This window comes from Bacteroides sp. 14(A) (genome assembly GCF_000526555.1).
GTDB classification, from domain to species: domain Bacteria; phylum Bacteroidota; class Bacteroidia; order Bacteroidales; family Bacteroidaceae; genus Bacteroides; species Bacteroides cellulosilyticus.
Genome location: NZ_JAGH01000002.1, coordinates 1,441,784 through 1,672,469, shown reverse-complemented (window position 1 = coordinate 1,672,469; position 230,686 = coordinate 1,441,784). Strand labels below are relative to the sequence as shown.

The following is a 230,686-nucleotide window of genomic DNA, read 5'->3' as shown; positions in this document are numbered from 1 at the left end:
AAGCCCTCTGGAGCACCTTTACCTTTACCCATACGTACATCAGCAGGTTTTCTGGTAATAGGCTTATCCGGGAAAATACGAATCCAAATTTGTCCTTGACGTTGCATATATCTTGTCACTGCAATACGAGCAGCTTCGATCTGACGGCCTGTAATCCATTTTGTTTCCAAAGCCTTAATTCCAAAAGAACCGAAAGCCAACTGATTACCTCTCTGGGCAATACCTTTTTGACGGCCTTTTTGTTGTCTTCTGAATTTTGTCTTTTTCGGTTGTAACATAATTCCTAAAAATTCAAATTCGTTTAGCGATTATTTTTCTTTCTTTTGAAGTTCTTTCCGCCATTGTTTCCGCTATTGCTTCCACGACCGCTTTCTTTGCTTTGCGTAAAGTTTGGAGCTAATTCTCTCTTACCGAAAACTTCACCTCTACAGATCCAAACTTTAATACCGAGAAGACCAACCTTAGTCAATGCTTCTGCATGACAGTAGTCGATATCTGCTCTGAAAGTGTGCAACGGAGTTCTTCCTTCCTTATACATTTCAGAACGAGCCATTTCAGCTCCATTCAAACGTCCTGAAATCTGAATTTTGATACCTTCAGCACCCATACGCATTGTATTAGCGATAGCCATTTTTATGGCACGGCGATAGGCAATCTTTCCCTCTACCTGACGAGCGATGTTGTTTGCAACTATAACAGCATCCAACTCAGGTCTTTTCACTTCGAAGATATTGATCTGAATATCCTTATCGGTAACCTTCTTCAACTCTTCTTTCAACTTATCAACTTCTTGGCCACCTTTACCGATAATAATACCCGGACGTGCAGTACAAACGGTAATAGTCACGAGTTTCAGTGTACGTTCAATTACGATTCTTGAAACACTGGCTTTTGCAAGTCTAGCGTTCAAATATTTACGAATCTTGCTATCTTCCAGCAGAGAATCGCCGTAATTATTTCCACCATACCAATTGGAATCCCATCCTCTGATGATTCCTAAACGGTTGCTTATTGGATTAACTTTTTGTCCCATTTACCTTAATTTTGATCTTCGTTATTACTTTTAGAACCAACGAACAACGTTACGTGATTTGAACGCTTACGAATTCTGTAACCTCTACCCTGCGGAGCCGGTCTCATTCTTTTGAGTGTAGCACCACCATCAACAAAAATCTTCGTTACAAATAATTCGCCACTTTCAGCTTTACGTTCGTTTTTCTGCTCCCAGTTAGCAATTGCAGAGCGCAGTAATTTCTCAACTCTGGCAGCTGCTTCTTTTGAAGAAAACTTCAAAACGCCAAGTGCTCTATTCACTTCCATCCCGCGAATCATGTCAGCCACGAGACGCATTTTGCGAGGGGAAGTAGGAACATTCTGCAACTTTGCAAAATACATGGTCTTAAGGGCTTCTTTTCTTTTTTCAGCCGATATTTTTTTTCTTGCTCCCATTATATTTATACTTTATTATTTCAGATAAATCCTGTTATTTTTTCTTATTACCAGCGTGTCCTCTGAAAGTACGAGTTGGAGCAAATTCGCCCAACTTGTGCCCTACCATATTTTCGGTAACGTATACAGGAATAAATTTATTTCCGTTATGAACTGCAACTGTATGGCCTACGAAATCAGGCGAAATCATTGAAGCTCTGGCCCAAGTCTTAACAACAATTTTCTTGCCTGATTCATTCATAGCAAGAACTTTCTTCTCAAGCTTAACGTTAATATACGGACCTTTTTTTAATGAACGACTCATAGTTTACTCAATTAATCAGATTACTTCTTTCTTCTCTCAATAATATACTTAGACGATTGTTTCTTCGGAGCTCTAGTCTTAAGTCCCTTAGCGTACAATCCCTTACGAGATCTTGGGTGTCCTCCTGAAGCACGTCCTTCACCACCACCCATTGGATGATCAACCGGGTTCATCACAACACCACGGTTACGTGGGCGACGGCCCATCCAACGAGAACGTCCAGCTTTACCTGAACTTTCCAATCCATGATCTGAATTACCAACACTACCGATAGTAGCTTTACAAGTGCTAAGTATTTGTCTAACCTCACCTGAAGGCAACTTGATAACACAATATTTACCTTCTCTTGAAGTTAGCTGAGCAAAATTACCAGCCGAACGAACCAAAGCAGCGCCCTGACCCGGACGTAATTCAATGTTATGAATTACAGTACCAACTGGAATATTCTGAAGAGGAAGTGCATTACCAATTTCCGGAGCTGCATTTTCACCTGACATCAAAGTCGCACCTACTTGCAATCCATTGGGAGCAATTATATATCTTTTTTCTCCATCTGCATAAAACAACAAAGCAATACGAGCCGAACGATTCGGGTCATATTCTATTGTTTTAACCACTGCAGGCACACCGTCCTTATTTCTCTTGAAATCTACAATTCTGATAATCTTCTTATGACCACCACCGATGTAGCGCATAGTCATCTTACCTTCGCTGTTACGACCACCTGAAGACTTCTTGCCATAAACAAGAGATTTTTCTGGTACCCGCGCAGTAATTTCCTCAAAGGTACCAATAATTTTATGTCTTTGCCCCGGTGTTGTGGGCTTAAATTTACGTACTGCCATTTCTTTTAAATATTGCTATAAAAATCAATAGTATCTCCTTCTTTCAACGTAACGATTGCTTTTTTATAAGCACTCGTACGACCATTGATGATACCAGCTTTTGTATAACGGCTTTTATTTTTGCCTGCATACTTAACCGTATTCACATCAACTACCGTAACGTTATATAAGGCTTCAACTTCACTCTTAATTTCCAGTTTGTTAGCATCAGGACGCACAATAAAGCCGAAACGGTTGTTCGCCTTATCAGTAATTGCTGTCATTTTCTCTGTTACTAACGGTTTAATAATAATTCCCATTATTTAAGCCTCCTTTTTACATTAAGATATTGTCAATAGCCGAAAGAGCGCTTTCAGTAAACACAACAACCCCAGCATTCAATACTCTGTAAGTATTTAATCCTGAGACTGTCTGTACATTTGCACTTTCCACATTACGAGCCGACAAATATACGTTTTTATTTGCTTCTGGTAAAATTACAAGCAGCTTTTTGTCAGAAACTTTAAGATTTTTTGTCATAGCAACAAAATCTTTCGTTTTCGGAGCTTCAAAATTAAAGTCTTCTACAATAACAACTGCATTGTTCTGAGCTTTATATGCCAAAGCTGACTTACGAGCTAATGTCTTTACTTTTTTATTCAACTTGAAGTAGTAATCTCTAGGTTTAGGACCGAAAGCACGAGCACCACCAACAAGTACCGGTGAATTCATATCACCACGACGTGCACCACCACCGCCTTTCTGACGACCGATTTTACGAGTAGAACCACTTATCTCACTTCTTTCTTTTGATTTGTGTGTACCCTGACGCTGATTAGCCATAAATTGTTTTACGTCTAAATAGATAGCATGGTCGTTGGGCTCAATTCCGAAGATAGACTCGTTTAACGTAATCTTTCTCCCAGTGTCTTCACCTTTAATGTTATATACGTTAACTTCCATTATTTTTCAATTATTACGATTGAACCTTTGCAACCGGGAACAGAACCCTTAATCAAAAGGAGGTTGTGATCCGGAAGAACCTTTAATACCTGTAAGTTTTGAACAGTCACTCTGTCGCCGCCAAGTTGACCACCCATACGCATTCCTTTGAATACTTTTGCAGGGTATGAACAGGCACCGATAGAACCCGGCTTACGAGCACGGTTGTGTTGACCGTGCGTAGCCTGACCTACACCACCAAAACCATGTCTTTTAACTACACCTTGAAAACCCTTACCTTTAGAAGTTCCGATAACATCAACGAACGTTACATCATTGAACAATTCTACGGTAACAGTATCACCCAGATTTAACTCTGTTTCAAATTCTTTGAACTCAGCCAAGTGTTTCTTGGGAGTTACTCCAGCCTTCTTAAAGTGACCCATCAACGGTTTAGTCGTATGCTTCTCCTTCTTATCCTGGAAGCCCAACTGAACAGCTGCATAGCCATCTTTTTCGACACTCTTAACTTGAGTAACAACACAAGGACCTGCTTCGATAACAGTGCATGGTACATTCTTACCCTCGGCACTGAAAACGGATGTCATTCCGATTTTTTTTCCTAATAATCCTGGCATTTCACTTAAAATTTAAATACTAAACTTTGATTTCTACTTCCACACCACTCGGTAACTCCAACTTCATCAGAGCATCTACAGTCTTAGCTGTTGAGCTATAGATGTCGATCAATCTCTTATAAGAAGAGAGTTCAAATTGTTCACGTGACTTCTTATTAACGAAAGTCGAACGGTTCACGGTAAAAATACGCTTATGCGTAGGGAGAGGAATCGGACCGCTAACGATAGCACCCGTTGCCTTCACCGTTCTTACAATCTTCTCAGCTGATTTGTCAACCAAGTTGTGGTCGTAAGATTTCAATTTAATTCTAATTTTCTGACTCATTAGTTTGATTAATTATTAATATTATAATAAGATAAAATTCCGTAGGCTAAGAGTCATTCGCTAGCCTACGGACTTTAACATTTTTAGATCAAATCAACACGCCCTTTGACCTCTTCCAACACTGCCTTAGCAATAGAGTTAGAAACTTGAGCATGATGAGAATAAACCATTGATGAAGTAGCTCGACCAGAAGTGATTGTACGTAACGCTGTTACATAACCAAACATTTCTGCCAACGGAACCATTGCCTTCACGATACGAGCACCTGAACGACTGGATTCCATACCTTCAACCTGACCACGGCGCTTATTCAAGTCACCGATTACATCACCCATGTTTTCTTCCGGAGTTACAACTTCCAGTTTCATAATAGGCTCCATAAGTACAGGACCTGCCTTAGCACAGGCACTTTTATATGCCTGGATAGCACAGATTTCGAATGATAACTGATCAGAGTCAACAGGGTGGAAAGAACCATCAAGCAAAGTAACCTTCAGTGAATCCAAAGGATAACCAGCCAACACACCATTCTTCATTGCAGTAGTAAAGCCTTTCTGAACAGACGGAATAAATTCTTTAGGAATATTACCACCTTTTACTTCATCTATAAACTGCAAGCCGCCTTGAGTAAAGTCTTCATCTACAGGGCCAATATTTACGATAATATCCGCAAATTTACCACGTCCACCAGATTGTTTCTTATAAACTTCACGCAAATTAACTGTCTTCGTGATAGCCTCCTTGTAATTTACCTGAGGTTTACCCTGATTACATTCTACTTTAAACTCACGTTTTAGACGGTCAATAATGATATCCAAGTGAAGCTCACCCATACCAGAGATAACAGTCTGACCTGTTTGTTCGTCAGTCTTCACAGTAAACGTCGGATCTTCTTCAGCCAATTTAGCCAAACCGTTAGACAGTTTGTCCATATCCTTCTGAGTCTTCGGTTCTACAGCAATACCAATAACCGGTTCCGGGAAATCCATAGACTCCAATACAATCGGGGCATTTTCATCACACAATGTATCACCTGTATGAATATCCTTAAATCCAACACCTGCACCAATATCACCAGCACCGATTACTTCAACCGGATTCTGTTTGTTTGAGTGCATCTGGAACAGACGAGATACACGTTCTTTTTTACCAGAACGAGAATTATAGATATAAGAACCTGCTTCAATCTTACCAGAGTAAACACGGAAGAATGTCAAACGACCTACATACGGGTCAGTAGCAATCTTAAATGCCAATGCAGAAGTCTTTTCATCATCGCTGGGCTTACGATCTTCCTCAGCACCTGTCTCAGGATTTGTTCCAACTACATTTTCAGTATCCAATGGAGAAGGCAAGAATGCGCAAACATAGTCAAGCAGTGTCTGTACACCTTTATTCTTGAATGAAGAACCACACAACATCGGAACTACAGCCATCTGTACAGTAGCATTACGAAGAGCTCTCAGCACTTCTTCTTCTGTAATAGTAGAAGGATCATCGAAATATTTCTCCATCAAAGCATCGTCAAACTCTGCCACCTTTTCGAGCATCTTATCTCTCCATTCGTTAGCTTCGTCAACTAGATTAGCAGGGATTTCCTCTACAGTGTAGTCAGCGCCCATAGTTTCGTCATGCCAATAGATAGCTTTCATCTTGATAAGGTCAACCAGACCTTTGAAAGACTCTTCAGCACCTATAGGAATAACAATTGGGCAAGGATTAGCGCCCAAAACGGCTTTCATCTGGCGAACGACCTCAAAAAAGTCAGCACCAGAACGGTCCATTTTGTTCACATAAGCAATACGCGGCACATTGTACTTATCAGCCTGACGCCATACAGTCTCAGACTGCGGTTCAACACCACCCACTGCACAATATGCAGCAACAGCACCATCCAAAATACGCAAAGAGCGCTCTACTTCAGCAGTGAAGTCAACGTGTCCCGGAGTATCAATCAAGTTGATTTTATAAGTATCACCTGCATATTTCCAACGAGTTGTAGTAGCAGCAGAAGTAATGGTAATACCACGTTCCTGTTCCTGCGCCATCCAGTCCATTGTAGCAGCACCATCATGTACTTCTCCAATTTTGTGAGTCAAACCCGTATAAAACAGGATACGTTCAGAGGTTGTTGTTTTTCCGGCATCAATGTGAGCCATGATACCAATATTACGCGTCAAATGTAAATCTTGCTTAGCCATTTTTTAATTCCTTTTACTTTAAGTTTTTAATCTATCGGTTATTCTTATAGTATTAGAATCTGAAATGAGCAAATGCACGGTTGGCTTCAGCCATTCTGTGCATATCTTCTTTACGTTTGAAAGCACCACCTTGTTCATTATACGCATCCATAATCTCAGCGGCCAATTTATCAGCCATTGATTTTCCACCACGCTTGCGAGCAAAAAGGATCAAGTTCTTCATAGAAACTGACTCTTTACGATCCGGGCGGATTTCAGTAGGAACCTGGAATGTAGCACCACCTACACGACGAGACTTAACTTCAACCTGCGGAGTTACATTATCCAATGCCTTTTTCCAAATTTCAAGGGCAGATTTTTCTTCGTTAGGAAGTTTTGTTTTTACTGTTTCCAGAGCGGCATAGAAGATTTCATAAGAGGTATTCTTCTTTCCGTCATACATCAGATGGTTTACGAATTTTGAAACCTTTTGATCATTAAACACGGGATCCGGCAGGATAACGCGTTTTTTCGGTTTTGCTTTTCTCATTTGTTTGAAAGAATAATGTTTTTCGTTCTTGGTTGTTTACTTCTTGACTTCTTCAACTCTCCCTCCGGAGAATTTACTCAACCTTTAGCATTTCCAATAAACTAAAACGTAAGTTATTACTTTTAATTTAACTGTTTACAGTGTAAGACTACTATTTATTTTTTCTTCTTAGCCGGTGCAGCCTGTTGTCCCGGTTTCGGACGTTTAGATCCGTATTTAGAACGTCTTTGAGTACGACCTGCAACGCCCGCAGTATCCAATGTACCACGAACAATGTGATAACGTACACCCGGAAGGTCTTTTACACGACCACCACGTACTAATACAATAGAGTGTTCCTGCAAGTTATGTCCTTCTCCCGGAATGTAAGAGTTCACCTCTTTACCATTGGTCAAACGTACACGCGCAACTTTACGCATTGCAGAATTCGGTTTTTTCGGAGTGGTTGTATACACTCTCACGCAAACGCCACGTCTTTGAGGACATGAATCAAGAGCCGGTGACTTACTTTTCTCCACCAACACCTCGCGTCCTTTTCTTACTAATTGCTGAATTGTAGGCATTTTAATTGTTTTTAATTATATATTATTGTTATATTAATTTCGTAGCTATACACTTTTGGGCTGCAAAAATACGAATAATATTTGAATAATCAATGCACTACAAGTTTTTTTTTGATTTTAGGCCTCCCCTTTGAGGTTCGTCATAGGTGGAATTGATTGTTCATCCAACAATCTGATGGAGCCAAATGTACGTTCATATTTACCTATATTTTCTTCCAAAGCACGCAATAATCTCTTTGCATGTTCCGGAGCCAGTACAATACGAGACTTCACACTAGCTTTAGGCATTCCCGGCATTACACGTACAAAATCTACTATAAATTCAGAACTGGAATGTGTGATCACAGCTAAATTAGCATACGTACCTTGCGCAACATCTTCTTTCAGTTCTATTTGTAACTGATTATTCATTTCTCTGTTTTCCATTTTCGTTTTACGATTAAGCTTTTGAGTATTCAAAGGTAAGAATAATATTTTATTCCAAAAACAAAAGAGGAGACATCCTATACAAGATATCTCCTCTTTCCTATTTAATAATCAACTGACTGTATTTATTACATCTTATTCTTCAACATCCATTGAATTGTAATCCAATACTGTCTTCTTGTTAGCAAGGATACGGTCATACTCTTCTTTGGAGCCAACAATAATCTTTTCAAACTCACGTTGACCAGTACCTGCGGGTATCAAATGACCACAAATAACGTTCTCCTTCATACCTTCCAATTTATCAACCTTACCGTTGATAGCAGCCTCGTTCAAAACCTTAGTAGTCTCCTGGAATGAAGCAGCAGACATAAAGCTTGAAGTTTGCAGAGCTGCACGCGTAATACCCTGAAGAATCTGAGTAGAAGTTGCAGGGACAGCATCACGTACTTCAACAGGTTTTAAGTCGCGACGTTTCAACATACTATTTTCATCACGCAACTTACGGGCGGTTACAATCTGACCTGGTTGCAGATTCTGGGAATCACCAGCATCAACCACAACTTTCTTGCCCCAGATACGATCGTTTTCTTCCATGAACTCCAACTTGTCCACTACCTGTTGTTCCAAGAAGCGTGTATCGCCAGGCTCATCAATTTGAACTTTACGCATCATCTGACGAACAATGATCTCAAAGTGTTTATCATTAATCTTCACACCCTGCAAACGGTATACATCCTGCACTTCGTTCACGATATATTCCTGCACAGCCGTAGGCCCCTTAATAGCAAGAATATCAGCTGGAGTTATAGCACCATCAGACAACGGAGTACCGGCTCGCACATAGTCATTCTCTTGAACCAGAATCTGTTTAGATAACGGTACCAGATACTTCTTAACCTCACCTGTTTTAGAAGTCACAACAATTTCGCGGTTACCACGCTTCACCTTACCCATTGTAACCTCGCCATCGATTTCAGAAACAACAGCAGGATTAGACGGATTACGAGCTTCGAACAACTCAGTCACACGCGGAAGACCACCCGTGATATCACCGGCTTTACCAACGGCACGAGGTATCTTCACAATAACCTCACCAGCTTTCACTTTTTGTCCGTTTTCCACTACTACGTGACCACCCACAGGGAGATTATACGTACGAATCAGTTCGCCATCCTCTGTCATGATATGAGCAGTCGGAACTTTCGTCTTATCCTTGGACTCAATAATGATGATTTCACGCAAACCGGTAGACTCGTCAGACTCTACTTTATAAGTAATATTTTCAATTACGCCTTCAAACTCAATCTTACCTGTAGCTTCCGTTATAATAACAGCGTTAAACGGATCCCAACGGGCAATCATTTTACCTTTTTCTACGACTTCGCCATCAGCAGCATAAAGTGTAGAACCATAAGGCACATTATGAGTAGAAAGAACAATCCCAGTATTTACATCTACAAAACGTACTTCAGCCAAACGGCCTACCACTACTTTTGCAGGTTCACCAGCTTCATCCACAACATCTACAGTACGAAGTTCTTCGAATTCCAGACGCGCCGGATTCTTAGCCATGATACTTGCATTAGCTGCAATATTAGCAGCCGTACCACCGGCATGGAAAGTACGCAACGTCAACTGTGTACCCGGCTCACCGATAGACTGTGCAGCAATTACACCAACAGCCTCACCTCTCTGAACCATCTGACTTGTTGCAAGGTTACGTCCATAGCATTTCGCACAAACACCCTTCTTCGATTCACAAGTTAATACCGAACGTATTTCAACACTTTCTATCGGAGAATCCTGTATCTTCTTAGCTACTTCTTCTGTTATTTCTTCACCACCGGCAACCAACAATTCACCTGTTGTAGGATGAACAATATCATGTACAGATACACGACCAAGGATGCGTTCATACAGCGTAGCAATGATTTCATCATTATTTTTCAAGTCTGTACAAACCAACCCACGGAGTGTGCCGCAGTCTTCTTCATTAATAATCACATCATGAGATACGTCAACCAGACGACGAGTTAAATATCCGGCATCAGCCGTCTTCAACGCTGTATCCGCCAAACCTTTACGGGCACCATGGGTAGAGATAAAGTACTCCAACACCGAAAGCCCCTCTTTAAAGTTTGAAAGAATCGGGTTTTCAATAATCTGTCCACCTTCTGCACCTGCCTTCTGCGGTTTTGCCATCAAACCACGCATACCAGACAACTGACGGATCTGCTCTTTAGAACCACGGGCACCAGAATCCAGCATCATATATACAGCATTGAATCCTTGGTCATCACTCGAAATGGTCTTCATCAATATATTAGACAACTCAGAGTTAACATGTGTCCAAATATCAATTACCTGATTATAACGTTCATTGTTAGTAATGAAACCCATGTTATAGTTGTTGATAACTTGCTCAACTTCATCATAACCTTTCTGTACCAATGCCTCTTTTTGTTCCGGGATGATAATATCACCCAAGTTAAATGACAAACCACCCTTAAAGGCCATTTGATAACCTAAATTCTTGATGCCATCAAGGAAATCAGCTGCTTTAGCCACACCACATACCTTAATTACATCACTAATAATATCACGAAGTGATTTTTTAGAAATAATGGTATTGATATAACCAGCCTCAGGGGGAACAATTTCGTTAACAATTACACGACCTACTGAAGTGTCATGCATCATTACATCAACAACATTCCCATTCTCGTCTACATCCTTCACAACAACGCTGATCGGAGCATGAATATCAACTTTACCCTCATTGTAAGCAATCAAAGCTTCTTCCGGACCATAGAATATCAAGCCTTCGCCTTTTGCCCCCTTACGTAATTTAGTAATGTAGTACAAACCAAGAACCATATCCTGAGAAGGCACAGTAATAGGAGCACCATTTGCCGGATTCAAAATATTATGAGATTGAAGCATCAACATCTGAGCCTCCAAAACAGCTTCATTACTCAACGGCAAGTGAACAGCCATCTGGTCACCATCAAAGTCAGCATTGAAAGCCGTACATGCCAACGGGTGCAACTGAATAGCTTTTCCTTCAATCATCTTAGGCTGGAATGCCTGAATACCCAAACGGTGCAATGTCGGCGCACGATTCAACAGTACTGGATGACCTTTCATTACATGTTCCAGAATATCCCAGATAACAGCTTCTTTGCGATCTACAATCTTCTTGGCACTCTTCACGGTCTTTACAATACCACGTTCAATCAACTTACGTATAATGAACGGTTTGTACAGTTCAGCTGCCATCAATTTAGGAATACCACATTCCCCCATTTTCAGTTCCGGACCTACAACGATAACCGAACGCGCAGAATAGTCAACACGTTTACCCAACAAGTTCTGACGGAAACGTCCCTGCTTACCTTTCAAACTATCGGAAAGAGATTTCAAAGGACGGTTAGCATCCGTTTTTACTGCACTAGACTTACGTGAATTGTCGAACAACGAGTCAACCGCTTCCTGTAACATACGCTTTTCATTACGCAAAATTACTTCAGGAGCCTTTATCTCAATCAGTCTTTTCAGACGATTGTTACGAATAATTACGCGGCGATAAAGATCATTCAAGTCAGAAGTGGCAAAACGACCACCATCCAATGGAACCAACGGACGAAGTTCGGGAGGGATGACCGGTACGATACGTACAATCATCCATTCCGGCTTATTACGTCCGCGAGATGCACGGAATGATTCAACAACTTGGAGACGCTTTAAAGCCTCATTCTTACGCTGTTGAGAAGCATCGTTGCCAGCACGGTGACGCAAATCATAAGACAATGCATCCAAATCTAGACGAGCCAGCAAGTCATAAATGGCTTCGGCACCCATCCTAGCTATGAACTTATTAGGATCTGAATCTTCTAGGAATTGATTGTCTTTCGGCAACTTCTCCATCAAATCCAAATATTCTTCTTCCGAGAGCAAGTCATATTCAGCAATCTCACCAGCCATCACACCAGCCTGGATTACCACATAACGCTCATAATAAATAATAGAATCAAGTTTCTTTGTAGGCAGTCCCAGCAAATAACCAATTTTATTAGGAAGTGAACGGAAATACCAAATATGAGCTACCGGCACAACCAGCTGAATGTGTCCCATACGCTCACGACGTACTTTTTTCTCTGTCACTTCCACACCACAACGGTCGCAGACAATACCTTTATAACGGATACGTTTATATTTACCGCAATGGCATTCATAATCCTTGATAGGACCAAAAATACGTTCACAGAACAAACCGTCACGTTCAGGCTTATACGTACGATAGTTGATAGTTTCAGGCTTTAAAACTTCACCACTCGAATTCTCAAGGATTTCTTCCGGAGAAGCCAACCCAATAGAGATCTTCGAGAAATTACTCTTTATCTTGTTATCTTTTCTAAAAGCCATACTTTATTATATATAATTGAAAATTGACAATTGAATATTGAGAATTAATAGCTGGGAGCAAATAGGTCATCACTCCCAACTATTAATTTTAGATTTATTCCAGGTTGATGCTAAGGCCCAAACCTCTCAACTCATGCAACAATACATTGAGCGATTCAGGAATACCGGGTTGCGGCATCGGTTCACCCTTCACAATTGCTTCATAAGCTTTAGAACGACCTACAACGTCATCGGATTTGATAGTCAAAATTTCCTGCAGGATGTGCGCAGCACCAAATGCTTCAAGCGCCCAAACCTCCATTTCTCCAAAACGCTGGCCACCGAATTGTGCCTTACCACCCAACGGTTGTTGAGTAATCAAAGAGTACGGACCAATAGAACGTGCATGCATCTTATCTTCAACCATGTGCCCCAGCTTCAACATATAGGTAACACCAACCGTAGCATGTTGGTCAAACGGTTCACCCGTCCCCCCATCATACAACTTTGTTTTACCATAACGTGGCAAACCAGCCTTATCAGTCCACTCATTCAAGTCATCCAATGTAGCACCGTCAAAAATAGGAGTTGCAAACTTAACACCCAGATTCTTACCAGCACGACCTAATACAGCTTCGAATATCTGACCGATGTTCATACGAGAAGGCACACCCAACGGATTCAATACGATATCTACCGGAGTACCATCAGCGAGGAATGGCATATCTTCCTGACGAACAACGCGGGAAACAATACCCTTGTTACCGTGACGACCTGCCATCTTATCACCTACACCAATCTTACGTTTCTTAGCAATATAAACTTTCGCCATCTGAATAATACCGGCAGGAAGTTCATCACCAATAGTGATAGCAAACTTCTTACGTTTCAGTTCGGCATCCAGTTCTTTATATTTCTTGATGAAGTTCATCACCAAATCACGAATCATGCCGTTGATACGATCATCATTCGTCCAATTGCTCAATTGAATTGAAGTAAAATCCAAATCACCGAAATCAGAAGGAGAGAATTTGGCACCTTTTGAAATAATATCAGCACCCATATAGTCTTTCACACCCTCTGATACATGGTTTTCAGTCAACTTCAACAGTTTTCTAATTAAGACACCTCTTAAATCAGCAACCTTCGCATCAAACTCATCATCAATCTTCGGCAACAAAGCCTTATCAGCCAATTTGGAACTACGACTCTTGATTACACGTGAGAACAAACGCTTATCGATAACAACGCCTTTCAAAGAAGGAGAAGCTTTCAAAGAAGCATCTTTCACATCACCTGCCTTATCGCCGAAAATTGCACGAAGCAATTTTTCCTCCGGTGACGGATCAGACTCACCTTTCGGTGTAATCTTACCAATCAAGATATCACCTGGCTGGATGCGAGCGCCCACACGTACAATACCATTTTCGTCCAAATCTTTAGTAGCTTCTTCACTCACATTCGGAATATCGGAAGTTAATTCTTCCATACCGCGTTTCGTTTCACGAACCTCCAGCGAATATTCTTCTACATGAATTGAAGTCAATATATCTTCACGAACCACACGTTCGTTCAATACGATAGCATCCTCATAGTTGTAACCTTTCCACGGCATGTAAGCAACCAACAAGTTTTTACCCAAAGCCAACTCACCTTTTTCCGTAGAATATCCTTCTGTCAAAATCTGGCCTTTCGTTACACGCTGACCAATTTCACAAATAGGACGAAGGTCAATCGTCATATTTTGATTCGTACGACGCCACTTCGGAATACGGTATTCCTTCAATGCCGGTTCGAAGCTTACAAATTCTTCGTCCTCCGTACGATCATACAAAATACGGATAACAGTAGCGTCCACAAATTCGATTACGCCATCACCTTCAGCGGTAATCTGCGTACGAGAGTCGCGAACCAACTGACGTTCGATGCCTGTACCTACAATAGGAGCTTCACTCTTCAACAAAGGAACTGCCTGGCGCATCATGTTTGACCCCATCAACGCACGGTTAGCATCATCATGTTCCAAGAAAGGAATCAGAGATGCAGCGATTGAGGCAATCTGCTGGGGAGAAACGTCCATCAACTCTACTTCATCCGGAGTTACCACCGGATAGTCAGCATCCTGACGAGCTTTTACTTTATCGCGGATGAAAGTACCATCATCATTCAACGGTGCATTACCTTGAGCAATAATCTTAGCTTCCTCTTCTTCCGCAGTCAAATATGCCAACCCTTCATCAGAAAGGTCAACCTTACCGTTTTCAACCTTACGATATGGAGTTTCAATGAAACCAAGTACATTGATCTTAGCGAACACGCACAAAGAAGAAATCAAACCAATGTTCGGACCTTCCGGCGTTTCAATTGGACAAAGACGACCATAGTGAGTGTAGTGAACGTCACGTACCTCAAATCCGGCACGCTCACGAGACAAACCACCAGGACCGAGAGCAGACATACGACGTTTGTGCGTAATTTCAGCCAACGGATTCGTCTGGTCCATAAACTGCGACAAAGCATTCGTTCCAAAGAATGAATTGATTACGGAAGAAATAGTCTTGGCGTTGATCAAATCAATCGGAGTAAACACTTCATTATCGCGTACGTTCATACGTTCACGAATCGTACGCGACATACGAGCCAAACCAACAGCAAACTGATTAGACAATTGCTCTCCTACAGTACGTACACGACGGTTACTCAAATGGTCAATATCATCCACATCGGCCTTCGAGTTAATCAACTCGATCAAGTACTTAATGATTTCAATAATATCTTCCTTCGTAAGAACACGCACATCCATATCAGTCGTCAGATTCAACTTCTTGTTAATTCTGTAGCGACCTACATTACCCAAGTCATATCTCTTTTCAGAGAAGAACAGGTTATTGATAACCTCACGTGCACTGGCATCATCGGCAGGGTCTGCATTACGCAACTGGCGATAGATATACAATACAGCTTCCTTCTCCGAGTTACTCGGGTCTTTCTGGAGCGTGTTATATATAATAGAATAGTCAGACTGATTCGGCTCTTCCTTGTGTACAAGAATGTTCTGAACACCCGACTCTAAGATAATATCAACATGTTCCGGTTCGATCACAGTTTCACGATCGATCACAACTTCGTTACGTTCAATAGAAACTACTTCACCGGTATCTTCGTCTACAAAATCCTCAATCCATGTTTTCAAAACACGAGCCGCCAATTTACGTCCCAACACTCTCTTAAGATTAGTCTTATTGACTTTAATATCTTCGGCCAGATTGAAAATTTCAAGAATATCCTTATCATTCTCAAAACCGATAGCTCTCAACAAAGTAGTAACGGGCAACTTCTTTTTACGGTCGATGTACGCATACATGACGTTGTTAATATCAGTAGCAAACTCAATCCAAGAACCTTTGAACGGGATGATACGGGCAGAATAAAGTTTGGTACCATTAGCATGTACGCTCTGACCGAAGAATACGCCTGGAGAACGGTGAAGCTGGGATACAACAACACGTTCCGCACCGTTGATGACGAAAGTCGCCTTATCCGTCATATAAGGAATAGGACCAAGGAATACGTCCTGAATAACTGTATCAAAATCCTCATGATCGGGATCTGTACAGTATAATTTCAATTTTGCTTTCAAAGGCACACTATAAGTAAGCCCTCGCTCTATACAATCATCAATAGTATAACGCGGCGGATCAATATAGTAGTCCAAAAACTCAAGAACAAAATTGTTTCTTGTATCGGCAATGGGGAAGTTTTCAGCAAATACTTTATACAGTCCCTCGTTCTTACGCTTTTCGGGTGGGGTATCCAGTTGTAAAAAGTCTTTGAATGACTTCAATTGTACTTCCAAAAAATCCGGATATTCAAGTGGATTTTTAGTCGAAGCAAAATTAATTCTTTGGTTTACAGTATTTGAAGACATCTGTTAATGGATTTGTAGAACTTAATTTTAAATATATACACAAAAAGGTTAAGAACCCTCTTCAGAAGGGTTCTTAACCGAATTACCTGATTTACAGGCTAATGTTATTTAAGTTCAACTTCAGCTCCAGCTTCTTCCAATGTTTTCTTCAATGATTCTGCTTCGTCTTTAGCCAAACCTTCTTTTACTACGCTAGGAGCACCGTCTACCAAGTCCTTAGCTTCTTTCAAGCCAAGACCACAAGCTTCCTTCACGGCTTTAACAACCTGAAGTTTAGCTGATCCAGCGCTCTTCAATACTACATCAAAAGAAGTTTTTTCTTCAGCGGCAGCAGCACCACCAGCTGCAGGACCAGCAGCAACAGCTACAGCTGCAGCAGCAGGTTCAATACCATATTCTTCTTTAAGGATAGTTGCAAGTTCATTAACTTCTTTTACTGTCAAGTTAACTAATTGTTCTGCAAAAGCTTTCAAATCTGCCATTTTTGTATGATTTTAATTGTTTAATTACTAATTTGTTTATGAAAATTTATTCGGGACGTTACTCCCAAGGTCATGACACCTTTCCCATTTTTACGCTTCGGTACGTTCACCAAGAGTTTTGAGAACTCCGTGAAGAGTGTTTCCACCTGATTGGAGAGCAGAAATAACATTCTTGGCCGGTGATTGCAACAAAGCAACAATATCGGCAATAACTTCATTCTTACTCTTAATACTAACGAGAGCATCCAACTGGTCAGCACCAACATAGAAGCTTTCTTCTGCATATGCAGCTTTCAGTCCGGGAATACCGTCTTTAGCTTTTGCTTTAATCAACTTAGCTGGTAAGTTGGCAGTATTACAGAACATAATAGCTGTAGTACCCTTCAAGCAATTATAAAGCGGAGAATAATCTTCTTCCAGACTCTCCAATGCTTTGTGAAGCAATGTATTCTTAATCAGCATCAATTTGATGTCTGATTTGAAACATTCTCTTCTCAACGCGCTTGTAGCGGCAGCGTTCATTGCAGTGATGTCTATCAAATAGAAGTGATTATATTCCTTTACTGTAGCAGCAATCTGCTCAATAATCGTACTTTTATCTTCCTTTCTCATTATTACTCCGTTTTATTAGATTTCTTCTACTGATTTCGGGTCAATCTTGATACCTGCACTCATTGTGCTAGAAAGATAAATACTCTTAATATATGTACCCTTGGCTGCGGTCGGTTTCAATTTATTCAAAGTAGAGATGAATTCTTTCGCATTATCACGAATTTGATCAACGCTAAATGAAACTTTACCAACTGAAGTATGAACAATACCACTCTTGTCAACCTTGAAGTCGATCTTACCTTGTTTTACTTCTCTTACAGCTTTAGCAACATCCATAGTTACAGTACCACTCTTCGGGTTAGGCATCAATCCGCGAGGACCGAGCACACGACCGAGTGCACCAATTTTACCCATGATAGAAGGCATAGTGATGATTACATCCACATCTGTCCATCCACCTTTGATCTTTTCAATATATTCGTCAAGACCAACGTAGTCAGCTCCGGCTTCTTTTGCAGCAGCTTCAGCATCCGGTGTACAAAGCACCAAAACGCGCACAACTTTACCAGTACCATGAGGAAGTGATACAACACCTCTCACCATCTGGTTCGCCTTACGCGGATCAACGCCCAAACGCACGTCGATATCCAGTGAAGCATCAAACTTGGTATAAGTGATTTCCTTTACCAAAGATGCAGCTTCTTTCAGTGAGTATGCTTTCCCTGCTTCAATTTTTTCTGCAGCCAACTTTTGTTTTTTTGTCAGTTTACCCATTCTAATTGAAGTTTATTAGTTATTAACCGGGAACTCCCCTTTTACAGCGATACCCATACTTCTAGCTGTACCGGCAACCATTGTCATGGCAGCTTCTACAGTGAAACAGTTTAAGTCAACCATCTTGTCCTGAGCAATCGCACGAACTTGTTCCCAAGTAAGCTCGGCAACTTTCTTGCGGTTAGGCTCAGCAGAACCACTCTTTACCTTAGCCACTTCAAGTAATTGAATAGCAACGGGAGGAGTCTTGATTACAAAATCGAAAGACTTATCTGCGTAGTAAGTGATAATCACAGGAAGGATCTTTCCTGCTTTGTCCTGGGTTCTGGCGTTGAATTGCTTGCAAAACTCCATGATGTTAATACCCTTAGAACCCAAAGCGGGGCCTACGGGAGGTGATGGGTTTGCCGCGCCTCCTTTAATCTGTAATTTGATTAGTCCAGCAACTTCTTTAGCCATTTTCTTATTGATTTATATATAAACATTAATAAAGAATACTACAGCGTAACACCTGCATTATTCTTTTTCAACTTGCATAAAGCCTAATTCAAGCGGAGTTTTCCGTCCGAATATCTTTACCATAACCTTAAGTTTCTTCTTCTCGGTGTTCACCTCTTCAATGATACCACTAAATCCGCTGAACGGGCCGTAATTTACTTTTACAGTTTCACCGACTACATACGGGATATTCAGTTCTTCACCGGCATCCTGCAATTCGTCCACCGTACCAAGTATACGATTCACTTCCGATTGTCTCAGAGGGACAGGTTTATCCGATCCGCCCAAGAATCCAATCACATTAGGAGTATTTCTCAAGTGATGAGCAACCTCACCTACCAGAGCAGCCTCCACCAAAACGTAACCAGGGAGATAACTTCTCTCTTTCACAATTTTCTTTCCATTGCGAACCTGATAAACCTTTTCGGTAGGAATCAATACCTGAGATACGTAATCACCAAGGTCGCTGTTTTTAATATCAGCTTCAAGGTATTCCCTTACCTTAGCTTCTTTTCCGCTAATAGCACGCAGGACGTACCATTTTTTCTCAATCTCAGACATTTTCCCTCGTTTTTAATGTGGATAAATAATTTTCTCCATTACGTTCTGGAAACAGAAGTCCATCGCGAATACTACCAATGCAATAAGCAGGGAAGCATATAAAACAACTACTGCACTGTTAGTAAGTTCAGAATACGTAGGCCACGATACTTTATGTACAAGTTCGTCGTAAGTTTCTTTAAAATAAGCTACAATCTTCTTCATTTCAAAAATATTAGCACGGGAGGAGAGGCTCGAACTCCCGACACCCGGTTTTGGAGACCGGTGCTCTACCAACTGAGCTACTCCCGTGTGAATATAATCAGTTCCCGATATAAACCGGGAACTGATTAATATATTTGGTAATTAGTCAAGGATTTCAGTAATCTGACCAGAACCTACCGTACGACCACCTTCACGGATAGCAAAACGCAAACCTACGTTCAAAGCTACCGGATAGATCAATTCTACGTTAATTTCTACGTTATCACCAGGCATTACCATTTCAGTTCCTTCCGGAAGAGTGATTTCACCTGTACAGTCCATAGTACGCAGATAGAATTGAGGACGGTATTTGTTATGGAACGGAGTATGACGACCACCTTCTTCTTTCTTCAAAACATAGATAGAAGCTTTGAATTTAGAGTGAGGTTTAATCTGACCCGGTTTACAAAGAACCATACCACGTTTGATAGATTCTTTATCAATACCACGAAGCAACAAACCTACGTTATCACCAGCTTCACCCTGATCCAGCAATTTGCGGAACATTTCAACACCAGTTACAACAGATTTCTTATCTTCACCCAGACCGAGGATTTCAACTTCATCACCTACGTGGATGATACCAGCTTCGATACGACCAGTAGCAACAGTACCACGACCAGTAATAGAGAATACGTCTTCAACCGGCATCAAGAATGGTTTATCAATGTCACGCGGAGGCAACGGAATCCAATTATCAACTGCATCCATCAATTCCATAACTTTGTCTTCCCATTTTTCCACACCATTCAATGCACCAAGAGCAGAACCACGGATGATAGGAGTATTGTCACCGTCAAATTCGTATGCAGCGAGTAATTCGCGCATTTCCATCTCAACAAGTTCCAACATTTCTTCATCGTCAACCATATCACACTTGTTCATGAATACAACAAGCTTCGGTACATTTACCTGACGAGCCAACAAGATATGTTCACGAGTTTGAGGCATCGGACCATCAGTAGCAGCAACTACGATGATAGCACCATCCATCTGAGCAGCACCAGTTACCATGTTCTTTACGTAGTCGGCGTGACCCGGACAGTCTACGTGAGCATAGTGACGATTAGCGGTTTCATACTCTACGTGAGAAGTATTAATAGTGATACCTCTTTCTTTTTCTTCAGGAGCATTATCAATCTGATCGAAAGACTTAACTTCTGAAAGACCTTTCTTTGCCAACACTGTAGTGATAGCAGCAGTCAACGTGGTTTTACCGTGGTCAACGTGACCGATTGTACCGATGTTTACGTGCGGTTTTTTACGTTCGAATTTCTCTTTAGCCATAGCTTTACTTGTTATTTATTTGATTAATAATCAGCATTTACATCCTTACGAGCTGTTACCGGGATTTGAACCCGGGACCTCTTCCTTACCAAGGAAGTGCTCTACCACTGAGCTATAACAGCAAGGAGAAAAAGAGGTGTGGGCAAAGATGGATTCGAACCACCGAAGGCGTAAGCCAGCAGATTTACAGTCTGCCCCATTTGGCCACTCTGGTATTTGCCCTTACATTTAAACAAAGAACTCTTTTTTCCTTATGTTTTTTTTTGAGCCTCTTGTCGGATTCGAACCAACGACCCCGAGATTACAAATCACGTGCTCTGGCCAGCTGAGCTAAAGAGGCAATTACTCAAAAAATGCAACCGTTACGTTCTATCGTGAGCGAAACGGCTGCAAATTTAGGCATTTATTTCTTTTCCGCAAAATTTTAGCGAATTTTTATTTGCTCCGTTGTTTTTCCTTGTGTTTAACCAGCTGTTTTTCCAAGGCCTCAACACTCAAATCAATCGCCTCTTCAAACGTATCGCAGATTTTGCTTGCATAAAATTCCCCATTGGGAATAATAACCTTTATACCTGCTTCTTTATTTTCTGCGGTCTCTGGCTTCACAACCTTTAATGACACCTCTACTTTCTTTATATCATCGTAATACTTTTCCAATTTTACTGCTTTCTTCTGAACAAAAGCCTGCAATTGCTCTGACGCATCAAAGTGAATTGACTGAATTCTTACTTCCATACTTACCTCCTTACTTTTAGGCCCGAGGATGAGCCTGGTTATACACTTTTTTAAGTTCTTCAAAAGTAGTATGCGTATAAACCTCCGTTGTCGCCAAACTCTCGTGACCGAGAAGTTCTTTTATCGCCCCGAGCTCTGCATCATGATTCAGCATCGTCGTAGCAAAAGTATGCCTGAGCACATGAGGACTACGTTTTTTCAACGTCACTACCTTCGAAAGGTTTCGTTTCACTAGATTTTCTACAATACTGTGGGAAAGTCGTTCTCCACTCTCACGAACAAAAAAAGCGTCCGTGCGAGCCTGAACAATCTCATTCCTTACATTGACATACTCTATCATTGCATTCTTCAACTCTTCGCCAAAAGGTATCAAACGTTGTTTATTTCTTTTCCCCGTTACTTTAATAAGTAAAGAAGAGAAATCTACATTTTTATCATCTAATCCTATCAATTCTGAAAGTCTCATACCTGTAGCATAAAACATTTCAATAATCATATGATCACGACACCCTTTAAATCCTTCACCGAAATCCACTTCGTCCAACAATTTATCCATCTCACTTTCCCTTAGAAAAGTAGGTAGCGGCTTCTTATTTTTAGGCCCCGTTATCTTTTGCAATGGATTCACGCACACTTCACCTTTCCTTAAAAGGAATTTATAAAATGACCTGAGCGAACTTAACTTCCGATTAATTGAAGTAGAAGTATATCCCTTGTCCATTAAAGAAACAATCCATTCACGAACAAGTTCAGCCTTTACTTCCGATAGAGCAGAATCTCCAATTTCTTCTCTTGCAAATTTCTCAAATTGACATAAATCCTCCCGATAAGACTTTATAGTCTCTTCAGAATAATTCCGTTCGTACTGGAGATAGTCAAGAAAAGAGTTTGTCAACCACATATATCGCTACATCAAAAATCATGCAACGAATGTATGAAAAGAATTCAATAATTCAAAGGAAATTACGAATTATTAATCTTCTACTTGCTGAAGTTGTTGTACGTAAACTGCACGTTCTTTCTTAAGTCTTTTAACTACAGACGGTTTATCAAACTGCTGTCTGCTTCTTAATTCCTTAACGATACCAGTTTTCTCAAATTTTCTTTTAAACTTCTTCAGCGCTTTTTCAATGTTTTCGCCTTCTTTTACAGGTACTACAATCATTTTCTTTTTATTAAAATGTTAATGGTTTAAAAATCTCACGATTAAATTGAGCGGCAAAATTACACATAGTTTCTTTATTCACAAAACTTTCTGCCGAAAATTCTGCAAAAAGAAACAAGATTTAGACCTACAGAAAAATAAATCCGGGTCAATAAAAAAGGAAACAGGTAAAGAATTAGCTGCAAAATGCCAAATTAAATCACCGCACCGTCACTTTTATCTCTTTCTCTTGTGAAAACTAAGCGCGACCATAGCAAATACTTATAAGAAAAAACTATAGAAACGCTGAAATCATTCGCTACCGTACAGTTACGAGCTACAAGTAGCTGCGCTATATCCGAAAGGCGCTTGTAGCTTGTAGCTGATTCACAACCCGCCAAAAACAAATTCTCGATACAGATAAAGTGTGACCATCCTTCGAAAAAATTCAGAGAAAGTGAGTATCTTTGAAGAGTGAATGTTACACCTTATTATATATAGTATATGAGCCAAACTATCAATGATCGGCTACAAGGCCTACGGGCATTGTTCAGCCAGGAAGGCATACAAGCCTTTATTATCCCAAGTACCGACCCTCATCTGAGCGAATATGTTGCTCCCCACTGGAAATCCCGGGAATGGATTTCCGGCTTTACTGGTTCGGCAGGAACCGTTGTTATTACTACAAGCCAAGCAGGACTATGGACTGACTCTCGCTATTTTCTCCAGGCTGCCCAGCAATTAAAAGGCACGGAAATAAAACTTTATAAGGAGATGCTTCCCGAAACACCCAGCATTTCAGCTTTTTTAAGTACACAACTAACTCCTGGCGATGCTGTCGGCATAGATGGAAAGATGTTTTCTGCAGAAGAAGTAGAAAGGATGCAAGCCGAGTTGCAAAAATGTCAGATAAAAGTAAAAAGCATTTCAGATCCCTTAGATAAATTATGGACGGATCGTCCGCCAATGCCGGAAGCTCCTGCTTTTATTTATGAAACCCAATATGCAGGAAAAAGCAGCATAGAAAAGATTGCCATTATTCGAAAAGAACTAAAAAAGTGCAATGCGAAGGCATTGTTCTTATCCGCTTTAGATGAAATCGCATGGACTCTCAATCTGCGTGGAAACGATGTACATTGCAATCCCGTGCTTGTCAGCTATCTACTTATCGAAGAGAACGAAACTCACTATTTCATTCAACCTCAAAAGATAACCGCTGAGGTTGCTACTTATATGAAAGAAACAGGAGTAAACCTGCACACCTACGAGGAAGCAGAAGCATACCTCAGCCGGATCAGTGTTGAGAGTCTGCTTCTTAATCCGGCTAAAACAAATTATGCTATGTATTCAGCAGTCAATCCTGATTGCAGGATTATTCATGGCGCTTCTCCGGTCACCTTATTGAAAGCCATCCGCAACGAACAGGAAATAGCTGGAATACATGCTGCCATGCAACGGGATGGAGTAGCTTTGGTTAAGTTTCTGAAATGGTTAGAAGCATCTGTTCCAACGGGTAAGGAAACAGAAATCAGCGTAGATAAAAAACTGCATGAATTTCGTGCGGAACAGGATTTATATATGGGAGAAAGTTTCGATACGATTGCCGGATACAAGGAACATGGAGCCATCGTGCACTATGAAGCCACTCCCGAAACAGATGTCCAGCTAAAACCGGAAGGTTTTTTGCTATTGGATTCAGGGGCACAATATCTGGATGGAACAACAGATATCACACGTACCATTGCTTTAGGAAAACTGACAGAAGAAGAAAAGACAGATTATACATTGATACTGAAGGGGCACATTGCACTGGCAATGGCTGTATTCCCTGCCGGTACACGGGGTGCGCAACTAGATGTGCTGGCACGTATGCCGATATGGCAAAGAAGAATGAACTTCCTGCATGGCACAGGGCATGGTGTAGGCCACTTTCTGAATGTACACGAAGGACCTCAGAGTATTCGTATGAATGAAAATCCGGTAACATTGCAATTGGGTATGCTGACTTCCAATGAACCGGGAGTATATAAAGCCGGAAGTCATGGGATTCGTACGGAGAATCTGGTTTTAGTAGTACCAGCCGGAGAAGGAATGTTTGGCAACTATCTACAATTTGAGACAGTAACCCTTTGCCCTATTTGTAAAAAGGGAATTATCAAAGAATTGCTCACATCAGAAGAAATCAATTGGCTTAACCAATATCATCAGACTGTATATGAGAAATTATCGCCCAGCTTGAACAAAGAAGAACAGGCATGGTTGAAAGAAGCAACGAATCAATTATAATCAAAATATTAACCACTATATAAAATGGCATTAATTAAATCAGTAAGAGGGTTTACTCCCGAGTTTGGCGAAAATTGTTTTTTAGCTGATAACGCAGCCATCATCGGAGACGTAAAAATGGGGCGCGATTGCAGCATTTGGTTCAGCACAGTATTGCGCGGAGATGTAAATTCTATCCGTATCGGGAATGGAGTCAATATACAAGACGGAAGTGTGCTGCACACATTATATGAAAAGTCTACAATTGAAATAGGTGACCACGTTTCTGTAGGACATAATGTTACTATTCACGGAGCCACCATCAAAGACTATGCATTAGTGGGAATGGGTTCTACAATCCTTGACCATGCAGTGATAGGCGAAGGAGCTATCGTTGCCGCCGGTTCATTGGTCTTAAGCAATACAGTTATTGAACCGGGAAGCATCTGGGGCGGTGTACCTGCCAAGTTCATAAAAAAAGTAGATCCGGCTCAGGCTAAAGAACTGAATCAGAAGATAGCACACAATTATCTGATGTATTCTAACTGGTATAAAGAATAAAGCCAGATGAACTTCCATATACAACAGCGGGCGAATAGAAATCTATCCGCCCGCTGTTCTCATTATTTCGTATTCCTTAGAAATTAATCATACTTAATATCTTATCCGTAGCCCCAGCATTACTAGTGACGTAGTATCCGGCATTCGTTCCGGTTTCGCGCAAGAAAACCTCATCAGCCAACATACGGTCCAACAATTCTTTCAGTTCTTCATAATTCTTGATAGAAAATGCGCCCTGGGCTTCTAAAAGTTGAATTGCTTCCATAAACTTCTGGTACTTAGGTCCGAATATTACAGGAATTCCATAAACAGCTGCTTCCAACGTATTATGAATACCGACCCCGAAGCCACCTCCAATATATGCAATTTCACCATAACGGTAAATAGAAGAAAGCAGACCGAAACAATCTATAATCAAACAATCCGCTTTCAACACATTCTTTTCATCCGCACGCGTATAACGAACATACGGGCGTTTCAACTTCCGGATAATCTCTACCAGATGATTCTCATCTATCACATGTGGAGCAATGATCAATTTCACTTCTGGATGATTATTGAAATATTCAATAAACAGATCCTCATCCGGTTGCCAGGAACTACCAGCTACGAAGGTCATGGTGTTATTCTTAAAGAGTTTCACCAAAGGCAAATCTTTCGCCTCCTCACGTATCTGCAACACCCGGTCGAAACGCGTATCGCCGACCACTGTCACACGGTTGATGCCAATCTTACTCAAATAACGTTTGGAACGTTCATTCTGTACGAATAAGTGGTCGAAATTACGAAGAACATGGCGATACGTACCACCATACCACTTAAAGAACACCTGGCCACGACGAAATATAGATGACACACTGTACACCGGAATACGACGCTTATGTAATTCATCGAGATAATTCTTCCAGAACTCATATTTAATGAAGAATGCCATGCAAGGATTGGCTATATCCAGGAATTTCTTCACATTCCGAGGCTTGTCGAACGGTAGGTAGCACACTACATCCGCCCCGCGATAATTTTTGCGTACCTCGTATCCCGAAGGAGAAAAGAATGTCAGTAATATACCATAATCGGGATATTTGGCACGAATTTTTTCAATCAGGGGACGCCCCTGTTCAAATTCGCCTAAGGAAGCGGCATGAAACCAAATATAACGTACATCTTTTTCCAATTGTTGCCTGAGAAGTTCATACACTACCCAATGCCCCTTCATCATTTTACGGGGCTTGCGGCTGAATGGAGCCGCAAGATGCACCAAAAGGTCATAGATACCTATCGCAAGGTCGTAAAGCATACTTATTGAATTAAGAAAGTACTTCAATTGCACGCTTCATACGCGCCAGTGTCTCTTCTTTGCCCAGCACCCAAGAGATGTCGAACATATGCGGGCCTTTCCCCTCACCTACCAATGTCAGGCGGAAAGCATTCATAATGTTTCCGGTATGATATCCTTTTTCGGCAATCCAATCCATTACAATCTTTTCCTGATTCTCAATGCCAAAATCTTCAATTCCTGCCAGTACTTCCATCAATTCTGTCATACACTGGGCCGAATCTTCTTTCCAGCGTTTCTTCACGGTTTTCTCATCATATTCCGTTGGAGCAACAAAGAAGAAACTGGATGCTTCCCAAAGTTCCCGTACGAAACTTACACGATTCTTCATCATGCCTACCACCGTTACTACTTTCTCGAACGGAACTTCTACTCCATGTTCTTTCAGAACCGGAACAAAAAGTTCCGCTATTTCTTCATCAGGCTTCAACAATATATACTCATGATTGAACCAGATGCCTTTTTTATAATCAAATTTAGCGCCAGACTTGCTACAATGACTCAAATCGAACAATTTGATCAACTCATCCATTGACATCAGCTCCTGATCATTACCCGGATTCCAACCCAGCAAAGCAAGGAAATTAATTACAGCCTCAGGCAAATATCCCGACTCGCGATATCCAGAAGATATTTCACCGGTTTTGGGATCATGCCATTCCAACGGGAATACAGGAAAACCAAGGCGGTCACCGTCACGTTTACTCAATTTGCCATTACCTTCCGGTTTCAACAGCAGAGGCAGATGAGCAAAAGCCGGCATTGTATCTTCCCACCCGAAAGCACGATACAACAATACATGCAGAGGTGCAGAAGGTAACCACTCCTCGCCACGAATCACATGGGAAACTTCCATCAAGTGGTCATCTACAATATTGGCAAGATGATAAGTTGGCAGTTCGTCAGCTGATTTATAAAGTACTTTATCATCCAAAATGGAAGAATTGATTATTACCTCACCACGAATCAAGTCGTTTACATGTACATCTTCATTGGGTTCTATCTTGAAACGAACTACGTACTGCTTACCCTCAGCAATCAATGCATCCACTTCTTCTTTCGAAAGTGTCAATGAATTACGCATTTGCATACGAGTAGAAGCATCATATTGGAAATTGGCTATCTCGGCACGTTTCGCATCCAGTTCTTCAGGAGTATCAAAAGCGATATAAGCCTTATCATTCTCCAATAATACCTTCACATACTTCTTGTATATTTCGCGGCGTTCGGACTGACGGTACGGACCATATTTCCCACCAAAGCTGACACCCTCATCAAACGGAATGCCCAACCACTTGAAAGACTCAAGGATATATTCTTCTGCACCAGGTACAAAACGGTTACTATCAGTATCTTCAATGCGGAAAATCATGTCTCCCCCATGCTGGCGCGCAAAGAGATAATTATATAATGCTGTACGCACACCACCAATGTGCAAAGCCCCCGTAGGACTCGGGGCAAAACGGACTCTGACTCTTCTTTCTGTCATATTTTGCATTACTTATGAGATAATTAGACGGCAAAATTAAACCTTTTTTTCCACACTAATGTTTTTTTTTGTACTTTTCGCAAAAAATTCAACCGATATGAATAAATCCAAGACTAAAAAAAGCTTTTCTTACAGAGATTTGCTATACAAAGCACTCATTTTTATCGGCACGGTAGCCATCATAGTATACTTCTTACCGCGTGACGGCAAGTTTAATTATCAGTTCGATATTGACAAACCATGGAAGTATGGGCAACTTATGGCCACATTCAATTTCCCCATATATAAAGATGATGCTGTAGTAAAACATGAACAAGACAGCATTCTTGCCAGTTTCCAACCCTACTATCAGTTGGATAAAAATGTAGAAAAAACCGTGCTTAGCAAATTAAAAACGGATTATCAAAGTCACTTACGCGACATTGTTCCGTCTTCTGACTATATGCGCTATCTGGAGAAAAGGTTATCCGAAATTTATAAAGCAGGTATACTTTCTACCGAAGAACGCAGCAAATTACAAAAAGACAGCACCGCTGTCATCATGGTGATTGATGATAAGCTGGCCAACCAGCGGGGGACCGAACAGCTTTTTTCCGTTAAAGACGCTTATGCCTACCTGCTCACTGCGGACACGGCACATTATTCTCCGTATATCCTGCGCCAGTGTTCACTCAACGAATATTTGTACCCTAATCTGACTTACGATGAGCAACGCACCGAAACAGCCAAGAAGGAAGCATTGGATAATTATGCCTGGGCCAATGGTGTTGTACAAAGTGGCCAGAAGATCATTGATCGGGGGGAAATCGTAGATAAGGAAACTTATAATATCCTTGAAAGTCTGAGAAAGGAGTCTATCCAACGTAGTGAATCCATCGGACAAAAACGTTTGATATTGACCGGACAAATCTTATTTGTCAGCATTTTCATGCTGTGTTTTATGCTGTACCTCGATTTATTCCGCAAGGATTATTACGAACGCAAGGGGAGTTTATCCCTACTATTTACACTGATTATGTTCTATTGTGTAGTGACAGCACTCATGGTGTCGAATAACATATACAATGTTTATATCATTCCGTATGCCATGCTGCCTATCATTATCCGCGTATTCCTCGATTCACGCACAGCATTCCTTACGCAGGTGGTCACTATACTGATCTGCTCCATTTGCCTACGCTACCCACACGAATTTATATTGCTGCAACTGGCTGCCGGTCTGGTCGCTATTTTCAGTTTGCGCGAATTGTCACAACGTTCGCAACTCTTCCGTACGGCATTATTAGTGATACTGACCTATGCTGCTCTTTACTTCGCTTTCGAACTGATCACCGAAAACGATTTATCGAAATTAAACGGAAGTATGTATAGTTACTTTATAGTCAATGGTATACTTCTATTGTTCACCTATCCGCTTCTGTTCTTGTTGGAGAAAACATTTGGATTTACTTCCAACGTTACTCTGGTAGAACTTTCCAATATCAACAGCCCGTTGCTGCGCCGTTTGTCAGAGACTGTTCCGGGCACTTTTCAACATTCCATGCAAGTGGCTAATCTTGCCGCAGAAGCTGCCAACCGTATTGGAGCTAAGAGCCAGTTGGTGCGTACCGGAGCTTTGTACCACGACATCGGAAAAATGGAAAATCCGGTATTCTTTACTGAAAACCAATCAGGAGGTGTCAATCCGCATAAAAATCTTAGCTACGAGCAAAGTGCACAGGTGATAATCAGTCACGTGACGGACGGACTGAAACTGGCGGAAAAAAACAATTTGCCTAAAGTGATAAAAGACTTCATCAGTACCCATCACGGTAAGGGAAAGACTAAATACTTCTATATCTCTTGGAAGAACGAGCATCCCGATGAAGAGCCGAACGAGGAATTATTCACTTACCCCGGTCCAAACCCGTTCACCCGCGAAACGGCCATTCTGATGATGGCGGATGCAGTAGAAGCTGCATCCCGTAGTCTGCCCGAATATACGGAAGAGAGCATCAACAATCTGGTGGAAAAGATTATAGACTCTCAGGTAGAAGAAGGTTTCTTCAAAGAATGTCCTATTACATTCAAGGACATTGCTATCGTGAAATCGGTATTCAAAGAGAAACTGAAAACAATTTATCATACCCGCATCAGCTATCCCGAACTTAAAAAATAAAAGATATGAAAACAATCGCACAAGACCAGAAACGTACCGAAAGCCTGCTACAACGCAGAGGTATCCGGCTACACGACATCCAAAGTTTCAGTTTCATGAAACGTTTTCATGAAGTTCCGCGCAAGAGCAACCTGAAGGTCAAAGATAAATATGGCGCGGGCATATTAACATTGCGCCTAAAACAGGGTATTCAAAGAGCTTTTTATGTCCATCCGTTTCAAAAGCCGTCATCTGTTATCCGCTATCTGATTTCACAAGATATACCTTTTGAGAACCATATCACCCGAAAACGGACAGTAGCAGAGATTCCGACCACGACCTATCAGCGCCCATCACTCTATATGTTCTACTTCTTTGTGCTTTTCATCACGTTTATGATATTGGGATATCAGGCTGTAGTATTCGGAAGTTGGTGGGCATATATTCTCGGAATCATTTCATTCGGCCTGAGTATCTACTTTATACACATGTTGATGACACGTTTCTGTTATCTGAAAGTAGATAACGAAAGCCTTAGGATATACAGCGTAGGACGTGAAATTAAGTATCCTTACGAAGATATACTCAAAGTCAATTTTGACTTTGCACGCGAACAGGCTTTTACGCATGTTATGGAGATATTGGATAAAGACTATCACTATCGCCTCTATTATATAGGAAGGGTATCGCGCCGAACCTTGAATGATATTGCCGAAGTACTACAAAGTGCAGGAGTGGATGCAACATGCAGCCTGAATGAAGACAAGAGATTCTATCAAGACACCACGCACTGACGAACCCGATTATTTCAGATGTTCCAACAGCCCGGCACAAGCATCCTCCAGCAAGTCGAGCACATATTCAAATCCTTCCGCCCCACCATAATACGGATCGGGAACGTGGTCGGCATGCGTAAAACGAGTACAGAATTCCGTCATACGGTGTATCTTCTTCCATTCTTCAGGGGAGGGCGCACGGTCTTTCAAATCTTCAATATTCCGGTCATCCATCCCTATTATCAAATCGAAGTTATAAAAGTCTTCCGTCTGTACGGGACGCGAACGATGTGTGAGTTCGTAACCTCGACGAATAGCGTGAGCACGCATCCGGCTGTCAGGCAACTCTCCTCGATGATAAGAGAGAATACCGGCAGAGTCTATCACAAACTGATCTTCCAGTCCGGCTTCTGAAACCAAATGATTCATCACACCTTCCGCAGAGGAAGAACGGCAAATATTACCCAGGCAAACAAAAAGTATTCTATGAGGCTTCATAAGCACATTTTTTAATTTAGGAACGCAAATATAGAAGTTTTTTTGCATTCTCTTAAAATATTTCTTCTTCTCAGTTGTCAGCATATACAGAGAACGTTTTCAAAGTAATATGTAAATCAATAAAATTAGAACATCATGAAAAAAAGATTTTTTATTATATCTTTGTTTTGGGTATTAGCCATTGCGGCTTTTGGAGCAATAGTCATGCTATTATGGAATTTCGTAGTGCCCGGAGTCTTAGGGCTGGCAACCATCAATTTCTGGCAAGCTTTGGCATTATTCGTACTTGCACGCATTTTCTTCGGAGGTTTCCCTGGTAGAGGAGCTTTCCCCGGCCGAAGAAGAATACCCGATGGTAAAGAGGGTAACCCGTTCCGCGCTAAATGGGAGAAGATGTCTCCGGAAGAACGCAAGGATTTCATTAATAAAAGAAAGAAGTTCGGATTCGGTGGCCCTTTCGGAAGAGACGGATTCTTCAACGAGAGAAACTTTGATAGAAACAACGGTAGCGAAACTCCCAAAGAGAATGAATAATCTGACCGGCAAAGGCAACAGTTTGGAAGAACTGATTGTGGAACATCAACCCCGCCTGAAAGCATTTATCCGCAAGCGGGTTTCCAGTAAGGAAGATGCCGAAGATATTCTGCAAGATGTGCTGTATCAATTGGTGAAAACCATTGAAAGCACTTTCAATCCCATCGAACAGGTAACAGCATGGCTATATCGCGTAGCACGAAATACGATTATCAATAAAGGCAAAAAGATGCAGGAAGAAGAACTACCCGATTCAAGCTATGATAAAGAAGACAATGTACTGAGCGAGTTTTCGGAAGTGCTGTTCAGCGATGCTCCGCCTACTCCGGAAGTAGAATACATGCGGTCACTCGTGTGGCAAGAACTTGAAACAGCTCTTGCCGAACTACCGCCCGAACAACGGGAAGCATTTGAGTTACTGGAAATGGAAGGATTGTCAGCTAAAGAAGTTGCCAGTGCTACCGGGATATCAGTCAACACTTTATTATCACGAAAACATTATGCCGTCATCCACCTTCGCGAACGGTTGAAAGGACTGTATAGCGACCTTCTAAATTACTAACCTCATTTTTAAACTCTCTGTTTTACCCACCGGGTAACAGCTATTCCCACAAAAATTATGAAAACAATAGTGTCAATTTTGACCATACTACTGTGTATGGCCAGCCCCTCCTATGCCCAACTCATTGCTAAAGATTCTACCGGAGTCATGGCTATCTCTCTGGATGAAGTTACCATCCAGGCACGGTCTATCATCGAAAAAGGCGACCGTAAAGTAATACTTCCGACCCAGAATCAACTGAAAATGTCGTCCAGCGGCATAGACTTATTAGGCAAATTACAGCTTCCCCGAATCACAGTTGATATCATGTCGGGCGAAATAACCACTTCTGGCAACGGAGAAGTACAATTACGGATCAACGGTGTTCGGGTTACTTATACAGAGATATCCTCCCTCAGCCCCGAAGATATTCTCCGCATAGAATATCACGATACTCCAGGAGTACGCTACGGAAACGCTGCTGCCGTGATAGATTATATAACCAAAAACAAAAAAGCGGGAGGTAGCGTCAGCGGCGGTGCCATCCACAGCCTCAGTAGCAACCGCACCTCTATTGACGATATGATTTCCGGAAGATATAACTACGGAAAGTCTGAAATCTCAGCCAACGTGCGGTATATACAACGTAAAGGAGACTGGACACGTGAGTATGACGAACGCTTCATTTTCCCCGACAATGAACTTCATCGCCTGGAAACCGGAGAGCCAACGCTGTTCAATAAGAAATTGTTAGCTTCCAACCTAAACTATACTCTGCAAGAAAAAGGAAAATATCTCTTTAATGCACAATTCAGATATACCTTGCAAGATAATCCTGCCGGATATGAAGACCGGAAGAGCAAACTCTACACATCTGATTCCGACATCCCGGTATCCATCTACGACCATACCCAGGAACGAAACCATTTGCCATCCCTCGATCTATACTATCAGCAGAATCTAAAGAATGACCAACGACTCATATTCAATCTTGTCGGCACGTACATCAAGAGCAGCAATACACGCATTTATCAGGAGAAACAGGAAGGCATCGCCAATACAGAGTTATATTCCGATATTGCCGGAAAGAAATATTCGCTGATAGCTGAAGGCATTTATGAGAAAAAATTAGGGCAAGGAACACTGACAGGAGGCCTTAGACATATGCAATCTTATACAGACAACCGCTATGAAGGGGAAGATGTAATGAACGTCCTCCTAAAACAAGCGGAAAGTTATGCCTACACCGAGTATAAAGGTAAAATTCAGAATTGGGGATACATAGCAAATCTATCACTCAACCGTTTCTACTACAGTCAGAGAGATAACCATAGTGAAAGATATGGCTTTCAACCTTCTCTCTTGGTATCCTACAACCCTGTGGACAATCTGCATTTCCGCTATCATATCAATCTGAAAAACAACGCCCCTTCCATAGCTTATCTGAATGATGTGGAGCAAAGAATCGACATCCTACAAACTCGTAGGGGTAACCCGGACTTAAAATCATTCCGTAGTACGATTCAAGATTTTAACGCAATATTCAGCACAGGAATTTTCAGTATTGACGCTTTGGTGAGCTATGCATACGAAAAGAATCCCATCATGGAATCTGTGATTTATGAAGAAGGTATGTTTATCCACACTTATGAAAACCAGAAGTCCTTCCAACATCTGGCAGCGGAAGTCACATTCAATATAAAGCCTTGGAAAGATCACATCAGCCTTTCTGTTACACCGGGAATTAACCGGTATATAAGTACAGGAAACAATTACCTGCACACCTATACCCTGAAAGAATTACGTATTAACCTGGATGCTTCCTATAAAAACTGGCTTCTGAGCTTTATGACCATCACTCCACCCAACCGGTATGTATACGGTGAACAATTGCTGAAAGGTGATCTGATGCATACACTCATGATAGGTTATAAACAACCGGCATGGTCTATTATGGCAGGAATACACAATCCATTTATGAAGACTTACCGCTCCGAGAATGCGAACTGGTCTGCACTGAATCCTGTAAAATCAGATATACACAGTACGAATATGTCAAATACCATTGTTGTCAAGCTCAATTTTAATCTGAACTTCGGACGACAATACAAGGGTGCCAATAAGGGAATTCAGAATATAGATACAGATTCCGGTATTCTGCAAGGAACCAAAGAGTAGCCTTTACATTGGATCTACATCATAATAGACGATTAAAGATTTAAAACGATCCTCCGCCACCATCTCCTTCTGAACCTGCACCAGCAGTTCGCGGGCGCGAGCCATCGGAGCATTATACTCTATCTTGACAATAATCTTCCGGATAAATAATGTTTGTATCCGGGCAACAGGCGGTTTATCCGGTCCCAATACACGATTACCGAAGACTGCACGCAACTTGCCTGACATGGTTTGTGCCATCAGGTCAAGCAATTGTTCATTGCGGTTTTTCAGATAGACATACACCAGACGATAGTAAGGCGGGTAGTGGAACATCTGACGTTCAGCAAGCTGTCCCGCCACCATCTGGTCAAAATCGTTATGGATGACCTGAGCTATAATAGGGTGATCGATACTTTTTGTCTGCAAAATTACACGTCCGCGTTTATTCTTCCGTCCGGCACGTCCTGCCACTTGTGCCATCAACTGAAAAGCACGCTCATACGAACGGAAATCAGGATAATTCAACATCGTATCTGCGTTCAGGATACCTACCACACTGACATGATCAAAGTCCAATCCTTTGGAAACCATCTGTGTACCTATCAATATATCCGTTTTTCCCTGCTCAAAATCTGCAATGATACGTTCATAAGCAGAGCGGGTACGAGTGGTATCCAAATCCATACGGGCAACAGCAGCTTCGGGAAATAAAATCTTGATATCATCCTCTATCTTCTCTGTACCAAACCCACGATTACGCAAGTCAGTACCCTCGCAAGCCGGGCACTTATGGGGCAGTTGATAGGTATAACCGCAGTAATGGCAAGTCAGCTGATTCAATCCTTTGTGAAATGTCAGGCTCACATCACAGTTTTTACACTTCGGCACCCACCCGCATGTATTACACTCAATCATCGGAGCAAAGCCACGCCGGTTCTGAAACAAGATGACTTGTTGTTTTTGATCCAAAGCCTCATGAATATATTGAAGCAACAACGGCGAGAATGGTCCGTTCATACGCTTCTTGCGATGCAGCTCATGGATATCCACGGGGATAATTTCCGGTAATTGAATTTCTTTATACCGCTCTTTCAGCTCCACCAGTCCATACTTCCCGGAAGAAGCATTATGCCAGGTTTCAATAGAAGGGGTAGCTGTGCCCAGCAAGGTCTTGGCACCATACATGGCTGCCAATATAATTGCTGCATTCCGGGCATGATAACGGGGAGCCGGATCCTGTTGTTTATAAGTATTCTCATGTTCTTCATCCACAATCACCAACCCGAGGTTACGAAAAGGCAGGAAAACAGAAGAACGAACTCCAAGGATAATATCATATCCCTTTTCCGTCAGCTGCTTCTGCCAGATTTCTACACGCTCGGCATCCGGAAATTTAGAATGATAAATTCCTAAACGATCTCCGAACACCCGTTGCAGACGTTCGGTAATCTGAGTGGTAAGAGCTATTTCAGGTAGCAGGTACAACACTTGTTTTCCCTGCCGGATAGTTTCTTCTATCAAATGAATATAGATTTCTGTTTTCCCGCTGGCAGTTACCCCATGGAGCAGGCACACATTCTTGGATTGGAAGCTTCGTACAACCTCATCGTATGCCATTTTTTGATGTTCATTCAAAGGATTAATGGGAAGAATTTCCCGAAGAACGGAATTCAGCCGTCCCACTTCCTGTTGGTAAACTTCAAAGATATGTTTATCTACCAAGCCATTGAACACAGCCGGCGAAGCGGATGCCCGCAGCAACAGTTCTTTCTTATTAACCTCTTTAGGAAAACTTTTCAGCCCGTCACCTCCCAAAATACCGGATAGTTCGATATATTTCATCAGTAAATCCAGTTGCTTCGGAGCACGCGCCAATTCATCAAAAAGTTCTTGCAGCCGTTTTTCATTCCGTACTTCATTCGCCAGTCGCACGCGCGTTTCGGTCTTTGGCTTATAAGTCCGGCGGAGTTCTTCTTTTACAAAGATCGCCTCCTTATCCAGCAAGGATTTAATTACGGAAAGTATATTCTTGAGGCCGCTGTCTTTTTCCAGTTTTGTCACACACTGTTCGGGCTCCGCAGAGAGCAAATCCAATATCTTCTGCTCACGCTCCGGCAAACGAACTTCCGATTCAAAATCCGGATTATACTCTACCATCGTCTCGCTCTCCAGCTTCAGGCCGGAAGGCAGAGCAGCCTTATAAACATCGCCTTGTGTACAGAGATAATAATCTGCCAGCCACTCCCAAAACTTAAATTGTTCCGGCAATAAAATCGGATGGGCATCCAATAATGCAGATACTTCTTTTACCTCATAATCCGCCGGCTCACAATAATGTACGTTACGTACAATCGCTGTATAGTACTTCTTACGCCCGAATGGAACTACTACCCGACACCCCATTTGCACCTCATCCGCCCATTCCTCAGGCAAAGAATAGGTAAAATAGCGGGGCAGAGGCAAAGGCAATATGACATCCACAAATTTCTTCATTGCGGCGACAAAGATACAATAAAAAAATAGCGTTGCCAATCAAAATCAGCAACGCTATTATATCGCAATAGATTCTATTTTCTTAGAAGAGATAAGCGGCAGAAATTTGCCAAGTCTTATTCTTTGCACCGATGGCATGACCTACCTCTTTCCATTTAAAGCTATCACCCATCGGGAACTGATAGTTTACACCCACTTGCAAGTGCTTGATCAGCTTCACACCGACTCCCAGATTAAGTCCTACCTGAGTTTTCTTCCGATCAACGTTGTCTTTCTTATCAAAATCAAAGAAAAAATCAGGACCGGCAGCAAAATAAACACCCAGCAGACTACCCAAGCCAATCGTATATTTCAGATTGATGGGAACTTCCGCTCCGATTTGCTTTACATCACCCTTACCTCTCTGCGAGAATAACAAAGCACCATCAACCCCCAGGCCTACAATAGGAATTGTAATTTCAGCCATCGGACCAATAAAGAAACCGGCAGAGTTGTCCTTGTTACCTTTATATCCGCCATCCCAGTCTATCTTTGTCAAGTTGACACCACCCTTTACACCCCATTTAATGAGTTGGGCCTGAGCAGGCATAGCCATAAACATACAGCCTACAGCTATAATGAAAGCACTAAAAATCTTCTTCATAATTCTTTTTTGTTTAAATTATCGGGACAAATATATGGATTTATTCTTAAAAAGAACAATAAAGATTCATTTTTGTTCAACGGCGTTGTCGTCGTACTGACGCCTTCGGAGCTGCTGCTTCCCGCTTAGATACCGATTGGGACTTACCTGCGGAAGATTTTGACTTTGATGAGGAAGAAGATTTACTTTTGGTTGTAACAGCATTGTCACGCCCCCTTTTCTTCGAATTAGTCTTCGTTGTTTTTATTCCCGAAGCTGTGGAAACCGAATCCGTTTCTTCTATAAGATCCCTGCCATACAATGTCTCTTCAAAATCCACCAGTTCCTTCTCAATCCGCTTCTGCTCTTTCACCATGGCGCTATCCGTCGGACAGTATTGTGACAAAGTACGATTTTGCAGATTGGTTGTTTTATAAATATCTCCTTTATACAAACGTGCCGTAAAGAAGTCATCCCAAGTACTGTTTGCTGCATTATTATAATTGCTAACGGAGACTTTTGTCTGAGTCAGATAGGGAACCAAGTCTTTATAGTTCACCCAAAACATAGGTAACTTCACTTTCTCCGAACTGAATTCTTCCGAACGATGCAACACCGGACAGATAGCCGTTATCACTGAGCCATAAGTAGAAGTACGCTGATCAAAATACCATACCTCCTTCACAAAGTAACTCAATACATCCGCTGAAGGTATATCACTATTACTGATAGACAAAACACTGTCACGGCGATTTGCCACTTTCTTCAGTTCATAATAAATTTGAAAGCGATCCAGCACATCACGGAAAGTCACCTCAGCATCTTTCTGAAAGCGTTCCGTACCATCCAGCTGATATTCATAAGCCGGAATTTTCTTTTGCGCCAGCAAACGGAACACGGTAGCGAAAAGATTCATCTTATTTCCCTGCGGTTCCACCGGATAGTATAATGCACCATTGGTATCCTTTGTCAAATCCAGCGTACGATAGATTTCGCGCATCCACACCACATCCTCCGGCAAGCCTGGCGAACCCGGATATTGCCTTTGCGCCCACCCCACTGAAAGATCCAGTGCACAGAGTGTGACAGCTATCATGAGTTTCAAGGAAAGTTTCATAGTCTTATACCTTATTATATTCGATTTCTAATTTTAATTCACAATCACTTCCAGTGTAGTAGGCAACAAACGCTCCACCCCATCCGGCCCCACCGCACGAACCCGGGAAATATAGAAACGTTTACCTCTAGATAAACGGCGGAACATATCTTTCTGACGTGTAGAGAATGAAGCCCCCGAAGACACTTCCGGCACGGCATTTCCCATATTATCAAAGAAAACAGTTTCAAATCCCAGCACCCGGAAGTTGATATTCAACAAACCATCATCAATAGCAGCTACAATGCCGGGAGTATTCATCAAAATTGCTTTAGATAATCCACGGCCTCCCCGATATCGTTTAGGTGTCCCGTCTTCCGTATATTCTATAAACGGTGAAGGATCAGGCAACTGGCGCACACGATAAGTATAATCCCCCATCGACTGCGTACGTCCGCCAACGGATGCCGTCACACGAATCACTACATCTTTACCGATAGTCGTAGGATGAGCAATATACCCGTTTCCGGCACGATTCAGAGTTCCGTTTCCATTCACAATACTTGCCTGTACTTGTCCCCCCGGCACTCCGGGAACGGAAATACTGATCGGATTATCATATCCGGCATAGAGTACATTCATCATTGTAGCTGAAACCGTAGCAGTAGGTTCAACCACCGTATATTTCTGTGAGAACTCTCTGCGAAGCACTTCGCCATTCCCTTGCGCCAACTCCAGATAACCATCCAAAAAGAACTCCCCTGTACGGTTACAAACGGTTTCGAACCATCCTTCGGCATTATCCGGTTGCTTTTCACCGGCGATGTAAATAGAAGGACGCTGAGTAGAGTCCACAGCAGCCAGAATGACACGGGCACTGTACGTACCACCGCGCACCACATTCTGAGAGGTAGGAATGACATAAGCCTGAAGTTGATTTACACGTACATCCTGCACATCAGTATTCTGCGTCAACAAATGCAATACTTCACCTTCAGCATAGCGCACATCACTTTGCAGCTTGGTTAACAGCGTGACAGCTGCGGCCACCGGAGTATTTTCAAAGATATATTCCTGCCAGTTTTTTCCTGCTGCTGACGCCTTACGCGGTACTTCAGTACCCAGATTATCACGGATGATCTTCTGTTGTATCGGATCGGTAACAAGAGTCAGAATATTTTCCCGGTATTGATTGATGCGGTTGAACAGCGCTTTGCCCTGTCCGCTACCAGGTGCAAGCATCACAAAAGAAGCAGCTTCCAAGTCTTCTTTATTGGAGATATTGGCAACATCCCCATTCTTGCCATCCGCTTCCTTCACAATGCGTAGTTTCAATTCATCCACATAGGTATAGAGCGAATCGGACATATTTTTCACACGTACCGCTTTCTCAAACCACGGTCCTATTTTCTCAGGATTACGTTCGTTGGCACCGGCAAGCCCGTCATATAGTGATTGATTCTGCACAGTAGAGTTTGCCGTTGTACGGGAAAGACTTTCATCTACCAATGAAAAACCATTCAGCACATCCGACGAAACGTTGAGTGCCAGCATCGCCATCAGGACGATATACATCAGGTTTATCATCTTCTGACGCGGAGAATCCGGGTTGGTGTTCAGAGACATGGGGTTATTTACAATTTACAATTTACAATTTGGCTGCACGATAGCTTTAACTCTCGTTCTATCGCTTCACCACTTTATCACTTAACCTGCACAGCTTGCAACATACGGGCATAGACAGCATTCAGTTCTTCTATCTGACGCGCCATCTTACGGGTTTGTTCATGCACCTGATCGATTGTATTAATCTGAGTGCTGGCACTACGAAGCTGCATTTCATAGATGGCGTTGATACCTGCCAGATTACGGTTTAAAGCGCTCATCTGCTCAGCATCATGTGAAAGAGATTCGGCCTGTGCTGTAAAGCGCGAAAGCATTTCTGTCATTTCTTTCAGTTGGGCTATGTAAGCCTGCGTAGTTTCTTCCATTTCAGGAGTAAAAGCAGGGGCCGGAGTTCCGGGTGAATATTGATTCGCTCCTACAGTCACTGATACCGGCTGATTTGAAGGGACGGATTGTGTCTTCGGCAAATCATTTGTCCATCCACCGGCACTGCCGATTGTGCCATCTCCCACCACAACGATACCGCCGGATGTAGCCGTCTCCGTCTGCCTTCTCGGCAAATCAAATGCAGAAATAAAAAACACCAGCACTTCTGTTCCCATACCAATCCACAACATCAAATTGGCACCAGGCAAGTGTGTCAGCTTGAACAATGTACCTGCAATGACAATAGCAGCACCCCAGCTATAGGCATAGTTCATAATGACCTTACCACGGTAACTCGCCATAAAATCCTGCAACTTTTGTCCAAAATCCCTCTTTTTATTTACAGTATCTTTTTCCATCATCTTACCATTTTACCATCTTATCATTTCCCCTTCTTATTATATCCCACTTGTGTACGTACGCAACGGAACCCCACATACGAACGCTGCTCATTCTGATACTCCGCCGTACGGGCATCCGAACGGATAAACGCGTTTACATCTTTCCATGAACCACCACGCACCACTTTCTTCTTCATCGCATACGGATCATCCGGCGCGGCATTATACTGAATATCCGGATTGATGTCACTTGCTTGCAGAACTCCCGACTCTGTATAAGCCGTTGAAGTCCACTCCGCCACATTACCTGCCATATCATACAATCCGTTCGAGTTGGGTGTATAAGCTCCTACACGGGTTGAAATCAGATTGCCGTCTTTGGTGTAATTTCCTTTACCCGGCTTATAGTTCGCATTGTAGCATCCACGGTCATCTTTGGTTTCCTCACTTTCTTTCCAGGGATATTTATTATCCTCCCTTCCGCGTGCGGCAAATTCCCATTCGGCCTCGGTCGGCAGGCGATAGCGCTGGATATATTTAGCCTGTCCACGCAGACCTGCAAGTAAATAATTGGTACGCCATGCACAAAACGCATTCGCCTGTTCCCAGCTGACACCCACCACCGGATGCTCGTTATAACTGGGATGGTTGAAATACAAACGCATATATTGTTCATTATTCGCATTCGGAAAGTCATTTACCCAACAGGTTGTATCGGGATAAACATTTACTATATAGCTATTTAGAAAATCCCATTCGCTGGATAACGGACGTGTAATAGTACGGTTCACAATCCGCCCTTCATCATCAATGTATGCCGTATCCTTCGTTATCATAATCACCTCTTCCGGGTTCACCTGTATATCGGTATTCTTAACACGTTCAGCGGGATTCAGGCGATTATGACGCTTGGCAGCCTCAGTATAGTCATAAATCTCATAATAATAATTCATCTGACCGGCATCCAGCATCAGCGTACCGTCGATAGGATGATGCTTATATACGCTTTCGATAGCCATCTGTTCATCCTCTGTCGCCCGCTTCCAGGGAATGGGTTTCGACCAGTTCAAATAAGGTTTGATAGGATTTCCTTCCCGGTCTTCTTCTATCTTATATAATTCATTACCGCCATAAGCAGGATCTGCCAGACGTTCACGGATAATGGAATCGCGTACCCAATTGACAAACTGTTTATATTCGGCAACCGTCACTTCCGTATCATCCATCCAGAAAGACTCGACTGAAATTTCCCGTGAAGGAACGATTGTTCCCCACAAGCTATCTTGCTTGTCGGGGCCCATTTTCACCGAACCACGTTTCACCAGCACCATACCGTAAGGCGCAGGCTCATTCCATGCCACAGCACTGGCTCCTATCACTTCGCCACCTCTCATGGAACTGTTTCCCACCGTCCCCATGCACGAAACCAGCGAACCGAACAGCAATAAAGCCGCCCCGTACCACGCATGAATTGTTTTCATTCCTTTATTCTTTCCCATTGTTCGTATATTCTCTTACAAAATCCGTACACTCTTATGCAAGTTCCGGTTTTTCTTAAATACATTCAAGTCCAATGCATACCTCACTACCAGATCGTGGCTACCACTTGCGACACCTATCTTCGAAGTAAAACACTCATAAGCATATCCTAACGTCACGCCCCGCACCGTCAATCCGAAACTGAATGTCACCGAGGTATCCGGCGAATAAGTCAATCCTCCACTAAGCACCCGGGAATGATAGGTATAAAACAATCGCCCCGTTACATCCAGCCTTGTAGAAGTAAAATCACTTTGCAACTGCATAGAAGGTTGTATGGAAATTAACGGATTACGCGTCTGAATATTGTATCCACCTGTCAAATAAAAGATAGGATGTATTTTTATTTGGCTTTTGTCTCCCAGAGAGACACGGGGAGCCGTCAGATGATGGGCAGAAAATCCTGCATAAAATTTAGGGTGCGAATAGTATCCACCCAGTCCGAGATCAACGGCCATTCCACTCTCCGCAGCAGTCGGAAAAGCTTCATCATCCGTTTCATCTCCAAGATTGATATCAGACGGATCAAACGATACGGTCAGCATCCCCACTTGAAGTCCGATACCCAACTTGCCTTTCCGGATTTTCATCTGATAGGCATATTGTCCCCAAAAACGTTGATTACGGAACAAGCCGATCCCCTCATTGAAAAAGCCAACACCCACACCATGCTGTTTATTGAACAGAGTAAAAGGCATATCAGCCCCAAAGTACATCACGCGCGGAGCATGTGTAAAACCCATCAACTGCATGCCATACGAACCATAAATATTCATTTTATTATCTGTCTGCCCCACCCAGCCGGGATGATAATATCCCTTCACCTCCCAGTATTGACTGAAGCGTGCATCAAATTGCGCCTGACCTTTTGCCGCACAAAAGAAAAGACAGATAAAAATTATATATTTCAGGATACGGCTACATTTCATCAATATAAGAACTGATAAAACGAGAAAAAATTGTGTAAAACAGAATCAAAAAGAGAAAGACTCTGGAAACAGGCCATGTATTTACCACAAACAGATAATTCGTTTCAAGGAAAAAGAGATTACTTATCACTTGACCTCATAACGGTATAGTAATGAATAAGACTCACCACAGATTACACAGATTCACACAGATTTATTAATCTAATAATCAGTAAAATAAAATCTGTGTGAATCTGTGTAATCTGTGGTGAATTAATTCATAACCGAAAAGTAATGAACTAATTCTACCAATTATTTGTATATATAAAAAAGAAAGCTATGACGCAGATAAAAATCAAACGGGTCTATGAAAACCCCGAAGCAGAAGACGGTTACCGCGTATTGGTAGATCGTCTATGGCCTCGCGGCATGAAAAAAGAATATCTGAAATATGATGTCTGGGAAAAAGACATCACGCCTTCCCCTGAACTCAGGAAATGGTTTCATGAAGATATGGCAGGACATTGGGAGGCTTTCTCAGATATGTATCGGAAAGAACTGGAAACATCTGAAGCCACACGGAACTTTCTGGCATCAATCAAACCCTATAAAACAGTTACTTTGCTATATGCCTCCAAAGAACCTGTCCGTAATCATGCCCGCATTCTGCAACAGTTTCTGGAAACCAGCCTTGGGCAATCGTGAATATTCACTATCTTTGCAACAGTCATCCCCTCAAAAGAGCCGGACGGCCTAACTATTTTCTGAAAGGACAATCATGATAGAGTTGCGAACAGTCAATCTGACCCGTTACATCACTCCTTTACGCGAAGGCGGTTCACTGCCAGCACTGGCGGAAGCTGATGACGAATTCAAATACGTCGTAAAGTTTCGTGGTGCCGGCCATGGAACAAAGGCATTAATATCCGAATTAATTGGTGGAGAGGTTGCGCATATACTTGGATTCAGAGTGCCGGAGCTGGTGTTCCTAAACCTCGATGAAGCATTCGGACGGACCGAAGGAGACGAAGAGATACAAGACTTATTGCAAGGTAGCCGCGGACTGAACCTGGGGTTACACTTCCTTTCGGGTGCTCTGACATTCGATCCTGTAGCGACCAAGGTAGATCCGGAACTTGCCTCACGTATTGTCTGGCTGGATGCCTACCTGACCAATATAGACCGTACTTTTCGCAACACCAACATGTTGATGTGGCACAAGGAACTTTGGCTGATAGACCACGGTGCTTCTCTTTACTTTCACCATTCATGGGAAAACTGGGAGAAACATGCGGTAAGTCCGTTCACCTATATCAAAAATCACGTGCTGCTACCCGAAGCATCCCGACTTGAAGAAGCCGATACCCTCCTTCGTCCCATGCTGACCGATGAAAAGATACAGCAGATCGTCGCACTTATTCCTGACGACTGGCTGCACTGGGAAGATACCCATGAAACGCCCGAAGAAATCAGAGATATCTATACCCGCTTTCTGACCGAAAGACTGGCCCATTCCGAAATATTTATAAAAGAAGCACAGAATGCAAGGAAAGCACTTATATGAATACGCAGTTATTCGCCTGGTTCCCAAAGTAGAACGTGAGGAGTTCTTCAATGTGGGAGTAATCCTTTTCTCGAAAAGGGCAGGTTACATCAAGTCCGTTTGTCAGGTAAACGAGGACAAACTGAAGCTATATGTTTCCGAAGTAGACCGGGAATTGATATTTGCCCATTTGGATGTATTTAATAAAATATGTTCGGGAGCCAAAGACGGCGGCCCCATCGCCCAACTTGATGTACCGGAACGTTTCCGCTGGCTGACTGCCGTGAGAAGTTCCTGTATTCAAACGTCCCGTCCGCATGCCGGTTTCTCCGACGATCTGGACAGGACGTTAGAAAGATTATTCAAAGAATTGGTTTTATAGTGGAGCAGCATACTTCGCCTTCAGCTCCTCTACTCCCATTCCGGTAAAGTAGTCTTCAATAAAATCCCAGCGTTTCGTATCATCCATTCCATCCGTTCCGAAGAAGAAAGAGAACAGTTCGATCTGCTCCTGAAATATCTGCTCATTATTCTCAAGTATCAGATTATGATATTCATCGGAGGACGCAATCTGCTGTAAGCTCTCAGGGTCATCGAAACACACCTGCACACAAGGCGTACCGCCACCTTCTACACTGAATGAAAGACAATCGAGCATGGAAAGGAGATTAAGCAGCATATTCAAATCAGAGAACGGAGTGCTATAGAACAATAACCGGTCACCTTTTTTACCCACAATGCGCTGGCTAAAGAGTTTCTGATAGCGCGACAGCAACAAGTCAAATCCTTTCGTCACCGTGAAAGAAAGTTCATTGGAGTCTTTTTTCTTCACACTACTGATATAGCTCACACTACGCCCTTCTTCCGTACGTGACTCCAGCAGTGAACCAATGAAACGTTTCGCTGACGGCACATCCATACCATGCTCGGCAAATATCGCACGCAATTCTTCTTCATCAAAACGCCCTTTAGTCTTCCGCAACTTATCAACAAGCAAAGTCTTCAAACTATAGAACAGTCCATCCATTCGTTGGCGAATTACGGCTGCATCTTCTTTCAGCAATACTTCATGCTTACCCACAGACACTGCACGGGAACCTTCCCACAACGTACCACCATTCAATTTCTGTTTAAATTCTCTATATCCCAACTCTGCGAAACGTTCTTCCCACAGTTTCTCCAAACGTGCCGTATACACATCTTCCGTGCCCTTCACCTTCGTTAGATAATCCTTGAACTCATGAATAAAAACATCACCAGTCTTATCCTGAATATATCCTTCCGTCAGCAGGTTTTGCGGACTCACTTCCAGCAATTTCTTTCCATAACGGTGGCTCAAATCATCTTCCAACCATAGCAGAGCAGTCTTAATCAATTGTCCAAGTTCCGCTTCATATTCCAGCTTGTTCTTCATTCTTGGCAATTTCACCACAAACTCAAAGTCGGACAAAGACACCAGCATTTCCTGTTTTTCGCCTTTCATCCGGTACACTTCCATCAGCTTCTTCAAAATCAGCGACAACTGTTCCTGTGCTATATTGCCCGCCATGTGCAGGCGCTTCATATAATAGAAATCCCTTTCATGATAATCCGTCGCCGAGATTCCATGAATATCCGTATCACGGGCTGCACGTCCGATCTCCTGTATATAGTCCACAAATGTGCTGGAAGGCGCCACATGATACACCCGGTCGATATCACTGATATCCACCCCCATGCCGAATGCCTTTGTAGCCACAATCATTCGCTTCTCGCCTTCTTTGAACTCCTGTACAATAGCTGCTTTTTGTTCTTTGTCCTTCTTACCATAGTAGGAGGCGACCAAGTGCCAATCCGTCGATTTCACCCACGTTTTCAGACGCATGTCGATACCACCTGCAAAAGGATAATAAAGAATAGTCTTATGCCCGTCGAGGAAATCCTCTACACGGTCAGCCACAACACGCTGTTTGGCTTTATCATAGGTTTCTCCTTCCTCTATCTCCATCTGCCGGATATCAAAGCCGATGTTCCGGCGTTTCACTGTACCTGCATAAAGCACACATGGCTCCATTTGCAATGAACGAATGGTTTCGAACACCATGTCATTCCCTCCTTTCGGATTCCATACAGCCGTAGCCGTCAGTGCAAAAAGTGGGAATGCATATCCAAGGCTTTTCTTCAAACCTTGCAGATAGCGCCCCAGAAACCAATAGTCCACACGAAATTCCTTGCCCCATGTAGTTACCGTATGGGCTTCGTCCACTACGACCAGACCGATACGCCGTTCACCAGCAAAGTGCTTGATATCATACGAGAGCAACAACTCCGGTGAAAGATAGAATAGATCCACCTCACTTTCACGCACCTGCCTGTACACTTCGTTCTTCTGTTCGGGCGACAAATCGGAAGAGGCATACGCCACACGCATGTACCCCAATTCCTGCAAGCCTTCCACCTGGTCTACAATCAATGCTTTCAAGGGAGATACGACAATGGTAAGCATCCCGTATTCATTACCCAGATAGATGGCAGGCAACTGGAACAACAAGGATTTTCCCGCACCGGTAGGTGCTGTAAGCAAGATGTTATCCACATCTTCTCCTCCATTCCGGGCTTTCTCTGCTTCGACAATAACACTTTCTATCAATTGTCCCTGTGAAATTTGAAGCGTGTCCTTCCCCTTGAACAAATCGTCGTACACTTCCAGATCACGAAATTGTTCGTAACCGTAAGTCTCTTTTAAAAGCGTGTATACCGCTTCCCGGCAATCTCCGGGTAAGTGCCGTTCTTTTAGTTCCGGCAGGCGGCATACCGTTTTTTCTCGTGTTTCAGTCATAAATGGAATAATATAAAAAAGAGGCAGTCCTCCTAACCTGTTATAAACAGATCTAACGGACTACCTCTTTCTATGTGTTAACTACCTTGTATTTCTCCAACCGGAGCAAGGTTCAAAAAGCATGCTAATACTCCTCTTCGTTAAAGAAGAAATCCTCTTTGCTGGGATAATCGGGCCATATATCTTCAATACTTTCATAAATATCGCCTTCATCTTCCATTTCCTGCAAATTTTCAATCACTTCGAGCGGAGCGCCCGAACGAATGGCATAATCTATTAATTCGTCCTTGGTTGCCGGCCAGGGAGCATCTTCCAGTTTAGATGCTAATTCCAATGTCCAATACATAAGTCCTAAGTATTAAAATTGTGAATATTAAGTCCTACTTTCTATTTTTCGGCAAAAGTATAATAAAATCTCTCACTTACAACTATTATCCCAAAATATTTCATCTTTTTTCTCATCCCAGTTGATTTTCCGTGACAAGACAAACAAATAATCGGACAAACGGTTCACATAAGCAAGCAATTCGGGAGCAACTTCGCATTGTTCAGCCAAGGCCAGAATACGACGTTCCGCCCTGCGGCAGACCGTGCGGCAAACATGACAAACAGATGCTCCACGACTACCGCCGGGCAATATAAACGCATGCAATGGAGGCAGCAGATTATCCAAACGATCTATCTCCCGTTCAATTCGTTCTATTTCTTCGGGGTGAATAACACTGGCACACTTCAATTCTGTCTTTTCAAGATCGGTAGCCAAATTGGAACCTACTGCGAAAAGACGGTCCTGAATATGACGGACAAGTACCTGATCCGCTTCATCCGGCAGGTAAGTGACAAGCACTCCCAAATTAGCATTCAACTCGTCCACTGTACCGTATGCTTCCAGACGAACATGGGTTTTCGGTACCCGTGTACCGCCTACTAACGAGGTAGTACCTTTATCACCGGTTTTGGTATATATCTTCATAAGTGATTGGTGTTTAGTAATTAGTGTTTAGCAGTTAGTAAGTGACGCTAATCACCAATCACTAACTGTTAATCACTATTGAAACGCCTAAAGATAATCAAAAGTTGACAATATAGTTCTGTTTTATCTTAGTTTTATCGAAGAAGAGAATTCCAAGGTCATAAAGGTCGAACGTAATGCCCACATGCTCATCTTGTTGCATACGTTTCCAAAGCGCTTTCATTTGCGAAGTATAGCGGATTCCTTCGATGACGAAAACCGACTTTCCACAGGTACGTGCTACACAGATACGGAATACTTCTTCCATAAATTCCGGGTGACGATAATCATGCAGATAAAGGAAACCTACGGGTACGCCGGCTTCCAGAAATAATTCGGAAAGTTCGGATGCCGCTGTATAGTCCGCTCCCTCCTTTCCTGCTTTCAGATAGAGAGACGAAGCGGCAAGCCTGCCGACATCCACTATCGTATCCGGCTGGATGTAATTTACCAACCGGAACAAGAGGCGTTTCACTTTCTTCGATTCATACTTCCAATAGTTGTCTTTCTGTGGGGCCAGTTTTTTCTGCTCTACTGCCAGATCTTTATATTTATAATAAGGAGTAGATTCGTAAATCACCTGCGTAATCAGATTGAAAGCAAAAGGCGAATGTACCCCATAGCCGCAACGATGGCGAAAACGGCTCAACCAGATAAAAGGGCGTTTCAGGGTCAGTGTGATACGGTTCATAACATATAAATTCTTTTATTGGGCACAAAGATAAGTAACACTCCGCTTAGTCGCATACCTTTCCTTTGATAACTTTCGGTTCCGACGAGTAGTTCTCCTTAACCGTCAACTGCACATTCTCCCCGTCAAAGCGGAAAGTAATATTGAGAGCTGTAATCCAGTTAACATAATGTGCTTTAAGTTCCAACATCGCAGCCGATGGCCAGGCATAACTGCCCGCTACATAAAACGGCCCCTCTATTCCATTAAAACTTCCTTTCGCTTCTATCGAATAGGGAGGATGGACATCGGTTGAAGTTTTTTTCCATTGCTTATAACCGAATGAGAGATTATATTTTGTACCGTCAGTCTCTGTTACGGTCATGATTACTTCCTTCTGCTTGAACTGGAGATCCAGAGATTGCCAGTCGAACTTGTTCGGTTCGAGAACTATACTTTTTCCTGCATAATCACGGGCAAGAGATGAACTCGCTTTTCCCGGTACAAAAGGCAACTGATAAGAAGATTGTTTTTTCAACAAGCGTTTATAATCCTTTCCCGGTATCAAGGTATCATCGCCGACAGCAGGCAACAGGCGATTCCACACCAAACGGCGCTGTGTAGCTCCATCTATCAAAGTACATTCAGTGATGACCACTACCATATCTTTGTCCGGTATGAGAAGCGCATATTGTCCCAGGGCACCGTCTATGCGAACAGCACCCGGATATTCACAAAGCCACATCTGATACCCATAACCGTAGCCAAAACTACCAGTATCCGACTGTTTAGTCATCATCCTGTCCACCCACTCTGCCGGAAGCAACTGCTTGCCTTCCCATACTCCACGATTCAGTAACAGCTGTCCGAACTTAGCCAACGATTCACTCTGCAAATACACACCCCAACCTCCGGTATTGATTCCTTCAGGGCTTACTTCCCAGGATATATCGGTGATATGCATCGGTTTGAACAGTTTCAGCCGCAGGTAATCCAATACTTTCATTCCCGTCACTTTCTGCACAATAGCGGAAAGAATATACGAGCTCATGGAGTCATAGTCGAAATGTTTGCCGGGAACTTTTATCGTTTTTCCCAGATACCCTCTGATCCAGTCTGTACGACCATTACGCATATTCCAGTCAGGAGTGACGCCGGAAGTCATATTCAGCAGGTTGCGGACGGTCATATCGGCAAGATTTGCAGAAATAGTATCCGGAAGTTGGTCGGGGAAAAAAGAAGCCACCCGATCTGTCAGCCGCAAACGATTTTCAGAAATAGCAAGGCCTACAGCGGCACCAACGAAGGTCTTGGAGCAAGAATATACGGTATGCCGATATTCCGGAGCGAAAGGTTCAGGATAAATCTCCGCGATTACCTTTCCATGACGTAGTACCATCACACTATGTATATCCGTTTTAGGCAAGCCCATCAGAGAGTCCATCAAAGCAATAAGTGCTCCGGAAGGAACCCCTTCCACTTCGGGTATCGAACGTTCCAGTTCGCGAATCTGTGCACTGGTCGTTGCAGGTATCAACAGGCAGAGCACAAGGAGAAATAAAGTAATTCTGTTCTTCATACTAAAGTAGATCGGCTACATCAAGAAATAGAGAAAAACAATCATTCATAATATCACTTATATTATAAACTGACCTATAAATTGTCCTATTTCAAAAATATCAGTTTTAGGAGTAAAATTAAGTTTTAAGCCTCCAACACCAGATGCCCATATTTTCAATTCTGCATTAGCATCTAACGTCCCGGCTGTTTCAATAGAAAATGCCGTTATTTTAGAAAACGGAATAAAAAGAAGCTCTTTCTTTTTTCCCGTAATTCCTTGAACATCTATAAAAATGATTCTTTTATTGGTTATCACAGCTCTATCTCTAATCCCTTTAAACGTAAAGCACACCTTCTCATCAGGCAATATAAAATTACCAAATAATTCTTTTCCATCATCTAATGCAACAGGTTCAAGAGATATCAAATTCTTTTGTACAGTTTCCATGCTCTTTTATCAATTTTATGAAGTTTATATTATTACCAAAGCTAAACAAACAAATACGTTTATATCTTAACATATCTCGCAAAAGTAAAGTATTTTAATAGGGTAAACAAATCTCAGAACAATATTTTATTCTTACCTTATGGCTTCTACTACCCTTTCTACTTACTCAAATAGCAACATACAAGTAGTCTTTTCAGGCAATGACAAAGAAATCGTTTTACCTGTGTAGTTATTACTTTGCCCGTCTATAATCGCCTTTGCCCGAATGACACCTTCCGGCATTTTCACATGAAATATTCCCGGTATAGTTGCCGTAAGTATAGCCTTCACAGCCTTTCCATCTTTCCACTCCAAATCAACGGAGATCCCGCCACGGGCCTTCATTCCATGAAAGCTACCAGTATGCCAGCTTTTCGGCAAAGCAGGAAGCAGATGAATAAAACCCTCATGACTTTGCAACAACATCTCGCCAATTCCTGCGGTTCCCCCATAATTCCCATCAATCTGGAAAGGGGGATGCGAACAGAACAAATTAGGAAACGTTCCGCTGCCATAACGCTTTGTCTGAGGATCAACAGCCGGATAAAGAAGGCTCTTGAACAGTGTCCAGGCACGATCCCCATCACCGAGGCGAGCCCAGAAATTTACCTTCCAGGCACGACTCCAACCGGTTCCTCCATCACCCCGACGGTTTAGCGTCTCACGACAGGCATTGGCAAGTTCAGGAGTAGCATCAGGAGAAATCAGATTACCCGGATGCAAACCATACAGATGGGAGACATGGCGGTGGTGTACATCTTGCTCTTTATAATCTTCCAACCATTCTTGCAGATATCCTCCTTTACTGATCTGCATAGGTGGGAACTTATCTAATGCCTCCCGCAACTTCGCGGCATAGTCAGCATCACATTCCAGTATGGAAGTTGCTTCAATTACATTGGTATATAGCTCAGTCAGTAATTGAACATCCATCGTAGGCCCCATGCATACACTGACGGGAGTCGGATCATTGCCGACAAAAAAAGCATTTTCAGGAGAAGAGGTAGGGGCTGTTACAAGCCAACCATGTTTAGGTTCCCGCACCATTGTAGAGTAAAAGAACTCAGAAGCACCTTTCAGCACAGGATAAATTCGTTTCAGAAACTCAATATCCTGAGTATATTGATAATGCTCCCAAAGATGAGCACAAAGCCAGGCACCACCGGTATTGGTAGCCCCCCAAGAGGGATGTTCACCGGGAGCGGTATAGTTCCAGATATTCGTCATCATGTGAAGCACCCAACCTTGAGCATGAGTACCGTAAAAAGTACGGGCAGTCTCTTCTCCCGAGGGGATAAGACGTTCTACAAGCGCAGTCAAAGGCTGGTAAAGTTCCGAAAGACCGGCTTGTTCAAGTGGCCAGTGATTCATCTGGATATTAATATTGGTATGATAATCGCCATTCCAAGGCGTTTCTACTCCATTTGCCCACAATCCTTGCAAATTAGGAGGCAAGCTACCCGGACGGGTGCTGCTGATAAATAGATAACGACCATAATTGTAATAGAGAGCAGCCAAAGCTGGAGACTCACGCTCCGTGAAACGAGTAATGCGCTCGTTAGTGGGTAATACATCATCTTCCGTAAACGGAAGAGTTAGAGATACACGATCATAAAAGGTACGATGGGAGGCTATGTGGGACTCTTTAATTTGCACATGTTGAGTAGCGGCATTCAGCAAACTATCACAAACTTCTTTATAACGGTTTCCTGAAAAATCAGTACCGGAAGCAGCATAAGAAGTAGTGGCAGAAAGCACCAGCCATGCTTCCCTCCCCTGAGTCAGGGTGATACCACGCTCGGCAGAAATATTCTGTTTACCACCTTTAGATATTAATCGCATGGCAACACGATACTTCATACCTTCCCGTCCGGGCTTTCCACTGTCTAAAGTACCTTCCAACAACAAAGTTACTTCTTCCTTCCCAATACCCGGAAGCACAGAGACCACACCTTGTTTGGGACGGGAAAGTTGAGCAGAGAAGGACAGGGCACGGCGACGACTGGCAGTCAGGTGTATGATCATAACGTCCTTATCGCGTGAAGTGAAATATTCACGTTGATAGTCAATACCTTCTTTCGTGAATGAGGTATAAGCAACTGCATCACGCAGATCGAGCCAACGGCGGTAATCAGTAACCGGAGCTGCATCATTTTCTGAAATAGTTTTTCTTCTATGCGGAAAACTGAAATCGATATTGAGATCGGCCAGCATCTGATAGTTACCATAAGTTCCACCGGATTCAGGCTTCTTAGGCACAAAACTGCTATACATCAGTTCTTGAGCTTCTTTATTCTTTCCTTCAAATAAAAGTTGCTGAATAGCCGGGAGACTTCGGGAAGCGTCCGGATTACCATAATCAGCTTCCATACCACTCCACAGGGAGATTTCATTCAGCACAATATGCTCACGATCAACGCCACCGTCAGGCATCATACCGAGACGACCGTTACCCAAAGGAAGTGTTTCTTCCCAAATGGTAGCAGGAGCGGTATAGTAAAGTTGGTGATTATAAACATCCGCTGGTATTGCCGGAATAGTTCCCATAACAGAATTACAGGTGACAAGTAGTAGAAAAAAAGCAAAAAGAGTTTTCATAATAGTATTAGCAATGATTTTGTACATCGATACAAAAATAATACAAAAATTAAATAAAGCTACTCCATTTAGAAGTGTTTTCCCTATCCCCTCTATTAAAAATATTTTTCAGGAGATATACATAAATGAAAACCTGAAATATATTATAGAAATGAAATCACATACTGTTGAGTTTATATCAATATCTCCTACATCCTACACCCGCCATTATTTTCATTTGATTATCAAATAGATAAATGGTGTAGAAAGTGGTGTAGGAAGATGTATGAAAGCTTCATCCTACACCAGTTGTTTCATCCTTTCAAACTCATATTTCCCTAATTAACAGACTCTTAAGATGCATTACACAAACTTTGTTTGAATTCATGCAGATATCTCTTTTTAGCCTGAACTATTCATTACTGGAGTTAAAAACGTATAATTTTGTTAGGAGCTAAACCCTATACTCTCATTATATAGGAAGCTGAACTGTAGATGTAAAACTTGATATGCTCCTTCCTTTTTCCCCTAAAGCTTTAATACTAATGTCATTATGCCTGTAGCAAAACCTCGTTTTCCAGTTGTGGACTGTATATCCCACAATTGCGGGCTACACAGCCTCCAATTGGAAACCATAGAGCCCGCAACCGTGGGACGAAGTTTTACTACAGGCAAAAGAAGAAAAACAATAAAGCAAAGCGGGGTTTTCATACGACCTTCTTCCCATCTTTCTTATTATTCCACAATAAAATGCTCAGCTGCCACTTTTATCTTTTTGCCTTATAACTGATAAGAATAAAATGCAAAATTTATTCCTGGGGAGTTTTAGAAAAGATACGGGAAATAAGTTTCAAATCAAACTTGGACCTGCGATCATAAAAGAAAATGCCGTTCTGCTCCTGCTCTACATCGGTCAATTGTGTATAACAATATCCCCAAACATATTCCTTTAAACTTAGTATAGCATCTATCTGCGATTCAAGACGTTGCAGGAATTCTTCTTGAGTTGCAGGAGGTGTACTGTAGCCCCAGGAACTATCTGTATTACTTTTATCTTTCGTCTCTACCCATTTTATACCACCTACTTCATCTATCAAATAGGGCATATCGCCCTCATATTTCGGAAAAGGATAGGGACTATCTACACCAAGCCCATTAAATCCCACATTGGCGGATGGCACTCCTTGCGGATTATTAGGTGTCTGAAAGAAAACTCCATCTTTATATAAGGCATCCTTCAAAGCAGCCGGATCTTGTTCATAGCTATGTACCGTCCATATATCTGTTTTTATATGACATCCTCCGCTGGCATCATTCACCGGCCGAGTGGGATCCAATGACTTAGTCAAATCATACAAATCTGCTGTGAAACGTGGATATTGTATGTGATCGGGCCACCACTCTTCATTCATCGGCGTCCAAATCAATAAAGACGGGTGGTTCCGGTCGCGCAAAACAAGCTCCGACCATTCTTGCAGAAAGTTACGTGCAACCTCAATGCTGTTTGCATCCATTCCCCAGCTTGGTGCTTCCCCCCAAGTGATATATCCCAGTTTGTCGGCCCAATAATAGAAACGTTCTTCAAAAGCCTTCTGATGTAGACGGGCACCGTTAAAACCGGCAGCCATCGAGATTTCTATATCTCTTTTCAGGGCCTCATCCGAAGGAGCTGTCCAAATACCGTCCGGATAAAATCCTTGATCAAGTACCAAACGCTGATAATAAGGCTTATTATTAAGATAAATCTTATTTCCCTCAATATGGACCTTCCGCATTCCCACATAAGAAGTCACCTCATCTATCACCTTTCCATTCTCATCCAACACTTGATACAGGACATCATACAGAAAAGGCGATTCCGGTGACCATAACCTGACATTCTTCAATGAAAATACAGCCACAGAACTATTTGCAGCTTTGACACATACTGTTCCGATTTTCTTGTTATTCTCTTGCAAAACAATCCGCAATGTGTTCTTATAACTGTCACGATAAAAACGGGGGTGAATAACCAACTGTTTTTGGTCAATATCCGTTAGCGCATGAACAGACTGTAACCCTGCCGATGCCACAGCCTCCAGCCATACAGTTTGCCAAATACCGGTAGTACGCGTATATTGGCATCCATGAGAGTTCAGCAAAAGACTCTGCTTACCGGCACTTTGCATCATAGATCTTAGATCACTGCTTGCACGCACCACCAGATGGTGTTCTAACCCATCCTCTACATATCCGGTAATATCGAAACCAAAAGAAGAGCTACCTCCGAAATGTCTTCCAACCAATTTTCCATCAATATAGATTTCCGAATTAAAATAGACAGCCCCAAAGTTCAGTATTACATTCTTGCCTGCCCATTCTTCCGGTCTCCGTATGATACGATGATACCAAATATGATTGATAAAATCTTTATGTTCTACCCCGGACAACTTACTTTCCGGCGGAAAAGGAACTGTTATTTTACCGCTGAAAGTTGTAGCTTTATGGAATTCCTTTTCCATCCCAATATTTGTAAAATCAAAGGCATAGTCCCATTCTCCATTTAAGTTTAGCCATGTCTTACGCTCAAACTGGGGACGTGGATATTCCTTTCGTGGTATTTCACCAGCATTTGTTTGAATCCCCCACGCAACAAATGCAAGGAAAGTTACGAATAAATTTCTCAAAATCATGTGGTTGTTTTTTTAATCAATATCCAGTACAAAGCCTCCATGAGGCAACACATCTATTTCCAGCACCTCTTTCTCACTTATCTCCGGGAAAGTTTCAATGCGTACATCATGCAATTCATTCCCTTCCTTGTCAGCATATAAGGTTATGGTATGTTGACCTTTATCCAGAAAAGACAAGGGAACCTTAATTCTACGTTTTTGTCCGCCGTTAATTCCCGCAACAAACCATTTCCCCGCTTTGCATCGAGCCACACAGAAATATTCGCCCGGAAAACCGTCTATGAAATGAATCTGGTCCCAAGCTGCCTCAATCTTTTCAAGCAAAGGACGAGCTGGAGAATTCAAATAGGCGGCCGGCCTGTCTGCCATACAAATCCATCCGGATTCAAAGGCAAATGCCAAAGCCAACTCATGAGCATACGTTGTTGTACGCGGATTCTCATCACGGATAGTAAAGGTCACGGGAGTGTAGTCCATAGATCCAACCACATTACGTGTAAAAGGTAAAGTACAATTATGGCGGCTATCAGGTGATTGGGCCCCCTTGAAGGTATAATATTCAGCTCCTCGCACTCCTTCATTAGTCATGATATTAGGGTAACGTCTGCGATGTCCCCGCGGCAAAGTCTCTCCATGAAAACTCACCATCATTTTACGTTTGGCAGCTTCAGCACAAGCTGTATCGCGGAACATCATTGCATATTTTGAATCAGAATCGATATAATCAATCTTTATTCCATCCAAGCCCATTTCTTTATATCGGTCGAAAACAAAATCACGTCCCGCCTTATTGTCCAACACCTTTATCTCATCCCATCCATATACAAGAATGTTTTTCTCCCTTGCATAAGCAGTCAATTCCGGTATCCAGGTCACATCCTCCCATTCCTTTGAAGAATGGAACGGAGTATTGATTAGTGAAACATCAAATTCCAACCACTCCCACTTCATCTCGGCTGCCAGGTCAACATACATTTTTAGAGTATCGATATAACTGTTTGCCAAATAATTCCCCCACCAAGGGAAAGCCGCAACTCCCGGCTTTATCCAATCCATATCAGAGAAATCTGTAGAAGGATTCAGATTCTCAACCAATGAGGATTCTACAATATCACCTATATTTTGGCCCATAATAAAAGTCTTCCATGAAGTCTTAAAAGAAGGTTCAGCCACAAATGCCGAATCTTCAGGTGCATACACATAATGAAATGTAGCAGATTTTGGCTCCTTTGACAAGTGCATGGCTGGCATGGAATACACTTCAGCTTCCGTCATCAACATCCACTGCTTATCCTGTAATGTAAGGACGGGAAACAGAAACTCTGTAGGTCTCGTAATAGTATCAAGTACACGTTCCGGGTAGAAATTCTCATAATCCTTAATCCAGTCCATCATCCAAGTATGGGTTTCATCCGACAAAGTACACTCTGTCAGTTCATGCCGAATGGTTACCGGCTCCTGATTGCCCAGTTCGTAACGGAATGCAACCCCGTCATCATAAGCACGGCAAACGACCTTCAATAACTGCCCGGCGGCGTTTTTATAGACGAACGTTCTTTCATTTGACTTATTCACATATTCAGAGCGTTTCCCCGTGGGCAAAGTATATGTTTCATTAATAGTCCGTCCCGTTTGATCCACATACACCAATCCACTGTCAAAACAATATTTACCATTCTCCGCAACCACCCCCATCAGCGAGCTGCGAACAATTTCATTCCCACCAGAAAAAATCTGATAATATAATGAACCGGATTCATCCAACATCAACATCAGTTTGTTCCTGCCATCGGGCGAAGTTACTTCTGTTTTCTGTTCACAAGCAGAACATAGGAACAACAATACTCCCCATATAATTGCAGTATATTTCATTTTTTCGTATTTTTAATTTATCAGATACTTTATAAATTCTACAAACTATTTCTTAAAAGAGAATTTCCAAGATACTTTTCCTCCATGCGTACTCTTCAAAACAAGTTTTACAAGATTCTCAGAATTGTTTTCCAAAGAACATGCCACTTCATTATCAGCCACAGTGCAATGCTGGGGTTGCCAACCGTTCGTTGCTATGGTAATATGCATCGATTCACCCTCCACCAGCTCAGCATAGCCGGTCAATTCCTTCGTTTCTTCATTCCAAAAAACTTCGGACAATTCCAGGAGTCCTTGCAGTAAATGTCTGTCTGTAGACAAAACTTGCGGATTACTTTCCACTTCACGAACAGCCATTTGTCTTGCCTCCCCTTTGCGCAACTCTTGTTCCAGGGTTTCATTACCACCGAAAGTTCCAATCAGTTTATCATTCCAGAAATCATAAATATAATATTGCTTGTCGGGATGTAAACCGGCTCCTCCACGTCCTTCTATCCCCGAAAGCTTAATGCTGATCTTTTGAGGATGTTCTTCATCTTCATTGAAGAATGTCAACGAACTCCATTTATCTGTAAGCTTCATGCCATAAACTCTTGGATAGTCAGTAGTGAAAGCATCCAAAGGGCGGGCACTCCTTGCAAACTGATGGAAAGGATAAATACGCGACAGCTTATATACGTGCTCAGCATCCAATGTACCGAAACTATTGGCCAAGAGCAAACGAGAAGCCGTCACATAAGACATAGTCAACAATTTATTTATTCCATCTTCCGAATCTGCCGGTTGTGCCTTCAACAGGTTCTTTGCATCCATATCATAATTTACCACAACACGGTTTTTATACCATCGTAATCCACTTCGAGCTACCATCTCCGGAGTAATGACATCTGTATCTCCCCAGGTACGCTGGGAAGCCACATACCCCAATGCAATATCAGAGCCATACTTCAAATTACGTTCGTGGATATATGCTTTGTTGCCCAACCCTTCTGAAGCCAATTTAAAAATCGTACGATAAGCACCGGCTGCTGTACTATATTTGTCATCCATCCCGCCATACACTGGCCACCCCGTATATGGATAATCAAACATCATACCGACGATACCTGCGTCGTTCAAATTGTGATATACATCACGCATGTGTGCCAAGAAACCGATGTCAGTAAAATCATAAGTCGTATAATTTTTATTCAGCCAGTCGAATGTATCAATCTCATGAAAAGATTCATTAAAAAGCATATGTTCCGGATAAGCTTCCGCATAATCTTTCGAGCGAACCGCCGTTTGAAAGTAGGTAAATGGCAAGCCGCCCAAATCCAAAATAGCTTGTGCCCATTTCCTGGAAGTATCATAAGGGGCACGGTAATGACCTGATTTCAACTTCATACTTTCTCCCTGCGGTCCGCTCCCACGTAAACGCCAGTGCTCATCATCCCACCAACCATTCTCATTGTTTTCATCATAACAATCGGGTACAAGACGAATACCCATGGTAGTATATTTTAAGAATCCACTCAGTTTTACACGTTTCATTTCTTCTACGGCTCCAACAGTATCATTTGTCCCCATGACAATATTTCCACCATAAATAGGCATCATGGCATACCACATACAAATTGTCGGAAAATAGTAGTAATTCAAATTTATTTGCTGTAAGATCCGTAAAGTCTGCGCATACTTTTCAGCAGAATAAATTGGATTGGCAGTTACAAAATCCAAGTAGAACCGGTCCTTCTCCGTCATATATCCTGACTTTGCATCCACAAGTTTACCTATAACATCTGATGCATATAAATTCAGGGTGCACCTGGTAAAATCAGCCGCAGGAATTTCAACCGTTTCAGGCTTATTCAAGCGTTCTTCCGGAAGTTTCCCTTCATAAATAAGTACTTCACTGATCACAACATTATCACCACCAGCCTGTTTCACCAATAATTGCGGTTCCAGTTCATTGGCCGCTGCCGGAATCTCAAAATAAATGATTTGGGCATTCTCTCCTTTTGCCAAAGAAGGCAGCCGACAATCTTCAATACAAGTTATCTCCTTATCACCATATTTGAGATGTACTGTCTGTTTTCGTCTGTCCGCATCATCACACCACGACAAGCCTACAATGTAGGATTTATCTTTATCCAGATTATGCAGCTTAACGCCTATTTCCCTGTCCGCCCATACTACAGTCCTTGCCTCTTTGTAGGCTATGTTTCCCTCAAACTTATAAGGAGCACCGGAAGAAAGTGTAATATACGGCTGAACAGTGTCCGTGCCAACAACCTCTTCTCCTACATCGATATAAGAAACCAACTGCAAGTCTTCTACCGGATGTTCCTTCAAGTCAGCCTTCCTTTGTTCTTTTTCTCCTATTAAGGCATACTTGGCAAACTCTCCATAAGAAGCACCTCCACCCACCAAAGTATGAAAGTCATCGTCAGTTCCGAAATGAAGTATCATGTTGTTTTGTGACAACAAAGAAGGAGTTTCACGAATATAAGTCGGGCAACCTCCACCTTCACCGTCTATAAGCTTGAAATTTTTAGAGATATCCGCTCCGTAAAACAAACGGGCGTTTGCAACCGGCGATATTTCTTTAATCTGTATACCTTCTGAGGTTCCGTTACGGATACCACCATACATTATGACAAAGGGTTCCTGATCATACAAATTAAAATTAAAAACCAAGTCCGGTTGTCCTTTCTTTACTGAAACAACCTGTATAGATTGACCTTTTCCCAACGAATCCTGAATTGCCTCTATCTGATAATAGATGGAGTCTGCATCCGTAGAAAGAAAATCATTCACGCGCCAAGAGGCATCGTAAATACAGGTTTGTCCTGTTTCCACATCAATTCCTTTATAAGTTCCCTGCTTCAAATCAAATTCCAGCTTTACAATACCATTATCTATAGCAACCATCCCCCTATTGGTACAGCTTGCGCACAAAAGTATTGTAAAAATCAATCCTAACAACAGTTTATTCATAGTTGTACTTTTTTCATTTATATCCTTCATTCTGATCTTCCGCCCCTATTCCGTCATTCATATTAATTTCATTCGTTGGAATTGGATAAAAAGCATGATATGGCTGTACATTTCCCTTCGCAAACGGATTATACTTATCAACTTGCGCAGCAAAATAATCTGCTCCACGACGTATCAAGTCCATTCTTCTCCAACCTTCCATCCCCAATTCACGCATGCGTTCCTCATAAATGAAGTCGAGCATTTCTGTATTATTTGAGGCTGTAATCGGAGTGGAAACCTTTGCACGATTACGGACACGGATAACTTGCTGCTTTGCACCAGCCAAGTCATTCTCCGCCAAAAGACATTCTGCATATAACAGGATTAGATCAGCATAGCGGATAAAATAGATATTTTTCGAGCTGGCTCCGGCATCCATTACACGATCATAATCTTCATATTTCTTGCAATGAGGAGCTATATATTCCGGATCGGCCGCCGAGGTCAGCAAATTGCCATTCTTATCATAGAACTTAGTCCGGACACTGGCATCAAACCGTTCATCCGTATCATCAAACAACCCCAAGTACCTCTCACTCGGCAGAAATATACCAAATCCACCTCCCTCTGTAAACTGGTCGAGAGCTCTGCTTCCACAAAAATATTGAAATTGATTTTGCTCATCCGGATATTCAAACTGAAACTCATAAACAGATTCCACACCATTTTCAAATTCCGGCTTAAATAAATCGGCATAAGACGGTTGCAAAGAATATACGCCTAAACCTTCTATTTCCTCAAAAAGGCGTTTTGCTTCAGAATAACTCCGTATGCCGGTAGACTCCGGTGCATACATATAAACTTTCATCAGCATAGCCTTGGCTGCACCAACCGTAGGTCGTCCTGCACGATAATCTGTCTTTAGGTGTGATTCGCAAAATTCTAAGTCCTGGATTATATATTTATAAATTTCAGCCTTATCAATCCGTGGATAATTAGGAGTGGCAGAAAGAACCGTTTCCTCAGTAATCAAGGGAACACCACCAAAGTTCTGTACCAACATAAAATAATCGAATGCACGGACAAAGCGCGCCTCAGCTTCTTTACTAAGCCTCCATTCCTCCGTACTGCCTGTATAGTTACGTACAGCATTAATTGCTGTATTGGAACGTGATATACCGAAATAACCGGAGTCCCACAACCATTTCGTCAACCAATTGTCAGCATTCAATGACGTGTTGTAGCGGTCTATCGCTCCTTGTTCAGCCCAATAGTTAACTTCCACCGTTTTTCCTCTGGCCTCATCCGTACCGGTTATCCCAATAAACCCCTGACGTCCATTTTTAAACCACAAAGTAGACTTATAAGCTCCCTGTATTTCTGCCTCAATCAATGCCTCATCTACGTCTTCAGATTCAGCAGACATGAAATCTTCCGGTTCCTCTCTTAAAAACTCATCGCATGAAGATAAAGCTAAAACTCCAGCCAATGCATATATATATATCTTTTTCATACTTCGTATTTTTATTTGTACAACCTTAAAAACTAACATTTAATCCCAAAGTGAAAGAACGTGCGTTCGGATAAGTCTCATCATAACCCGTACCTACGGATTCCGGATCGGCTCCCTTAAACCCTGTCCATGTCAGCAAATTCTCTCCTGAAACATAAAGATTCAGATTACTCAATCCCACCTTGTTAATCCACTTCAGAGGGAACTGATAGTTCAATGTCACATTCTTCATACGCAGGTAAGAACCATCCTGCATAACTCTACTGGATATCAACATTCTATCCAGATTATTGGAATGAGCTCTCGGTATGGAACCACTTGTATTATTAACACTCCAACGATTCAGTTCATCATTGAACATGTTCAGAGTTCCATAGCCTGCACCCAGCGTATATTCATGATAAGACCTGTTGAAAACATCATTACCATACACATAATTGAATATTACATTCAAAGTCCAATTCTTATAATTCAAAGTAGTGGATATCCCTCCATACCCCTTCGGATCAGTATAACCAACAATTTCCCTGTCATTAGTTGTTATCTGTCCATCTCCGTCCAAATCGGCAATTTTGTTTTCACCAGGATAATAAGTATCACCACCTTCGCGACCATCTTTCATTTTATCCATTAGAACCCTATCATCATCCCATTGCCAAATACCTTCATATCGATAGGTATATATCGTACCCAGAGGCTTTCCTACCCACCAACCGGCATTTAATGGATTAGATGCGTCGTTCATCCTTTCCTTGATACCTCCATACAAGGACTTCAATTTATTTTTGTTAGTTGCCCAATTTACATCCAAATCCCAGGAAAAGTCCTTGGTAGCAATGATTCGTCCTCCCAAAGAAATTTCGATACCTTTGTTTTCCAATTCACCCACATTAGAATAAATGTTCAGATAACCGGTAGTCACCGGTAAAGGAGTTTGCAAAACCAAATCCTTACTGTTTTTCTTATACACATCCAGAGTAAAACGCAAACGGTTATTAAAAGCCGCTAAATCAACCCCTGCATTGATCTGTTCCTGACGTTCCCAACGCAAATCCTTATTACCCATAAACTGATCTGAATTTTGGATGGTATTTACCGAATTTCCTTGGTAATCGACTGTGATTCCGGGGGATAATTTAGTAAACGATGAATAAAGCGCTACATTACTATTACCCAGTTGTCCCCAACCAAAACGCAATTTCAGATCATCAAGCCAATGCGCCTTTTCCATAAACCTTTCTCCGGAAATACGCCAAGCACCGGCTACTGACGGGAAAAACCCCCATTTATGTCCCTCAGCATAGCGGGAATTACCATCATAACGTCCTGTAAAAGTAAAAATATAATTATCCTTATAAGCATAATTCAATCGACCGATAAAAGAAGCCAAAGCCCATCTGGTTTTACTGGAAGATTGCTTTCCCGCCGGAAATTCAGATGCCGAACTGATATTATTATATCCCATTACATTCGTAGCAAACCCATTCCCATATTGCGTATTACCAAAATAATTATTTACCTGAACAGTGTTGCCCAACATCACATTCACCCTATGTACCTCTTGGAACAACTTAGAATAGTTCAGTGAATTTTCCTGCATAACGTCAGTCCATCTGTTATTCTTTATTTGTGCTTCACCTTTCACGCTTTGCCCCTGTTTTATGTTTGAAGGAGCGAAATATCCGGAAAAATTATTCACCTGATCCAAAGACACGCTACTCTTTAAAAATAAATCTTTTGTAATATCTATCTTTAAATATGCATTCATAGAAAAACGGTTGGACTTTGCATCATTATCTATCTGTTTGGATAAGACCGGATTACTTTGTCCGGGATTCGTATAGTAAGGTAACTCCAAAGGCGCTTTACCATCTATCTCAAACGGGTACATCGGATTTGCACCTAATCCATTTCCAATATTAGCTCCTCCATAAGTAGTTGCGCCATCATAATAGCTTGAATTAACCCCTACTTTTAGCCAAGACTTTATTTGCTGTTCCAGATTTACACGAAAACTAAAACGCCTATGTCCTGTTCCCTGAATAATACCCTTCTGATCATAATAATTAGCGCTGATATAATAATTCGTTTTATTTGTACCACCAGACAATGAAACCGTATAATCCTGAACCACACCAGTTTGTGATATTTGATCATACCAGTCATACGTTTCACCGGCAAGTAAAGTTTGTCTTTCAACATCCGAAAACATAGATGTGGGTAATTCCTTGGCATACTGTTGCTTCAAGACATTAAACTCACTGCGGTATTCTTCTATGCTCATTTGTGGATTTGCCAAGAATTTTGCATCCATTTGTGAGTTTACATTCCCCTCAATACGGATTTCAGCCAATTCCTGTGCCGTTAACATTTTAGGCAAGTTGGAGGGAGACTGAAATGAGGTCCGGGCACTGAATGACACTCTTGCCTTTCCTTCTTCGCCCTTTTTTGTTGTCACAATCACTACTCCATTGGCTGCTCTTGAACCATAAATAGCTGCAGCAGATGCATCCTTCAGAATATCGATAGAGGCAATATCATTGACATTGATATTATTCAAAGTACCTTCCATAATGATACCATCAACTACATAAATCGGATCATTTGACTGATTAATAGAACCTTTTCCACGAATAAGCACACTGACACCTCCACCGGGAGAATTATCACTTAACTGCACTTGTACACCTGCACTTTTGCCTTGAAGAGCCTGATTCAGACTGACTGCCGGAGTTTCCTTCAGTTTGTCTGCCGATACAGAAGATATAGCACCTGTTATATCCTTCTTTTTCGCCGTACCGTATCCAATAACCACTACTTCATCCAAAGCCTGCTTATCTTCTTCCATAATGACAAGCAAATCATGTTCAGCTTTGTTTATAAGCACAGTTTTATTCACAAATCCCATATAAGAGAAAACCAACTTCTCTCCTACCGCTACATCAATGGTAAACCTACCATTTAATTCCGTTACAGTTCCATGAGCTCTATTGGACTGCACAAAAATACTTACACCCAATAACGGCTGCCTACCTTCATCCAAAACTGTACCAGTAACTTTCACTGTCTGTGCAGACAATCCGATTGCGAATAGCAATCCAATCAACGTCAATAAATAATTTTTCATAACACAAAACAATTATTAGATTTAAAGAAATAAATATCAGACTTATCCCAGAATGCCTTTCTACTTTTTACCACCACAAACAATAGAAATAAATCAGAATGGCAATAATGATACAAGACAAAATATTAAATAATTTTCCAGTGCGGAAAAGTGACCATCGTACCGGAGATGCAGACACATCAATTTGTGTTCGGTTTCTCAGCATAACAATCAATCCGCAGCAAAGCAAAAAGACAATCCCCATCCTGTCCATCCAAGGCAACCCCGGACAAAGGAATTTTAGTAAAAGGGAAAAGATAAAGGTTCCTAAAGCAGCTGCTAATGCTCCATTGGCTGTGGCTTTGCGATAAAAGAAACCTGCAAGGAAAATTGCTAATGCACCCGGACTGATAAAACCCGTAAATTCTTGAATATACTGAAATGCCTGATCAAGTCCGGATAACATAGGCGCTATTATAACAGCAATTACCAAAGATATAAAGCTGGTCCAGCGGCCCACATGTACCAAATCAGCCTCCCCAACTTGCGGACGAATATACGAACGATAAATATCCATTGTAAAAATAGTAGCTATACTATTCATCATAGATGCTAAAGAACTAACAATAGCCGCTGTTAGCGCTGCGAATGCAACCCCTTTTATGCCTACGGGGAGTAAATTGCTCAACAACCAAGGGTAAGCTTCATCTGATTTTTCCAATGGAGCATTCAAAGCAAAAGCCGCAATGCCCGGAATGACAACCAGCAATGGAATAAGCAACTTGATAAAACCGGCAAACAACATTCCCTTCTGGGCTTCACTCACTGATTTAGCCGCCAGGGCACGTTGAATAATATATTGGTTACACCCCCAATAATAGAGATTGGCGACCCATAAACCACCTATAATAACAGAAATACCCGGAAGATCCATATAACTAGGGTGAGACTTGTCAAGTATAAGATGGAACTTATCTTCGGTCTGTACATAAAGATTTTTAAAACCTTGTACTACTCCTTCCCCCATTCCCAGAGTATCCAGTGCAATATAAGTTGTTATTAATCCGCCACCTATTAAAAATACCACTTGAATCACATCTGTCAAGGCCACTGCTTTCAATCCGCCATAAATAGAATAGACTCCTGCAAATATGGCCAATCCCAGCACTCCCACAATCATGGGTACTCCCATAATCTTCTCAATGGTCAGCGCTCCCAGATAAAGAATGGAAGTCAGATTAATAAACACAAAAACAACCAGCCAGAAAAACGCCATTACAGACTTTACACGACTATCAAACCGTTCTTCCAGAAATTGAGGCATTGTAAATATCTTCTTCTCAAGGAAAATCGGTATGAAAAACTTTGCCACAATCAACAGCCCCAGTGCAGCAATCCATTCATAAGTTGCCATAGCCAAGCCGATAGCATAACCTGAACCGGACATCCCGACAAACTGTTCAGCCGAAATATTCGAAGCAATAATAGAAGCACCGATTGCCCACCAAGCCAGTCCTCTTCCCGCCAAAAAATATCCTTTTGCACTCTGTGTTTCTTTTTTGTTTCTACGGGAAACAAAGAGTCCTACAAATAAAATCAATAAACAGTAGGCAAAAAAGATAATCAAATCAATAACAGAGATATGCATAATTTTTCAATTAATCAGTTATAAATGGGTAATGATTCTCGCCTGGAACAACTTTAGGTACATCGACAACGAAAACACTGCCACTCAAAGGATATTCTCTACGTTCCATATCAGAAAGCCCGTCTAAAGCTGTCGTTATGAACAACCTGCTATCCCCGATTCCGCCAAAAGTGCAAGAAGCGACATTAGGGGCAGGCACATCTACCTTGTCTACTAACTTTCCAGTATCGGGATCCCATATATACACCCCAAATCCTCCCCAATGTGCTACCCATAAAAGTCCATCAGCGTCGATAGTCATTCCATCCGGGACTCCGTATTCCGGTGGAACTTGTACAACTGTACGTCGCCAGGTTATTTTAGCTGAACAACTATATCCATATTCTTCGATACAGCCACGACCTGAATCAATGTAATACATCCGGTCACCAGCCTTATTCCAGACCATTCCATTTGGAATATATTGCTCAGTCAGAACTGACACCCAAGACAAATCATTATTAATACAGTACAAGCTTCCGGTACGGGTATGTTCCATCAAATGCATTACTCCACACCAAATACGACCCTCCGGAGACGCTTTACAATCATTAGTGCGCAACTGTGAATGCAGACCTGTCAATTCTAAAAGCACCTGATACTCTCTTTCTACAAGATGATAAACAACCAGACGATTCTTCATTGCCAAAATGATTTCATGCTCATGCCCTTTCCAGGGAATGACAGCAGTTATCATTTCGGGAAATTGGTGTTCTTCCATCTTCTGGCTCTCCAGATTATACTGATGCAGGATACCACTGTCAATATCAACCCACAACAAAGTTTTCATATCCGGAAGCCAAGTAACAGCCTCTCCAATCGTGTCATAACAACGATATAGTAGATTCGCTTTCATGTTGATTCTTTCATTATTAAAAATCCTGCATCAATGCCGAACGGCCTCCATCCATCAGTACAGTGGTTCCACTAATAAAACAAGCTATCGGGGAAGCCAGATAGACACATAAAGCACCAACCTCTTCTGCCGTACCAAGTTTCTTTACCGGATGATGATCAACCGTACGCTGACGTTCGGCATTTGCATCAGGAAAAGAATTGAACCAAGTGTCATTTCCTGCCGTATCGATAAACCCCGGTGCTACACCCACTGTCCGTATCTCAGGTCCCCATTCTATAGCCAAGCTGTGTACTAAGCCCGTTATAGCCGTCTTCGTGACATTGTAAGGAAAACATCCAGGAATTGTACAAAACGCATGGTTTGAAGTCATTAGCAAAATAACCCCCTCTTTCGTTTGTTTCAAATAGGGCCTGCAAAGTTTTGCCAAGCGCCAATGTGAAGCCAGATTCAAATCAAGATTATATCTCCAATGCTCTTCATCACAATGTTCTGCGCCCTCAAAAACATTCATCCCGGCATTGGACACAAGAATATCCAGCCTGCCAAATGTATCAATCACCTTTCTAACCAACTGTTCCAAATCCTGCTCTTTTGTAACATCTGCCTGCACATAAAGCCCCCGACTCCCCTCACTTTCTACAGCCTCCACATAAGTAACTATACTTTCATCATTTGCCGCCTTACGTGAACAACCCGCCACATCAGCACCCGCACGAGCAAATTCGCGTGCAACACCTAAACCAATGCCAGAAGATACACCGGTAACCAGTACGACTTTTTCTTTTAAGTCAATAGTAAATGCCATATCTTATCAAATATAAAAATTATCAGGAGCATCGGCTACGATACCGGTATGTTTCTCCAATTCATCTTCAACCAAATCTACTCCCAAACCGGGTCTGTCAGACAGATGCAGATACCCGTCATACACCATTTCCGAAATGGGATGATCAATAACTGTATCCCTCCAAGCCACATCATTAAACATAAATTCCTGCCTGAAAAAATTAGGAATGGCGGCACAAACATGCGACGAAGCCAATGTAGACAATGGCCCATTAGGATTATGTGGAGCGATCAATACATTATAAGCCTCAGCCATGGTAGCCATCCGCTTCATTTCAGAAGGACCACCACAACGGGTTATGTCCGGCATAATAATATCACAGACATGTTTCTCAAGTAACGAACGGATACCAAATCGCGTATAGTGCCGTTCGCCCACACAAATAGTCACATCTGAGGGAATACGCTCACGCATAGCCCGCAAAGTTTGTGAACTCTCAGGACCTGCCGGTTCTTCATACCAAGTGATATCCAACTTAGCCAAACGTTCCGCCATTTTCACGGCAATACGGTAGTTCAACATGGCATGTGTCTCTATCATAATATCCATCTCAGGACCCACAGCCTCCCGCACAGCTTTAGATACATTGAATGCCAAATCTTGTTGTGCAGGGGTCAATGTCAGATTAGAAGCCAAATCCTCACCATAAAAATAGTTTGTATGCGCAAACGGATCAAACTTCAAACCGGTAAAACCAGCCTCTTTTACGATCCGTGCCTGGGCAGCATAGTCCTCCTCATTATGTTTACCTTTTGTAAACCAATAATTTGCATACAGAAGAATATCTTTACGATATGCTCCTCCCAGCAATTCATAGCAGGGAGCATTCAATACCTTACCCTTCAAATCCAACAAAGCCATATCAATACCACTAATAGCACACATACTCGCACCATACGGGCCTATCCAATTCAAGTCACGATACAGTTTCGTCCAAATAAAATCCGTTCTCATCGGATCTAGACCTATTATACGCTGTCCAACATGCTTAACAGCTTCATAAACGACAGGGCTACCCGGCCAGTTGGTAGCTTCACCTACTCCCGTATAACCAGCATCCGTATAAATCTTTAATAATGTCCAATTGTATTTGATGCCTTGCACCAACCACACCTTTACATCAGTTATCTTCATCTTCAAACTCAAATTAAATCTACATTATACCAAACTTGTCAAAAGCATCACGTGCCCGCATACCTTCCTGTATTTTCTTCAATACTATCCGTTCACCACGTGCCTTCTCCAATGCACGGGTAAAAACCTCTTCTTCTATCCGACGAGGAACCACACATACACCGTCAATATCCCCAATCAGCATATCACCATCATTGACCAAAACCCCGTCTACCTCAATGGGAACGCGGTAATCAATAACTTTTCCACGAGGAGCCTGATCCTGCGCATAAGGACCATACGAGAAACAAGGAAAGTCTAAAGCTAAAATACCTTTGGTATCGCGTGAGTATCCATTTACAACAGCTCCTGCGGCTTTGCATTGCATAGCGCGAGCACTCATCAATTCTCCCCACAAAGCATATTCCGGAGAAGAACCGGAGCAGATATACACTTCATCTTCCTTCAAATCATCCAATGCCTCCAACATCAAGCCGAAGGAACGCTGTAACAGAGGATTATTTCCCCCCGATGCAGAATTGTCATGTACGTCGGCTTCCAAAACAGTCATAGCCCGTCCGGCTATCAACATATCATCACGAAGCGGACGAATATGAGGGGGAGAAACTGATGGAGATATCCCATCTTATCCATAATATCTCCGATAACTGCCGTGTAGAGTTCGGCTTTTATCAAGGTTATCAGAGTCTTATCATCTTTCCATTCTTTCATTTTTCATTCTTTTTTATAAAGTTATACTCTTTGTTCCGGTAAGAGCAAAGTTAGTTCACTTAACGAAAAGAATGGATAAATCAAGATTGTAAGACGTGTCCGAAAAGGCTCATATAAAAAGAAATAATGTACAAAACGGAAATACTATCTGGTTACTTCACGTGGAGATATCCCAGTTCGCTGTTTGAAGATGCGTGAAAAGTATTGTGGTGACTGGAATCCACATTGGAAACTGACCTCTTTTACAGATAATTCTGTATTTCGAAGCAGCTCAATAGATTTATTAATACGTATTTGATTCAGATAATCTAAAGGAGAAAAATTCAAGTATTGCAAAAATAAGCTTCTGAGGTAACGTTCACTAATGCCGGCATGCGCAGCTACATCATTAATACTAATGTCCTGATGAAAATTGAAACGAATAAAGGATATAGCTTTTTTTAAAGCATCATTTTGGCAAACAGGCAAATAGTTTTCATCCATATAACGATAAATAAGAACCATCAACTCTGCATAAAACATCACAACCAAATATTGATAATAGGAATTCTTCCCTTCCAATTCGTTTACAATGCGTTGTACTACACGCATAATACCTATATTATTCACTATTTTAATCAGCTTGTTCTCTTCCGAGAAAAGAGAGATGGAATTTGGTGACGTACCATCTATACAATTCGGAAAGTTTAAATCAAAACCGGAAAATATCTCAGGAAGAAATTCAAGCTGCATTAAAGTAGTTCCACCAGAGCCTGCCTCAAACGTATGATTGACATTCGAGAGAATGATCATGGTATCACCCTCAACAAAATTGATGCTCTCATTGTCCAAATACAGAATGCAATTGCCCTTTTTAACATGGTTAATCTCAATACGCAAATGTTTGTGAGGTCCATAGGTCTCAAAAGGATAAAAAGAAATAAAACGGAATACATCCGCTAATCTCTGACTTTTCAGATTATTGGTTATATTGTCTAAAAATGTCCAAAGGGTGGAAAGTTCCGTAGAATTATTCATCTTCGATGTTGTATTCCTTATAACTGAATACCTTTTTATTTGTTATTAACTTCGTAAATTAACTACTAATGTTCACTTCATTCTAAGAAAGAAACGAAATATCCTCTAAAAGTAAAGGTCTATTAAGCAAACCTCTATGAGTTGAACTACCACACAATGAGCTATTTACTTCGTCAAGCAGTAAGAAGTTTGCATACGGACGTACCACATTTGTAGTTGGACAGTAAGCTCCCATACCTGTGACGTCCGCATACAAAAGTAGTAAGCCTTCTCAATAAAAACAATAGAAATACCTAAGAAAATAGATAAAGATTTGCAAAACATCCACAACAGTAGACATACTGTGACAGATGAATCCGTAAGTTTATGAAACAAGTTGCCTGATAAACTTATTGATTTTACAGAAAAATAAAAAGTAATTTCTAACTGTAGGTTCGATAGATATTATCGAAAAAAAGCCCTGCAAAGGGCTTATATAAAGGGGAATATAATAAATGGAGAAGAAATGCGAAAACACTCCACACCCCTTCCCCATTCAGCAATCACTATCTTATTTCAACTCGAACGGAATCGTTCCACGAATATCCGCAGAAGAGGCTCCGATATAAGCCTTAAACTTACCCGGTTCTGCCGTCCATCCGCCAACAGTTTCATCATAGAACTTCAAATCATCCGGAGTGATGGTGAAAGTTACTTTTTTTTCTTCACCCGGTGCCAAAGTTATCTTTTGGAATGCCTTTAACTCTTTCACAGGACGCAGAACACTACATTTTTCATCTCCTACATACAGTTGTACGACTTCCTTTCCGGCAACACTACCCGTATTCTTTACAGGAATGGTCACAGTCAGAGAATTGTCAGCAGTTATTGTTTTAGCAGAAGCTACCGGTTTGCCATAGGTAAAAGTCGTATAACTCAAACCATACCCGAAAGGGAATAAGGCGGGAATCTTCTTGGTATCATGCCAGCGATAACCTACCAGAATATCTTCTTTGTAGACCTGCTTGATACTATCACCCGGATAACTCAATTCGTCAAATGCATGTGCACCGCAATCCGTCAATTTCACAGGAAAGGAGAAAGGAAGTTTTCCGCTGGGATTCACTGCACCACTCAGTACATCGGCAAGTGAATTACCACCCATAGATCCCAGATACCAGCCTTGCAGGACGGCCGGAACTTTATTCAGCCAAGGCATTTCCACGGCATTACCACTCAACAATACCAATACCATATTTTTATTGACTCCCAACAGAGATTCAATCAGTTCATTTTGTCCGAATGGCAAACCGTATGTCACACGGTCACCGGCTTCACAATCCTGGAAATGATTCTTATTCAATCCACCGAACAAAATCACAAGATCGGCTTCTTTGGCAAGTTCAGTTGCTGCTGTGCGCAAGGAATCCATCACCGACTGGGGAATTTCTTCTGCACGCCCATACATCGGACGTCCGGCAGCGTAACCTTTCGTATAAACTACCTTGTCACCATAAAGAGCGCGCATACCATCGAGTGGAGATACCATATCTTTTACCTTCAGTTCAGAAGAACCGCCTCCTTCGTTCAACAAGCGGACAGCATTGTCACCTACTACCAGTATACGTTGATATTTAGAGTCATCAAGCGGCAGCAAAGGGGTACCTTTTTTCTGGACAGGTGTGTTTTTCAGAAGCACAATACCCTCATTACCAATCTCACGGGCAGCCTGATAATGCTCTTCACTTGTCAGCGAACCATAAGGTTTCTGACGATTCATCGCCGTGCGGAATATCAAGCGAAGAATACGGGAGGCTTTATCATCCACTGTGCTCATAGGCACCTTACCTTCCTTCAACATCCGGAGATAAGGCTTAGCCAGATAATAATCGTCGAAGGTAAATGCACTTTCTGAGGTCAGACCGTTGGTATAGGATCCCATCTCGATGTCCAAGCCATTCATGGCTGCTTCGTAAGTATCATGGGCACCACCCCAATCGGTTACGACTACACCGTCAAAACCCCAGTCATTCTTCAATATCTTATTCAGCAAAAGATCATTGTGGCAGGCATGCTGACCACGCACCTTGTTATAGGCTCCCATCACGGTCCAGGCACCACCTTTCTGCACAGCAGCCTTGAAAGCGGGGAGGTAGATTTCGTGTAAGGCACGGTTGCTTAGTTGCACATCAATGTGTCCACGCCATAACTCCTGATTGTTCAAAGCATAGTGTTTCACACTTACGGCAACCCCGTTTTTCTGTATCTCCCGAATATAAGGTACACACATCACGCCTGCCAGATAAGGATCTTCCCCCATGTATTCAAAGTTACGACCATTCAGAGGAGTACGATAGATATTAACGCCAGGCCCCAAAAGAACATCTTTTTCCCGATAACGAGCTTCTTCACCAATAGCCTTGCCGTAGATGGCGGACATTTCCGGATTCCAGGTAGCGGCAAGACAAGTCAAGGCAGGAAAAGCAGTAATACTGTCATTAGTCCATTTGGCATATCCCCAATCGTTCCAGTTGATTTCTGCACGAACACCGTGAGGTCCATCACTCATCCAAAGTTCGGGGATACCAAGACGGGGCACACCGGGACTGCTGAATTTGCTCTGCGCATGGCAAAGGGCTACTTTCTCTTCCAGTGTCATACGGTTGAGAGCATCTTTTATACGTGCTTCAATGGGTTGCGTATCATCTAAATATACAGGAGTTTGCGCTGTCAAAGTAGTCAATGAACAGGCAAACAGGAGAGTTGAAAAGAATTGTTTCTTCATTATTATTACATTAAAGATATTACTTTTAGTCGTTGGCGGAATTCATTCATTTCTTTTCGGTTATGAATTAATTCACCACAGATTACACAGATTGACACAGATTCTATTTTACTGATTATTAGATTAATAAATCTGTGTGATTCTGTGTAATCTGTGGTGAGTCTTATTCATTCCTTTCCCGTTATGAATGAATTCTGCTAACAAGTTACTTTTATTTTGCTTTAATAACGGTCACTGCCGTTTTCAATCCTTCGGATGTAGCCGTCAGTTTGATGCCTCCGGATTTTCCGTCACTTTGAACAACCACCAGGCACTTCCCATAGAAAGCCTTGCGATGATCAGCTTTGAATTTCTCCATTGAAACAGGACTACCATTGTCTACACCGGCAATAAATCCCGCACCTTGCACATCGAACATGATCTGATTATCGGCATTCGGACAAAGATTACCATCTTTATCCAGCACCTCCACTGTTACAAAACTAAGATCTCTGCCATCTGATTTGATTTCATTCCGATCAGCCGTCAAGCGTATCTGTGCTGGTTCTCCGGCTGTATGGATCTCCTTCTCCAATACCGTTTTTCCATCCTTGCGGGAAACGACTTTTACCACACCCGGTTCATACTTCACACGCCATACGACATGAAAATCATCCTTACCTTTTGTACGCACACCCTGCGACCCGCCATTTACAAAAAGCTCGACCTCATCCGCATTATTATAATAAGCCCACATATCTATATCCTGCCCCGGCGCCCAGTTCCAATGCGGAAAAAGGTGCAATACCTTTTTCTCCGGATGCCATTCCGACTGATAGAGATAATACACATCTTTCGGAAAACCGGCCAGATCGACAATGCCGAAATAAGAGCTACGGGCAGGCCAACCGTAAGGAGTCGGTTCACCTAAATAGTCAAACCCGGTCCAGACATACTGTCCGCTGATAAAATCATTATTTTTCACGTGGCGCATCGTGCCCTCATGACTGTTCCCCCAAGGTACATGACAGTTATCATACGAAGAACAGGAGAAACTATCATCAAAATAAGGTTTATCCCAACGTTCAGGACAAATAACAGTTTCGTCACTCGGCATCCGGTAGTAGCCACGCGTCATCAGTGCTGATACACTTTCCGCCACAATGAACGGTTTACCGGGAAATTTCTCGGGTACACCGGCAAACCAATCATCATGATAATTAAAGCCGATGAGATCTAATGCTCCCGAACGGAACAAGTGATTATTCGGGTTCGGTTCATTACAGCCAGCCGTAACGGGACGGGTAGAATCGAGAGCTTTTACCATATCTGCCAGTTTCTTCGTCAGTAAAGAGTTCACACTCATCTCACCTTCTTTCGCCAGCATACTCTGATCATGACCAAAATTCAGAATCAAGTTCGCTTGTTCCAAGGTCAACGTATCCGCTTTTGCATCCGACCATTGCTCCAGCACTTCGTTGCCAATGCTCCAAATGAAAACAGAAGGATGGTTACGGTCGCGAAGTATCAAATCCGTCAGATCGCGTTCATGCCACTCGTTGAAGTAACGGGAATAATCATGAGCCGTTTTTCTTTTGCGCCACATATCGAACGTCTCATCCATTACAATAAATCCCATACGGTCACAAAGATCGAGCAGTTCAGGTGAGGGAGGGTTATGAGAACAGCGAATTCCATTACAGCCCATTTCTTGCAGTATCTCCAACTGGCGCTCGATAGCGCGGATATTGACAGCCGCCCCAAGACACCCCAGATCATGATGCATACATACACCATTAATCTTCAGCCGTTCTCCATTCAGAATAAACCCTTTCTGTACATCAAAACGGAAGGTACGGATACCGGTATTCGTACAGTAGTTATCCAATACTTTACCGGTTGTCTTATCAATAAGGATACTGTTCACCTTATATATATAAGGAGTGTTCACGCTCCAAAGATTAGGGTTCTTCACTACAATTTCCTGTTCTACCTCGTTCGGACAGGCAGGTATCACTTGCAGTTCCGATGCAACCTCACCCACAACATTCCCTTCTGCATCCATTAGCCGTGACTGCAACACAACATCTGCCAAGGAAACAATTTCCGAATCAAAAACAACATACGTACCATCCGCCTGCTTCACGGAATCTTGCAGTTGAGCGGCCGCATCATACTGTATTTTAGTACGTATGTTTAGTCGTGCACTGTTCTTCGACACATCTTGCGCCGTGATAAAAGTACCCCATTGCGCTATATGCACGGGGGTAAGCTTCGTAAGCCATACATTACGGTAGATGCCACATCCCGAATACCAGCGGGAATTAGGTTGTTCCGCGTTGTCCACACGTACGGCAACTACATTCTTTCCGCCCCACTTGATATGGGGAGTCAGATCGTAACTGAACGAGACATATCCATAAGGACGTACACCAAGGGAATGACCATTGATAAAGACTTCCGAATTCATATATACACCGTCAAAATCAATATACAGGCGCTTGCCTTCATCCGCTTTGTCAACAGTAAACGTTTTGCGATACCAACCGATACCACCGGGTAATGCCCCTCCTCCTGTTCCGGAAGGATTATCCTTACTGAACTCTCCCTCGATAGCCCAGTCATGTGGAAGATGGAGGATCCGCCATGCCGTGTCGTCATAATCGGGACGGGATGCCGCAGAGTCATCTCCCAGATGGAAAGTCCAGTCAGCGGTGAAGTCCTGTCGACGGTTATCAGTAACCCGTTCAGCGGAGGTGCAACCTCCCAATACCAAGAAGAGGAGCAAACAGGATATTGGTATTATTAATAGTTGTTTCATGATATTGATACACTCTGCTGCTTCCCATCATACTTCACCGTCACCCCCTTAGCCTTCGCGTCAAAAGGTTGCGGCTTATCCTTACTTACCTTTACAACGTTGAATGTACGTTCTTTCAGCATACCGGGAAATTCTCCTGCACGGTCACCAATAGTCAGAGTGCCTTCCGCATCATTGTAAGTAAACGGGATGGTGGCATACTGCCCTTTTTCGTAGTTATAATTCACACCTTCATCCTCGTACAAAGTGAACTCACCATCTTTACCCGCATATACATATAGTGTGATTTCTTCCGCAGGCTTCTCATCACTATACTGCATTTCCGGTCCGTAAGGCACAATAGCCCCTTCGCGTACATAGAGCGGCATGCGTTCATAGGGAGCGTCCACTTTCAACTGTTGCCCACCGGCCATGTACTTACCGGTATAGAAATCATACCAACCGCAAGTTGCCGGGAAATAGACCTCCCGAGTGCGTGCACCATACTCATACACCGGAGCCGCCATCAACGCCGGACCGAACATAAACTGGTCACTGATATTATTCACCTTTGTATCTGCCGTAAAGTCCATTACCAGCGGACGCATAATCGTATAATCATCAAAATAAGTCATCCCGGCCAATGAATAAATATAAGGCATCATCGTATAGCGCAACTTCGTATAATACACTATAGAACTATAAGCCGGATGTCCTTCGGGAGCTATATTCCACACCTCACGGAACGGATACTGTCCATGTGCACGGAACAACGGGCAGAATGCGCCAAACTGATACCAACGTGTATTCAATTCACGCCATTCCTTATAGTCCGCATTCTCTTTTCCGGTCTTATTGAATTCCTTTTGTCCGTCTTCATAGCGTTTTTCTACGCAGAATCCGCCAATGTCCATCGTCCAGTAAGGAATACCGCTGACTGCAAAATTCAGTCCGGCAGAAATCTGCGCCTTCATATCTTCCCAACGGGTAGCGATATCGCCACTCCATGTTGCGGTAGAATAACGTTGCAATCCGGCAAATCCCGAACGAGTCAGCAAGAATACACGTTTGTCATTGTCTACGGCACGTTGTCCGTCATAAATAGCCTCAGCATTCATCAACGCATACGCATTGAAATATTGGTCGGACGGACCGAGAGCAGTCGGACCACACAAAGCTTTCCGATAAGCCAAATCCGTACAGTCGCGTACATTCGGTTCACTGGCATCCATCCACCAGGCATCAATTCCGAGGGGATAAAGATGATCTTCCATCTGTTTCCAGAACAGCTTCCGTGCGCCCTCAGCATAAGCATCATAGAAAGAACCGATGTAGCCGGGACCAATCCAGTCACGAATGCTGTCTTTAACGGCCTGCTGATACATCCAGCCTTTTTCATCAAACTCTTTATAATGTTCCGTAGTCATATAGAATTTCGGCCAAACGGAAATCATCATCTTGGCATTCAGAGCATGAATAGAATCTACCATTCCTTTCGGATCAGGGAAACGAGCTTTGTCGAACTCATGACTACCCCAGGCATTTTCCGGCCAGTAGCTCCAGTCGAGCACAATATTATCAATGGGAATCTGACGTTTACGGAATTCCTTCAAAGCATCCAGTATTTCTTCCTGCGTCTTATAACGTTCGCGGCTCTGCCAGTATCCCATCGCCCACTTCGGCATGATTTGTGATTTTCCGGTCAGAGCACGGTATCCACTGATTACCTCGTCCATATCCTCGCCATAAACAAAATAATAATCGATTTCATTCTGCATTTCTCCCCACCACGACTGTTTGTTCTGTTCTTCAGCAGATACAGGAGACAATGCACGCAAACCGCAATAGGATACATATCCATCAGGAATCCATTCAATTTTCAATGGAACACGTTTACCGGCTTTCAAATCTACGGCAAACTTATAACTGTTCGGATTCCAAGCCGTACGCCAACGTTCGGGAACCACCAGTTCACCATCAATGTATACCTTCATATATCCTGCATAATAGAGGATAAAACGGAACCTACCACTCTCCATCGGCTCAATTTCTCCTTCATACGTCACCTGCGAACCCATGAAAGGAAATCCTTCTGGTAAGTTCACGACTTTCGACAAATCTTCCGATTTCAGATGTTCAAAATAAACAGAATCTTCCCGGCGTACCAGTGTCTCCGCTGTTGATTTCTGAGAGGGTACGTATGTTCCTGTCAAAGCACCTTCCTTACCCTCCTTATCATAGAGTTTGAAAACTGTGCTTAACTGTGCATAATCACGTGGATCGCCGAAACGGCAAAGCGAATAACTATCCCACAGAATACCGTAATTCTTATTGGAAACGATAAAAGGTACGGAAACCTTTGTATTATACTGGAAAAGTTCCTCGTTCTTACCTTTATAGTTGAATTCATCAGCCTGGTGTTGTCCCAGTCCGTAGAATGCCTCATCATCGGGTGACTGGAATACCTGACGTACCGTATACGCCTTTGTTCCCTGCACTTCGATAGGCTGGAAACTCCTGCCTTTCTCATCTTCCGCCAAAATCAGGTTACCGGAAGCATCGGTAAAGCGTACTTCACCCGTGGCTTTGGATACAATGGCGCACACCTCTGAGGTTTTTACCGAAACGGCATCTTCACTTTCTTCCACGCTGAAGTCCGTCTTATCTTTTTGGGGAACTATAATCAGGCTTTCCGCCTTTGAAAAGTTTTTTTCGGGAGTGGCTGACACATGAATCAACTTCTCTCCCATTACTTCAACCTTCACCTTTCGCACATCCGTCGGTTGCTGTTGTTCGACATTTACAATAATGCCGTTACTCGTCTTCTCATACCCGCCTCCGGAGCATGCCATCAGCATCCATCCTGCGAGCAAACAAACTGAAGTGTTTTTCAATTTCATATCTTTGTTTTTAAAGTTATTTTCTCCGAGTGTAAAAGTAGGAAATCATACAGTAAACAAGCCCTCCCGATGTTGAAAGGAAAGGGCTTATTTGATTTATAGAAATATCAGATGTTTCAACAATGGGTACTTTTTGTTATTTACCCTCCTTTTCCTGATATACAGAGGGTAAAACGCCGAATTCATCCTTGAAATACTTACTGAAATATTTGGGGTTATTGAAGCCCACCTGATAGGCAACCTCCGACACATTCTGCTGGCTCTCGCGCAGAAGTTGTGCCGCACGTTTCAGTCGGATAATACGAATAAATTCTATCGGAGTTTTACCGGTAATCTGCAACAGCTTTTTATAGAGATGCACCCGGCTCATGCCCAGTTCATGGCTCAATTCTTCCACAGATAAATCGGGACGGGCAATATGCGTCTCCACATACTTTATCGCATTCTCAATCAGCTTTTCGTCCATCGAAGTGATAACAATTTCACTCGGTTCGGGATCAATACGGGTGCGAAGTTTATTTTTGCTGCTCAAATCTATCAGTTTACGCATGCGCAAAATCAGTACCTCCATATTGAAAGGTTTCGTCACATAGTCATCCGCACCAATCGTCAGACCTTCCACTTTATTCTCTACGGATTGCTTGGCCGTAAGCAACACAAAAGGAATATTACTTGTACGCTTGTCAGCCTTCACCCAACGGCACAGTTCGTTCCCGTCCATTTCAGGCATCATCACATCACAAACGATGATATCCGGCATTAGTTCCGGTATCATCTGCCAGGCTATCTTTCCGTTTCCGGCAGATTCTATACGGAAATACAGACTCAACGTATAACGCATGAAAGAAACAAAATCTTCATTATCATCCACAATCAGTGCAAGTGGCTTCTTCCGTTCTTCCTCATTCAATTCTTCCACTGAAGCAAGTGCCACCGCATCCTCTTCTGCAGCTTCTTCCGAGAGTGGAGTCGCTACGTTCACCACCGAATGTTTCACCGGAATATCTACCACAAATACACTGCCCGTACCCACATTGTCGAACACGCGCACCACACCGCCATGCAGCGTAACGTAATCACGTACCAGGCTCAAACCGATACCACTCCCCGTACTGGGGTTACTATCACCTATACGCTCCGATTGATAGAAACGTTCGAATATACGTTCTTTATCAAGGTCGCTGATACCTACCCCCGTATCGGATACTTTGATTTCCAATGTTTCCGTAGTTCCTTTTATCAGTTCAAGAGAAACATCCACCCGCCCTCCATCCGGAGTAAACTTAAACGCATTAGAGAGCAGATTCATCACTATCTTACCTATTTTATCCTCATCGAACGACATATTCAACGATTCGATTGCCGAGAAAAAAGTGAGATGCACGTTTTTCTTTTCCGAAAGCATCAGGAATGAGTTGCATATAGAGTGAACATACGATACAACCTCCCCCTCCGAAAGATTCAAATGCAACCCTGCCACCTCATTTTTACGGAAATCAAGTAATTGGTTCACAAGATTCAGTAACCGCAATGCATTACGATGCATCAGTTTCAATTGCTCCTGCTTCCGTTCATCATGGGTTTCTTTCATCATTCCTTCCAACGGAGAAATGATCAACGTCAGCGGTGTACGCAGTTCATGGCTCACATTGGTAAAGAAACGGAATTTCATCTGATTGACTTCTTCATTCCGCTCTGCTTCACGTTCCATCTGTTGTATCCTGAACTTATTGCGTTCACGGCGCAGCACAGCATTGCGAGCCAGCAGCAATGTGCCTATCAATAACATAGCATACAGAACATACGCCCAGGGGGTCATCCAGAAAGGCGGTAGGATTACTATTTTAAGGCTTGACTCTTCTGTTCCGGCAAATCCATCACTATTGATTGCCTTCACTTTCAGCGTATAAGTACCGGGTGCCAAATTCGTATAAGTAACGCGGTGCATATCAGCCGCACCTGCCATCCAATCCTCATTAAATCCCTCCAGTTTATACAGATACTGGGTTTTCTCAGGCAAGACGTAATTATCCGATGCAAACAATACAGTGAAGACATTCTGTTTATAATCAAGTTTCACCTCTCTGGCTTTATTCAGCGACTCACGCAGCAAAACACGTCCACCATACTCCTTTCCAACCTCCACTTCTTCATTGAAAAGCTGGAAGCCGGTAAACATCACCTTGGGCAACGTCCGGTTATATTTGATATTCTCCGGTCTGAAAGTATTCAATCCATACATACCTCCCATTGCAATCTCACCCGAGGAAAGACGTTTAATGGAACGTTGATTGAACTCACAGCCCTGCAAACCGTCCTTATCATCATACCTGTAATAGTTGAAAGTATAATCTCCGTTTTTTGTATCGATAGAAGGAATTACATTCACTACACCATTGGCCGTAGTCACCCACATATTTTTATTATCATCTTCTACGATACCGGTAATAAATACCCTAGAATCGTTCTGCGAAAGAGGAACTACCTGTAAATGGTCGTTCTTCGGGTTATAGAGATTCAGTCCTTCACGTGTTCCCACCCATATCAATCCCCGGCTATCCTCATAGACCTGGTTAATGCTCTGATTGGAAAAGCGGATACTTCCCGACTGGTTGCCTACCAGATTCGTTATTTTCCGGGTAGTCAGATCCATTATGGATACCCCCGTAGAAGAAGTACCGATTATCAGACGATTATCACGACTCATACATAAAGAGGCTATATGATTGGAAATAATTCCGGAGTTACTTATCTTATAAGTGGTGAACTCACCTGTCCCCGGATTCAGACATTGTAAACCGCCTCCCAAGGTTCCAATCCAGATATTTCCGTTCTTATCTTCTGCCAATGACCAGACATTGTTATTAGCCAGCGAATTATCATCTCCCGGTCTGTTCCGGTAATGCACGAAGCGATTGCCGTCGAAACAATCCAATCCTTCCCAAAATGTCCCTATCCAGAGTTTGCCGTCCTTAGCTTGCAACAAACTTACAATGACATTCGAAGCAATAGAGTTTCCTCCCGGTGAGTATGCATACAGTTTCTTTTCATCCGTCTTCGGATTCCAACGTATCAACCCGGCGTCATTGGTACCCAACCACAACGAACCGTCATTACTTTCTTCCAGACAGTTAATATCCCCCAAGTGGTTGATGCCGAACTTAAAAATGCCCTCATCATAATAAGCCACACTTTTCTTATAAGTACCTATCCACATCACACCGCCTTCATCTTCATAAAGCACATTGATGGTATTATTGGGCAAACCTCGTTCGTCATCCACATCATACGTAAGCGAGACAGTTTCACCAGTCGCCTTATTCCAGATATCGATGCCATCCTGGTCCTTTCCAAACCAAATACGTCCCTGCTTATCCTGAGCTACTGCTACGATATGAGCCTGACCTCTATCGCTGAAATTCCATTGTGAATGCCACTTCCTGTCAGACAAATCGTAAGCCCATACACCCGGGGCACCATATATCCATAAATCTTCATCCTTATCCACATACAGGAAGAAGATATCAGTACGCGTTCCCATGTGCTCTGCAATATCTGTCAAAATCCATTTTACACGTACCGTCTCACGGTCGATACAGATTACGCGCCCGTTATCATATACCAACAGAATGCCATCCTTACATTCAGCCATGTCTATAATGACACCTTCGGGTATTCCTTTCTCACCGAAAGGCAGGGATACAGCATTCTTTTCACCGGGACGATAACAGTAGCACCCTTTCCCATCTATGGCAAACCAGGTATTCTTTTGCTTGTCGACAAATACATAGCGGGGTGTTCCGTCTATCCCTATATCCCACATCCGGGAACGAACATCACAGACAAAGCTCTCCGTATCCCAGTTATAAATGACATATCCGTTTTCTCCCGTCCGTATCCATAAACGTCCTTCACTGTCTTCCACTATCTTCTCAATATAGTTGTCAGGTAAAGACGCAGAACCATTGTCAGTGCTCCGGAATACCTTGAAACGATATCCGTCATAACGTGCCAGTCCGGCAGCGGTGCCGAACCACATAAAACCTCTTGAATCTTTATAAATGGCATTGATTTGGTTGCTGGGCATTCCGTCCTTAACCTCCAGATGTTTGAACATAAAGTCGTGTGAAAAGGCAGAAAAACATGCCACAACGACTGAAACGATAAGTAAAATCAATCTCTTCATAGTAGTAGATATAGGAATATCGTTAACATATTGCAAATGAAACAAAAAGGAATCGTAAAAACAAGGTTTTCAATGTGTTTTTTTATCATTTCATACCCCATCATTTGTTTCCCGGACAGAAAAGAAGGAAGTAACTTCCCTCACAGAAGCTACTTCCCAAAACCAATCAAAAAAAAACCTGTATTAACAACAATCCCTGTATACACGAGGGGTATTTATGAAAACCTATTGCGGTGCATTGTCATAGACGGATTGCAATGTATAAAATGCATCTTCTGTAAAGATGGCCTTTTTCATTACTTCTACTATTTCCGCTGCATTATTCAGATAATCACCGGTAGCATGATTAAACAAACCTGATTCTTCCTTTCCACTACCTGTACCGCCATTATCCCAATAAACAGGAGCCAATCCGTATTCTTTCGCTGCTTTACATATATATTCCAGATAGTACTTGCGGAAAGATTCCGCACGGTCAGTCGTCCGGCTTACACATCCCATTTCACCAATATATACCGGAATGCCCTTATCTATATACGTTGTCTTCAAACTATTGAATACATCTTTCACATTGTCTTCGTCTCCCCAGTTAGCTTTCTTATCGGCAGCGCCGGTATGCCCCCACTCCGAATACTTTGCATCCAGTGTATATTCATTCGGATCATAGAAATGAACAGATACCATCAGACGATTCTGAACTTTATCAGTCGGCAGTTTGAAGTTGCTCACCGTAAGTGCCACATTGGTACAATACCCCGGCACACCCAGGAAACGATTGCTATTACCACCACCTACAGCACGTACCGCATCTACAAACACCTGATTCCAGTCGTTCAATATTGAATATTGTTTTCCACCATCATTACGGTTGTCGCCCCAGCCCCAACCGCCATCATGAATTTCATTCATCGACTCGAATGCCAGGAAGTTGCCCTTATCCCTAAAACGTTCGGCTATCTGTGTCCATACAGCTTTCAATTCTGTTTTAATTGCGGTATTTTTAGTTTCATCCAGAGCAGCATCTTTAATGCTAAGCCAGTATTCACTATCAGCTCCATCGTGATGAATATTGACAATAGCATTCAGTCCGGCATTTTCTGCATATCCTACTACCTCGGCAACACGATCCATCCAGGCTTTCTCTATTTCATAACCGGGGGCGTCTCCAATATGTCCCATCCATGTAACAGGAATACGTACGGTAGTAATACCCGCAGCAGCCAATTTATCAAATAAAGCCTGTGTCGTCTTTTGATTCCCCCAGGCCGTTTCATTGGCCACACCACTATTATACGCATCCAACTGATTACCCAGATTCCAACCCAATCCCAGACTTTTAGCTACAGTCCAGGGATCTTCACCTGCTATTTCATTCGAGCTTATCTCACCTCCCGCCAACTGCTTCACGGTCACAGTTGTTGCCGGCAAGTCACCCAAAATAAAAGTAATGGTACCGGTACGTTCTTTTCCGGTATTGGCAGCGATGATAAAAGTCTTCGTTTTATCCACCATAGCGCGTGTTTCTGTTTTCTCGGTAATCCAGCTATCATTAATAGTTATAGTTGGTTCACCGTTAGTCATCACTTTCACAGTGATAGTACCACCCGCTGCCGATATGTCTTCAAACAAGACAGTCTCCAGATCCAGACCTTCGGTAGCTGTTTGAATGACATTGAATGTCTCTGTCAGGTTACCACCTTTCACAGTAATAACAGATGTACGATTATCGGTAGTTGAATTGGATTTTACATCTATCGTATATTTAAAGACCGTAGCAGAAGCTGAAACTGCCGGAGTCACTACGCACCAATCCTGGTTACTGGTAACTTCCAACGTCACATTCGATTTCACAGAGAGTGTGTTTGTACCTCCGGCTTTGGAAAAACTCATTCCATTCGCCAGAATGTTTTCGGAAATTGTTATTTCCGGTGTTACAGGATCATTGTCATCACTGGAACATGCGGCAGCGAAAGCAGAGAGAGCAATCGTCAACAGCAACAGATAAGCTTTAATTTTATTCATGAGCATTATGTTTTTCGTTCTCAAATATTAGGTTATGGATAGAAATCCGTGTTGGCAAAGATAGGGCAAAGCAGCCACACAAAGCGTTTAGGATGTTATATGGAAGGGTATAATTTGTTATTACCCCTGGACGAAAGGTTTCCAATAGGCGACATATCATTTATCGCCTTTCCCCCGGGTTCCTGCTACAAAACGGGTAGACTTGTGATATACCACCACTTATTCCATCCAAGCGTAGGACCAACACTCTGTGTAAAATGTTTCCAAAAATAAGAAGTATGCAATAAATGCATATTATTCAGGGGGATTGTGCGTTATTGAGTATTTCATAGTTATTTAATTTAAGTAACGTCGAACTATTACTCAAATGCACTGAGAAACATAAATACTGCTTAAAAGAAGTAGAATTCATTGGGATATTCTTTCAACTATTTCAGATGCGATCTTCGATAAGTTTGCTTCTGAGTTATATCCGCGTTTTCTGTCTATTATAACTACAGGAATATCAAAGATTTGATCACCTTTATCTTCCCACATGAAATTGTTGTATGCGGATATTCCTGCAAATACAATTATTTTAGGTTTAATATTATCTCTAACCAAGGTTCTTACAGGCTTTACGATATCTTTCCATTCGTTTATTCCCAATTCTTTTTTAAGTCGTGAGAGTTGATTCAAGTTATCAGTAGCCAACGGGCATACATTCATAAACATTATTTCTTTCCCGAATGTATCATACCATTCTGGCTTTTCGCCTTTCACAAATTCACCTTTACCTAAACCGAAGGCAACCTTACAAATGATTTTAAGCATATTTTCAACGAAACCATTCCCCCGCTTTATTTTCAGCTCATACCATGAACTTCCTTCGCAATAATTACTTTTGGTAAACCAGTCCAGTGCAATCGTTTTACCATCCGAACGATAAACAAGTCTACTTAAAGGATATGCACTCTCATCCCGGTAGAGATTACTATCCCCTGTCAATATCCGAAATGGAACCTTATTATCATTGTTCCGATAATTAGTTTCATTATAAAGCCCTGGTCCCGGATTTATTCCCATAAACAATATTTCCGGTTGATAGATAACAGGACCGTTTACGGTAATAACCCCTTTCCAATCTGCAAATCTACCGTTCTGATGCCCTTCCTTTAACTTTTCTATTATTGAACTAAATTGGTTTTGGTATTCGATAAAGCTACTCACTGTTGCATCCAAACTATTTTCCATAATATGTATATTATTGGGGTTAATGGAACAAAGATATGGAATAGTTGTCCCCTATTATAATTTTATCTGATTTATTTTCATACCCAAACTTCCATAACCGATTTTTCACAGTTGACTATCAAAGTATTACAAATAATCAATTTGCTGTTTACAAGAAGTTAAGAGTTTGTCGACAGGAAGTTAACCTCTTGTTGACAAACTCTTAACTTCTTGCAGACATGAAACAAGAGATTTCTCTATTACTTTACAAAGAGCACTTTGTATAAAATACAAAGAGGTTGTTTCTTGAATATATCATTTTATTCAGCAAACCAAACAATATATAAACTTTTGTCTTAATTTTCTTTCTTTTCGCTAACATACAGGTCGCATAAAAAAAGCGAAACAGCCTCCTTTGAGCATAAATGAGTTAATATTCATGCAACATTTTACACGTTTATGGAAGCAAAGTGCATCGGAGAACTGCACGATATTAATACCGGACGTGAAGGATATATACATCGGACACGAAGGATATTAAGCTCCTTCACGCAGGAAGTTAATGTCGTGCGCGAAGGACATATATATCGTTCGTGCAGGAAGTGGAATTCTGCCATAGTCAAGCGCGAATTGATGGAAGGAAACGGGTAAAACCGGAAGAAAACAGTCTATTTCAACTGTTGCGAATTTTATATAGTTCTGTTAATTAACAGCATACAAGTTTTTGTTCGCTTGTTTTCTTGGTAGTTGTCAGTTGGTTACAAATACGGAATTCTAAGCGTAGTTTAAAATACAAAATGATATGCTAAATAACAGCATCTTTAATAATAGTACTCTTTGAAATGAATAGGGAGCGGGAAAAGCATCTTCGCCTTCCCCACTCCCTATTCATATATATTCCCAACTCTGGAATGTATTACATCCTCTCCTCTATTACCATTGAGGAACAGCAAAAAGCTTATGGAACGTAAATTTCACTTCCATAGAAGTGCTGAAACCAAGCTCCTTGATTACATCTCCATCAGGTGTACCGAAAGCACAACCCGCATTCTTTGTTGCCCCATAACAGTTCCAAAGTTCCAAACGATACTTGGAGCCATCATTGGTATCAAGCACTTTTGTCGCATCAAACGTTACCTCTGAACCATCAAGATAGAGATTATCCAACACAGCATGCGTACCAGGGAAGAAACCGTAAAGATCTGCCACTTCAATGAAAGTCATAATGGAACCAGCTGCACAACCAGTACCTTCATACTTGATGTCGAACTGCGGGGTAACAAGACTATACCGGAAGTTTTCATATTTCACTTCTAATGTACCTCCGGCATTATACCCCCATGTACCTGCACCATCCCAATTAGGAATAGTAACCAGATTAGGTGTATACGTGCCTGCACCATTGCCATCAATAAAAACTGTATAAGTAATCGCCAGACTATTGTTGAAGTGGGGTGCCGATTCGGAACCCATATTCTGGGAATTGCTGAAAGCACTGTTCAACACTTTGCCATCCGCCGCACCTACACCATAAATATTGAATAACTCGACACGATAGGTTCCTTTACCCTCAATATCTCCATAGAAGAAATTATTGGCATTGAACTGAATAGCATTGCCGTCGCACTTCATCTCGTCAATACGAACGAAAGCATTAGGATATCTGGTCAGCAAGTCCGGAAAATCGAGGGTAAACACCACAACATCGTCAGATGAGCCTTCGTAAGTGAATGTGTGCTGACCTGCCAACGCATCCGGAGACAGATGCGCGACCTCAGTTCCCCAAGTACCACCCCAACTGGAATCTACACAAATTAATGATACCGGAATCTTGGCATCGGCTTCTGCCTTACGCTGACTGTAATAGTTGACAGAGTAAGCATATTCATCGGTATTGGGAAGAGCAATCTGCAAACCGTCACTCGTCAAGGACAGGATATTCAGCTTACCACTCTTTACCGCTACCCAAGTATTGGCACAAAGTACATTGATATCAATGTCAATCACTTTGTTCGCCTCATCAATAGTATATTTACCTGTTTCATCAGTAGCTACACCGTCATCAGTCAAACGATGGATATTGACAGTTCCGTCTTCGAAAAACTCCATGTAACCATAATCAACTCCATAAGTATAACCAATCCAGCCATTCTCAGTACCCATTTCCCAATGAATTTCTTTTCCGATATTGGGCTGTCCGTTAGATACTATAGCCCAGTCGTACGTTTTGCCCCACTGCGTGAACGGACCTTCGAATACATGTTGTTCACCATCCTGACCATTGTCAATATACCATTTACTATAAAGCAATGAGCGGTCAAACGGAACATTCTTGGCGGTAGAAACGGCACGAATAGCCAAAGCTTGATAGACAGGAGTGGTGGCACGAGTAGCAAGAGCACTATTGAAGTGATAGCTCATGGCAAACTGAGTATCAGAAACATTGATGGAACCGGAAAGATAGCAGCCTTCCACACCAACACCGGTAGTAGTGCCTTGTGTGCGCGAACCTGCGGCAGGCATAAAGATAGAGTTTCCGTTAGGACCGGTGAACTTATAGCCGGCAACACCTTCCACTTCCACCCACTCTCTGGTACAGAGTGCAAAGAGTTCTTCAAACTCAGCAATGGTAGGCATGGTCACTTTACCTTCAAATGCTTTATAGGCAAGGTCATTAGCTGTTTTGTAGATATCGGCAGAAGCATAACTTGCAGGATCGATACTGGTATTAAAACCTGTCTTATCACCGAAACCGAACAGACCACCAATTTCCGTTTCTGAGGTAGCACCTAAATTGTACTTTGCCCATTTAGTAGAAAGCCCAAGGTCAACAAGGTCATTATCAAGATCAAACGTATGCCCAGTTGTAGTGAATGACTTTTCTTCACCATAGACCATACCTGCACCGAGATCAAGATAAGCCACATAATAATAAGTAGTATTGGCCAACAAGCCTTCTACATCTACCGTATAGCTTTCCTTAGGAACAGTAGCAATACGTACACCGGCACGCACATTTTCCGTACCTTCTATACCGGACACAATGATACCACCTTCCGCATCCGCAGGAAAGCCAATAAGCGAACCAGACAAAGTAACCTTGTTAGCACCTATCTGGGTAGCATCGCCGGTAGTAGCACGAGCATTAGTCAGTACAAGGCTCTTTACTTCACCTTTATAAGTTACTTTGCCTTGTAAAGTGACATAAGCCTGATAATAAATAGTTTGATTCAAGCTGCCATTTACCGTGGCAGTGAATGTTTCACCGCCCGTAGCAATAATCCTTTCGGTGAGTGCATCGGCCGCAGCACCGTAATTAAAACCAATGACATAAGCACTTGAAGCCTGGCTTTCAAGCCCAGATACGGTACCATGTAATGTTGCTGATGTGGCAGTCACATCTGCCGAACCTGTTACCACAGAGTTATCAGTAAGCAATGGCTGTTGGTTTATGGCATAATCGTCATCGCTGCATCCCGTCGCCCAAATACCCATGACGAGAGCCATTATTCCGAATAATATTTTGTTCTTCATTATACTAATTCATTTAAGTGATTACTCAATAGTCATGGAAACAATTTCAACCTGTACATTCGGGCTTCCATCTTCCAAGGTTTCCACTGTAGCAAGTCCCTTGTTCTGGATTCCGATGATAAGACAGCAATTGGTTTCAAAAGTTTGCGTAGCACCTGTAGTGTTTGGCAATGATACTGTCTGGATTGCTCCCGCAGTTGTATCGAATTTCGAAGCATACTCCAAAGCGTAACAACCATCTTCAAACGAATCTCCGATTCTGTTTTCCATAATCACTGTTTTAGGAGCTGCCCCCTCGTTCCAGGTTATACCACTCAGCACCTTGTACTGAATCTTCAAAGTCTGGTTCTTTTTTAGCTTAACTTTCGTTATGTCGATACATTCATTCTTACCACCCCATGAGTTATAAAGCTGGATACGCAAACGATCAGGATTTCCATCACCAAAGATGATTTCCAACTTACTGTTGTCCACTTTGATTTCGGTGGGTCCTTCCGTCCCGCCGCTAATCTTCTTATAGAGCAGATTAGCTACAAGATAAGAATTCACCACGCCATTCTCATCTTTTGATTCGGGAACACCAATGACCAGTGTCTCACCAGCCTCCATGGCAAGTACCGTAAAATCTTTGCTTGTAACAGCAACCGTACGCTGATCGCTGGAAGCGGTAAGAAGGGTGATTTCGCTATCGAAGGTTATTACGCCCTTTGCAACGCTTACCTTACCACTGGCTTCACCGAATTCATAATTATAAGAGCCATCGGAAGCCTTACTTAGGATAAGTTCAAAATCTTCCACCTCATCACCGGCAGCAGGAGCCCATGAGTCGTTGTACACACCTCCCGTTACACTTTCCCATTTCTGTACGTTAGGAGAACCGTTCCACCACAACCAATCGTAGGGTACTTCGGTATCAAGGTTAAATGTCATCTGGTTACCGACATAAGTCACACCGTTGATTTCGGTCGTGAAGAGGTCATCAAGAAGATTATCGAATGTGGGAAGCACGGGGGCTACTTTCTCAATCTCTCCACTATCTTCTTTGGGAATGCATTCACCCTTGGTTTCAATCACTTCTTCAGAAACAAAGTTCCATACAATATACCAGTTACCTTCGGAATTGGTACGTTTAGTTACTAATTGCAATATATACGGAGTAAGTTCTATTATCTGTATATCTTGCGTGTAGTTAGCACACATATCATCGGCATTCACGTTGTGCATGGAGTAGCAATCGGTGAACGAGATGGTAGGTTTAGTCTTTTCAGTAAGGTTCATATTGAACTTGCCTTTCATGTTTGCACCTGTGCTTGAACCTTTTTCTCCGGATTCACCACGGTACATAGTAGCCACACAGCCGTTGACAGCATCCATGCTGAAAGTCATATATGAGTCCATGTAAGGATCTGTTGCAGGGATAAGCCAGCTTTGAAAACCCGGATCCCAGTTGGGTTTCCAATTTCCGGTGCCGAAGACGATGTCTTTGTAGACTCCGTTATCCACATCATCCTGAGTATAGCCAGCACCGTCACCATCAGGATCGTAAGGAGACAAATACATCACAGGCCCCGAACACTGACCGATACCATAGTTCGCATCGCAAGGATACCATTTCTTACTAACCCCTTCAGCCAATGTCTCAGCATCAGGCAGAGCATTACCCGACTTAAAGTTCTTATCGGACAGCAGGAACCATTTCTCATCTTCCAGCAATGAGAAATCGTTTTGTGCTAAACTGAAAGTATAGGGTTCGCCATACACGACACCGCCGGGCGTCTCTACGCCGAAAGTCACCTCATACGAACCTGCAAAAGGTAATTCAATGGCAAGTTCACTTTCTTGCGAACGTCCCTGAGGAGTAACCCACAGCGGAGTACAACCGGTGATATTTGATTTGAGGCGTACTTGATTTCCTGCGATAGTCACAGTGTAGGCAATACCTTCCGCCAAGTCATCGGATACATAGGTCTTCTTACCCATATCATACTCATCGGGTGAACAGGCCGACAACATCAGCACCAAGCCTGCAATGAGCGAATATATATAATGATTCAATTTCATATCTTATTATTTTTAATGTTTTTCCTTGATAAACCTAAGCCTTCATGGATTTACCAACCGGCATTTTGAGTAAGCACATTACCCGAAAGGGTGATTTGTGTATTAGGAATCTGCATCAAACCTTTCTTCGAAGTGAAGTTACTTTCGGAGAACGAAGTGGTTGCCTCATTTCCGCCATTTGTCACCTTGGCACCATTTTGTGCAGCAGTAATAATACGTGCAGCGTATGCACCATCCTTCTCATAACGCATCAGGTCCCAATAGTGAACACCCTCGAAAGCCAGTTCAATAGCACGTTCTTTACGGATGTTTTCAATACTGTAAGCCAGTGTTTCACCGGGATATACACGCTGGTGAACCTGATTCAATCCATCGGCATTGCCATTGAGTTCGGAATGCATCAGCAATACATCAGCATAGCGCATGATAGTGTAATCCTGATAGTAAGTAACATTCTGATGCTGTTCACCCAACTTAAATCCTACTTCCTGACGTGTACCATCGGCAAAACACATCGGCGCATACTTGCGGGTATAATAACCGGTATATTCATACGAATCGGTAATGTCAGCATCAAAACCGGCCTCACTACAACTCCATACACAAGTGCTGAAACGGGGATCATTCTTATATTGCTCCACGAAAGTGGGAGTCACCGGACAAGCACCCCAGCCGCTGGCAATGCATACGCTCGTAGCATTCCTGTTACGTGGTCCCAAATAGACCGAGAACGTATTACCATCACCATTACCGTTATAGTCATGAGTAGTATTCATCTTCAGGTTGAGCACTATTTCCCTTGAGAGTTTGCCTTGTCCGGCTTTCCAAGCGGAGCCGTCATACCACTTGCCGGCGTATGTCGTATTCCAGGCATAAGTGTCGCCACTCGAAGCATCAGTAGTACAAGCAGGCATCCAGAAGTCGGCATAGTTTTTCTCCAGTTCATATTTTCCATTCTGCACCACATCGTTAATAGCAGCCACTGCCTCAGCCTTGGTGCATGAAGGATGTTCGGCACCGTAGTAACCGGTATGGTAAAGATAGGCACGAGCCATCAATGCCTCTGCCGCATATTTGGTGATGCGACCATCGTTAGTATCGTTATTATCCAAGGGATAAGCATCGGCAGGAATATGTTCGATGGCATATTTAAAGTCTTCGAAAATGAGCTGATAAACATCACTTGCCGGAGAACGGGGAATATTCTCTTCGGAAGGAGCGGTAAGCAAAGGAACATCTCCAAACATACGTACAAGATCGAAGTAAAGAATACCGCGAATGGCATGTGCTTCTCCCATCACTCGTCCTTGTGCCTTGATGTCCCCTGCCCAGTCGATATTTTCTTCCTGAACAATGAGCTGATTACAACGAAATATAGCTTTATAATAGTTCTGCCAATCCACATTAAAGATATCATTGTATGAAGGAGCGATCCCCAGATTGAACTGGTCAATCACATTGTTGTTTTTAGCATCAGAAAGGCCAAGACCTGCAAAAGCCTGTTCGGAAGCAAACTCCGCCAGCAAATACATACCTACTCCTTCATCTGAAATAGTACGTTGCCATCCATCATAACAACCCACTAAAGCCATTTCTGCGGATTCCAAATTACTGTAAGCCGTTTCAGTGTTCAAATCCTTTTTTGATGAAGTGTCAAAGAAGTCTTCACACGACGTGAAAGCTAAAGCTGACACAACGAGCGCGCTCGTTAATAATATATGTTTTGTATTCATATTACTTTTCTTTTTCATGATTTAAAACGCAAGATTAATACCCACAATGAAGGTGCGGGGGTGTGGATAGTAACCCATATCTACTCCCGACACCCATGTCTGGTTGGTCGTACCGTCTGAATTCTGTTTGTTACCGTCTGTACCGTTGTATGAACCGATTTCAGGATCCATACCATCATACTTAGTCAGTGTGAAGAGATTCTGAGCCTGCACATAGAGGCGCAATTTAGACAGCCCCTTCCAAGAGATGAGACGTTTGAAGTCATAACCCAGAGTAATATTCTGCAAACGGATGTAGTCACCATCCTGCAAATAGAGATCAGAGAATTGCCAGTTACCTACATCACCATAGGTTACACGGGGAATCCGATTACTGGTACCTTCACCCGTCCAGCGATTCAGTATCTGACGACTGTAATTGGACTGTGAGGAGTTTGGGTCACGATAAGATTGAGCTATCTGGAAACCGGCGGCACCGGTAGCGTTCAGACTAAGATCGAAACCTTTATAACCCAAGTTAATATTGAAACCGAATGTGTATTTAGGAAGTCCGTTACCCAAGTCTACTTTATCCTTGGCGTCGATGACACCATCATGATTCACATCTACATACTTCACATCACCGGGTTGTACACTGCTTTGATACACACCGTTTCCGGCAGCGATCCAATCATTAATCTCCTGTTTGTTCTGAAAAATACCGGCTGTTTTGAAGCCCCAGAAGTAACCTATAGCATGACCATTCTCAGCACGGTAGAACTCTTCCGCATTACTATAGATTTGATTGGTAGCACCATGAATAATACCATCTTCGGTAGGGATACTTCCCACTTCGTTGTGGTTGTATGCTAAGTTGGCACCTACGCTATAAGTGAAATCCTTCCCTATTTGGTCATTCCAGGAGAGCCCCAGTTCAACACCTTGGTTTTTCACATCACCACCGTTGATAATAGGGCCACTGGTACCTGCCGTTGCCAATACGGGAGCTTGTACCAACCAGTCCTTGGTATTCTTGATATAACCGTCGGCAGTAAGTGCGAGACGCCCATTCAGGAAACGGGCATCGATACCCACATTATATTGTTCAGAGGTCTCCCATTTCACTTTTTCATTGGCCAGACGGCTGGTATAAGAACCCGTAACCCAGGCATCTTGACCTCCACCGGAACCAAAGTTATAATTGGTATTCGTGGTGGACACAGGAGCAAGATATTGATAGCAGTTGATATTGGCATTACCTACCTGCCCCCAGCTGACACGTATCTTTAAGAAATCGAACCAGGATTTCACCGATTCCATGAACTTCTCTTCGGAGATAGTCCATCCGGCAGATACTGAAGGAAAATATCCCCAGCGGTTACCTTTGGCAAACTTCGATGAGCCATCGGCACGCATGGTGGCATTCACCATATAACGTTCTTTCCATGTCCAACCCAAACGAGCGAAATATGACATACCACGGGTAGAGTCGTAAGGAGAACCTTTCACTGTCTTATTTTCCGTACCGTTGGTATTTACCAGATAAGCATGATCCCAATCATCGAATCCGGGGATAAGACCAGTATTGGAGCCTTCGGTATTACTACCATCATAGGTAGACAATTCACTACCTATCAAGGCATTGATATGATGTTCAGTAGCAATATTGAAATCGTAAGAGAGAGTATTGGTCCACACCATCGACAGACCGTGACCATGACTTTGATTCACTTTGCTCACGGTGTTGGCCGTTTGCGGGGTAAACTGATACTTCGGTGTATAGGCACGGTATTCGGAAGCGCCGTAGCTGATACCGTAGACCGTTTTAAATCTCAAGTTTTTGATGGGTTCAATCTGCACATATACGTTAGCATCGAGCGAACCATTCTTGCTGTTGTTATAGCGATTCACCATCATGTTTCCATAAGGATTACCATCGTTTACATTCCAGTCGGAGTTTACCGTAGAATTGTAGTTGCCATCAGCATCATAAACGGGAATAATAGGAGATGCGGAGAAAGCACTGCGCAGGTTGTTATTCCAGATGTTTCCCGTACCCATGCCTCGTGTGTCTTTCCAGACAAAACCCACATGTTCGCCCACAGTCACCAGTCCGTTCCACATCTTATGTTCAGAGTTGACGCGGAAGTTATATCTTTTATAATAAGAAACATCTGAGCCACCAATCAGGCCATCCTGACCAGTGTAGCCACCTGAAATAGCATAAGTAGAAGTTTTGGAACCACCTGTGAACGAGAGGTTATGGCTGGTAGTTAATCCGCCATCTTCAATAGCCTGGTCAATCCAATCAGTATCATATATATTCCCCCTGGCATCATGTATGGAGCTAAGCGAAGCCCAATCCACCGGCGACATGCCTGAGTTGAGACGAGCTTCATCCATAATACTCATATACTCTGAAGCATTGAGCATACTGTATTTACGACCTATCGTCTGCCAACCGGCAAAACCATCATAGCTGATTCTGCAAGTACCTTCCTTACCACTTTTAGTAGTAACCAACACTACACCATTGGCAGCCTGCGCACCATAAATAGCAGCCGAAGCTGCATCTTTCAATACATCGATACTTTCAATATCAGCAGGATTCAAAGTAGAAATGTCGCCACCCACACCATCGATAAGATAGAGAGGCTGAGAATTACCCACCGTACCCAATCCACGAATGGTTACACTCATGCTGGCACCCGGCTGTCCGGAAGTAGAGATAATGTTCACACCGGGTGTTTGTCCCTGCAAAGCAGAGAGAGGGTTCGTCGTGTTCAGTTTAGCAATGTTTTCACCCTTCACCTGAACTGTAGCACCGGTTACCAGCTTCTTCTTCTGAACGCCATAACCTACCACGACTACTTCATCCAGCATTTCGGTATCTTCTTTTAATGAAACATTGATAACCGAAGAATCACCTACTTTAAATTCCTGAGATTTGTAGCCGATATAAGAGAATACCAGCGTTTGCCCGGTTTGGGCTGTTACGGAATATTTACCGTCCATATCGGTTATTCCACCGGTGGAAGTCTCTTTCACCTGGACGCTGACACCAATCAACGGCTCATTGTCCGTGGCAGATGTCACAACTCCCGAAATGGTTTTGCTTTGAGAAGGGATAGCCTGAAGACTACTGATTGCAGGTACCAGAAGTAGCAGTACCAATGCAACACGGCATAAATGCAAATTTATGCACTTTTCAAAGAATGTCTTTCTCATTGTACATTGTTTAATGGTTAATATCAAAGATTTTATTGTGTTCTTTTTCGTTTACAAAAGAAACCACGACAAATGTATGGAATGAAGTTGAAAGACTTTGAAAAGAATGTTATGAAGAGGAGACAGATTGGTTAATCCTTGCTCCTGAAATGTTACTAATAAAGGTACAATTTGTTTTTATCCCCCTCACAGAGGTACTGTGAAGGGGATAATGACTTACTGATTCACCACGAAATTACGTATCTGACACCCGGTTCTCTCACCTTTGGCTATACGCAAACGCAAGGTATGCCGACCGGAAACCAGTTCTGTTTCCAGCATATACACCCATGGAATATATAAGTTCCGGCTCCAATCAGTAAATGTATCCAGCTTCTTGAACGGAGCGCCATCCACACTGTATTCCAGCACACAGGCTTGCGGACCGGCTGCGCAGAAGATACCTACAGCGCGTCCTTCAAAAGAGAATGAAAGACTGGCTCCGGCACGGTCAGCCACCAACATAGGAACATGTACGAAACCTTTACGGGTATTCCCTTTCACTGTAGGCGTCCAGTCATCCACCACTTTCCAACCATTCAGTTGCTTGGCAGAACGGATATCCGCAAATACACCTTTATCATAAGAATAGGAATCTATCGGTTTTTCCGGCACCTCATGTGCCCGGACGGTTTTCTTTACCACGTCGCCACTCCATTCAAGGTCGAAGAGACGGTTAATAGCGGCAGCATAATATGTATGACCATTCCAAGCAGGATGTGTGCCACCAAATTCTTTCCAATCAAACTCACCATCGCGCATACGCTGCGCCACTTCTTCCGCCAGATTGATAGAGGAAACATAATAATGATTGGCTACACTTTCATGATTCATAATAACCTGGGGTTGTATACCCTTGTCCAACAAAGGTATGAATGGATCGTAAATAAAGTGAAGCATGACAATATCCATTTCCGGACTGACAGTACGGGCATGACGAATAATACCCTCCATACCGCGCGTCTGCCGGATATAATCGAATCCGTTTGTATCATCATTTACCGCTGCCTCAACAAATAATAGATCAGGCATTCCTTTCTGCAACACATCATTTTCAAAACGGAAAGCATGAGGAGTGCTTCCGGTAGAAGGTATTCCGGCATCAATGAACGTAAATTCAGTTTCCGGGAAACGCTGTTTCAAATCTTCCTGTATCATATTCCGCCAACCACGCATTTCGGTAATGGAACCACCCAGAAAAGCGACACAACCTTTTTTCTCTTTTGCAAACTTCAGATAAGAGTTAGTAAGGCTACCACGTTGATGGATCACTTGTTTCTTCTGATAATCCGGTTGGTTACGGATTATAAAATCAACAACCGGTTCAGCATTATCCAAACTATGGGGATGATGATCGCAACCGGGTTTCAATATGATTTCGACATTACCTCCCAAAGCACGATAACGTTCAGCAGCAATCTTCATGTGCTTTTCATACGGCACAATCTTGTCACTATCACCACAAACGCCCATCACTGGAATACCGGCAGCCGCTAATGGAGCCAGGTTATCAATCGGATTTCCTTTGAAGTCTTTGGCATTTTCTTCAGTCAATCCCCATTCTGCAAGGAAGCCTTTCCAGAAATCACGTTCCCAGTTCTCGGAGAAATAGAGCATATCGCATACAGGAGCGTCCACATAGATACAGGCCACTTTATCAGGATTATTTGCCGCCCAGTTAAATGCGAATAATCCGCCACGACTGAAGCCTTCTAACGTCACTTTGGGAGAAAGACGATAATATCTGCACATGACTTCATAGAAATCAGTGCCCAAGCGTTGCGCACGCGGACTTCCATAAAGATGAGTCAAATCATAATACGCCACATGAAAACCTTTTTCCAACAAAGCCTTATCTACCGAAGGGAAAGCTCCGAAAAATGCAGGACGCCATATCCAGGGACGCCCTTCCGCTACCTTGCGGGGAGCAACAACGATAGCGCGGCGTGTATTACAAATAAAATCATAACGATCGAACCCTTCCCATTGCGACTTCTTACCGGGGAAAGGTTGATCGGTAACAATTGCAGGCGCCTCATTACCGGTCAGTGTACGATAAAGTTCACCGGCAATCAATGCAGCTCCTTGTTCATTGGGGTGGATACCATCCGTATAGTAATCAGGATATGGCTTCAGCAGTGCATAAAGATCCACAACGGGCAGATGACGTTTCTTCGCTACACTGCGTATTACAGGAATAATACCGTTTGTAATTACGCTATCGTTAATACCAAAATTCCGTTTTACGGCAGGAACAGGCAAACAAAGATATATCTTAGGTTTGGAAGGCAATTCCTGAAGAATATCCAGCATTTCCGTCAAATCCTTCTTAAAATCTTTTCCATAACGCCAATTCCAGGGTTTGCTGTCATTCGTTCCCAATTTAATGGTAACGATATCCGGCTGAAATGCCAAAAGATCACGAAACTTCTGTTCGTGCATATAAGGATGATCTCCCTTATTCAGCAATACACGGGCACTAATTCCGAAATTGCGGACATCGTACCCTTCACCCAAAAGCTGGGAAAGCAACCCCGGATAACTGTTCTGAAACTGATTTTTAATTCCTGAGCCATAAGTGATACTGTTTCCAACACAGGCAATCTTTACAGGTCTCTTTTCTTGTGCCACTGCCCACAGACTGAACAAGCACAAAAAAAGTAAAAGAGTGTTTTTCTTTTTCATAATATCTATATTAAATATACTCCATAGCATTTTTGACCGACACAAAGATACATTTTATTTTAAAACCAAAGTCTAATGATTAGTCACTTAAAGGTTATCAACACTCTCGTATACGTATTTAGTTTGGATAAAATCTCCATCCTCGCTCCATAAATAGATAATATCTTCAAAGAAAGTCCCAGCCCAATACCATGACCTGAATATTCCCTTGTATTGGTTGCACGATAGAATGCCTGGAAAATAAGCTGTATTTCATCTTCAGGAATGCCAATACCTTTGTCTTCTATTTCCAAAATAGTGTTCCCTTCCTTAGGATACAGCCGCACGGCTACAGGTTGTTTACCGGAATATTTACAGGCATTGTTCAGTATATTACGGATTGCTATTTTCAGCAAATGCAGATTAGCCCTTACCACTGGCAGGCTCTCTTTCTGAAATGTATTACTGAACTGCATCCGCTCATTCTCGGCACACAGTATGATCAGAAGTTCTGCCAGGTCCACATCTTCCATATTATTCTTCAGAAGTTCTTCATCCTGATGCGAAAGGAAAAGGAGGGATTTTATCAACAAGCTGATTCTTTTGCTTTCATCCGAAATACGGTTCAAAGCCTTGATATATTCTTGTGGCGAACGTTCTTTCAGCAAGCTGATTTCACACTCTCCCTGAATGGCCGTCAGCGGATTATTAAGTTCATGGGAAGCACTGCTTACGAAAGATTTCTCGGACTTGAAAGCCGCGTCTATGCGGTCGAGCATACCATTGATAGAAGTGATCAGATCGTCCAGTTCGTCATGGTTACCGGCTGTCTTAATCCTGATATTCAGATTATTCCCCCGGATGCGCCGCAGCTCTTTCAAAATACGCTTCACCGGTGCCAACATTCGATTGGCATAAAACCTTCCAATGAAATAAACCGATATGGAACTGAAAATGAACAAAAGAAGTATCAGGATAAGCACATGATTCTGTATCTCCGTTCCATAGTTGTTCCGGGCAAGTATCAGAACTATAAAATTACCTTCATTATCCGGATAATACAATGCCGCACCCACCTCTTTTTTATAACGGAATGAAACCGGCTCTTCCATGAATAGTCGCTTCTGCTGCTCTTTGTTCAGATACTTATCAAGTGTATCTTTCACAGTCTCCATGCTATCGGTATTCAGTAAAATTTCCTTAGCCTGGGGAAGAAGCCCTTCGTATTCCTGACGGATAATTTCATAACTACTCTCGTCTACTTCATCCTTTTCCCAATGTTTCTGGGCAGTAAGATAGGCTTTATCTGCCAGGTAAGAATCGTACAGCCTATTGATATAGTTATAAATGAAAAAATAGAAAACAACCATGATACAGGTAAGCATACATATCGTGATACCCGTATAGAACAACGCTATTTTACTTCCTATCTTCACTACGATTCTCCGTTTAATGAGATTCCATAATATAGCCCAAACCTACCACCGTATGGATAAGTTTGTTTTCATAATCTTTATCAATCTTAGTACGCAGGTAGTTCACATACACATCTACTACATTGGTATTCGTATCAAAATTCTTATCCCATACATGTTTCAGGAGATTCACCCGAGAGAGCACAACACCCTGGTTATTCATGAAGTGCTCTAAAAGTCGGTATTCTTTTACCGTCAGTTCCATTTCACGGTCACCACGACGGGCACGCCTGGTATTGCAATCGAGGATAAGGTCACCACAAACAAGCTCCGAAGTTCTTTTCTCCTTGCTCCTGCGCAGCAAAGCGGTGATACGCGCTTCCAACTCCTGAAAGCTGAAAGGCTTCACCAAATAATCATCGGCACCTGCGTAGAGTCCTTTTACAATATCATCTGTTGTACCCAAGGCCGTAAGCATAATGACGGGGGAATCGTATCCATAGAGTTGGCGGTACTGCCTGCATAGGTCCAGTCCATTCATCTTGGGCATGATTATATCCAGAACAAGTAAGTCAAAAGGTTCGTCCTGAGCCAGCTGCCAACCATCCGCACCATTATAAGCTACAGAAACCGTATGCCCGAATTCCTGCAATCCCCGTTCTATGAAAGAGGCTATATTGACTTCATCTTCTACCAACAGTATCTTTGCCATAGTTTTTAAAACTTAAAGAAAGCACAAATATACGTTTTATAGTTTTTTCTGCTTCAATCTACCGTCTTTATCATATAACATTTTACCATAAACGATCTCGACAATCAACGGAAAAACAAACAAAGCGAAGAAAGTAGCCCCGATCAGACCTCCGATAATAACAATGGCCAACGGTCGCTGCGATTCGGAACCGATTCCATGACTCAGCGCCGCAGGCATCAGGCCGATAGCCGCCATTGCAGCCGTCATCAGCACAGGCCGAACCCTGGAACGCACACTGTTTTTTACAGCATCAGGTAACGCCAACCTCGCCTGCAAATTGTGTTTGATATCGGATATCATAATCACTCCATTTTGGATACAGATACCAAAAAGAGCAATGAACCCGATACCGGCAGAGATCGAAAAATTAAAGCGGGTTATGAGCAAGGCAGCAATACCACCCACAGCGGCAAAAGGTACATTCAGCAATACCAAACCTGCATCCCGTGCATTGGAAAACAGGATGAAAAGAATAATAAAGATGATGATAATGCTGACAGGAACCACCTGCGCCAAACGTTGAGTAGCACGTTGCTGGTTTTCAAAATCTCCAGTCCACTTCAAAGTATATCCTTCGGGCAAATGCACTGCGGCATTCACTTTCTTCTGAGCCTCAGCAACGGCAGTTCCCATATCTCTACCCCGGACCGAGAATTTCACGGCACAGAAACGGGCATGATTATCACGAAAGATAAGTAAGGGGCCGGTGATAGTCTTTATCTCCGACAGTTCCTTAATCGGCACCATCGTACCATCCATAGCGGGTACCAGTATTTTTCCTATCTCATCTTCGTTGCATCTGAATTCCTCTTTATAACGCACCATGATATTGAACTTCTTCTCATCTTCGTAAAGCAAGGAAGCCGACTTACCTCCAATCGCCATTTCGATAATGGACTGTACATCTTCCTTAGCCACTCCATAGCGTGCGAGCTTATTCTCATCCAGTTCTATGCGCAATTCCGGCTGTCCGATATTTCGTATTACCCCCAAATCTTCGATGCCATCCACGGTTCCCAATATTTTATAAATCTCTACGGCTTTTTTCTCGGACTCATACAGATCTTTACCGAAGACTTTCACAGCTATAGAACCCTTTACACCGGAAGCCGCTTCTTCCACATTATCCGTAATCGGCTGGGAGAAGTTAAAGTCTATACCCGGGTAAATCTCCAGTTCATGTTGCATTTTGTCAATCAATTCCAGTTTGGTAAAGCCGCTTTCCCAGTCCTTTTCCGGATAAATATCTACGTGAAACTCGATATTATAAAATCCGGTGGCATCGGTTCCGTCATTGGGGCGTCCGGTCTGAGACATCACCTGTTTCACTTCAGGAAAGCTTCTTAACTTCGCCCGCATCTTGTTTGCCAGATTGACGGACTCATCCAAAGCTATACTTTGCGGTAAAGTGGCACGGATATAAATAGAGCCTTCATTCAACTGGGGAAGGAATTCCGTTCCGAGGAAAGAAAATGCATACAACCCCACCACTGCCACAAGCGTAGCAATCGTAATCGTCACCTTGCGATAAGCATAGCAGACATCAAACAAGGCGGATGATTTCTCATTAACAAAGCGGAGGAACCTGTTATTCTTTTCGCGCACATTCTTCTTTAACAGCATGGCCGAAAGTACGGGTACCAGAGTCAAGGTGAACACCAATGCCCCCAACAAAGCAAAGCCCAGCGTAAAAGCAAGCGGTGAAAACATCTTCCCCTCTACTTTCTGGAAAGAGAAAATAGGAATCAGCGCCGTAATGATAATCAGTTTGGAGAAAAAAACCGCTTTCGCCTTATCTTTGGCAGCATTACGGATCAATCCCATCTTTGACATGACATTGAATGCCGGCATTCCCACTTCACGCGCTTTCTTGTCAAGAACTACAAAGATACCCTCGACCATCACCACCGCACCGTCTATAATAATACCGAAATCAATGGCTCCCATGGACAACAAATTGGCGGACATACCCATTATACGCAGGCAAATGAAAGCAAATAATAATGCTAATGGAATGACCACTGCCACCACCACGGTAGTCCGCCAATCCGCCATAAATATCAACACAATGAAAGTCACAAACAGGATGCCTTCTATCAGGTTGCGTGTCACTGTGCTCACAGCCAGATCTACCAAGTTCTCACGATCATAGAAAGGTACGATCTGTACATCCGATGGCAGCACTTCTTTATTGATATAGGCTATTTTTTCTTTCAGGGCTTTAATCACTTCACCGGGATTCTCCCCCTTACGCATCACGACAATGCCTTGCACGACATCATCTTCATCCATTCGGCCTACTTGTCCGAGGCGGGGTAAACAGGACTCGTGCACATCTGCCAGGTGTTTCACCAGAATAGGAGTACCTTTCACATTTTTCACAACGATATTTCCAATTTCCTCCACATCGTTAATCAGTCCGATACCCCGGACAACATAGGCTTGGGAACTTTTTGTGATCACATCACCACCGACATTGATATTACTTTTCTCTATGGCTTCAAACAACTCCAGAGAGGAAATATTGTAATTCCTCAATTGGTTGGGATTCACACTGACCTCAAAGGTTTTCACCTCTCCACCGAAACTTACAATATCGGCCACACCGGATACGGAACGTAAATTCCGCTCAATCACCCAGTCCTGAATGGTCTTCAATTCACGAACCGATTTCTTCTCACTTCTCAACGTATAGCGGAAGATTTCTCCCGTAGGACCATACAAAGGCTGTACTTCCGGAGTAACGCCTTCCGGCAAATCAGCATCATTCAATAGATTATAGACCTGTTGACGGGCTGTAAAATCGTCTACATGATCTTCAAACATTACATTCACCACCGATAGTCCGAACAAGGTGGTAGAGCGTATGTCCGTCTTCTTTTGTACGGAGTTCATTGCTATTTCAATAGGGATAGTAATGAACTTCTCCATCTCCTCGGCGCTCCGCCCGGGCCATTGGGTAATAATAGTTACTTTGGTGTTGGTTACATCCGGAAAGGCATCTATCGGAGTATGCTTGAAAGAGACAATTCCTGCAATAACCGCAAGTACCGTAAAAAAGAATATGAAGAATTTATTCTTCAAAGAGAAAGCTATGATGTTGTCTATGAACTTATGCATATCAAATTCTTTATCTGTTATTCAGCATTCAATGCGTTATATACCAGCAATGTGTTTCTATTCAAGATACGGTCGCCCTCCTGCAAGCCGGATTGTATATAGCATCGGTTCCTTAACTGCTTATACACTTCCACTTCCTTTACTTGCAGCTTGCCGTCTTCGTTTGCCGTCACTACATAATTCTTTCCATTCTCAAAGATCAGGGCATGTAAATCAATGCAGGGCATCGTATCATCCGTTGATTCGCATTGTACATATATATTGGTAAACATGCCGGGTTTCAACAGATAATCTTCATTACGAAGTTTAATTCTCACGCTCATGGTTTTACTTTCTTCATCGAGGATGTGGTAGACCTTATCAATACTCCCTACAAACTCTCTGCCGGGATAGGCCAATGCCGTGATACGGACAGGAGCACCTTCTTTTACTTTGCGGATATCACTCTCATATACATCGCCCATAATCCAGACATTATCCAGACCGGATACCGTGAATAGTTCTTCACCCTGGTCGGAGCGTATCTGCATATCTTTATTCACATGCTTCTCCGCCACAAAGCCCGTTATCGGTGATTTAATCTCATATCTGGATTCATCGGACAGATTATAGATGGAATAGACTTCCTTCAGGCGTCTTTCCTCCGTCACGGCACTCACCAATTCCTGACGGGCCTGCAATGTGTCGCGGGCCGAAGCCATGCCGGCATCGTACATATCTTGCGCAACATCCCAGTTACGGCGGGTTACGGCCACTTGTTGTTCCGCATCCTTCAGCTGCTTCTCATATTCCGCCACTTCACCGCTCTTGACCACAGCAAGCACTTCCCCTTTATGTACGTAGTCTCCCACCTCGGCATTCACAGCAATCACCCGTCCACCGAACATTGGAAAAACCTGTACCACTTGCTCCTGATTAAACGTCACACGACCGTTCAGTGTCAACTCGTCGATTAAAATACGTGTATGTACGGTATCTATACTGACAACTTGCATCAAACTATCTGTCAGACACATCTCCGGAGATACTGAAGTTTCATTATTATCTTTTGTCGAGCAACTGCTCAAGAATAGTACTGCACCTATAAAAACCTGTAAAATCCTGCTCATATCCATTGCTTAGTAATTAAATATATTTCGTCCTACTACCGTATTCAAGTTCTCCATGGCCAGAAAAACATCTTTCCGGGTCTCATACAATTGCAAACTCGTTTCCTTATAACTCTCGTAATAATCGACAAATTCCAACATACTGATATTACGCTTACGGAAATTCTCGTTCACCCCTTCAATCAACCGGTTGAAGTTCTTTTCCAAGTCATCGTCTGCTGATTGATAAAGTTCCATAGCCTTTTCCAGACGGGAATACGCCACATACAGTTCCGAGTTTGCCCTGTTCTCTGTGTATTCTTTCTCTTTCAGGCTCTTTTCTATTTCCAGTTTGGCTGACTTGATATTACCCTGATTCCGATTGAAAATAGGAACGGAGAAGCTAAGACCTACTGCAAAATAATTGTTGATGAAGTTTCCTGCACGGTCGTAAATCCCCTGAATAGCAAACTCCGGAGCGGCCAATGAACGCTGTAACTTCAAATTCGCCTTGGAAGCCTCAAGCATGGAGAAGGCCAACCGTTGGTCGGGGCGGGAAGGTAACAAGGAATCCAGATCGGCAAGTGACAGACTAAACAATTCCAACCGGCTCAGCATCGTTTCATCCAGAAGTATTTCTATCTCCTGAGTGACCGGCAAGTTTAATAACATCTTCAGATTCCCCCTCTTCGATACCAATTCATTTACTGCATCATTCTTCTCCTTTTTCAGTGATAACAGTAATGCCTGCATACGGGATAATTCCAACAATGAAATATTCCCTTTCTCTGCCATATTCTTGTAGAATAGCAGCAGTTCCTCTAAAGAAGTGATCTCTTTATCATAAATCTGCACGGACTTGGTCAGGAAATACATTTCGACACAAGTTTCCTTCAACTCACTGTTTAAGGTGCGTGCTACTTCCTCAAATTGCAATAAAGCGGATTGGTGATTAATCTTTTCCAGACGTATTCGTTTGTTGCGTTGTCCGGCCAGATTGATGGCTTGTTCTATCTGCACTCCGGACTCTCCTTCTTTCCCAAAATCAAAATATTTACCGTTCAGGCGGTTATAAATATTCTGCTCCAATGTGATAACGGGGTTATCAAATAGTTTAGCCTGCACCACTTGTGCCTGTGCCATGTCTACATTGTAATATTCGGCAACCAGTAAAAGATTGTGGGTACGGAAAAGTTCCTCCGCCTCCTTCATCGTCAACTTTAACGGATTCGATTGCGCCCACAGGCTGCATGAGAAAATAAGAAAAAGAGTAAATGTAATCTGTCTCATCATTGTTTTATCAATTTTGAGGCAAAAGTACAACTCCTTAAAAATTAAGGCTTCCGGAACGGATTATAATAAACTTATACGAGATTAGAAAATGATTAGAAACCACTTATGGAAGGATGGAACGGTGTGCACCCATCTTTTCATAAGGCAGCGTAAACCAGAAAGTAGAACCTTTCCCCAACTCAGACAGTACTCCGATCTCGCCTTTGAGTTCCTTCACGATATTCTGTGAAATAGCCAGTCCAAGTCCGGTTCCTTGTTTGAAGGAATCGAGCTTTACAAAACGGTTGAATATATCCGCCACTTTTTCAGGAGGGATACCGGTACCGGTATCTGTCACAAAGAAGCGTATATAACCATCTTTGGGTTCTTCATACCCAAACGTGATACTCCCTGTATTTGTAAACTTCATGGCATTGCTGATGAAATTATTCAGTACCTGAGTAATTCTACGCTGGTCAGTATATAAAAGAAGATCCGGCATAGGCATCACTGCACATATAGCGACATTCGCATTCGGTTGTCTCATTCTGGCAGCCTGCTCTATTTCAGATAACATCTTATTCACGTCTATATTTGCATAGACATATTCCAGTGTACCGGCTTCTATCTTTGATAAATCCAAGATGTCATTGATCAGTTGCAATAATATATCATTGTTCTTACTAATGATACTGAGGTATTCTATCCGTTCTTCTTCCGATACATCTTCAGCCAGTATACTCGAGAAGCCAACTATTGCATTGAGCGGAGTACGTATTTCATGGCTCATATTAGCCAGAAAAGCTGATTTTATACGATTGGACTCTTCAGCCTCTTCCTTAGCCAGACGCAGTTTACGTTCCAGAATCTTCTGGTCTGTAATATCCCAAGCCGTATAGAGAATCCATTTACGTCCATCAGAGAATGAAACTATATTATTATTCTGGAAGGTAAACCGTTCCTCATTCTTATTCGTAAAGAAACGCCTGGTACCGGATTGGGCAATTCCCGTTCTTACCAATTCTTCATCTTCTTTCCTGATCATCGTTGCAGCCTCAGGCATTATATCGAAATCAGTTCTTCCAATCGCCTCCTTAGCCGGATATTCAAAGAGTTCTTCAGCCTTTTTATTTATAAAAGTATAGCGCATATCATTATCGACATCTTTCACCTTGGCTGCAATAGGAAGGTTATCGAGAATATTTTCAAGCAAATGCAGATGTTCTTGCCACTCCGTTTCTCTCACTTTCTTGATACGCTTGTGCATAAAGTAAAATAGCAGCAGGACAATAGCAGTACCCAATACAATTACAACATAAATAATATTCTTCTGGATAAAACTGGGCGGAACATCACAATAAACCGCATTTTTAGGAAAGTTATCTAATGGAACTCCCTTGTCAAGCAATGTCTGGTAATTAAGATAGGTATTGGGCGTACCGGCAACAACCGTTTTCGCCCCGTATGTACCATCCTTTTTCAGTGCACCTCTAATTTCACCGATAACGGTACTTTCCACATCGGAACTGCCTATATAATGCCCACCGGCAAATAAAGCATGAACCCTTGTGAACTGGTCAGACAACGAGAATACCGGCTTTTTAACTATACCGGAAATATAAGAATGCATCCTCTCATCAGGATAATATTTCTCAGACAGATTCTGACTGGCTACATTCACCCATGAACAGTAAATAATGCCTGTTTCTCTACCAGATTCGCTAATCTTGTGAAGCATCGTTTCTGTATTTGTCTGAGGATAAGTAATAAATTCCATATCCAAATCAGAAAAGTACTGCTGATGTATGCCTTCTGCTTTTTTCCGAATTAGAGAACAGATAAATCTGTCATCCGATAACAAGACAACCTTTTTCATTTCAGGAGTAATCTCCTTCATCAATTCTATGGTTTCTTTAATGCAGACAGGAATATTTATGGCAGTCACATTATACCGTTCCAGCATTTCCGGTGTAGCGATAATCTGATCTTCAGGTATATATTCACCATTATAATACTTATTTATATCAGCCGACGTATGCGGCATCGAGTGGCAAATAATTGTAGGTACCCCTTTCCAGATAGTATCAAAAAGCGGTTTGCAAACGTACCATCCCGGATCGCCTACAAATATGACGGCTTGGGGAGGAACAGAATATTTATCCTTTAGATAATCAACCTTCTGATTTATTTCCTGTTGATTATTGAAATGCCATGTTGTGAGAGTCTCCGAATATACCTTCACCGAATTTTCGTCATTGAATGCCTTTTCTACAGTTTCAAGCAGATCATAAGCCCATTTCTCACGAAAAGTGGAAGAACTGATAAGAACAATATACTCTTGATCTTTCGTATCAGCCATCGCCTTGGGCGCCAGAAATAAACAAGCGAAAATAGCAACCGCAAGTATTCGAAATGTCAAAGGGAGATACAGAAGTGTATTCTGATTTGGCATATTGGGTAAATATTAAAATATAAAATGGCAAAAGCTTCTCAACTATCCTTTGCAAAGTTAGGAAAAAATAAATGCCTAAGAAATATCCAATGACAAATTTGCATATTACGTTCATCTTTTTGCTATTTATATTCTTCTTAAGTAGTAATTTACAGTATAGATAGGATTACAGAACCGATATAATTAACTCAGAAAAAACAAATAACAACTATAATTCTATTGGAATTTCCACAACACGATATGGAAATCTTTCACGTATCACTTTTGCTTCATCCCATTCAAGATTCTCATAGATTCGCTGATAAACTTCAAACGAATAATTATTCCTTAATTCGTGAATTACTTGCATTATAGTACTTACAATAAAAATATATTCCGCATAGGTTGAATTACCATGAATATGATATTTAATGCAATAATCAGGCATAACCAGAATCTTGTGCAGGATAAAATCTTTAAAATCATCAAATTGTACTTTGGTACCATTAAAAAATATCTCACCGGTAGCAGTAGTATACAAATCATGAACATGTTTTGGTATATTTGATGTTTTTTGCAATTTCTGCCATCCCTCTGCTTCAGCGAAATAGCGACTGGTTACCAACGGAAATACCAAATACGTATAATACTTATCATCATACTCTCGTACGGACGGTAACACTGCATATTGTATTCGATAAGCTTGCAATTCTGCAAGACACTTTTTAATTCTGTTTACATAGTTCATTTTTATATCCCGATGAATATAAAGAATACAAGGCTCAGACTTTGTATCTTCCAATGTATTTTGATCCCATCTACGAAAATATTCCTTCAAGCTATCAAATGAAATTTGCTCGCCATTATAAGTCCCACACCTCCCAAAATGTTTAACAAAAACAACAGGGCCCGCATCGACAAGCTTATTCTTATTTTCAGCAATCCATAAAGTAGCCCTACGCCGATTTTCGCTATTCATCCGTTCGAAACATACTGCTTCAGGAAGTTGTAAGAGATGAGTATAGTTTATATTTCTACTGAGGATTATCTCATTTATACATTTATAATCAATCAGATTTATTCGAGACAGCCCTAAAGAGAAAACAGACAGGAATATTGCAGATACTAACATCCACCTGAAACTTATTCCATTAAACAAGCGCCTAATAGTAAGCCAGGTATGTAGGAAAAGTACAAAAATAACAAGAAGCAAAACATACTTATAATCCGAAAAAGTACGTATAACATAAATTCCTCCGCCCATCGTCCCCCCAATAAGTAATGCAAACACATATGCCAAACGCGAAAACCAACTAAGGAAATAAGAATTCATGCTACGTTGATCATTAATAACTGCCCGCATTTGCGATGCATATTTCCCCAGCTTTCGAAGAGGAATCTCAAACCAACAGACAAAACAAAGGGATTGCCCCAATACAGTAGCAATATATGCCAAAATAAAGTTACAGAAATGCACAGTGGCATTCGATAGTACCAAGACATCGTAATCTTCTGTCATGAAAAAAAGGATACGTAAAGCTTCACGACATACATATAGAAAAGCATAGAAACAACAGGCAAACAATAATCCGACAAAAATGCCCATTAAAAGCCTGCCACGCGATATGGCAGGTAAAAAAGAATAAGCATGCAGATATTTGTTCCTCAATGTCATATCACATAAATAACAATCACTATATTCTTTGGTTAGAAATATATGTTCATGACCAAAAAATTAGTAACTTTACAAAGTTAATGATTATCAATCATAATATCAGGATATTGCACTAAAATATTCACTTATAAAAGAAAACACATAAAACGTATCGAGAGATTATTATTCCTTTAGAGTACGATACTAATTCTTACTTAACCTATTTTCAGGAACCAGGGCTTGCTATTTTAATGAAGAATGCCCACAATGTGGTAAAACATATTCAGAACAAACCATCTCATGAGTTTTGATCACTATTTGCCCTATATCATCTATTACGAGGAACCTGTATCTATCATCTTGAACGTCGATCCAGTCGTTGATAAACATTTCGACATTTTGTTGTTCGCCATTCTCTGCAAGTATAGTTATTTGTGTAGGCAATTGTTCAGAATTAAGCAGCCGCTTTGCCTATCTGCTTCGATGGCCTTGCGCACAGCTTCTTTGTCCGAACAGTCTATTATTTGTTGCGTCCTTACCCAAGACGGGTATGTAAACCCTTAATGCCTGCCAACTCGAAACGTTTGATCCAATTGTTGACACTTTGGGCGGTCATGTCTGTCTGTTCCCCTACTACAACAGAACTCAAACTCTCTGATTTGAGTAATATTACACGGCAGCGCATTCGAAAACAATGGCTTTCACCAGTACGGAAGCACAGCAGTTGTTCGCCCTGTTCGGATTCGGTCAATTTGATCTACATTCGCTTCCACTTTTTGTCTAACGCGAAGATAACGCAATATAATTATATGTGAAATAATTATAAATATCTACTTATAACATGGCAATAGCTTCTCAACTATCCTTTGCAAAGTTAGGAAAAAAAATCTGACCACCTCTCCTAAATGTACGGAGCAAGCGCGGTTCAGATACGGCTTATGTCATAGCATAGCTATCCGAAACAAATACTATATCAGTTCTATTATTCGAACATACAACTTAAAATACCAATTTATTTAATCAACTTATGTTTGTCCGGTTCATCAGAGTAGATTATAGCCTCCCCAAAATGAACTTCTGCATCCTGACGTGGGTTTAACCATTTGAAACTGATTTGATGAAATCCCTTCGGTAATTGATATCTATGAAATAAATCGGGACGACGTGCATTGAAGGATACAGGAAGATAAGCCTTCTCCATCATTTTACCATCCAAATACATTTCTACCTGAGCTACATAATTCACATCCTGGCAGCTTACATAACCTCTTTGTACAAATCCGACACCTTCAAACTGAAATGAAATAGGATCTTTCAGCACTGTATTGATTACTTTCTTCTCAACAGGAAAATGGTTTTCAAAGGATTTCTCATACCGTACAGCTACCGGATTTTGTGTCCGGATAATCACTACATCCTGCTCTATTTTACCTCCTTCCTGCTCTATTATTTTCAGAGCATGTTTTAGGCTCAAATCACACAATTTATTTAAAGAAACATCCGTGTATGCAAAAGGACGGTTTACTACCTCATAAAGGCTTTCACGCCAGATTTCAGGGATGTTGGAATATCCAATCATTGTACCCAAAACTCCTGCCGCAGTCGATGCATTACAATCAGCATCCTGTCCACAACGCGAAGCAATATCAATTGTCTGAAAAAAATCCTTTTTTCCATATAGTAAACCAATCGTTACATAGGCGCTATTAACTTTTGCATCAATATTGAACGGTGTGAACACCCCATCCGGACATCCAACTTCTGAAGTCCATTTCTTTTCACATTCAAACCATGTTTGTTTCCAGTCATCAGGATATTTTTTATGCCATTCTATCACATCCTTTATACATTGGTAAAAATCACTTTTAACAGGAACTGTTTTCAATGCTTTTTCCACGATTTGTTCTATATCATCTGAGACGAAAGCCATGGCAAAGAGAGCACCTACATAAACTCCGCCATACCATCCATCACCATAAGTAAAGATGTGACCTATCTTATCAGAAAATGCCGACGCACTATTAGGCATTCCGGGAGACATTAATCCAGCAAAATCAGCTTCAATCTGATAGTCAATATCATCAGCATGCGGATTATTGATCCAATGTCCTGACATAGGAGGCATAATACCTTGCTGAATATTATAACGGGCAACCTGATTGGCATGCCATAGCGGAAATTCCGCGTTAGCTAAAGTCACAGCAAAGGAATCAGCTGGTGCTTCAAAGCCCAATTGTTCCAAAACTTCTACAAACACGATATCCATATACAAATCATCATATAATCCGGGAAAATTGTCATAGTACCACTTCACCCGGTCCTTTGACCAAAGAATGGGAGTATAATCCTGAATCATTGTACCATTAAATAAGAATTCTATAGGACCTCCATAAGTACAACCAATAGTTTTACCAGCCCAACCACCTTTTATCTTATCTGCTAACTGTTCTTTAGCCAAACTAACTTGTTCAGCACCTCCTTTTTGAGCTTTCGCATAAGTAACAAGAGGCAGAGTTAGCGCAAAAGCAAAAAGTGAGAAGTAACATATTGCTACAATATTTTTCATAATATTAATTTATTATATTCTGAAATGTGAAAATCATCCCCATCTAATCTTTCAATTCTCTAATGAAGGAGGAGAATTTCTCAAAGATGCTCCCCAATTCCTATTAGCTTTTTCTCCCATAACTAAAATCAGTTTTGCACCATTAATGATATCGTTATGGTGAAACCATGGCTTGTTCCATTCTATTCCATTCAAGGATGCAGACTGAATATATTTATTCTTTTCTGAGAAATTCCGGACATCAATTTCAAAGATATTCCCATTGCTCAGTTTCATTTTTATATTTTCAAATAACGGACTTCCTATATTATAAACAGGCAATCCTGGAGTAACCGGATAAAAGCCCATGGCAGAAAAGACAACAAAAGCAGACATTCCGCCTCCATCTTCATCACCTGGCATCCCCATCAAGTCATTTCTGAACCACTGCCTCAGCAATTCACGTATCCTCTTCTGAGTTTTCCATGGTTGACCAGCATAATTATACAAATAAGGAATATGCAAAGCCGGTTCGTTAGCCATAGAAAACTGTCCGACATTACCCGTCTGATCGGGGAGCTGAGAATAAAAAGCATACTTGCTTTTACCCAAAGGTTCACGAAATGTCTGATCCAAATTAGCGACAAATCGATCTGCTCCTCCCATCAATGAAATTAAATCTGCCGGATTATGGGGGACATCCCATCTATAAATCCATGCATTATTCTCATCATAAAACTCTCTTGCTCCCAATCCCCCGGAAAAAGTATAATCAAAAGGATAGATAAAATTTCCATTTATATCTTTAGGATGGAAAAACATTGTCTCAGGATTATACAGATTCCGATAATTATAGGACTGCTTCAAGAAATAAGAATAATCCGCATCTTTTCCTAACTCTTTAGCAATCTGCGACAAGCACCAATCATCAAAACAAGTCCCTAAAGTTACTGCCACAGATTGCCGTTTTTCCCAAGAATCAACTTCTTCCACATATTCTTTTTCTCCGTGGCGCAATGCCGGATAATATCCATTAGTACGATAGAAGAGATCCAGTTCAGTATTAGGCGTCCTCTTCCAAGGTAACAATGATTTTTCCGTCAAAGCCTTTTTGCAAGCGTCATAAGCAACTTCAAGATCAAAACCACATAATCCTTTACAATAAGCATCCCACACAGAAGCAACGATATGATTACCATTCATCCGATGACTGTCTCCCGTTACCTCCGGAAAAGTCGGCATCCACCCTTCTTTAGTCTGTTGGGCCATACGCATATAGGATTGGATCATTTCTATTTCCATATCAGACTCTATCAATACACGCAACGGATGTGTTGCACGATAAGTATCCCACGCCCAATCATCGGTATAAAAAGAAATTCCTTGATCAGCATGAACCGTATTATCCATGGCACTATAATAAAATCCATCCTCCGAAATATTAATCATTCGCTCATAAGTTCTGTATAAAGAGGTATAAAAAAGAATTTTATTATCTTCATCAGGGCTATTTACTTCTATTTTACCTAAAACTTCATTCCATTTGCTTCTCCCAATCTCAGCTATTACATTCACATCATAAGTATCAATCTCTCTTCTAAGATTCCGTTTGGCCTGTTCAGTACTGATAAACGAGACTCCATATCTAAGATTCATTTGTCCGGTTGCAAACTCCAGAACCAAAGCTTGATCGATACCTTCCACCGAGTTTTTACTATAATCCACAGTCCTATCAATCAAAGCACCCAAACTTTTTACAGGAGACTGCGATTCCAAATAAAGATATACTTTAACTTCACTTTCACCAATACATTGATAACCCGATATCGTACTTTCGTCTACTTGTTCCAGTTTTCCTTTCCGGGTGTTCACCACTATATAATTCAGTTCATCATTAGCAGATGTCAAATTATAGATCCCGGACTGATGAGATAAAGAGTAATCAACATTTACATCCTCTTCATCCAGGAATACAGAATAACGATAAGGAGTAATACTTTCATTATCATAAGTATATTTTTTCACAGGAACTGATACTGGAGACTTCCCATTCACCGGACTAATATTAAAAGCTGAATTGCCTCTATGACTGGTTACAATTACAGGTAATCCTTCTATCTGATCCGATGTAAAATCATCTCGTTCCGGATATATCCGAAGCATACTGTTGGGTAAATGTACTGTCGGATACGTAGGTACCAGTATATGACTGATATTGCCCAAATACGGATTTACATAATCAACCGGAGTTTTACCAACATCGCTTTTTGTACAAGAGAAGCAAGATAATATGGTGCATAATATCAAACTTATAGTTATATGTAATTTCATGATAGTGCAGATTATTATTTAACAAAAAATTCTACTCCCGATCAGTCATCTCAAAAACTAACATTCCACCATTCATTATCTGCTGATAAGTGATAAAATTTTCATTTACTTCTTTATCATTGAACTTAATGGATTTTACGTACTTATTTTTATCAGATAACTTATCTGCCCGTACTGTAAAAGTCTTATCATCGGACAATTTTATATTGATTTCCAGAACCTGGGGCGCCCCCAAAATATATTCACCACTAACAGGATTTACAGGATAGAAGCCCATAGCACTGAAAATATACCACGCAGACATTTGTCCACAATCATCATTTCCACATAAACCGTCCGGATAAGGTTGATAAAAGCGCTCGAAGACATCTCTCACTAAAGCCTCTGTAGATCCTTTTTTACCAGCAAGCCGATATAAATACATGATGTGGTGGCTGGGTTCATTTCCCTGCGAATATTGTCCGATGAGTCCTGTTACATCTCCAACAAATCCTTTAACCTCGGCTGTGTGATCAAGGAAAAATAAAGAATCCAGTTTAGTCACGAAAGCTTCATTGCCTCCCACCCTATTGATAAGTTCTTCGACGTCATGCTGTACGTGCCAGGTATATTGCCAAGCATTTCCTTCAGTATAGTCTCCTCCTGCCGTACCAGCATGTGATAAGGCGAACCTATCAAAAGGAGTTCTCCATCGACCGTCAGAATCTTTTCCTCTCACCAACTTGTTTTCTTCATCAAAAAGATTTTTCCAATATCCGGAGCGTTTAATAAAAAAATTATAGTCTTCTGTCTTGCCTAATTTGGCAGCCAATTGTGCAGCACAATAATCATCGTAGCAATTTTCCAGAGTTCTCGATACCGATTCTTCGGATATTATATCAAACGGAAAATATCCATACTTATCATAGATATTCCACTCAGACTTATGGTGTGGTATTAATAATGATTTTTTCACTTCTGCATAAGCTTGTTCCTGATCAATACCTGGAAACCCTTTCAGACATGCCTCTACAACAGGAGGAATCCCATGATTACCAATCATACAGTGGTTTTCTTTTCCCCACAGAGCCCATATCGGCAAAAATCCATGAGCATTAGCATGCAATAACATTGTATTAACCATATCACTCACCAATTCCGGAGTCAAGATTGTATAAAGAGGATGGGCAGCCCGATAAGTATCCCAAAGAGAAAAAGTAGAATAGTATTTGCCAAAGGGAGAAATCGAAACACTATCCTCAGAATTTCTATATTGTCCGTCAACATCTGCTATGTTATTCGGTTGAATCATCAAATGATACATAGAGGTATAAAAACTAACTTTCTGATCAGTAGTTCCCTTGATCTGTACACGTGACAAATAATTCTCCCATTTCTTTCCTGCTTCCAACTTTACCTGATCAAAGTTCCAATGATCCAGTTCTGAACGAAGATTTTCCTCTGCTCCCTCGATACTAACTGTAGAGATACCCACTTTCACCAATAATTGACTTTGCTTTTTTCCGTTAGTTTCAAAACGATAAACACACGAAGGTGCCCTATGAGACTCTTTCACCAACTTCCGTTCTTCAGAAATAAAAGGCTTATCAAATTTGATTACGAAAAACAAACGGCGTTCCACCCAGTGTCTAACCTGCATTTCTCCTGTAATCGTATAATGATCCGGTGTTTTAATATCCGCATAAATAACTCTGTTGTCATATTGCTGTTCAGAACTGACACAACCACTCTGAAAGTCAATATATAGCCCGGGATTTTCTTCATTGAATAAGTAACGATGCATTGCTACATGAGGAGTACAGGTCAATTCTACTTTCACCTGATTATCGACCAGATCTACAGCATAATACCCAGGATAAGCCACTTCTGTTTTCTTATCAAAAAAACTTTTATAATTCTCTCTGCATTGTCCGGCAAAAGGCATCATCAATATATCACCGGAATCCGGTATTCCCGTACCATTCAGACGTGTTTGAGAAAATCCCCACATCAGAGAATCTTCATAATTATACCCACTGCAATACTCCCAGGCAAAATTTCCGGTCTGTGGCCCCGGTTGTACCATTCCAAAAGGACAGGTTGCATTGGGAAATGTGTGTCCGGTATATGCCGTACCAATAAAAGGATTTACATACTGTAAATATTCAAATGGATCATCTTCATTTTTACAAGAAAAAATAACCACAACAAGCCCAATAAGAGGTAATAAAAAACTAAAACTATTTCTTTTCATTTGACTGGTTCTATTTTAAATGAATAACTAATTTTTTCATCTTCAGGAATCATGTACTGCTCCAAAGGCATAGGACCGCAAGTAGCATTTCCAAGCCCCTGTTGCATACAATCTATGTTGAGATAAACTTCCGGCTTCCGAACTAATGGCAACCTAAAGTCATGAGTTGCCATCCACAATGTTTGATCCGTGAAATGAAGTGCGCTAAAACTCATTTTATCCAAAGAAATGACCTTTATACCTACCTTTTTCTCATTGGTTATCGTAACCCAACGAACATCTTCTCTGTTTCCCATACTTTGAGAACGTACATAATGCTCTTCCATACCGGTAACTGTGTTCTGATATATTCCGATGTAAGCAGAAGTTTTCCTATCTATATAATTTTCATGAGGCCCCCTGCCATACCATTGTACATATTCCATATCTTCCGGAAGAACCATTTGTAAACCAAGCCGCCGTATAATTTCTCCATCTTTGGGTTTTATAAACGTAGCCTGTACTCCTATTTTTCCATCTGCATAAATCGTGTAATCTATTTGGTAAGGAACTGAAATCTCTTTTTTAGTGGTATGAAGTAGAATTTCATGTCGGCTATGGACGAGAACACAGTTTCTCTTTTTATCAACATCAAATGAAAAAGATAACAACTTATGATCCGGTTCATAATAGTTTTGATCTGTAAACTTATCATTACTAACACTGCGATACCAATTAAAAGTCAGTCCTTGCCCTTTATCTATCAACTCCCGATCCTGATACAGCCAAGAGATCAAGAAACCTTGTTTCATATCAAATGTAACCTGAAAGTTCTGACCTTTTATTGATAAATCTCTCTCACTACTAACAACCAATTCCGATGTATTTGAAAAAAGAGGCAACTGTTCATTAGGACATACATTCAATACAAATTGCTCAGAAGCTACTCTTTCCCCCTTTTCCGACCAGAGTGTCGCCTTCGATCGTTCAGCATAGATATTTAGAAAGTATTCATATCGAGCATCTATCTGAGTTTTAAACGGTATTCTTATCTGTATAGTCTCATCCGGAAGCAAATCCATTGACGCTATTTCTCCTACCTCTACGACCTGCCCCTCTCTCAAGACTTCCCAAGTAATATCAAATTCATTCAGATTTGTAAAGTCATACCCATTAGAAATTCTTATCTCTCCGGTTTCCGGATTATCGGAAATAAAATGAATATATTGGTAAACCTTTTTTGTCTCTAACAATTTTGGGGTGATCCCCCGATCCGGAGTAACCAAGCCATTACATGAAAAATCGGCATCATTGGGTTTATCCCCAAAATCTCCACCATAAAAATAATGATCCGAGGGATAACCGTGTTTATTAATGCCCTGATCTACCCAATCCCAAATGCAGCCACCAATCATTCGTTCCGAATGATTTTCAATATAATCCCAGTATTCAATTAGATTTCCGGGAGCATTGCCCATCGCATGTGCATATTCACATAAAAAATAAGGTCTATCCGATTTATTCCGGTCATGCGCTTTCATCTTCTCAACATCCGGATACATATGAGAATCAATATCGGCATAGGTATTATTTCCTTCATAATGTACGGGGCGGGTTGTATCCAACTCTTTTGCCTTTTGATACATTGCATAAAAATTCTCGCCACTCCCTCCCTCATTACCAAGAGACCAAAAAATCACAGAAGGATGGTTTCTGTCTCGCTGTATTAACCTTTCCAAACGATCCACAAAAGCAGGTTCCCAATCTTTATTTTCACTGAGTCCTTGATTCCCATGATTTTCCATATCAGCCTCATCCATTACATACAACCCATAATAATCATACATTGCATACATTTTAGAGCTATTAGGATAATGACTGGTTCTGACAGTATTAATATTATGCCGCTTCATTAATACAATATCCAAAAGCATCGTTTCCAACGGAACAGCTTTACCATATTGGGGATGAATATCATGGCGATTTACGCCTTTAAAAAAGACTTGCTTATTATTTATGTAAACACGTTTATTACGTACCTCTACCTTGCGAAAACCAAATTTAGTGGACATGGCTTCAGTTACTCTTCCATCTTTATTCCTCAAAGCTATAATTGCTGTGTACAAATCAGGCTTCTCCGCACTCCATAACAGAGGATTTGTAACGCTACTATTCAGATCAATAACAACTTCTTCTCCAGGTTTCAACGGTTTCAATTCTTGAGACATACAAGTAGTTACATTTCCAAATTTATCTAACAATTGAATTTCAAGAATTTGTTTACCAGATTTCCTCCTGTCATAATTCCTGATCATAGCTTTCATCTGAAATTCAGAAGAAGTTAACTCTTCATTCAAAAAACGACATGATAAATGATAATCCCGAACATGTAATCGGGGAGTAGCATACAGATACACATCACGGTGAATGCCACTTAACCGAAACATATCTTGATCTTCCAAATAACTGCCATCTGTCCAACGATAAACTTCAACCGCCAAAACATTTTCTCCGGTACGTATATAGGGGGTGATATTAAACTCTGCATCATTATTAGCACCCTGACTGTATCCCACTTTCTCTCCATTTACCCATATATAAATACCACTATAAGCTCCATCAAAATGAAGAAATATTTCTTTATCTTTCCAATCCACAGGAACCACAAAATTTCTGCGATACGATCCAACCGGATTAACCTCTACTTCATTGGTAAATCCTTTTTGAGGACGGATTACTGAAGGTAAATTCCGAAATGGATAATTCACGTTAGTATATATGGGAGTACCATATCCATACATCTCCCAATTAGACGGAACCGGTAATTCATTCCAATGAGAAACATCATAGTCCACTTTATAAAATTCCAAAGGTCTTTCGGAAGGTTCCTTCACCCAATAAAATTTCCACATTCCATTCAACGACTGATAAAGATCGGAACTTGGTGTTTCCCATGGAAAATCAAATGATTTATCACCCTTCAAACTCTCGATAGAGGAAAATGGTATATATGTTACGTGACCTTTCTCTTTATTCACTGCAAATATCCGTTCATTTTCCCATTCAGATTCTCCCCGCAAATTCTCAGGAGGCACTTCTACATTAGTAACTTCCAGCTTCCATATAGTTGGATTGTTCGATACAACAGATACCGGTGAATCTTCATTTTCTCCCTCACACACTGTTACACATCGCTGAGTAGTACTATGACGAATATAAAAACCACCTTCTGTCGCTGCCATTTGCCAGTGCTGATTACTATTCTTACGATTAAAATCCCATAATTTCAGAAAATTCTTTCCCGGAATAGAATTATAAATATCCAGACTTTTATTGCAGAAAGGACTATAAATCAGAAAACAATTTTCATCAAATGCTACTATCCTCCAAAGCTGTCCTTCACTGCCATTATCGGCAGAAAGTACCACCTGGACGTCATTTTCCAAACTTTCTTTGTTGTCTAACAGTAAACCGGAGGGAGAAATGATTTTATATAAAACATCTCCTCTAATTTCCTGCCCATAGACAGCAATTATGCACCAAAGAAAAGCAATACTGAGTTTAATTCTTTTCATCATAGATGGTATATCAAAGCAATATTACTATTTATGTGTCAATTCCTTAATTTCCCTCTTAAGTGGTAGGACAGTATGACATCTTTCTACAAGAATATCATCTACCAGTTTAAATGTGGCTTTCTTTCTTATATCTAAGGAAGATGCTCCCATCTGAATAGTATACTTACCCTTCTCTGCAATCCATGAAGAAAGTGATGCATCATAAGAAGCCAAAGAAGAAGAATCTAATTCGAACTCCAAAACCTGTGATTCCCCCGATTGCAGGAGTTTTGTTTTAGCAAAACCTTTCAGTTCATTTACAGGTTTCTCAAGTCGGATAGCTGGTGCCTTTAAATAAAGCTGCACCACCTCTTTACCAGGATATTCTCCTTTATTTGTAATAGTAATTTGCACCTTCATTTTTTTATGAAATATATCTGAACTTATTTTCAGATCTGAATAAGCAAAATGAGAATATGATAGTCCATATCCAAATTCATATGCCGGTCTAATACCAAATGTGTTGTAATAACGGTATCCTAAATAAATCCCTTCTTCGTATAAAGAATATTCCGGATTAGAAGCATCCTTAGGAGTTCCAGGAAAGTTATTATATGACGGGACATCTCTATAAGTCATTGGAAAAGATGCTGTCAGTTTTCCTGAAGGATTAACGGCACCACATAAAATATCAGTTATTGAATTTCCCCCTTCTTGTCCCCCTTGCCATGCCAGTAATATAGCATCTGCATAGTTACGCCACGATGCTACCTCCATTACATTAGAAATATTCATCACAATGATTACTTTCTTTTTCATCGCATGAAACTCTCTGCTAACGTTCTCTATAAGTTTAGCTTCTTCAGGTATAAGACCAAAAGCTTTCTCTGAAAGGTCAGATCCTTCGCCAGAATTCCTTCCAATTGTGATAACAGCTACATCCATTTGCTTCGCTAACAGCTTAATCCACGATTCGCTGACTTCCATTTCTGGTATAGAAGGTGATATTTCCATCGGATTATCTATCTTCCATATTTTATTTTGTTCTTTCACATACTCATCATAGACCTTTACAAGTTTAGAATCAACTTCAAACCCCGCAGAAGTAAGCCCTTGGTTTAAAGAAATATTATATGCCTTATGTACTCCTCCACTACCAAAACCACCAGCCATATTATCATAGGATGTACATCCGAATAATGCTATTTTCTGATTCTTATCTAAAGGTAATGTCGACTTCTCATTCTTAAGTAACACCATACTCTCAGCCGCAGCTCTCCTCACAATCTTTCCATTAGCCTCAAAAGGTGGTTGATCTGAATATGCATATTTCTTTAAAGAAGGTGATTTAGCTATTACAGAAAGAATCCGTTCAATATTACGATCCAATATTTTTTCATCCAACCGCCCTTCATTGACTGCATCATAAATAGCTTTCGTAAGCTCCCAATTTCCCGGCATTATCAAGTCATTGCCAGCTTTCATTTGTTCCACAGAATTGAGTCCAGCTCCCCAATCGCTCACAACACAACTACCATACCCCCATTCATTCCGCAAAATAGTAGTTAACAGTTCACTACTTTCCGAAGCAAAAATTCCATTAATCAAATTATAGGAACTCATTACAAGCCATGGATTGGATTCTTTGATGGCTATTTCAAAACCACGCAAATAGATTTCCCGTAAAGTTCTTTCCGTCAATTCACTACTATGTCTCAAGCGATTAGTCTCTTCACTATTAACAGCCAAATGTTTGATAGTAGCTCCTACTCCCTCACTTTGGATTCCATTGACCATAGCAGCAGCAATATGACCGGACAGATATGGATCTTCCGAATAATACTCAAAATTCCGTCCTCCGAGAGGATTCCGCTGAATATTCATTCCCGGTGCAAGTATAACATCAACCCCATATTCCAGAATTTCTTTCCCAAAGGCTGTTCCTACTTCTTTCACCAACTCTTTATCCCATGAAGAAGCTAACAAAGTCGCAACCGGGAAAGCTGTTGCATAATATTTCTTCTCACTGTTCTGCCGATGCGGATCGATACGTACTCCAGCCGGGCCATCGGATAGTATAATTGCGGGAATTCCCAAACGAGGAATAGGATAAGTCGTAGCTGCGGCTCCCGGTACCCCATACATCCTGATACCTGATACCTCTTGCGGAGCATCTCCCAATCTCCCCATTCCACCTACCAAATTAACTTTTTCAGCCAAAGTCATTGCCTCTATCACTTCTTTGACCGGATCCTTTCCCAGTTGAGGCAAATTCTTTAAGACCTGAGCCTGGAGACTTCCCCATGACAATGTCAATATAAAGATTTTAAATAATCCCGTTGTAATACACTTCATTCCTGATTTCATAATATTTATTATTAATATAACAGACTTGTACTTCTCATCCAGTCGGTAAAAAGACATCATAAATAACCCGAACAAGTTCTGTATTCCAATCTTCCCACTCTTAATCTAACAAACCAACAAAATTGGGAAGGGCCCCGAAATACAAGAGAATTTTTGCTAGGCAGAACAGATTCCCACCCAACCCACATATAATATCAATATGATAAATTTCCGTTTCAATTTATTCGCTCTATAAATAGTTATTGTTTTATTACTTTCAAAGTCACTTGTTCTTTGCCATCATTAACACACAGCATATATATTCCGGCATTCAAATCCGAGATATTCATTTGAGTCTCCAAACCATAAGTTACCTTTCGCTGTAAAATCCGGCCATTAAGATCATTAATCGTAATAGTGCGATTCCCCTCGTGTCCCCAATTAACAATCAATAAGCCAGTTGAAGGATTTGGATATAGTTTTATTCCCGCTTTACCAACAGGAGATGTTATCCCAACCACCTCTTCTTTTACAACCAGATACTGAGGTAAAATACTAAGATTCAATACAAGATACCCATTATCAACAGTCAATGGCATTTCACATCCTTGCCAGTCTATTAATCGCAATTTATCCACATCCGTCGGAGCCTTCACACGTATTGTAGTCCCCTCTGCTTTTGTTGTCCAGGCTGTATAGAAAGTAGTCTCCCCATCTTGACCAAAAGCAAGAACTTTATTGACTCCATCAAGGAGTGTCTCTTGAAAAGTATAATTTTTCAATAAGGACGCCACAACAGCTGCTGCCTGATAAGATGGCTTAGGCGAAAAGTCCGAACGAAGCAAACCAAAATTATGCTCTATATTGTCCGGTGTGTCTCCATCATTCTGAAAATCATACCAAAATACTCCGGGAGACATATAATGTCTGCGAGACAACAAATAAGTGCGAGCCAGATATGCCGCCTGTTCTATATCTAAATTAGTAGTACTGTTCCAACCGATTTCCGTAACCCACACCGATAATTCCTTTTTATCCGAACGTAGATTCTCTTCTGATATCTTCTTTAAATAAGGCCATACAGTTGGAATATTCACAGCCGGAATAGGCCCCCCGGTTCCTGCATATCCAAAATCAGGGGTATTAGGGGCCATATAAGGATGAATGCTATATCCATCTTGAAAGTCAACTCCCCCTGCATCCAAAACCGGTATGATAAAAGCTCCTCCAGGACCACCACCTGCTCCGGAACCACCACCGGAAATTAAAGTAATATCAGGATTAACCTTCTTTACAGTCGGATACACGACCTTTAATAATGGCAAATAGTCTTTTACCGGATCGGCATAATTGGGCTCATTCCATAACTCCCATTCAGTAACACGGTTTCCCATTTCTTTTACTGCATAAGCAAGTGCATTGGCACACCCTAACCGAGACTCCTCAGTTGTAGGAAAAGGAATAGTCGGAAAGCCATTCGGATAAGCAATTGCATTAGCATAACCGAAAACAATCAAAGGTTTAATACCTTCCTTCTCTGAAGCACTTACAAACTGATACATATGTTCCGGCATAACATACTTTCCTTTGGCCGGCTCCACATGTTCCCATGCCAAATCCGTACGGATACGCGTAAATCCTGCCATTCTTATCAGCCTGAATGTCTTAGAGTAATCGTTATCTTTAGGAGGATGAACACAAACGCCCATATCCAAAGGACGCTCCTCATCTATTATCTCAGGAACTACAGCATAATTCACTACAGTTGTCTGAATAATATTCTCATTATCAGCTAAAGTGAGTTCCAAAGTATAATACCCCAGTTCCGTCACATCAATAACAAGTTCTTTTCCGGCATTGGCAACTCCTGAAAAAGTCAGATTATCACCATAGCGCACCAGTTTACCTGTCAATCGCATATTGCCTTCTCCCAGATTCTTCGCAACATTCTTCTTGCCAATATCAGTCGAAACCAACACAGGATTCAATTGAATTTTCCCTGTATTCTCAAAGTCTGTCGGAGCAGCTGACCGGACTTGTGCCATATCAGCGCCCAATAAAAGAAAGCTTATCATTATTATTTTAAAAATACCTTTACCCATAATTCTCTTTTTAAAAGATGATTCAATAATACTATTTATGCGCTTTTGTAGCAGGAGGAGGACTGGAGAAATCTTTCAATTCCTTTTCTGCATATACTCTGATATAGTCTATATACATATCTGAGCCATTACCATAGCGTTCCAGATCTACAGGAAAAGGATTTCCCCCTATTGCCAGATTTGCAAGAAAAATATGTGGATTATTGCGGGTATCGTCAGTAGTCGGATGACGGAAAACCTCAATATTATCAAAATAATAGATTGTTTCTTTATAACCAGCATAAACAGCGTAGGTATGGAAGGTAGTTGACCAATAAGATTTCCCTCCTAAGCCCATAATTGGCACACGAGTTCTGTCTCCGTTTTTCCCTTTTCCATTCTCATCCACCTGTCCCCAATAATGACTAAAAACAGAATATCCTTCATGGTTAGGTCTTCCCTTTCCTCTGCCTCCATATGCCTCTATTATATCCAGTTCATCCCCTCCGGGTACTCCCCAGTCAAGCTGATTCACTGTCCAGAAAGCAGGCCATGTTCCTGGTGCCGACTGAGCAATAAAACGACACTCCATATAAAATGGAACCTTTGCCCAAAAGCCCTCACCATCCATATTAACGGAAGCAATGAGTCCTGTACTGCCCTTTTTCCCTTCCTGTTTGCGAGCCTTTATTCTTAGATATCCATCATACTGTTCAAAAGGATTATCTTCTCCATCTACATCAGCAAAAGCCCAACTGCCAAAATCGCCAAATCGAGGTTTATGTGCGCAATAACGTGCATTCCGTCCATCATTGGAAATAGACATGGCTCCATCAAAATCATCTGCAAATACAAGTTTCAGACCTTTGGCACCAGGAGGATTATTAAGTGGAATGCCCTGCTTCCATTTCACTCCTCCCTTATTATACAATTGCAGTTCAAACTCATCCTTTTGTCCTTTGCCATCACTGGCGCAAATACGTACGGTCATTGGACCCGCAGGAAATTTTTCCGCATCAAATTTAAAACTTCCTGAACCATCTTTTCCCAATTTTATTCCTTTCGGAGTCAAGTTCACATCATGTCCCCAATGACTTGGATTAGCTTGATCCGGCACTCCCCAACAATAAGCTTCTGCATGAAACATTCCAGGAGCTATAAATTTTACATTAACCACCCCTTTGATATTACTACGGCATGCAGGTTCAATTATCCGGATAGCATCTATCCATTCTTCTCCCTTATCTATTCCCCATAAGAAATAGTCATCATCATTATTATTCTGAGCTTGGCATAAGGTATTTCCACCTAAACTCATTAAAAACAAAGCACTTAAGACATATATTGTTTTGTTGTTTTTCATGGCTAACGGATTTTAATTAATATTGTGTTCTTACTTTCCAAGTATCCGTACGGAATGGAGAAGCAGGAAGTCCAACACTATTATACAAATTAGCGTCAATCGGATTATCAGCCCATGCATAACGAACAGCTACAGGATTTTCGATTTCATCACTGCTTACTACGATTGTATTTCCTTTTATAGCAGCCTGAGCATACACAAATTTCTGATCAGCTCCAGCTATAGTAAATCCCTTTAGATATCCATACTTATCTTTTGCAACCAGTCCCTGTGCTATATGGTTAAAAGTGAGAATTATTCTATTCCCATCTATTTTCATACTTTGATATTCAGGTCCTGAAAATTCTACCTCTTTACCGTAAGTTTTGGCCAAAGCATTGAGGGCCAATCTATGGCCGACATCCTGTTTATTACGAGGATGAATATCTTCAGTTTCACCTATGTCAATAGCCAAAGCTTCACCTGTATATGGCAATTCCAAAGTAAGATGTTGCGATTCGCGTAATTCTGCCCAATCGCTCTGCCCCGGTTCTTCTGCCGGTTTCATAAAGTTAGCTAGTTGTACCCAGTAAAAAGGCATCTCAGCATATTTCCACTGCTTACGCCAATCCCTGATCATATTTGGAAATAAAGAACGATAACGATAAGCATCACCCGAATTTGATTCCCCCTGATACCATATGGTTCCCTTTATAGGGAATTTGGTAAGAGGTGCCAGCATGGCATTGTATAGTAATGAAGGATAACTGTTAGGTCCTAAGGTCTCTGTAGTTTCAATAATCTGCGAGACCCTATATTTCCAGTCACCGGCAAGAGGAATACGCTCATTGGCAGTCAGGCAATACATTTGCTTCATTTCACCGGTGAAACCTCCATCACCCGTATGATTGACAGCTTTTACGACTAAAACATTTCTACCAACTTTTAACCGTTCAGGAGAAACTATATATTCACGAGGGGTATTATAAGAATCCATCTTACCGATTTCTTGCCCATTAAGATAAGTAACATCCCAATCGTCAATAGCACCAAGGGATATGACTATCGGCTCTTTGGCCTGTTCAGCCGTTAAATCAAATTCTTTACGAAACCAGATCACTCCATCGCCATAAATTCTCATTCCGCCCCACATACCCGGAAGATGTGTTTCCTTCCATTTAGTTATATTCGTTTCAGGCAGATACCATTTTTCAGATAATCCTTTATCCGATTCTAAAACCTGATAAATATCCGGTTGATCTTTCTTCTCAAACTTATGAAAAAAACCGGGATCACACATCATTTTTACCCTTTCTGCATAACCGGGGATTTTCCCCATCTCTTCCATACTTGTCCATGTTTCTACAACAGTACCTCCCCATGAACTACTAATCAAGCCAATAGGCACATCTATCTCTTTTTGCAATTCACGGGCAAAGAAATATCCTACAGCAGTAAAACGAGGCACTGTCTGCGAAGTACATTCCATCCAACCAGATGTATCCACATCAAGCTCCGGCTTATTGGACATAGCACGATTAATATGCAAAAGTCTTATTGTCGGACAGTTGGCATTTTTGATTTCATAATCTGCATTTCTGACATCCTGCATAAGCCATTCCATATTAGATTGTCCTCCACAAACCCATATATCTCCAATTAAAATGTTTTTCAATACGATAGTATTAGTGTTACCTTGAACAGTCATTTCATAGGGCCCCCCATATGGCATTGCCGGTAATTGCACCTCCCATATTTTATCTTTTCCGGCTTTAGTTTTCATTGTTTGTCCATTCAAGGAGACTGTTACGCGCTCTCCGGAATCAGCCCATCCCCAAACCGATACCGGTTTATCCCTCTGAATCATCATGTTGTCAGAAATAGTATTTGGCAGCTTCACTTTAGCAAAAGCTGTTACTACAAACAACATCAACAGAGTAGAAATATAAATTCTCTTCATTTATCCAATGGTATTAATAGATTAAAATATCAATTACTTCTTCACAAATTCCATACTATAGCATCCTGAAGGTAGATAATAAACATTATCCGCTTTTTTCAACAGTTCAACTGTAGTTTCTCCAGAACCCAATATGACCTTACGTATTTTAAAACCAGTTGGTAAAGACAAAGCCGCAGTTGTATTAGCAGGTACTATAGCCTGATAATGAATTCTTTGTTTATCCCTTTTCCATTTTGAGACAATTGTACCATAACGTGATTGATAAGAAGCAGAAGCATGAGACAAGCCGGAAATAAAACAAGGCTGAAGCAAAATATTCTTATAACCCGGCAAAACGGGGTCCGGTTTAATCCCGCCTAATGCTTTGTAAAACCAGGCACTGATTTCACCAAACATAATATGATTTCGTGACATATCCTCTTTCAGATTCCAGTTTTCATACAAAGTAGTAGCTCCATTTTCAATCCACCATCCCCAAGAAGGAAAAGTTTTCTGACTAGCAACTTCATAAGCTAAATCCGCATATCCATTATCACTTAATGCATTCAAAAGAGCCTTAGCACCAAAGATTCCAACATCAATATGTTTACCATCCTTTATTACTCTTTCAGCCAAATGAGCCGCTGCTTTACTTTTCAGTTCTTCCGGAATCAATCCCCAATACAGAGGCATAGCCTGTTCAGCTTGTCTTCCTTCACCATATAGTCCATTTGCTCTGTTTAAATATCGTTCATTAAATGCTTCCTTTATTTTATTACTTAATGCCACATATTTTTTCTCATCCTCAATCTTACCTAACAAAGCTGCAGCTTTAGATAAAATTACAGCATCAATATAATAATAAACAGATGCAACAAATTCTGTAGGAATCTTTGATTTATAAACTGCCCAGTCACCTAATCCCCAAGAAGTTAGTCCTGATGGAGTAATATCTGTCACATGATCTACATATCGTTTAATACTTTCATAACAATCAGCAAGTAACCGGCTGTCTCCATAAAACATATATATATTCCACGGAATAATGGCTATTGTAGAAGTACAATCCAGCCCATTTGCCCACTCAAATCCCCAGCCACTGTCAGGAATAATACAAGGTAACACCCCATTCGGCTGCTGAGCATCCCGATGATCAGCCAACCATTTTTCATAAACGGTAATGCCATCGAAATTAAATAATCCAGTTTCTATTGCAATATTAGCATCATTCGTCCAACCATTTTTCTCTCGCTGAGGACAGTCAGTTGCATATCCAAATAAATTGGATAAGTAAGCTGTATTTGTAGCTTCCCAAATTTTATTAATCAAAGGATTTGATGTTTCAATATGTCCAGTTACAGGTACATCATTGTGCATAAACCAAGCCGTCAGGTTATCGACTGTCAAAGTAATTGGCCTATCGGCAGTAACCTCCGCATACTGAAATCCCTTGTAATTGAACAAAGGCATAAATGTTTCCACTTCATCTCCCTTCAATGTATAAATATCCGTTTGAAACGGATCTTTATCATCTTTAGGACGATAGTGAGCTTCTATTTGCCTCATATCCAACCTACCATCTTCGCCAAGCATTTCGCCATGCTTCACACGGATCTCCATTCCTTTCTGTCCCTCTATCTTCAATTCTGTTACACCGGCAATATTCTTTCCAAAATCAAACAGATAAGTCATATCATTAATTTTAGTGACCCGCTTAGGAACTATCCGTTCAACATTACGGATAGGATGCAACTGCTGTGAAACAATATTTTGTGAAGGTGCATCCCGAAAAAGTACATTTTTCCATTTGCTATCGGAAAAATGAATGGTATTCCATCCTGGCTGTTCATAGCGTGCATCGTAATGCTCCGCTGTATATATACTATTGAAAACAATAGGTCCAAAAGAAGTCTTCCAATCTTTTCCTGTACTAATTGTCTCTTTTGATCCATCAGCATAAGTAATGCGCATATCCATACAGAAAGCCGGTCTGTCCCGCCAAGGCGCCCGATCAAAAAACCACACAGCCATTGATTGGTGGTTATACCATCCATTACCTAAAACTACCCCAATAGCGTTATCCCCACTTTGCAAATAAGAAGTCACGTCATAGGTAACATATAAATTACGCCTGTCAAAGCGGGTAAACATTGGATCAAGCCGGTGATCACTGACTTTCTTTCCATTGATATATAATTCATATAATCCAGCCACAGCTATATAAGCACGCGCCTCATCCACAGGCTTAGATAGATTGAAAACTTTGCGAAAATAAGGAGCTTGTTTCACATGTTTACTATGTCCATCGAGTCCATGTCCATCACTAATCCACGCGCCTTTCCAATTTCCAAGACTCATCATCCCAGTCTCAAAAGTTGCCACATCAGAATGAAGTTCTTTATTATTCTTATCCCATACATAAACCTGCCAATAATATTTGGTAAAAGGTTTCAAAGCCTTCCCATTATACACAATCAGCATATCTTCCGAAGGTACTCTGCCTGTATCCCAAATATCAATCTGTCCGGATTTCAATTTTTCTTGCTCCGTAGATATTAAAATACGATATGCAAGCTGCTTTGCTCCATACTCAGTATCATCCAACAACCAAGTTAACCGGGGAAACGGGGTATCAATCCCTAAAGGGTCAGATAAATACTCACAACGTAAATTAGTGGGATGAGAAAATGAAGACAAATTAACTCCCCACAGAAGTAGCATTAGACAAATATATTTTATAAAATTCATCATTTATTATTTTTCATTTTACAATCAGCCGGAAACAAGAAGTGGATATACCCAATAAAAGCACTCTATTTCCGGCTGTTTTACCTTGAAAACCTAATTCTTTTTCAATTCAAACTTATTATATTGGGTTTCTTGAGAAGGTTCTATGTTGGCAACAAGCCCTACCGACACAATACTTGTTTCCTTCAGTTCAAATTCACATTGTAGAACAGTACCTTCGGGAATACCAGGAACCACTTCCTGATAGGAAAGAGCGAAGCGTTCAACATCTTCGATATTATTTACCTCTATTCCCTTAGATACTACCACGTATTCTTTATTAATTGAAGCAGAAAGCCTTCCAACCGTTGCTTCAAAAGTATAAATTCCGGGATTCAAGGAAAGTATCTGGTAAATTTTCGCATTATACAAGCCTTGTACCGGACTATAGTCAGGCCATGACCAAATAGTCATTGCATTATTGAAATTCCGGTCAACATTTCCATTCACCCTTCCTGCTTCATTAGTATTCCATCCCTTAGCAACTCCAAAACGGTCATTCCACCAACCTTGATCCGTAATCTCAAACGGTGCTTGGGCATTGGTTAATTCCGAGGGGAACTCAACAATCCCTTGCTCCTTTGCTGCATAAAATTCATCTATCGCTTCTTTGACAGGCTTATATCTCGTCACATAAGTAAAAGGAGTTGCAACATCACAGTCATCCAAAAGAATCTGATTTATAGAATCAGGCATGAACACTTTTTTTATACTACCTTTGGAATCTGTATACTCTAAGTCAACTCCCACTTCCATTTGTTCAGATTCATACCAATTTATTAAAAGGCCTTCCGGTGTCACCGTTTTTGTCCGGATAACCCTGTTAAAAAGAGAACTTTCATAATTCTTTCCATAGGCTGATCCTTCCGCCTCAACAGTTATAGATGAATTTCCATAGTCATCGTGAGTTATAAGCTTAAATCGATAGCTTGTTTCTTCCAGATCATCTATAATAACTCTAATAGTATCCCTATCATGCGAAGTTAGGTCAATAGGCAAATTGAAAAGCTTCTCAATCCCACCTTGTTCATAATAGATATCACAGGAAGTTACCCTAGGATCGACCATAAGCCATTCAACCTGCACCCTTTCTCTACCAGGAAGAATTCTTACTGAATCAGCCTTTTGAGGGTATATAATCTCTCCACCCGCCAGATATTTTTTGTAATCATCAGAATCTACGCAACTTATGCATATGCCGCAGAAAAAGATGACAAATAAAAATCCGAATATATTCTTTTTCATATTTTCAACATTTTATAATTACTCTATTCTTCTTCAGCTCCCCAGAAAGACAATTCCATAAGATACCATGATCCTCTTGCCCCACTCCACGTTTCCATCACTTTCAATCTCAGGTAACGGATAGCCGGTACTTCTAATGGAAAAGAAAACTCTTCACCATCATTCAATAATTGAGTATCTTCTGAAGATAGTTCACCTAAAGGAAGTCCGGAAGGCTTAACAGAAGTCGCAGTGGTCAGATATACCCAGGAATCATCCCATGATCCATCTGGATTAGGCGCTGTACTGCCCCATATCTCCATCTTCTTCACATTTCTATCCGCAAATCCATATCCCCATGTTTGACGTTGCCAATATCTAAATCGACTCAGTTTGATTTTTTCAGCTCCCAAGTCAATCGTTATCCATTGCGGCCACGTTGTTCCATCTGTGTGGAATCCACTTCCATCAGCCGTACTTCCATCCCACAACATAGGAACCGTCCACCCATAAGCAGATGGTTCATCTGTAGGCAAGTTATATTGTCTGAAAAGAGTCTTATCAAGCTCATGTTCATACATCGGAGTTAATTCACTAACAAGCGTGTCCGTCATGTTATTCCAACGATCTCGAATATACACCCCGAACGTTGTAGGAATAGTATCCATATTACGTATAGATACGGAACCTTCCAACCGCTTTGTATAGAGAGTTTCCCCCGACGACCAATATCCCAAAGAATCAATATACATTAGAGTGATTGCCAAATCTGCTTCCATTGGATTCTCAAATGTCACCGTTGCACCTCCAAAATCTTTCATCAAAGACAAGGTTTTATATACATCTTGGAAAGGTGGGTTCAAAGGTTTGGCACTCAAGGTCACAGGTGAAGGATTAACTACTTCACTGCGATTCACTGAATACAAATTTATCTGATAAGAACAAGTATCCGGAAAGCCCTGTATTATCAGATTATTATTATATGCAGAGGCCTTGACTTCGCGTTTTATACCATTCATCACACATTCTGCCTTCACATAAGCCAATGCCTGGTCATTAGGCAAATCATATTTCAGTTTAATCGCTCCGGGCAAACGCTCAACCTGTACATTAGACACATTACCCGGTATTGTGGAGTCTGAAACCACCGGGCCACGCTCTTCGTCACTGCATGCTGCAAACAAAGAGGTGCAGATTACAGCTATCCATATTATATACTTATATATTTTCATACGATGTTCAAGTATTAAATAGTTTTTAATAAACTTTTACCAACCAGGGTTCTGATCTAAATTCGGATTAACAGACAAATCATATTCCTTTATTGGCCAGAAATAGTTTTTAGTTGTGAACTGTGGAGTAAATATGGTCTTCACACGATAATAGGGTTCCGCCTCCGACTGTTCAATATCCCATCCCAATATAGGACGGTTATGCCACATTTCCTTAGCCTTTTTCCAACGACGAATTTCCCAATACCGATGACCTTCATTTGCTAATTCAATCAATCTTTCCCTTTGTATGATCTCGCGTAAACCATCCTGAGTATCAGGTTTAGATTTACGGGAAGGAATCGCATATTTCTTCCATGAATTTTGTACATCTTCCAAGCCAGCACGTTCACGTACAAGATCAATCCACTTATAAACTTCAGAAGAAGGACCATACGCTTCATTCAAAGTTTCAGAGTAAAGTAAGTACAAATCTGCCAATCTTATTACTGGCCATGGATAATCTACAATGATATACCCGGCAGCATTTCCCTCCAGAAGATTATTCTGATAATTAGCCAGTTTTTTACAAAAATATCCAGTAGCAGAATAAAGCGACATTCCTCTCTTCCCGGCAGGTTCACCTACCCTAGCACGGATCACCCATTGGTCTTCCATATCATATTTTCCAATGCCATACCACAAATTTCTGTCAAACGAAAGATTTGCATAAAACCGAACTTCCCTATCAAAATTAAGCGTAGCAGTTTGCTCACCTTCTTTAATATTATATTTATATTCAGAAGTCGCTGTTTTTAATCTATACCTATTGGTATACTTACCCATACTTACCCATACTTACCCATTCTTCATCCTCTTCAATGGGTACTCCATGAGAACTATAAAACATTTCTGCAACATTCAGAGGCGGAGCAAGTACAAGCCTATGACCTTCATTAGAAGTAAACTTTGCATCCAGCGTTGGTGTACTAAGCATCTGAATATGACCAGATAAATTATTTGTATTTGCCCAGATAACTTCTTTATTCAAATTAAAATTATTCTCTGCCACACTGTTACGAATACTCATCTGAACAGTCAGTTCATCATTAATCCGATCATTTGAGTTCGGAGAATATTTGTAGAGTTTAAAACCCGCCGAATCGCACATTGCAATAGCTGTTTTACAAGCAGTAGCAGCCTTTTCCCATTTTGCCAAATCTTTCGTAGGATTAAAATAAGGAATCCCATCATTATCTTTAAAGTTCAAATAATCTTCATTTCCATTAAATAATGGACTGGCAGCTTCTACCAATACTTTTGCTTTAACAGAAAGTGCAATAGGCTGAGTTGCACGTCCCATTTCAGTAGTCAATTTAGGAAGCTTAACCGGCAGATCCGCACATGCCTCATCAAGAAGACTCACAATATAATCAAAACAGTCATCCACTGGTTGTCTTTTCACTTGCACTTCCTCAACAGAAGCTGAAACTGGCAAATTAACTTTTATCAAAGGAATGGGACCATACATGCGCAGTAACCAATAATGATAATATGCTTTAAGAAACTTTACTTCTGCAATCCATCTCTTCTTTTCAGACACATCTAAAGCTGGTACATTATCTACTTTCTCAAGAAAAATATTGCAATCACGCAAAGCCTGAAACATAGCTTTCCCTCCTTTGGCTCCATCCCAATAATTTAGAGAAGGATCAACCACATTCTGATTTCCTCTACCTATTATTTCATAAGGATCATTATAAAAGGTATTAGTAGCTTGAGGGTAAGGAACCATAAATTCATCTGCTATAGTAAAAGCCTGTTCATACACACTGGCATGAGAGGGCATATAGGAATAGCAAGTAAAAAGAAATTTTTCTGCCGTATTCCGACTTGTAAAAGCATTGTCTATAGTTGCTATATTATCTGGAACAACTTCCAGATAATCAGTACAAGAAGCGCTAAAAGCCAATGCCAATACAGCTAATATAATTCTATATTTCTTCATAATATTTACAATTAAAATGATACTGTGAGACCCAAATTATAAGACTTCTGAATAGGATAACCTAAACCATTTCCACCCATTTCCACATCCCAAAGCTTAAATTTACTAAAACATAGCAGGTTCGTTCCATTCACATATATGCGAGCATTACTAAGCCTCATTTTCTTCAATAGGGAAGCTGGTAAAGTATATCCTACTTCAACTGATTTAAGTCTCAGAAAGTTACCATTACGCATAAACCATGTACTCATCTGCGAATTGTTCTTATTTACAGTAGGACTAAGACGGGGCCACAATGCATACAAGTCACGATTATCTTCTGACCAATGACTATCTGCATACGCCTTCAAAAGTTGAGTTTCATTATTGAAAGGCGAAGTATTTTCTGCATCAATCCAGAAACTGGAACGTGCAGATCCCTGAAAGAAACAGGAAAAATCAAAATTCTTATAACCGCTCGAAACTCCAAAACCATAAATAATCTCTGGATCGGTGGGATAGCCAATAGGAACCATATCTTCTTCCGTTATTTTGCCATCTCTGTTGACATCACGATATTTTATATCTCCAGCCTTATATTCACCAAAAGACTGAACTGGAGAGTTTGCCACATCTGCATCGTCTATAAACAGCCGTTCAGCAATCAGTCCCCATTGTTGTGATAATGGATGTCCCACATGTTTTCTATAAGAATCTGCATAATTAGGCTCTTCATATACTAAAAACTCACTGGTGGCAAAAGTGAAGTTAGCACGTGCTTTCAGCCAAACAGACTTTCCAAACGTAGTATTATACACAATTGACCCATCTACTCCCTGCGAACGTGCTTCACCAACATTCGCGCGTTCAGTAGCAGTCAATCCCATAGTAGTGGGAATGGAAGTGCGGTCCATAAGAATATTCGTACGATGCTCGCGGAAATAATCAGCTTCCATCACAAACGCATCATCAAACAATCCTAATTCGAAACCAATATTAGTTTTATAAGCTATTTCCCAAGTGATATCTTCGTTGGCATTACGAGTAACAAGAACTCCATCACGATAATAATAGCTTCCAGGAATACCAAATTGAGCTCCCCTATCCGCACTATTCATATTTACATTAGACAGATAGAAGAAGCGATCATAATCACTACCAATAGCATCGTTACCAACCAAGCCATATGTACCTCTCAACTTCAATTTAGAAATAAAAGGCACCTTCCAGAAACTTTCATTGGAGAGTGTCCAAGCAAGACCTGCTGAAGGGAAAAAGCCAAAACGGCGACTCTTATGGAAACGTTCACTCCCATTATATCCAAAATTAAATTCTGCAAAATACCTGCTCTTGTACGAATAAGTACCACGACCTGATAAACCCAAGTTTCTATGTGGCAAAGATAATTGCAAATCACCTGCATTACCGGTCAATGAATTGCGCATCGTATACACAAGCATACCACTAACCGTATGATCTTTCTTAAAAGTGCGATTATAGTTAGCCATAATCTCTACATACACTGAAGAAATCACATCTTTCTGTCCTTCACTATAACCCAAATATTCGGTACCGGAGGTCTCATTTAGCGACTGTAATCGATATTTATTCGTTGATTTATTATAAGAATCTATCTTGTAATAGAAAGGATTAAAGAAGCGTGATACATCAAAAAATGAATAACGAGATGTGTTGAATAATCCCCTAACAGACAACCCCTCTGTCAGAAAAGAAAGATCTTGTTCCAACTCAAACTGAGCATCTATTTTGCTTTTTGAATAATCCTTATATCCTTTTACCATTTCTGCATACGGATTGATATAAGTAGGACTTCCTTCTCCTGCATTTCCAAATAAAATGTGACTGGTTGCTATATTCGCATCATCCGGTTCATAATAGGGTGGAAAAAGTACAGGATTAGCATGCATTACCTGATTATAGACCTCTGTTCCACCATTTATTGGTCCAGTATAATCATCAAATGTAGCATTGATACGTAAAGCCGCCTTTGTTGTTTTCGTAAGATTAAAATTCAGGTTACTACGGAATGAATAAGTACGCAATCTTATATTATTTATAAAATTATTACGTTTATCCACTTTCAAATTTCCATTATCTTGTACGAAAGACGCAGCGAGATAATAACGAGCAACTTTTCCACCTCCATTAGCATTCAAATTCACTCGATACACAGAGGCATTATCCTTAAACATCTCATTGTACCAATCCGTAGCCGGATATACGTATTTATTTGTACCCGCAATCGTATTGTCTATCTTAGATTGTGAATAAGGAGTTGCTCCATCAGGCCTGCGCGTCAATACAGCCTCATTGCCTAATCTCATATAAGTAATTGGGTCTGCCAACTCTACATTTCGGGTAGACTGTGTTATTGCAGTTTCTACACGAGCAGAAATATTTAACTTCCCTTCAGTACCTTCTTTTGTCGTCACGGCAATTACACCATTTGCACCACGGGCACCATATACGGCAGTGGAAGTAGCATCTTTCATTATTGAGAAATTTGCAATATCATCCGGTTGCAGACGAGCTAAGTCCGTAGCAGTCACTTCAATGCCATCCACTAATATCAGTGGATCTTTTTTATATCCGAAAGTGGTCACACCTCGAATAAAGAAATCTGCATTATCGGCACCAGGCTCTCCACTCCGTTGATAAGAAATCATACCGGCTATATTTCCAGCCATCATAGTTGTTATGTTGCTTGAAGAAACTTTCTTCAATTCTCCCATATTCAGAGATACGACAGAACCGATAACATCGACTTTCTTCTGTTTTCCAAATCCAACAATAACGACTTCATCCAATCCTTCTACATCTTCCGAAAGAGTAACCGGAATTATCCGACGCTTACCAACTACCACCTCTTCGGTTTTATATCCAATAAAACTAAATCGCAGTGTACATGTGTCCGAAGGCACTGTAATAGAATACTCACCGTCAGGATTAGTTATTACTCCCTGAGAAGTTCCTCTAATGCTGATAGTAACTCCCGGCATCACCTCACCATAACTATCAGTGACAAGTCCGGTTACAGTTCTTTTATTCTGTTGCTGAATCCCAGATGTACCGGCATACATTTCCACATAGGCACCTGCAATAAGAAATATGCAGATACAAATAAAAGTCAGTGGATATAAGCTGCTTTTTTGTACTGTTTTAAAGTTTTTGTTCTCCATGTATTTTAGTATTTAATGTTTCAGTATGTTTTCAAGATACCATACATAACTCAGGTAATATGTGTCTATTTTCGCAAAGCTGTGTTTCATAAATTAAATATTTAAAGTTAATGAATAAAAGGGATGCGTGCACTCATCCCGTTTTTGTTTTCGAAATTACGGAAAGGGGATTAATTCTATATTAACAGGATATTAATCAAATCTTTTTGCGAGTATCATTCATTACTAAAACAGTGATAATCAATGAGAAAAAAAATATTATTTTCTTTCATTAATTATCACTGCTATAAAGCAAGTCAATCAGCATTCATACAAAATATGAGGAATAAGTCTCCATATTCTATATATTCTGATAGATCACCTATCGTAAATAAACTTCAAGTTTAATGAATGATATCCTGATATTCAAAAGCCGGTTTTTCATTTAACATATTCATATAAGCCACACTGAATCTTTCAAAAGCTTGTTTTGAAAGTCCCTTTTGTCCTTGCTGATATAAAATACGGCATTTCACTTTAATTGCTTCCTCATTAGTAGTATCGTGCAATAAAATAGCATCTGCTATACATAGAAGTAATTTCTGATCATTCTCTGTATCTTTCAAACTCAACATAGTAGTCAGCAAATCAATCAGATTATCAGAAAAATCAGCTTTATATGCATCCGCCCATTCTACATTCATATTGGGAAGCAAAGAACCGCTGGAAACAATATTAAGTAAACGTTCCAGCATCACCAAACTAAAACCTTTCTCCTTTTTTATGTAGTTTATAGTATTTATTGCATCATAATAATCACATGTGATTTCTTTTCCTATATCCAAATGCCAGTAGCTATTTTCATTAACAAGAGTGATATCCCCTATTTCCTTAAGAATAAGCCTCAGCTTCCGGATATTTACACTTCTATTATTTGTAGCGCTCGCTTTGTCCATTCCAAACCAAAAGACCTCATCTATTTTCTGTGAAGTCGTACCCTTGCCATCTTTTATGGAATGCAATAGTAAGAAAACAAAAAGTTGTCTGGTTATCAGACTGAAGCTACCTGTTATATCTTCTCCTGTGCGATTGAAAACCTGAAAGCCTCCCAACAAACGAATACATGAGATAGGTTTTTCTTTTATAATTTCAGGTATTTCCTCTACTACTGAATTTACCGAAGAAGAATCTGCCGATACTTGCACATCTACAACTTTTCGCTTCTTCTTATAGCCCCACATGCCTATTGCCCCTATTACACTAACCAGTAAAATCAATGATACCCCAAAAAGAAAGTGGTTATCAGACAACACCTCCTTTTGCATAATCTCTGAAATCTTCAAAGGAGGATAGCGTAATGAATAGATATTTATTTTATATTGCTGATTTATTCCTGCATTCAGAACTACCGCATACAACTTTTGTTGTTTCGGATATAAAAAAAGATCAGCGAATGACTCCGTATCCAGAAACCGGTATGGAATCGGCTCGCCTAAAATATCCTGCTGAAATGTATTCATATCCAAAGAAAGCAACCTGATATCCGAATCAAATCTCTCCTTACAAAAAGTTAGTGCGTATATTTTCCCACTTTCTTTATCAATAACCAGAGAATTTCCCAAAGTACGATGTTCTTTCTCTAAAGTAATATCCGCAAGTTTTCTGACCTTTCCCGTTTTATAATCAACCTCATACAAATCATCAAAATTTCTGGGAGATTCTTCCTGCTTACCTGACAAACTTCCAAATCCTCCCATAACAAGAAACTTTCCATTTCCCAGATAACCAGCTGCACTCAGAAAACGAGGAGCAACTTCAGGTGCCAGAGAATGAATATTCCAATCTCCACCCGACAAAGAATGACAAGCTAAATTAGCTTTAAATGCATGATTACCATATCCCCCAAAAACAACCAGCGTATTCGTTTCAGAGTCTATAAATCGATTATGGTGTTGTATAGGAGCAAGCCCTTCAACACCAGGATAAGAAGACCATGAATTCCCCTCCAGATCATAAGTTATCAACTGAGGAAAAAGTACACTATAGGACACGAGCCGATCCATCACAGGATCATAAATAGTCTGACTGCCTCCACTCGCAAAGGGCGCTCCCCCTTGCGTTTTTACACACTGCAGTTCATTGTTTTCAGTATGATAAATATATAAAGAGTCCGAAGTAGCCACAAATATACGGCCATGTTCAGTATCCGTTGCAATTTGCGGATTCCTCTCATTAACAGATATTTCTATTTTCTTTTCCCAGCTTACATATTCCTCAATATTCCATATACCATTTGATACTTGTGCTTTTATATTATCAATTTCGTCATATACGTGATCCTTTCTATGTTTATCCAAAGTCCACCGGGCAACCGGTTCCTTTTTATTATCAAATAACTTCAAATTACGAATACTCATAGGAGGTACATCAGTTGTAACAAAGGCCGGATGCTCATTACAGCCCATAAAAATCTTAATATGATCCATGTTTTGGAAACCATGAGGCATATGCACAGTCTCGTTGCCCACACTGCATATTATTTCCTGGGGAAAAAAAGAAATATTAATATTCATCCAAGTATCTCCAAGAACGATATCTTCCCCTTGCAACTCCTGATTTGAAATAATCCCATCAGAACCACATAATATAAAATTCATCTTGGCAATATTCAGATTGGCTACCAAATCCAATGTTTCCACATCATTAGAGACAATACGACACACATAACCATAAGTAAGATTAGCTTTCTGAAGTGAGAGTTCAAAGTTAAAAGAAAAACCGTGTCTAAAATTGAATCCCTGCTCGGAAGCTAAAATCATACCTGTGCGTTCATCCTGATTTACTTCGTGAGAGTGAAAAGACAACCCATAATGGTCTGTCAGTTCTTTACTTGTAGCAATTGCAATACCATATATTAGTACGATAACAAGTATTGCATACCTCTTCAGCACCATAAACTCTTAATATATTCTGTGTAACTAATTGTGAACTTAAGCACATTACTTACACGCAATATTCGCAAAAATAAAAGAGACAACCAAACATTTAACAAGAAAATTAGAAAGAAATCTAATTCTATTTAAAAGATGAAATAATTATTTTATACGATTCCATATAATGGATACCGCCACAGATATTCATAAGTAAATCTTCTGATTTTTACGATAAGTTCAAATTAAAGTTCCTTGAAAGATCCTTGAAAATCAGCGCATTACAAGAAGAGAAAAGAAAAGCGGAGAGAGTTTTTCAACTTTCTCCGCTTCAGTACCCAGACCCGGGGTCGAACCGGGATGGAAGTGAATCCACTGGTGTTTGAGACCAGCGCGTCTACCGATTCCGCCATCTGGGCATGCTTGATTTCTCAATTGCGGTGCAAAGATACGTTTTTTTTCTAAACCTGCAATACTTTTCCTAAAAAAAGGAGAAAAAAGTCATAAAACATTCTACAAACATTCCGTGTTTCCAAAATATAGTGTACTTTAGCAGAAACTTTTAAAACAAACGATATGACAACAAATAAGGATAATTTCTGTGTTATCATGGGTGGAGGTATCGGCAGTCGCTTCTGGCCGTTTAGTCGAAAAACGCTCCCTAAACAGTTTCTGGACTTCTTTGGCACAGGCAGGTCATTACTGCAACAAACCTTCGACCGCTTCAATAAAGTTATTCCCACAGAGAACATACTTATCGTTACAAACGATTTATACGCAGATCTTGTAAAGGAGCAACTGCCTGAATTGAATCCCGAACAAATCTTGCTGGAACCTACACGCAGAAATACTGCTCCGTGTATCGCATGGGCAGCTTATCACATTCGCGCATTAAACCCGAATGCCAATATCGTGGTAGCCCCATCCGATCATTTGATTCTGAAGGAAGGAGAGTTCCTTGATGCCATCGAAAAAGGCTTGACGTTCGTATCTCAATCAGAAAAGTTATTGACTCTCGGTATCAAACCGAACCGTCCCGAAACAGGTTATGGTTACATTCAGATAGCTGAACAAGCAGGAGATAATTTCTATAAGGTGAAGACCTTTACCGAAAAACCGGAACTGGAGTTAGCCAAAGTTTTCGTAGAAAGCGGAGAATTTTATTGGAACTCCGGCCTCTTCATGTGGAATGTAAACTCTGTCATCAAGGCCGTGGAAGCACTGCTTCCCGAACTGGCAAGCAAACTGATTCCTGGTAAAGATTTATACGGTACTCCTGCCGAAAAAGCATTCATCGACGAAAATTTCCCTGCATGCCCCAATGTGTCCGTCGATTTCGGCATCATGGAGAAAGCAGACAATGTATATGTTTCATTAGGAGATTTCGGTTGGTCCGATTTAGGTACATGGGGGTCATTGTACGACTTGTCCCCAAAGGACAAAGAAGGAAATGTAACCTTGAAGTGTGAGTCTCTAATGTACAACAGTAAAGACAACATCGTGGTGCTCCCACAAAACAAACTCGCCGTTATTGATGGACTGGAAGGCTATCTCATCGCCGAATCGGACAATGTATTGCTGATTTGCAAGAAGGATGAAGAACATTCTATCCGTAAATACGTAAACGACGCACAAATAAAATTAGGGGAAGATTACATCTAACCGGATATCGGAATTTGAAAGCATAAACTTTCAAACCAGAATAAAGGAAACGGGGACTGAATCCATTTCAGCCCCCGTTCTTATTATAAAAGGAAGGAGTTTTATTTTTAGAATGCAGCGCGAATCGCTTCGGCAACTGCTTTAAATTCTTCATCAGAAAGTTTCAGTTTTGGATTAGAGAACAGCATGTCCGACTCTTTCTGCATAGGAATAAGATGAACGTGCGCATGAGGTACTTCCAGACCAATCACTGCTTCACCTACTTTCTTGCAAGGGAAAGCCTTCTCAATGGCACGAGCCACCTTCTTGGCGAAAACATGCATTGCTGCCAGATCTTCATCATCCAGATCAAAGATATAATCCACTTCCTGCTTGGGAACGACCAGCGTGTGCCCTTTCACCAGCGGATTGATGTCCAGAAATGCAAAGAACTTATCATCCTCCGCCACCTTATAGCTTGGTATTTCACCTGCGATAATTCTACTGAATATTGTTGCCATAACTTTTATGATATATAAATTAAGGCAAGCCCGCATGCGGACCTGCCTTTACTTTAAAATGATATGTTCACTACTTCAAGATTAACCATGCCCTGCGGCACTTTGATTTCAGCTACATCACCCACTTTCTTACCAAGCAAACCTTGTGCAATGGGAGTGTTAACAGAAATCTTTCCTTCTTTCAGATTAGCTTCGCTTTCCGAAACAATGGTATAAATCATCTTCATGCCATTCTTTATGTTCTTCAGTTCCACCTTGTTCAAAATCTGCACGGAATCCGTTTTCAGCTTGGACTCATCAATAATCTTGGCATCTGCTATAATCGTCTTCAATTTATTGATTTTCATCTCAAGCATGCCCTGTGCCTCTTTGGCGGCATCATACTCTGCATTCTCCGACAGGTCACCTTTGTCACGTGCTTCGGCGATAGCAGCCGAAATCTTAGGACGTTCTACCGTCTCCAATTCTTTCAGTTCGGCCATCAATTTCTTGTAGCCTTCTTCTGACATATAAGCCATACTTTTTTCCTCCTTTTTAGTTTCTAAATGGTATTATATAACAAAAAAGAATTCCAACATGGTCAGCATGCTGGAACCCTCTTCCGATTTTTCTTTTGCAAAGATAGCCTTTTAATTAATGCGTGTCAAGCAAAAATTGCTGCTATGTAACATATTTAAATAAAAACTTCTAATTTATAACAAGTTACAACAGTGCTTTCACCGCAGCATCCAAGTCTTTTATAGTCTCTCCACGAGCGCTCAACTCACTATTCCGATTAATCAGGAACAGAGAAGGAACCTCCTTTACGTTGTACATAGCGGCCACATTTGAGTAAATTCCATTTGCATCTCTTACAGAAATCCAAGGCAGATTATCAGCCGTTGTTTTCCAGAAATGCTCGTCAGCATCCAGTGAAACCTGATAGATCACCAGTCCCTGATCTTTATATTTAGTATAAAGGTCATTCAGCAAGAAGTTATGGGGAGCAGAAGCTGCACTTTGGTAAATAGTAAAGTCCAACAAGACTACTTTACCTTTCAGATCGCTCAACTTATGGGTATTCCCCTTCATATCACGAAGGCTGATATCGATGATACCGGTTTCGGAAATAACTTCTTCCGGCAACTCCAGAACTTTCTGTTGCGGTGTACGGGTATTCTTCATTCCCTTAATCACAATATTATAGAGATTCTTGGAGCGATCCGCATGCGGATAATAATTATTCAGACTGGTGGCAACGGCTGCAAAGCACTTAATATCATCCTTGCTATTCAAAGGATCGAAGATAAGGTAATTATTCAGTTTCTGGAACAGAGCAAAATAAGCGGCAGCCGTATTGGGAGCTGCAAAAATATATTTAGTTTTCACCTCATCCTTATAATCTTTCATCAAGGCAGCCAGTTTTTCTTCAAAAACATCGGCACCTATCTGATGAGCCTGCATCTTCTTCACCAACTCATTCACCTCATTCTGCAACTGCACTTGCTTCAACGTCAATTCCTTTATCTTAGTGCTGTTTGCCGAACCTTCTACCGTATAAGCCGTAGCAAAATCAGTATACGGCGCTTTCAGTCCGATAGTTTCCGTAGAATCCACAGAGAAATTGATAACCTTGTCGTCCACACGAAGGCGGTAGAACTCCGGAGATACCGGACGTGTTTGTTTGAAACTGAAAGAACCGTCACCCTTCAACTTTACAGAATCCAAGGGCACGATGCCCTCCAAAGCAGCCGCTTCCAGGTACAGCATTTTGCCGTCGGCACCTGAAACTTCACCTTCAACTTTGAATTTCGGTTCAGAATTACATGCACTTAAAACCAAAGCGGCAAGTGCAACAAAACAGATCTTTTTCATATTTAGCTTCTTAATTTCTATTAGAAAGAACGTGCAAATATAGTTCTTTTCAAGTTTAGTCAAAGCATTTTCATTGCTTCTTCCACATGGAAACCTAAAAAAATAGTCAATTATAAACTTTTTTATCTCATTCCCACCTGATTACATGAATTAATATGTATCTTTGCACGAATTTTGAAAGAAAATATAGATAAAACATTTTTTATGATTAACCCAATTGTTAAGACGATCGAGCTCCCTGATGGCAGAACCATCACACTCGAAACGGGAAAGCTGGCAAAACAGGCAGACGGTTCTGTAATGCTTCGTATGGGTAACACCATGCTTCTTGCTACTGTTTGTGCCGCTAAGGACGCAGTTCCCGGAACAGATTTCATGCCGTTACAGGTAGAGTACAAAGAAAAATTCTCCGCATCTGGACGTTTTCCCGGCGGTTTCACCAAGCGTGAAGGACGCGCTTCAGATTATGAAATCCTGACCTGCCGCCTTGTTGACCGTGCTCTCCGCCCCTTATTCCCCGATAATTATCACGCAGAGGTATATGTAAACATCATCCTCTATTCCGCCGACGGTATTGATATACCGGACGCACTGGCAGGGCTTGCCGCTTCTGCCGCCCTCGCAGTTTCAGATATTCCTTTCAACGGACCTATTTCCGAAGTACGCGTAGCACGCATCGACGGACAGTTCGTTATCAACCCTACTTTCGATCAACTGGAAAAAGCTGACATGGACCTCATGGTGGGTGCTACTTACGAAAACATCATGATGGTAGAAGGTGAAATGAGTGAAGTTTCCGAACTTGACTTGCTGAACGCCATGAAAGCAGCCCACGAAGCAATCAAAGTGCAATGCTTGGCTCAGAAAGAACTGGCAGAGGCTGTTGGTTCTACCGTAAAACGCGAATATTGCCACGAAGTAAACGATGAAGAACTGCGTAAAGCCGTTCACGAAGCTTGCTACGCAAAGGCTTATGCCATCGCCGCTTCCGGCAACAAAAATAAACATGAACGCATGGACGCTTTCGATGCTATCCGTGAAGAGTTCAAAGCACAGTTCAGCGAAGAAGAACTGGCAGAAAAAGCAGCACTGATCGACCGTTACTACCACGATGTAGAAAAAGAGGCTATGCGCCGCAGCATCCTGGACGAAGGTAAACGCCTTGACGGACGTAAGACTGACGAGATCCGTCCTATCTGGAGTGAAATCAACTGCCTGCCCGGACCTCATGGCTCTGCTATCTTCACTCGCGGTGAAACTCAATCCTTGTCTACCGTTACCCTCGGTACAAAACTGGATGAGAAGATTATCGACAACGTACTGGAACATGGCAAAGAACGTTTCCTGTTGCACTATAACTTCCCTCCGTTCTCTACCGGAGAAGCCAAGGCACAACGTGGCGTAGGCCGTCGTGAAGTCGGTCACGGACACTTAGCTTGGCGTGCACTGAAAGGACAAATTCCTGCTGACTACCCGTATGTAGTGCGCGTAGTATCCGATATTCTTGAATCTAACGGTTCTTCTTCTATGGCTACCGTATGTGCCGGAACACTGGCATTGATGGATGCAGGTGTGAAGATCAAACAACCGGTATCAGGTATCGCTATGGGATTGATCAAGAATCCGGGCGAAGATAAATATGCTGTATTGTCCGACATCCTTGGTGATGAAGACCACCTGGGCGACATGGACTTCAAAGTAACAGGAACCAAGAATGGTATCACAGCTACTCAGATGGATATCAAGGTAGACGGTCTGTCATTCGAAATTCTGGAACGCGCTTTGAACCAGGCTAAAGAAGGACGTATGCACATTCTTGGCAAGATTCTGGAAACTATCCAAGAACCACGCGAAGAACTGAAACCTCATGCTCCGCGCATCGAAACGATGACTATACCTAAAGAGTTTATCGGTGCAGTAATCGGCCCTGGTGGTAAGATCATCCAAGGTATGCAGGAAGAAACCGGTGCTACAATCACTATCGAAGAAGTAGACAACATCGGAAGAATAGAAATCTCCGGAACTAACAAGAAGAGCATTGATGACGCTATGCGTCTTATCAAGGGCATCGTTGCCGTACCGGAAGTTGGTGAAGTATACAAAGGTAAAGTACGTTCTGTAATGCCTTATGGTGCTTTTGTTGAGTTCCTGCCGGGTAAAGACGGTTTGTTGCACATCTCTGAAATCGACTGGAAACGTCTGGAAACAGTAGAAGAGGCCGGTATCAAGGAAGGTGATGAAATCGAAGTGAAACTGCTTGATATTGATCCGAAGACCGGTAAGTTCAAACTTTCCCGCAAAGTATTGCTTCCGAGACCGGAAAGACAAGAAAGACCTGAAAAGAAATAAGAAACACCTTATTATTCAGTATATAAAGCCCGACGGAAATCCGCCGGGCTTTCTTTTTGTAAAAAAAGGAAGAAAAAACTTTTAAGACTTTTGCGTATTCCAAAAAGATTATGTTACTTTACCCTATAAACCTTAAATAAGAGAGAGAATATTTAAAAATGCCTTTAGCCGGAAACCTACATACTATGGATTTATTTTCTCGTTTCTTTCGAGAGAATCAGGAAAAGTTTCTTGCCTTTGCCTATTCCTACATCAGAAGCTGGGCAGAAGCTGAAGATATTCTTATGGAATCTATGATTTCTTTGTGGGAATGTCGCGACCGCTGGGAAGAAGATAAAGGTCTGCACGCATTGCTCCTTACCATTATCAAGAATAAGGCACTCAATTACCTGGAACACGAACAAACTCGCCTGCGTATTGAGGAAGATTTAAATTCGCACCGTCAGCGCGAGTTAGACTTGCGTATTGCCACGTTGAAAGATTGTGAGCCCGACAAGATTTTCAGTACAGAGATACAGCATATCGTAAACAAAGCCTTGGACAAGATGCCACCACAAAGTCGCGAAATCTTTATGCTCAGCCGTTATAGCAACCTGCCAAACAAGAAAATAGCCGAACAACTGAATATCTCTCTCAAAACAGTAGAATTCCATATCACCAAAGCCCTACGTATTCTGCGTGTGGAACTGAAAGATTATCTCGCCTCTATCCTACTTTAGTAAAACTCTCCTGCTTTTCTTTGATAATATAAATAAAAGATATATGTTTGCAAAATCAGTAATATTGCTGGCTATTAAACATGGTAGTTATGAGATATATTGTAATAATATACTACGTGCTTATCGAGGGAGAACAAGTTTTCGAGACCCTGAATGTCAACAAGAATATTGAAGCAAACTCTCCGGAGGAAGCCATAGGCATTGCTTACAATCTATTTAAAGCCGAAGCTCCGGATGAATGTTACATTGTATCCATAATTCCCAATCCGGCAAGTTAATACCGGCAATTAATTAATTTCCTGTCACATTCCATAAAGTCCTGATGTGCCTCCGGTGCATCACACGGATATTCTATGCGTTTACGTTTGGAGTATCCGAAAAACAGAACAAAGCGATCCGCTCTATACCCGGTTCCTATCTTCTTCGTACCCTCCTCGTACCTGCTTCGCTATTCTCATCCTCCTATAGAAGCGAAGCAGGAACGAACCGGATACGGTTCAGAAGAGTTCCTGACCAAAATTACACATCTCATTCCGCCTGCTTCCAGAGCATCACTTCCCGACAATTTCTCTGTTTCCAACTCATTTCGAAGAAAAAACAAAAAAAGTTTCATTTTCCGTTAGGGTAGTTCCAAGTTCACCTGTATTAATTATAGAGGGACAGAAAAAAACACCCTTATTCAACAAACAAATTAAGTACCTTATGAACCAAGAACTATTATATAAGTATTTTAAAGGAACCACCACCATTGAAGAAGAAAAGCGCATCCTTGACTGGGTGGAAGCCTCGGAAGAAAATCGGGAAGCTTTCTTGAAAGAACGTATGATGTTTGATGTCGCCTTATTCTCCGACAGACAAAGTGCCGGAAAAAAGACCTTCCGTCTGACTCCGATACTAAAATGGGGAATACGCGTAGCAGCCGTTATCATCGTAGGCGTATGCGGTTATTTCATGACTAATGATTATCTATATAACCAGGCATCCCTGCCACAAACAGTAACCGTCCCCGCCGGACAACGTGCACAAATCACTCTTGCCGACGGCACACGGGTATGGCTGAATGCACAGTCCACATTGACCTATGCTTCCAACTTTGGGCGTGGCGAAAGAAACGTAGAACTGGATGGTGAAGCCTACTTTGAAGTGGCAAAAAACAAAGATATCCCCTTCTACGTGCACACAGAGATGAATAAGGTGAAAGTTGTAGGTACCAGCTTTAATGTTTGTGCTTATGCAGGAAGCAAAGAATTTGAAACTACCCTTGTAGAAGGTATTGTGGATATTTATCCTGCCAACAGTAATAAGGTTATCACCCGCTTACAGAAAGAGGAATTCTTTGGCAACTATGACGGGAAATGCAAAAAGGTAATACTCCCTTCTTATGAATATCTGCGATGGAAAGAAGGATTGTACTGCTTTGATGATGTGCCGTTCAGCTGCATCCTCACTAAACTTGAAATGTACTATAATGTAAAAATAACCGTTTCCGATCCTAAATTGCTGAACTATGACAGTTGTACCGGAAAATTCCGCGAACAGGATGGTATAGAGCATATTCTCCGAACCATTTCAAAAGACCATCCTTTTGAATTCAGCATCAACGAAGAAAAAGATTCGATTTTCATTTACGAGAAATAATTTGATATCAAAGATAAAACCTTAAAATTTAGTACTAACCCCTTAAACTGAAAAGCATTATGAAATAAAAGAAACAGTCTGCTAATTACCCCTACAAAAAAGATCGGAAAGTACCCCCATACTTTCCGATCCGAAACAGTCAAAAATCGACCTTAATCAATTTATTAACTTAACACATTACAAAGATATGAGAAAAATTTCTTTGAATGGGCTTTTTTGCCCAAAAAGTTTAGTATTTAAGCAAATATTACGAACTATGAAGATCACACTATTCCTTCTTTTGTTTGTAACGTTCCAGGCGTACAGCCACGCTACCTACTCTCAGAGTACAAGAATCAGCATCCCCCGTTCTGAGTTACGAGTAGGCGAAATCCTCGATAAAATCGAGGCTCAGACCGAGTATTTGTTTGTCTACAATAAGAAAAGTGTGGACGTGCGCCGCACCGTAAATGTAGATGCAGACAATCAACCGGTGTCCGAAGTTTTGGACGAAATCTTTAATGGTACCGACATCAGATATGTAATGGAAGGCAAGAATATTGTGTTGACCAAACAAAATGAAAAGGCCAGTGAAATCATTGCTACCGTACAACAAGAAAATATCTCTGTAAAAGGTGTTGTTACCGATACAAAAGGTGAACCCATTATCGGTGCCAATGTCGTGGAAAAAGGAACTACAAACGGTTGCATTACCAATATAGACGGTGAGTTTACACTAAATACACCGACTAATGCAACGCTGGTTATCAGCTTTATCGGATACCAGCCTGTAACGATTGCTCTCAACGGGCAGAAAACTCTCAATGTACAGATGCAGGAAGAAGCCCTGTCACTGGAAACGGTTGTGGTAACGGCTATGGGTATCAAGAAAAAAGCAGCTTCATTGACTTATTCAACCCAACAAGTGGGTGGCGATGAACTGACACGCGCCAAAGATCCGAATATGATAACCGCATTAGCAGGTAAATCAGCCGGTGTACAAATCAATAAGAGCGCATCCGGCCTTGGTGGCTCAGCCAAAGTTTCTATCCGTGGTACACGTTCCGCTTACGAAGGAGGCAATAACCAACCGTTATATGTCATCGATGGTGTCCCTATGCTAAATACGACTACCGAATCTACTTCCACCGTTATGGGTGGAGAAAATGACGGTGTGAATCGTGACGCCGGTGATGGTATCTCCAACCTGAATCCCGAAGACATTGAAAGTATGAGCATTCTGAAAGGTGCTTCTGCCGCCGCTCTTTACGGATCACAAGCAGCCAACGGTGTTATCTTAATAACTACCAAGAAAGGTAAAGCAGGTATGCAAAGAGTTACTTTCTCTTCAAATCTGACCATCGATCATGCCATCAGTCTGCCGGAATTCCAGAATTCGTATGGCCCCAGCGGAACTGACAGTTGGGGAGAAAAAAAGTCATTAACCGACTACGATAATGTTGGCAAATTCCTCGGTAACGGTGTAACCGCTATTAACTCTATATCCGTACAAAGCGGAAACGAGAAGATGCAGACTTACTTCTCTTATGCCAACACTACAGCCAAAGGTATCATTGATTCCAACAAATTGCAAAAGCACAACCTTACGTTCCGCGAAACAGCGAGTTTCTTCAATGACCGTCTGAAACTCGATGGAAATGCTACCCTGATGACACAAAAGATTAAGAATAGCACTGCATCCGGAGGTATATACCTGAATCCATTGGTCGACCTGTACAGTTTCCCACGTGGAATGGACATGTCTGAATATGCTACTAATTTTGAAGTAGCCGACCCGACAAGAAATGGTATGCCTGTACAAAACTGGTATACAGACGTTTCCGAATGGTCACAAAATCCTTACTGGATTAAGAATCGTGTTACCAACACCAATAAGCGTTACCGCGCTATGGCATCCCTAAGTGCCAGCCTGAAAATAAACGATTGGTTAACCCTGCAAGCCCGTGGTAATGCAGACTATGTAAGCGACAAGTTCGATCAGAAAATGTATGCATCTACAGCTCCCAATATTACAGGTACCTATAACGAAAAGAGTAACGGACGTTATGTTTGGTCGGAAAGCGAACAATTCCAGATTTATGCCGACGTGATGGCCATGTTCAATAAAACATGGAACAAATGGTCATTGAATGCCGCTGTCGGTACCAGTATCAACAAGAATAAAGTCAACTCACTGATGCTCGACTCTAAAATCGCCTCACTTTACAAACCTAACTTATTTACGGTTGCCAATATCGTTATGGGCTCTAATGCCTCCATCAATCAGGAGATTGATCAGAGACGTACCATTCAGTCTGTATTCGGAACAGCACAAATCGGCTTTGACGAAGCCCTGTATCTTGACATTACAGCACGTAATGACTGGTCTTCCACATTGGCTCATACGGAAAGTATGAATTCAGGCTTCTTCTACCCTTCCGTTGGTTTATCCTGGATCATTAATAACTCATTAAAACTACCGGAATGGATTTCCTTTGGTAAAGTACGTGGTTCATGGGCACAAGTAGGTAACGACCTGCCTATCGGTATCACTAACCTTGTAGATATTATTCAGGCCGGTGGTGTATTGCAAGCAGCCGACACATACAATAAGGGCGATCTGAAACCGGAAATCAGTAGTTCTATCGAATTTGGTACGGAATGGAGATTCTTCCAAAGCCGCTTAGGAATTGACTTTACCTGGTATCAGACTGATACAAAGAATCAATTGTTGAGAATGCCCACCGCCGCAGGAGACAAATATGCATATCGCTATATCAATGCCGGGAAGATCCGTAATAAAGGTATAGAATTAACAGTAGATGCAACTCCGGTTATGAATGATAATTTCCGTTGGAAAACTGCCGTCAACTTCTCAACAAACAGCAATGAAGTCATTTCTCTTCACCCGGATTATACTTCATTCATTTATGGTAGTTCCGGACTTTCTATGGCTTACCTGATGCGCATCAAAGAAGGTGGTTCCCTGGGCGATATCTACGGAAATGCATTCGTGCGTGAGAATGGAAAAATAAAGCTCAATGAAGATGGAAGTCCTCTTGTAAAGACTGGTAACAACGACTATCTGGGTAATGCAAATCCCGACTGCTTATTGGGTTGGAGTAATACATTTACCTATAAAGGATTCAGTCTCTATTTCCTGATCGATGCCCGCGTAGGTGGTGATGTCATGTCCTTGACACAAGCAGTCCTTGACCAAAATGGCGTGACCAAAGCAACAGCACAGGCCCGTGATAGAGGTTACATAGAATACGAAGGAACTCGCTTCGACGAGAATCATATTAAACCATTCTTTAAATCAGTAGGTGGTCGTAATGGTATATCCGAATATTATATGTATGATGCTACCAATATCCGTATGCGTGAATTGTCAATCGGCTATTCTTTCCCGCAATCACTGCTGGAAAAGACGAAGGCATTCAAGGGTATCGATGTATCGCTGGTAGCACGCAACCTGTTCTTTTTCTACAAAGATGCACCGTTCGACCCGGATGCAACCTTATCTGTTGGCAACTCACTTCAAGGTGTAGATGTATTCGGCATGCCTTCTACCAGAAACATTGGTTTCAATATCAAATTCACATTCTAACTTAAAGCATTTACGATTATGAAATATAATAAATTCCTAACCATACTTTTTGCAAGCGGATTGCTGGGTATCGCAGTCGCATGTACCGACAATTTTGAAGCAGATAACAGAAACAATACAGGGTTTGACTCCGAATTGCAGGAATATGATTTCCAAAAATATCTGTTGAAGTTTGAAATAATCCAGAGTGGTATCTACTTTAACTACGACTGGGGCGAAGGTAAAAACTGGACTTTCCAAATCGCACAAAATTTGGGGCAAGACATGTTCTCAGGCTATTTCCATGATTTCAATCAAGGTTTCAATGATAAGAACAGCGTATATGCACTGAACGATGGATGGACTTCTACTCACTGGACATACAATTACTCGTACATTATGCCCGAAGTACAGAAGTGCGAACAAATCAACGTAGAGCAGCCTGCACTGTTAGCTGTAACCCAAATATTGAAGGTTGAATTGATGCACCGTGTAGCAGATTGCTACGGACCATTGGTATATAGTAAATTCGGACAAGAAGGTGACAATGTAGATGATCTGAAGACAGCCTACAAACAATTCTTCACCGATCTGGAAAAAGGGATCACTTCTTTACAAAGTTTTATCAAGGACAATCCCGGCGTAGAGCCGTATAAAGACGCCGACATGCTGACTCCTAACAAGACTTTGGCAGAATGGGTTAAATTTGGCAATTCATTGCGTTTGCGTCTAGCCATGCGTGTTGCTAACGTAGACAAAGCTCTTGCCACCGAGCAAGCACAGAAATCATTCACCCTCGGGCAATTCCTGGAAGCACCAAATGAGATTATTTCCGTATCGACTGCCGGCGGCTACAATAATCCGCTGGGTGAAATCAACAAGTCATGGGGGGAAGTCTTCATGGGGGCCACCATGGAATCTGTACTGACCGGATATGATGATCCACGCATGTCCAAATATTATGATCCAGCAAATGGTGCAGTTATCACATGGAAAGAGAACGATGTAGTGAAAGAACTTCCGCAGCTCTTTGAGTACGCTGGAAGCTACAAAGGCGTACCACAGGGAACCGGCTTGCTTTCTGCCGACAATCGCTATAAAGAATGTTCAAAGAGCACAGTCAGTCAAAAAACGAACCCTATTTTAATGACTGCTGCCGAGGTATGGTTCCTTCGTGCAGAAGCTGCTTTACGAGGCATCTCTACAGAAGATCCCAAAATATGCTATGAGACAGGTGTAAAAACATCCTTTGAGCAATGGGGAGTAGGTGGAGTTGATGCTTACCTGCAAAGTGACAAGACACCAGCTGATTACAAAGATCCGTTCGATACCCAATTCGATATGAATGCACGCATCACTACTACTCCCAATTGGGCGGATGCCAACGGTACAGAAGAACAATTTGAGAAAATCATGACACAGAAATGGCTTGCCATATATCCCGAAGGTAATGAAGCATGGACAGAGCAACGTCGTACCGGTTATCCGAAATTATTTAAAGTCAAAGTGAATAATAGCGGTGGTGCCATTAACACAGATGAGATGATCCGTCGTCTCCCATATCCGGAAGGTCTGAAAACATCTAATCCTACTCAGTACAGTTCATTAACAAGAGCACTGGGTGGTGCCGACACAGGTGGTACTCGTCTCTGGTGGGATGCCGGAAAGAATAATTTCTAAATTCCAATAAGACCAAGGTATAGAATTTTGATTAGTGGTGTTTTTCTCCGTATTAGTTACGAGGAAAAGAAGATTGGGAGGAGTAAAGTCATTTGGGGGACTTTACTCCTTTTTTTGTCTATATTTTCAGATACACTAAAGACTGGTATATGTCAGTTTATCATCCATTATTAATAACCAGGATTCTGTTGTTGCTTCTTTTCCTCGGAAGTCAACGCATGACCATCCTTTTGGATAGCATCCAGATAAGTTTGAGGGATAGGACGCAAACAATGATGTTCATCAATATTAGGAGCAGCATCCGAATTAAAAGCTTTGGTACGTGCCACCAATGTTTTCGTTCTTGATAAGTCTTCCCAACGATAAAACTCACCGCAAAGTTCACGGGAACGCTCATTCAGCAAAAGGCACATCATACGATCATAATCAGAGCTATATTTCAGTTTTGAAATGACAGCCTCATCTTCAGCCGGAAGACTATGTATATCTGTTATTTCAAGATCAGTGGGAAGTGTAGTCTTATCAATATCATTGGACTCATAATAAGAATTTCCGGTGTAATAAGAGTTTATGCCGTCAATCTGCCATCCTAAGGCATTTTCATTATATGATGCACCACCGTCACAATATGCCGAACGATCTTCCCCGTTCTTGTAGGCAGCACGCTTGCGGAGTTCATTAATGTAATGCAGAGCATCACCATATTCGCCTTGGCGAATCAGAACTTCAGCAGCGATCAGATAAGTTTCACCAAGACGGGCCAGAATACCATCCCGATTGCCTCCCATGTCACTGACCGTTTCACGCGAACCATCAATATACTTATTAAGAGCTACAAAACGACTTACATCATCATATAATGCCACATCGTCCCTACCGTTACGATCTTTCGGATAAGTCACAAATGTAGTAGGAATGGCTTTGCCGGTCTTTTCATCAATCACCTTTCCGCTGAGTTGCACTCCATCGAACCGGGTATCACCCGGACGATTGACAACATACATCACGCCCAAATCTCCCACTTCGTAACCGGAACCCGCTTTCGGGTTATTAACAGCATACTTAGTCTTAAAGCTTTTCCAGAAACGGGAATCATTAATCATATCATAGATATTATACATATAATATGTGGTTCTTAAACGTTGGTACTCGCGACCGCCAGCCAAGTCACGTTTCATCTGAGGCAAGTTATTGTAAACAGACAAGAAGAAGAGATGGCATCTGTTAGTACCGGCACTTCTGGAAGATTTGTCAGAAGAGAACTGTGCCGAAAGAATAATCTCATCTAATTTTTCACTCGCTCCGTCAGGTTCCGTATAATGCCACAGATCAGAAAAATTGGGGGCTAACTGATGACGTGAAATTACTTCTTTGGCCAGTTTCAAGGCTTCTTTCAGGTCAGATTCTTTAGTCGTACTGTTCCATCCATCATTAATTTCACTGGCACGGAACAAGTAAGCCTTAGCTAAAAAATGAGCCGCAGCATCCCTGCTAATCTTCCCCACCATGCTTACCGTCGCCGGCAACAGATCATAAGCATTCTTCAAATCACCAATCGCCTGCTCTACCGTGGCTTCTGCCGTAGCACGGGTGAACTCACGGACAGGTACAAAGCTCGACTCTAATTTCAAGGGTACACCTCCATACTGGGAAACCAACTTCAGATAATTAAAGCCACGCAGGAAATAGGCTTCGCCCATATACGTCTTCTTATTCGTACCGGTATAACTATCAGGAGTTATTTTACTTAACAACAGGTTCGCATTGTTGATTCCGATATACATGGCATCCCAAAGGCTTTCGGCCATCGTAGTATTTGAATTAGCGGCTACAATCTGTGACTGGAAACTACCATCATAATTATTCCACACTTTATTGGAACCATCACCACCCACAGTAAACTCATCCGTACCGTAATTAGTGGTAGTATAGGCATTCTCCTTGAAGAAATGGAAACGCAGGTTATTGTAAATGCCCACAGCCAGCTGATCAATACCTTCCGGTGTATCAAAGAAATCGGTAGTCTGTTGAGTGGTAAGCTTTTCATCCAGAAAATCACTACAGGAAGCCACCACGCCTCCCAAGGTCAAGGCTAATAAGCCGAATGTAATATTCTTATATAATTTCATAATTGTTTGCTTTTTAGTTTAAAATCCTACATTCAATCCTATTGTGAAACCACGGTTCCAGGTAGATGTTAAATTCTGCGAAGCGTCCAGTTCCAGAAAATCTATATTAGAAAAGATACGCCCCGGATTCTTAGCCTGCACATATACTTTCAGATTAGATAGATTCCATTTGCTCACCATGTTCTTCGGGAAAACGTAACCTAATGAAACATTACGCACTTTCAGGAACGAACCGTTCTTATATCCCAGAATCCGGTAGTAGGGATCACCGCCTCCATCATCATGGATAGGTTTCTGATATTCAGCATTCTTATTATTCTCATTATAATAATTTATCTTACGCTGAGTGTAGCGGCCTCCCTGCCACTCACCACCTGTATCAACCATATAGTCAAAACGGCCGTACAACATGAAGGAAAGCTCAAAATTCTTATAAGAGAAAGTATTGGTCATACCCAAAGTCCAGCGTGGACGTGTATGTCCCACTACTATACGGTCATCATTCGGATCAATCTTATGGTCACCATTCTGGTCTACCGGTCGTGCCATACCTACCTGAAACGAATGTCCTTTCTTATTAAATTCAGCCATTTCAGCCGCATCTTCTTCTTGCCAGATTCCGGCAGATTCATAGCCATAGATCACTCCCAATGACTTTCCGATGAACCAATTATTATTAATATCATCTTCTTTACCATTTGCCAACTCCTCTATTTTATCTTTCTGCCAGGCGACATTTAGACTGGTAGACCACTCAAAGTCCCGGGTCCGGATATTCACAGTATTCAATGTGATATCCACACCTATATTGGAAGTTTCCCCCACATTGGCATAAGTTTGGGTATAACCATTTAATGAAGGAATTCCCATCTGCATCAATAAGTCTGTTGTACGCGAAGTATAAAAATCCAGAACTCCCGAAATTCTTCCGTTCAGTACAGAGTAATCAACGCCAATATTATATTGGGTGGTCTTTTCCCAAGTTAAGTCTTTATTTGCCATAGCAACCGTACCACCCGTAGCTACAGGATCGGAAGCTACGAAGCCTGAAGTGGAACTGTCACCATAAGGATAATAGATAGGAACAACGGCCCCCTTTGTTTGGTAAGGATCAATAGCGGAGTTACCAGTAACCCCGACTCCCACACGTAGTTTCAACTGATTGAGCCAACTTACATCCTGCAAAAATCCTTCCTGATCAAGACGCCAGCCCAACGCCGCACTAGGGAAAAATGCCCATTTATTACCTTTGGCAAGCTGCGAAGCGCCATCCCAACGACCGGAAACCGTGAGGAGGTATCTGCTGTTATAATCATAATTTAAACGGAACATATACGAGAGTAACTGCTTCTCTACTAAATCACTCCCCCAGTCATCCAGTGCAGAAATATTTGCTTTACTCAACGCATTCCATTTGGCACTGGCCAGGGGAATATTTAAAGCAGCCATAGAGGATTCTTCATAACGATATTTAGTGGCACTTTGCAGTAAAGTCACTCCCAAAGAGTGTTTTCCTATTTCCTTATCATAGTAGATAAGATTATCAAGTGTCCATGAAAAATCAGATTGATTCGTTAAACTGGCACGATTGGTTCCCTCGCGACTGACAGAGTTCGCATCTGCAAAACTTCCATTACGGTAACTACGAAAGTCGGGACCAAAATTAAAGCGATATCTGAGCCCTTTCAGAGGAGAGAAGATCTCACCCAAGTTCAACTGGGCATACAGACTACCGATAGCACGGAACATACGACGTTCATTCTCACTATAATTCCATTCGTTGACTATCGTTTTCACTTTATCATCTCCACCCGGATAATCAATGCGGTTCCCCTCATCATCAAAGGGCACGGCATACGGATACAAACTGGTAGAAGCTGCATACAGATTGGATGGCCGGTCACTGATCATCTGTCCTACAGCCTTAGCCGAAGAACCATATTGCTGTTCACTGAAAGTACCGTTAACATTCAAGCCCATCTTGAACCATTTGGTCGGATCAAGATTCAAGCTGACTTTGGCTGTATAACGAGTGTAAGACTGACCTTTCACGGTACCCTCATTATCCAGATAGCCGATAGAAGCATAACCTTGTACTTTATCCGTACCACCACTGGCGCTCAACGTATGTTCATGGGTAACACCGGTTTGTGTAACCATATCAGCCCAATCCGTTGTAGGAACCGCAGATGCATTCCAGCTACCACCAGCCCAACCTTTTTCAATATTCCTCCAGGCATAAGGATCTTTTGCTCCGTTAAAAATCAGATAATCACTATCCTTATCAGGCTCGTCACCCCTCGGATATTTATTCGGTTCTTTATAGTAATAAGCCCAACGACGCCACTCAATGTATTCGGCAGAATTCATCATTTCAGAGTAATCCTGCAAATTTTCAATGGTCATCGTACCCGAATAGTTCAATGACATCTTGCCCGCCTTACCCTGTTTAGTAGTAACCAAAATGACACCGTTGGCACCACGTGAACCATAAATAGCAGTAGCAGAGGCATCCTTCAGGACATCAATGGATTCTATATCCTGCGGATTCAAAGTCTCAATGCCACTTGTCGACATTAAAGGAATACCATCCACTACATAAAGCGGAGTATTGCTGGCACTCAACGAACGTACACCGCGTACATTAATAGTTCCTATTTCACCCGGACGTTCATTGCTAACAATATCCACACCTGCCGCTTTACCTTGCATAGCTTCGAAAGCATTGGCTACCGGTCGGGAATTCAGTTCGTCCGAATTTACACGAATCATAGCACCGGTAACGTCCGATTTCTTCTGAACACCATACCCCACCACTACCACTTCGTCTAACGTTTCCGTATCTTCCTGCAGAATGATTTTCAGTTCTCTTTTATTCTCCACTTTGATTTCCTGCGGAATATAGCCAATGTATGTAATTCGTAGAATTGCATTAGCCGGGGCATTGATAATAAAACGCCCATCTATATCTGTAATTGTACCTATTGATTGTCCCTTTATCGTAACATTAGCACCAATGATCGGTTCACCGGCCATATCTTTTATAGATCCTGTCACCTTATTATCATCAGCTTGTTTTTCAGAAGCTTTCTCTTTTGCTTTATTCATCAGCATGATATTCTTGCCTTCCATAGCATAATAAATATCAGTCCCTTCAAAGACCTCGTTCAAGACCTCTGCCACCGGTTTATCTTGTGCATGAACTTTGACGTTACGTTTCAGATTAACCTCATTCATATCATACACAAACAGATAATCAGTCTGCTTTTCTATCTCGTTGATAACTTTGCCTGTTGATATACGGTCCGAAACAACTGTAACTTTCATGGTCTGTGAATAAGATTTCGTGGCAAAAGCTGTTCCGACAAATAAAAACAAGGCCAGAGCTGTGATTTTCATAACCCGAAATAAATGTTTAATTTCTACAATAGATTCTTGGTACAAAATATTTTTCATATATTTGTATTACTAATTTTAGGTTTTAACTTAAGATTATTAGAAGAAAATGTCAATGTATCATTGACTTCCATGGGATAGTGTTGCAGCACTGTCCCATTTTTATAAAATATGATGTGTGTTATTCCATAGGCAGAATATTTTAAAGGGTTAATTAATAGTTATCACATTATTTTCGTCATCTTTTGTATAAGTAAATCTATTATTCAATCTCAGTACTTTCAGCACATGCTCCACTCCATCTTTGGTTCTGAACTTGCCTGTATAGCGATTCTTGAATATACTGGTATTGTTTACCACAATATCCACTCCATAATAAAGTTTCAATTTTTCAATCATATCCCTGACGGATATATCATTAAAACAAAGCAAACCTTCACGCCATAAAAAATAGTCTGATTCTTTAATACGTCCTTTCACCAGCCTGGTACCTTTCAGGCTTGCCATTGTGTTTGGCTCCAACTTCAACACTCCTGCGGATGGATCCGATAGCTGAATTTCTACCGCTCCTTTCAGCAAAGAAGTTTCCCAGACACTATCTTCCGCATAAGCCAATACGTTGAATTCCGTACCTAACACCTTTACATTGCATTTACTCGTTTCCACTATAAAAGGCCTCTCTTTGTTCTTAGCTACTACAAAATAGCCCTCACCATCTAATTTTACTTTCCGGTTATTGTCTTTAAACTTTTCCGGGAAAGTCAATGTACTCCGAGAATTCAACCACACCTTTGTACCATCTGCCAACATTATTTCTGTCCGTTGTCCGGCAGGCGCATAAATAGATTGAAGTGTACTGCTTTCCGCAGTCTGATGTTTATTATCCCAATAGTGTGTACCTAATAAGACGATTGCAACCACTGCCGCTGCTTTAGCCATTTCCACCCAGAGTGTATGCACAGAAAATATTTTTCCTGCTTTTTTCTTTTCTACCACTGCCGGCAGTGTACGCCACAAAGCGATATCATACAATTTGCGTTGCGCCATGTATTCACGCATATTCTCAGGCTTTTCCTGCATCCACTCGGTTATGTGCCGCTTCTCTGCTTCCGTGGCATTACCGGATATATATTTCTGTAATAACTCTGTATCCATATTCTATGCTATTCTATATAGTTAACGACTAAAGTGGAAACATCCCTAAAAGAAAAACTAAAAAAATGAAGTAGTACTTTATTCAGTAGAAGAAATGATAAGAAATGCGCTTATCAGACGGCTAATTGAAAAGAGGCAAAAAGATAGATTTCCGATTAAATCTCATTTATGTTCTCTATCTTAAGAACAACGTATAATTTAGAATTTAATATAAAAATAGAAGTAAAAGAGGGGCAGATAATCCTTCAAGGATACCCGTAGTACCTTCAATGCCTTTGAAATATGGTATTCCACTCCCTTAATGGAAATTTTCATTTCTTCGGCAATTTCTTTATTCGACTTATTCCCAAAACGGCTTAAAAGAAATATCCGGCGTGTCTGCTCCGGCAGAAGGTCTAAAGTCTCACGAACAATAGATTCCACTTCTTCCGAAAAGATCTCATTGGGGTTACAGGCTTCCAGAGTGGAAATTCGAGTGGAAAGTTCAAAATGATGCCAGTCAGTCATAAATTCAAAAGCTGTGCGTTTCACCTCCTCATGTTTCAGATAATCCAGAGCTTTATTCTTCAGGATAGTAAGTAGAAGGGGTTCCACATAATCTATCGCTTCTATTTTCAGCTTCTCCCACAGCCTTATCAATGACTCGGAAGCGATGTCTTCAGCTGCCAAATCATCGTGAACATAAGACTTTGCAAAGAAAAAAGATTTCTTATAATAAAAGGCATAGATATCACTGAAAGTATTTCCTATTTTATCATTCATCAGTCACACTCTATTATGTTTTTCATTCATTGCACTAAATATCATATAGCAAAGTTAGCAATAAACATTTAATAACCCGTTGGGAGAATTATCTTTTTGATCGGAGGGAAACGAACATATGCTTACTACTTTTCTATCAACACATTACATTTACCTACTATTTACCCTAGGATGTAAAAGCATTTACCGCAGGATGTAACGACCTTTACCCCATATTGTAACGCTCTTTACCTCGGCATGTAACGACCTTTGCCTCAGTATGTAAATGAAGTTACCATTTGGCATAAACATAATTTTCATGGAATGAAACAACCGTCGGGCTTATATCCCACCAATCATCACTTATAGACTTGTATCGGCAACTCCCCGCGCAATGCTCCCAAAACGTTAACAGCAAGCGCTTCCAACTCATCTTCTCCAGGGTACACATACACTGGAGCAAGAAAAGATACACGCTCTTTCAGACGGGAAATAACATACTCTGAATGTGCAATACCGCCTGTCAGCAAGATTGCATCTATTTTACCAAAAAGCGCAACGGCGGCAGCTCCAATGCTTTTGGCAACCTGATAGATCATGGCATTCAACACCAATTCGGCTTTTTCATCTCCGTCTTCAATAGACTTTATGATGGCAGGTATATCCGTAGTGCCAAGGTGCGCTGCCAGACCGGCATGGCCGGAAATGCGTTTCTTCAGTTCATCCTTTCTAAAACGATGGGAATAACAAAGATCAATCAACTGCCCGGCAGGCAATGTTCCCGCACGTTCGGGAGAGAAAGGACCTTCACCGTCAAGCGCATTATTCACATCAATGGCACGCCCGTTATGGTGAGCCCCAACAGAAATGCCACCACCCAAATGACAGATAATCAGATTCAAGTCTTCATAGCGCACCGGATGATCGGGAGAAGCGGCTGTTAACTCGGCAGCATAACGGCGGGCAATGGCACGCTGGTTCAAAGCATGCCAGATGGTAATACGTGGCATCAGTGGAGAACCCGTGATACGGGCTATCTCATCCAGTTCGTCCACGACACCGGGGTCAGCAATAAAAGCACGGCAATCGGGAAGCAATGCTGCCAATTCGGAAGCTATAAGGCACCCCAGATTACACGCATGGCTTCTCATGGCATGGGTTATATCATCCAGCATGGCGTCGTTCACCTCGTACACTCCGCCCGGAATGGGTTTCAGTAATCCTCCACGCCCTACGATGGCATCAAATTCAAAAGGAATACCATTCTCTTTTAAGGCCTCTATTACCAGATTCTTGCGGAATTCAAACTGGTCGATGACGCGAGGGAAATGGGAAAGTTCTCCTACCGAATGGCGAATGTTACGCACCAAAAGCGGAGTTGTGTCTTCGTATACTGCAATTTTCGTTGAAGTAGAACCGGGATTGATAGCAAGAATTCTCATAATTTAAGATTTGACGATTTACAATTTACGATTAGGATCACCTACTTTATCACCCTGCCACTTAGTCACAGGCACAAGTGAGACATGCCATAGCAATACTATAATATTTAGAGAGACCGGAATCACTACGTGAGGGCAACACCACCGGACATACAGGACCTTGCAACAGACCTGCCATATCAGCATGGGCAAACAAGGATACAGCCTTATAAAAAGCATTTCCCGATTCGATATTAGGGAAGATCAGCACATCCGCTTCTCCATTGATAGGAGATGCAATCCCTTTGATATCACCGCTTGTCTTCTCACAGGAAGTCTTTACATCCAACGGACCATCGATTATTACATTTCCGAATTCTCCGGCCTCCGCCAACTCCACGATATTGACATAATCTAACGAATGGGGGAACTTGGCACTTACCTTCTCCGTACAATGAATAAGTGAAATGCGAGGTTGTTCGATGCCAAAGTGGCGACAAGTATGGATGGCATACCAGATCATCTCTATGCGTTGCTGCAAAGTGGGTCGCGGAATTACGGCGGCATCCGAGAAGAACAGCAACTTATCATACGTAGGAATCTGCATTACAGCCAGATGGGTCAGGATTTTACCCTTAGGCAACAGGCCTTTTTCTTTGTCAAGGATAGCATGCAACAAATTATCTGTATTGATAATACCTTTCATCAAAATATCCGCTCCACCCTCACGAACAATACGTACAGCCTCACGCGCCGCCTCATCGGGATCCTCTATATGCACCGTACGGACGTACTGGGGATATTTCTTCAATGTAGGATATTTTTCAAGAATCGCAGAGTCGCCAATCATCAGGAACTCCGCAATCCCTTCTTCCAGAGAACGGGCAATGGCGTATTCCGTATTGGGGTCATTAGCACAAACTACTGCAATACGTTTCCTTTTGTTCAAGGATTTCAAGTGTGAGGTTAGTTGATCAAAGCTTCGAATAGGTTCCATAACGTTAGATTTTTAGCAAATATCTGAAAAAATGTCGAGAAATGCAGCATAACACTCCAGGAAATTTCGCAAGCCTTATTTCATTTTGATAGTTTACACCACAGATTACACAGATTAACGCAGATTATTACTTTTCACCATGATTAGAATAAATCTGTGTTAATCTGTGTAATCTGTGGTGTAAACTAAATTTCGTTTTGAGTTATTTTATGTACTTTTGTCCCCATACGCAAAATATTGAATTATGAACAGCCTTATTTTTCCGTCATACGTACAAAAAGGTGATCGTGTCATCATCCTTTCTCCTTCCAGCAAGATAGACAAGTCTTTTTTGAAAGGAGCCAAAAAGCGTTTGAAATCCTGGGGACTGGAAGTGGTAATGGCTAAACATGCCGGAAGCTCACACGGAACGTATGGAGGCAGCATCAAACAGCGCGTAGAAGATTTACAGAATGCGCTGGATGATGAAAAGGCTAAAGTTATTCTATGCAGCCGTGGCGGATACGGAGCAGTGCACCTGTTAGGGAAGCTCGATTTTACCCGTTTTCGTGAACATCCTAAATGGCTGATTGGTTTCAGTGACATTACCGCATTACATAATATGCTCCAGAAAGAAGGTTTTGCATCACTCCACGCCCTGATGGCACGCCATTTGACGGTAGAATCCGAAGATGATTTCTGCACATTGGCACTCAAAGATATCCTCTTTGGACATTTTAATCCGGAGACAGCAGAATCTGTAGAAATCTCAGAAAATGGTTTCAGCTATATTTGCCCCGGACACAAATTAAACCATAAAGGAACCGCCAGCGGCATTTTACGAGGTGGCAACCTGTCCGTATTTTATGGGCTGCGCGGCACTCCTTACGATATTCCCGCTGAAGGAACCATTCTCTTTATAGAAGATGTAGGCGAACGTCCGCATGCAGTAGAGCGCATGATCTACAATCTGAAACTGGGCGGTATATTAGAAAAACTATCCGGCCTTATTATCGGACAGTTTACGGAATACGAGGAAAACAAGTCTTTGGGGAAAGAGTTATACGGTGCAATTGCCGACCTCGTGAAAGAATACGATTACCCCGTCTGTTTTAATTTTCCGGTAGGACATGTCAGCATGAACCTGCCTATGATAAACGGAGCGGAAGTAACGCTGGAGACCGGAAGAAAAGAAGTGAAACTAAGTTTTAATTTAGATAAAGAATGAAACGGAATTATACTCTCATCCCTTTATGCTTGGTGTTGCTTGCATTCATAGCATGCAGCAACAATACCAAGAAGGCAAGCGACGACACTGAAACAACAACCAAAAGCGTCGTCAATGTTCCACAGTTCAACGCAGACAGTGCTTACCAGTATGTGAAAGCACAGGTTGACTTCGGTCCACGCGTTCCTAATACGAAAGCACATGTGGATTGTGGCAATTATCTGGCTGATAAACTGACAGAATTCGGTGCAAAGGTTACTAGCCAATATGTAGACTTACCTGCCTATACCGGCACATTACTAAAGGCCCGGAATATCATCGGTTCCTACAAACCGGATACAAAAAAGCGTATTGCACTTTTTTCTCATTGGGACAGCCGTCCGTGGGCAGACGCTGACCCGGACGCTAAAAAGCATTACACCCCCATTTTAGGTGCCAATGACGGTGCCAGCGGTGTAGGCGTATTATTGGAAATAGCACGTCATTTGCAGAAACAGTTGCCGGAAATGGGTATCGATATTGTTTTTGTAGATGCTGAAGATTATGGAACACATCAGGCTTACAACGGCCCGCATAAAGAAGAATACTGGGGACTTGGCTCACAGTATTGGGCGCGCAACCCGCACGTACAGGGATATAATGCACGCTTCGGTATATTGTTGGACATGGTAGGTGGCAAAAATGCAGAATTCCGTTATGAAAGCCTGTCTCATGAAGTAGCTCCCAATGTCAATGAGAAAGTCTGGAAAACAGCCAACGCTTTAGGCTTCGGGCGTTATTTTGTACAGAAAAAAGGCGGTTTCGTTACCGATGACCATACGTTCATCAACAAGTATGCGAAAATCCCGACAATCGATATCGTCCCTTACTATCCGGAAGGAGATTTCTTTGAGCATTGGCACACCGTGAAAGATGATATGGATGCCATTGATAAAGCTACATTGCAAGCAGTAGGACAAACTGTAATGCAAGTAATCTACAGCGAAAAATAAATCATAAATTATAAATCATAAATCTGCAACATGAGTATCAATGAATTACAAGACGAAGTGATCACCGAATTCAGCGACTTTGACGACTGGATGGATCGCTATCAACTCCTCATAGACTTAGGAAACGAGCAGGAACCGCTCGACGAAAAATATAAGACGGAACAGAATCTGATTGAAGGTTGCCAAAGCCGTGTATGGCTGCAAGCTGACGAAGAGGATGGAAAAATTATCTTCAAAGCAGAAAGCGACGCTTTGATTGTAAAAGGTATCATTTCGTTGTTGATGAAAGTCCTTTCCGGGCATACACCGGACGAAATTCTAAATGCCGATCTTTATTTTATTGATAAGATAGGATTGAAAGAACATCTTTCTCCTACCCGTAGCAATGGTTTGCTGTCTATGGTGAAGCAGATGCGGATGTATGCGCTGGCTTTCAAGGCGAAAGATAGTAGTAAATAAATAGAATGATAAGATGGTGGGATGGTAAGATGAATAAAAAACATGACTGATTCATCTTACCATCCCATCATCTCTCTATTCTTCTCCTTCCTGAAATTCCAAAATATCTCCCGGCTGACAGTCCAGCACTTTGCAAATAGCCTCCAGTGTAGAGAAACGGATAGCTTTTGCCTTTCCCGTTTTCAAAATAGATAAATTGGCAGGTGTAATATCCACCTTTTCAGCCAGCTCTCCTAAAGATATCTTTCGTCGAGCCATCATTATATCAAGGTTTACTATAATCATATAAATCACTTTTATCAAGGTTAGGATTAAATAGTCAGATCCTGTTCTTCCTTCATTTTCACACCTACGGCAAATATCTCGGTAAAGAGAACAATGACCACCAATGATACCCAATCTTCGGACATGCTGAAACCCTTTATTTCATACCCGGGCAGACTCACTTGTTTCACCACTTCAATATAATTCAGCCATTCCATCAACGCATTCAAGATGCTAAAAGCTAATAAAGAATAAGTGAATACGCGCATTCTTACCACATTGTCATGAGTAAACACATTACGCTTCGATATGGAAATTAAAACCCGTATCAGGCAGTAAATTCCGGCAAGAATAGCCAAAACAGCAAATGCACCAAAGCAAAACACAATACTACTCCAGGTCGACGGAACAATAGCCACACTTACTTTATCTATTTTGTAAGGAAGGTTTTCATTCATTTTACTATTACGCAATGAATCCAATATTGTTGTTTCCAGAGGTCGTACCTCCACAGGGATACCTTCAGGCGTGTATAAGGCTGGCGTTTCCGCACGGGCACTTTTACTTCCCGCCAGAAAACTGTCACGTTCTTCTTGCCAACCGGCAGTAAAAGAAATGGCAAAATCTCCTACAATCACCAGTATCGCTAATATCCCCAATATTCTAAATTTCTTCATAATCGTATCATTTCTTTAAATTGTCAATTCCTGTTCTTCTTTCATTTTCAGTCCGATAGCGAAAACTTCTGCTACAATCAGGGCTGAAATCCCCAATACCAGAGAAGTAATATGCACCATATCCGCCATACTCAATGAATAACCTGTCACTGAAAAGACTTTTTCCACGTTATGAAAACTCAGAAACGCAAGAAGGAAGGTACATACAAAACCAATAATAAGCAGTACTCCTAAACGTCTGAGACGCCGGACATTCTTCCAATTGAATATATCGGATTTATTGATCGACACAATAAGACGGATAAAAAGTACTACAGCCCAGACAATGGCAACATAGTTTAAAATAAGAATCAGGAGAGAAACAATCCGTGATAAAACACTGGGTTGTGTATTCACACTGACTATCATTTGCCCGTAAGCAGCAGGTACATATTCACCGGTTTTTTCATTATAAACAGAATCAATCAAGATATCTCCGCCTAAATCTTTTGGTACCAGTTGCACTACTTGCACATTGCTGATCTCTTCTTTAGCCTTTGCATCAATCTTAGAGTCAAAACCTTTCTCGATCCCGGCCTTAATTCCCAAACCGACATAATAAGTAGTTTCTAAAACCGAATAACCCAGCACGAGCAATACGATCACGCAAAGAATATTCAATCTCCTTTTCATATTTCAGTAGTTGTATTAGATAATTTATAGGTATTCATCATTCTCCAGGACAATATAAACAAAAGGAAAGCAATTACGAGACCTGTCAGATAAGCTTTTTCTCCAATTAATTCACTGCTATATTCCACATCCGGGAATTTAAGAGCAAGATAGACAGAAAGGCTGTTGTTCATGATGTGAATCAGAATACAAGGTATCAGACTATGTGTCTTATAATAGATCCATGCAAGAATAAAACCGATCAGCGTAGCTCCTACCATTTGCGCCGGATTCATATGAAAGATACCGAATATCAGACCGGATATTAAGATAGCTACTAGCGGATTATACTTCTTCAGAAGAACTTTAGTGATTGCTCCACGAAACAGTAGCTCCTCCAAAATGGGTCCCAATATAGCTACACAAATAATCCCTAACCAACCGGATTGCAATAAATCAAAAGTATCGCTCAGCCAGTCAGGCAAAAATGTGAGATGGGACATTAAAAAATCAATCAGATAAATCATGGAAATTCCCATCATAGCACTCCAAGATAAATAAGATACAGACACTGGAGAGTATAACCTCTTATCTCCTGTCAAATAGCCTTTTTGCCACAAATAAATCAGCATAAAAACAAATCCTGCCAGCAGAGTGGGAGCCAAGGCAAATTCGCTTGCTCTGTCTACAGTACCGTATTTTACATACGCATAGATCATAGTGAATGGCCCCACTGCCAATGCCCCGAGAATTTGCATCGCCAAGTAAATAAGAGCCAGTTTTATTGCAGTTTTCATCGTTGTCGTCCTTTAGAGTTTACAAAGATATATTTTCTCTATCAAATCATCAAACGGTAGCTCCTATACCGCAAAGAACAGCCATCAACATGGAGAGGGAAATCACTAATAAAGAAATACTCATAAATGCCTTTTTCATAATCGTCAACCTTTATATGTTTTGTTATTCAATAATAATTTATCGTTTTTCGATATGCAAATAAAAAGGTATTTTTTGAGACTAACAAGTAAAACAGAAAATATTTATCGAAAAACAATAAAAAAAGTACGTTTTTCGATAATCATACAAGAAATATAAACAGAAAAGGAGATATTAAAGATAACGGGAAGCTATTTCTTTATCTTTATGAAGCTGGGCAATCAGTTCATCTATGGAATCAAATTTCAACTCAGGACGAAGATAGCGGACAAAAGAAAGGCAGATATATTGCTCGTAAATATCTGAATGGAAATTAAATATATTCACTTCAATACTACGATCCGTACCGTTAGCCATTGTAGGACGATAGCCAATACTGAGCATACCACCATAACTCTGACCTGCTACGGTAACGCGCACTGCATATACCCCATCAGAAGGAACCAACTTATCCGGATCATCCACCCGAAGATTTGCAGTAGGAAAACCTATTTTACGACCGACACGATAACCACTTACTACTATGCCATTCAAGAAATAATCATATCCCAGGCAAGAAGCAGCTTCCGAGACGTTACCTTCCGACAGCAATTGCCGGATAACAGAAGAGCTTACTGCAACATCCTTATCTATATATGCATGTGCAAGAATAACTTCTATCCCCAACTCCTGCCCATAGCGTACATAGTCATCAAAACCTTCACTACGGTTATGACCAAAACGATGATCATATCCTATAACAAGGGCACGTATATTATAATGATTGTAGAGGAACAACATAAACTCCTTTGCTGAAAGAATGGCAACTTCAGGAGTAAAGTCAAGCATCATGCAATAGTCCAGACCGGTTTCAGCGAGCAAAGCAACCTTTTCTTCATAAGTGGTCAGTAATTCAGGGTGATACTCCGGCTGTACCACCTTGCGCGGGTGCACAGGAAAAGTCACCACCCCCGAAGCAAAACCATGTGCAGCAGCTACTTCGCGCACCTGTTCAATCAGGTACCGATGTCCTCGATGTACTCCGTCGAAAAAGCCTATGGTAGCAACACAAGGCTGAGGAAGCACCTCCGGTATGTTACGAAGCAACTGCACTACTTTAATTTTTAATGGTTACTTAAACAGATGACTCCAGTCTTCACATGCTTTCGGCGTATAGGTAGAAATACCCAATGTTTCCGCCACACGACAATTCTCAGTAGAATCATCTATAAAGAAAGTTTCTTTCGGATCTATGCCTGTTTCCTCCAACAGCTTCTCAAAAATGGCAACGTCCGGTTTCACCATCTTCATTTCATAAGAAAGGAAAATTCTCTCAAAATAATCTTCTACCCGGAAAGCCTTGTAGTGAAAAGCATGCTTGCAGGACCATTTCCAGTGAATTTCATTGGTGTTGCTCAATAGATAGACTACATATTTCTCACGCAGTTTCAACAACAAATCCAACTTATAGGTAGGAATACTTCCCAAAAAACTATTCCAGGCAGCATCTATACGGGCATCGGTCACTACCTTCCCTATTTGCTCACGAATCGCATTCCGAAACTCCGCACTGGTAATCAGTCCTTTTTCATGCTGCAAGAAGAAACCCTGCTGATGACAGACATCAAGCATAGCCTCTACATTGGGCATGCCTAACTTTGCAAAATTCTCAATACAACGCTGGCGGTCCAAGTCAATCAATACGCCACCAAAATCGATAATAAGGTTTTTAATTCCTTTTTCTTTCATTTTATTTCTGAGTTAAACGTCGGATGAAACGTATCGCCTCACCCACCCATAATACCAGTGAAGTGGAAGCAATAATAATCACCCAAGTGACTAAATCAAGCGGCACAGTACGGAATACGGCACCACCGAACTGTACTATAAGGAACTGTCCTACTAAAATAGCAAGTACTATCAGTTCCATACCATACGATTTGGAAATCCCTTTGAAAGCGGAGTCTGTAGTACCAAACACACGTGCATTGAAAAGGTTCCAGAATTGCAGCATCACGAAGAATGTGAAGAATATGGTCAAACGTTCCGGTGTCATACCGCCCTCGGCATGATTAAACCAGTACAACATTCCCATTAGTATAATCAGGAAAGCACCACCTACACCTAAAATATAGGAGCGCATGGCTTTCGAAATAATAAAGTCACTGCTACTGCGCGGTTTCTCTTGCATAACACTCTCGCTGGGCGGAATAGAAGCCAGAGCCAAAGCAGCAAAAGTATCCATAATAAGATTTACCCACAACATTTGAGTTACAGTCAGCGGTAATTCCGTACCTATCAACGAACCAAGCAAAACGATAAGCAAAGCCACAAAATTGATAGTCAACTGGAAGACAATGAAGCGCTGGATATTCTTGTATAGCGAGCGTCCCCACATCACGGCAGTACCGATACTATTGAAAGAATCGTCAAGCAAGGTTATGTCACTGGCTTCCTTAGCCACAGACGTTCCCGTACCCATAGAAAGACCTACCTGTGCATGATTCAGTGCAGGAGCATCATTCGTACCGTCTCCCGTTACGGCTACCACTGCACCTTTTTGTTGTAACAACTGCACCAGACGTTGCTTGTCTGTAGGACGCGCACGCGACATTATTTTCAGATCCATCACACGGTCGAGTGCTTCTTCATCCGTCAGATCAGCAAAAGCAGCCCCTGTTATCCGGTTGCGTTCCGTATCTTCCGGTTTCCACAAACCAATCTGACGTGCTATTTCCGTAGCCGTACCCGGTGTATCTCCCGTAACAATCTTGATATCGATACCGGCCGACTGACATTTCAAGACTGCCCCAGGCACATCCTGACGGATAGGATCACTGATAGCAACCACACCCAGGAATGACAAATCATGATCGGCAACCAATTCCACACAATCCCTTGTATCCGTATCTTCCACGATCTTGAAAGCAAAACCAAGAGTACGCATCGCCATATTCTGATAACCCAGCAATTGTTTTTCTACCGTAGAGCGATACTCTACCGCATCTACCCGTTTGCCGTCCAGAATAACATCCTTACATTTGCCTAAAACAATTTCAGGAGCACCTTTCACGTACAATACCTTCTTACCCATCAAAGGAGACTTCACCAAAGTCGCCATGAATTTACGTTCGGTAGAGAAAGTCAACTGATCCACAACCGGAGCATTCTCACGTAATTCCAGATAATCCCGATTCCTGCTATTCAACCATAAAAGCAAGGCTACCTCTGTCGGGTTTCCGACTCCTTTCGGTTTTTCACCTTCGGCTATCTCTTCCAGAAAAGCAGTAGAATTGGTACTGATACCTTCTATCACCAGTTTGCTGATATCATCTTCACCGACTTCTCCACCATTTTTCAAACCATAGAAGCTCGGTTCATAAACTTGCATCAGATTCTGAGTCAATGTACCCGTCTTATCCGTACAAATCACTGTAATTGCCCCCATCGTCTCGCAAGCATGCATTTTGCGAACCAGATTATTGGTAGAAAGCATACGGCGCATATTCAATGCCAGACTGAGCGTCACACTCATCGGCAACCCTTCGGGCACTGCAACCACAATCAGGGTTACTGCCATCATAAAGTATTGCAGGGTAGCTTTCAATGCCGGAAGCCAGTCTGCAAAAGTGTGGAAGGTTGAAAAAGGATATACCAGTATTACATCTTTAATAAAGAAAATGGCAAATGCCAGTCCGGCCACCGAGAAGCCGATCTTACCAATCAGATTGGCAAGTTTGGTAAGCTGTATGTTCAGGGGAGTAGGTTCCGTACTCTGTTCCGTACTTTGTCGGGCCACTTTTCCGATTTCCGTATCATCGCCCACACTGAGCACTCGCATTGTCCCATGACCGTCCACAACGGTAGTACCACGCAGCACACGATTGGAAGCATACGTAGCTTCTTCATCAAAATCCGCTTCGACAGTCGTTTTATTTATAACGGGTTCACCGGTCAGATTTGATTCATTCACCTGCAAAGATATGGCTTCCAGCAGTTCACCGTCAGCCGGTATTTCTTCTCCTGTTTCCAGGACAATAATATCTCCTACCACCACATCTTTCCGAGGTATTTCCTGCACACGACCATTACGGACAACTTTCACCAAAGTTTCCTCATTTACTGCATTCAGCAGATCAAATTTTTTATTGGCGTCATATTCAAAGAAGAAACCGATTCCCGTAGCCAGCAATATAGCGGCAATAATACCGATTGTCTCGGCATATTCATTCTCTACGATCGAGATGATCAAAGAAAATAGTGCAGCCACCAAAAGCACCCTGACAACAGGATCCTCAAACTTTTCAAGATATAACTTCCACAGGGAGGGACGCTTGGGGGGCGTTAACAGATTGACTCCGTACTTTTCGCGGCTTTTTCTTACTTCGTCGTCAGTAAGTCCGCCATGATAAAAATCATCCTTCATTGCAGTCATGCAAATTGTTAGCTTTAATTAAGAGCCGCAAAAATACAATATTAATTTGGGATAGCGAATGTTATTAAATCTTTTTATAAGTTAGTCTTGCCATCAATCTCCGTGCCTTGTTCCTTAATCTGGCGTCCATTAATCGGGAGGGTAAACCAGAATGTAGATCCCTTACCGTATTCAGACTCCACACCAATCTTTCCACCCAACTTACGAATTATCATTTCGCAGATAGCCAGCCCCAGACCGGTACCTTTCTTATTCTGCTCTACCCGGACAAAGCGTTCAAAAATATGATTTACCTTATCTTCCGGAATACCGCTTCCGGTATCTTTCACATAAAAATAAAGACCTTCAGCACAACGATTATAGCCAAAAGTAATGCTACCCTCATCTGTAAACTTCACAGCATTAGTCATAAAATTGGAAACCACTTGTTGCAAACGATTTCTATCGGTATACATAACACATTCATCAGGAGGTGTTTCCCTGATAATCTGAATAACGGCAGATTTATCTTCCAGTCTCATACGGAACAATTGTTCTATATCAAACATCAACTGATTGACATCTACCTCCGAGAATGTAAATTCCAATGTACCTGCCTCTATTTTTGAAAGGTCAAGAATATCAGCAATCAACTGCTGCAACAACTCGTTGTTAGAATGCACTATTTCCAGAAATTGCGTCTTCTCCTCTTCCGTACTGGCAGAAGCCAGCAATTCGGAGAAACCGACAATGGCATTCAACGGTGTGCGTATCTCATGACTCATATTGGCAAGAAAAGCTGATTTGGAGCGATCTGCATTTTCCGCTTTTTCACGGGCTCTGTTCAATTCCGCTTCCGCTTTCTTCAGTCGGGTAATATCATGTACAGTAATTACCATACCCTCCTTATCGTCTATTTCCATGTATTCACCGGAAACATACGTATCACATTCGGCTACTTCGCCCCTCCTATCCTGTATATCGAGTATAGCTTCTAAATCCGTGAAGCTACTTTTAGCACGAAATGTTTCCTCAATCTTCTTTCGGATAGGACAATTGCCGCAAAGTTCATGTGTTCCACAACCACCTTCGGCAGACAATGCATTGTTACAACGCAATAAATCTCCCACACGAACCAGTCTGCCTTCCGGCTTACGGGCTTTGGTGATATCATAGTAATTCGTCCGGGTTACTACAAAATCCCTATCTATCAAAAGAATAAAAGCATGGACATTTTGCATAATAGAACGAAACAGTTCTTCGGAACCGCGTAATGCTTTCCTGGCATTTCCTGCTTTAAGCAGCAGGCGTCTACTTCTACCAAGTTCAAATACATATAATAACAGTACTCCTACAAGCACCGCCATACCGACCAGAATTAGTATCGTCATAAAGAGTTCATTTACAATAAATACGAAACAAATATATCTCTTTCAAAGCAAAACCGGAAACAAAAAGGCGGGATTTATTGTTATTTATACAGAAAACCTAAAAAATAGTTTTATGGACAAGTACATTTGCACCGTTTGTGACTACGTTTACGACCCTGAGCTGGGCGATCCGGAAAATGGCATTGAGCCGGGAACATCGTTTGAAGATCTTCCTGAAGATTGGGTTTGCCCGCTATGCGGAGTTGGAAAAGAAGAATTTGAGAAAGCGTCCTAAGACGCTTTCTTTTCTTTTACATCACTACTAGCCTCTACTACATTCACCACATAATCACCCAATTTCTCACATTCGGCGATAATGTCCATATAGTAAACGCCCATCTGATAATCATATTCCTTGTTATTCACATCCAGAATATTCTGATTCTTCAGCTGATTGCGATAGTTATTAATTTCATTCTCAATATTGAATGACTTATTCACGTCGATGCTTTGATGCTCGGAACGCTCTACAACGACAATCATTTGTGCCAACGCATCATCCGTCAGTTTCATCATAAAGTGAATATGGTCATATTGCTTTTCCGTGAAATCCTGATTAGTCTGACGCTTGCGATTGATAGTACGCGCAAGATTATAACAGCTATCACCTATACTCTCAATTTCAGTTACTTCACGAAGCATTGCGCGAATCTGAAGCTTACTCTCCGAACTCAAACGCCCGTCAGACACCTGGTTCAGATAATTGGCTATCTCCAACTCCATATTATCACTGATATTCTCATATTTTTCGATACGGCTAAACAGCTTATTATAATCATCGTCCTTATCCGTATGCAACAAGTCCTGTACCATATTAAACATACGGTGAGTACGTTCCGCAAACAGATGAATTTCCTTGCGTGCCTGCAAAATAGAAAGCTCCGCTGTAGAAAGCATGCCACCGGAAATGAAGCGGAGACGATATTCCTCATCAGCTTCTTTCTGCGGAATGATGGCACAAACCGTACGCTCTATCAGTTTTACAAACCAGATCAGCAGCAATACATTGCAGATATTAAAGCAAGTATGAAAAGCCGATAACTTAAATGAAACAGCTACGGCAGGATCTTTCGTTCCCATCACGTTTTCCACAAACCAAGATACGGCACTCGTAAACGGAGTGAAAAGGCAAAGTACCCAGATAACGCCGAAGACATTGAACACCAAATGAGCCAATGCAGCCCTCCTCGCCTGCGTATTACCGGTCAATGCGGCAAGATTGGCAGTAATGGTGGTACCGATATTCTCTCCCAATACCAATGCAGCCCCCAATTCAAAGCTAATCCATCCATTAGCACACATGATAAGCGTAATTGCCATCGTTGCTGCCGATGCCTGTACAACCATAGTCAGAATAGTACCGATAAACACAAACAACAGAATAGAAATATATCCCATATCGGTATAGCTTTGCACAAAGGCCAACATTTCCGGATTTGCTTTCAAATCCGGCGCATTGGATTGCAGCATGGAAAGTCCCATAAAGAGGAAAGAGAAACCGAAAATAAATTCACCGATAGACTTACGATGACTTTTTTGAGAGAAGAGAAGAGGAATACCGAAGGCCAGTAGAGGAAGTGCGAAAGCGGCTATATCAACTTTGAAACCTAACGCCGAAATAATCCATGCTGTAACGGTAGTACCGATATTGGCTCCCATTATTACGCCGATGGATTGGGATAAAGTTAACAGCCCGGCGTTTACAAAACTCACTACCATAACAGTAGTTGCGGAAGAGGATTGAATCAGTGCCGTGATCAGCACACCCGTCAGTACACCGGTTACCCGGTTGGTAGTCATTGCCGTTAGAATTTTCCGGAGCCTGTCACCGGCAAACTTTTGAAGTCCTTCACTCATTATCTTCATTCCGTACAGGAATAATGCCAGCGAGCCAAGCAGCTTTAAAAAATCATAAAAAGAATATTCCATCTTTAATTAATTAGAAGGTTTTATGCCACATCTGTTATTATATCTATATTTAACGTATTAATCACCTAAAAAGGAGACGTCATGAAACACATGTTACAAATTTGTTGCAAAAATAATAATATTTCTAAAGAATTCCCCATCGGGAGTTCACTTTTGGATATTTATTACGGTTTTAATCTTAATTTCCCCTATCAGGTTGTCAGTGCAAAAGTTAATAACCGATCCGAAGGGCTGAACTTCCGGGTATACAATAATAAAGATGTAGAATTCCTCGATATACGTGACTCTTCCGGTTTGCGGACGTATGTGCGCAGTCTTTGCTTTGTGCTGTACAAAGCTGTCAACGAATTGTTTCCGGACGGCAAACTATTTGTAGAACACCCTGTATCCAAAGGCTACTTCTGCAACTTGCGCATTGGGCGCACAATTACGCTGGAAGATGTATCCGCCATTAAAAAGCGCATGCAGGAAATCATAGACAAAAACATCACCTACCGCCGCACGGAATGTCACACAACCGAAGCTGTGCGCATCTTTAATGAACGGGGGATGACAGACAAAGTAAAGTTGCTGGAAACTTCCGGCTCTATCTATACCTATTATTATTCATTAGAAGATACGATTGATTATTATTATGGTAATCTACTGCCCAGCACCGGCTTTATCTGGCTGTTCGACATTGTGAAATATTACGATGGGCTGTTGCTTCGCATTCCCAACAGGCAAAATCCTAATGTATTGGAAGAAGTCGTCAAGCAGGAAAAAATGCTGGATGTATTTAAGGAACATCTGCGTTGGAATTATATCATGGGATTAAGCAATGTCGGTGACTTTAACCTCGCCTGTGAAGAAGGACATGCCACTGATTTAATCAACGTAGCAGAAGCACTGCAAGAGAAAAAGATAGCTCAGATTGCCGATGATATCTATAATCGGGGTGAAAATGGCAACCGCGTAAAACTGGTACTTATCTCCGGCCCGTCCTCTTCAGGTAAGACCACCTTCAGCAAGCGTCTTTCCGTACAACTTATGACAAATGGTCTTCGCCCATACCCCATCGCCCTGGACAATTATTTTGTGAACCGCGAAGACACTCCGAGAGACGCTAACGGAGATTATGACTACGAATCGTTGTATGCACTCGATCTCAAAAAGTTCGAGGAAGACCTGAAAGCTTTGTTACGAGGCGAAGAAATTGATCTACCGAGTTTCAACTTCTCTACCGGACAACGGGAATACAAAGGGGACAAGTTACGGATTGACGAACATACCATCCTCATCCTGGAAGGTATTCATGCATTGAACCCGGAACTCACTCCGCAGATACCGGCAGAAAACAAATATAAGATCTATGTATCTGCCCTGACTACCATTTCTCTGGACGACCACAACTGGATACCCACAACGGATAACCGCCTGTTGCGCCGTATCATCCGCGACTTCAACTATCGGGGATATTCGGCACGCGAAACCATCTCCCGCTGGCCCAGCGTGCGTGCCGGAGAAGACAAATGGATCTTCCCTTACCAGGAGAACGCCGATGTGATGTTCAACTCCGCACTACTGTTTGAATTTGCCGTATTGCGTTGCCACGCTGAACCGATACTGACCAGCGTCCCACGCAATTGTCCGGAGTATGCCGAAGCATACCGGTTGCTGAAATTCATCAAATACTTTACTCCGGTACAAGATAAGGAAATCCCGCCAACATCACTTCTGCGTGAGTTCCTGGGAGGGAGCAGTTTCAAATACTAATCCTTGCCATCTATCCTACCCGAGCCGTACCTGCACCGTACCCGCTCCGTAGTTGCTCCGTACTCTATAGATACGAAGGAGGTACGGAGCGAGTACGGAGAAGATATGGAGATAACACGGAAAAGATACGGAGATCATACGGAACAGTATATAATTACATATACCCTAATCATCAGAAAAATGAGATAAGTCAAGTTTTTAAGCGCTTTTCTTGTACAACCTACAGAAGAATGTCTTAACTTTGTAAGCAAATAAAATGAATCATATATGAGAAAGATAATTACCCTACTCTTCTTAGCCGCTTTCTGCATTTGCAGCCAAGCCTATTCACAGAACCGTGCCGATGAACTAATGAAACAAGCACAGGAAAGTCTCGCAAAAAAAGAATATATCAAAGCCCGCTATCTTTTCCTCCAGGCTTACAATGCTTTTTCCTCTCAGGCAAAGTATGATAAAGCAGTAGAATGTGGTGTCAACGCCAGTGCTCTCTACCATCGGGAAAACTATTATAAAGAAGCTTTTGAACTGTTGCGCGGTGCCGAACTATTGGTTACAGACGGTGAGCAGAAAAGTGGCAAGACGATGCCCGACCTGCGTTTCCGTATCAATAAGGAACGCCTGCAAATGTATATCAACCTCAAGAATCCTGCCCGTGCCAAAGAACAACTGGTCAAATTGGAAGAGACAGCCAAAGCAGCCAAAAATGATTCACTCAACAATGATTTGCTTTACACCCAAGCCAATTACTACTATACCTTTGGGATGAACTCACAAGGAGATGCTTATATCAACCGTCTGATCAGTCAATATAAGGAACAGAAGAATTATGCAAAGGTAGACGAGTCATACAAAACCTTGATCGATATTGCCCGCAAGGCAAACAATGCCGGACTGGTAGCCCGTACGTACGACAAATACATTCTTTGGAGCGACTCGGTAAAAGCCCTTACCGCCCAAGATGAACTAAACGTGCTGAAACGTAAATATGACGATAGCCTGAAAACTATTGAGGAAAAAGACAGTTCACTATCCGCCAAGCAGTACATTATCATCGGACTTTGCATCCTTGCCGGACTACTGGCCACCGCACTGGTATTAGCCGGTATCGTATTGCTTCGTTTTGTCCTTCTTACCCGGAAACAAAAGAAAGCCATACAGATAGCCAATGAGCACAATGAACTGAAAACTAAGTTTATCCAGAATATCTCCTCACAAATGGAGCCGACACTGAATACTCTAGATACTACCTTACCGGGCGTCCGTGCACTGAAAGGCTTTGCTGAGCACATTCAAGAGTTGTCCGATTTAGAAAGCACGCTCTCTGAAGCATACGAAATGCGTGAAATCAATATCAACACTTTCTGTGAAAGTGTTATGGATAAGATAAAAAGCGGCCTGAAGCCAGACATAGCCACTGCCGTGAATGCTCCGAAACTCAGTGTCAAGACCAATCCGGAGCAACTTGAACGTATTCTTCTCCATTTGCTGAATAATGCAGCCGAGTTTACCCCTGAAGGTGGTAAAATCTGGTTAGACTTTAAAAAGCGCGGAGCACACACCCACCAATTCATTGTCAGTGATACGGGAAGTGGTATTGCCGAGGAGGAACAAGCAGACTTGTTCAAACCTTTCACTAAAGTGAAAGACCTTACAGAAGGGGATGGTTTAGGATTGCCCATTTGCTCTCTGATTGCCACAAAAATGAATGGTAGCCTGACATTGGACAGTAGCTATACCAAGGGCTGTCGCTTCGTTCTGGAGTTACATACCTGACAAAAAAACATACTTTAATTCAATACCCCCCTATTTATGAACTCAAATTCATAAATAGGGGGGTACTTATTTTACAGACTGACATTACATTGTTTTATCATTAGAAACGGGTACTTTTGCAGGCTGCAACAAAAAATGATAAATCAATGAAAGTCACTACCTTAGCTGCACTATTACTCGCATATTGCATATTAGTGGCTTGTACTCGTACCAGTCCGAACGCCCAACTTGTACAAGCAGATTCCCTCATGCAAAAATCTCCCGACAGTGCCTTACATTTTTTAGAAAAAATCTATCCGGAGAAATTAAAATCATTAGAAGACCAGGCGTACTATGCTTTGTTAGTGACACAAGCACAAGATAAGAACTACATTTTCCAAGAGAATGACTCCCTTATACGTGTAGCAGTGCAGTATTATGATTCCATTAAAAGTACATCTATGCAGGCAAAAGCCCATTATTACTGGGGATGCATTTGGAGGAACAGAGAAATTTACCCGCAAGCCTTAAGCAGATTTTTCACTGCCATATCCTATGCTCAAAAAACTTCTGACCATAAGTTAACCGGATATATATACAATAATATAGCCAACCTATACTTTCTACAGAAATTATATGAACAGGCTGATTCAATCTATCAAATTACAGAGAAAATAGCTATTCAAGAAAAAGATTCCGGTCTTTGGGCAGATGCTTTATCACAACGGGGTATGATTGCTATTGACAGAGGAAAGGAATACTACCATGAAGCAGAACAGGAAATACTTCACGCATTCAAAATATCACGCCATATTGCTCAAAAAAAGATGGTAGCTAAAACAGCTTATTCATTAAGTCTACTGTATGGACGCATGAATATGGGAGAAAAAGCTGTAGAATTTGCCAAGTTAAACCTCAACAATCAAGAAACTTCAAACACCTTAGATAGGGCTTATTTAGTTTTAGGTGATGCCTACTACAAAATAGCCTTATATGATTCTGCATCCATTTTTCTAAATAAAAGCCTTTGCAGTGAAGATGAATATACAAAGGCTGGTGCTTACATGCGTTTAGCTGATATAGCAAAAAAGCAAGGGAAATTAGAAACAGCACTCGAAATGGAAAGAAAATATTCTTTCTATCTGAATCGTGTTCAACAAAAGCAACAGAATGTAGCAATTGTCACAACCGAGAAAAATATCATAATACAACGTAAACAATTAGAATACAAAGCTAATTTAAACCAATTCTATTATTATATGATTATCGGAATAGCGATTTTCCTATCGTTATTCTTCATTTTATGGAAAAAACATAGAAAGGAAAAAAGCAATTTCGAGCAAAAGGAAATAGAACTAAATAAGAAATTAGAAGATTTACTCCAACAGAAGAACGAACAAATCAATCTTTTGCAAGAAGAAATAGCGCGGCACAACAACAATCAAGCAGAAAGAGACAGTTTAAAAGAAGAACTGCATAGACTGAAAACAGAACGCCAAGCCTTGCTCAACGAATCTTATGAACATTCTGAGGTTCACGTAAAGATGAAACGAATTATTCAAGCATATAAAAAGACAGATAAATCAAGCGAACATTTCAATGAAGAAGACTGGAAACAACTAATAGCAGAAACTGATGTACGTTGGAATAACATTACCATCCGCTTAGCTGCAAAGTATCCCTTATCTCAGGATGAGATATGTCTTTGTTGCCTGCATTTAACAGATATACCCACCAGTCATTTCAGATATCTAATGGAATGTAGTAGAGATGCCATATATAAAAAAGGCAAAAGAATACTGGAACAAAAGATGAAATGCACTGATAAATCAATTTCACTCCGGGATTTCTTAGAACAATTTCTATAAAAATAAGGGAAAATGCTCCAATAGCAAGACGTTTCCCTACATTTCTACACTTTTTATACACTTTTATTGGATAAATTCTCTCTAAATTTGCCACCGTCATAACAAATTAAAAGTATATCTTATGAAAAAGTTATTATCTGTATTTTTCGTATTAGTAGTAGTTATGGGTAGCACATCTTTGCACGCCCAGAATTTTTTTCTGACCGATGATGATGAAAGAGAAATTCCTCTGAATCCGGCAGGTCCCAAAGAAGGGGGTCCTGTAGCCAGGAGCATCATTATTCAACCCGCCAGTGCCTATATTAATAATGATATAGTCACTGTAGTTTTCAACTGTGATGCACCTACTGCAAGTATTACAATCACAGATGCTTCCGGAGTAAATGTTTATTCCGGAACAAGTATTAATCCTACGCTAATCACTATTGAATTAAACGCAACAGAGCCGGGAGAATACTATCTGGAAATTGAACTGGGAGAAGCCCTGTTGAGCGGATACTTTACACTTTAACAAAGAACCTAACCTAAACTTTAACTATAAATCAAGACTATGCTGGGAGTTGACAATGCCACCAGTGAAGTAGTCCATCACTTTTTACGGTCACTGACCGTAAAAGTGAGCAGGACTACCGTATGCCGTTTGCTCGACAGTCCGTTGGGCAACACGATGCAAGGTATCAGCGATGCCTTAAACGCACTTCATGTAAATAACGTAGTTTACCAACTTCAACCGAAGTATCTGGAGAAGTTACACGGTCCGTTTATCACCCAATTGGAAACAAGCCATTCCACATTCTGCCTTGTCGAAAAGATAGAACGGGACCGGCTCATCATCACGACTGCCGAAGTTAGCCACATGCCCATAAGCAGAAAGCTATTTGCGCACCAGTGGACAGGAACTGTCCTGTTTGGTGAAACAACTTCGAAAACAGTCTGTGAATCTCACTGCTTGCTCAGCAATATTCATTATATGTGCCGGCAACATAGGATACTGATTGCGGGAATTATATCCGTCCTCTTAGTTTTTTCTTCAATCTGGAGTAGAAACTACCCCACAGGATTACCACTTTATCTTTCCGCGCTGGTCTGTGGTATTCTCATTTCTACTATCATTCTATACAGAGAAATGGTGGATAATCACTTTCTACACCGCTTCTGCCACATAGGGAAGGTTATAGATTGCAATGAGGTACTCAAATCCAAAGGCGCAAATATTGCAGGAATAGGTATTGGAGAATTATCGTGGATGTATTTCACAACCATGTTCTTTTTCACTGCTGTCTGCCCAAAGGAATTCCATCTTCTGGCAGCCCTGTCTGTTTTCATTGCAATTGCATTCACCTTGTACTCCGTCATATATCAGATATTCTTTATTCGTAAAGCGTGCCTGTTTTGTATGCTCACCACCTTCTCGGTCTGGCTGACTGCCGTAGCACTTTATATCATAAGGAATAATTTCGAATGGAGGTTTTCAATCCGAATTCTTTTCTCAATGATTGCAGTCAGCACTATCTGCGTGATTTTCTGGATACAGGCTAAAGCACTTGTTTCTTCGGACAAAGAGAAACACTTTCTAAAAAACAAGCTATCCGGTCTGCTCAATCCGATCACTTTTCAGAAACTCCTGGCTTTGAAACCTAAAGTCAGAACGATGATTCACCCGGATATAGCTCTGCATAACTCTGCCGATAGCACAAAAGACAGGTTAATGGTAGTGGTAAACCCCAATTGTAAAGCATGCGCCAAAGTACATCGCCATATCCGGGAAATATCAGCAGACATATCCATCTCACTGGTTATCTATACAAACGACCGCCTGAGCGCACATATAGCACAAACCATTCTCAGCGCTTACCTCTCAGAAGGCTGGGACAAAGCTACTTACTTGCTGGAAGTATGGTTTGAAGTTCAGGAAATACCTGATGTAGAGAGATACAATATTAACGATGTTGCACAACTGCTTTGGAGACAACAGCAAGAGTACTGCGAACGGAATAACATCAGTCATACTCCGTCAGTTGTCATCAACGGACATTATATGCCAAGCGTTTATCAATTGGAAGAGTTGAAATACTTGCTGACGCCTACCACCGATAAATAAAGGGAACAGGTCCTATAAATTTAGCTGCCGTATCAGATAGCGGCGGCTAAATTTACACCTATAAAGGAAGACAGCTTTCAAATACACAAAAGACAAAACATCGATCATTTTACGTTCAGAACGACAGCATATTCACATTTTAAGTAACACACATCAGTTTCTAAATTTACATTCCAAAGTATTCTACGAATAAATAAAGCATAAAGATACTCCATTATTGCATATATTTGCAGATTAGAAAGCTCTTTATGCAGAAAAGGGTTACTACTTACGGTCAATAAGGTTACTACTTATAGGCAAAAGGGTTACTACTTACGGGTAAAAGGGTTACTACTTATAGGTAGCGGACCTATTTGTATCATAACTTTCACCTATTAGTGTACTTTTTAAGGTACTTTGAGTTCTATAATAAATGTAAGCATTTCGATATCACACTATCAACCTGACATTTGCTTATTTTCACTTCCATATTTCCGCCACAATGAGCAACCGTACAGGAATAAAGTATTCTCAGCTAATTAAAAATACAAAATGACAAAATGCAATTATTTCAATAGTATTCTCAAATAGGTACAATTAAATTAGTCATATTTCTAAAAAAAAGATACTTTTGCATTTAACCAACCTTACAACGACCAAAATGAAACGAACATTCTATATCATAATATGGCTGCTAGGATTTCTTTCATCCACTTCATGTACTCAACGCCACCAATCTTACGCCTTGTTGGTACAAGCAGATTCAGTGATGGAAGAGTACCCGGACAGTGCCCTGCACATACTGGAAAGTATAGAACCGCAACAACTAAACATGCAAGCGGACCGAGCCTATTATGCTTTATTGCTAACGCAAGCAAGGGATAAAAATTATATCGTGCAAACTGATGATTCACTGATACGGATCGCTGTGCAATATTACGACTCTATTGGGGATATACCAATGCAGGCTAAAGCTCATTACCATTGGGGAGGTGTGCTAAGAGATCAGAATAACTATTTCCATGCATTACCCCTATACATAAATGCTGCCAATTATGCCAAGCGCAGCGAAAGGTCAAAGCTATTATCATTGATATATAACAACATAGGCAACATTTACTATCAAGAAAACCATTATAACAAGGCCGATTCTATGTATCAATTGCTACAACAGCAAGCAGCCTTGCAAAAAGATACACTCAACTTGGTTGAAGCTTTATCCAAACGCGGAAGTATAAATATAGAAAAAGGAAAAGCATATTACCAGCACGCTGAATCATTACTATTACAAGCCTTAGAATTTACAAAACACTTTCCCTACAATATGTTGAAAGCTGACATTGCATCTTCCTTAAGTGTTTTGTATAGTAGAATGCAGAAGGGTAAAGAAGCTATAGAATACGCCAAAGAAAACTTTACCCTCTTAACTGACACTACATTATATACCAAAGGATACCTCTTGTTAGGAGACGCCTACTACAAAGCACAACTATATGATTCTGCCCGGTTCTATTTCAATAAAGCCTTGCATACCCAAGAATACGTCACCAAAGCCAATGCTTATATGCGCCTTGCCGATATTGCAAAAAAATCAAATAAATTAGAAGAATCACTTAAACTGGAGAGGCTTTACTCTGCCTATCAAGATAGTGCACACAATCAAAATCTCTATATATTGTCGGCAAGCACGTTTTATTCTCCTACCCCACCCCAATATAGATCTGATTTCCCCGTAAAAAGATGGATATTATATATCAGTATATGCATACTTATAATAGGGAGCTATCTATTTATAAGACAATATAAATATAAGAAAGTATCATCTGAGAAAAATAGTATAAAGACAATGGGAATAGATATAGAAAAAGTAAAAGGCCAATTACAGGAAACTGCCTTCTATAAGAAAGCACAAAGCATATTGAATCATCAAAATGACATTAATGCTAAGTCTACAGAAAAACCAGAATTAACAAACGATGACCAAAAGTCATTAATAAGGGAGATTAATTGTTTGATTCCCGAATATACGTCACACCTGAGAAAGAACTTTCCATTACTGACTGATAAAGACATTTTCTTTTGTTGCATCCACTTGTCAGGCTTTTCCATACAGGAACTTGGAGTCATTTTGAGCAGAACCCCTAATAGCATATATAAAAGACGGAGCAGCATTCTTGAAAAGAAAATGCAACTTGACAAAAATGATAATTTCATCAAAGCTATCACTTCTATCCGAAAAGAGACCTCACATTAAACAGAAACTACATCTGAGAAAGCAAAACTACACAAAAGCTACACACCTCCAGAGTTGTTTTTATGAATAACAATCTCTTAATTTGCACACATAACATAATCAAAAAAATAATTTTATGAAAACACTTTTAATCATATTAATCACCGCATTTACTATTGTTTGCTCCATCCAAGCACAGGAAAATGGAAGTATGGTGGAATATAACAATACAGAAAGAGAAATTCCACTAAAGGATTTTAAACCGAACAAACCTATAAATAGAAGTAGTATCCCACAAGTTGCACATGCTTACTTATATAATAAAGTAGTATCCGTATCATTTGAGGAAGCCATGCAGACTGTTACTATCAAAATTATTAGAGAATCTACAGGTGAAACTGTTTCTTCACAAGAATATATAAGCCCAACAACAGTCTTTGTTAATCTAACCTTACAAAATTCAAGTATATATTATATAGAAATCTCTTCAGATGATACTTGCTTACAAGGTAAATTTATTCTTTAAACATCATTTCCAATAAAACTGAATATATACGATATTTACCTTTATAATACTATACAACCATTTAAACACAATATATCATGAAAAAATTAAAGAATCTAGCAGTCAACTATCGCCTATTAGCATTAGTTTGCTTATTTGGAGTTATGTATTGTATTTCCTCATGTAATAAAGAGGAATTAACTACAAGTCCTACAATAGAGGTGAAAGCTACAGTATCTAAAGATCAGCTAAAAAAACAGTTTGGATATGCTTTTGCCAAAATTCTATCAGAGAATAAAGATATCAGAGATATTGTTAAAGAAGAAGCCCTTAAAAAAATTAATTATGATTACGACGTACTATACCAAATTATAAAAGAACGTAAAGATCGCAATGGAAATACTATTGAAGAAAGTCTTTTGAAATATATCTCAGAAGATTCTTTATCCATCATTATAAACTCATTGCCAACGCTTACTATATATGTACCGGAGTTACCCGAAGAGACTTTTTCTGCGGAAATATGGGATACCAATGATATGATTCCTAAGGTAGCTATTCGTTTATCCTCCTCTAATGAAGTACCCATAGTTGACGAATTTGAAAATGAAAGAATACTTGCACCAAATGAAATCCCACTATTTCCAGTAGTCGTCATTAAAGAAAATGAACGTATTGTTGCCAATAACTCTCCATTAACAAAGCAAATTGCAGGAAATGAATTGAATGCTAAACTAATGTTTGTAAATGATGCTTTCAATAATACAATGCAAACGAAATCTAACCGGACAGGGGGAAATGGAGGATCTTCTACACGGCCTGGAGAAGGACAATATATCCCCCAGATGGATCCTAGATTTAAAATACTAAAAGAGGCATATAAGAAAAGTGCTAATGGCTGGCAAAGAGATTACGTCTATTATGGAATTTATTCATCAAATCCTAACGGTCCTTTTAATAACCAATATAGAGAATACATTTGGGGATTCGAAATGCTCGGTGATCCAGATGGCATAATAAAAAAAATTAGTGAGCAATCAGATGACCCTCAATTCAAAGGCGGACATTGGACTGATGGAGAGTTTGAATTTCAGGTTAAAACCTATGTTGGCTCCAAAACAGCTGTTGGCAATGAACTCATAACTTATTTTAGAGTTAAAGCCACTGATCTATTCGGCATTACAGGTGGAAGAAAAACAGAAGGAGGAAGAGGAGAAAGTGTTAGAGATGATGTTTACACGATTTCTTCTATGACACTCAAAAGAGTTTTATTTACAGATCCAATACCTTTGTTCCCTTGGAATCTTGAAGACTATAGTAGTAGTATAAAAATATCAATAGAAGAAGTTGATGCAGTTCAAGTAATTCGTCAACTTACTTCTACAGATACTGAGTTTGCGGCTAATTTTGATTATGACATGGGGAAAAAAGAATCCCTCAAAATAGGACCCAAATTCGGGGCTAGTGGGAGAGTCAGTCGAAATGTTACTTATGAAGTTACAACAACTGTAGGAAATGATGAGCTAGGACAAGTTATTGTTAATTTTGGAGATCCTATCCTAAAAGATACAACTGCTATGAAACGGCCACCTAGTAGAAAGAGAGAGCCTCCCTACTTCTTAAATATGTCTCCCCAGTATACAACTGGATGGTATAGAATTTATATTGCACCTGGACCAATATTTTAAATGACATGAATGCTAACAAATATTCCATAATAGTACTGTTATTAATTCCATTATTGTGTAGTTGCCATAATAATGAAGAAGAAAATGGAATTCTAAACGAGAGAATGTTGGATGTTGTCGTAAAATATGAAACTAAAGATGGGATTTTTATAGATACAAATGCCCATATTTATGTGTATTACGACATATATACCACCGATATAACTCCATTTCAATATAAAGCTGATGGTATTCTAATCCATAACGAGCAGGAAATTAATCCTGATTTGAAAATGTTTCTAGATAATCAAGAAGCTGCCACTATAATATTGGATAGCACTAAGAAAGTTACTGTATTAGTCGAAAGCTCATATTTTCCGAATAAGGTGTCGGCTAATAGTTTCTCTTCCGGTAATATGCCAATAAAAGCAACTTTCATATTTAAAAAATAGACTCTACTTTAATTATTTTAGACAATAAAATGACAGACATTTTTTAGAATTTTAGACATTCATGCACTTACTACAGTAAACCATGGAGCTTTAAAGAAGAGCTCTCTAGTATAGCAAATGAACGGAGCGTAACTGCGTATTTACTCAGTCCGCTCCGCTATCTGTGGGAGAAATATCTATAATAACCCAGCATTATGATATGGAAAGGAATAAGAGTCAATATATCGGACATGCCACATCTATATATCGGACGTGTTGCATCTATATATCGAACGTGCAGTATCTATATATCCAACACCACCGATATATAGACGTTAAAAGTCACGGAATCGGACTTGCCTGAAATTACATTGCTTGTTGTGGATGAGAACAAGCAATGTAATCATTCTCAACATTACTTGTTCCGGATCACATCATTACTTGTTTTCAGATACTATTCAATACATTTAAGTGTTCTTTTTCCTCTTTCAGCCTTCAGTTTCCCCCCGGTCCCCCTGTTCATCGGTGTTTCAGCTGAAAGATACCTGAAGCAACTATAAGGTTGGAAGTTTCAGCCGTAATGCCGATGAACAGGGAATTCAGAGAGATCTGAAAGAACGGAAAGAACATTTTCTCAAAAATAGCGGGTGTAAAATGATACTTTATTTCAACCAAGTCGCCCGCTTCCACAAATATTCCAGCGGCCCGTGCGCATGACGGCTCATCCACCACCGGCAGAAAGCGAGCTGCACGATGAAGAGCACTACTCCTACCAGGAAGCTGGCTGTTATACCCAACTGAGAGTGAAGCGCAAGTCCCCAATTATAGAACAACAACGAACCAATGATACTCTGGGTAATATAATTTGTAAGGCTCATCTTACCGTAAGGAGTAATCTTCATCAACCAGTCGTGCAGGTTTGTCCGATAGAAAGCAAAGATAACACCCGACACCAATATCAGCATAAATGCAAACTTGGACAGGGAAGTTATGATAAGTAACAAGGGGGTGAGAATAGACTTATTAGCAATGAAGTCCGGTAACATATTGCCCAATCCATACAGAGGGAAAAAAGCGATAAGAGCACCACAAAGTACCTTATTCCAGAACTTCAGATTCTCCTTCAGGAAAAGTCCCCGACGTCCTATCAACAAGCCGAACAGGAAAAGAGCAGCAGTCTGAAACACACGTCCATGGTCCCAAGCCCATGCAAGACTGGCAATCTGCCCTTCCCACAAATTCACACGCAGGGTTTCAAGAAATGTACCGTGACTCTGCACCTGGAAAGCCGCTCCCCAGTAACTACCTGTCGGAATAGAAGGAGTCACAAAAGAAGGGTCTACACAGGCATGTATCACATAATAAAGTGGCAATGGCTGTATCAGAAGCACACATGCCAGAATAAACAGCCATTTATCTTTCAGTCGGCAGGTAAGTGGTAAAATGAATCCGACTAAAGAATAGAGTACCAATACTTCAGCCGTGAAAAAGGCCGCATTTATATTACCAAGAATAAATAATAATATCAATCGCCAGCAGAAACGCAAACGAAAATCATTGCCACGCATACGCTGGTTATTATCCTGAATAAAGAAACTAAACCCAAAAAGCAGGGCAAACACAGCATAAGCCTTTCCTCCGAACATGAAAAAGAGTCCGTCCCAAATGGCTTTATCTGAAAAGTTAAGCCACGCGCTCTGAGTGCTCGTATCGGGAAATGAATAGAAATTAAAGTGTTCAATGGAATGTAATACAATGATGCCCATAACGGCGAGTCCGCGCAGCACATCGGCTACGTCAATACGGGTGCGTTTTTCCAATTCCTGTACCATATTAGTATAAGTTCATTAGTAATCTGCTCTTTTTAATGTTAAAATCGCAAATATAGAATTTATTATCCACTTTTGGAGTCAAATTCCCAATTTCTTCCAGAATTGCCCGCCATCTTTGCAATACAATCAGCAATAGTCAAAGAAAACAATAATATTAGTAAACTCTAAAAAAACAAGTAACTATGAAACTGAAAATGTATCTAGCTCTATTGGCGATGGGCATGTTAAGCCTGCAAAGTTGCAACGATGATGATGACGATCTTCCAAACTCTAAAGTTCCTGAAGCCGTACGCAATGCATTCGACAGCTGTTTCTCCAACACCGCTAATCTGAGTTGGGAAACAAAAACTGTCTCACAAGGGCAATACTACAAAGCGGAATTCAACAACAAAAGCGACAACGGGTATAAAACGGAAGTCTGGTATACGGCAGATGGTTCATGGTACATGACTGAAACAGAAATGCCATATAGCGATATTCCGCAAGCAATAAAGACCTCTTTTGAAAGCAGCGAATACGCCTCCTGGAAGAGAGATAACGAAGTGGAGCGTATTGAACGTGCCGGAACTGAGAAAGAGATCATCTACATCATAGAAGTGGAATCGGCACAGGATGTAGATATGGATCTGCATTATTCAGCAGACGGCATCCTCATTAAAGCCGTGAATGATGACGGTGATGGCAATAACGAATCATTGCTACCGGATGCCCCGTCGAGTACGGTTACTGCCGTAACGGAATTCATACAGAAGAATTATCCCAATGCCCGCATTATTGAGATTGAACAGGAAAAAGGTATGATCGAAGTGGACATCGTACATGAAAACCAAAGCAAAGAAGTATTGTTCAACACAAGCTATGAATGGATTTCAACCTCATGGGATGTATATGTACTCCCGATTAAAGTGACAGAGGCCATTAATGCCTCACAATATAGCGGTTATGTAGTGGATGATGCCGAATATGTTGAAACTCCTACCGGAAACTACTACTGGATAGAATTGGAGCAAGGCGAAAAGGAAGTGAAAGTAAAGATCAACGAAAACGGGGAGTTTATTTAATCGGTGATAATCAGATACAGCTTGAATCATAACTTCAGGCTCTATGAACATAGCGATAATCGTTCAAAAGTTATAATTTGCTATTATAAACTTAAAATTTTTATCGCTATGTTTATTATTCAATCGAATAAATATAATGCTCATATCGAGCCCAAGCTATCAATAGGAAGAAAAATTAAAAGGCTTCTAAAGCGGACGGCGCAATGATAAAATAAGCAAATATATTCCTATCAATGTCACAACTAAGCCAACAGCGACAGGTACGACAATGTTTTCCTCCGCAATGAAACCGAGAACTGTAATAAGCACACCGGACAGTCCGAGACCAATGCCCAACACTTTCTGTGTAAACCTGTCAGTCCGTTTAGACTCTTCAGTATCGCCTGCGTTTTCCTGACGCATCCTTACATTCCGTCCTGAAATATAGGCCATATATTCCGGAGCGATGAATTCTTTTGCCTTCAGCACCACCTCAATTCCGGCAAGCAGTATCACAGGAACCGCGGTACCGACTATCATTTCCCATGTCCTATCGAGAGCCAAGCCGAAATGCGGAGTCACAAATTTGAATATCAAGTTAATGGCAAGGCTTATAAATGTCGCTGAAAGTATCGTACGCGCAGTTTGCCGTTTTGAGAACAAAGACCATATTACAGGAAGGTAAACCGGAACTCCCGTCAATGCCGCCACGCTGATTACAACGTTTACAATACCTCCCATAGAGCGTATCAGAAGCGCTACAATAATAGCCATTATTCCGAATCCCCATGTGGAAATCCTCGCCACGTTCATTAATGTCTTTTCAGAAGCATCAGGACGCATTCTCTTGAATATGTCGTTGGTAACCACACCTGCCGATATATTCAGAGTGGCATTGAGAGAGCTCGCCGTTGCGAAAATCATTCCTCCGAGCATTAAACCAAGCAATCCGTCGGGCATGGCTTCCTTGCACATCAGAAGATATGCCCCTTCGTTTTCAAGACCCGACAATGACGGATTATAAACTCGGTAAATCATGGGTATCAACATCCACAGAATCGGACTGATTGTGTAGAGCACCCCGAAAAGCCAACCTGTTTTCCGTGAATCCCTTTCCGTTTTTACTGAAGTATACCTCTGAACATAAGCCCAGTTGCCTCCGAGGAAAAACATATTATAGATAGCAAAGGCTATCACGAACCCGGGAGTGTACTCACCTTCAAAGAGTTCGAAAAATCCTTCCGGAACCTTTTCGAAAAATGTACCGACTCCACCAATCTTGTCGAAAGCAAGCGGAACAGCTATCACTACTGCCGCAAAAAGAATTACAAACTGAAGGACATCAGTCACAACCACTCCTCGCAAACCTCCGAGAGCAACATAAACCATGCTGAATGCCCCTAAAGCGAAGATAGCTGTGGTCAGAGGAATACCCGTAGTAACTTCGACTATTTTAGCTACGGGATAAAGAAACGACCCCGTAGTAAAAACCGACACGGCCAAAAAAATATAGGTATATGTCTTCTGCGTCTTGACACCAAGACGGCCCGTTATGTATTCGGCAGCCGTGAGACTGTGAGTACGATGCCATCGGGGAGCAATCCATGTGCCTACGGCATACCCGGCAACAGCCATTGTAAGCTGGATAATGATTGATACCATTCCATACGAATAGGCTATCGACCCCCACACGACGAAAGTTCCTGCCGAGAAAAATCCCATGAACAATGAAAGTCCACTCATTCCCCACGGTACGTTGCCGCCACCTGAGAAAAAACTTTTCATATCCTTTCCCGTCTTGGAAAAAGACACTCCTGTAATCAACACTCCTATCGAAAATAGGATAATGGTTATGTAATCAAGTATATTCATTTCAGTTTATTTATTATCAGTGTTATCTTAACACACATACACTCCCATAAGCCCCGGGCAGACATCACCGCAAGGACGGACAAAGTTGACATAAATGGCGTCGGTCGTCACCGGCTGATCAAGTTCAAGCACATTGAGTGTCTGATGATTGCCAGTAATATGATAAAGTTCCTTACCCTCTGAATCCCGGATTATGTACTCCCTGTAACAAGTCGGGACACAAGCATCGAAATGCCCCATCTGGACGGTCTCCATTGCCTGATCCGTATCGGTATCGAAGTACAAGATAATGGTTTTAATTTGTTTCCTCCCATTCCACTTGAAACATACTTCAGGTCTTGCATCATCGAAAGCTGCTACCCAGGCATTAGTACCTATATACGGACGGTAATAAGAATTCCTCAAATTTTCCGAGTTGAAAGACGCAAGAGGCGGGGCAAACGACATCGCTATATTCTTGCTCTCCGGACGACGTTTCGGACACCAGAATTCAAATTCCTCCACCCCTATTCCTTCAGGTGGAACCTGCTTTCCGAAATTCGACACGGCAGGGTTTATGTAGTTATATACGGCAGTCAATCCTGTGACTAACCGCCCGCTCATCGGTACTGAAATCTCAGGATTTTTCATCAGGCAGATAAAAGCATAACGCGGAGTCGCGTATGAATAGGAAAAGTCTGCAACAATCTCATTCTCATCTTTTTTCAAATCGAATTCTAGAACTGCATCAATAGTATCCGGAGTGTAGTTCTCACTCTTGGATGAACTTCTCAACTCCATAACAAGCCTTGTTGCATTATCTGCCTTTACATTCATCCTAACCACCGGCACTTTACCATTCACCGGTATGAGTTGAGCTATAGGATAATCTAATCCAAACCAGGTACCATCGGCTGGCAAATCGTCAAGTTCAAGCACAGATGACACCGATATTTCCGCAGAGTCGGCAAGATTGTCCTCAACCGCCACAGCAATACCCGGTATAAAGTTCCCGTTTTTAACAAGAAGTGATTGCAACAAACCTATCCTGTCCCTATCAACAAGGTCTATTGGCTTATATCCTTTTGAAAGACAAATTGACGCGGCACGCCCAATGACTTCTCCACCGAGAGCCGACGTACACATGACACGAGTAGTACCGTTTGCCACGTGGCTTGAGGAAATGATGCGTCCACCCACGAAAAGGTTATCAAGGTCCGGAGTTACATAGCAACGGTAAGGAATCTGATAGACACCTTTGCTGTGCCACTGATGACAGCCATTTCCTCCAGCATACACACCATCCGCAGGATGAAGATCAATTGCCCATCCACCATATGCCACCGCATCATAGTGGGTTGACTGGTTGATAACATCCTGCTGCGTCAGAGTATAAAGACCGTTGAACCTGCGACTTTCACGTTTACCCGGGAAAAGCCCCACCCATTCAAGTGTCAGGGTCTTTGCCTGAGGAAATTTTCCTGAATTCTTTATATAATCCCAGACACCATAGACAACTTTCCATAATTCATATTTGATTTCCTCCGTGTCCAGAATAGTATCGAGGCGTCCACCATACTCAAGCCACCAATATTTACAACCCAATTGATTTACATTGAAATAATTTGGATTCTGTAACTTCGGTATCAATGTTTCGACATCCTTTAACGCAAAGTTTGGAGCGGTATATTCCACCGGCTTGCCAATGTCCTTGATATAGAACAATATGCTGTGCCCGAGCAATTCTCCATACTCTTGCTTGTCTGGTGCAAATTCTTCACCATACACAGTTCTGTCTTCCGCCCCCATTCTGAATGATGCTCCGGCAAGATAACCTAACGTACCATCTCCGGTACAGTCTGCAAACATCTGTCCTGAAATAGAGTATTCTGTCCCGTTCTGCGAATTTATAGCTGTGACAGAAGATATGTTCCGATCATTGCTCTTATCAACCTTATATAAGGTTGTGTTAAGAAGCAAGGTGATATTCTTTTCTGTCAATACCTTATCCATCAGCACCATGTCAAAAAGCACAGGATTCCCCTCCTTATTGCGGTATACATTTTCTACAAGGATTTCGTCGATGATACCTCCTTCACGTGACCACCGGTTGTTGTTACCCATGTGTGAAGTGGCACCTAGTGCCCAAAGGCGAACTTCACTGGAAGCATTGCCTCCAAGTACGGGACGATCCTGTATAAGGACAACCCTAAGTCCTTCACGGGCGGCGGCAATTGCACTGCACACCCCCGTAAGTCCACCTCCAGCTACCACATAGTCCGCATTCAATACTACATTTGTAAAAGTTCTGTTTTTCGCTATATTCTTTATTATCATAATCGTTTTCGTATTATCGGACCCTGATTAGAAACTTTGTTATCCTCAAAGGTCGTCCGCATCGGAAAAATATCCTCAAAGTTTGTCATCGATGACAAGGTAACTATCTTTATTAACATTGGTTTCCAATCTTTTGTCTACCTCATTGTATCTGTTGTTATGAATCAGAACACCAGACGTATTAGTGGCATTTCCACCCAACAATATGGCATTCTTTGCGATATCAAACGAGTTGTCTTCGATTATAACGTCCGTTACTGCATCCGGATTGGCTCCCGGGGAAGTACGGATATAACTATATTCACTAAGCACATTCCTCCTGATAACAGTGCCTATGCTCATACCAGTTCCTCCGCTGCCGATTAGATTTATACTTTGGTGACCGGAATGCCCTCTGTCATCAATACCGAACCAATGACTGTAATTACCCTCCTTAAGACGGCAATTGACGATATCGATATACCACTCAGGCTGTTTCCCCCGATACAACAGCGATCCTCTGCCTACAATTCCGTTACACCGTGTCATCGTCATACCGGAAATCACACAATTCTGTACAGAGCCATACAACTGATAAGCTCCTACATCGACTGCCTCATTATTGATGAAATACAAATGATGCCTTACGGTGGTAACACTTATTTCAGATGTGGCATCCGGTTGTACAAGAAACGGCTGATCCAACTCAATTTTTGTCAGAGTATGGCTGCGGATACGTCTGAACTGCCCGGCTCCCGTCCCGTTAATAATATAGACTCCTCCGCCATTCCAGTGGTTTTCAGTCCATTGATTAGTTTCCGCATCTTCTGGGATAGTAATTATATTACCCTCGACGGATTTTATAGGTCCGTAATATCCGCCACTACCACCATCAAGAGTCATACACTCGCGGTCATTGGTATAATCGAACGGAATATAATTGCGCGCTTCATAAAGGTTCCTGCTTTCGTCAATACTTGAAGCATACCCAAAACCGTCCCCCTGCTTATAACAATCTTCGAATATCAACCCTTTGGGATGTACCAGCATATATGGTTGGTTAGTACCTGTGGTATGTCTCTCGAAACGGCAATTTTGGACAAATCCTCCCGCTGCATAGAAAGTGTACATGCCGGCTGAATTGAAGACGCAATTCCTTACTTTAAGATTCTTGCCACGAAGAATTATCCCTGTTTTGCTCCATCTGCTGTGAAACTCCGCTTCGACTTGATCCCTATTCGACTTCACCTGATATATCATACCGCTGAGCTGCCCTGTCTGACGCACAATCAGATTCTCGAGCAATATCGTTCCTTGTTCTTCCACGGGCCCCGTAGACATGATGACTCCCCATGCACGTGAAGACCACATTACTAAGTTTCTCAAACCGAAATGATGAGTTCCGCTAATAAGGCTGTTAGGCAACTCATACAAATCCCAATTAAGAGGATTCCAGAAAATATGAGTCAGTTCCTTTGATTCTCCCTCAATCAATGTGTTTGGAGAAAGAATGAGCTCACCTGTAAGCATATATCTGCCTCTCGGCACATATACCTTACCGCCACCATTTTGTCCGGCAGCATGAAGAGCTGCACGGAAAGCTGCGGTTTCATTATGGACGCCATCGCCCACGGCACCGTAGTCCATCACATTAAATACTTTCACCCCCCACCAGTCAGGAGATTTGGACACCACATCTATCCGCAAAGGTTCACTCCATGCTGTCTTTCCCCCCATTCCGTTATGGTAATACAAATAATATGTGCCTAATGGCGTGTTGTCCGGAATATCAACACTTACGGAAAAGTCATCAAAAAAATCCGTAACCTTGCATCTTACATTTTTTCCGCCTTTTAGCGGAACAAGTACAACATGCGCCTTGTCCTTATCCCGTAAAAGATTCTTTCCCTGAACCCTGAGATAATCTCCGGCAACCGCACATTCACCATCCTCGCTCAAAGCCCAACGGACAATCGGAACGTTCAGATAAAAATAAGCCTTTTCATTATTGACATCTGTCATTTCCACACTGAAAACCCCGTTCTTCAAATCCTCGGGTACAATAAACTTAAGAGACTGCTCCTTTTGCTGCAGCAAGTCCACCGCTTTAGCCTTATAGGACGCCAACGGCCCGGTACGAAGGTTGGTACCATTTACATCGGGCAGCCTGTCCTCTACAGGGAGCGGAACATACGCGGGCTCGGCATTGCCGACATTTCCATTGTCGAGAGTAAAAACTTTTATCGACTTTATCTTGTCAAGATATTCACCCCTGATAAGTACTGCATCATTAGGCCTTGTCTCTGCAGTTGTTACCTGAAACAACTTAGGTTCGAATTTACCATCTTGCCTATCGACAGAATAGCCGTTGCCGGAACAAACCCATAAAAAGGTCAATCCAGATAAAAATATTTTATTTAGTTCCATTATTTCAAATATTGTTTAATAATATAATCAGGGATTTTCGTGTCGTAATAATCCAACAAATAGTTATCAAGATTTCCATTGATTTCATCTTTTATCTCAGTCACTTCTATACGGTATAAGTTTATATCACAGTCCGTGAATTTCAAACCTATATTCCCATAGGTTATAGGTTCTTTGGTATCTGAGCCTTTTATGACGCTTTCGCCATCCCACAAGACTTCGTAATCCTTATCCATTACACGAATCCTAAGTTCGTGCATGCTTCCGTCGTTATACGAATCTACTTTCACCTTTTGGAGCGGCTCTATAGTATTCCCACCCGACTTGTATTTATTCAGAATGATTTCATTACCGTTCTTCAGGCTTACCCCGTAATATTTCAGCATTTTTGAATACATTGCTATATTCTGGTAACGCATCTGCACTGAAAATTCAGAAGTACTCATAGCCGGCTCCGGAAAAGAGAGCCGGACGGCAACTTCATAATCAGCCCATTTCTTGTCGCCTAAATAGTATATACCATCGCCACGTTTTCTCCAATATCTGCTGCCGTCTTCTGCATAAGGCAATTCTGCAAATTTGATACCGTTCCAGACCGGATTCACAACACTTGCAGGTACATTAGATAAACTACCATCTGCAAAATTCTCTCTCAAAAGAGTATTCGGCGCAATCGGCTCCTTGTCGACAAAATTATTTTCCGCAGGGATAAAATTATCGCTGTTTTCAATAGTCCAATCCCTGAATGTCACCTGCATTTTACGAGAAGAATCCACATCGTAGCCTATTTGATTGTCATTTCCGGAGCAGGCATAAAAACCGGACAAATGCGTTTCTCCAAGATCGACAAAAACAGCAGGGCCTTTAATCCACTCATCAGCGGCATTTTTATAATGACTCAAAAAAGAATTCCCTTGTCTCGTAAGCCTTATCTCAACAGGAAAACCGATATACCCCACTCGTCTGTAAGAGGTACTACCTCCTTCCTGCTGCCTAAAAAAAACGAATAAATCTCCGGTAGCAGTCGCTTCAAGATGTACATTCGCCGAACTTTGACTATCAGTGGATCTCATCATAATACCGGCAGAACCTTTCTTAATATCGTCAATTTTCACCGTTATCACAGACTTTGAACAATCGTCATGCAAAAACGGCTGTTCCTTATATGCAAAACTGTATTCATCAGATTCAAAGAAGGCATTTTTTGTGTTCTCTGTCTTAATTGTCAGAGTGTTGGAATCCATAGTAACAGATCCCTTAGCAGCTTTTCCATAGCTTGCGAATCGCCATTCATCCTGTCCGGTCTTATCCGCTGCATGCAGAGTTCCGACAAAGATTAAGACTGTGAGCAAAACAAGCAGTTTCCATGTAATTCTAATCAACGTCATTTTGGGGTTTAATTATTAATGGTTGGTTATATATTATGTCTTTCGCACTCACTGAGCACGTACAAATATATGTTCATAAGTATCAACACACAAGCATTTTATAGTATAAATCATCGCAAACGTTCCCGGGAACGTTTTAACACGTGAAGAACAGAAATATGTTGATTTACAAATAAGCGGAATCCAGTCGTGTCCGACTAGATTCCGCTTGCATTCAACGTGGAACATTTTTTAGTGGTTCAATATGAATTTAATAATAGGAGCTGGTGCGTCAAGACTGTGAGGATGATGATCGCAACCTTCTTTGATGATTACCTCAATCTCTCCCCGAAGTTTTTTATAACGTGCCGCCAAAATTTCAAGATTCTCATCATAAGGCACAGTTTTATCGCTGTCCCCTGCTACAGCTATAATCGGAATCTTCGCTTTTGCCAAAGGTTTCAGATTGTCGATAGGATTACCCTTGAAATTTTTCATATCCTCTTCCTTGATATTCCACTCCTGCAGAAATTCCTGCCATAAGTCAGTCCTTTCACGACTGGGCCAGCTCGTAATATCGCACACCGGAGCATCAAGATAGATACACGATACTTTCTCCGGATTTGCTGCTGCCCAATCGACTGCAAAGAGTCCGCCTCTACTAAATCCTTCAAGGACAACTTTTTCCGAAAAGCCGTAATACTTAATCATGGCATTGTAAAACAGTGTTCCGAGTTCCTGAGATCTCGGGCTTCCATAAAGGAATGCCAAGTCATAATGCACTACATGGTAACCCAATGCTAGCATTGCGATATCTACAGCAGGAAAAGCCCCGAAAAAAGCAGGCCTCCAAATCCAAGGCTTACCGGGAAGAGGCTTGGCAGGGGCTACTATATTAGCCTTTCTCCCGTTGAACTCGAAATCATATTTATCATAACCCCTCCATTTAGTCTTGACCCCGGGGAAATCTTGAAGCTGGAATTCTTTGGAATTTCCGGTCATCGCCCTATACGCACATTTTGCCATCTCCAAAGATGCCACCCTGTCCGGATGCAGTTTATCAGGGAAATGTTCTCGCATTCCGGAAGTCGCGGCATGCATGTCGACTATTTCAAGACGGTTTTTCTCTGCAACCTCCCTAATGCGAGGGATTACACCATGAACTATAACGCTATCTTTAATCGAACCTTTTTCAATATAGCATGTAGCCGGGAGACACAAATAAATTTTAGGTTTAGAATCCATACCCGAGAACACGTCAATCATAGCCTGCATGTCTCCTTTAAATTCATCCTTATGCTTCCAATTACCACCCTTTGAATCATTGGTACCGAATTTAATAAATATTATATCTGGTTGAAAATCAAACACTTGTTTATACACACGAGTATTTATATAGGGACTGTCTCCGGAAGAAAGCACAGTGGTGCCACTAACTCCGAAGTTTCTCACGTCATAACCGGAACCGAGCATCTGCCCAAGCACCGCAGGATAGCTGTCCCTTGCCTGATTGGATAAACCTGCACCGAAAGTGATGCTGTTGCCAATACAGGCAACCTTGATTTTTTCTTTTTCCACAGCAAGGCTGGCAGGAGCAAGCATAAACATAAGCCAAACTGCCAATAACAGAGTTCTAATCATATTATAAAATTTAGTTGTTCTGTTCTGCAATCCACCTCAGAACAGTAGTTTTGAATTCATTGAAATAAGGGAAAGGAGCCCCCTCGATAAAACCCCAACCATGTCTGCCTTTCGGATAGACATGCATTTCAGCAGGAACAGCATTCCTCAGTAATGCCTGATAGAACACGATGGAATTTTCCGGTTTTACCGCCGGATCATCTGAACAGTGAAAAAGAATGGTCGCAGGGGTATCCTCAGCAACTTGCTCTTCCGTAGAGAATTTAATTACAGTATCTTCAGATGGACTTTTCCCCATAAGATTAAATCTTGAGAACTGGTGGGTAATATTCTTTTTCATAGATATTACCGGATAAACCAAAATACCGAAATCTGGCTTCAATTCACCCTTCAACGTCACAAGCCCCGTTGCCGCAAGATGCCCCCCTGCAGAAAATCCCATCAGACCGATTCTACAAGAATCAAGATTCCATTTATCCGCATTGGCCATCACGATTTCAAAAGCCCTTGTCAAATCTTCGACAGGCACCTCTTGCCTTCCCGCTGGCATCCTGTATTTGACGACAAAGGCTGCAATGCCGTTCTGATTTAGCCATTTTGCCACAGAGACTCCCTCCGAGCCGAAAGAGAGTCCCTTGTATCCACCACCGGGACAAACCACGACTGCTTGACTACTCGGTTTATCCGTAAGGTACACATGCAATTCAGGCATTTCATCATCAAGGGAAGCAATCTTCTCAAATTCAGCCTTACCATATAGTGGTAGAACTAAGTTCTGTGCATTGACAAGCACAGAACCCAGCGTTATTAAAATGATTAAAAATAAATTTCGCATATTATTTGATTTCAACACTAACTACATATTTGATATCATCAGAAGCAGCTGCTATACTTATGTCATATCTACCCTTTTCCAAATTCCATCCACCCAACTGTTCATCCCAAAATGCCCAGTCATCAACAGGAAGTTCCACTTCAACCACTTTGGACTCACCTGATTTCAAAGAAGTGCGTGCAAACCCTTTAAGTTCTTTTACAGGCCGTTCGGAAGACGGGTTGATTTGAGAAACATAAACCTGAGATATTTCGTCACCGTCACGTGTTCCCGTGTTCTTCACACTGAACGACACCTTTACCTTGTCACCAGGACTGTAGACGAAGCTATCGGTCCCTGCATCCGAATATTCATAGGAAGTATAGCTCAAACCATGTCCGAAAGCATACATAGGGGTAATATTCTTAGAATCGAACCATCTGTATCCGACATAGATATCTTCTGAATATGTCACGGTTTCATTAACTCCCGGATATGTTTCGGGTCCAAACGCATGAGCTCCGCAATCTTCAAGGGTTGCAGGAAATGAGATAGGTAGTTTGCCTGACGGATTGACATCTCCGGACAACACGGAAGCTATAGCATGTCCAGACTCGGAACCGCAGTACCATGCCTGCACAATGGATGGGACATCTTCAGCAAAACGCAAATCCACGGCATTTCCGGAAACAAGAACCAGTACGACATTGCTGTTCACTTCGAGGATTCTACGTATGAGTTCCGGCTGTCCATAAGGAAGGTTGTACGATTCTCTGTCATATCCTTCGCTGTCCTGCCTCCAGTTATGATTAAGACCTCCCACAAATATCACAAGATCACTTTCCCTAGCAAGTTTTACCGCTTCTACCGCCAACTGCATATTGTCATAAGCCGGAGAAGCGATCCTTCCGTCTATCATTGGAGTATAAGCACTATATCCCCTTGCAAAAGACACTTCCACTTCTTTTCCAAAACGCGATTCGATACCCGCAAGCGGAGTAATTTCATATCTTGGTTTAAGAGCAGCAGCACCTCCATTACTGGCATGAGTTCTGACAGCATTTTCCCCTATTACAGCTATTTTCCTGCATTTTTTAGTATCTACCGGAAGAATATTATCGCGATTTTTCAACAATACTATCCCTTGCTCTGCGATATGGCGTGCCAAGTCAGTATGCTCTTTCGTATTAAAACTTCCCCAAGGGCGATTGCGGTTCATTGCCGTTCTTAGATTAAGTTTAAGAACACGTCTGACCTTATCGTCAAGTTTTTCCATAGGTACTTTGCCATTACGAACAAAATACAGGAGAGAATCAGCCATATAATACTCATTATATGGTTTTAATGTTCCCATTTCTATATCAAGTCCGTTCATTGCAGCCTCATACGCATTCTTTGTTCCGCTCCAGTCCGAGATGACTGCTCCGTCAAATTTCCACTCCCCTTTAAGAATATCATTGATGAGATAGTTATTGTGGCAGCAGTATTGTCCTCTGAATTTATTATATGCCCCCATTACAGACCATGCCCCAGCCTCTGTTACAGCAGCTTTAAAGGCAGGAAGATAAATCTCTCGCAGTGCCCTTTCAGACACCTCTACATTAACGGTATCTCTCTGATACTCCTGATTATTAAGTGCAAAGTGCTTTACACATACAGCAATACCGTTATCTTGAATGGCTTTGATATACGGAACAGCAATTTTCGAAACTAAAAAAGGATCTTCACCCATATACTCGAAGTTTCTTCCGTTAAGAGGTGTCCTTGCGATATTTACTCCCGGAGCAAGCTGAACGTCTTTCTCCCGATAGTTCGCCTCTTCACTGAGAGCTTGACCGTATTGAGACGCAAGTTCCATATTCCAGCTGGATGCAAGAACCGTAAGAGCCGGAAATGCCGTACAGGAATCATTGGTAGTTTCCGCTTTTGTCCAACTGTTGTAAAGGACTTCGCTTCTTACACCGAACGGTCCGTCATTCATCCACAACTCAGGAATGCCGAGTCGTTGCACTCCGGGAGAACTGAATTTGGACTGAGCATGACATAATGCCACCTTTTCTTCCAGCGTAAGACGTGGAATAATATCTTCTACTCTCTCGTCTATCGTTTTGGATTCATCAAGATAAACGGGCAATTGTCTGTTAGTTCCTGTTTTGGATCCTGATGTACACGCGGATATCAAAATAAGGACAGACAATACAGTCATCGTAATTCTACTCATAACTAATTTAATTTTAAATTTCATTTACAATATTCAACCACCGGAAGCGTCGTCATTCTTATCCTTGTACATCCGGACGGTACCATTTCTATCTCTTCACATTCTGACGAAACCTGAATTTTCTCTTCAGGTAGCCCAGGGGTCGTATCACCCAAAAGTCGCCATTCAGGAATTTCAAATGCAGTTACTTTAAGCTTGACAGGTGTTGAATCTGGTGTCCACGGGAATCCTTTCTTCCCTGTGTTCACCACTGTTATTTTAGGGTTTTCAGGCAGACCGAAATTCCACTTAGAAGCAGGGGTCACGTTATATGCAGGAAAAGCTACAGATGTTTTGAACTGGTCCTTTATGATCTCAACATTCTCATCAATATCTACAGAATACAGCAATGGCCCCATATATACATTAATTCCGGCATCAGTTCTTTTCTCTGCCCTCGGCTTCATATCGATGTCCAACTCTACGACATCCCCATCCTTAAATCGTCTTTCTATCGTACTGAACCCTCCTGCATGATATTCTTTCGGCTGTTCTGCATTGACTGTCAACTTTGCATTCTCTACCCATGATGGAATCCTCATGGTAAACGGTATTCTGACAGGAGCACCATCGAGAGCAAACCTGAATGTTATTTTCCCGGAGAAAGGATAAGAAGTATCTTCCGTTATACATACTTTTGTGCCATTAATTTCTGTCCTATATTCCGACGGACCGTACAAAGCGGCAACTATCTCATGCTCGTCACCATTCATCCACATCCTTGAAATATAATTCGGAAACATCCTGTGGACATTGCCGGAACAACATTCAACATCAAAACCCGGTCTGTAAGCCTGACGTGACAAGCCCTCTTCACCATACGGAGCCATGGAACTTTTTTCAGTTGCCAATAACTGATTCGGAGATGAGAAGTACTGCAAAGCCTTGAAATCTTTATTAATAGCTCCCAAGGCTGCATTATACACAGCTGATTCCATCTTATCCGCCCACTTAACATCTCCGGTTGCCATCAGCATGTAACCGTAACTCCATATAAAGTCACTGATATCACAGGTCTCATGCAGCGCTTCCGCATGCTTAGGAAACAAGCTTTCATATGAAGCCGGTATCCCATCTGGAAGTTCGTTTTCCCGTTCCACGGAAGAATAGAAACCAAGCGCGGCATCGAGATATTCCTGCCTACCGGTATAAAGATACAGAATCAACGGCTGTTTGGAAACTTCAGCAGCCGTCACACCATGTACGTCAATCGGCTTTGAAGAGACCATATCCTCATGGATGAACACTTCATTGTCTTTTGTTCCCCCGTTCATACTGAACAGATCCCAAATATGCCCGGCTTTCTGCAAGATTTCCTTGTCGCCCGTATATGAATACATTTTGCACATACTTTCTATGATACAAGTCTGCCTGTTGGTCAAAGTATCATTCAAGGCAGAAAAATGTTTTTTCAGCAGAACCGGAATCCTGTCGTCTTCGGTATAGTCGTAATATGCAAGCAACGTCCGTGCGAATACAGAAAATGCCCACTGGTTCTCACCAAGGGTTTCCGGACCTAGCATTCCGTTCGCCCGGGGATGGGATAAGACATATCCGACATTGTCGGAACCGAGCTGCATAAGTACGCTGTCTCTCAGGAATATTCCACACCTATACAGACCGTCAATCATATATCCCGACTGTTCATAAGGCCACCAACCTTTCGCTATCGGATTACCTCCCTCCGGGATTATTCCATTCCACAGACATGTGTTATAAGGATAACCAGACTCCTTGCGATTAAGCCCGAGGCCGTCTCTCTGTCTCTGTAATATTTCTCTTAACCACGAAGACGGTCTTATATTTTCTATATTCGCTTCCTTATATACTCCATAATATTCAGGAGTGTCAGTCACATCAGCACATGAGCCAACCCCCAAGACAAGACCGACCGCAATAAACAATCTAATCAACTTCTTTTTCATGATTATCGGTTTTCAATATTTTATTTTTTCTCATCCATTCTACCAGTTCGACAGTCCAGTCATGTCCATAACCATCGACAGTAATTTCAAAAGCTCCGTGTCCCCCATCATCAACAGTCTTCCAATCCAATGGAACTCCGGCCTCCAAGAGTTTTTCCTTGACACTAAGTGCAAAACCGTAACCGCTGTCATTAGTCGCATGACGCATAAAAAAAGGAGGAGTCTCAGCATCAAATCTGAACGGCCATTTCTGTTTCCCGTAATACCAACTCGTTAATGGAATCACATAGTCAGGGCGCGAAAAGGCGTCTGGGCAATCGGCTGAAGCCAGCCTCAATACAATCAGCGCACCTGCCGACTGTCCTGCTACTCCGATTGCATTTTCATCTATATTCCACTCGGAGGCTTTCTCTCTGACTGTCCTTACGGCTTGTCTTGCATCTTCCAAAGCCACGTCAAGTCCACGTTTCACCCTGTATTTTACACCGATTACCGCTACTCCATATGGCCTCAACAGCTCTGCCGCCTCACGCGCATTTCTGATAAAGCCGGTATAGCTCAATCCTCCTCCCGGGAAAAAGATTACCACCGGAGACTTCTCTGACTGACGGGGAAGGAAAACTTCCAATTCCGGTTCGGAAATCCTGTCGATACGCGCTATTGAATTGATATATTCCGGCCCGGAATATTCATAATCGGGAATTTCGCCCTGCCATACAGGCAGCCTTTCAATACCTCTATTTCCTTCTGCCATACCGGTCCACCATTGAGACACGGCATCTGCGATATATGATATACACCGCTTCCAGTCATAACTTTTCTGATTGGAACAAAAGCCCTCATAATCAGCAAAATCACAATTACAGGAAACAATTTGAGCCGTATCGGATGTCATCCATAATATGTCGGTATTTTGCCTAGCAGCCATCAAGCGGATTTTACAGAAAGTATTCTCATTAGTATTCAAATCTCTGCATTGTATGACAAATACTCTATATCTTCCTGTCTTTTCCGTAGATATGATCTCCGCGGCTTCCTTTATTCCCCTTACACAGCGGTATGTTACTTCCGGGCTGTCTGTCAAATCCAGTATTTTCAGCCCAGAAGCAATTTGGTTTTCAATATAGGTGGCACTTTCTTCAGGGAAATCCACTCCAAGAAACAGCACGGACGGAACATCCGGGAGTTTTCCGGCACTAGGCCACACCGGACAGAAAGTCATCGCAAACAAAATAACAAAGAAAAAAAGCTTCATCTCAAAATGGAATCAATAATTCGGAACACTCTATTTAATCTTCAATTTAACCCCCCAAACCAAATCGCAAGGAGGATTCTTTCTGACAGACTCCGGTATGATTATTTCTATTCCGTCTCCAGTTTTTTTCCATTTGAGGGGACGATTATGCCCCATCAGAAATACCGATTTGGCAGAAACCGGAACGAATGATCTGATTTTCACCACAGACGGCATATATTCATCCTTGGCATTCAAGTAAAAGGCATATACGTTGTTATCTTTTGAAGTAAACGCTATTCTGTCCTCTTTGTAAGGAGCAATTGCTTTCGTTCCATGGATACCCTCTGAGTTAACCTGCATCCAGTCACCGATTTCCTTAAGTCGCTGATATGCCTCCGGAGCAAGTTCTCCGTCAGGACCCGGTCCGACATTCAGTAGAAAGTTTCCTCCACGTGAAACTATCTGTACAAGGGTAGTCAGAATGTCATGCGTGGATTTGTAACTATCATCTGGTTTGTATGACCATTGAGTAGCCATAGTCATACAAGCCTCCCAAGGATAGTCCAAGGCACGATCCGGTATTTTCTGTTCCGGAGTCCTGTAATTTTCATAGATGGTATTCGTATGTCTTGCCACCATCATGATTCCAGGCTGATTGGTTCTTACCGTCTTTGCGAATCTTTCCCACTGCGGATGCCTGTCAGGAGAAGCATCGCACAAGTCGAACCACAGCATGCCGAGGTTACCGTACTTTCCTCCGGTCAGTTCATTCAACTGATTGTTGATAAAGTCATTTAAGCGCTGCCATTTTTCCGGGAACATTTCAGGAGGATAATTTATATTCCTGTCTTTGGGAGGGAAATAATCCCACCAATAGTCATTATTGTTCCAATCTGCTATGGAATAATAAGCACCTGCCATCATACCTTTGCCACGAAATGCATCGAAAATTCTCTTTGCAATGTCAGCATTCGCATCTGTGTGGAACGGACATTCGACATCGGTTATTTTATAGTCGCTGTACTGAGTATCGTACATATTGAATCCGTCATGATGCTTAGTTGTGAAGACCACATATTTCATTCCAGCATACTCCGCCGCTCCAGCCCATTTTTCAGGATTGAATTTTACAGGATTGAATGTCTTTTTCAAATCTTCATACTTCCGGACATAGTCAAAATAGTTCATTCCTTCCGGCCTCACCATACAGAATTTATATGCTTCCGGACAAATGGACCAGGACTCTACTATACCCCATTGGCTGTATGTTCCCCAATGGATAAACATACCGAATTTCATATCCTGCCACTTTTCTATATTTTCCCTTACAATGCTTTCCTCCGGATAGATATAAGGAGGTTTACTGTCAGTATTCTTTTTGTCCACCATCGGATCCTGTGCAAATACTGCAATTCCTCCGATAAACATGGTAAAAAGCGATGCTATTACTTTTTTCTTCATTTTCCTCATTTTATTTAGAATCAATACTTCTTGCTTCGTAAATCTGGCGGGCTATAGTCTCCCCGATAAGATTATATGCGTATTGGCTGTAATGGATGTCATCCGTCATCATATTCATCTGTGGAAAAAGCCAAGGATCCGCAGCTACAAGATGAACTCCATGCATTTTTTCAGACAGTCTGCGTTGTGCCGCACGAACCTGATGATAGCCCTCTTGCGGACGGTCGACATATTGTCCTGTGAGGACTATATAGAAAGGAAGGTCGGCATCATGAAGATGCTTTCTGAACCGGAGTATAAGATTGCGAAGCGCCGCCTCATAATCCTCACCGTCCATTTTCCCATCATTGATAGCATTTGCGTCACGTTCTCCTTGAAGCCAGATCACCCCACTGAATTTCAATCCTGTAACGGCAATCGCAGAATTACATTTAGCCATCGCTGCATCGAACAAAGGCAAGACACCCTTTTCCGCCCAAGTACCGTAGATTGTCTCTCCTGTAGTGGAGCATGCACTTCCTCCCCTCGCCGCAGATACCACTACAACCGAATCACCTGTCATTTTATTAAGGTTCCACGCGAACGAAGGACTGATGCTGCCGCTGTTCGCCTTGCCGAAATACTTGCCGTTCTCACCTACTGGGTCCTGCAGTATTTTCAACGAATCTCCGGATTGTACATAGTCGAAACACTCTTTGCTATAGTATTTCATCGAAGTTCTTCTATCACCCATTCCGGAAGCATTACTCTGTCCAGCTATGAGCCACATACTCTTTTGGGCAACTCCCGAAACGGACAGCCCCGCTAAAATCAACAATATAAAAAATCGTTCCATAAAATCGTTTATAGTGAAATTTCAATGACATTCATACCCCATGGAGCAAAATCAAGATTGATCTGCCCTTTCTTTCCCGCCGATCTAATAATTTTACCCTGAAGAGCCTTAGCAGAACGGAAACCTGTCTTATTCGCAACTAACTGCGACAAATCCAGAGTTACAGTGCATGACTGACTGTCATTAGACTGACACATTGCAATCAAGTATAACTTCGTGCCGTTCTCTGACAAAGCGGTAAGGAATTCAATCTCCGGATTATCGCAACCGACCATATCCGGTCTGAACAGAAGATCCGCTTTCTTACCGTAAATATTACCGGGTGCAAATCCATATGTGACATGTGGGCCAACCTTAGGAGTCATGTAGCCATATGGAAACGAAATATTACTGTCCGAACGCAAACCAGCCTCCGCAATCAGATAATCCACAATCCAGCCAATCTGCCAGTACGCATGCCACGGGAACATTGTAGAATATTTTTTCAACTCATTCATTCCGTGCCAGTAATAGACTGCGCATCCGCTTTTCTGATCGACAAAAGCATTTCTTCCGATTGACGCAGCTCTTGCCATAGTAAGGAAAACCGGTTCCTCCGTCCATTCATACATTTTCACGAACAAACCTGCATAACTTGATATCAAAATCGGTCCGTTTACTGCCGTACCTCGTATATGCTCCACACCAAGACCAGTCTGATTCAGCTCCCAATCTTTATATGCTTGCTCGCCGATGTATTTCGTTTCATCAGTCATTACCGGATTGGTGAATATAGACGTCGCGTAAATCATGGCGGCATCTATAGACGCCTGTTTATATGCCTTGTTACCCGTTATTTCATACAAGTCCATATAGGCACGAGATGTCTGTGCCGTACAGAAATCCCAGATATTGCGTCCATCACCGCATACTCCGAGATAATATCCTTTATCCACTCCGTTTTCCTGCTGCCAGTCTGCACCTTTGCAGGCTGCGTCAAGGTATTTCTTGTCTTTCAAGTGCTTATATGCGATGTACAATCCATACCAGGTTGGTCTGTAATCCTTAAGATCCGGGAAAGACGGTTTCATAGAAAATCTGTCATAGCCGACCTCAAAACTTCCATCATCTTTCTGCCATGCAAGCAATCTGTCACCTGCCATCCTCAACCTTTCAAGCAATTCCTTGTCATCAGGATTGAATAGAAGCATATTTCCGAAATCGACCATAGTATAATAGGTCGTATGCAAAGGTTCTATCCAATTGCCCCTTTCCGACTCCACACCGTCTATATCCGCATATTCTCCGAGAGCGGCACCGCAGAAATATCCCGGTTCTGTCTGCTGCTGAATCATTTTATAATTCCTCACATAGTGAAGACGGCTGCTCATTACGGAATCCTGCCCGTTTCGTGCAATCATAAACATGGTACCAGCGTCAGCAATCTTGGAGCCATTAGCACCTATTGTCTCACCTCTGCTCTGCCATGTTTTCCAGCTCGACTCTTTATCTTTACGCAGGAATTTCTGAAGCCGGCTCACGCGCTCGGACAAAGACACCTTGTTGGTAAGCAAATCCAAGGATGATGGTAAGGCGAAAACATCGTTCACTGCATGCTGGAATACATCGAACCAGCCCGAGTTCTTCAAGGTATAACGGAATCCAAATACCACTTCATCTCCGGCTTTGTGCTTAGCTCCCACCTGTCCGAGTACCGGATGATAAACCACGGGAGTAAGTTCATTATGCCTGTTCGCTAAACTCAATCCCAAGGAATTAGGACTCTTATCCGGAGCTTTGCCAGCTATCGGGTCGGTTTCCGTCCCCGGATCTGGAATAACAGCTAAGGTATAGCCATCCTTCGACGAATACAGCGGACACAGAGTCATCGTATTACGTTCTTGGGCAAGCATCGGAACACAAGGAATGCCCATGCTGTAAGTTTTTGCCATATTCAGATTATACTGGATTTCATTGCCATACCAATTACCCGGAATCATCGCCCATGATATATTGTTCTCTTCGAAGACGGTAATCGTAGGGGTGGCGATGGATACGGAACCGTTCGTCGACAGTCTGACCTTCATATCGACCTTTATATCAGACGGAAATAATGGATCTACCTTCCATATTGCTTCAACGTCTCCGAAACGGAGACTGTGAGAAAATTTCAGAGTACCATCGGGAAGCATTTCTGCTTTTGACGGATAGAACGTAAAATCCTTTCCCTCAAGATCCTGATCGACCAAATCCTTTGCCGGATTACGATCTATATACAAAACCGTGTAATATCCCTTGGGGGCAGGAATCTGCTTCCCGTCGATTTTAATACACGAGATATGCCAGCCATCCTCCTCCTGTTGCCATTCAAAATCAATACTGCCCGTATTAAGATTCAGTTTGGGCTGAGCGGACATCAAGACACTCACACAAGCAATGAGTAACGTAGAAAACAAATATTTCATAAATGTATTTTTCAGAAAATTATTTTTCAACTATTTCTATTTCTATATTTTGCACAGATTCTTCAGTTCCAAAAGCGGTAGCATTACGCGACACTACGGTCACCGTAAACTTACCCGGTTTGTAATATGTGTAATCATAGAACCCCGGAACAACCTCGCTGTATGACTTAATAAGCGTACCATAATCAGGAATCACCTGGCTCGGATCGACAGGAGAAGTAATTACCCAGCTTTCAAAATCCTCCTTACCGTCAGGCATGCCTGCACAAGTAAGCGATGTTCCAAGTGTCCACTGATAAGCGGGGAAAATAGCACCGGTCTGATCTTCCTGCAGTTTATTCGTAGTTGTACCACATTTTGCAAAAGAAGCATTTGTCCATATTGTATAAGGAAGAGCATCCGTTTCAACTGTATTATTAAGATTGAATGAAGAGATTGTATATCCTTCCTGTTTCTGTCCCTTTTTCGCAGTATAACGGAAAGCAAGATAGATATCCCGTCCGTTCCATTCTGACAAATCTATTGCTCCGGAATTAACATTAACACCTTTTTTAGTCCCCTCAACAGGCCATTTCGCTTTTTCAGAAATATCCAGCCAAGTGGCACGTTTTATTCCCTCCATGGTGATGTCACCGTCAAAGTCAGTAGAAAGAAGAAGCTTGATTTCGGCATACTCCTCCAAGTTATCTCCATCTTTTTTACAATTGAAAGACAGGACTGGAGAACCATTCTCCCTTCCGCGATTTCTATAGATATAACGCGACCCTTTTATCGTTCCTCCCATCGTTCCGCCATTATAATTATCAACTCCGGTAAAAATCGTCACGAAATCAGCTTCTCCTGAGAAGTGGAAGCGAACATTCTCTCCAACTTCGTATACATTCTTTTCAAGCCTAGTCACAACAGTTGATTCGGTCACGGTGTCAACTTGGCAGGACACAACGACTAAAGCGGCGACTAAAGCGGGAAACAGGTTTCTAATTATATTTCTTTTCATTGTCTCATACTTTTAATAATGTTAAATATACAATTACCAGCCTTCATTCTGTTTCAATTCAGGATTAAGCATTATTTCTCCGGAAGGGATCGGAAGGTAATAATGAACATCGGACACATTGTTGCCAGGAGTCATGATATAATCAAGTTGCGCTCCATTGACTCCTTTTGCATTCCTGCCATCATCCCTCGTAGCCTGAAGCACCTCCACAAGATTGTGCCAACGTTTGAGGTCTAAACGTCTCCAGCCTTCAAAGCATAGCTCCCTTGCTCTTTCATCCATAATAGTCTGAAGGAATGCCTCCTTTGAGTCTGTAGCTTCAGCAGGCAATTCATAAGACGGACTCTCATCCTTCATCACTGCGATTGCCGTAGCACCGCTACCCTTAGGACCTTTCCCGCCCTCGAGTGACCTGATCACCACCTTCGGAGTTTCACTATAGGCATGTCCCCTGTCGAGCAATACTATTGACTCAATAGGTCTGGTGGCTTTAGTGTCCGGTTTCCCGTCAGAACCAAGAATCTCAGGCAACTTGGCAGTAGCAATTGTAAGAGGACCTTTAACGTCTCCGACACGATATGCCTTGGGAGATTTGTTCTCTTCCGTTGTGCATGTGACAGATGCAGTATTGTCGGTAACATCTACAATTTCCACACAAACTTCATCAATGGTATAATTTTCTCCCGGATTGGTAAGTTCAATATGATCAATAAACTTGCGACCGTCCATCTGTCCGTATGCCCTTTTTCTCACCGCGTTGACATAGCCTATAGCCTCAGGTGTCGAACCATTATTTATCTGACACAATGCTTCGGCTGCCATAAGCAATACATCGGAATAGCGTACTATACAGAGGTTGGTTCCTGTATTACTCTGATATGCAGGCCAAATCTTTGCATACTGACGGTTGAACTTGTTGACCTGACGATCATAAACCAATCTGTCATTATCAGGATCCTTATGCGAACCGAAATAAGTAAGAACAAGACGATCGGCACCATCAAGCTTCGTAGGGGCATTGGTAAACGGAGCGATAGCCCAGTTACGTCTTTCATCATAAGAGCCTAACAATGCCTCAGTATCCTGCTCATAATATGAAAACATTCTTTTGGTGATCTTCATTGTATTATTAACCATAAAGGACACATTTGCTACAGCTTTGCTGCAATTGGTACCAAGCGAGGTCGACAATGAAGGAAAATATTCTTTCAGTCCGTCAGACGTACTTTTACAATACGCTTCTATCTCCCATAGATTTTCACGTATATCATACTTGTCCTGAATAAGCGGAATGAATGCTTCTGCAAAATTAGGAATCAAGCTGTGAGCAGGATCGTCGATGACCATCTTTGCCCATTTGTATGCATCTTTGTACCTTTCAGTGTTGTAGCAAGGGAATCCGGCATTGAAAAGGCAGACCCTTGCCAGCACTCCCCTGACAGCAGACTTGTTGATTCTTCCTCCAAAGTTAAATTTGGTAATCGGAAAGACCTTACTCTCTGCCTCTTCCATCTCGCGAATTACAAAATCGTATATATCAGCCTCCTCTGCCTGCTTTGCAGAAGTACTATTAACATCCGAAGATGCCTCCGTTACAAGAGGAACCCTTCCATAATTTTGTACAAGATTGAAATAACAGAATGCCCTTATAAATTGCACTTCACCTTCCATGGCGAGCTTTGTTTCTGTTGTCATCTTGGCATCAGGAAGATAATGAAGGAACTGACAGCAACGCTGAATCGCCGCATAAAGATTCTTGTACATAGTAGCATTAGGAGCATATCCGGAAGTATAGCTATACACCTTAGGACCTGTTCCGGCTGCTGCATTATACATTTCATCCGTCACATTCCAGATGACGAACTGAGAGTTCATGCTTCCATCAAAAAGTCCTCCTCCCGGTACGCTAAGAGCGTCATAACAACCCACTAAAACCTTTGCGCATGCCGCACTATCTTTGAAAAATGTATTCGGAGTGTCCGAATCTATCGGATGCAAATCCAAATTAGACAAACAGCCTGTAAGAGAAAAAAATGCAATTCCGAACAATATACTTTTAATAAACTTATTCATATCCATATAAATTATTATATCACATTAAAACGAAATTTGTGCACCAAATATGAATGTACGTGGTACAGGGTATGCCGAATAGTCATAACCTGGAGTTCTTGCATTCGACATCGTGCTGACGGTAGGGTCCTGTCCCGAATATCCCGTCACCGTAAACAAATTCTGGGCAGAGAAATAAATCCTCATGTTGCTAACAAAAAACCTCTGGCTCACCTGAACAGGCAGAGTATATCCTATATTCAAATTTTTCAGTCTCAAATATGAGCCGTCCTCTACATAACGGTCACTGCCCCAAGCCGTATTGTTTGCAGATCTTGCACGCGGAAGTTTTCCGTTAGGATTGTCCACGGTCCATCTGTCAGCATACGAAGCAAACTGATTGGAACTCAATGATCTGCCTTCTTCTAAATAATAACGGTTCATATTAAGGATATCATTGCCGTAGCTGAATGTAAAGAACAATGACATATCAAAATTATAGAATCTGAAAGTATTTGTTATACCGCCCGTAAAATCAGGATTCGGATTACCTATAATCGTCAAGTCTTCTTGAGTAATCTGAAGATCGCCATTCAAATCCTTGAATTTCTGATATCCGGGAAAGACTCCCTTTCTGTTTGCATGAGTTGACTGTGAAACTACATCATCTCTCAATATCCAGCTGCCATCGCTTCCCTTACGGAAATCTTCATATTGATAAAGACCGTCTGTAAGGGCTCCGTACATCATACCGATAGGCTGGCCCACCTTCGCAATATACAATGCAGCCCCATTCGGAATCTTCAGATTATCAGCAGGAAGCACACTCTGGTTATTGGCAAGTGCAAGCACTTTGTTCCTGTTGAATGAAATATTGAAATCGGTAGTCCAGTTAAAATGCCTTCTCTTCATATTAACAGTGTTTAGAGACAGTTCGAAACCTTTGTTCTCCACCCGGCCTATATTCCTATATGCTGAACCATAACCGATATGGGCAGGCAAAGTGGCATTGATCAGAAGATCTTTAGTATCTTTCTTATAATACTCGGCGGTCAAGTATATTCTATTGTCGAAGAAGCCCAAATCCATTCTAGCATTAAAGGTATATGTGGTCTCCCATTTCAATTTAGAATTACCTATCGATGAGACAATCGCTCCCGTTGTAGGATATTCATCATTGAATGAATAGTCATAATATGTCCCTCCGGAAGAAAATCCCATCTGCGGAAGATAAGCGTATTCTCCGATACCATTATTACCGGTAGACCCATAGCTCAAGTTAAGCGATCCTTCGCTAAACCATGATCCGATATTGTTCTTGACAAAATTCTCATCTGAGAATCTCCACCGAACGGCTCCTGAATAGAACTTGCCCCACCTATTGTCACGTGCAAATTTTGAAGAACCGTCCGCACGCATCGTAAACGTCAGATAGTATTTTCTGTCATAGTTGTAATTCGACCTAAAAATAAAAGATTGTATTGCCCATTCTGTCAACTTCTTGGACATGATTTTCTGAGACAGCCCTTCATCAAGTGCCTCTATTCCTCTCCATTCTGATGTAATAGGAATCTGTGTAGCTTTTGCTTCGAAGATATCCGAAACATTTTTCTGCTGAGTACAACCGACAGTTACGGCAAGGTCATGAATATTATCGAACTTTTTGTTGAAGTTCAAAGTGTTCTCATTCAAGACATTGTTAGTTCTTGTTACTCTTCTCGAACCGTTAATTCCGTCATTTCTTCCTGGAAGTGTACTTCCGGCTTCTGTCTTGGAATTATTGAATATATCAGTCTGGGATTCAGTACTCGTATAAGAAATCGAAGTAGTAAATTTCAGACATTTGAGAATATTCCAATTGAACATGGCACTGGTTCTCAACTGTCTTGTGATATATTTCTGATCAGTATTTTGCGTCTGGAGCAATGGGTTGAACATCGGCACTCCACTTTCCGGCCTTTCAGGATCTTCAAGTTCATGGGTCAAGTCCACACCGTTTGTGGAAATAGGCCTGTATGACCACACTTTATACATATAAGCAGAAGATCCCTGTCCATAGTTAACTTGCATACCAGTTCTTTCCTTCTCCGCATAATTCGCTCTCATGACAAGCTGCATACGATTGCCTATCTTCTGGGTGATGTTCATGCTGCCAACATAGTTCTTCATACCGGTATTGAGAATGATACCCTTTTGATTGGCATAATTGAATGAAGCCATATATGTGGTCTTCTCAGTACCGCCAGATGCGCTTACGCTGTATTCGTGCATCTGTCCGAGCTGACTGATCTCATCTTGCCAGTCAATAGGTCTCACATTCTTATAGTCATCGAGTGTCCATGGAGTTCCATCCGGATGAGGATCCCTACCATCGAGATACATAGAGCCATAAGCCGCATCAAGTTCATTCTGAAGTCTGACAAATTCATAAGGTGACATCATTTCATACCTATTATAGTCTTTCGACAAGCTATAACGGTACTCGAAATTAATTTTCGGAGCGCCCTTTGAACCGGAATCGGTAGTAATAACAATCACACCATTAGCACCGCGTGCACCATATATGGCTGTCGCCGATGCATCTTTAAGTATCTCGATACTTTTAATATTCTGAGTAGGAATTGACGAGTTATCGGGAGACTCTAGTGGAATACCGTCTACCACATAAAGAGGAGCATTGCTCTGGGTTACAGAATTGCTACCCCTAATCAGAATGTCCGGAAGACCTCCAGGCTGTCCATCCCCGACATTGACCTGTACACCGGCGACCTTGCCGGCAATAGCATTTTCAAACGTCACTGCCTGAAGCGCCTTCATATCCTCAACGTTGACAGAAACAACGGAACCGGTAAGATCCTTTCTTGCTACCGGACCTCCGTATGGAACCACCACCACTTCCTCGAGCATTTTCGCATCAGGTTCAAGAGAGATTCTCAATTTCTCTCCCCCTTTTGTAACCCGCACCTGATAATCTTTGTAACCAATGAAAGAGACAGTGACAGTCTGTCCGACAGGTACTCCTGTAAAAATGAAATTCCCATCTACATTTGTGGATACACCTTTGGTACTGCCTTTGATATAGACGTTAGCTCCTATGACAGGAGTATCGGTTTCATCAACGACAGTTCCTTCAACGGTAACCATCTTAGTTTTTTCCTGTGATCGGACTGGCATGATGCCTGCAAATGAAACCAGCAAGCACATCAGAAAAAAAACAATTTGTTTTCCTGATCTTGATTGAATACGATTTAATGTTAACATACTTTGGCATTATAAAAATGATTAGAATTAATATATTGAGAAATGTTTCGATCTGGGCTATTATAATAGCTTTTAACGCAAGCAAATTTATATAAGTACAATCAATTTTAATAGCATAATGCCTCAAAAATCAACGGAAACGTTCCCGGGAACGTTTGGATTTTGCAGAATGTCTAAAAAGTTGTAAGTTTGCAGACAAACCTACAATCATTCATGTTATGGAAAAGCCAATTACAATAAAAGACATAGCAAAAAAACTCGGGTTATCCACCTCCACAGTTTCCAGAGCTTTATCGGACAGTTGGGAAATAAAGAAAGAAACCAAGGAGCTGGTTATCAAGACTGCTGCAGAACTGAACTATCATCCGAACACGCAGGCAAAAGGGTTGGTCACAAAGAAAAGTTATACTATCGGAATCGTTGTGCCTGAATTGGTCACATCTTTTTTTCCTATGATTATATCCGGAATACAAAAAATACTAATGCACGAGGGCTATCAGATCCTCATTACTCAATCCAACGAATCCGCTGAAACAGAGCGTACCAATCTGAGTCTTTTAGAACAACACATGGTAGACGGTATAATAATATCCACGACATCTGACAGTTTCGTCAACTCTGATATGTATCAAAGCCTACAGGATAATGGGATTCCACTTGTGTTTTTCAACAGGGTGCCTTCCAACATTGATACTACAAAAATTATTATTGACGATAAGAAAATGGCCTATTCGGCAGTGGCTCATCTTATAGGTGAGGGATACCGGAAAATATTTCATTTTGCGGGTCCAGAAAAATTGGATATAACGAAAGATCGTATGAACGGATATATAGAGGCCATGCAGGATGCCAATCTCCCTATTTCAGACTCTACCATCATTCATTCCGGTATTTTTATTCGTGATGGAGAACAGACTATGGAAGATATACTGTCCGGAAACGGTGAAAAACCGGATGCTATATTTGCATTTAACGATCCTGTTGCTATCGGAGCGATGAAAGCCTTGAAACGGCACGGATTGAGGATACCGTATGATGTCGCTTTTGTCGGCTTTTCAGAATCGGATATGGCCACTGTCGTCGAACCTTATTTGACGTCTATAGAACAGCCGCGTGTCGAAATCGGAGAGATTGCAGCAAGCTGCATGCTGGACAAGATTCGTACAAATAGATTGCTCAATAAAAAAATTGTACTGGATGCCAAATTGAATATCAGGGAATCATCGCATAAAAAACACAATTATGATAAAGACACTATTCTAACATAGGAGGGGTAGTGATTGACCTTAATCTGTAAGTAAGCCCTCGTAATGTTCACTTCTTCCTCCTTTACTTGGTTGAACGTGAGGAACACAGGCAAAGTGAATTTCAGAAATTCGGTATACCATTCATCACCAAGATCAAAAACAATATGAGAAACTCCCTGATAAGTATACCCGCCATTGATGTCAACCTTATCAATGACGGGCAACTTGAAATCTTTTAGAACTGACGTTAGTATATGATCAATCAGCGGAAGAATTTAATGCTTTCAATAACTCACCTTTCACCGTATCCGTTCCCGGAAAACCTACTGACCGGTACGTTTGTTTCCCTGCACGGTCGAGCACCAGATAAGTAGGTACGCCACGGACTTCGAATTTATCACAAATAGCTGCCCACTGAGCATTGGTCAACCGGTAATGCTCACCATGAATATCGGGTATCATATTGTTCCATGTTGTCTCCGGAGAATTTTCACCGGCAATAAAGACATACACGATATCTTTATCTATCAGCTCCTCCTTCATGGGTTTCATCATCTTCATAGCCATCTTACAAGGTCCGCACCAGGTGGCCCAGAAATCAACAAGCACTACTTTACCCTTGAACGGATCGACAATGACTTCAAAAAGGGCATCGTTCTTCACATCTTCGGGCAGAGTACGAACCATAAAACTGCGCTTCTTCTTATTTTCTTCTATCTTCTGAAGCAGCTCCGTATTCATTGCAGTCAATTGGTTCAGGAAATAGGGATTCTCAATCGTGCGTAATGTAGCAAAATCGTCTTCAGACAAAGGCATAAAATCTTCCAGTTTTGAAGCACATTGCATTGCTGTCTGCACATCATGATAAATACCTTTACCTCCTATTAGCTCTCCAACCGCCTTCTGATTAGCTTCCAAAGCCACTTTGCCACACTCCTGAAAGAGGTTGTCATACTTATCTCTCAGCACCCTCATTATAGAAGCATCCTGCGACGAAGGATTATCACGGTATTTCTTCATTGCTTCCTTATCCTCCGGACTTACCTTGGATGAGTCAAGCAGGTAATCAAAAATACCGACGGTCTTAACAGACGGCAAATGGATGTATGCAGTATTTCTTACCATACCGGAATAATTGAAGCAATACACAGACTTGGGTGAATTGATGTAATCCAGTTTACTTAAAAAGTCAAAATAGCCATCTGACGTTTTTTTTGAGAGATACTCCTTACCGGCATCACGCAACGACAGTCCTTTTTGCTGAGCATAAGCCTGCAATAGCTGATAATCATATCCACATAACAGCCCATACAATGCATCTTTATTCAGCACAGTCAACAATTCCGCATAAGCTGCACTTATTTTCTTATTGGCACGGATCACATTGTCCGCTTCTTCATATTTCCGCATGCAATATGCTTTATACTGATCCGGAGTCATGTCATATAAGTCTTTCAACTCAACAGAACAAAGAGGAATTTCCAGTCCGGAATTCATTTCCGTATTCAATCCTGCATTCAGTCCTTCAAAATAAACCTTCTTCCCTTCAGCCTTCGTGTCTTTCTGTAAACGACTGGAAGCACGCGTCATTTCACGAAGATTTACGGTAACCTTGGTTTCTCCACCCGGAGACAACAAAAAAGAAACAACAGATCCACCCACACTTAAATAGGCGACAGAAGGGTGTGAGACTGATATTTCCGTATGGAAATTTCCCACTTCATCCAACTCTAACTCTGTATTCTTTTGTCCATAGGGAGATAAGAAATCAGCAGAATGTAATTCAGCTTTCATCCGGAATGAAGGCTTATAATCCAAAATACGACCACTAATGATAGCTGTTCCCTCTTTGATTTCAGGAGTCGGCAAAGCTACAGCAGTCATTTTTCCTGCCTTCTCTAGACCTTTAAGCAATTGGAGCTTAGGCAACTTTCCAGTCAGGCTGATACCGAAAAGATTAAAATCTCTCTCACCTTCCCCTTCCACAAAATCGAATGATTTTACAGATGGTGGCAAAGGTGGAAATATCAAAGAGAAAGTGGCCTCTCCGGATTCTGGCATCCAAAATTCCTGTCCCAACTCAAGACCTACTCCCTGCCGCACCTGATAACGTTCACCATTATCTGCCACCAGACAAGTAGCAGGGGCAATACGTATCCAGTACTTTGGAGTAAATTTTGCATCCACATCAATCACGGTAGCTGTATCCGATAAATGAACGGCAGCTATCTCAATGGTTTCCGTTGCCTTTGCTATAAACGGAGGGCGATTAATCGTCTTCTGTGCATTCAATGCACTCCAAGACAAAAGACACAATAAGAATAGTAGTTTTTTCATTAGACTCATTCTTAAATTGATACTATCGCAAAGCTTCCACTTCTTCCGGAGTCAATGGTATCTTCTTGCCTAAGCGGCGGGCACCGGTTTCTGTAATAAGATAATCTTCTTCATTGCGAATACCACCGAAGTCACGATATTCTTCCAATTTGTCATAATTGATAAAGTCTGTGAATTTCTTACCTTCTTTCCACATGTCAATCAATTCGGGAATGAAGTAGATACCCGGTTCAACGGTATGTACAAAGCCCGGTTCTAAAGGAATGGCAAGACGTTGAGACTTACGTCCGAACTGTGTGCTCTTGGGTTGACCGTTATAGCCTACCCACACTTCGCCCAGATTTTCCATATCATGCACATCCAGTCCCATCATGTGTCCCAGACCGTGGGGATAGAACAATGCATGAGCACCTTCGCGCACTGCATCATCCGCATTTCCTTTCATCAGACCCAGTCCTTTCAAACCTTCTACCATTACGCGGGCAGATAAGTCGTACACTTCCATATAAGGAATACCCGGACGGAGAGCCTTTACAGATTCCAGATGCATAGCATTCTGAATTTCGTAAACGGCACGTTGCTTCGAAGTAAACGTTTTATCGGCAGGTACAGTAGACGACATATCACCACAATAGCCCGATGGAAGTTCCGCACCGGCATCGATCAGAAACAAGTCACCCGATTTAATTTTATTACCATGATAATGATTATGCAAAGTCTGTCCGTTGATTGTGGCAATTGTAGGGAAAGAAAGTTCACAATTATTCATTTCGGCTACACGGTTCATCTCTGCCACAACTTCATATTCGTACATACCCGGACGAATCACTTCCATCGCCTTGATATGCATGTCGGCAGTCACATCACATGCTTTTTCTATTTCTGCAATTTCTTCGGCAGATTTATAATTACGCTGTGCCACCACCGCACGGATAAACGGTACGGAACCTTCCTGGCGTGCAGGCGGAATACCCAGCCAATCCATGAGTTTCAGCTTATGTTCGGGACGGTAAGGCGGAAGATAATGCACTGTCTGACCTTTTTGTACGGCTTTGTGCAGATAGCTGATAATCGCGACGGAAGGAAGCGTCTCCCGAATGCCTACCCGTTCACTCTTCTCTTTCAGAGTCGGCTGCGTACCCATCCATACAATATGATCGATAGTCAGTTCGTCTCCGAAAATGATTTCTTTGTCCTCATCGATGTCAATGATAGCGGAAAGTCCGGCAAACGACAAGCCGAAATAGTAGAGGAAAGTAGAATCCTGACGATAACGGAAAGCATTATCTTCATAATTCAGTCCTTGTTCGTCATTTCCCAAGAATAGTAACACTCCGGAGCCAATATTTTTTTTCAGCAGGGCTCTGCGCTGCACATAAGTTTCTTTATCAAACATAACGTTGCAATTTTTTAAGTTGATACGCACAAAGATAATGCAAACCGAAAGCAGCACAAAATAAGCTTGCCTATTTTTATTGCTGATGTACAGCTTATCTTCACTTTTAGCAAAGATAATGTAAATTAGGCGCCAATCTTTCATGCTTGCATGAAAAACTTATGCCGAGAACATTTCGCGTTCCCGAACTATTCACTATTTTTGCAAAAAGTGTGAAGATAAGTTGCGCCTCGGCATAAAAAATGAACGAGTTCATTTTATTCTGTCTCGTTTGCATTATCTTTGCGGCGAGTAAAAGAAAAGAATAAGTATGGCACAAGGTTCCAGACAAGTACAAACTCAAGCGCAGCAACAGGTACAGACACTGTCGCCCCAGCAGATTCTGGTAGTGAAGCTATTGGAATTGCCCGCTGTAGAACTGGAAGACCGTATACATGCGGAACTTCTGGAAAATCCGGCTCTGGAAGAAGGAAAGGAAGATACGGCAAGTGACGACTTTTCTGAAAATTCCGATACGGAAGGTTCCGCAGAAGACAGCGGAGCCAATGAATATGATTCATTAAGCGACTATTTGAGCGAAGACGATATCCCCGACTACAAATTGCAGGAAAACAACCGTAGCAAAGGTGAACAGGCCGAAGAAATACCTTTCTCCGACGCCACTTCTTTTTACGAAACCCTAAAGGAGCAACTAAGCGAACGTGACCTGACCGAGCATCAGCGTGAACTGGCGGAATATCTGATCGGATCATTAGATGACGACGGCCTGTTACGTAAGTCTCTGGATAGCATCTGTGATGAACTCGCCATCTACGCCGGCATCGAATGCACCCAGGAAGAATTGGAAGAGGCACTGAAGATCATCCAGGACTTTGATCCCGCCGGACTCGGTGCACGCAACCTGCAAGAATGCCTGCTCATTCAGATTCATCGCAAGATAGAGCAACAGCACTTCACCCCGAACCCTCTACTTTATATAGAAGAAGCGATCATCTCCGAATGTTACGAAGAATTTACCCGTAAGCATTGGGACAAGATACAGCAGAAGCTCGGACTGGAAGAAGATGCTTTTGAACAGGCTATCAAAGAGATCTGCAAACTCAATCCGCGTCCGGGTGCCTCTCTGGGTGAAGCCATCGGCCGGAACATGCAACAGATCATCCCCGACTTCATTGTAGATACATACGATGACG

General features: G+C 41.6%; 158 protein-coding genes and 5 tRNA genes (2 of these 163 cut by a window edge). 34 read left to right on the top strand and 129 right to left on the bottom strand.

Annotation, left to right across the window (positions count from 1 at the left end):
- From rplP to rpsU, 29 genes are all read right to left on the bottom strand, one after another.
- Positions 1–278, bottom strand: the 5' portion of a protein-coding gene (rplP, locus tag K429_RS0113560) for a 50S ribosomal protein L16 (RefSeq protein WP_007212073.1). The gene continues 157 nt to the left of window position 1, outside the view; only the first 278 of its 435 coding nucleotides appear in the window; its start codon is at positions 276–278; the stop codon falls past the left edge of the window.
- A gap of 23 nt (positions 279–301) precedes the next feature.
- Positions 302–1,033, bottom strand: coding sequence for a 30S ribosomal protein S3 (gene rpsC / locus K429_RS0113555; protein WP_007212072.1), 732 nt, complete (start codon positions 1,031–1,033; stop codon positions 302–304).
- Positions 1,034–1,038: 5 nt separating this feature from the next.
- Positions 1,039–1,449, bottom strand: a complete 411-nt coding sequence (rplV, locus tag K429_RS0113550) for a 50S ribosomal protein L22 (RefSeq protein WP_004291236.1) — start codon at positions 1,447–1,449, stop codon at positions 1,039–1,041.
- A 34-nt stretch (positions 1,450–1,483) separates the two neighbouring features.
- Positions 1,484–1,753, bottom strand: coding sequence for a 30S ribosomal protein S19 (gene rpsS / locus K429_RS0113545; RefSeq protein ID WP_007212071.1), 270 nt, complete (start codon positions 1,751–1,753; stop codon positions 1,484–1,486).
- A gap of 20 nt (positions 1,754–1,773) precedes the next feature.
- Positions 1,774–2,598 (bottom strand): 50S ribosomal protein L2, encoded by an 825-nt coding sequence (rplB, locus tag K429_RS0113540; RefSeq protein ID WP_007212070.1) that lies wholly within the window; start codon positions 2,596–2,598, stop codon positions 1,774–1,776.
- 5 nt (positions 2,599–2,603) lie between these two features.
- Positions 2,604–2,897: a 50S ribosomal protein L23 gene (gene rplW, locus K429_RS0113535; protein ID WP_007212069.1), complete on the bottom strand. Its 294-nt coding sequence runs from the start codon at positions 2,895–2,897 to the stop codon at positions 2,604–2,606.
- A gap of 16 nt (positions 2,898–2,913) precedes the next feature.
- Positions 2,914–3,540 carry a 50S ribosomal protein L4 gene (rplD, locus tag K429_RS0113530; protein ID WP_026367239.1) on the bottom strand — a complete coding sequence of 209 codons (627 nt, stop codon included), beginning with the start codon at positions 3,538–3,540 and terminating at the stop codon, positions 2,914–2,916.
- Positions 3,540–4,157, bottom strand: coding sequence for a 50S ribosomal protein L3 (gene rplC / locus K429_RS0113525; RefSeq protein WP_007212067.1), 618 nt, complete (start codon positions 4,155–4,157; stop codon positions 3,540–3,542). The genes rplD and rplC overlap by 1 nt, the downstream gene beginning before the upstream one ends.
- Positions 4,158–4,176: 19 nt before the next feature.
- Positions 4,177–4,482, bottom strand: coding sequence for a 30S ribosomal protein S10 (gene rpsJ / locus K429_RS0113520; protein ID WP_002558075.1), 306 nt, complete (start codon positions 4,480–4,482; stop codon positions 4,177–4,179).
- Between the two features lie 83 nt (positions 4,483–4,565).
- On the bottom strand, positions 4,566–6,683 hold the full coding sequence (gene fusA, locus K429_RS0113515) for an elongation factor G (RefSeq protein ID WP_007219567.1): 2,118 nt from the start codon (positions 6,681–6,683) through the stop codon (positions 4,566–4,568).
- A gap of 52 nt (positions 6,684–6,735) precedes the next feature.
- Entirely contained in the window at positions 6,736–7,212 is a 477-nt protein-coding gene (gene rpsG, locus K429_RS0113510) for a 30S ribosomal protein S7 (RefSeq protein WP_007219566.1), read from the bottom strand.
- 155 nt (positions 7,213–7,367) lie between these two features.
- Complete coding sequence (rpsL, locus tag K429_RS0113505) at positions 7,368–7,775, bottom strand: 30S ribosomal protein S12 (protein WP_007212064.1); 408 nt, start codon at positions 7,773–7,775, stop codon at positions 7,368–7,370.
- Positions 7,776–7,892: 117 nt separating this feature from the next.
- Positions 7,893–8,201, bottom strand: coding sequence for a DUF3467 domain-containing protein (locus K429_RS0113500; protein WP_007212063.1), 309 nt, complete (start codon positions 8,199–8,201; stop codon positions 7,893–7,895).
- 135 nt (positions 8,202–8,336) lie between these two features.
- Positions 8,337–12,629: a DNA-directed RNA polymerase subunit beta' gene (rpoC, locus tag K429_RS0113495; protein ID WP_007219564.1), complete on the bottom strand. Its 4,293-nt coding sequence runs from the start codon at positions 12,627–12,629 to the stop codon at positions 8,337–8,339.
- Between the two features lie 94 nt (positions 12,630–12,723).
- The gene (gene rpoB, locus K429_RS0113490) at positions 12,724–16,536 is read right to left on the bottom strand and encodes a DNA-directed RNA polymerase subunit beta (protein ID WP_007212060.1); all 3,813 of its coding nucleotides are present in this window, start codon (positions 16,534–16,536) and stop codon (positions 12,724–12,726) included.
- A 104-nt stretch (positions 16,537–16,640) separates the two neighbouring features.
- Complete coding sequence (gene rplL / locus K429_RS0113485) at positions 16,641–17,018, bottom strand: 50S ribosomal protein L7/L12 (RefSeq protein ID WP_007212059.1); 378 nt, start codon at positions 17,016–17,018, stop codon at positions 16,641–16,643.
- A gap of 90 nt (positions 17,019–17,108) precedes the next feature.
- The gene (rplJ, locus tag K429_RS0113480; RefSeq protein WP_007212058.1) at positions 17,109–17,630 is read right to left on the bottom strand and encodes a 50S ribosomal protein L10; all 522 of its coding nucleotides are present in this window, start codon (positions 17,628–17,630) and stop codon (positions 17,109–17,111) included.
- Positions 17,631–17,645: 15 nt separating this feature from the next.
- Positions 17,646–18,344, bottom strand: coding sequence for a 50S ribosomal protein L1 (gene rplA, locus K429_RS0113475; RefSeq protein ID WP_007219563.1), 699 nt, complete (start codon positions 18,342–18,344; stop codon positions 17,646–17,648).
- Positions 18,345–18,359: 15 nt separating this feature from the next.
- Complete coding sequence (gene rplK, locus K429_RS0113470) at positions 18,360–18,803, bottom strand: 50S ribosomal protein L11 (RefSeq protein WP_007212056.1); 444 nt, start codon at positions 18,801–18,803, stop codon at positions 18,360–18,362.
- 57 nt (positions 18,804–18,860) lie between these two features.
- Positions 18,861–19,403 carry a transcription termination/antitermination protein NusG gene (gene nusG, locus K429_RS0113465; protein ID WP_007212055.1) on the bottom strand — a complete coding sequence of 181 codons (543 nt, stop codon included), beginning with the start codon at positions 19,401–19,403 and terminating at the stop codon, positions 18,861–18,863.
- A gap of 12 nt (positions 19,404–19,415) precedes the next feature.
- Positions 19,416–19,607, bottom strand: a complete 192-nt coding sequence (secE, locus tag K429_RS0113460) for a preprotein translocase subunit SecE (protein WP_007212054.1) — start codon at positions 19,605–19,607, stop codon at positions 19,416–19,418.
- Positions 19,608–19,621: 14 nt separating this feature from the next.
- Positions 19,622–19,694: transfer RNA gene (locus K429_RS0113455), tRNA-Trp, on the bottom strand.
- Positions 19,695–19,748: 54 nt separating this feature from the next.
- A complete protein-coding gene (gene tuf, locus K429_RS0113450; protein ID WP_007212053.1) occupies positions 19,749–20,933 on the bottom strand; it encodes an elongation factor Tu in 1,185 nt (394 codons plus the stop codon).
- 50 nt (positions 20,934–20,983) lie between these two features.
- Positions 20,984–21,055, bottom strand: a tRNA-Thr gene (locus K429_RS0113445).
- 17 nt (positions 21,056–21,072) lie between these two features.
- A tRNA-Tyr gene (locus tag K429_RS0113440) sits at positions 21,073–21,155 on the bottom strand.
- A 44-nt stretch (positions 21,156–21,199) separates the two neighbouring features.
- Positions 21,200–21,273 (bottom strand) — tRNA-Thr (locus K429_RS0113435).
- Between the two features lie 95 nt (positions 21,274–21,368).
- The gene (gene hpf / locus K429_RS0113430) at positions 21,369–21,668 is read right to left on the bottom strand and encodes a ribosome hibernation-promoting factor, HPF/YfiA family (protein ID WP_007212052.1); all 300 of its coding nucleotides are present in this window, start codon (positions 21,666–21,668) and stop codon (positions 21,369–21,371) included.
- A gap of 16 nt (positions 21,669–21,684) precedes the next feature.
- On the bottom strand, positions 21,685–22,569 hold the full coding sequence (gene xerC / locus K429_RS0113425; protein ID WP_026367238.1) for a tyrosine recombinase XerC: 885 nt from the start codon (positions 22,567–22,569) through the stop codon (positions 21,685–21,687).
- A gap of 72 nt (positions 22,570–22,641) precedes the next feature.
- Positions 22,642–22,833 carry a 30S ribosomal protein S21 gene (gene rpsU, locus K429_RS0113420; protein WP_007212050.1) on the bottom strand — a complete coding sequence of 64 codons (192 nt, stop codon included), beginning with the start codon at positions 22,831–22,833 and terminating at the stop codon, positions 22,642–22,644.
- Between the two features lie 483 nt (positions 22,834–23,316).
- On the opposite strand from rpsU, the gene K429_RS0113415 reads away from it, so the two are divergent.
- Both K429_RS0113415 and K429_RS0113410 read left to right on the top strand, forming a co-directional pair.
- A complete protein-coding gene (locus tag K429_RS0113415) occupies positions 23,317–25,098 on the top strand; it encodes an aminopeptidase P family protein (RefSeq protein WP_007219561.1) in 1,782 nt (593 codons plus the stop codon).
- A 24-nt stretch (positions 25,099–25,122) separates the two neighbouring features.
- Positions 25,123–25,638 (top strand): gamma carbonic anhydrase family protein, encoded by a 516-nt coding sequence (locus K429_RS0113410; protein WP_026367237.1) that lies wholly within the window; start codon positions 25,123–25,125, stop codon positions 25,636–25,638.
- A gap of 76 nt (positions 25,639–25,714) precedes the next feature.
- On the opposite strand, the gene K429_RS0113405 is transcribed toward K429_RS0113410, so the two are convergent.
- Both K429_RS0113405 and gltX read right to left on the bottom strand, forming a co-directional pair.
- Complete coding sequence (locus tag K429_RS0113405) at positions 25,715–26,935, bottom strand: 3-deoxy-D-manno-octulosonic acid transferase (RefSeq protein WP_007212045.1); 1,221 nt, start codon at positions 26,933–26,935, stop codon at positions 25,715–25,717.
- Positions 26,936–26,945: 10 nt separating this feature from the next.
- Complete coding sequence (gene gltX, locus K429_RS0113400; protein ID WP_007219560.1) at positions 26,946–28,463, bottom strand: glutamate--tRNA ligase; 1,518 nt, start codon at positions 28,461–28,463, stop codon at positions 26,946–26,948.
- 97 nt (positions 28,464–28,560) lie between these two features.
- On the opposite strand from gltX, the gene K429_RS0113395 reads away from it, so the two are divergent.
- Complete coding sequence (locus K429_RS0113395) at positions 28,561–30,621, top strand: HD family phosphohydrolase (RefSeq protein ID WP_007219559.1); 2,061 nt, start codon at positions 28,561–28,563, stop codon at positions 30,619–30,621.
- Positions 30,622–30,626: 5 nt separating this feature from the next.
- Positions 30,627–31,394, top strand: coding sequence for a hypothetical protein (locus tag K429_RS0113390; protein WP_007212042.1), 768 nt, complete (start codon positions 30,627–30,629; stop codon positions 31,392–31,394).
- 9 nt (positions 31,395–31,403) lie between these two features.
- On the opposite strand, the gene K429_RS0113385 is transcribed toward K429_RS0113390, so the two are convergent.
- On the bottom strand, positions 31,404–31,874 hold the full coding sequence (locus tag K429_RS0113385) for a low molecular weight protein-tyrosine-phosphatase (RefSeq protein WP_007219558.1): 471 nt from the start codon (positions 31,872–31,874) through the stop codon (positions 31,404–31,406).
- Between the two features lie 135 nt (positions 31,875–32,009).
- Between K429_RS0113385 and K429_RS0113380 the strand changes: the two genes are divergently transcribed.
- The 3 genes from K429_RS0113380 to K429_RS0113370 are packed head-to-tail and all read left to right on the top strand — an operon-like array spanning position 32,010 to position 35,127.
- Positions 32,010–32,408, top strand: a complete 399-nt coding sequence (locus K429_RS0113380; protein ID WP_026367236.1) for a hypothetical protein — start codon at positions 32,010–32,012, stop codon at positions 32,406–32,408.
- Positions 32,401–32,970, top strand: a complete 570-nt coding sequence (locus tag K429_RS0113375; protein WP_007212039.1) for an RNA polymerase sigma factor — start codon at positions 32,401–32,403, stop codon at positions 32,968–32,970. The genes K429_RS0113380 and K429_RS0113375 overlap by 8 nt, the downstream gene beginning before the upstream one ends.
- A gap of 57 nt (positions 32,971–33,027) precedes the next feature.
- Entirely contained in the window at positions 33,028–35,127 is a 2,100-nt protein-coding gene (locus K429_RS0113370; RefSeq protein ID WP_231501852.1) for a TonB-dependent siderophore receptor, read from the top strand.
- A gap of 3 nt (positions 35,128–35,130) precedes the next feature.
- Here the strand turns inward: K429_RS0113370 and priA are convergent, their stop codons facing one another.
- The 7 genes from priA to K429_RS0113335 all read right to left on the bottom strand — a co-directional run bounded on the left by priA (position 35,131) and on the right by K429_RS0113335 (position 44,181).
- Positions 35,131–37,602: a primosomal protein N' gene (priA, locus tag K429_RS0113365; protein ID WP_026367234.1), complete on the bottom strand. Its 2,472-nt coding sequence runs from the start codon at positions 37,600–37,602 to the stop codon at positions 35,131–35,133.
- 82 nt (positions 37,603–37,684) lie between these two features.
- Positions 37,685–38,245, bottom strand: a complete 561-nt coding sequence (locus K429_RS0113360; RefSeq protein WP_007212036.1) for a porin family protein — start codon at positions 38,243–38,245, stop codon at positions 37,685–37,687.
- A 76-nt stretch (positions 38,246–38,321) separates the two neighbouring features.
- A complete protein-coding gene (gene gldN, locus K429_RS0113355) occupies positions 38,322–39,341 on the bottom strand; it encodes a gliding motility protein GldN (protein WP_026367233.1) in 1,020 nt (339 codons plus the stop codon).
- Between the two features lie 33 nt (positions 39,342–39,374).
- Positions 39,375–40,946 carry a gliding motility protein GldM gene (gene gldM, locus K429_RS0113350; protein ID WP_026367232.1) on the bottom strand — a complete coding sequence of 524 codons (1,572 nt, stop codon included), beginning with the start codon at positions 40,944–40,946 and terminating at the stop codon, positions 39,375–39,377.
- A 77-nt stretch (positions 40,947–41,023) separates the two neighbouring features.
- Positions 41,024–41,734 carry a gliding motility protein GldL gene (gene gldL / locus K429_RS0113345; RefSeq protein WP_026367231.1) on the bottom strand — a complete coding sequence of 237 codons (711 nt, stop codon included), beginning with the start codon at positions 41,732–41,734 and terminating at the stop codon, positions 41,024–41,026.
- 20 nt (positions 41,735–41,754) lie between these two features.
- A complete protein-coding gene (locus K429_RS0113340) occupies positions 41,755–43,212 on the bottom strand; it encodes an SUMF1/EgtB/PvdO family nonheme iron enzyme (protein WP_007219552.1) in 1,458 nt (485 codons plus the stop codon).
- 15 nt (positions 43,213–43,227) lie between these two features.
- The gene (locus K429_RS0113335; protein ID WP_022208668.1) at positions 43,228–44,181 is read right to left on the bottom strand and encodes a PorP/SprF family type IX secretion system membrane protein; all 954 of its coding nucleotides are present in this window, start codon (positions 44,179–44,181) and stop codon (positions 43,228–43,230) included.
- Between the two features lie 318 nt (positions 44,182–44,499).
- Here K429_RS0113335 and K429_RS0113330 point away from each other — a divergent pair, with 318 nt between their 5' ends.
- The 3 genes from K429_RS0113330 to K429_RS0113320 all read left to right on the top strand — a co-directional run bounded on the left by K429_RS0113330 (position 44,500) and on the right by K429_RS0113320 (position 46,085).
- Positions 44,500–44,865, top strand: a complete 366-nt coding sequence (locus tag K429_RS0113330) for a DUF488 domain-containing protein (protein WP_007219551.1) — start codon at positions 44,500–44,502, stop codon at positions 44,863–44,865.
- A 76-nt stretch (positions 44,866–44,941) separates the two neighbouring features.
- A complete protein-coding gene (locus K429_RS0113325) occupies positions 44,942–45,724 on the top strand; it encodes a HipA family kinase (protein ID WP_026367230.1) in 783 nt (260 codons plus the stop codon).
- The gene (locus tag K429_RS0113320) at positions 45,702–46,085 is read left to right on the top strand and encodes a DUF3037 domain-containing protein (RefSeq protein WP_026367229.1); all 384 of its coding nucleotides are present in this window, start codon (positions 45,702–45,704) and stop codon (positions 46,083–46,085) included. Before K429_RS0113325 ends, K429_RS0113320 begins: the two co-directional genes overlap by 23 nt.
- Here K429_RS0113320 and K429_RS0113315 read toward each other — a convergent pair.
- The 25 genes from K429_RS0113315 to K429_RS0113195 form a co-directional block, all read right to left on the bottom strand.
- Complete coding sequence (locus tag K429_RS0113315) at positions 46,080–48,521, bottom strand: helicase-related protein (protein WP_022208666.1); 2,442 nt, start codon at positions 48,519–48,521, stop codon at positions 46,080–46,082. The two genes, K429_RS0113320 and K429_RS0113315, sit on opposite strands and share 6 nt — an antisense overlap.
- Positions 48,522–48,645: 124 nt before the next feature.
- A complete protein-coding gene (locus K429_RS0113310; protein ID WP_007212024.1) occupies positions 48,646–48,867 on the bottom strand; it encodes a DUF2795 domain-containing protein in 222 nt (73 codons plus the stop codon).
- Between the two features lie 72 nt (positions 48,868–48,939).
- Positions 48,940–49,494: a cob(I)yrinic acid a,c-diamide adenosyltransferase gene (locus K429_RS0113305; RefSeq protein ID WP_007212023.1), complete on the bottom strand. Its 555-nt coding sequence runs from the start codon at positions 49,492–49,494 to the stop codon at positions 48,940–48,942.
- A gap of 97 nt (positions 49,495–49,591) precedes the next feature.
- Positions 49,592–50,224 (bottom strand): hypothetical protein, encoded by a 633-nt coding sequence (locus tag K429_RS0113300; protein WP_007212022.1) that lies wholly within the window; start codon positions 50,222–50,224, stop codon positions 49,592–49,594.
- A gap of 46 nt (positions 50,225–50,270) precedes the next feature.
- Positions 50,271–51,782: a 3-succinylated cholic acid synthase gene (gene bas-suc, locus K429_RS0113295; RefSeq protein ID WP_026367228.1), complete on the bottom strand. Its 1,512-nt coding sequence runs from the start codon at positions 51,780–51,782 to the stop codon at positions 50,271–50,273.
- A gap of 57 nt (positions 51,783–51,839) precedes the next feature.
- Complete coding sequence (locus K429_RS0113290; RefSeq protein WP_007212020.1) at positions 51,840–52,211, bottom strand: PH domain-containing protein; 372 nt, start codon at positions 52,209–52,211, stop codon at positions 51,840–51,842.
- A gap of 162 nt (positions 52,212–52,373) precedes the next feature.
- On the bottom strand, positions 52,374–54,848 hold the full coding sequence (locus K429_RS0113285; RefSeq protein ID WP_026367227.1) for a glycoside hydrolase N-terminal domain-containing protein: 2,475 nt from the start codon (positions 54,846–54,848) through the stop codon (positions 52,374–52,376).
- Between the two features lie 788 nt (positions 54,849–55,636).
- Positions 55,637–57,499 (bottom strand): glycoside hydrolase family 2 protein, encoded by a 1,863-nt coding sequence (locus K429_RS0113275; RefSeq protein WP_026367225.1) that lies wholly within the window; start codon positions 57,497–57,499, stop codon positions 55,637–55,639.
- Between the two features lie 12 nt (positions 57,500–57,511).
- Positions 57,512–59,371, bottom strand: a complete 1,860-nt coding sequence (locus K429_RS0113270; protein WP_026367224.1) for a glycoside hydrolase family 97 protein — start codon at positions 59,369–59,371, stop codon at positions 57,512–57,514.
- Between the two features lie 45 nt (positions 59,372–59,416).
- On the bottom strand, positions 59,417–62,350 hold the full coding sequence (locus K429_RS0113265; RefSeq protein ID WP_155923407.1) for a hypothetical protein: 2,934 nt from the start codon (positions 62,348–62,350) through the stop codon (positions 59,417–59,419).
- Between the two features lie 13 nt (positions 62,351–62,363).
- A complete protein-coding gene (locus tag K429_RS0113260) occupies positions 62,364–63,845 on the bottom strand; it encodes a RagB/SusD family nutrient uptake outer membrane protein (protein WP_026367222.1) in 1,482 nt (493 codons plus the stop codon).
- Positions 63,846–63,870: 25 nt separating this feature from the next.
- Entirely contained in the window at positions 63,871–66,972 is a 3,102-nt protein-coding gene (locus K429_RS0113255) for a TonB-dependent receptor (protein ID WP_026367221.1), read from the bottom strand.
- Between the two features lie 67 nt (positions 66,973–67,039).
- Entirely contained in the window at positions 67,040–68,599 is a 1,560-nt protein-coding gene (locus K429_RS0113250; RefSeq protein ID WP_007212012.1) for a sodium/sugar symporter, read from the bottom strand.
- A gap of 10 nt (positions 68,600–68,609) precedes the next feature.
- A complete protein-coding gene (locus K429_RS0113245; RefSeq protein ID WP_026367220.1) occupies positions 68,610–69,494 on the bottom strand; it encodes an SMP-30/gluconolactonase/LRE family protein in 885 nt (294 codons plus the stop codon).
- A gap of 16 nt (positions 69,495–69,510) precedes the next feature.
- The gene (locus tag K429_RS0113240) at positions 69,511–70,302 is read right to left on the bottom strand and encodes an SDR family NAD(P)-dependent oxidoreductase (RefSeq protein WP_007212010.1); all 792 of its coding nucleotides are present in this window, start codon (positions 70,300–70,302) and stop codon (positions 69,511–69,513) included.
- 6 nt (positions 70,303–70,308) lie between these two features.
- The gene (locus K429_RS0113235) at positions 70,309–71,478 is read right to left on the bottom strand and encodes a mandelate racemase/muconate lactonizing enzyme family protein (RefSeq protein WP_007212009.1); all 1,170 of its coding nucleotides are present in this window, start codon (positions 71,476–71,478) and stop codon (positions 70,309–70,311) included.
- 19 nt (positions 71,479–71,497) lie between these two features.
- Positions 71,498–72,049 (bottom strand): RraA family protein, encoded by a 552-nt coding sequence (locus tag K429_RS28710; protein WP_231501851.1) that lies wholly within the window; start codon positions 72,047–72,049, stop codon positions 71,498–71,500.
- Complete coding sequence (locus K429_RS30905) at positions 72,043–72,189, bottom strand: hypothetical protein (protein WP_231501850.1); 147 nt, start codon at positions 72,187–72,189, stop codon at positions 72,043–72,045. The genes K429_RS28710 and K429_RS30905 overlap by 7 nt, the downstream gene beginning before the upstream one ends.
- 144 nt (positions 72,190–72,333) lie before the next feature.
- Positions 72,334–73,206 carry a helix-turn-helix domain-containing protein gene (locus K429_RS0113225; RefSeq protein ID WP_007212007.1) on the bottom strand — a complete coding sequence of 291 codons (873 nt, stop codon included), beginning with the start codon at positions 73,204–73,206 and terminating at the stop codon, positions 72,334–72,336.
- Between the two features lie 550 nt (positions 73,207–73,756).
- Positions 73,757–75,970 carry a glycoside hydrolase family 3 C-terminal domain-containing protein gene (locus K429_RS0113220; protein ID WP_026367219.1) on the bottom strand — a complete coding sequence of 738 codons (2,214 nt, stop codon included), beginning with the start codon at positions 75,968–75,970 and terminating at the stop codon, positions 73,757–73,759.
- A gap of 211 nt (positions 75,971–76,181) precedes the next feature.
- Entirely contained in the window at positions 76,182–78,770 is a 2,589-nt protein-coding gene (locus K429_RS0113215) for a glycoside hydrolase family 2 TIM barrel-domain containing protein (RefSeq protein WP_026367218.1), read from the bottom strand.
- On the bottom strand, positions 78,767–81,649 hold the full coding sequence (locus tag K429_RS0113210; protein ID WP_026367217.1) for a TIM-barrel domain-containing protein: 2,883 nt from the start codon (positions 81,647–81,649) through the stop codon (positions 78,767–78,769). The genes K429_RS0113215 and K429_RS0113210 overlap by 4 nt, the downstream gene beginning before the upstream one ends.
- A 136-nt stretch (positions 81,650–81,785) precedes the next feature.
- The gene (locus K429_RS0113205; protein WP_026367216.1) at positions 81,786–85,835 is read right to left on the bottom strand and encodes a hybrid sensor histidine kinase/response regulator transcription factor; all 4,050 of its coding nucleotides are present in this window, start codon (positions 85,833–85,835) and stop codon (positions 81,786–81,788) included.
- A gap of 225 nt (positions 85,836–86,060) precedes the next feature.
- The gene (locus tag K429_RS0113200) at positions 86,061–87,857 is read right to left on the bottom strand and encodes a cellulase family glycosylhydrolase (RefSeq protein WP_026367215.1); all 1,797 of its coding nucleotides are present in this window, start codon (positions 87,855–87,857) and stop codon (positions 86,061–86,063) included.
- Positions 87,858–88,265: 408 nt separating this feature from the next.
- Positions 88,266–89,090 (bottom strand): hypothetical protein, encoded by an 825-nt coding sequence (locus tag K429_RS0113195; RefSeq protein ID WP_007211998.1) that lies wholly within the window; start codon positions 89,088–89,090, stop codon positions 88,266–88,268.
- Between the two features lie 438 nt (positions 89,091–89,528).
- Here K429_RS0113195 and K429_RS0113190 point away from each other — a divergent pair, with 438 nt between their 5' ends.
- Positions 89,529–89,720, top strand: a complete 192-nt coding sequence (locus K429_RS0113190) for a hypothetical protein (protein ID WP_026367214.1) — start codon at positions 89,529–89,531, stop codon at positions 89,718–89,720.
- 282 nt (positions 89,721–90,002) lie between these two features.
- Here the strand turns inward: K429_RS0113190 and K429_RS0113185 are convergent, their stop codons facing one another.
- The 29 genes from K429_RS0113185 to K429_RS0113050 all read right to left on the bottom strand — a co-directional run bounded on the left by K429_RS0113185 (position 90,003) and on the right by K429_RS0113050 (position 146,134).
- Entirely contained in the window at positions 90,003–92,603 is a 2,601-nt protein-coding gene (locus tag K429_RS0113185) for a hypothetical protein (RefSeq protein ID WP_026367213.1), read from the bottom strand.
- 21 nt (positions 92,604–92,624) lie between these two features.
- A complete protein-coding gene (locus K429_RS0113180) occupies positions 92,625–94,664 on the bottom strand; it encodes a hypothetical protein (protein ID WP_026367212.1) in 2,040 nt (679 codons plus the stop codon).
- Positions 94,665–94,714: 50 nt separating this feature from the next.
- Positions 94,715–96,397 carry a RagB/SusD family nutrient uptake outer membrane protein gene (locus K429_RS0113175; protein WP_044096658.1) on the bottom strand — a complete coding sequence of 561 codons (1,683 nt, stop codon included), beginning with the start codon at positions 96,395–96,397 and terminating at the stop codon, positions 94,715–94,717.
- Positions 96,398–96,418: 21 nt separating this feature from the next.
- Positions 96,419–99,604: a TonB-dependent receptor gene (locus tag K429_RS0113170; RefSeq protein WP_026367210.1), complete on the bottom strand. Its 3,186-nt coding sequence runs from the start codon at positions 99,602–99,604 to the stop codon at positions 96,419–96,421.
- A gap of 216 nt (positions 99,605–99,820) precedes the next feature.
- Entirely contained in the window at positions 99,821–102,328 is a 2,508-nt protein-coding gene (locus K429_RS0113165) for an alpha/beta fold hydrolase (RefSeq protein WP_026367209.1), read from the bottom strand.
- An 83-nt stretch (positions 102,329–102,411) separates the two neighbouring features.
- Positions 102,412–103,743, bottom strand: coding sequence for a HAMP domain-containing sensor histidine kinase (locus K429_RS0113160; RefSeq protein WP_026367208.1), 1,332 nt, complete (start codon positions 103,741–103,743; stop codon positions 102,412–102,414).
- A gap of 13 nt (positions 103,744–103,756) precedes the next feature.
- Entirely contained in the window at positions 103,757–104,434 is a 678-nt protein-coding gene (locus tag K429_RS0113155) for a response regulator transcription factor (RefSeq protein WP_026367207.1), read from the bottom strand.
- 36 nt (positions 104,435–104,470) lie between these two features.
- Positions 104,471–107,596, bottom strand: coding sequence for an efflux RND transporter permease subunit (locus K429_RS0113150; RefSeq protein ID WP_026367206.1), 3,126 nt, complete (start codon positions 107,594–107,596; stop codon positions 104,471–104,473).
- A 17-nt stretch (positions 107,597–107,613) separates the two neighbouring features.
- A complete protein-coding gene (locus K429_RS0113145; protein ID WP_026367205.1) occupies positions 107,614–108,711 on the bottom strand; it encodes an efflux RND transporter periplasmic adaptor subunit in 1,098 nt (365 codons plus the stop codon).
- 3 nt (positions 108,712–108,714) lie between these two features.
- Complete coding sequence (locus tag K429_RS0113140) at positions 108,715–109,977, bottom strand: TolC family protein (protein ID WP_026367204.1); 1,263 nt, start codon at positions 109,975–109,977, stop codon at positions 108,715–108,717.
- 103 nt (positions 109,978–110,080) lie between these two features.
- Positions 110,081–112,315 (bottom strand): PAS domain-containing protein, encoded by a 2,235-nt coding sequence (locus tag K429_RS0113135; protein ID WP_231501849.1) that lies wholly within the window; start codon positions 112,313–112,315, stop codon positions 110,081–110,083.
- A gap of 301 nt (positions 112,316–112,616) precedes the next feature.
- A complete protein-coding gene (locus tag K429_RS0113130) occupies positions 112,617–114,062 on the bottom strand; it encodes a hypothetical protein (protein ID WP_044153616.1) in 1,446 nt (481 codons plus the stop codon).
- 514 nt (positions 114,063–114,576) lie between these two features.
- The gene (locus tag K429_RS31275) at positions 114,577–114,726 is read right to left on the bottom strand and encodes a helix-turn-helix domain-containing protein (RefSeq protein ID WP_349881299.1); all 150 of its coding nucleotides are present in this window, start codon (positions 114,724–114,726) and stop codon (positions 114,577–114,579) included.
- Positions 114,727–115,053: 327 nt separating this feature from the next.
- Positions 115,054–116,607, bottom strand: a complete 1,554-nt coding sequence (locus K429_RS0113120; protein ID WP_007211982.1) for an ADP-ribosylglycohydrolase family protein — start codon at positions 116,605–116,607, stop codon at positions 115,054–115,056.
- Between the two features lie 51 nt (positions 116,608–116,658).
- On the bottom strand, positions 116,659–118,917 hold the full coding sequence (locus K429_RS0113115; RefSeq protein WP_044096656.1) for a GH92 family glycosyl hydrolase: 2,259 nt from the start codon (positions 118,915–118,917) through the stop codon (positions 116,659–116,661).
- Positions 118,918–118,948: 31 nt separating this feature from the next.
- Positions 118,949–121,150 carry a GH92 family glycosyl hydrolase gene (locus K429_RS0113110; protein ID WP_026367199.1) on the bottom strand — a complete coding sequence of 734 codons (2,202 nt, stop codon included), beginning with the start codon at positions 121,148–121,150 and terminating at the stop codon, positions 118,949–118,951.
- Positions 121,147–124,707 carry a glycoside hydrolase family 2 TIM barrel-domain containing protein gene (locus K429_RS0113105; protein WP_026367198.1) on the bottom strand — a complete coding sequence of 1,187 codons (3,561 nt, stop codon included), beginning with the start codon at positions 124,705–124,707 and terminating at the stop codon, positions 121,147–121,149. Before K429_RS0113105 ends, K429_RS0113110 begins: the two co-directional genes overlap by 4 nt.
- Before the next feature lie 24 nt (positions 124,708–124,731).
- Complete coding sequence (locus K429_RS0113100) at positions 124,732–127,053, bottom strand: glycoside hydrolase family 3 protein (RefSeq protein ID WP_231501848.1); 2,322 nt, start codon at positions 127,051–127,053, stop codon at positions 124,732–124,734.
- Between the two features lie 239 nt (positions 127,054–127,292).
- Positions 127,293–129,134, bottom strand: coding sequence for a T9SS type A sorting domain-containing protein (locus tag K429_RS28705; protein ID WP_026367196.1), 1,842 nt, complete (start codon positions 129,132–129,134; stop codon positions 127,293–127,295).
- Positions 129,135–129,165: 31 nt separating this feature from the next.
- Complete coding sequence (locus K429_RS0113090) at positions 129,166–130,476, bottom strand: family 16 glycosylhydrolase (RefSeq protein ID WP_026367195.1); 1,311 nt, start codon at positions 130,474–130,476, stop codon at positions 129,166–129,168.
- A 16-nt stretch (positions 130,477–130,492) separates the two neighbouring features.
- On the bottom strand, positions 130,493–132,415 hold the full coding sequence (locus tag K429_RS0113085; RefSeq protein WP_026367194.1) for a sialate O-acetylesterase: 1,923 nt from the start codon (positions 132,413–132,415) through the stop codon (positions 130,493–130,495).
- Between the two features lie 33 nt (positions 132,416–132,448).
- On the bottom strand, positions 132,449–135,118 hold the full coding sequence (locus K429_RS0113080) for an alpha-L-rhamnosidase (protein WP_226810542.1): 2,670 nt from the start codon (positions 135,116–135,118) through the stop codon (positions 132,449–132,451).
- Between the two features lie 120 nt (positions 135,119–135,238).
- Positions 135,239–136,429, bottom strand: coding sequence for a DUF4998 domain-containing protein (locus K429_RS0113075; protein ID WP_026367193.1), 1,191 nt, complete (start codon positions 136,427–136,429; stop codon positions 135,239–135,241).
- A 23-nt stretch (positions 136,430–136,452) separates the two neighbouring features.
- Positions 136,453–137,640, bottom strand: coding sequence for a DUF5000 domain-containing lipoprotein (locus tag K429_RS0113070; protein ID WP_007211971.1), 1,188 nt, complete (start codon positions 137,638–137,640; stop codon positions 136,453–136,455).
- A 36-nt stretch (positions 137,641–137,676) separates the two neighbouring features.
- Entirely contained in the window at positions 137,677–138,465 is a 789-nt protein-coding gene (locus K429_RS30680; protein ID WP_052340654.1) for a RagB/SusD family nutrient uptake outer membrane protein, read from the bottom strand.
- Positions 138,458–139,627 carry a RagB/SusD family nutrient uptake outer membrane protein gene (locus K429_RS30675; RefSeq protein ID WP_052340653.1) on the bottom strand — a complete coding sequence of 390 codons (1,170 nt, stop codon included), beginning with the start codon at positions 139,625–139,627 and terminating at the stop codon, positions 138,458–138,460. The genes K429_RS30680 and K429_RS30675 overlap by 8 nt, the downstream gene beginning before the upstream one ends.
- Before the next feature lie 11 nt (positions 139,628–139,638).
- Positions 139,639–142,806: a TonB-dependent receptor gene (locus K429_RS0113060; RefSeq protein WP_026367192.1), complete on the bottom strand. Its 3,168-nt coding sequence runs from the start codon at positions 142,804–142,806 to the stop codon at positions 139,639–139,641.
- Between the two features lie 383 nt (positions 142,807–143,189).
- Positions 143,190–145,442, bottom strand: coding sequence for a hypothetical protein (locus K429_RS0113055; RefSeq protein WP_155923406.1), 2,253 nt, complete (start codon positions 145,440–145,442; stop codon positions 143,190–143,192).
- 608 nt (positions 145,443–146,050) lie between these two features.
- A tRNA-Leu gene (locus K429_RS0113050) sits at positions 146,051–146,134 on the bottom strand.
- 157 nt (positions 146,135–146,291) lie between these two features.
- Between K429_RS0113050 and K429_RS0113045 the strand changes: the two genes are divergently transcribed.
- On the top strand, positions 146,292–147,377 hold the full coding sequence (locus tag K429_RS0113045) for a mannose-1-phosphate guanylyltransferase (protein ID WP_026367190.1): 1,086 nt from the start codon (positions 146,292–146,294) through the stop codon (positions 147,375–147,377).
- Positions 147,378–147,484: 107 nt separating this feature from the next.
- On the opposite strand, the gene K429_RS0113040 is transcribed toward K429_RS0113045, so the two are convergent.
- From K429_RS0113040 to K429_RS0113030, 3 genes are all read right to left on the bottom strand, one after another.
- Positions 147,485–147,877, bottom strand: a complete 393-nt coding sequence (locus K429_RS0113040) for an HIT family protein (RefSeq protein ID WP_026367189.1) — start codon at positions 147,875–147,877, stop codon at positions 147,485–147,487.
- A 53-nt stretch (positions 147,878–147,930) separates the two neighbouring features.
- Complete coding sequence (gene greA, locus K429_RS0113035) at positions 147,931–148,395, bottom strand: transcription elongation factor GreA (protein ID WP_007211964.1); 465 nt, start codon at positions 148,393–148,395, stop codon at positions 147,931–147,933.
- 184 nt (positions 148,396–148,579) lie between these two features.
- Positions 148,580–149,731, bottom strand: coding sequence for a TlpA disulfide reductase family protein (locus K429_RS0113030; protein WP_007219494.1), 1,152 nt, complete (start codon positions 149,729–149,731; stop codon positions 148,580–148,582).
- A gap of 204 nt (positions 149,732–149,935) precedes the next feature.
- Between K429_RS0113030 and pnp the strand changes: the two genes are divergently transcribed.
- From pnp to K429_RS0112995, 6 genes are all read left to right on the top strand, one after another.
- Entirely contained in the window at positions 149,936–152,080 is a 2,145-nt protein-coding gene (gene pnp / locus K429_RS0113025; RefSeq protein ID WP_007219493.1) for a polyribonucleotide nucleotidyltransferase, read from the top strand.
- Positions 152,081–152,238: 158 nt separating this feature from the next.
- Positions 152,239–152,799, top strand: coding sequence for an RNA polymerase sigma-70 factor (locus tag K429_RS0113020; RefSeq protein ID WP_007211946.1), 561 nt, complete (start codon positions 152,239–152,241; stop codon positions 152,797–152,799).
- An 89-nt stretch (positions 152,800–152,888) separates the two neighbouring features.
- The gene (locus tag K429_RS0113015) at positions 152,889–153,077 is read left to right on the top strand and encodes a hypothetical protein (RefSeq protein WP_007219491.1); all 189 of its coding nucleotides are present in this window, start codon (positions 152,889–152,891) and stop codon (positions 153,075–153,077) included.
- A 424-nt stretch (positions 153,078–153,501) separates the two neighbouring features.
- Complete coding sequence (locus tag K429_RS0113005; RefSeq protein ID WP_026367188.1) at positions 153,502–154,437, top strand: FecR family protein; 936 nt, start codon at positions 153,502–153,504, stop codon at positions 154,435–154,437.
- Positions 154,438–154,624: 187 nt separating this feature from the next.
- The gene (locus K429_RS0113000) at positions 154,625–158,026 is read left to right on the top strand and encodes a TonB-dependent receptor (RefSeq protein WP_007219489.1); all 3,402 of its coding nucleotides are present in this window, start codon (positions 154,625–154,627) and stop codon (positions 158,024–158,026) included.
- An 18-nt stretch (positions 158,027–158,044) separates the two neighbouring features.
- Positions 158,045–159,685: a SusD/RagB family nutrient-binding outer membrane lipoprotein gene (locus tag K429_RS0112995; protein ID WP_007211941.1), complete on the top strand. Its 1,641-nt coding sequence runs from the start codon at positions 158,045–158,047 to the stop codon at positions 159,683–159,685.
- 170 nt (positions 159,686–159,855) lie between these two features.
- Here K429_RS0112995 and K429_RS0112990 read toward each other — a convergent pair whose 3' ends face one another.
- From K429_RS0112990 to K429_RS0112965, 6 genes are all read right to left on the bottom strand, one after another.
- Positions 159,856–161,814: a RagB/SusD family nutrient uptake outer membrane protein gene (locus tag K429_RS0112990; protein WP_007219488.1), complete on the bottom strand. Its 1,959-nt coding sequence runs from the start codon at positions 161,812–161,814 to the stop codon at positions 159,856–159,858.
- Between the two features lie 18 nt (positions 161,815–161,832).
- A complete protein-coding gene (locus K429_RS0112985) occupies positions 161,833–165,270 on the bottom strand; it encodes a TonB-dependent receptor (RefSeq protein WP_026367187.1) in 3,438 nt (1,145 codons plus the stop codon).
- A 150-nt stretch (positions 165,271–165,420) separates the two neighbouring features.
- The gene (locus K429_RS0112980; protein WP_026367186.1) at positions 165,421–166,365 is read right to left on the bottom strand and encodes a FecR family protein; all 945 of its coding nucleotides are present in this window, start codon (positions 166,363–166,365) and stop codon (positions 165,421–165,423) included.
- A 198-nt stretch (positions 166,366–166,563) separates the two neighbouring features.
- Complete coding sequence (locus tag K429_RS0112975) at positions 166,564–167,127, bottom strand: RNA polymerase sigma-70 factor (protein WP_026367185.1); 564 nt, start codon at positions 167,125–167,127, stop codon at positions 166,564–166,566.
- Between the two features lie 338 nt (positions 167,128–167,465).
- Positions 167,466–168,548, bottom strand: coding sequence for a butyrate kinase (gene buk, locus K429_RS0112970; protein ID WP_007219485.1), 1,083 nt, complete (start codon positions 168,546–168,548; stop codon positions 167,466–167,468).
- 61 nt (positions 168,549–168,609) lie between these two features.
- Positions 168,610–169,524 carry a phosphate acyltransferase gene (locus K429_RS0112965; protein ID WP_007211933.1) on the bottom strand — a complete coding sequence of 305 codons (915 nt, stop codon included), beginning with the start codon at positions 169,522–169,524 and terminating at the stop codon, positions 168,610–168,612.
- Between the two features lie 244 nt (positions 169,525–169,768).
- On the opposite strand from K429_RS0112965, the gene K429_RS0112960 reads away from it, so the two are divergent.
- From K429_RS0112960 to K429_RS0112950, 3 genes are read left to right on the top strand one after another with little or no spacing between them, the layout of a single operon-like run.
- Complete coding sequence (locus tag K429_RS0112960) at positions 169,769–170,731, top strand: LD-carboxypeptidase (RefSeq protein WP_026367184.1); 963 nt, start codon at positions 169,769–169,771, stop codon at positions 170,729–170,731.
- Positions 170,728–171,723 carry a M28 family peptidase gene (locus K429_RS0112955; RefSeq protein WP_007219484.1) on the top strand — a complete coding sequence of 332 codons (996 nt, stop codon included), beginning with the start codon at positions 170,728–170,730 and terminating at the stop codon, positions 171,721–171,723. Before K429_RS0112960 ends, K429_RS0112955 begins: the two co-directional genes overlap by 4 nt.
- 30 nt (positions 171,724–171,753) lie before the next feature.
- A complete protein-coding gene (locus tag K429_RS0112950) occupies positions 171,754–172,182 on the top strand; it encodes a SufE family protein (RefSeq protein WP_007211929.1) in 429 nt (142 codons plus the stop codon).
- Between the two features lie 75 nt (positions 172,183–172,257).
- Here the strand turns inward: K429_RS0112950 and K429_RS0112945 are convergent, their stop codons facing one another.
- From K429_RS0112945 to K429_RS0112910, 8 genes are all read right to left on the bottom strand, one after another.
- Complete coding sequence (locus tag K429_RS0112945; RefSeq protein ID WP_007211928.1) at positions 172,258–172,467, bottom strand: helix-turn-helix transcriptional regulator; 210 nt, start codon at positions 172,465–172,467, stop codon at positions 172,258–172,260.
- 26 nt (positions 172,468–172,493) lie between these two features.
- Entirely contained in the window at positions 172,494–173,123 is a 630-nt protein-coding gene (locus K429_RS0112940; protein WP_007211927.1) for a DUF2975 domain-containing protein, read from the bottom strand.
- A 15-nt stretch (positions 173,124–173,138) separates the two neighbouring features.
- Positions 173,139–173,795, bottom strand: a complete 657-nt coding sequence (locus K429_RS0112935) for a DUF2975 domain-containing protein (RefSeq protein ID WP_022209706.1) — start codon at positions 173,793–173,795, stop codon at positions 173,139–173,141.
- Positions 173,792–174,571: a type II CAAX prenyl endopeptidase Rce1 family protein gene (locus K429_RS0112930; RefSeq protein WP_026367183.1), complete on the bottom strand. Its 780-nt coding sequence runs from the start codon at positions 174,569–174,571 to the stop codon at positions 173,792–173,794. Before K429_RS0112930 ends, K429_RS0112935 begins: the two co-directional genes overlap by 4 nt.
- 313 nt (positions 174,572–174,884) lie before the next feature.
- On the bottom strand, positions 174,885–175,802 hold the full coding sequence (locus tag K429_RS0112925; protein ID WP_026367182.1) for a bifunctional riboflavin kinase/FAD synthetase: 918 nt from the start codon (positions 175,800–175,802) through the stop codon (positions 174,885–174,887).
- An 18-nt stretch (positions 175,803–175,820) separates the two neighbouring features.
- Positions 175,821–176,438: an HAD family phosphatase gene (locus K429_RS0112920; protein ID WP_007211922.1), complete on the bottom strand. Its 618-nt coding sequence runs from the start codon at positions 176,436–176,438 to the stop codon at positions 175,821–175,823.
- Position 176,439: 1 nt separating this feature from the next.
- Positions 176,440–179,124, bottom strand: a complete 2,685-nt coding sequence (locus tag K429_RS0112915) for a calcium-translocating P-type ATPase, PMCA-type (protein ID WP_026367181.1) — start codon at positions 179,122–179,124, stop codon at positions 176,440–176,442.
- A gap of 74 nt (positions 179,125–179,198) precedes the next feature.
- A complete protein-coding gene (locus K429_RS0112910) occupies positions 179,199–180,494 on the bottom strand; it encodes an ATP-binding protein (RefSeq protein ID WP_026367180.1) in 1,296 nt (431 codons plus the stop codon).
- A 112-nt stretch (positions 180,495–180,606) separates the two neighbouring features.
- Between K429_RS0112910 and rd the strand changes: the two genes are divergently transcribed.
- Positions 180,607–180,768 (top strand): rubredoxin, encoded by a 162-nt coding sequence (rd, locus tag K429_RS0112905; RefSeq protein WP_007211919.1) that lies wholly within the window; start codon positions 180,607–180,609, stop codon positions 180,766–180,768.
- On the opposite strand, the gene K429_RS0112900 is transcribed toward rd, so the two are convergent.
- Positions 180,765–182,462, bottom strand: coding sequence for a Na/Pi cotransporter family protein (locus K429_RS0112900; RefSeq protein WP_007219478.1), 1,698 nt, complete (start codon positions 182,460–182,462; stop codon positions 180,765–180,767). The genes rd and K429_RS0112900 overlap by 4 nt on opposite strands.
- A gap of 81 nt (positions 182,463–182,543) precedes the next feature.
- Here K429_RS0112900 and K429_RS0112895 point away from each other — a divergent pair, with 81 nt between their 5' ends.
- From K429_RS0112895 to K429_RS0112855, 9 genes are all read left to right on the top strand, one after another.
- Complete coding sequence (locus K429_RS0112895; RefSeq protein WP_007211917.1) at positions 182,544–184,217, top strand: nucleoside kinase; 1,674 nt, start codon at positions 182,544–182,546, stop codon at positions 184,215–184,217.
- A 267-nt stretch (positions 184,218–184,484) separates the two neighbouring features.
- Positions 184,485–185,990 (top strand): sensor histidine kinase, encoded by a 1,506-nt coding sequence (locus K429_RS0112890; RefSeq protein ID WP_007211916.1) that lies wholly within the window; start codon positions 184,485–184,487, stop codon positions 185,988–185,990.
- A 146-nt stretch (positions 185,991–186,136) separates the two neighbouring features.
- Positions 186,137–187,837 carry a hypothetical protein gene (locus K429_RS0112885; RefSeq protein ID WP_007211915.1) on the top strand — a complete coding sequence of 567 codons (1,701 nt, stop codon included), beginning with the start codon at positions 186,137–186,139 and terminating at the stop codon, positions 187,835–187,837.
- 121 nt (positions 187,838–187,958) lie between these two features.
- A complete protein-coding gene (locus tag K429_RS0112880; RefSeq protein ID WP_026367179.1) occupies positions 187,959–188,348 on the top strand; it encodes a DUF3244 domain-containing protein in 390 nt (129 codons plus the stop codon).
- Between the two features lie 39 nt (positions 188,349–188,387).
- The gene (locus K429_RS0112875) at positions 188,388–189,938 is read left to right on the top strand and encodes a vitamin K epoxide reductase family protein (RefSeq protein WP_026367178.1); all 1,551 of its coding nucleotides are present in this window, start codon (positions 188,388–188,390) and stop codon (positions 189,936–189,938) included.
- A gap of 640 nt (positions 189,939–190,578) precedes the next feature.
- Positions 190,579–192,171 (top strand): tetratricopeptide repeat protein, encoded by a 1,593-nt coding sequence (locus K429_RS0112870; protein ID WP_026367177.1) that lies wholly within the window; start codon positions 190,579–190,581, stop codon positions 192,169–192,171.
- Between the two features lie 115 nt (positions 192,172–192,286).
- Entirely contained in the window at positions 192,287–192,676 is a 390-nt protein-coding gene (locus K429_RS0112865; protein WP_026367176.1) for a DUF3244 domain-containing protein, read from the top strand.
- A 77-nt stretch (positions 192,677–192,753) separates the two neighbouring features.
- Positions 192,754–194,343, top strand: a complete 1,590-nt coding sequence (locus K429_RS0112860) for a hypothetical protein (protein WP_026367175.1) — start codon at positions 192,754–192,756, stop codon at positions 194,341–194,343.
- Positions 194,344–194,348: 5 nt separating this feature from the next.
- Positions 194,349–194,774 carry a hypothetical protein gene (locus K429_RS0112855; protein ID WP_026367174.1) on the top strand — a complete coding sequence of 142 codons (426 nt, stop codon included), beginning with the start codon at positions 194,349–194,351 and terminating at the stop codon, positions 194,772–194,774.
- 641 nt (positions 194,775–195,415) lie between these two features.
- On the opposite strand, the gene K429_RS0112845 is transcribed toward K429_RS0112855, so the two are convergent.
- Complete coding sequence (locus K429_RS0112845) at positions 195,416–196,585, bottom strand: DUF418 domain-containing protein (RefSeq protein WP_022209699.1); 1,170 nt, start codon at positions 196,583–196,585, stop codon at positions 195,416–195,418.
- A 182-nt stretch (positions 196,586–196,767) separates the two neighbouring features.
- Between K429_RS0112845 and K429_RS0112840 the strand changes: the two genes are divergently transcribed.
- Positions 196,768–197,646 carry a PepSY-like domain-containing protein gene (locus K429_RS0112840; protein WP_026367173.1) on the top strand — a complete coding sequence of 293 codons (879 nt, stop codon included), beginning with the start codon at positions 196,768–196,770 and terminating at the stop codon, positions 197,644–197,646.
- A 186-nt stretch (positions 197,647–197,832) separates the two neighbouring features.
- Here K429_RS0112840 and K429_RS0112835 read toward each other — a convergent pair whose 3' ends face one another.
- The 15 genes from K429_RS0112835 to K429_RS0112765 form a co-directional block, all read right to left on the bottom strand.
- Positions 197,833–199,497, bottom strand: a complete 1,665-nt coding sequence (locus K429_RS0112835; RefSeq protein ID WP_026367172.1) for a sodium:solute symporter family protein — start codon at positions 199,495–199,497, stop codon at positions 197,833–197,835.
- A gap of 27 nt (positions 199,498–199,524) precedes the next feature.
- Entirely contained in the window at positions 199,525–201,813 is a 2,289-nt protein-coding gene (locus K429_RS0112830) for an FAD-dependent oxidoreductase (protein ID WP_026367171.1), read from the bottom strand.
- 75 nt (positions 201,814–201,888) lie between these two features.
- Complete coding sequence (locus K429_RS0112825; protein ID WP_026367170.1) at positions 201,889–204,219, bottom strand: glycosyl hydrolase family 28-related protein; 2,331 nt, start codon at positions 204,217–204,219, stop codon at positions 201,889–201,891.
- Positions 204,219–205,607 (bottom strand): hypothetical protein, encoded by a 1,389-nt coding sequence (locus K429_RS0112820; protein ID WP_026367169.1) that lies wholly within the window; start codon positions 205,605–205,607, stop codon positions 204,219–204,221. The genes K429_RS0112825 and K429_RS0112820 overlap by 1 nt, the downstream gene beginning before the upstream one ends.
- 231 nt (positions 205,608–205,838) lie before the next feature.
- Complete coding sequence (locus K429_RS0112815; RefSeq protein ID WP_044096650.1) at positions 205,839–207,227, bottom strand: GDSL-type esterase/lipase family protein; 1,389 nt, start codon at positions 207,225–207,227, stop codon at positions 205,839–205,841.
- Between the two features lie 10 nt (positions 207,228–207,237).
- The gene (locus tag K429_RS0112810; RefSeq protein WP_007211902.1) at positions 207,238–208,062 is read right to left on the bottom strand and encodes an alpha/beta hydrolase; all 825 of its coding nucleotides are present in this window, start codon (positions 208,060–208,062) and stop codon (positions 207,238–207,240) included.
- 1 nt (position 208,063) lies between these two features.
- On the bottom strand, positions 208,064–210,262 hold the full coding sequence (locus tag K429_RS0112805) for a beta-glucosidase (protein WP_026367167.1): 2,199 nt from the start codon (positions 210,260–210,262) through the stop codon (positions 208,064–208,066).
- A gap of 20 nt (positions 210,263–210,282) precedes the next feature.
- Complete coding sequence (locus K429_RS0112800) at positions 210,283–212,226, bottom strand: beta-L-arabinofuranosidase domain-containing protein (RefSeq protein ID WP_026367166.1); 1,944 nt, start codon at positions 212,224–212,226, stop codon at positions 210,283–210,285.
- A complete protein-coding gene (locus K429_RS0112795) occupies positions 212,207–213,481 on the bottom strand; it encodes an alpha/beta hydrolase (RefSeq protein ID WP_007211899.1) in 1,275 nt (424 codons plus the stop codon). Before K429_RS0112795 ends, K429_RS0112800 begins: the two co-directional genes overlap by 20 nt.
- A 30-nt stretch (positions 213,482–213,511) precedes the next feature.
- Positions 213,512–214,924, bottom strand: a complete 1,413-nt coding sequence (locus K429_RS0112790; RefSeq protein ID WP_007219455.1) for an alpha-L-fucosidase — start codon at positions 214,922–214,924, stop codon at positions 213,512–213,514.
- 10 nt (positions 214,925–214,934) lie between these two features.
- Entirely contained in the window at positions 214,935–215,759 is an 825-nt protein-coding gene (locus K429_RS0112785; protein WP_007211897.1) for a sialate O-acetylesterase, read from the bottom strand.
- 8 nt (positions 215,760–215,767) lie between these two features.
- Positions 215,768–218,203, bottom strand: a complete 2,436-nt coding sequence (locus tag K429_RS0112780; protein WP_007219454.1) for a hypothetical protein — start codon at positions 218,201–218,203, stop codon at positions 215,768–215,770.
- 19 nt (positions 218,204–218,222) lie between these two features.
- Entirely contained in the window at positions 218,223–219,200 is a 978-nt protein-coding gene (locus K429_RS0112775; protein WP_022209687.1) for a DUF5017 domain-containing protein, read from the bottom strand.
- 33 nt (positions 219,201–219,233) lie between these two features.
- Positions 219,234–221,273, bottom strand: a complete 2,040-nt coding sequence (locus tag K429_RS0112770) for a RagB/SusD family nutrient uptake outer membrane protein (RefSeq protein WP_231501847.1) — start codon at positions 221,271–221,273, stop codon at positions 219,234–219,236.
- Positions 221,274–221,297: 24 nt separating this feature from the next.
- The gene (locus K429_RS0112765) at positions 221,298–224,396 is read right to left on the bottom strand and encodes a TonB-dependent receptor (RefSeq protein ID WP_231501846.1); all 3,099 of its coding nucleotides are present in this window, start codon (positions 224,394–224,396) and stop codon (positions 221,298–221,300) included.
- A 335-nt stretch (positions 224,397–224,731) separates the two neighbouring features.
- Between K429_RS0112765 and K429_RS0112760 the strand changes: the two genes are divergently transcribed.
- On the top strand, positions 224,732–225,781 hold the full coding sequence (locus K429_RS0112760) for a LacI family DNA-binding transcriptional regulator (RefSeq protein ID WP_007219450.1): 1,050 nt from the start codon (positions 224,732–224,734) through the stop codon (positions 225,779–225,781).
- 237 nt (positions 225,782–226,018) lie between these two features.
- On the opposite strand, the gene K429_RS0112750 is transcribed toward K429_RS0112760, so the two are convergent.
- On the bottom strand, positions 226,019–228,097 hold the full coding sequence (locus tag K429_RS0112750; RefSeq protein ID WP_026367162.1) for a TlpA disulfide reductase family protein: 2,079 nt from the start codon (positions 228,095–228,097) through the stop codon (positions 226,019–226,021).
- Between the two features lie 22 nt (positions 228,098–228,119).
- A complete protein-coding gene (locus tag K429_RS0112745) occupies positions 228,120–229,493 on the bottom strand; it encodes an aminopeptidase P family protein (protein WP_007219447.1) in 1,374 nt (457 codons plus the stop codon).
- Positions 229,494–229,803: 310 nt separating this feature from the next.
- Between K429_RS0112745 and rpoN the strand changes: the two genes are divergently transcribed.
- Positions 229,804–230,686: the 5' portion of an RNA polymerase factor sigma-54 gene (rpoN, locus tag K429_RS0112740; RefSeq protein WP_007211886.1), read on the top strand. 608 nt of this gene lie beyond the right edge of the window; 883 of the gene's 1,491 nt are visible here — the first part of the coding sequence; it begins with the start codon at positions 229,804–229,806; its stop codon lies off the right edge, out of view.

Coding starts and splice junctions, on each gene's coding strand:
- K429_RS0112750 (WP_026367162.1), bottom strand. CDS start 228,097: ATGAAAAAACTACTATTCTTATTGTGTCTTTTGTCTTGGAGTGCATTG.
- K429_RS0113235 (WP_007212009.1), bottom strand. CDS start 71,478: ATGAAGATAACTGATGTAAAGGTGTGGTTGGTGCAAGGCATCAAATAC.
- K429_RS0113220 (WP_026367219.1), bottom strand. CDS start 75,970: ATGAAGAAACAATTCTTTTCAACTCTCCTGTTTGCCTGTTCATTGACT.
- K429_RS0113315 (WP_022208666.1), bottom strand. CDS start 48,521: ATGACTGAAACACGAGAAAAAACGGTATGCCGCCTGCCGGAACTAAAA.
- K429_RS0113415 (WP_007219561.1), top strand. CDS start 23,317: ATGAGCCAAACTATCAATGATCGGCTACAAGGCCTACGGGCATTGTTC.
- rpsG (WP_007219566.1), bottom strand. CDS start 7,212: ATGAGAAAAGCAAAACCGAAAAAACGCGTTATCCTGCCGGATCCCGTG.
- rplJ (WP_007212058.1), bottom strand. CDS start 17,630: ATGAGAAAGGAAGATAAAAGTACGATTATTGAGCAGATTGCTGCTACA.
- rpsL (WP_007212064.1), bottom strand. CDS start 7,775: ATGCCTACAATTCAGCAATTAGTAAGAAAAGGACGCGAGGTGTTGGTG.
- K429_RS0113410 (WP_026367237.1), top strand. CDS start 25,123: ATGGCATTAATTAAATCAGTAAGAGGGTTTACTCCCGAGTTTGGCGAA.
- K429_RS31275 (WP_349881299.1), bottom strand. CDS start 114,726: ATGCGCTGCCGTGTAATATTACTCAAATCAGAGAGTTTGAGTTCTGTT.
- K429_RS0112900 (WP_007219478.1), bottom strand. CDS start 182,462: ATGGAATATTCTTTTTATGATTTTTTAAAGCTGCTTGGCTCGCTGGCA.
- K429_RS0112800 (WP_026367166.1), bottom strand. CDS start 212,226: ATGAAAAAGAAGTTGATTAGATTGTTTATTGCGGTCGGTCTTGTCTTG.
- K429_RS0113085 (WP_026367194.1), bottom strand. CDS start 132,415: ATGAAGAGAATTTATATTTCTACTCTGTTGATGTTGTTTGTAGTAACA.
- K429_RS0112760 (WP_007219450.1), top strand. CDS start 224,732: ATGGAAAAGCCAATTACAATAAAAGACATAGCAAAAAAACTCGGGTTA.
- K429_RS0112895 (WP_007211917.1), top strand. CDS start 182,544: ATGAAACACATGTTACAAATTTGTTGCAAAAATAATAATATTTCTAAA.
- rplW (WP_007212069.1), bottom strand. CDS start 2,897: ATGGGAATTATTATTAAACCGTTAGTAACAGAGAAAATGACAGCAATT.
- K429_RS0113070 (WP_007211971.1), bottom strand. CDS start 137,640: ATGAAAATATATAAGTATATAATATGGATAGCTGTAATCTGCACCTCT.
- K429_RS0112955 (WP_007219484.1), top strand. CDS start 170,728: ATGAAACGGAATTATACTCTCATCCCTTTATGCTTGGTGTTGCTTGCA.
- K429_RS0113210 (WP_026367217.1), bottom strand. CDS start 81,649: ATGAAATTGAAAAACACTTCAGTTTGTTTGCTCGCAGGATGGATGCTG.
- rplC (WP_007212067.1), bottom strand. CDS start 4,157: ATGCCAGGATTATTAGGAAAAAAAATCGGAATGACATCCGTTTTCAGT.
- K429_RS0112935 (WP_022209706.1), bottom strand. CDS start 173,795: ATGAAAAGGAGATTGAATATTCTTTGCGTGATCGTATTGCTCGTGCTG.
- K429_RS0113150 (WP_026367206.1), bottom strand. CDS start 107,596: ATGCATAAGTTCATAGACAACATCATAGCTTTCTCTTTGAAGAATAAA.
- hpf (WP_007212052.1), bottom strand. CDS start 21,668: ATGGAAGTAAGAATTCAGTCAATTCACTTTGATGCGTCAGAGCAATTG.
- K429_RS0113155 (WP_026367207.1), bottom strand. CDS start 104,434: ATGGCAAAGATACTGTTGGTAGAAGATGAAGTCAATATAGCCTCTTTC.
- greA (WP_007211964.1), bottom strand. CDS start 148,395: ATGGCTTATATGTCAGAAGAAGGCTACAAGAAATTGATGGCCGAACTG.
- secE (WP_007212054.1), bottom strand. CDS start 19,607: ATGAAGAAGATTGTAGCTTATTTTAAAGAAACTTACGACGAACTTGTA.
- rplD (WP_026367239.1), bottom strand. CDS start 3,540: ATGGAAGTTAACGTATATAACATTAAAGGTGAAGACACTGGGAGAAAG.
- K429_RS0113105 (WP_026367198.1), bottom strand. CDS start 124,707: ATGATGAAAAGAATTAAACTCAGTATTGCTTTTCTTTGGTGCATAATT.
- K429_RS0113090 (WP_026367195.1), bottom strand. CDS start 130,476: ATGAAAAACAACAAAACAATATATGTCTTAAGTGCTTTGTTTTTAATG.
- K429_RS0113385 (WP_007219558.1), bottom strand. CDS start 31,874: ATGAAGCCTCATAGAATACTTTTTGTTTGCCTGGGTAATATTTGCCGT.
- K429_RS0113145 (WP_026367205.1), bottom strand. CDS start 108,711: ATGGATATGAGCAGGATTTTACAGGTTTTTATAGGTGCAGTACTATTC.
- K429_RS0112940 (WP_007211927.1), bottom strand. CDS start 173,123: ATGAAGAAATTTAGAATATTGGGGATATTAGCGATACTGGTGATTGTA.
- K429_RS0112840 (WP_026367173.1), top strand. CDS start 196,768: ATGAAACTGAAAATGTATCTAGCTCTATTGGCGATGGGCATGTTAAGC.
- K429_RS0112815 (WP_044096650.1), bottom strand. CDS start 207,227: ATGATTAGAACTCTGTTATTGGCAGTTTGGCTTATGTTTATGCTTGCT.
- K429_RS0113320 (WP_026367229.1), top strand. CDS start 45,702: ATGCAAGGAAAGCACTTATATGAATACGCAGTTATTCGCCTGGTTCCC.
- K429_RS0112930 (WP_026367183.1), bottom strand. CDS start 174,571: ATGAAAACTGCAATAAAACTGGCTCTTATTTACTTGGCGATGCAAATT.
- gltX (WP_007219560.1), bottom strand. CDS start 28,463: ATGACAGAAAGAAGAGTCAGAGTCCGTTTTGCCCCGAGTCCTACGGGG.
- rplV (WP_004291236.1), bottom strand. CDS start 1,449: ATGGGAGCAAGAAAAAAAATATCGGCTGAAAAAAGAAAAGAAGCCCTT.
- K429_RS0113240 (WP_007212010.1), bottom strand. CDS start 70,302: ATGGCATTTACTATTGACTTAAAAGAAAAAGTCGTACTGGTTACCGGT.
- K429_RS28710 (WP_231501851.1), bottom strand. CDS start 72,049: ATGTTGATAGCCGGACGGGCTATGACTGTTTTGGAAGCCGACGTACAT.
- rplK (WP_007212056.1), bottom strand. CDS start 18,803: ATGGCTAAAGAAGTTGCTGGACTAATCAAATTACAGATTAAAGGAGGC.
- K429_RS30675 (WP_052340653.1), bottom strand. CDS start 139,627: ATGAAGAAATATAGAATTATATTAGCTGTATTGGCATTGGCTTTTAGC.
- K429_RS0112865 (WP_026367176.1), top strand. CDS start 192,287: ATGAAAACACTTTTAATCATATTAATCACCGCATTTACTATTGTTTGC.
- K429_RS0113170 (WP_026367210.1), bottom strand. CDS start 99,604: ATGAGAAAGACATTCTTTGAAAAGTGCATAAATTTGCATTTATGCCGT.
- K429_RS0113130 (WP_044153616.1), bottom strand. CDS start 114,062: ATGACATTGAGGAACAAATATCTGCATGCTTATTCTTTTTTACCTGCC.
- buk (WP_007219485.1), bottom strand. CDS start 168,548: ATGAGAATTCTTGCTATCAATCCCGGTTCTACTTCAACGAAAATTGCA.
- K429_RS0113075 (WP_026367193.1), bottom strand. CDS start 136,429: ATGAAAAAGAATATATTCGGATTTTTATTTGTCATCTTTTTCTGCGGC.
- K429_RS0112825 (WP_026367170.1), bottom strand. CDS start 204,219: ATGGAACTAAATAAAATATTTTTATCTGGATTGACCTTTTTATGGGTT.
- K429_RS0113080 (WP_226810542.1), bottom strand. CDS start 135,118: ATGCTACTTCTGTGGGGAGTTAATTTGTCTTCATTTTCTCATCCCACT.
- K429_RS0113055 (WP_155923406.1), bottom strand. CDS start 145,442: ATGAATTTTATATTATGTGGTTCTGATGGGATTATTTCAAATCAGGAG.
- K429_RS0113330 (WP_007219551.1), top strand. CDS start 44,500: ATGACGCAGATAAAAATCAAACGGGTCTATGAAAACCCCGAAGCAGAA.
- gldM (WP_026367232.1), bottom strand. CDS start 40,946: ATGTCTCTGAACACCAACCCGGATTCTCCGCGTCAGAAGATGATAAAC.
- K429_RS0112995 (WP_007211941.1), top strand. CDS start 158,045: ATGAAATATAATAAATTCCTAACCATACTTTTTGCAAGCGGATTGCTG.
- K429_RS0112870 (WP_026367177.1), top strand. CDS start 190,579: ATGAAACGAACATTCTATATCATAATATGGCTGCTAGGATTTCTTTCA.
- priA (WP_026367234.1), bottom strand. CDS start 37,602: ATGAAGAAATTTGTGGATGTCATATTGCCTTTGCCTCTGCCCCGCTAT.
- rd (WP_007211919.1), top strand. CDS start 180,607: ATGGACAAGTACATTTGCACCGTTTGTGACTACGTTTACGACCCTGAG.
- K429_RS0113305 (WP_007212023.1), bottom strand. CDS start 49,494: ATGAAGATATATACCAAAACCGGTGATAAAGGTACTACCTCGTTAGTA.
- K429_RS0113300 (WP_007212022.1), bottom strand. CDS start 50,224: ATGAACCGTATCACACTGACCCTGAAACGCCCTTTTATCTGGTTGAGC.
- K429_RS0112795 (WP_007211899.1), bottom strand. CDS start 213,481: ATGAAGCTTTTTTTCTTTGTTATTTTGTTTGCGATGACTTTCTGTCCG.
- K429_RS0112860 (WP_026367175.1), top strand. CDS start 192,754: ATGAAAAAATTAAAGAATCTAGCAGTCAACTATCGCCTATTAGCATTA.
- gldN (WP_026367233.1), bottom strand. CDS start 39,341: ATGAAACTTTCCTTGAAACTCATGATAGCTGTCACACTCTGTGCACTG.
- K429_RS0113005 (WP_026367188.1), top strand. CDS start 153,502: ATGAACCAAGAACTATTATATAAGTATTTTAAAGGAACCACCACCATT.
- K429_RS0112775 (WP_022209687.1), bottom strand. CDS start 219,200: ATGAAAAGAAATATAATTAGAAACCTGTTTCCCGCTTTAGTCGCCGCT.
- K429_RS0112980 (WP_026367186.1), bottom strand. CDS start 166,365: ATGGATACAGAGTTATTACAGAAATATATATCCGGTAATGCCACGGAA.
- K429_RS0113500 (WP_007212063.1), bottom strand. CDS start 8,201: ATGGAAAACAGAGAAATGAATAATCAGTTACAAATAGAACTGAAAGAA.
- K429_RS0112845 (WP_022209699.1), bottom strand. CDS start 196,585: ATGGTACAGGAATTGGAAAAACGCACCCGTATTGACGTAGCCGATGTG.
- rpsS (WP_007212071.1), bottom strand. CDS start 1,753: ATGAGTCGTTCATTAAAAAAAGGTCCGTATATTAACGTTAAGCTTGAG.
- K429_RS0113045 (WP_026367190.1), top strand. CDS start 146,292: ATGACAACAAATAAGGATAATTTCTGTGTTATCATGGGTGGAGGTATC.
- pnp (WP_007219493.1), top strand. CDS start 149,936: ATGATTAACCCAATTGTTAAGACGATCGAGCTCCCTGATGGCAGAACC.
- K429_RS0113120 (WP_007211982.1), bottom strand. CDS start 116,607: ATGAAAAATATTGTAGCAATATGTTACTTCTCACTTTTTGCTTTTGCG.
- K429_RS0113020 (WP_007211946.1), top strand. CDS start 152,239: ATGCCTTTAGCCGGAAACCTACATACTATGGATTTATTTTCTCGTTTC.
- K429_RS30680 (WP_052340654.1), bottom strand. CDS start 138,465: ATGGGTAAGTATACCAATAGGTATAGATTAAAAACAGCGACTTCTGAA.
- K429_RS0113040 (WP_026367189.1), bottom strand. CDS start 147,877: ATGGCAACAATATTCAGTAGAATTATCGCAGGTGAAATACCAAGCTAT.
- K429_RS0113060 (WP_026367192.1), bottom strand. CDS start 142,806: ATGGAGAACAAAAACTTTAAAACAGTACAAAAAAGCAGCTTATATCCA.
- rpsU (WP_007212050.1), bottom strand. CDS start 22,833: ATGATTGTAGTACCTGTAAAAGAAGGCGAAAACATTGAAAAAGCGCTG.
- K429_RS0113270 (WP_026367224.1), bottom strand. CDS start 59,371: ATGAAATATACTGCAATTATATGGGGAGTATTGTTGTTCCTATGTTCT.
- K429_RS0113360 (WP_007212036.1), bottom strand. CDS start 38,245: ATGAAGAAGATTTTTAGTGCTTTCATTATAGCTGTAGGCTGTATGTTT.
- K429_RS0113285 (WP_026367227.1), bottom strand. CDS start 54,848: ATGAAAACTCTTTTTGCTTTTTTTCTACTACTTGTCACCTGTAATTCT.
- K429_RS0112975 (WP_026367185.1), bottom strand. CDS start 167,127: ATGAATGATAAAATAGGAAATACTTTCAGTGATATCTATGCCTTTTAT.
- K429_RS0113215 (WP_026367218.1), bottom strand. CDS start 78,770: ATGAAACAACTATTAATAATACCAATATCCTGTTTGCTCCTCTTCTTG.
- K429_RS0112790 (WP_007219455.1), bottom strand. CDS start 214,924: ATGAAGAAAAAAGTAATAGCATCGCTTTTTACCATGTTTATCGGAGGA.
- K429_RS0113405 (WP_007212045.1), bottom strand. CDS start 26,935: ATGCTTTACGACCTTGCGATAGGTATCTATGACCTTTTGGTGCATCTT.
- K429_RS0113185 (WP_026367213.1), bottom strand. CDS start 92,603: ATGAAGAACAAAATATTATTCGGAATAATGGCTCTCGTCATGGGTATT.
- K429_RS0113100 (WP_231501848.1), bottom strand. CDS start 127,053: ATGAAATCAGGAATGAAGTGTATTACAACGGGATTATTTAAAATCTTT.
- K429_RS0113135 (WP_231501849.1), bottom strand. CDS start 112,315: ATGGCTGATACGAAAGATCAAGAGTATATTGTTCTTATCAGTTCTTCC.
- K429_RS0112890 (WP_007211916.1), top strand. CDS start 184,485: ATGAGAAAGATAATTACCCTACTCTTCTTAGCCGCTTTCTGCATTTGC.
- K429_RS0113190 (WP_026367214.1), top strand. CDS start 89,529: ATGGAAGCAAAGTGCATCGGAGAACTGCACGATATTAATACCGGACGT.
- K429_RS0112965 (WP_007211933.1), bottom strand. CDS start 169,524: ATGGAACCTATTCGAAGCTTTGATCAACTAACCTCACACTTGAAATCC.
- K429_RS0112835 (WP_026367172.1), bottom strand. CDS start 199,497: ATGAATATACTTGATTACATAACCATTATCCTATTTTCGATAGGAGTG.
- rpoB (WP_007212060.1), bottom strand. CDS start 16,536: ATGTCTTCAAATACTGTAAACCAAAGAATTAATTTTGCTTCGACTAAA.
- K429_RS0112780 (WP_007219454.1), bottom strand. CDS start 218,203: ATGAAATATTTGTTTTCTACGTTACTCATTGCTTGTGTGAGTGTCTTG.
- K429_RS0112805 (WP_026367167.1), bottom strand. CDS start 210,262: ATGAGTAGAATTACGATGACTGTATTGTCTGTCCTTATTTTGATATCC.
- K429_RS0112920 (WP_007211922.1), bottom strand. CDS start 176,438: ATGAAAGAAAAAGGAATTAAAAACCTTATTATCGATTTTGGTGGCGTA.
- K429_RS0113380 (WP_026367236.1), top strand. CDS start 32,010: ATGAAAAAAAGATTTTTTATTATATCTTTGTTTTGGGTATTAGCCATT.
- K429_RS0113205 (WP_026367216.1), bottom strand. CDS start 85,835: ATGAAGAGATTGATTTTACTTATCGTTTCAGTCGTTGTGGCATGTTTT.
- K429_RS0113335 (WP_022208668.1), bottom strand. CDS start 44,181: ATGAAATGTAGCCGTATCCTGAAATATATAATTTTTATCTGTCTTTTC.
- K429_RS0113370 (WP_231501852.1), top strand. CDS start 33,028: ATGAAAACAATAGTGTCAATTTTGACCATACTACTGTGTATGGCCAGC.
- rpsC (WP_007212072.1), bottom strand. CDS start 1,033: ATGGGACAAAAAGTTAATCCAATAAGCAACCGTTTAGGAATCATCAGA.
- K429_RS0112885 (WP_007211915.1), top strand. CDS start 186,137: ATGAAAGTCACTACCTTAGCTGCACTATTACTCGCATATTGCATATTA.
- K429_RS0113115 (WP_044096656.1), bottom strand. CDS start 118,917: ATGAAATTACATATAACTATAAGTTTGATATTATGCACCATATTATCT.
- K429_RS0113390 (WP_007212042.1), top strand. CDS start 30,627: ATGAAAACAATCGCACAAGACCAGAAACGTACCGAAAGCCTGCTACAA.
- K429_RS0113395 (WP_007219559.1), top strand. CDS start 28,561: ATGAATAAATCCAAGACTAAAAAAAGCTTTTCTTACAGAGATTTGCTA.
- K429_RS0113165 (WP_026367209.1), bottom strand. CDS start 102,328: ATGAAAAAGAAAAACACTCTTTTACTTTTTTTGTGCTTGTTCAGTCTG.
- rpsJ (WP_002558075.1), bottom strand. CDS start 4,482: ATGAGTCAGAAAATTAGAATTAAATTGAAATCTTACGACCACAACTTG.
- K429_RS0113225 (WP_007212007.1), bottom strand. CDS start 73,206: ATGAATAATTCTACGGAACTTTCCACCCTTTGGACATTTTTAGACAAT.
- K429_RS0113310 (WP_007212024.1), bottom strand. CDS start 48,867: ATGTATTGGACATTGGAATTAGCATCTAAACTGGAAGATGCTCCCTGG.
- K429_RS0112830 (WP_026367171.1), bottom strand. CDS start 201,813: ATGATAATAAAGAATATAGCGAAAAACAGAACTTTTACAAATGTAGTA.
- K429_RS0113340 (WP_007219552.1), bottom strand. CDS start 43,212: ATGGGAAAGAATAAAGGAATGAAAACAATTCATGCGTGGTACGGGGCG.
- K429_RS0113140 (WP_026367204.1), bottom strand. CDS start 109,977: ATGATGAGACAGATTACATTTACTCTTTTTCTTATTTTCTCATGCAGC.
- rpoC (WP_007219564.1), bottom strand. CDS start 12,629: ATGGCTTTTAGAAAAGATAACAAGATAAAGAGTAATTTCTCGAAGATC.
- rplA (WP_007219563.1), bottom strand. CDS start 18,344: ATGGGTAAACTGACAAAAAAACAAAAGTTGGCTGCAGAAAAAATTGAA.
- tuf (WP_007212053.1), bottom strand. CDS start 20,933: ATGGCTAAAGAGAAATTCGAACGTAAAAAACCGCACGTAAACATCGGT.
- K429_RS28705 (WP_026367196.1), bottom strand. CDS start 129,134: ATGGGTAAAGGTATTTTTAAAATAATAATGATAAGCTTTCTTTTATTG.
- K429_RS0112820 (WP_026367169.1), bottom strand. CDS start 205,607: ATGACGTTGATTAGAATTACATGGAAACTGCTTGTTTTGCTCACAGTC.
- K429_RS0112880 (WP_026367179.1), top strand. CDS start 187,959: ATGAAAAAGTTATTATCTGTATTTTTCGTATTAGTAGTAGTTATGGGT.
- K429_RS0113375 (WP_007212039.1), top strand. CDS start 32,401: ATGAATAATCTGACCGGCAAAGGCAACAGTTTGGAAGAACTGATTGTG.
- K429_RS0113290 (WP_007212020.1), bottom strand. CDS start 52,211: ATGGAAACTGTACAAAAGAATTTGATATCTCTTGAACCTGTTGCATTA.
- K429_RS30905 (WP_231501850.1), bottom strand. CDS start 72,189: ATGAAAGAATGGAAAGATGATAAGACTCTGATAACCTTGATAAAAGCC.
- rplL (WP_007212059.1), bottom strand. CDS start 17,018: ATGGCAGATTTGAAAGCTTTTGCAGAACAATTAGTTAACTTGACAGTA.
- K429_RS0112765 (WP_231501846.1), bottom strand. CDS start 224,396: ATGGTTACCGTTGAAGGAACTGTCGTTGATGAAACCGATACTCCTGTC.
- K429_RS0112745 (WP_007219447.1), bottom strand. CDS start 229,493: ATGTTTGATAAAGAAACTTATGTGCAGCGCAGAGCCCTGCTGAAAAAA.
- K429_RS0112945 (WP_007211928.1), bottom strand. CDS start 172,467: ATGATTATAGTAAACCTTGATATAATGATGGCTCGACGAAAGATATCT.
- K429_RS0113180 (WP_026367212.1), bottom strand. CDS start 94,664: ATGAAATTGAATCATTATATATATTCGCTCATTGCAGGCTTGGTGCTG.
- K429_RS0112770 (WP_231501847.1), bottom strand. CDS start 221,273: ATGAATAAGTTTATTAAAAGTATATTGTTCGGAATTGCATTTTTTTCT.
- K429_RS0112910 (WP_026367180.1), bottom strand. CDS start 180,494: ATGACGATACTAATTCTGGTCGGTATGGCGGTGCTTGTAGGAGTACTG.
- K429_RS0112915 (WP_026367181.1), bottom strand. CDS start 179,124: ATGACTGCAATGAAGGATGATTTTTATCATGGCGGACTTACTGACGAC.
- K429_RS0113275 (WP_026367225.1), bottom strand. CDS start 57,499: ATGATTTTGAGAAATTTATTCGTAACTTTCCTTGCATTTGTTGCGTGG.
- K429_RS0112960 (WP_026367184.1), top strand. CDS start 169,769: ATGAACAGCCTTATTTTTCCGTCATACGTACAAAAAGGTGATCGTGTC.
- K429_RS0113265 (WP_155923407.1), bottom strand. CDS start 62,350: ATGAATAAACTGTTGTTAGGATTGATTTTTACAATACTTTTGTGCGCA.
- K429_RS0113250 (WP_007212012.1), bottom strand. CDS start 68,599: ATGCATATCTCTGTTATTGATTTGATTATCTTTTTTGCCTACTGTTTA.
- K429_RS0113245 (WP_026367220.1), bottom strand. CDS start 69,494: ATGAAAGCGAATCTACTATATCGTTGTTATGACACGATTGGAGAGGCT.
- K429_RS0113110 (WP_026367199.1), bottom strand. CDS start 121,150: ATGAAAAGAAATAGTTTTAGTTTTTTATTACCTCTTATTGGGCTTGTT.
- rplB (WP_007212070.1), bottom strand. CDS start 2,598: ATGGCAGTACGTAAATTTAAGCCCACAACACCGGGGCAAAGACATAAA.
- K429_RS0112985 (WP_026367187.1), bottom strand. CDS start 165,270: ATGAAAAATATTTTGTACCAAGAATCTATTGTAGAAATTAAACATTTA.
- bas-suc (WP_026367228.1), bottom strand. CDS start 51,782: ATGAAGAACAGAATTACTTTATTTCTCCTTGTGCTCTGCCTGTTGATA.
- nusG (WP_007212055.1), bottom strand. CDS start 19,403: ATGTCTGAGATTGAGAAAAAATGGTACGTCCTGCGTGCTATTAGCGGA.
- K429_RS0113255 (WP_026367221.1), bottom strand. CDS start 66,972: ATGAAAAATTATTTATTGACGTTGATTGGATTGCTATTCGCAATCGGA.
- K429_RS0112875 (WP_026367178.1), top strand. CDS start 188,388: ATGCTGGGAGTTGACAATGCCACCAGTGAAGTAGTCCATCACTTTTTA.
- K429_RS0113260 (WP_026367222.1), bottom strand. CDS start 63,845: ATGAAAAAGATATATATATATGCATTGGCTGGAGTTTTAGCTTTATCT.
- K429_RS0113200 (WP_026367215.1), bottom strand. CDS start 87,857: ATGAATAAAATTAAAGCTTATCTGTTGCTGTTGACGATTGCTCTCTCT.
- K429_RS0113000 (WP_007219489.1), top strand. CDS start 154,625: ATGAGAAAAATTTCTTTGAATGGGCTTTTTTGCCCAAAAAGTTTAGTA.
- K429_RS0113175 (WP_044096658.1), bottom strand. CDS start 96,397: ATGAATACAAAACATATATTATTAACGAGCGCGCTCGTTGTGTCAGCT.
- gldL (WP_026367231.1), bottom strand. CDS start 41,734: ATGATGGAAAAAGATACTGTAAATAAAAAGAGGGATTTTGGACAAAAG.
- K429_RS0112950 (WP_007211929.1), top strand. CDS start 171,754: ATGAGTATCAATGAATTACAAGACGAAGTGATCACCGAATTCAGCGAC.
- K429_RS0112810 (WP_007211902.1), bottom strand. CDS start 208,062: ATGCGAAATTTATTTTTAATCATTTTAATAACGCTGGGTTCTGTGCTT.
- K429_RS0113030 (WP_007219494.1), bottom strand. CDS start 149,731: ATGAAAAAGATCTGTTTTGTTGCACTTGCCGCTTTGGTTTTAAGTGCA.
- K429_RS0112990 (WP_007219488.1), bottom strand. CDS start 161,814: ATGAAATTATATAAGAATATTACATTCGGCTTATTAGCCTTGACCTTG.
- K429_RS0112855 (WP_026367174.1), top strand. CDS start 194,349: ATGAATGCTAACAAATATTCCATAATAGTACTGTTATTAATTCCATTA.
- K429_RS0112785 (WP_007211897.1), bottom strand. CDS start 215,759: ATGGAACGATTTTTTATATTGTTGATTTTAGCGGGGCTGTCCGTTTCG.
- fusA (WP_007219567.1), bottom strand. CDS start 6,683: ATGGCTAAGCAAGATTTACATTTGACGCGTAATATTGGTATCATGGCT.
- K429_RS0113015 (WP_007219491.1), top strand. CDS start 152,889: ATGAGATATATTGTAATAATATACTACGTGCTTATCGAGGGAGAACAA.
- K429_RS0113195 (WP_007211998.1), bottom strand. CDS start 89,090: ATGGAAAATAGTTTGGATGCAACAGTGAGTAGCTTTATCGAATACCAA.
- xerC (WP_026367238.1), bottom strand. CDS start 22,569: ATGTGGTTGACAAACTCTTTTCTTGACTATCTCCAGTACGAACGGAAT.